At 60.4% G+C, this 223,785-nt stretch carries 222 protein-coding genes, 3 tRNA genes, 8 pseudogenes and 1 riboswitch (2 of these 234 cut by a window edge); of the genes and pseudogenes, 116 read left to right on the top strand and 117 right to left on the bottom strand.

All coding sequences use genetic code 11. From position 1 onward, the window contains the following. The 5 genes and pseudogenes from A3C3_RS0112140 to A3C3_RS0112120 form a co-directional block, all read right to left on the bottom strand. On the bottom strand, positions 1-194 hold the beginning of the coding sequence (locus A3C3_RS0112140; protein WP_022714876.1) for an NADH:ubiquinone oxidoreductase subunit NDUFA12. It extends 205 nt beyond the left edge of the window; the window shows 194 of its 399 coding nt (coding positions 1-194); its start codon is at positions 192-194; its stop codon lies beyond the left edge, outside the window. 103 nt (positions 195-297) lie between these two features. Continuing rightward, positions 298-477: pseudogene (locus tag A3C3_RS38215) on the bottom strand (GNAT family N-acetyltransferase); the annotation flags it as partial. A gap of 61 nt (positions 478-538) precedes the next feature. Further along, positions 539-1,042 (bottom strand): GNAT family N-acetyltransferase, encoded by a 504-nt coding sequence (locus tag A3C3_RS0112130; protein WP_022714874.1) that lies wholly within the window; start codon positions 1,040-1,042, stop codon positions 539-541. Between the two features lie 5 nt (positions 1,043-1,047). Next, positions 1,048-2,550, bottom strand: a complete 1,503-nt coding sequence (gatB, locus tag A3C3_RS0112125; protein ID WP_022714873.1) for an Asp-tRNA(Asn)/Glu-tRNA(Gln) amidotransferase subunit GatB — start codon at positions 2,548-2,550, stop codon at positions 1,048-1,050. An 81-nt stretch (positions 2,551-2,631) separates the two neighbouring features. After that, a complete protein-coding gene (locus tag A3C3_RS0112120; protein WP_022714872.1) occupies positions 2,632-3,147 on the bottom strand; it encodes a GNAT family N-acetyltransferase in 516 nt (171 codons plus the stop codon). A 294-nt stretch (positions 3,148-3,441) separates the two neighbouring features. Between A3C3_RS0112120 and A3C3_RS0112110 the strand changes: the two genes are divergently transcribed. Next, positions 3,442-3,699 (top strand): YjhX family toxin, encoded by a 258-nt coding sequence (locus A3C3_RS0112110; RefSeq protein WP_022714870.1) that lies wholly within the window; start codon positions 3,442-3,444, stop codon positions 3,697-3,699. Positions 3,700-3,756: 57 nt separating this feature from the next. On the opposite strand, the gene A3C3_RS0112105 is transcribed toward A3C3_RS0112110, so the two are convergent. The 4 genes from A3C3_RS0112105 to A3C3_RS0112090 all read right to left on the bottom strand — a co-directional run bounded on the left by A3C3_RS0112105 (position 3,757) and on the right by A3C3_RS0112090 (position 7,022). Further along, a complete protein-coding gene (locus A3C3_RS0112105; protein ID WP_022714869.1) occupies positions 3,757-4,032 on the bottom strand; it encodes a hypothetical protein in 276 nt (91 codons plus the stop codon). 393 nt (positions 4,033-4,425) lie between these two features. Then, positions 4,426-5,907, bottom strand: coding sequence for an Asp-tRNA(Asn)/Glu-tRNA(Gln) amidotransferase subunit GatA (gene gatA / locus A3C3_RS0112100; RefSeq protein ID WP_022714868.1), 1,482 nt, complete (start codon positions 5,905-5,907; stop codon positions 4,426-4,428). A gap of 52 nt (positions 5,908-5,959) precedes the next feature. After that, positions 5,960-6,247 (bottom strand): Asp-tRNA(Asn)/Glu-tRNA(Gln) amidotransferase subunit GatC, encoded by a 288-nt coding sequence (gene gatC, locus A3C3_RS0112095; RefSeq protein WP_022714867.1) that lies wholly within the window; start codon positions 6,245-6,247, stop codon positions 5,960-5,962. A 70-nt stretch (positions 6,248-6,317) separates the two neighbouring features. Beyond that, the gene (locus A3C3_RS0112090) at positions 6,318-7,022 is read right to left on the bottom strand and encodes a metal-dependent hydrolase (protein ID WP_022714866.1); all 705 of its coding nucleotides are present in this window, start codon (positions 7,020-7,022) and stop codon (positions 6,318-6,320) included. A 115-nt stretch (positions 7,023-7,137) separates the two neighbouring features. Here A3C3_RS0112090 and ruvX point away from each other — a divergent pair, with 115 nt between their 5' ends. After that, entirely contained in the window at positions 7,138-7,626 is a 489-nt protein-coding gene (ruvX, locus tag A3C3_RS0112085) for a Holliday junction resolvase RuvX (protein ID WP_022714865.1), read from the top strand. Here the strand turns inward: ruvX and A3C3_RS0112080 are convergent. From A3C3_RS0112080 to A3C3_RS0112070, 3 genes are all read right to left on the bottom strand, one after another. Then, a complete protein-coding gene (locus tag A3C3_RS0112080) occupies positions 7,569-7,895 on the bottom strand; it encodes a DUF6105 family protein (RefSeq protein WP_022714864.1) in 327 nt (108 codons plus the stop codon). The genes ruvX and A3C3_RS0112080 overlap by 58 nt on opposite strands. Then, positions 7,892-8,062, bottom strand: coding sequence for a membrane protein (locus A3C3_RS46040; protein WP_022714863.1), 171 nt, complete (start codon positions 8,060-8,062; stop codon positions 7,892-7,894). The genes A3C3_RS0112080 and A3C3_RS46040 overlap by 4 nt, the downstream gene beginning before the upstream one ends. 120 nt (positions 8,063-8,182) lie before the next feature. Then, positions 8,183-8,842, bottom strand: coding sequence for a TetR/AcrR family transcriptional regulator (locus tag A3C3_RS0112070; RefSeq protein ID WP_022714862.1), 660 nt, complete (start codon positions 8,840-8,842; stop codon positions 8,183-8,185). A 126-nt stretch (positions 8,843-8,968) separates the two neighbouring features. Between A3C3_RS0112070 and A3C3_RS48555 the strand changes: the two genes are divergently transcribed. Continuing rightward, positions 8,969-9,205, top strand: coding sequence for a type II toxin-antitoxin system VapB family antitoxin (locus A3C3_RS48555; RefSeq protein ID WP_028739585.1), 237 nt, complete (start codon positions 8,969-8,971; stop codon positions 9,203-9,205). Here A3C3_RS48555 and A3C3_RS0112060 read toward each other — a convergent pair. Next, the gene (locus A3C3_RS0112060; RefSeq protein ID WP_022714861.1) at positions 9,202-10,851 is read right to left on the bottom strand and encodes an acyl-CoA dehydrogenase family protein; all 1,650 of its coding nucleotides are present in this window, start codon (positions 10,849-10,851) and stop codon (positions 9,202-9,204) included. The two genes, A3C3_RS48555 and A3C3_RS0112060, sit on opposite strands and share 4 nt — an antisense overlap. 178 nt (positions 10,852-11,029) lie before the next feature. Here A3C3_RS0112060 and A3C3_RS0112055 point away from each other — a divergent pair, with 178 nt between their 5' ends. From A3C3_RS0112055 to rpmG, 8 genes are all read left to right on the top strand, one after another. Beyond that, positions 11,030-11,971, top strand: a complete 942-nt coding sequence (locus tag A3C3_RS0112055; protein ID WP_022714860.1) for an aspartate carbamoyltransferase catalytic subunit — start codon at positions 11,030-11,032, stop codon at positions 11,969-11,971. Then, on the top strand, positions 11,968-13,260 hold the full coding sequence (locus A3C3_RS0112050) for a dihydroorotase (RefSeq protein WP_022714859.1): 1,293 nt from the start codon (positions 11,968-11,970) through the stop codon (positions 13,258-13,260). Before A3C3_RS0112055 ends, A3C3_RS0112050 begins: the two co-directional genes overlap by 4 nt. A 176-nt stretch (positions 13,261-13,436) precedes the next feature. Further along, positions 13,437-14,057, top strand: coding sequence for a glycerol-3-phosphate 1-O-acyltransferase PlsY (gene plsY, locus A3C3_RS0112045; protein ID WP_022714858.1), 621 nt, complete (start codon positions 13,437-13,439; stop codon positions 14,055-14,057). Positions 14,058-14,412: 355 nt separating this feature from the next. Further along, positions 14,413-17,073 (top strand): type I DNA topoisomerase, encoded by a 2,661-nt coding sequence (gene topA, locus A3C3_RS0112040; RefSeq protein WP_022714857.1) that lies wholly within the window; start codon positions 14,413-14,415, stop codon positions 17,071-17,073. Between the two features lie 2 nt (positions 17,074-17,075). Then, the gene (gene rnr, locus A3C3_RS0112035; RefSeq protein ID WP_028739584.1) at positions 17,076-19,448 is read left to right on the top strand and encodes a ribonuclease R; all 2,373 of its coding nucleotides are present in this window, start codon (positions 17,076-17,078) and stop codon (positions 19,446-19,448) included. Positions 19,449-19,556: 108 nt separating this feature from the next. Beyond that, the gene (locus A3C3_RS0112030) at positions 19,557-20,018 is read left to right on the top strand and encodes a DUF983 domain-containing protein (RefSeq protein WP_022714855.1); all 462 of its coding nucleotides are present in this window, start codon (positions 19,557-19,559) and stop codon (positions 20,016-20,018) included. A gap of 232 nt (positions 20,019-20,250) precedes the next feature. After that, positions 20,251-21,435 (top strand): MFS transporter, encoded by a 1,185-nt coding sequence (locus tag A3C3_RS0112025; RefSeq protein ID WP_028739583.1) that lies wholly within the window; start codon positions 20,251-20,253, stop codon positions 21,433-21,435. A gap of 93 nt (positions 21,436-21,528) precedes the next feature. Continuing rightward, positions 21,529-21,696: a 50S ribosomal protein L33 gene (gene rpmG, locus A3C3_RS0112020; RefSeq protein WP_003547442.1), complete on the top strand. Its 168-nt coding sequence runs from the start codon at positions 21,529-21,531 to the stop codon at positions 21,694-21,696. Positions 21,697-22,443: 747 nt separating this feature from the next. Here the strand turns inward: rpmG and A3C3_RS0112015 are convergent. Beyond that, the gene (locus tag A3C3_RS0112015; RefSeq protein ID WP_022714853.1) at positions 22,444-23,817 is read right to left on the bottom strand and encodes a PleD family two-component system response regulator; all 1,374 of its coding nucleotides are present in this window, start codon (positions 23,815-23,817) and stop codon (positions 22,444-22,446) included. Positions 23,818-23,835: 18 nt separating this feature from the next. Continuing rightward, on the bottom strand, positions 23,836-24,207 hold the full coding sequence (locus A3C3_RS0112010) for a response regulator (protein WP_022714852.1): 372 nt from the start codon (positions 24,205-24,207) through the stop codon (positions 23,836-23,838). Between the two features lie 132 nt (positions 24,208-24,339). Between A3C3_RS0112010 and A3C3_RS0112005 the strand changes: the two genes are divergently transcribed. Both A3C3_RS0112005 and A3C3_RS0112000 read left to right on the top strand, forming a co-directional pair. Next, entirely contained in the window at positions 24,340-24,648 is a 309-nt protein-coding gene (locus tag A3C3_RS0112005; RefSeq protein ID WP_022714851.1) for a DUF3572 domain-containing protein, read from the top strand. A gap of 5 nt (positions 24,649-24,653) precedes the next feature. Then, positions 24,654-25,337 carry a hypothetical protein gene (locus tag A3C3_RS0112000; RefSeq protein ID WP_022714850.1) on the top strand — a complete coding sequence of 228 codons (684 nt, stop codon included), beginning with the start codon at positions 24,654-24,656 and terminating at the stop codon, positions 25,335-25,337. Here the strand turns inward: A3C3_RS0112000 and A3C3_RS0111995 are convergent. Beyond that, on the bottom strand, positions 25,312-25,899 hold the full coding sequence (locus tag A3C3_RS0111995) for a GNAT family N-acetyltransferase (RefSeq protein WP_022714849.1): 588 nt from the start codon (positions 25,897-25,899) through the stop codon (positions 25,312-25,314). The two genes, A3C3_RS0112000 and A3C3_RS0111995, sit on opposite strands and share 26 nt — an antisense overlap. 78 nt (positions 25,900-25,977) lie before the next feature. On the opposite strand from A3C3_RS0111995, the gene A3C3_RS0111990 reads away from it, so the two are divergent. The 4 genes from A3C3_RS0111990 (at position 25,978) to A3C3_RS38210 (ending at position 29,902) form a co-directional block, all read left to right on the top strand. Next, on the top strand, positions 25,978-27,270 hold the full coding sequence (locus tag A3C3_RS0111990) for a DNA polymerase IV (protein WP_022714848.1): 1,293 nt from the start codon (positions 25,978-25,980) through the stop codon (positions 27,268-27,270). Between the two features lie 138 nt (positions 27,271-27,408). After that, positions 27,409-28,647, top strand: coding sequence for a L,D-transpeptidase family protein (locus A3C3_RS0111985; RefSeq protein ID WP_022714847.1), 1,239 nt, complete (start codon positions 27,409-27,411; stop codon positions 28,645-28,647). A gap of 204 nt (positions 28,648-28,851) precedes the next feature. Beyond that, complete coding sequence (locus A3C3_RS0111975) at positions 28,852-29,322, top strand: hypothetical protein (protein ID WP_022714845.1); 471 nt, start codon at positions 28,852-28,854, stop codon at positions 29,320-29,322. Positions 29,323-29,374: 52 nt separating this feature from the next. Further along, the gene (locus tag A3C3_RS38210) at positions 29,375-29,902 is read left to right on the top strand and encodes an HIT family protein (RefSeq protein WP_051154459.1); all 528 of its coding nucleotides are present in this window, start codon (positions 29,375-29,377) and stop codon (positions 29,900-29,902) included. A gap of 1 nt (position 29,903) precedes the next feature. Here A3C3_RS38210 and dnaE read toward each other — a convergent pair whose 3' ends face one another. Next, positions 29,904-33,386, bottom strand: coding sequence for a DNA polymerase III subunit alpha (gene dnaE, locus A3C3_RS0111965; RefSeq protein WP_028739582.1), 3,483 nt, complete (start codon positions 33,384-33,386; stop codon positions 29,904-29,906). A gap of 306 nt (positions 33,387-33,692) precedes the next feature. Between dnaE and A3C3_RS0111955 the strand changes: the two genes are divergently transcribed. Beyond that, positions 33,693-34,271 carry a hypothetical protein gene (locus A3C3_RS0111955; protein WP_022714841.1) on the top strand — a complete coding sequence of 193 codons (579 nt, stop codon included), beginning with the start codon at positions 33,693-33,695 and terminating at the stop codon, positions 34,269-34,271. 71 nt (positions 34,272-34,342) lie between these two features. Continuing rightward, a complete protein-coding gene (locus A3C3_RS0111950) occupies positions 34,343-34,807 on the top strand; it encodes a DUF5680 domain-containing protein (RefSeq protein ID WP_022714840.1) in 465 nt (154 codons plus the stop codon). Here A3C3_RS0111950 and A3C3_RS0111945 read toward each other — a convergent pair whose 3' ends face one another. The 27 genes from A3C3_RS0111945 to A3C3_RS0111815 all read right to left on the bottom strand — a co-directional run bounded on the left by A3C3_RS0111945 (position 34,808) and on the right by A3C3_RS0111815 (position 59,595). Then, complete coding sequence (locus A3C3_RS0111945) at positions 34,808-35,491, bottom strand: ABC transporter ATP-binding protein (protein WP_028739581.1); 684 nt, start codon at positions 35,489-35,491, stop codon at positions 34,808-34,810. A gap of 15 nt (positions 35,492-35,506) precedes the next feature. Beyond that, a complete protein-coding gene (locus tag A3C3_RS0111940; RefSeq protein ID WP_022714838.1) occupies positions 35,507-36,814 on the bottom strand; it encodes a lipoprotein-releasing ABC transporter permease subunit in 1,308 nt (435 codons plus the stop codon). 17 nt (positions 36,815-36,831) lie between these two features. Then, positions 36,832-38,154, bottom strand: a complete 1,323-nt coding sequence (proS, locus tag A3C3_RS0111935; protein WP_022714837.1) for a proline--tRNA ligase — start codon at positions 38,152-38,154, stop codon at positions 36,832-36,834. Between the two features lie 592 nt (positions 38,155-38,746). After that, a complete protein-coding gene (locus tag A3C3_RS0111925) occupies positions 38,747-39,022 on the bottom strand; it encodes a DUF1467 family protein (protein WP_022714835.1) in 276 nt (91 codons plus the stop codon). Between the two features lie 121 nt (positions 39,023-39,143). Beyond that, positions 39,144-39,548 (bottom strand): methylmalonyl-CoA epimerase, encoded by a 405-nt coding sequence (gene mce / locus A3C3_RS0111920; RefSeq protein ID WP_022714834.1) that lies wholly within the window; start codon positions 39,546-39,548, stop codon positions 39,144-39,146. 3 nt (positions 39,549-39,551) lie between these two features. Next, positions 39,552-41,222 carry a ribonuclease J gene (locus tag A3C3_RS0111915; protein ID WP_022714833.1) on the bottom strand — a complete coding sequence of 557 codons (1,671 nt, stop codon included), beginning with the start codon at positions 41,220-41,222 and terminating at the stop codon, positions 39,552-39,554. An 8-nt stretch (positions 41,223-41,230) separates the two neighbouring features. Further along, entirely contained in the window at positions 41,231-41,995 is a 765-nt protein-coding gene (locus tag A3C3_RS0111910) for a biotin--[acetyl-CoA-carboxylase] ligase (protein ID WP_022714832.1), read from the bottom strand. Next, positions 41,995-43,440 carry an NADH-quinone oxidoreductase subunit NuoN gene (gene nuoN / locus A3C3_RS0111905; RefSeq protein ID WP_022714831.1) on the bottom strand — a complete coding sequence of 482 codons (1,446 nt, stop codon included), beginning with the start codon at positions 43,438-43,440 and terminating at the stop codon, positions 41,995-41,997. Before nuoN ends, A3C3_RS0111910 begins: the two co-directional genes overlap by 1 nt. Positions 43,441-43,458: 18 nt before the next feature. Further along, complete coding sequence (locus A3C3_RS0111900) at positions 43,459-44,970, bottom strand: NADH-quinone oxidoreductase subunit M (RefSeq protein ID WP_022714830.1); 1,512 nt, start codon at positions 44,968-44,970, stop codon at positions 43,459-43,461. Beyond that, a complete protein-coding gene (gene nuoL, locus A3C3_RS0111895; RefSeq protein WP_022714829.1) occupies positions 44,970-46,970 on the bottom strand; it encodes an NADH-quinone oxidoreductase subunit L in 2,001 nt (666 codons plus the stop codon). Before nuoL ends, A3C3_RS0111900 begins: the two co-directional genes overlap by 1 nt. Positions 46,971-46,977: 7 nt before the next feature. Next, positions 46,978-47,286, bottom strand: a complete 309-nt coding sequence (nuoK, locus tag A3C3_RS0111890; protein WP_022714828.1) for an NADH-quinone oxidoreductase subunit NuoK — start codon at positions 47,284-47,286, stop codon at positions 46,978-46,980. A 24-nt stretch (positions 47,287-47,310) separates the two neighbouring features. Continuing rightward, positions 47,311-47,925: an NADH-quinone oxidoreductase subunit J gene (locus A3C3_RS0111885; RefSeq protein WP_022714827.1), complete on the bottom strand. Its 615-nt coding sequence runs from the start codon at positions 47,923-47,925 to the stop codon at positions 47,311-47,313. A gap of 142 nt (positions 47,926-48,067) precedes the next feature. Further along, positions 48,068-48,559, bottom strand: a complete 492-nt coding sequence (gene nuoI / locus A3C3_RS0111880; protein WP_028739580.1) for an NADH-quinone oxidoreductase subunit NuoI — start codon at positions 48,557-48,559, stop codon at positions 48,068-48,070. A gap of 40 nt (positions 48,560-48,599) precedes the next feature. Next, positions 48,600-49,643, bottom strand: coding sequence for an NADH-quinone oxidoreductase subunit NuoH (gene nuoH, locus A3C3_RS0111875; RefSeq protein WP_022714825.1), 1,044 nt, complete (start codon positions 49,641-49,643; stop codon positions 48,600-48,602). Between the two features lie 11 nt (positions 49,644-49,654). Then, a complete protein-coding gene (gene nuoG, locus A3C3_RS0111870; RefSeq protein ID WP_022714824.1) occupies positions 49,655-51,736 on the bottom strand; it encodes an NADH-quinone oxidoreductase subunit NuoG in 2,082 nt (693 codons plus the stop codon). A gap of 222 nt (positions 51,737-51,958) precedes the next feature. Further along, positions 51,959-52,567 (bottom strand): protein in NADH-ubiquinone oxidoreductase complex, encoded by a 609-nt coding sequence (locus tag A3C3_RS0111865; RefSeq protein ID WP_022714823.1) that lies wholly within the window; start codon positions 52,565-52,567, stop codon positions 51,959-51,961. 4 nt (positions 52,568-52,571) lie between these two features. Then, positions 52,572-53,876, bottom strand: coding sequence for an NADH-quinone oxidoreductase subunit NuoF (gene nuoF, locus A3C3_RS0111860; RefSeq protein WP_022714822.1), 1,305 nt, complete (start codon positions 53,874-53,876; stop codon positions 52,572-52,574). Positions 53,877-53,888: 12 nt separating this feature from the next. After that, the gene (nuoE, locus tag A3C3_RS0111855) at positions 53,889-55,016 is read right to left on the bottom strand and encodes an NADH-quinone oxidoreductase subunit NuoE (protein ID WP_022714821.1); all 1,128 of its coding nucleotides are present in this window, start codon (positions 55,014-55,016) and stop codon (positions 53,889-53,891) included. Positions 55,017-55,032: 16 nt separating this feature from the next. Next, the gene (locus A3C3_RS0111850; protein WP_022714820.1) at positions 55,033-55,305 is read right to left on the bottom strand and encodes a hypothetical protein; all 273 of its coding nucleotides are present in this window, start codon (positions 55,303-55,305) and stop codon (positions 55,033-55,035) included. Then, a complete protein-coding gene (locus A3C3_RS0111845; protein ID WP_022714819.1) occupies positions 55,305-56,495 on the bottom strand; it encodes an NADH-quinone oxidoreductase subunit D in 1,191 nt (396 codons plus the stop codon). The genes A3C3_RS0111850 and A3C3_RS0111845 overlap by 1 nt, the downstream gene beginning before the upstream one ends. Before the next feature lie 143 nt (positions 56,496-56,638). Continuing rightward, positions 56,639-56,860, bottom strand: coding sequence for a four helix bundle protein (locus A3C3_RS48550; protein WP_376774887.1), 222 nt, complete (start codon positions 56,858-56,860; stop codon positions 56,639-56,641). A 107-nt stretch (positions 56,861-56,967) separates the two neighbouring features. Then, on the bottom strand, positions 56,968-57,570 hold the full coding sequence (locus tag A3C3_RS0111840) for an NADH-quinone oxidoreductase subunit C (RefSeq protein ID WP_022714818.1): 603 nt from the start codon (positions 57,568-57,570) through the stop codon (positions 56,968-56,970). Between the two features lie 18 nt (positions 57,571-57,588). Continuing rightward, on the bottom strand, positions 57,589-58,173 hold the full coding sequence (locus A3C3_RS0111835; RefSeq protein WP_022714817.1) for a NuoB/complex I 20 kDa subunit family protein: 585 nt from the start codon (positions 58,171-58,173) through the stop codon (positions 57,589-57,591). Further along, positions 58,164-58,529, bottom strand: a complete 366-nt coding sequence (locus tag A3C3_RS0111830) for an NADH-quinone oxidoreductase subunit A (protein WP_028739579.1) — start codon at positions 58,527-58,529, stop codon at positions 58,164-58,166. Before A3C3_RS0111830 ends, A3C3_RS0111835 begins: the two co-directional genes overlap by 10 nt. Positions 58,530-58,775: 246 nt before the next feature. Beyond that, positions 58,776-58,852 (bottom strand) — tRNA-Asp (locus A3C3_RS0111825). Positions 58,853-58,899: 47 nt separating this feature from the next. Then, positions 58,900-58,976: transfer RNA gene (locus A3C3_RS0111820), tRNA-Asp, on the bottom strand. Positions 58,977-59,193: 217 nt separating this feature from the next. Then, positions 59,194-59,595 carry a (R)-mandelonitrile lyase gene (locus A3C3_RS0111815; protein WP_022714815.1) on the bottom strand — a complete coding sequence of 134 codons (402 nt, stop codon included), beginning with the start codon at positions 59,593-59,595 and terminating at the stop codon, positions 59,194-59,196. Positions 59,596-59,811: 216 nt separating this feature from the next. Here A3C3_RS0111815 and A3C3_RS0111810 point away from each other — a divergent pair, with 216 nt between their 5' ends. Beyond that, on the top strand, positions 59,812-60,798 hold the full coding sequence (locus A3C3_RS0111810; RefSeq protein ID WP_022714814.1) for an aldo/keto reductase: 987 nt from the start codon (positions 59,812-59,814) through the stop codon (positions 60,796-60,798). Positions 60,799-60,862: 64 nt separating this feature from the next. On the opposite strand, the gene A3C3_RS0111805 is transcribed toward A3C3_RS0111810, so the two are convergent. The 8 genes and pseudogenes from A3C3_RS0111805 to clpP all read right to left on the bottom strand — a co-directional run bounded on the left by A3C3_RS0111805 (position 60,863) and on the right by clpP (position 71,862). Continuing rightward, positions 60,863-63,061, bottom strand: a complete 2,199-nt coding sequence (locus tag A3C3_RS0111805) for an esterase-like activity of phytase family protein (RefSeq protein ID WP_033419649.1) — start codon at positions 63,059-63,061, stop codon at positions 60,863-60,865. A gap of 94 nt (positions 63,062-63,155) precedes the next feature. After that, positions 63,156-64,055: a DMT family transporter gene (locus A3C3_RS0111800; protein ID WP_022714812.1), complete on the bottom strand. Its 900-nt coding sequence runs from the start codon at positions 64,053-64,055 to the stop codon at positions 63,156-63,158. Between the two features lie 90 nt (positions 64,056-64,145). Next, positions 64,146-64,299, bottom strand: a riboswitch (FMN riboswitch). Between the two features lie 293 nt (positions 64,300-64,592). After that, positions 64,593-64,727: pseudogene (locus A3C3_RS46925) on the bottom strand (group II intron maturase-specific domain-containing protein); the annotation flags it as partial. Next, positions 64,691-65,586: pseudogene (gene ltrA / locus A3C3_RS46920) on the bottom strand (group II intron reverse transcriptase/maturase). The pseudogenes ltrA and A3C3_RS46925, both read right to left, overlap by 37 nt. 767 nt (positions 65,587-66,353) lie before the next feature. Continuing rightward, entirely contained in the window at positions 66,354-66,629 is a 276-nt protein-coding gene (gene hupB, locus A3C3_RS0111790) for a DNA-binding protein HupB (protein WP_028739578.1), read from the bottom strand. Between the two features lie 205 nt (positions 66,630-66,834). Next, positions 66,835-69,252 (bottom strand): endopeptidase La, encoded by a 2,418-nt coding sequence (lon, locus tag A3C3_RS0111785; protein WP_022714810.1) that lies wholly within the window; start codon positions 69,250-69,252, stop codon positions 66,835-66,837. A gap of 401 nt (positions 69,253-69,653) precedes the next feature. Continuing rightward, the gene (gene clpX / locus A3C3_RS0111775) at positions 69,654-70,931 is read right to left on the bottom strand and encodes an ATP-dependent Clp protease ATP-binding subunit ClpX (protein ID WP_022714809.1); all 1,278 of its coding nucleotides are present in this window, start codon (positions 70,929-70,931) and stop codon (positions 69,654-69,656) included. Positions 70,932-71,226: 295 nt separating this feature from the next. Next, positions 71,227-71,862, bottom strand: a complete 636-nt coding sequence (gene clpP / locus A3C3_RS0111770; RefSeq protein WP_022714808.1) for an ATP-dependent Clp endopeptidase proteolytic subunit ClpP — start codon at positions 71,860-71,862, stop codon at positions 71,227-71,229. Between the two features lie 367 nt (positions 71,863-72,229). Here clpP and A3C3_RS0111760 point away from each other — a divergent pair, with 367 nt between their 5' ends. Continuing rightward, positions 72,230-73,483: a GGDEF domain-containing protein gene (locus tag A3C3_RS0111760; RefSeq protein WP_028739577.1), complete on the top strand. Its 1,254-nt coding sequence runs from the start codon at positions 72,230-72,232 to the stop codon at positions 73,481-73,483. 50 nt (positions 73,484-73,533) lie between these two features. After that, the gene (locus tag A3C3_RS0111755; protein ID WP_022714805.1) at positions 73,534-74,778 is read left to right on the top strand and encodes a cytochrome P450; all 1,245 of its coding nucleotides are present in this window, start codon (positions 73,534-73,536) and stop codon (positions 74,776-74,778) included. 17 nt (positions 74,779-74,795) lie between these two features. Here A3C3_RS0111755 and A3C3_RS42580 read toward each other — a convergent pair whose 3' ends face one another. The 3 genes from A3C3_RS42580 to A3C3_RS0111745 form a co-directional block, all read right to left on the bottom strand. Next, positions 74,796-75,212, bottom strand: a complete 417-nt coding sequence (locus tag A3C3_RS42580) for a DUF1194 domain-containing protein (protein ID WP_051154455.1) — start codon at positions 75,210-75,212, stop codon at positions 74,796-74,798. 8 nt (positions 75,213-75,220) lie between these two features. Continuing rightward, positions 75,221-75,553 carry a DUF1194 domain-containing protein gene (locus A3C3_RS47900; protein WP_051154454.1) on the bottom strand — a complete coding sequence of 111 codons (333 nt, stop codon included), beginning with the start codon at positions 75,551-75,553 and terminating at the stop codon, positions 75,221-75,223. Positions 75,554-75,842: 289 nt separating this feature from the next. Then, positions 75,843-76,646 (bottom strand): SDR family NAD(P)-dependent oxidoreductase, encoded by an 804-nt coding sequence (locus A3C3_RS0111745; protein WP_022714804.1) that lies wholly within the window; start codon positions 76,644-76,646, stop codon positions 75,843-75,845. 151 nt (positions 76,647-76,797) lie between these two features. On the opposite strand from A3C3_RS0111745, the gene A3C3_RS38190 reads away from it, so the two are divergent. Further along, positions 76,798-77,289, top strand: coding sequence for a MarR family winged helix-turn-helix transcriptional regulator (locus tag A3C3_RS38190; RefSeq protein ID WP_022714803.1), 492 nt, complete (start codon positions 76,798-76,800; stop codon positions 77,287-77,289). On the opposite strand, the gene A3C3_RS0111735 is transcribed toward A3C3_RS38190, so the two are convergent. After that, positions 77,286-77,630, bottom strand: coding sequence for a cupin domain-containing protein (locus A3C3_RS0111735; RefSeq protein ID WP_022714802.1), 345 nt, complete (start codon positions 77,628-77,630; stop codon positions 77,286-77,288). The genes A3C3_RS38190 and A3C3_RS0111735 overlap by 4 nt on opposite strands. A gap of 699 nt (positions 77,631-78,329) precedes the next feature. On the opposite strand from A3C3_RS0111735, the gene A3C3_RS43525 reads away from it, so the two are divergent. Next, positions 78,330-78,680, top strand: a complete 351-nt coding sequence (locus A3C3_RS43525) for a nucleotidyltransferase family protein (RefSeq protein WP_312866133.1) — start codon at positions 78,330-78,332, stop codon at positions 78,678-78,680. Between the two features lie 107 nt (positions 78,681-78,787). On the opposite strand, the gene A3C3_RS0111725 is transcribed toward A3C3_RS43525, so the two are convergent. Beyond that, on the bottom strand, positions 78,788-78,982 hold the full coding sequence (locus tag A3C3_RS0111725; protein WP_022714800.1) for a hypothetical protein: 195 nt from the start codon (positions 78,980-78,982) through the stop codon (positions 78,788-78,790). A 1,073-nt stretch (positions 78,983-80,055) separates the two neighbouring features. On the opposite strand from A3C3_RS0111725, the gene A3C3_RS38185 reads away from it, so the two are divergent. Further along, on the top strand, positions 80,056-80,775 hold the full coding sequence (locus A3C3_RS38185; protein WP_022714798.1) for a Fic family protein: 720 nt from the start codon (positions 80,056-80,058) through the stop codon (positions 80,773-80,775). 475 nt (positions 80,776-81,250) lie between these two features. Here A3C3_RS38185 and A3C3_RS42570 read toward each other — a convergent pair whose 3' ends face one another. Then, positions 81,251-81,466, bottom strand: a complete 216-nt coding sequence (locus A3C3_RS42570; RefSeq protein WP_022714797.1) for an OST-HTH/LOTUS domain-containing protein — start codon at positions 81,464-81,466, stop codon at positions 81,251-81,253. A 137-nt stretch (positions 81,467-81,603) separates the two neighbouring features. Between A3C3_RS42570 and A3C3_RS46035 the strand changes: the two genes are divergently transcribed. Continuing rightward, complete coding sequence (locus A3C3_RS46035; protein WP_022714796.1) at positions 81,604-81,792, top strand: hypothetical protein; 189 nt, start codon at positions 81,604-81,606, stop codon at positions 81,790-81,792. A gap of 245 nt (positions 81,793-82,037) precedes the next feature. Here A3C3_RS46035 and A3C3_RS0111700 read toward each other — a convergent pair whose 3' ends face one another. Then, positions 82,038-83,321 carry an O-acetylhomoserine aminocarboxypropyltransferase gene (locus A3C3_RS0111700; RefSeq protein WP_022714795.1) on the bottom strand — a complete coding sequence of 428 codons (1,284 nt, stop codon included), beginning with the start codon at positions 83,319-83,321 and terminating at the stop codon, positions 82,038-82,040. 104 nt (positions 83,322-83,425) lie between these two features. Continuing rightward, on the bottom strand, positions 83,426-83,854 hold the full coding sequence (locus tag A3C3_RS0111695) for a CoA-binding protein (protein WP_022714794.1): 429 nt from the start codon (positions 83,852-83,854) through the stop codon (positions 83,426-83,428). 97 nt (positions 83,855-83,951) lie between these two features. Here A3C3_RS0111695 and A3C3_RS0111690 point away from each other — a divergent pair, with 97 nt between their 5' ends. Both A3C3_RS0111690 and A3C3_RS0111680 read left to right on the top strand, forming a co-directional pair. Further along, positions 83,952-84,275, top strand: a complete 324-nt coding sequence (locus tag A3C3_RS0111690) for a hypothetical protein (RefSeq protein WP_022714793.1) — start codon at positions 83,952-83,954, stop codon at positions 84,273-84,275. A 474-nt stretch (positions 84,276-84,749) separates the two neighbouring features. After that, complete coding sequence (locus tag A3C3_RS0111680; protein ID WP_022714791.1) at positions 84,750-85,586, top strand: EamA family transporter; 837 nt, start codon at positions 84,750-84,752, stop codon at positions 85,584-85,586. A 249-nt stretch (positions 85,587-85,835) separates the two neighbouring features. On the opposite strand, the gene A3C3_RS0111675 is transcribed toward A3C3_RS0111680, so the two are convergent. Then, on the bottom strand, positions 85,836-86,666 hold the full coding sequence (locus A3C3_RS0111675; protein WP_022714790.1) for an enoyl-CoA hydratase: 831 nt from the start codon (positions 86,664-86,666) through the stop codon (positions 85,836-85,838). 73 nt (positions 86,667-86,739) lie between these two features. On the opposite strand from A3C3_RS0111675, the gene A3C3_RS0111670 reads away from it, so the two are divergent. The 3 genes from A3C3_RS0111670 (at position 86,740) to rpsI (ending at position 88,329) form a co-directional block, all read left to right on the top strand. Then, positions 86,740-87,165: a PaaI family thioesterase gene (locus A3C3_RS0111670; RefSeq protein WP_022714789.1), complete on the top strand. Its 426-nt coding sequence runs from the start codon at positions 86,740-86,742 to the stop codon at positions 87,163-87,165. Positions 87,166-87,394: 229 nt separating this feature from the next. Next, positions 87,395-87,859: a 50S ribosomal protein L13 gene (gene rplM, locus A3C3_RS0111665; RefSeq protein WP_022714788.1), complete on the top strand. Its 465-nt coding sequence runs from the start codon at positions 87,395-87,397 to the stop codon at positions 87,857-87,859. A gap of 2 nt (positions 87,860-87,861) precedes the next feature. Further along, positions 87,862-88,329 (top strand): 30S ribosomal protein S9, encoded by a 468-nt coding sequence (gene rpsI, locus A3C3_RS0111660; RefSeq protein WP_022714787.1) that lies wholly within the window; start codon positions 87,862-87,864, stop codon positions 88,327-88,329. A 75-nt stretch (positions 88,330-88,404) separates the two neighbouring features. Here the strand turns inward: rpsI and A3C3_RS0111655 are convergent, their stop codons facing one another. After that, the gene (locus A3C3_RS0111655; RefSeq protein ID WP_022714786.1) at positions 88,405-88,866 is read right to left on the bottom strand and encodes an Lrp/AsnC family transcriptional regulator; all 462 of its coding nucleotides are present in this window, start codon (positions 88,864-88,866) and stop codon (positions 88,405-88,407) included. Between the two features lie 152 nt (positions 88,867-89,018). Between A3C3_RS0111655 and A3C3_RS0111650 the strand changes: the two genes are divergently transcribed. The 4 genes from A3C3_RS0111650 (at position 89,019) to A3C3_RS0111635 (ending at position 92,669) form a co-directional block, all read left to right on the top strand. After that, the gene (locus A3C3_RS0111650) at positions 89,019-89,810 is read left to right on the top strand and encodes a phenylalanine 4-monooxygenase (protein ID WP_022714785.1); all 792 of its coding nucleotides are present in this window, start codon (positions 89,019-89,021) and stop codon (positions 89,808-89,810) included. Positions 89,811-89,891: 81 nt separating this feature from the next. Continuing rightward, positions 89,892-90,845: an agmatinase gene (gene speB, locus A3C3_RS0111645; RefSeq protein WP_022714784.1), complete on the top strand. Its 954-nt coding sequence runs from the start codon at positions 89,892-89,894 to the stop codon at positions 90,843-90,845. A gap of 78 nt (positions 90,846-90,923) precedes the next feature. Next, the gene (gene argC, locus A3C3_RS0111640; protein ID WP_022714783.1) at positions 90,924-91,856 is read left to right on the top strand and encodes an N-acetyl-gamma-glutamyl-phosphate reductase; all 933 of its coding nucleotides are present in this window, start codon (positions 90,924-90,926) and stop codon (positions 91,854-91,856) included. Positions 91,857-91,877: 21 nt separating this feature from the next. Next, positions 91,878-92,669 carry a sulfite exporter TauE/SafE family protein gene (locus tag A3C3_RS0111635; RefSeq protein WP_022714782.1) on the top strand — a complete coding sequence of 264 codons (792 nt, stop codon included), beginning with the start codon at positions 91,878-91,880 and terminating at the stop codon, positions 92,667-92,669. Between the two features lie 21 nt (positions 92,670-92,690). Here A3C3_RS0111635 and A3C3_RS0111630 read toward each other — a convergent pair whose 3' ends face one another. Beyond that, a complete protein-coding gene (locus A3C3_RS0111630) occupies positions 92,691-93,794 on the bottom strand; it encodes a COX15/CtaA family protein (protein WP_022714781.1) in 1,104 nt (367 codons plus the stop codon). Positions 93,795-93,905: 111 nt separating this feature from the next. Here A3C3_RS0111630 and A3C3_RS0111625 point away from each other — a divergent pair, with 111 nt between their 5' ends. Together A3C3_RS0111625 and A3C3_RS0111620 are read left to right on the top strand one after the other, a co-directional pair. Next, the gene (locus A3C3_RS0111625) at positions 93,906-94,115 is read left to right on the top strand and encodes a DUF2842 domain-containing protein (protein ID WP_022714780.1); all 210 of its coding nucleotides are present in this window, start codon (positions 93,906-93,908) and stop codon (positions 94,113-94,115) included. Between the two features lie 123 nt (positions 94,116-94,238). Continuing rightward, positions 94,239-95,462 (top strand): GNAT family N-acetyltransferase, encoded by a 1,224-nt coding sequence (locus A3C3_RS0111620; RefSeq protein ID WP_022714779.1) that lies wholly within the window; start codon positions 94,239-94,241, stop codon positions 95,460-95,462. Here the strand turns inward: A3C3_RS0111620 and A3C3_RS0111615 are convergent, their stop codons facing one another. Beyond that, positions 95,463-97,601, bottom strand: coding sequence for a GumC family protein (locus A3C3_RS0111615; protein WP_022714778.1), 2,139 nt, complete (start codon positions 97,599-97,601; stop codon positions 95,463-95,465). A 193-nt stretch (positions 97,602-97,794) separates the two neighbouring features. Here A3C3_RS0111615 and A3C3_RS0111610 point away from each other — a divergent pair, with 193 nt between their 5' ends. From A3C3_RS0111610 to A3C3_RS46030, 6 genes are all read left to right on the top strand, one after another. Beyond that, positions 97,795-98,370 carry a polysaccharide biosynthesis/export family protein gene (locus A3C3_RS0111610; RefSeq protein ID WP_022714777.1) on the top strand — a complete coding sequence of 192 codons (576 nt, stop codon included), beginning with the start codon at positions 97,795-97,797 and terminating at the stop codon, positions 98,368-98,370. Positions 98,371-98,376: 6 nt separating this feature from the next. Continuing rightward, positions 98,377-99,558, top strand: a complete 1,182-nt coding sequence (locus tag A3C3_RS0111605) for a glycosyltransferase (RefSeq protein WP_022714776.1) — start codon at positions 98,377-98,379, stop codon at positions 99,556-99,558. Positions 99,559-99,604: 46 nt separating this feature from the next. After that, positions 99,605-101,155: an undecaprenyl-phosphate glucose phosphotransferase gene (locus A3C3_RS0111600; RefSeq protein ID WP_022714775.1), complete on the top strand. Its 1,551-nt coding sequence runs from the start codon at positions 99,605-99,607 to the stop codon at positions 101,153-101,155. Continuing rightward, positions 101,152-102,396: an O-antigen ligase family protein gene (locus tag A3C3_RS0111595; RefSeq protein WP_022714774.1), complete on the top strand. Its 1,245-nt coding sequence runs from the start codon at positions 101,152-101,154 to the stop codon at positions 102,394-102,396. Before A3C3_RS0111600 ends, A3C3_RS0111595 begins: the two co-directional genes overlap by 4 nt. Positions 102,397-102,435: 39 nt before the next feature. Next, complete coding sequence (locus tag A3C3_RS0111590; RefSeq protein ID WP_022714773.1) at positions 102,436-102,729, top strand: helix-turn-helix domain-containing protein; 294 nt, start codon at positions 102,436-102,438, stop codon at positions 102,727-102,729. Between the two features lie 74 nt (positions 102,730-102,803). Then, positions 102,804-102,953, top strand: coding sequence for a hypothetical protein (locus A3C3_RS46030; protein ID WP_022714772.1), 150 nt, complete (start codon positions 102,804-102,806; stop codon positions 102,951-102,953). Between the two features lie 3 nt (positions 102,954-102,956). On the opposite strand, the gene A3C3_RS0111580 is transcribed toward A3C3_RS46030, so the two are convergent. Together A3C3_RS0111580 and A3C3_RS45165 are read right to left on the bottom strand one after the other, a co-directional pair. Then, positions 102,957-103,169 carry a hypothetical protein gene (locus A3C3_RS0111580; RefSeq protein WP_022714771.1) on the bottom strand — a complete coding sequence of 71 codons (213 nt, stop codon included), beginning with the start codon at positions 103,167-103,169 and terminating at the stop codon, positions 102,957-102,959. A 38-nt stretch (positions 103,170-103,207) separates the two neighbouring features. Further along, a complete protein-coding gene (locus tag A3C3_RS45165) occupies positions 103,208-103,579 on the bottom strand; it encodes a hypothetical protein (RefSeq protein WP_156890781.1) in 372 nt (123 codons plus the stop codon). Between A3C3_RS45165 and A3C3_RS46910 the strand changes: the two genes are divergently transcribed. Next, the gene (locus A3C3_RS46910; RefSeq protein WP_084796939.1) at positions 103,488-103,751 is read left to right on the top strand and encodes a hypothetical protein; all 264 of its coding nucleotides are present in this window, start codon (positions 103,488-103,490) and stop codon (positions 103,749-103,751) included. The two genes, A3C3_RS45165 and A3C3_RS46910, sit on opposite strands and share 92 nt — an antisense overlap. A 60-nt stretch (positions 103,752-103,811) precedes the next feature. On the opposite strand, the gene A3C3_RS38175 is transcribed toward A3C3_RS46910, so the two are convergent. From A3C3_RS38175 to A3C3_RS38170, 3 genes are all read right to left on the bottom strand, one after another. Further along, a complete protein-coding gene (locus tag A3C3_RS38175; protein ID WP_022714768.1) occupies positions 103,812-104,120 on the bottom strand; it encodes a hypothetical protein in 309 nt (102 codons plus the stop codon). 644 nt (positions 104,121-104,764) lie between these two features. Then, positions 104,765-104,838 (bottom strand) — tRNA-Pro (locus A3C3_RS0111560). 193 nt (positions 104,839-105,031) lie between these two features. Further along, on the bottom strand, positions 105,032-105,697 hold the full coding sequence (locus tag A3C3_RS38170; RefSeq protein ID WP_022714767.1) for an HAD family hydrolase: 666 nt from the start codon (positions 105,695-105,697) through the stop codon (positions 105,032-105,034). A gap of 253 nt (positions 105,698-105,950) precedes the next feature. Between A3C3_RS38170 and A3C3_RS0111550 the strand changes: the two genes are divergently transcribed. Next, positions 105,951-106,265 carry a DUF1236 domain-containing protein gene (locus A3C3_RS0111550; protein WP_022714766.1) on the top strand — a complete coding sequence of 105 codons (315 nt, stop codon included), beginning with the start codon at positions 105,951-105,953 and terminating at the stop codon, positions 106,263-106,265. Between the two features lie 347 nt (positions 106,266-106,612). Here A3C3_RS0111550 and A3C3_RS0111545 read toward each other — a convergent pair whose 3' ends face one another. The 6 genes and pseudogenes from A3C3_RS0111545 to A3C3_RS0111520 all read right to left on the bottom strand — a co-directional run bounded on the left by A3C3_RS0111545 (position 106,613) and on the right by A3C3_RS0111520 (position 111,078). Continuing rightward, the gene (locus tag A3C3_RS0111545) at positions 106,613-107,149 is read right to left on the bottom strand and encodes a MerR family transcriptional regulator (RefSeq protein ID WP_022714765.1); all 537 of its coding nucleotides are present in this window, start codon (positions 107,147-107,149) and stop codon (positions 106,613-106,615) included. Positions 107,150-107,329: 180 nt separating this feature from the next. Next, complete coding sequence (locus A3C3_RS0111540; RefSeq protein ID WP_022714764.1) at positions 107,330-107,668, bottom strand: integration host factor subunit alpha; 339 nt, start codon at positions 107,666-107,668, stop codon at positions 107,330-107,332. Positions 107,669-107,779: 111 nt separating this feature from the next. Further along, on the bottom strand, positions 107,780-108,751 hold the full coding sequence (locus A3C3_RS0111535) for a beta-ketoacyl-ACP synthase III (protein WP_022714763.1): 972 nt from the start codon (positions 108,749-108,751) through the stop codon (positions 107,780-107,782). Positions 108,752-108,770: 19 nt separating this feature from the next. Then, the gene (gene plsX / locus A3C3_RS0111530; protein ID WP_022714762.1) at positions 108,771-109,817 is read right to left on the bottom strand and encodes a phosphate acyltransferase PlsX; all 1,047 of its coding nucleotides are present in this window, start codon (positions 109,815-109,817) and stop codon (positions 108,771-108,773) included. Between the two features lie 106 nt (positions 109,818-109,923). Next, entirely contained in the window at positions 109,924-110,478 is a 555-nt protein-coding gene (locus tag A3C3_RS0111525; RefSeq protein WP_022714761.1) for a YceD family protein, read from the bottom strand. A 10-nt stretch (positions 110,479-110,488) separates the two neighbouring features. Next, positions 110,489-111,078 (bottom strand): annotated as a pseudogene (locus A3C3_RS0111520) (ubiquinol-cytochrome C chaperone family protein). 189 nt (positions 111,079-111,267) lie between these two features. Here A3C3_RS0111520 and A3C3_RS0111510 point away from each other — a divergent pair. Then, complete coding sequence (locus A3C3_RS0111510; RefSeq protein ID WP_022714758.1) at positions 111,268-111,792, top strand: outer membrane protein assembly factor BamE; 525 nt, start codon at positions 111,268-111,270, stop codon at positions 111,790-111,792. A 69-nt stretch (positions 111,793-111,861) separates the two neighbouring features. Here the strand turns inward: A3C3_RS0111510 and A3C3_RS0111505 are convergent, their stop codons facing one another. The 3 genes from A3C3_RS0111505 to A3C3_RS0111495 form a co-directional block, all read right to left on the bottom strand. Continuing rightward, positions 111,862-113,997 (bottom strand): sodium-translocating pyrophosphatase, encoded by a 2,136-nt coding sequence (locus tag A3C3_RS0111505; RefSeq protein WP_022714757.1) that lies wholly within the window; start codon positions 113,995-113,997, stop codon positions 111,862-111,864. A 197-nt stretch (positions 113,998-114,194) separates the two neighbouring features. Further along, positions 114,195-114,677, bottom strand: a complete 483-nt coding sequence (gene nusB / locus A3C3_RS0111500; protein WP_022714756.1) for a transcription antitermination factor NusB — start codon at positions 114,675-114,677, stop codon at positions 114,195-114,197. After that, entirely contained in the window at positions 114,674-115,135 is a 462-nt protein-coding gene (locus A3C3_RS0111495) for a 6,7-dimethyl-8-ribityllumazine synthase (protein ID WP_022714755.1), read from the bottom strand. Before A3C3_RS0111495 ends, nusB begins: the two co-directional genes overlap by 4 nt. Positions 115,136-115,456: 321 nt before the next feature. Here A3C3_RS0111495 and A3C3_RS0111485 point away from each other — a divergent pair, with 321 nt between their 5' ends. The 3 genes from A3C3_RS0111485 (at position 115,457) to A3C3_RS0111475 (ending at position 116,988) form a co-directional block, all read left to right on the top strand. Continuing rightward, a complete protein-coding gene (locus A3C3_RS0111485) occupies positions 115,457-115,816 on the top strand; it encodes a hypothetical protein (protein WP_022714753.1) in 360 nt (119 codons plus the stop codon). A 114-nt stretch (positions 115,817-115,930) separates the two neighbouring features. Further along, the gene (locus tag A3C3_RS0111480; RefSeq protein ID WP_022714752.1) at positions 115,931-116,425 is read left to right on the top strand and encodes a cupin domain-containing protein; all 495 of its coding nucleotides are present in this window, start codon (positions 115,931-115,933) and stop codon (positions 116,423-116,425) included. Between the two features lie 29 nt (positions 116,426-116,454). Further along, on the top strand, positions 116,455-116,988 hold the full coding sequence (locus A3C3_RS0111475; RefSeq protein WP_028739576.1) for a GNAT family N-acetyltransferase: 534 nt from the start codon (positions 116,455-116,457) through the stop codon (positions 116,986-116,988). Here A3C3_RS0111475 and A3C3_RS0111470 read toward each other — a convergent pair. From A3C3_RS0111470 to A3C3_RS0111435, 7 genes are all read right to left on the bottom strand, one after another. Then, positions 116,951-117,571: a riboflavin synthase gene (locus A3C3_RS0111470; protein WP_022714750.1), complete on the bottom strand. Its 621-nt coding sequence runs from the start codon at positions 117,569-117,571 to the stop codon at positions 116,951-116,953. The two genes, A3C3_RS0111475 and A3C3_RS0111470, sit on opposite strands and share 38 nt — an antisense overlap. Then, positions 117,571-118,827, bottom strand: coding sequence for a bifunctional diaminohydroxyphosphoribosylaminopyrimidine deaminase/5-amino-6-(5-phosphoribosylamino)uracil reductase RibD (gene ribD, locus A3C3_RS0111465; protein WP_022714749.1), 1,257 nt, complete (start codon positions 118,825-118,827; stop codon positions 117,571-117,573). The genes A3C3_RS0111470 and ribD overlap by 1 nt, the downstream gene beginning before the upstream one ends. A gap of 3 nt (positions 118,828-118,830) precedes the next feature. Beyond that, positions 118,831-119,307 carry a transcriptional regulator NrdR gene (gene nrdR, locus A3C3_RS0111460; RefSeq protein WP_022714748.1) on the bottom strand — a complete coding sequence of 159 codons (477 nt, stop codon included), beginning with the start codon at positions 119,305-119,307 and terminating at the stop codon, positions 118,831-118,833. Positions 119,308-119,316: 9 nt separating this feature from the next. Beyond that, positions 119,317-120,615: a serine hydroxymethyltransferase gene (gene glyA / locus A3C3_RS0111455; protein ID WP_022714747.1), complete on the bottom strand. Its 1,299-nt coding sequence runs from the start codon at positions 120,613-120,615 to the stop codon at positions 119,317-119,319. Between the two features lie 321 nt (positions 120,616-120,936). Next, on the bottom strand, positions 120,937-122,238 hold the full coding sequence (locus A3C3_RS0111445) for a L,D-transpeptidase family protein (protein ID WP_022714745.1): 1,302 nt from the start codon (positions 122,236-122,238) through the stop codon (positions 120,937-120,939). Positions 122,239-122,689: 451 nt separating this feature from the next. Then, positions 122,690-123,205, bottom strand: a complete 516-nt coding sequence (gene ldtR / locus A3C3_RS0111440) for a transcriptional regulator LdtR (RefSeq protein WP_022714744.1) — start codon at positions 123,203-123,205, stop codon at positions 122,690-122,692. 131 nt (positions 123,206-123,336) lie between these two features. Beyond that, the gene (locus A3C3_RS0111435) at positions 123,337-123,774 is read right to left on the bottom strand and encodes a DUF6163 family protein (RefSeq protein ID WP_028739575.1); all 438 of its coding nucleotides are present in this window, start codon (positions 123,772-123,774) and stop codon (positions 123,337-123,339) included. A 132-nt stretch (positions 123,775-123,906) separates the two neighbouring features. Between A3C3_RS0111435 and hemB the strand changes: the two genes are divergently transcribed. The 5 genes and pseudogenes from hemB to A3C3_RS43515 all read left to right on the top strand — a co-directional run. Further along, a complete protein-coding gene (gene hemB, locus A3C3_RS0111430; protein ID WP_022714742.1) occupies positions 123,907-124,920 on the top strand; it encodes a porphobilinogen synthase in 1,014 nt (337 codons plus the stop codon). Positions 124,921-124,991: 71 nt separating this feature from the next. Beyond that, the gene (locus A3C3_RS0111425) at positions 124,992-125,450 is read left to right on the top strand and encodes an RDD family protein (protein WP_022714741.1); all 459 of its coding nucleotides are present in this window, start codon (positions 124,992-124,994) and stop codon (positions 125,448-125,450) included. A gap of 168 nt (positions 125,451-125,618) precedes the next feature. After that, positions 125,619-126,395 carry an arginyltransferase gene (locus tag A3C3_RS0111420; RefSeq protein ID WP_022714740.1) on the top strand — a complete coding sequence of 259 codons (777 nt, stop codon included), beginning with the start codon at positions 125,619-125,621 and terminating at the stop codon, positions 126,393-126,395. Further along, positions 126,396-127,277, top strand: a complete 882-nt coding sequence (locus A3C3_RS0111415) for a DMT family transporter (protein WP_022714739.1) — start codon at positions 126,396-126,398, stop codon at positions 127,275-127,277. It begins immediately after the preceding gene. Positions 127,278-127,283: 6 nt separating this feature from the next. After that, positions 127,284-127,531: pseudogene (locus tag A3C3_RS43515) on the top strand (type II toxin-antitoxin system death-on-curing family toxin); the annotation flags it as partial. Here A3C3_RS43515 and A3C3_RS0111410 read toward each other — a convergent pair. Then, positions 127,520-127,975 (bottom strand): SRPBCC family protein, encoded by a 456-nt coding sequence (locus A3C3_RS0111410; protein ID WP_022714738.1) that lies wholly within the window; start codon positions 127,973-127,975, stop codon positions 127,520-127,522. The pseudogene A3C3_RS43515 and the gene A3C3_RS0111410 overlap by 12 nt on opposite strands. Positions 127,976-128,129: 154 nt before the next feature. After that, positions 128,130-130,385: a DNA topoisomerase IV subunit A gene (gene parC, locus A3C3_RS0111405; RefSeq protein ID WP_022714737.1), complete on the bottom strand. Its 2,256-nt coding sequence runs from the start codon at positions 130,383-130,385 to the stop codon at positions 128,130-128,132. Between the two features lie 221 nt (positions 130,386-130,606). Here parC and A3C3_RS0111400 point away from each other — a divergent pair, with 221 nt between their 5' ends. Next, positions 130,607-131,794 (top strand): YdgA family protein, encoded by a 1,188-nt coding sequence (locus A3C3_RS0111400; protein ID WP_022714736.1) that lies wholly within the window; start codon positions 130,607-130,609, stop codon positions 131,792-131,794. Between the two features lie 59 nt (positions 131,795-131,853). Here A3C3_RS0111400 and aspS read toward each other — a convergent pair whose 3' ends face one another. After that, a complete protein-coding gene (gene aspS, locus A3C3_RS0111395) occupies positions 131,854-133,644 on the bottom strand; it encodes an aspartate--tRNA ligase (protein WP_028739574.1) in 1,791 nt (596 codons plus the stop codon). 257 nt (positions 133,645-133,901) lie between these two features. Between aspS and A3C3_RS0111390 the strand changes: the two genes are divergently transcribed. The 4 genes from A3C3_RS0111390 to A3C3_RS0111375 all read left to right on the top strand — a co-directional run bounded on the left by A3C3_RS0111390 (position 133,902) and on the right by A3C3_RS0111375 (position 139,395). Beyond that, positions 133,902-135,293, top strand: coding sequence for a multicopper oxidase family protein (locus A3C3_RS0111390; protein WP_028739573.1), 1,392 nt, complete (start codon positions 133,902-133,904; stop codon positions 135,291-135,293). A 385-nt stretch (positions 135,294-135,678) separates the two neighbouring features. Next, positions 135,679-136,824, top strand: a complete 1,146-nt coding sequence (rnd, locus tag A3C3_RS0111385; protein WP_022714733.1) for a ribonuclease D — start codon at positions 135,679-135,681, stop codon at positions 136,822-136,824. Between the two features lie 93 nt (positions 136,825-136,917). Next, a complete protein-coding gene (locus A3C3_RS0111380) occupies positions 136,918-137,982 on the top strand; it encodes an adenylate/guanylate cyclase domain-containing protein (RefSeq protein WP_022714732.1) in 1,065 nt (354 codons plus the stop codon). Positions 137,983-138,036: 54 nt separating this feature from the next. After that, positions 138,037-139,395 carry an esterase-like activity of phytase family protein gene (locus tag A3C3_RS0111375; RefSeq protein WP_022714731.1) on the top strand — a complete coding sequence of 453 codons (1,359 nt, stop codon included), beginning with the start codon at positions 138,037-138,039 and terminating at the stop codon, positions 139,393-139,395. A gap of 260 nt (positions 139,396-139,655) precedes the next feature. Here A3C3_RS0111375 and ppx read toward each other — a convergent pair whose 3' ends face one another. The 4 genes from ppx to A3C3_RS0111355 all read right to left on the bottom strand — a co-directional run bounded on the left by ppx (position 139,656) and on the right by A3C3_RS0111355 (position 145,278). Further along, positions 139,656-141,179, bottom strand: a complete 1,524-nt coding sequence (ppx, locus tag A3C3_RS0111370; protein WP_022714730.1) for an exopolyphosphatase — start codon at positions 141,177-141,179, stop codon at positions 139,656-139,658. Between the two features lie 12 nt (positions 141,180-141,191). Beyond that, the gene (locus tag A3C3_RS0111365) at positions 141,192-143,396 is read right to left on the bottom strand and encodes an RNA degradosome polyphosphate kinase (RefSeq protein ID WP_022714729.1); all 2,205 of its coding nucleotides are present in this window, start codon (positions 143,394-143,396) and stop codon (positions 141,192-141,194) included. 65 nt (positions 143,397-143,461) lie between these two features. Then, positions 143,462-144,160, bottom strand: coding sequence for a DnaA regulatory inactivator HdaA (gene hdaA, locus A3C3_RS0111360; RefSeq protein WP_022714728.1), 699 nt, complete (start codon positions 144,158-144,160; stop codon positions 143,462-143,464). Then, the gene (locus tag A3C3_RS0111355; protein ID WP_022714727.1) at positions 144,157-145,278 is read right to left on the bottom strand and encodes an AI-2E family transporter; all 1,122 of its coding nucleotides are present in this window, start codon (positions 145,276-145,278) and stop codon (positions 144,157-144,159) included. Before A3C3_RS0111355 ends, hdaA begins: the two co-directional genes overlap by 4 nt. 238 nt (positions 145,279-145,516) lie before the next feature. On the opposite strand from A3C3_RS0111355, the gene purM reads away from it, so the two are divergent. Continuing rightward, positions 145,517-146,590 (top strand): phosphoribosylformylglycinamidine cyclo-ligase, encoded by a 1,074-nt coding sequence (purM, locus tag A3C3_RS0111350; protein ID WP_022714726.1) that lies wholly within the window; start codon positions 145,517-145,519, stop codon positions 146,588-146,590. Then, positions 146,587-147,249 (top strand): phosphoribosylglycinamide formyltransferase, encoded by a 663-nt coding sequence (purN, locus tag A3C3_RS0111345; RefSeq protein WP_022714725.1) that lies wholly within the window; start codon positions 146,587-146,589, stop codon positions 147,247-147,249. Before purM ends, purN begins: the two co-directional genes overlap by 4 nt. 4 nt (positions 147,250-147,253) lie before the next feature. Here the strand turns inward: purN and A3C3_RS0111340 are convergent, their stop codons facing one another. The 3 genes from A3C3_RS0111340 to A3C3_RS0111330 all read right to left on the bottom strand — a co-directional run bounded on the left by A3C3_RS0111340 (position 147,254) and on the right by A3C3_RS0111330 (position 151,428). Continuing rightward, on the bottom strand, positions 147,254-148,417 hold the full coding sequence (locus A3C3_RS0111340) for an alpha-D-ribose 1-methylphosphonate 5-triphosphate diphosphatase (protein ID WP_022714724.1): 1,164 nt from the start codon (positions 148,415-148,417) through the stop codon (positions 147,254-147,256). A 282-nt stretch (positions 148,418-148,699) separates the two neighbouring features. Further along, positions 148,700-149,293, bottom strand: coding sequence for an NUDIX domain-containing protein (locus tag A3C3_RS0111335; RefSeq protein WP_022714723.1), 594 nt, complete (start codon positions 149,291-149,293; stop codon positions 148,700-148,702). Continuing rightward, positions 149,290-151,428 (bottom strand): molybdopterin-containing oxidoreductase family protein, encoded by a 2,139-nt coding sequence (locus A3C3_RS0111330; RefSeq protein WP_022714722.1) that lies wholly within the window; start codon positions 151,426-151,428, stop codon positions 149,290-149,292. The genes A3C3_RS0111335 and A3C3_RS0111330 overlap by 4 nt, the downstream gene beginning before the upstream one ends. 83 nt (positions 151,429-151,511) lie before the next feature. Here A3C3_RS0111330 and A3C3_RS0111325 point away from each other — a divergent pair, with 83 nt between their 5' ends. Both A3C3_RS0111325 and A3C3_RS0111320 read left to right on the top strand, forming a co-directional pair. After that, positions 151,512-152,381: a 23S rRNA (adenine(2030)-N(6))-methyltransferase RlmJ gene (locus A3C3_RS0111325; protein WP_022714721.1), complete on the top strand. Its 870-nt coding sequence runs from the start codon at positions 151,512-151,514 to the stop codon at positions 152,379-152,381. Positions 152,382-152,435: 54 nt separating this feature from the next. Next, a complete protein-coding gene (locus A3C3_RS0111320; protein ID WP_022714720.1) occupies positions 152,436-153,032 on the top strand; it encodes a glutathione S-transferase in 597 nt (198 codons plus the stop codon). Between the two features lie 52 nt (positions 153,033-153,084). On the opposite strand, the gene A3C3_RS0111315 is transcribed toward A3C3_RS0111320, so the two are convergent. Next, on the bottom strand, positions 153,085-153,720 hold the full coding sequence (locus A3C3_RS0111315) for an outer membrane protein (RefSeq protein WP_022714719.1): 636 nt from the start codon (positions 153,718-153,720) through the stop codon (positions 153,085-153,087). A gap of 366 nt (positions 153,721-154,086) precedes the next feature. Between A3C3_RS0111315 and A3C3_RS0111310 the strand changes: the two genes are divergently transcribed. From A3C3_RS0111310 to A3C3_RS0111285, 5 genes are all read left to right on the top strand, one after another. Continuing rightward, complete coding sequence (locus A3C3_RS0111310) at positions 154,087-154,854, top strand: SDR family oxidoreductase (protein WP_022714718.1); 768 nt, start codon at positions 154,087-154,089, stop codon at positions 154,852-154,854. Further along, positions 154,851-156,890: an excinuclease ABC subunit UvrC gene (gene uvrC, locus A3C3_RS0111305; RefSeq protein WP_022714717.1), complete on the top strand. Its 2,040-nt coding sequence runs from the start codon at positions 154,851-154,853 to the stop codon at positions 156,888-156,890. Before A3C3_RS0111310 ends, uvrC begins: the two co-directional genes overlap by 4 nt. 110 nt (positions 156,891-157,000) lie before the next feature. Then, entirely contained in the window at positions 157,001-157,591 is a 591-nt protein-coding gene (pgsA, locus tag A3C3_RS0111300) for a CDP-diacylglycerol--glycerol-3-phosphate 3-phosphatidyltransferase (RefSeq protein ID WP_022714716.1), read from the top strand. Next, positions 157,588-157,842, top strand: coding sequence for a molybdopterin converting factor subunit 1 (gene moaD, locus A3C3_RS0111295; RefSeq protein ID WP_022714715.1), 255 nt, complete (start codon positions 157,588-157,590; stop codon positions 157,840-157,842). Before pgsA ends, moaD begins: the two co-directional genes overlap by 4 nt. A 262-nt stretch (positions 157,843-158,104) precedes the next feature. Beyond that, positions 158,105-158,566 (top strand): molybdenum cofactor biosynthesis protein MoaE, encoded by a 462-nt coding sequence (locus A3C3_RS0111285; RefSeq protein WP_022714713.1) that lies wholly within the window; start codon positions 158,105-158,107, stop codon positions 158,564-158,566. Here A3C3_RS0111285 and A3C3_RS0111280 read toward each other — a convergent pair whose 3' ends face one another. Beyond that, positions 158,567-159,463 (bottom strand): branched-chain amino acid ABC transporter permease, encoded by an 897-nt coding sequence (locus A3C3_RS0111280; protein WP_022714712.1) that lies wholly within the window; start codon positions 159,461-159,463, stop codon positions 158,567-158,569. A 66-nt stretch (positions 159,464-159,529) separates the two neighbouring features. Here A3C3_RS0111280 and A3C3_RS0111275 point away from each other — a divergent pair, with 66 nt between their 5' ends. Next, the gene (locus tag A3C3_RS0111275) at positions 159,530-160,075 is read left to right on the top strand and encodes a CGNR zinc finger domain-containing protein (protein ID WP_022714711.1); all 546 of its coding nucleotides are present in this window, start codon (positions 159,530-159,532) and stop codon (positions 160,073-160,075) included. Further along, positions 160,072-160,578 (top strand): hypothetical protein, encoded by a 507-nt coding sequence (locus A3C3_RS0111270; protein WP_022714710.1) that lies wholly within the window; start codon positions 160,072-160,074, stop codon positions 160,576-160,578. The genes A3C3_RS0111275 and A3C3_RS0111270 overlap by 4 nt, the downstream gene beginning before the upstream one ends. Before the next feature lie 73 nt (positions 160,579-160,651). Here the strand turns inward: A3C3_RS0111270 and ndk are convergent, their stop codons facing one another. Next, positions 160,652-161,074, bottom strand: coding sequence for a nucleoside-diphosphate kinase (gene ndk / locus A3C3_RS0111265; protein ID WP_022714709.1), 423 nt, complete (start codon positions 161,072-161,074; stop codon positions 160,652-160,654). Positions 161,075-161,421: 347 nt separating this feature from the next. Here ndk and A3C3_RS0111260 point away from each other — a divergent pair, with 347 nt between their 5' ends. From A3C3_RS0111260 to A3C3_RS0111245, 4 genes are all read left to right on the top strand, one after another. Continuing rightward, positions 161,422-162,462 carry a GGDEF domain-containing protein gene (locus A3C3_RS0111260; protein WP_022714708.1) on the top strand — a complete coding sequence of 347 codons (1,041 nt, stop codon included), beginning with the start codon at positions 161,422-161,424 and terminating at the stop codon, positions 162,460-162,462. Between the two features lie 49 nt (positions 162,463-162,511). Continuing rightward, positions 162,512-164,395 carry an ABC-F family ATP-binding cassette domain-containing protein gene (locus A3C3_RS0111255; RefSeq protein WP_022714707.1) on the top strand — a complete coding sequence of 628 codons (1,884 nt, stop codon included), beginning with the start codon at positions 162,512-162,514 and terminating at the stop codon, positions 164,393-164,395. Positions 164,396-164,512: 117 nt separating this feature from the next. After that, positions 164,513-165,439, top strand: coding sequence for a Gfo/Idh/MocA family protein (locus tag A3C3_RS0111250; RefSeq protein ID WP_022714706.1), 927 nt, complete (start codon positions 164,513-164,515; stop codon positions 165,437-165,439). An 84-nt stretch (positions 165,440-165,523) separates the two neighbouring features. Next, complete coding sequence (locus A3C3_RS0111245) at positions 165,524-166,075, top strand: GrpB family protein (RefSeq protein ID WP_022714705.1); 552 nt, start codon at positions 165,524-165,526, stop codon at positions 166,073-166,075. A 9-nt stretch (positions 166,076-166,084) separates the two neighbouring features. Here the strand turns inward: A3C3_RS0111245 and A3C3_RS0111240 are convergent, their stop codons facing one another. Together A3C3_RS0111240 and A3C3_RS0111235 are read right to left on the bottom strand one after the other, a co-directional pair. Continuing rightward, the gene (locus tag A3C3_RS0111240; RefSeq protein ID WP_022714704.1) at positions 166,085-166,534 is read right to left on the bottom strand and encodes a DNA polymerase III subunit chi; all 450 of its coding nucleotides are present in this window, start codon (positions 166,532-166,534) and stop codon (positions 166,085-166,087) included. 8 nt (positions 166,535-166,542) lie between these two features. Continuing rightward, positions 166,543-168,033 carry a leucyl aminopeptidase gene (locus A3C3_RS0111235; RefSeq protein ID WP_022714703.1) on the bottom strand — a complete coding sequence of 497 codons (1,491 nt, stop codon included), beginning with the start codon at positions 168,031-168,033 and terminating at the stop codon, positions 166,543-166,545. 164 nt (positions 168,034-168,197) lie between these two features. Here A3C3_RS0111235 and A3C3_RS0111230 point away from each other — a divergent pair. The 7 genes and pseudogenes from A3C3_RS0111230 to rsmA all read left to right on the top strand — a co-directional run bounded on the left by A3C3_RS0111230 (position 168,198) and on the right by rsmA (position 176,681). Then, positions 168,198-168,972: pseudogene (locus A3C3_RS0111230) on the top strand (phosphatase PAP2 family protein). A 98-nt stretch (positions 168,973-169,070) separates the two neighbouring features. Continuing rightward, positions 169,071-170,249 (top strand): LptF/LptG family permease, encoded by a 1,179-nt coding sequence (locus A3C3_RS0111225; protein WP_022714701.1) that lies wholly within the window; start codon positions 169,071-169,073, stop codon positions 170,247-170,249. Continuing rightward, the gene (gene lptG / locus A3C3_RS0111220) at positions 170,246-171,334 is read left to right on the top strand and encodes an LPS export ABC transporter permease LptG (RefSeq protein ID WP_022714700.1); all 1,089 of its coding nucleotides are present in this window, start codon (positions 170,246-170,248) and stop codon (positions 171,332-171,334) included. The genes A3C3_RS0111225 and lptG overlap by 4 nt, the downstream gene beginning before the upstream one ends. Further along, a complete protein-coding gene (locus A3C3_RS0111215; protein ID WP_022714699.1) occupies positions 171,334-173,700 on the top strand; it encodes an LPS-assembly protein LptD in 2,367 nt (788 codons plus the stop codon). Before lptG ends, A3C3_RS0111215 begins: the two co-directional genes overlap by 1 nt. Before the next feature lie 175 nt (positions 173,701-173,875). Further along, complete coding sequence (locus A3C3_RS0111210; protein ID WP_022714698.1) at positions 173,876-174,826, top strand: SurA N-terminal domain-containing protein; 951 nt, start codon at positions 173,876-173,878, stop codon at positions 174,824-174,826. A gap of 5 nt (positions 174,827-174,831) precedes the next feature. Continuing rightward, entirely contained in the window at positions 174,832-175,854 is a 1,023-nt protein-coding gene (pdxA, locus tag A3C3_RS0111205; RefSeq protein ID WP_022714697.1) for a 4-hydroxythreonine-4-phosphate dehydrogenase PdxA, read from the top strand. After that, positions 175,854-176,681 (top strand): 16S rRNA (adenine(1518)-N(6)/adenine(1519)-N(6))-dimethyltransferase RsmA, encoded by an 828-nt coding sequence (gene rsmA, locus A3C3_RS0111200; RefSeq protein ID WP_022714696.1) that lies wholly within the window; start codon positions 175,854-175,856, stop codon positions 176,679-176,681. The genes pdxA and rsmA overlap by 1 nt, the downstream gene beginning before the upstream one ends. Here the strand turns inward: rsmA and gmk are convergent. The 7 genes from gmk to fabD all read right to left on the bottom strand — a co-directional run bounded on the left by gmk (position 176,678) and on the right by fabD (position 183,170). Continuing rightward, entirely contained in the window at positions 176,678-177,340 is a 663-nt protein-coding gene (gene gmk, locus A3C3_RS0111195; RefSeq protein WP_022714695.1) for a guanylate kinase, read from the bottom strand. The two genes, rsmA and gmk, sit on opposite strands and share 4 nt — an antisense overlap. A gap of 3 nt (positions 177,341-177,343) precedes the next feature. Then, positions 177,344-178,231, bottom strand: a complete 888-nt coding sequence (locus A3C3_RS0111190) for a YicC/YloC family endoribonuclease (RefSeq protein ID WP_022714694.1) — start codon at positions 178,229-178,231, stop codon at positions 177,344-177,346. 14 nt (positions 178,232-178,245) lie between these two features. Continuing rightward, a complete protein-coding gene (gene mltG, locus A3C3_RS0111185) occupies positions 178,246-179,466 on the bottom strand; it encodes an endolytic transglycosylase MltG (RefSeq protein ID WP_028739570.1) in 1,221 nt (406 codons plus the stop codon). Between the two features lie 117 nt (positions 179,467-179,583). Next, a complete protein-coding gene (gene fabF / locus A3C3_RS0111180) occupies positions 179,584-180,846 on the bottom strand; it encodes a beta-ketoacyl-ACP synthase II (RefSeq protein ID WP_022714692.1) in 1,263 nt (420 codons plus the stop codon). A gap of 88 nt (positions 180,847-180,934) precedes the next feature. Then, positions 180,935-181,171 carry an acyl carrier protein gene (locus tag A3C3_RS0111175; RefSeq protein WP_022714691.1) on the bottom strand — a complete coding sequence of 79 codons (237 nt, stop codon included), beginning with the start codon at positions 181,169-181,171 and terminating at the stop codon, positions 180,935-180,937. 286 nt (positions 181,172-181,457) lie between these two features. Further along, positions 181,458-182,195, bottom strand: a complete 738-nt coding sequence (fabG, locus tag A3C3_RS0111170; protein ID WP_022714690.1) for a 3-oxoacyl-[acyl-carrier-protein] reductase — start codon at positions 182,193-182,195, stop codon at positions 181,458-181,460. 30 nt (positions 182,196-182,225) lie between these two features. Next, positions 182,226-183,170 (bottom strand): ACP S-malonyltransferase, encoded by a 945-nt coding sequence (gene fabD, locus A3C3_RS0111165; RefSeq protein ID WP_022714689.1) that lies wholly within the window; start codon positions 183,168-183,170, stop codon positions 182,226-182,228. A 201-nt stretch (positions 183,171-183,371) separates the two neighbouring features. On the opposite strand from fabD, the gene A3C3_RS0111160 reads away from it, so the two are divergent. Continuing rightward, positions 183,372-184,415, top strand: coding sequence for an aldo/keto reductase (locus A3C3_RS0111160; protein ID WP_022714688.1), 1,044 nt, complete (start codon positions 183,372-183,374; stop codon positions 184,413-184,415). Between the two features lie 58 nt (positions 184,416-184,473). Here A3C3_RS0111160 and A3C3_RS48150 read toward each other — a convergent pair. Beyond that, positions 184,474-184,667, bottom strand: a pseudogene (locus A3C3_RS48150) (plasmid stabilization protein); the annotation flags it as partial. A gap of 357 nt (positions 184,668-185,024) precedes the next feature. Here A3C3_RS48150 and rpsF point away from each other — a divergent pair. The 4 genes from rpsF (at position 185,025) to rplI (ending at position 187,483) form a co-directional block, all read left to right on the top strand. Continuing rightward, on the top strand, positions 185,025-185,486 hold the full coding sequence (rpsF, locus tag A3C3_RS0111155; RefSeq protein ID WP_022714687.1) for a 30S ribosomal protein S6: 462 nt from the start codon (positions 185,025-185,027) through the stop codon (positions 185,484-185,486). A 13-nt stretch (positions 185,487-185,499) separates the two neighbouring features. Further along, positions 185,500-185,748, top strand: a complete 249-nt coding sequence (gene rpsR / locus A3C3_RS0111150) for a 30S ribosomal protein S18 (RefSeq protein ID WP_004680498.1) — start codon at positions 185,500-185,502, stop codon at positions 185,746-185,748. 160 nt (positions 185,749-185,908) lie between these two features. After that, entirely contained in the window at positions 185,909-186,883 is a 975-nt protein-coding gene (locus tag A3C3_RS0111145; RefSeq protein ID WP_376774886.1) for a DUF2232 domain-containing protein, read from the top strand. A gap of 21 nt (positions 186,884-186,904) precedes the next feature. Beyond that, a complete protein-coding gene (rplI, locus tag A3C3_RS0111140) occupies positions 186,905-187,483 on the top strand; it encodes a 50S ribosomal protein L9 (protein ID WP_022714685.1) in 579 nt (192 codons plus the stop codon). A 77-nt stretch (positions 187,484-187,560) separates the two neighbouring features. On the opposite strand, the gene A3C3_RS0111135 is transcribed toward rplI, so the two are convergent. Further along, on the bottom strand, positions 187,561-188,004 hold the full coding sequence (locus tag A3C3_RS0111135; protein WP_022714684.1) for a MarR family winged helix-turn-helix transcriptional regulator: 444 nt from the start codon (positions 188,002-188,004) through the stop codon (positions 187,561-187,563). A 316-nt stretch (positions 188,005-188,320) separates the two neighbouring features. Here A3C3_RS0111135 and A3C3_RS0111130 point away from each other — a divergent pair, with 316 nt between their 5' ends. Both A3C3_RS0111130 and alr read left to right on the top strand, forming a co-directional pair. Further along, entirely contained in the window at positions 188,321-189,817 is a 1,497-nt protein-coding gene (locus tag A3C3_RS0111130; protein ID WP_028739568.1) for a replicative DNA helicase, read from the top strand. A 104-nt stretch (positions 189,818-189,921) separates the two neighbouring features. Further along, positions 189,922-191,082, top strand: coding sequence for an alanine racemase (gene alr, locus A3C3_RS0111125; RefSeq protein WP_022714682.1), 1,161 nt, complete (start codon positions 189,922-189,924; stop codon positions 191,080-191,082). 8 nt (positions 191,083-191,090) lie between these two features. On the opposite strand, the gene A3C3_RS0111120 is transcribed toward alr, so the two are convergent. Continuing rightward, positions 191,091-191,726, bottom strand: a complete 636-nt coding sequence (locus A3C3_RS0111120; RefSeq protein ID WP_028739567.1) for a LysE family translocator — start codon at positions 191,724-191,726, stop codon at positions 191,091-191,093. A gap of 142 nt (positions 191,727-191,868) precedes the next feature. Between A3C3_RS0111120 and radA the strand changes: the two genes are divergently transcribed. From radA to A3C3_RS0111100, 4 genes are all read left to right on the top strand, one after another. After that, positions 191,869-193,272, top strand: a complete 1,404-nt coding sequence (radA, locus tag A3C3_RS0111115; protein ID WP_022714680.1) for a DNA repair protein RadA — start codon at positions 191,869-191,871, stop codon at positions 193,270-193,272. Between the two features lie 97 nt (positions 193,273-193,369). Continuing rightward, the gene (locus tag A3C3_RS0111110) at positions 193,370-194,008 is read left to right on the top strand and encodes a CvpA family protein (protein ID WP_022714679.1); all 639 of its coding nucleotides are present in this window, start codon (positions 193,370-193,372) and stop codon (positions 194,006-194,008) included. A gap of 173 nt (positions 194,009-194,181) precedes the next feature. Beyond that, on the top strand, positions 194,182-195,672 hold the full coding sequence (purF, locus tag A3C3_RS0111105; protein WP_022714678.1) for an amidophosphoribosyltransferase: 1,491 nt from the start codon (positions 194,182-194,184) through the stop codon (positions 195,670-195,672). 98 nt (positions 195,673-195,770) lie between these two features. After that, the gene (locus tag A3C3_RS0111100) at positions 195,771-196,511 is read left to right on the top strand and encodes an SDR family NAD(P)-dependent oxidoreductase (protein WP_028739566.1); all 741 of its coding nucleotides are present in this window, start codon (positions 195,771-195,773) and stop codon (positions 196,509-196,511) included. Positions 196,512-196,514: 3 nt separating this feature from the next. Here the strand turns inward: A3C3_RS0111100 and A3C3_RS0111095 are convergent, their stop codons facing one another. Then, positions 196,515-197,264, bottom strand: coding sequence for a glycoside hydrolase family 25 protein (locus tag A3C3_RS0111095; RefSeq protein WP_028739565.1), 750 nt, complete (start codon positions 197,262-197,264; stop codon positions 196,515-196,517). Positions 197,265-197,577: 313 nt separating this feature from the next. Between A3C3_RS0111095 and cysS the strand changes: the two genes are divergently transcribed. The 6 genes from cysS to cimA all read left to right on the top strand — a co-directional run bounded on the left by cysS (position 197,578) and on the right by cimA (position 203,409). Continuing rightward, positions 197,578-198,969, top strand: a complete 1,392-nt coding sequence (cysS, locus tag A3C3_RS0111085) for a cysteine--tRNA ligase (protein WP_022714674.1) — start codon at positions 197,578-197,580, stop codon at positions 198,967-198,969. A 217-nt stretch (positions 198,970-199,186) separates the two neighbouring features. After that, the gene (locus A3C3_RS0111080) at positions 199,187-199,660 is read left to right on the top strand and encodes a GFA family protein (RefSeq protein WP_022714673.1); all 474 of its coding nucleotides are present in this window, start codon (positions 199,187-199,189) and stop codon (positions 199,658-199,660) included. Beyond that, positions 199,639-200,145: a GFA family protein gene (locus A3C3_RS0111075; RefSeq protein ID WP_145611874.1), complete on the top strand. Its 507-nt coding sequence runs from the start codon at positions 199,639-199,641 to the stop codon at positions 200,143-200,145. Before A3C3_RS0111080 ends, A3C3_RS0111075 begins: the two co-directional genes overlap by 22 nt. After that, complete coding sequence (locus tag A3C3_RS0111070; protein WP_022714671.1) at positions 200,142-200,618, top strand: GFA family protein; 477 nt, start codon at positions 200,142-200,144, stop codon at positions 200,616-200,618. The genes A3C3_RS0111075 and A3C3_RS0111070 overlap by 4 nt, the downstream gene beginning before the upstream one ends. Beyond that, on the top strand, positions 200,615-201,571 hold the full coding sequence (pip, locus tag A3C3_RS0111065; protein ID WP_022714670.1) for a prolyl aminopeptidase: 957 nt from the start codon (positions 200,615-200,617) through the stop codon (positions 201,569-201,571). Before A3C3_RS0111070 ends, pip begins: the two co-directional genes overlap by 4 nt. Positions 201,572-201,792: 221 nt before the next feature. Further along, entirely contained in the window at positions 201,793-203,409 is a 1,617-nt protein-coding gene (cimA, locus tag A3C3_RS0111055) for a citramalate synthase (protein ID WP_022714668.1), read from the top strand. A 3-nt stretch (positions 203,410-203,412) separates the two neighbouring features. Here cimA and A3C3_RS0111050 read toward each other — a convergent pair whose 3' ends face one another. Further along, positions 203,413-204,285 (bottom strand): protein-L-isoaspartate O-methyltransferase family protein, encoded by an 873-nt coding sequence (locus A3C3_RS0111050; RefSeq protein ID WP_022714667.1) that lies wholly within the window; start codon positions 204,283-204,285, stop codon positions 203,413-203,415. A gap of 106 nt (positions 204,286-204,391) precedes the next feature. Here A3C3_RS0111050 and rarD point away from each other — a divergent pair, with 106 nt between their 5' ends. Beyond that, positions 204,392-205,306: an EamA family transporter RarD gene (gene rarD, locus A3C3_RS0111045; RefSeq protein ID WP_022714666.1), complete on the top strand. Its 915-nt coding sequence runs from the start codon at positions 204,392-204,394 to the stop codon at positions 205,304-205,306. Positions 205,307-205,315: 9 nt separating this feature from the next. Here rarD and A3C3_RS0111040 read toward each other — a convergent pair whose 3' ends face one another. Continuing rightward, positions 205,316-205,939 carry an LOG family protein gene (locus A3C3_RS0111040; protein WP_028739564.1) on the bottom strand — a complete coding sequence of 208 codons (624 nt, stop codon included), beginning with the start codon at positions 205,937-205,939 and terminating at the stop codon, positions 205,316-205,318. Between the two features lie 155 nt (positions 205,940-206,094). Here A3C3_RS0111040 and A3C3_RS0111035 point away from each other — a divergent pair, with 155 nt between their 5' ends. The 5 genes from A3C3_RS0111035 (at position 206,095) to A3C3_RS46025 (ending at position 212,212) form a co-directional block, all read left to right on the top strand. Continuing rightward, positions 206,095-208,107: a LysM peptidoglycan-binding domain-containing protein gene (locus A3C3_RS0111035; protein ID WP_022714664.1), complete on the top strand. Its 2,013-nt coding sequence runs from the start codon at positions 206,095-206,097 to the stop codon at positions 208,105-208,107. A 213-nt stretch (positions 208,108-208,320) separates the two neighbouring features. Beyond that, complete coding sequence (locus A3C3_RS0111030; RefSeq protein ID WP_022714663.1) at positions 208,321-210,198, top strand: ABCB family ABC transporter ATP-binding protein/permease; 1,878 nt, start codon at positions 208,321-208,323, stop codon at positions 210,196-210,198. Positions 210,199-210,275: 77 nt separating this feature from the next. Further along, positions 210,276-211,037: a phosphatidylserine decarboxylase gene (locus A3C3_RS0111025; RefSeq protein ID WP_267903853.1), complete on the top strand. Its 762-nt coding sequence runs from the start codon at positions 210,276-210,278 to the stop codon at positions 211,035-211,037. A gap of 17 nt (positions 211,038-211,054) precedes the next feature. After that, positions 211,055-211,900, top strand: coding sequence for a CDP-diacylglycerol--serine O-phosphatidyltransferase (pssA, locus tag A3C3_RS0111020; RefSeq protein ID WP_022714661.1), 846 nt, complete (start codon positions 211,055-211,057; stop codon positions 211,898-211,900). Between the two features lie 168 nt (positions 211,901-212,068). Beyond that, positions 212,069-212,212: a hypothetical protein gene (locus tag A3C3_RS46025; protein WP_022714660.1), complete on the top strand. Its 144-nt coding sequence runs from the start codon at positions 212,069-212,071 to the stop codon at positions 212,210-212,212. A gap of 236 nt (positions 212,213-212,448) precedes the next feature. Here A3C3_RS46025 and A3C3_RS0111010 read toward each other — a convergent pair whose 3' ends face one another. Then, entirely contained in the window at positions 212,449-213,210 is a 762-nt protein-coding gene (locus tag A3C3_RS0111010) for an SOS response-associated peptidase (protein WP_022714659.1), read from the bottom strand. 44 nt (positions 213,211-213,254) lie between these two features. Then, positions 213,255-213,577, bottom strand: a pseudogene (locus A3C3_RS41415) (YnfA family protein). A gap of 82 nt (positions 213,578-213,659) precedes the next feature. Between A3C3_RS41415 and A3C3_RS0111000 the strand changes: the two are divergent. The 9 genes from A3C3_RS0111000 (at position 213,660) to A3C3_RS0110960 (ending at position 219,305) form a co-directional block, all read left to right on the top strand. Further along, the gene (locus tag A3C3_RS0111000; protein ID WP_022714658.1) at positions 213,660-214,076 is read left to right on the top strand and encodes an NUDIX hydrolase; all 417 of its coding nucleotides are present in this window, start codon (positions 213,660-213,662) and stop codon (positions 214,074-214,076) included. A 60-nt stretch (positions 214,077-214,136) separates the two neighbouring features. Further along, positions 214,137-214,568: a TIGR02301 family protein gene (locus A3C3_RS0110995; protein WP_022714657.1), complete on the top strand. Its 432-nt coding sequence runs from the start codon at positions 214,137-214,139 to the stop codon at positions 214,566-214,568. Between the two features lie 100 nt (positions 214,569-214,668). Continuing rightward, a complete protein-coding gene (locus A3C3_RS0110990; RefSeq protein ID WP_027507415.1) occupies positions 214,669-214,926 on the top strand; it encodes a hypothetical protein in 258 nt (85 codons plus the stop codon). Positions 214,927-214,937: 11 nt separating this feature from the next. After that, on the top strand, positions 214,938-215,681 hold the full coding sequence (locus A3C3_RS0110985) for a hypothetical protein (protein WP_022714655.1): 744 nt from the start codon (positions 214,938-214,940) through the stop codon (positions 215,679-215,681). A gap of 78 nt (positions 215,682-215,759) precedes the next feature. Beyond that, positions 215,760-216,599 (top strand): CAF17-like 4Fe-4S cluster assembly/insertion protein YgfZ, encoded by an 840-nt coding sequence (gene ygfZ, locus A3C3_RS0110980; RefSeq protein WP_022714654.1) that lies wholly within the window; start codon positions 215,760-215,762, stop codon positions 216,597-216,599. Between the two features lie 26 nt (positions 216,600-216,625). Then, positions 216,626-217,201, top strand: coding sequence for an HD domain-containing protein (locus A3C3_RS0110975; protein ID WP_051154457.1), 576 nt, complete (start codon positions 216,626-216,628; stop codon positions 217,199-217,201). Further along, entirely contained in the window at positions 217,198-217,728 is a 531-nt protein-coding gene (locus A3C3_RS0110970) for a tyrosine phosphatase family protein (protein WP_022714652.1), read from the top strand. The genes A3C3_RS0110975 and A3C3_RS0110970 overlap by 4 nt, the downstream gene beginning before the upstream one ends. Positions 217,729-217,760: 32 nt before the next feature. Then, the gene (locus A3C3_RS0110965; protein WP_022714651.1) at positions 217,761-218,663 is read left to right on the top strand and encodes a mechanosensitive ion channel family protein; all 903 of its coding nucleotides are present in this window, start codon (positions 217,761-217,763) and stop codon (positions 218,661-218,663) included. Between the two features lie 66 nt (positions 218,664-218,729). Next, on the top strand, positions 218,730-219,305 hold the full coding sequence (locus tag A3C3_RS0110960) for a hypothetical protein (protein ID WP_022714650.1): 576 nt from the start codon (positions 218,730-218,732) through the stop codon (positions 219,303-219,305). 22 nt (positions 219,306-219,327) lie between these two features. Here A3C3_RS0110960 and A3C3_RS0110955 read toward each other — a convergent pair whose 3' ends face one another. Next, positions 219,328-219,843 carry a superoxide dismutase family protein gene (locus A3C3_RS0110955; RefSeq protein ID WP_022714649.1) on the bottom strand — a complete coding sequence of 172 codons (516 nt, stop codon included), beginning with the start codon at positions 219,841-219,843 and terminating at the stop codon, positions 219,328-219,330. 128 nt (positions 219,844-219,971) lie between these two features. Further along, positions 219,972-220,301, bottom strand: a complete 330-nt coding sequence (locus A3C3_RS0110950; RefSeq protein ID WP_022714648.1) for a hypothetical protein — start codon at positions 220,299-220,301, stop codon at positions 219,972-219,974. A 437-nt stretch (positions 220,302-220,738) separates the two neighbouring features. On the opposite strand from A3C3_RS0110950, the gene A3C3_RS0110945 reads away from it, so the two are divergent. From A3C3_RS0110945 to A3C3_RS0110935, 3 genes are all read left to right on the top strand, one after another. Next, positions 220,739-222,532 (top strand): putative bifunctional diguanylate cyclase/phosphodiesterase, encoded by a 1,794-nt coding sequence (locus A3C3_RS0110945; protein ID WP_022714647.1) that lies wholly within the window; start codon positions 220,739-220,741, stop codon positions 222,530-222,532. Between the two features lie 71 nt (positions 222,533-222,603). Then, the gene (locus A3C3_RS0110940) at positions 222,604-223,248 is read left to right on the top strand and encodes an HD domain-containing protein (RefSeq protein WP_028739563.1); all 645 of its coding nucleotides are present in this window, start codon (positions 222,604-222,606) and stop codon (positions 223,246-223,248) included. 9 nt (positions 223,249-223,257) lie between these two features. After that, positions 223,258-223,785, top strand: partial view of an MOSC domain-containing protein gene (locus A3C3_RS0110935; RefSeq protein ID WP_022714645.1) — the 5' portion only. The gene runs 330 nt beyond the window's last position; the window shows 528 of its 858 coding nt (coding positions 1-528); its start codon is at positions 223,258-223,260; its stop codon lies off the right edge, out of view.

The following is a 223,785-nucleotide window of genomic DNA, read 5'->3' as shown; positions in this document are numbered from 1 at the left end:
ATGGCGGAGGCTTCGGCATATCCCTTGTAGATCACCCAGCGCTTCGGCAGGCCGTAGGAGGACATGCCGCCTTCATAGTAGACGTTGCCGAATTCATCCTCACCGACGCGCTTGCCAAAACGCCAGGTCGCAAAACGCGTGCCCAACGTCTGGCCGTTCCACCAGGTGAAGATTTGCAAAAGAAGGTTCTTCATGTCTTTTCCTTGTGCTTGCCGAAGGCGAGCGGGACTGGAATTCGTTCCTTCGCTTATGCCGCCGGAACGCTGGATTGTCCAGCGATTCCCATCGGGCCAAACCTCATTTCAGGGCCATCTTGAAGCCCAAACGCGACGGATTGAAACTGAGGCGCTCGTAGAAACGGTGCGCATCCCGGCGCTTGGCGTTGGAGATCAGTTGCACATGCGAAAGGCCGCGGCTTTTTGCCTCGCCGACGTAGAATTCGATCATCTGCAGACCAATTCCGTTGCCACGCATGTCGCCGTCTCAAAGGCCGCCTTGGCGTGCTTCGCGGATCTCAACTTTGGCCATCGGTGCCGGTTCAACGGCGTTCGAGCGGCTTTTCGAGGATCAGCGTCGCGATCCCGGATTGGCCCGGTCCGTCGTTTTCGTTGCGGCCGGCATCGGTAAATCCGTGCGCGTGATAAAAGGCGATCGCCTTTTCGTTCCTTGGCTCGACCTCGAGACGCATGATCTCTGCATCCGGAAAGCAGGTCTCGAGCTCGGCAAAGATTTCGCGTCCGATGCCCTGGCGATGCAGCGACGGCCGCACGTAAAGCAGATGCAGCATAACCGTCTTCGTCATCTCGTCCGACATGGCGGCATAGCCTATGCCGCCCACGGCCTTGCCGTTGTCGGCGACGAGGAATTCCGCGTTCTTCTTCGCCAGCCGCGCCTGGAGCGCTGCCGGAGAAAACAGGTGCGCGATCAGCTCGCTCACCTTCGCCTCGCCGTAGAGATCGGCATAGGCGGAACGAAACGCCTCGACCAGCAGGACGCGGACCTTGTCGAGGTCCCGCTCGCTTGCCGTGCGCACGAAATACACGGCCCTTACTCCTCGATTCCGAGCTTGGCCTTGACAAGCGCCTGGACGGCCTGCGGATTGGCCTTGCCGCCGGTTGCCTTCATCACCTGGCCGACGAACCAGCCGGCAAGCGTCGGCTTTGCCTGAACCTTGGCCACCTGATCTGGGTTGGCGGCAATGATCTCGTCGACGGCCTTTTCGATGGCGCCGGTATCGGTCACCTGTTTCATGCCGCGGGCTTCGACGATCTCAACCGGATCGCCGCCTTCGTTGAGCACGATCTCGAAGAGGTCCTTGGCAATCTTGCCGGAGATGGTCTCGGCCTTGATGAGATCGATGATCGCGCCCAGCTGAGCCGGCGAAACCGGCGTCTCTTCGATGTCCTTGCCGGTCCTGTTCAAGGCGCCGAGCAGGTCGTTGATGACCCAGTTTGCAGCCGTCTTGCCGTCGCGGCCTTCGGCCACGGCTTCGAAATAATCGGCAATCGCCTTTTCGGAGACCAGCACCGAAGCGTCGTAGACCGAAAGACCGAGTTCGCGGACGAAGCGCTCCTTCTTGTCGTCCGGCAGCTCCGGCAGGTGGGCTGCAAGATCCTTGATGAAGCCATCGTCGAATTCGAGCGGTAGCAGGTCCGGATCGGGGAAGTAGCGATAATCATGCGCTTCTTCCTTGGAACGCATGGAGCGCGTTTCGCCCTTGTTCGCGTCGAACAGGCGGGTTTCCTGATCGATCGTACCGCCGTCCTCCAGGATGCCAATCTGGCGGCGGGCTTCATATTCGATCGCCTGGCCGATAAAGCGGATGGAGTTGACGTTCTTGATCTCGCAGCGCGTGCCGAAGGGCTCGCCGGGGCGGCGGACGGAGACGTTGACGTCGGCGCGCATCGAGCCCTCGTCCATGTTGCCGTCGCAGGTGCCGAGATACCGCACGATCGAACGCAGCTTCGTCATGTAGGCCTTCGCCTCGTCCGACGAGCGCATATCGGGCTTCGAGACGATTTCCATCAGCGCGACGCCGGAACGGTTGAGGTCGACGTAGGACATCGTCGCATGCTGGTCGTGCATCGACTTGCCGGCATCCTGTTCCAGATGCAGGCGCTCGATGCCGATCTCGATATCCTCGAACTGGCCTTGGCGGTCAGGACCAAGCGAAATGACGATCGTGCCCTCGCCGACGATCGGATCCTTGTACTGCGAGATCTGATAGCCCTGTGGCAGGTCGGGATAGAAATAGTTCTTGCGGTCGAAGACCGAACGCTTGTTGATCTGAGCCTTCAGACCGAGGCCGGTGCGCACCGCCTGCTTGACGCATTCCTCGTTGATGACCGGCAGCATGCCGGGCATGGCGGCATCGACGAGCGAGACGTTCGAATTCTGCGGCTTGCCGAATTCCGTCGAGGCGCCGGAGAAGAGCTTCGCATTCGACAGCACCTGCGCATGGACTTCCATGCCGATGATGACTTCCCAATCGCCGGTGGCGCCGGGAATGAAGCGTTTCGGATCAGGCGTGCGAACGTCGACAATGGTCATTTGATGCTCTTTGGAGGCTGTTCTTTTCAACTGGTGAGGTAACGGAAATGGTTTGCCGGTGCAAGGCTTTCGGCGCGTCAGTCAGAAGCTAGAGCCAGGCCCGTAGCTGCCGTCGCCCTCGGTTTCGAGGTCCTTCGCCAATCCGACCGATGGTACGTCGCGGTCGAGCTTCGGATTATAGGCGATTGAAAGCCAGTGGATGGCGTAACCGTGCTTCTGGAAAAAGCTGATCGCCTCGGTATTTCCCGAATGCGTCTGCATTGCCGCCTTCGCGAAACCCTGCTCGGCTATGTCCTTTTCGATCTCTTCGAGAAGCGCCGAGCCGAGGCCCTGGCGGGTATAGGCCGGATCGATCCAGAAATCGGATATTGTCTCGTCCAGGTGTTCGCGCGCCGCCCAGCCGGCAACGATACCGTTGAGCTCGATCACCGTGATCGTCAGCCATGTGCCTAGCGTAAAATTGACGAAGGCACTGCGCGCCGCATCCAGCAGCGCGTCCGACTCGCCCATTGCCGTCATCGCCTTTTGCCAGGCTCTGAGGCCGATCTCACTCAAAAGGTCCGCTTCGCCCTCGCGGGCATTGCGAATGTGGATCATGGCACCTCCGCTCAACGCTTTCAGTAGAACACCGAATCGGTGGTTTATCCAATGATTTGCGCGCTCGCGCCATCGTTATCAGCCGATTTTCGGAAGCCCGGCGCCTGCTTGACCTCCTGTTCGAGGCGAGCTACCAAGTCCTTATGTTGAGCCATTCTCAGACCCGGTAAAGGCCCTGCCTGCAAGCCTGCTTGCGCGCATGGGCCAGAAAAAACGAAGCCCCGACGCTCGCCCTCGAACGCCGGATCGTTTTTTTACGCGCCTTTTCGGCGCGAAGACCGGATCAACATTCAAATGGACATTTCCCGCACGGAGCAGCGCATCCTGCACCTATTGGCCCAGGGCGGCCGCATCGAAATCACCCGCGACGAAAAGAAAAAGATCGAAAAGCTACGGCTCTATACCCGCGAAGGCTGGGTGTTCTCCGGCGTTGACCTGATCACCTTCCGCAAACTCAAACAGAAGAAGGCGATCAAATCTTCGAGCGGTAAGCCCTACCGCATCACGGAGCGAGGTTTGGTGCTGGTAAGAGCCGAGCAGGATAATCGATAGTTTCGTAGCATCATCCAAGCCGCGTGTCGTGATCGGCGCGCGGCCCTGGGGGCGATGTCAGAGCTGCGTCGAAAGCTCGGCCTTCATCGCCGACCACTCTTCAGCCACGGTACCGGCGGCGCGCTTCTTACCCGCGCGTCGGTACCAGTAATCAGCATTCCAGTCGTCGCCTTCGATGCGATGGCAAAGGCCATGACCCCAGTCGAAGGGCTTTTCACCCTCGTGGGCCTGACAGATTTCGTGCACGGCCTGCCAGTCTGCGCCGATGTGAAAACCGCCGGCCGCGAGACGCTCGAATGCCTCGATCAACGGCGCGAGATCTGTCTTGTCCATGAAGCCTCCTCGCGCCGCAGCGATTGACGACTGAGCACCATCTCTAGATGCATCTTATCTGGAACGATACCAAGGCTCAAATCCCGTCCTGCATCGCGCAGACGATTGAAAATCCCGACCGCTCGCAAAGGCAGCTTGCGCCGTGGTTGGTGGCGCAAGCATGGATTTTCGTGGCTTTGAGGCCGTCGAAGGCGAGATCGATCCATATGCCGGAATATACTCAGGCTTGCCCTCGCGGGCGCCCGCTCCGCGACTGCGACGTCGCCCTTGGCCATGACAGGATAGTCGTGGCATCGGGATCATTTAAACCGGGCTCACCTTCGCCGCTGGATTTCCATGCCGCGAAACCGACCGTGCCTCATAATCGGCAGCCGTCATCTTGCAGTGAGCCCCTTACCACCACTTCACCGGCGTGAACTTGCCCGCGGCCCGTTCGATGACATGCGCAGTCTTGAAGAGGGTCTCTTCGTCGAAGGGTTTGCCGATGAGCTGGAGGCCGAGCGGCAGGCCGTTGTGGTCTAGGCCGGCAGGAACGGCGATGCCCGGGAGGCCCGCCATGTTGACCGTCACGGTGAAGATGTCGTTCAAGTACATCTTCACCGGGTCGGAGGCGAGGTTCTCGTCGGCGATGCCGAAGGCCGAGGACGGGGTGGCGGGCGTCAGGATAGCGTCGACGCCGGCGTCGAAGGCGAGTTCGAAGTCGCGCTTGATCAGCGTGCGGACCTTCTGGGCGCGCAGGTAATAGGCGTCGTAGTAGCCGGCCGACAGCACGTAGGTGCCGATCATGATGCGGCGCTTGACTTCCTTGCCGAAGCCCGCGGCGCGGGTCTTTTCGTACATGTCGACGATATCCTTGCCGTCGACGCGCAAGCCGTAGCGTACGCCGTCGTAGCGGGCGAGGTTCGAGGAGGCTTCGGCCGGAGCCACGATGTAATAGGCCGGGAGCGCGTATTTGGTATGCGGCAGCGAGATGTTGACGATCTCGGCGCCGGCGTCCTTCAGCCAGGCGATGCCCTGCTGCCAGAGGATCTCGATTTCTTCCGGCATGCCGTCGACGCGGTATTCGTTCGGAATGCCAATCTTCATGCCCTTCAGCGACTTGCCGAGCGAGGCTTCGTAATCCGGCACCGGCAGGTCGACGGAGGTCGTATCCTTAGCATCGACACTTGCCATCGACTTCAAGAGGATCGCGGCATCGCGCACGTCGCGGGCGATCGGGCCGGCCTGATCGAGCGAGGATGCGAAGGCGACCGTGCCCCAGCGCGAGCAGCGGCCATAGGTCGGCTTGATGCCGACGGTGCCGGTGAAGGCAGCCGGCTGGCGAATCGAACCGCCGGTGTCGGTGGCGGTGGCGCCGGCGCAAAGATGGGCCGCAACGGCCGCCGCCGAGCCGCCGGAAGAGCCGCCTGGGACGAGCTGCTGGTTCGAGCCCGCCGCACGCCACGGATTGATGACCGCACCGTAGTGCGAGGTCTCGTTGGAGGAGCCCATGGCGAACTCGTCCATGTTCAGCTTGCCGAGCATGACGGCGCCGTCGTCCCAAAGGTTCTGAGTGACGGTCGATTCGTAGCGCGGCTCGAAGCCGTCGAGGATGTGGCTGCAGGCCTGGGTGTGGACGCCAACGGTCGCAAAGAGATCCTTGATGCCGAGGGGAATTCCTTCGAGATCGCCGGCCTGGCCTGCGACGATGCGCTCGTCGGATTTCTTCGCCATGACGCGGGCGAGATCGGGCGTGACTTTGATATAGGCGTTCAGTCGGGCATTGGCCGCATCGATAGCCGAAATATAGGCTTCCGTCAGTTCGGTCGCGGTGATCTCCTTGGCGCGCAGCTTCTCGCGGGATTCGGCAATGGTCAGGCTGGTGAGTTCGCTCATCGTGTTCGCTCGGATTTTTGAATTGGCAACGGGGTCGGAAAAAGCGCTGGGCTTATTCGACGACTTTCGGCACCAGGAAGAAATTGTGGTCGCTGACCGGCGCATTGGCGACGATGTCCTCGGCCTTGCTGCCGTCGGTGACCTTGTCCTTCCGCTTTTTCATCGCCATCGGCGTGACGGAGGTCATCGGCTCGACGCCTTCGACATTCACCTCGGAAAGCTGCTCGACGAAACCGAGGATACCATTCAGCTCGCCGACCATGCGATTTGCCTCTTCTTCCGAAACGGCGATACGGGCAAGGTGCGCAACGCGCTTAACGGTGGCAAGATCGACGGACATGGCATTCTCCGAATGGGAAATTTCCCACCCGCTATAAAGGCCATATCCGCCCAGTGCAACGGCGTTTTCTTTAGAGGGACAGCGTCTCGCCCTGCTTCGGCGCCTTCACTTGCGTCTTCGAGCCTTCCATACCGGACACGAATTTTTCCGGCGTCTGGTCGATGATCGGGAAGGTGCCGTAGTGGCAGGGGATTGCGGTCTTGAAGTTGAAGTAACGCCGGCAGGCGAGTGCTGCGACGGCACCGCCCATGGTGAAGCGGTCGCCGATCGGCACGATGCCAATGTCCGGCTGGTGCAGTTCATTGAGGAGCGCCATGTCGGAGAAGATGTCGGTATCGCCCATATGGAGCAGGCTCGCCTCGTCGTCGAAATGCAGCATCAGGCCGTTCGGATTGCCGAGACAATGGGAGACACCGTCCTCGGTGATCTGGGCGGAGGAGTGCAGCGCGTTGGTAAAGGTGGCGGTGAAACTTCCGAGCGAAACCGTGCCGCCCGTGTTGCCCACCTCGATCCTCTCGACGCCTTTGGAGCCGAGCCAGGCGGCGAGATCTGCATTGGCGAGCACAACGGCTCCCGTCTCGCGGGCAAGCGAAATGGTATCGCCGACATGGTCGCCATGGCCGTGCGTCAGGAGGATATGGGTGATGCCGCTCGCAACCTGCTTAATGTCCTGACCGGCGAAAGACGGATTGTGGGTGAGAAACGGGTCGATCAGTATCTTTGCCGCATTCGTCTCGATGCGGAAGGCGGAATGGCCGAGCCAGGTGATCTTCATGGAATCGCTCCTCAATACGTGATGCAAAAGCGGAATTGGATGCTAAGGACATATCCGGTATGGCCACAAAGAAAAGCGGCCAATGCTTCAATTTCTTTTGACGGGATGAACGACGATGACGGTGCTGACGATCGAGGAACTAGCGGCTGTGTTGCGCTCCGGACAGGCGATCGCCGGGCTCGATCTTGGCACAAAGACGATCGGCCTTGCGATGTCCGATCTCGGGCGGCGCTTCGCAACGCCGCGGCCGGTCATCAAACGGCAGAAATTCACGATTGACGCCGAAGTGCTGCTTGCTTTTGCCGCGAAGGAAAAAGTATCCGGTTTCGTCATCGGGCTGCCGATGAACATGGATGGCTCGGCCGGTCCGCGCGTTCAGGCGACGAGAGCCTTCGTGCGCAACATGGAGCAAAAGACAGCCCTGCCTTTTGTCTATTGGGACGAGCGGCTTTCGACGGTTGCAGCAGAACGCGCGCTGATCGAGATGGATGTGTCGCGCGCCAAACGTGCCGGGCGGATCGATTCGGCCGCCGCAAGCTTCATTCTTCAGGGGGCGCTGGACAGGCTCTCGTTGCTCGCCAGATCGGACGATCTCGAGGCCTGACGCGCCTTCCACCAGGCAATGAGCTTCCTGCGCTTGCGAAAGCCTATGATAGCGAAAACAATGAGGCTGTCGACAGCGATCGCGCGCGCAACAAGCGGCGGGATGGTTTCCGGCGGTACGCCGAGTACATTGCCGTAGATCTGGAAGGTCAGGTCATGAACCTGGCGCGTCAGCATGAAGATGCCGAAGTTCATGTCGTAGTAGGAAAGCCAGTACCAGCCGCCCAGTAAGGCGATCGGTCCCAACCAGAAGACCAGGAACCACTTCATGCGGTCTCCTCTTCCTGCCGGCTCAAAGACGCGTTGGGAGTGACCGCCCATGTCGACAATGCCATGACGCTCAAAACGAGTGCAGGCGCGGCGATATCCAGCGCAAGCACCGCGAAAAACATCATCGCGGCAAACAGCAGCATGGCTTTGGCAGCTTTGGTTCCCATGATTCCGCCAGCTAAGATTTAGACTGCCGATACCCTGTCCCGTTAACCCGCAGGGTGCAATGTAAACCATTCGTTAAGGTTAACGGGCGGGTCGCCGCCTGTGGATGACACGAAGCCGCGTCAGCCATAAACGCCGCGAACGATGCGCTTCAAAGCGGTTGCGGCTTTTTCCCAATCCTTGGCGGTCTTCAGCGCAAGGCCTGCACACTGGCCGCCTGCCGAAGCCGAGAGCACGAGGTGCTGGATCGCGGCAATGAGAATTGCGTTGACGGCGGCGGCATCGACGCCCTTCGGCGGCGCCAGCGAGCCCTTCATGCGCTCCAGCCATTGCGACAGCGCCTTCGAGCGGGATTCGGCAAGCCGCCTCACCTGCTCCGTATTCTCCGAGACTTCCCAGGCGACGATGCGGCGCATCAGCGGGTCGTCGCGAAGCGCCTCGAGGAAAAGCAACGCCAGGCGCTCCATGAGATCGCCGTAGGTGAGCAGAAACATGCCGCCGGTATCTTCCGGAATGCGGTCCCTGACCCAGGTGCCGAGATCGGAGCCGATCGCTTCGACAAGGCCGTTCAGGCCGCCATAATAGCGATAGATCAGCTGCTTGTCGCATCCGGCCCGGCGGGCAACCGCGTTAATGCCGAAATTCTGGAACCCCTCCTCCGAGAGCAGCGCCTTGGCCGCCCTGAGGATCGCCTTTTCGGTCGCACCGCGGTCGCGGACGCGCTTTTCGGCTTCGCTTGCAGCTTGCGGAAGAGCTTCAAGAACCGCGGATTCATTCAACATATCGGATCGCCCAGCCTGTCACTATGCGGTGAGTAGCGAAGCCTTTGCTTGCCGACAATGGGCAGGCCCGGAAAGCCTGGGGATATTGTTTGAAATGGACGAACGTGTAAGCCGGCCAAAAATCACATGCGGACCAACATCAGGACCAATGTGGATCTTGACGACGAGCTAAGGGAACAGGCAATGCGCCTCAAAGGCTTGCTGCCGAAGGAGGCGACCGCCGAGGAAGCCCTGCAAGCTCGCATCCGGGGCGCAGTGCACAGCGCAAAGCTATTGACGAACCTGGAAGCGGTCACAGCCTGCTGCATCACGATCGCGACTTCGAACCCATGCGCAAGCACCTTTGGCTGCGCGTTGACCTAACCTGCCGGCGGATAGAGCAGGTCCACGATGTAGGTCGCGTCGAAGCGGGAATCGAGCATGCCGTAGGTCGCGCGCCAGCCGCCTGCGAGGCGAGTTTCGATGAAGGCATCGGCGATGCGGCCGGCACCGAGGCGGTAGAGCTCGGCAGCGGCGGCGGCGAGCGCAAGCTGTTCGACCAGCAGACGGGCCGCGCCCTCGTCCCGTTCGCAGAGCGCCATTGCGGCGCGAAGGACGTCAATCGTCTTCTTCCCGGCCGGGCCGAGATCGCGGGCAAGGCCGGTGAACACCGTTTCGAAGAGATCCTTGCCGCGCGTCAGCACACGCAGCACATCGAGCGCCATCACGTTGCCGGAGCCTTCCCAGATGGCGTTGACCGGGGCTTCACGGTAGTGGCGGGCGATCGGGCGCTCCTCGATGTAGCCGCTGCCGCCGATGCATTCCATCGCCTCATAGATCAGCGCCGGCGCGATCTTGCAGCACCAGTATTTCGCAACCGGCGTCATGACGCGGGCGTAAGCAGCCTCTTCCGCATTGCCGCGGGCCTTGTCGAAAGCATCCGCGAGGCGGAAGGACAGAGCCGTTGCGGCCGCGACGTCGAGCGCCATATCGGCCAGCACGCGGGTCATGATCGGCTGGTTGACGAGCATCTTGCCGAAGACGCTACGGCCGCGGGTGTGGTGCACGGCTTCGGCAAGCGAGGCACGCATGATGCCCGACGAGGCAAGCGCGCAGTCAAGACGCGTCAACGTCACCATGTCGAGGATCGTGCGGATGCCTGCATCCGGGCCGCCAAGCAGGAAGCCGAAGGTGTCGCTGAACTCGACTTCGGAGGAGGCGTTCGAGCGGTTGCCGACCTTGTCCTTGAGGCGCTGGAATTGCAGGCCATTGGCCGAACCGTCTTCCAATAGGCGCGGAACCAGGAAGCAGCCCATGCCTTCCTTCGTCTGCGCCAGCATGATGAAGGCATCACTCATCGGCGCCGACATGAACCATTTGTGGCCCGACAGGCGGTAAATTCCTTCGCTGACCTTTTCGGCCGTGCTCTTGTTGGAGCGGACGTCGGTGCCGCCCTGCTTCTCGGTCATGCCCATGCCGATTGTCACGGCAGACTTCTGCATGGCGGGCTTGTTCGACGAATCATATTTGCGCGAGAGGATCTTCGGCGCCCAATCCTTCTGCACGGCAGGCGAAGCGGACAGTGCTGCAACCGAAGCGCTCGTCATCGTCAGCGGGCAAAGGTGGCCGGATTCGAGCTGGGCAGTCAGGTAAAAGCGGGCCGCACGGATCTTGTGCGCCTGATCCTTGGCGTCGGCATCGGCTTGTGGATCCCAGACTGAGGAATGCAGGCCGACGGACATCGAGCGGCGCATCAGTGCGTGCCATGCCGGGTGAAACTCGACGACATCCAGACGCTCGCCGCGCGGGCCATGGGTGCGAAGCTGCGGCGCGCCCTGGTTTGCCATGCGCGCCAGCTCCTGCGCCTCCGGCGAGGTCACGTAGCGGCCCATGTTTTCCAGGTCCTCGCGCGTGCCGCGCGGCAGCGCAGCCGTCAGGTCGACGATCAGCGGATCGGACCGGTAGGCATTGATGCCGGACCAGAGACTTGGCTGGTTCAGCTCGGCGAGTTTTTCTTCAGCGGATGTCATGAGTCGCTTCTAGTGCAAGAGGCAGGCAAAGGGAAAGCGGAAGTTCGAGCTTTTCCGCTTCAGCTCTAGCGGATTTACGACAAAATTGCATGGGGACGTAAGCCTTTGTCCGCAGCACATGCTTGCCCCTCACCGCGCCACTCATTATAGAGCGCGTGACACAGCAAGAGGCAGGTTCATGGTCTTCTTTCCCCACCGCCACCTCATCGGCATAAAAGGCCTCACGGAGCAGGATATCACCTACCTGCTCGACAAGGCGGATGAGGCCGTCAAGATCAGCCGGCAGCGCGAGAAGAAGACATCGACCCTTCGCGGCCTGACACAGATCAACCTCTTCTTCGAAGCCTCGACACGGACGCAAGCCTCCTTCGAACTCGCCGGAAAGCGCCTCGGCGCCGACGTCATGAATATGTCGGTCGGCAATTCCTCGGTGAAGAAAGGCGAGACGCTGATCGATACGGCGATGACGCTGAATGCGATGCGGCCGGACGTGCTGGTAATCCGCCATTCGAGCGCCGGTGCCGCCGCACTCCTGGCGCAAAAGGTCTCCTGCTCGGTGGTCAATGCCGGCGACGGACAGCACGAACATCCGACGCAAGCGCTTCTCGACGCGCTGACGATCCGCCGCGCCAAGGGCAGGCTGTCGCGCATCATCGTGGCCATCTGCGGCGACGTGCTCCATTCGCGGGTTGCGCGCTCGAACATCCTGCTTTTGAATGCCATGGGCGCGCGGGTCCGTGTCGTCGCACCGGCGACGCTGCTTCCGGCCGGCATCGCGGAGATGGGCGTCGAGGTCTTCCACTCGATGAAGGAAGGGCTGAAGGACGCCGATGTGGTTATGATGCTGCGCCTCCAGCGCGAGCGGATGTCCGGCGCCTTCGTGCCTTCGGTGCGGGAATATTTCCATTTCTATGGGCTTGATGCGGAGACTCTGAAAGCTGCCAAGGACGACGCGCTGGTGATGCATCCGGGACCGATGAACCGCGGGGTGGAAATCTCATCCGAAGTGGCGGATGGACCCCAGAGCGTGATTGCCGAACAGGTGGAAATGGGGGTCGCGGTGCGCATGGCGGTGATGGAGACTTTGCTTGTGTCTCAGAACCGGGGGCCGCGCGCATGACGAACTCGATCGTTCTCAAGAATGTTCGCATCATCGATCCTTCGCGCAATCTCGATGAGATCGGCATGATCATCGTCAAGGACGGCATGATTGCGGCAGCCGGAAAGGATGCGCAGAACCAGGGGGCGCCGGAAGGGGCCACGGTTCGCGACTGCAGCGGCCTCGTCGCCGCGCCGGGCCTGGTCGATGCATGCGTCAATATCGGCGAGCCGGGCGCCGAACACCGCGAGACGATCGCTTCGGCGAGCCGGGCGGCGGCCGCAGGAGGCGTCACCTCGATCATCATGATGCCAGACACCGATCCTGTCATCGATGACATCGCGCTGGTCGAATTCGTCAAGAAAACGGCGCGGGACACGGCGCTCGTCAACATCTATCCGGCTGCGGCGATCACCAAGCATCTGGCCGGCGAGGAGATGACCGAGATCGGCCTGCTGATGGAAGCCGGCGCCGTCGCCTTCACAGACGGCCGTTCCAGCATTCACGACACGCAGGTGCTGCGGCGGGTGATGACCTATGCGCGGGAATTCGGCGCCGTCATCTCCTGCGAGACCCGAGACAAATATCTCGGCGCCACCGGCGTCATGCATGAAGGATTGCTTGCCAGCTGGCTCGGTCTCGGAGGCATTCCGAAGGAAGCGGAACTCATTCCTCTTGAACGAGATCTTCGCATCGCACAGCTGACGCGCGGCACGTATCATGCGGCGATGATCTCGGTACCGGAGTCGGTCGAGGCGATCGAGCTTGCAAAGAGCCGCGGCGCCAAGGTGACCTGCGGCATCTCGATCAATAACCTGACGCTTAACGAAAACGACATCGGCGAATACCGTACCTTCTTCAAACTCTATCCGCCGCTGCGCTCCGAAGACGACCGCGTGGCGATGGTGGATGCGCTGGCGAGAGGCGCAATCGACATCATCGTTTCTTCGCATGATCCGCAGGATGTCGATACCAAACGCCTGCCTTTCGGCGAAGCGGCTGATGGCGCAGTGGGTCTTGAGACGATGCTTGCAGCGGCCCTGCGCCTCTACCACAGCGGCCAGGTGAGTCTGATGCGGCTGATCGATGCGATGTCGACGCGCCCTGCGCAGATCTTCGGCCTGAAAGCCGGCACGCTAAAGCCGGGTGCCAAAGCCGATATCGCGCTGATCGATCTCGACGAGCCTTGGCTTGTCTCGGAAGACATGCTTCTCTCGCGCTCGAAGAATACGCCTTTCGAGGATGCGCGCTTCAGCGGACGGGCTGTCGCGACCTATGTCGCGGGCAAGCTGGTTTACGGATTGGAATAAAGTGGGAGTTGTCCCTCCCGCCCCGCCGGGCGCCTTCTCCCCGCAGGCGTGGTGAAGGTCACTCGCGGCGGCGTTTTGTCCTTCGCAAAGGGTGCGCTGTGCAGGTTCCCTCGCCCCGCTTGCGGGGAGAGGGTTGAGGTGAGGAGTAAGTCCATTGGACGAAAGGGATGGAGTAAATGATCTCTGACTTGATGACCTGGCAGATCACACTGCCGCTGGCGTTCGCAGCGGCCGTCATCGGCTACCTGCTGGGCTCCATCCCGTTCGGTCTCATCCTGACGCAGGCGGCGGGGCTCGGCGATGTGCGCAGCATCGGCTCCGGCAATATCGGCGCGACCAATGTGCTGCGCACCGGCAACAAGAAGCTTGCGGCTGCGACCCTGTTGCTCGATGCATTGAAGGCGTCGGCCGCAGCCTGGATCGTCGGTTATTTCCTTGGTGAGGAAGCCGGCATCATTGCCGGCTTCTTTGCCTTCATCGGCCACCTCTTCCCCGTCTGGATCGGCTTCAAGGGCGGCAAAGGCGTTGCCACCTATATCGGCACGCTGCTTGGCGTCGCGCCGATCATGGTTCTGCTTTTCGGCGCCGTATGGCTCGCGGTTGCCTTTACGACCCGTTACTCCTCGTTGTCGGCGCTGGTTGCGATGCTTCTCATCCCGGTTGCATTGTGGATATTAGGGGCCGAGAAGATTGCAGCCGTCATGGCCGTGATGTCGGTCATCTCCTATTACAAGCACAAGGCCAACATTTCCCGCCTCATGAGTGGGACGGAGAGCAAGATCGGGGCAAAGGGATAAGATGGACGCGGCAACCGGCATCCCGGCTGCCTCATCTCCCTTGCGACAGCGATTGAGCTTCCTACATGCGGTTGTGAAACTCGCCGGCCTCGACAATAGGCCATCTCGATCAGACTTTGCGGACCGCTGCCTTGCAGGGAGCCCTGGCCGCACTTGAAAAAACGATAACCCTAGCACCTTGACTTGCAATGCGTTCTTAATCTCTCTTTGGTTGTATTACGTTGTAACACCTAAAATTCAGCAAACCCCTTGACCGGAACGATTTCCCTGTCCATGTCGGAGGGCCGGTAATCTTCGAGCGGCAAGTATTACGCTCTTCTCCTCGCCGGGCGCGGTAGCTTTTTAGAGAATCATGATGAATGTTGTAGTGGTGGAATCGCCTGCCAAGGCCAAGACGATCAACAAGTATCTGGGCTCCGGATACAAGGTGCTCGCCTCCTTCGGCCATGTGCGCGATCTGCCTGCCAAGGACGGCTCTGTTCTTCCTGACCAGGACTTCGAAATGCTTTGGGAGGTCGACAGCGCCTCGGCCAAGCGCATGAAGGATATCGCAGATGCGGTGAAGTCTTCCGACGGGCTCATCCTCGCAACCGACCCGGATCGCGAGGGCGAAGCGATCTCCTGGCACGTGCTCGACGTCCTGAACAAGAAGCGCGTGCTGAACGGCAAGTCGGTGAAGCGCGTCGTCTTCAACGCCATCACCAAGAAGGCGGTTCTGGACGCGATGGCCGAGCCCCGGGACATCGACGTACCGCTCGTCGATGCCTATCTCGCACGCCGCGCGCTCGATTACCTCGTCGGCTTCAATCTCTCGCCGGTACTATGGCGCAAATTGCCGGGCGCCCGTTCGGCCGGCCGCGTGCAATCGGTCGCGCTGCGTCTCGTCTGCGACCGCGAAACCGAGATCGAGCGCTTCATCTCGGAAGAATACTGGAACATCTCGGCCCTCCTGAAGACGCCGCGCGGGGATGAATTCGAGGCCAAGCTGGTTGCAGCCAATGGCAAACGGTTGCAGGCGCGATCGATCTCCAATGGCGAAGACGCCAGCAAGCTGAAATCCCTGCTCGACGGTGCGGCCTATGTCGTCGACAGCGTCGAGGCAAGGCCCGTCAAGCGAAACCCGGGACCGCCGTTCACGACTTCGACGCTGCAGCAGGCGGCCTCCTCCAAGCTTGGTTTCTCTGCATCACGCACGATGCAGATCGCCCAGAGACTGTATGAGGGTGTTGATATCGGAGGCGAGACGGTCGGTCTCATCACTTATATGCGTACCGATGGCGTGCAGATGGCACCCGAAGCGATCGATGCGGCGCGGCGCGCCATCGTCGATCAGTTCGGCGAGCGCTACATGCCGGAGAAGGCCCGTTTCTATTCCACCAAGGCGAAGAACGCCCAGGAAGCGCACGAAGCAATCCGTCCGACGGATTTTTACCGTTCGCCTGACCGCGTGCGGAAATTCCTCGATGCCGATCAGATCAAGCTCTACGACCTGATCTGGAAGCGCGGCATCGCGAGCCAGATGGCCTCAGCCGAAATCGAGCGCACGACGGCCGAAATCACTGCTGACAACAATGGCCAGAAGGCCGGCCTGCGCGCCGTCGGATCCGTCATCCGGTTTGACGGCTTCATTGCGGCTTACACCGACCAGAAGGAAGACGGCGAACAGAGCGACGAAGGCGACGAAGGCGGCCGCCTGCCGGAGATCAATGCGCGCGAGAACCTCGCAAAGCAGAAAATCAACTCGACGCAGCATTTCACCGAACCGCCGCCGCGCTATTCGGAAGCGACGCTGATCAAGAAGATGGAAGAGCTCGGCATCGGCCGTCCCTCCACCTATGCCGCGACGCTCGCAACGCTTCGCGACCGCGAATATGTGACGATCGACAAGCGCAAGCTGATCCCCCATTCCAAAGGACGGCTGGTGACGGCGTTCCTCGAGAGCTTCTTCACCAAATATGTCGAATACGATTTCACCGCCGACCTGGAAGAGAAGCTCGACCGGATCTCGGCGGGCGAGCTCAACTGGAAACAGGTGCTTCGCGATTTCTGGAAGGATTTCTTCTCTCAGATCGAGGATACAAAGGAACTGCGCGTCACCAATGTGCTCGACTCGCTGAACGAACAGCTGGCGCCGCTCGTCTTCCCGAAGCGGGAGGACGGGAGCGATCCGCGCATCTGCCAGGTCTGCGGTACCGGCAACCTGTCGCTGAAGCTCGGAAAATACGGCGCCTTCGTCGGCTGCTCGAACTATCCGGAATGCAACTACACCCGCCAGCTCACCTCCGAAAACGGCGCAGAAGCCGAAGGTGGGGCACAAAACGAACCGAAGAACCTCGGCACCGATCCGGTGACCGGCGAGGAGCTGACGCTGCGCTCCGGCCGCTTCGGTCCTTACATCCAGCGCGGCGACGGCAAGGACGCCAAGCGCGCTTCGCTGCCGAAGGGCTGGAAGCCGGAAAACATCGACTACGAAAAGGCGATGGCGCTGATCTCGCTGCCGCGCGACATCGGCAAGCATCCGGAAACCGGCAAGATGATCTCCTCCGGTATCGGGCGCTACGGGCCATTCCTGCTGCATGACGGCGGCTATGCCAATCTGGAAAGCGTCGAGGACGTGTTTTCGATCGGCCTCAACCGTGCGGTAACGCTGATTGCCGAGAAGGCGAACAAGGCCCCGGGCGGCCGCGGACGTGGAACACCGGCGGCGCTCAAGGAGTTGGGCGAGCATCCGGATGGCGGCGCGATCACCGTTCGTGACGGCAAGTATGGTCCCTATGTGAGCTGGGGCAAGGTGAACGCCACGCTGCCAAGGGGCAAGGATCCGCAGGCAATCACGGTCGAGGAGGCGCTGGCGCTGATCGCTGCCAAGGCCAGCAAGGCGCCGGCGGCCAAGGGCAGAGCAAAACCGAAGGCAAAGGCTGCCGCTTCCGAAGGCAAGGCGACGAAAAGCGCCGCCAAGCCCAAGGCTAAAGCCGCTGCGAAAGCGAAAGCGCCCGCGAAAACGAAGAAGAGCTGAGAGTGAGTAGGAATCCGCGCGAAAGAACGAAGACCATGGGCAAGCGCCCGGGGAAGATCGGCCGCGCGAGCCGCGATGCCGCTCCCGTCGAACCGCTGAACATCGTGCACGGCGCATTGCCGTCGCGCGAAGTCATTTTGCGCTTCATCGCCGAACATCCGCAAAAGGCGTCCAAACGCGAGCTCGCCAAGGCCTTCGGCCTCAAGGGCGACAGCCGCGTCGAACTCAAGCACATGCTGCGGGACCTCGAACAGGAAGGCATGCTGCAGAAGACACGGAAGTCGCTGATCCGGCCGGGCGCACTGCCGCCTGTGACCGTTCTCGACATTACCACACGCGATAAGGACGGCGAACTGATCGGCCGGCCGGCGGAATGGCCGGAGGATCAAGGCGTTGCGCCTGCAGTCGCGATCCGCCAGACGTCGCCTGCCGGCCGTCAGGGGAAGGGCAAGGCACCCGTTGCCGGAATGGGCGACCGCGTCGTGGCGAAGATTTTCCCGGCCGCTGACCGTGGCGGACCGGCTTATACCGCGCGCATCATAAAGATCATCGACAAGCGCCGCGGCGCGACCATGGGTGTTTTCCGCACCGCCCCCGGCGGCGCTGGGCGGCTGCTGCCGATCGAACGGCGCGGCGAAGAAATGCTGATCGATCCGGACTATACCGGCGACGCCAAGGACGGCGACCTCGTCGAAGTCGAGATCGCGCGCCTCGGACGCTTCGGCCTGCCGCGTGCAAAGGTGCTGTCGGTCGTCGGTTCCGTCGCCTCGGAAAAGGCGATCTCGATGATCGCGATCCACGCGCACGGCATTCCGCATGTCTTCCCGCAGCCGGTGATCGACGAAGCCGATGCGGCCAGGCCCGCGACGATGTCGCATCGCGAGGATTGGCGCGACGTGCCGCTGATCACCATCGACCCCGCCGATGCGAAGGATCACGACGACGCGGTCTATGCCGAACCGGATCCCTCCCCCGACAACCCGGGCGGCGTGATCATCACCGTGGCGATCGCCGATGTCTCCTACTATGTGAGATCCAATTCGGCACTCGACCGCGAAGCGCTGAAGCGCGGCAATTCGGTCTATTTCCCCGATCGCGTCGTGCCGATGCTGCCGGAGCGCATCTCCAACGATCTCTGCTCGCTGAAAGAAGGCGTCGACCGACCGGCGCTTGCCGTGCGCATGGTCTTTTCGAAGGAGGGCCGGAAGGCCGGGCATACGTTCCACCGCATCATGATGAAAAGTGCGGCGAAGCTTTCTTACAGCAACGCGCAGGCGGCGATCGACGGCAAGCCAGACGACAAGACCGGGCCGATGCTGGAACCGATACTGAAACCGCTCTGGCACGCCTACGAAGTGATAAGGCGCGGCCGTGACAGGCGCCAGCCGCTCGAACTCGATATGCCCGAGCGCAAGATCCTGCTGAAACCGGACGGCACGGTGGACCGCGTCGTTGTGCCGCCCAGGCTCGACGCGCACAAGCTCATCGAAGAAATGATGATCCAGGCCAATGTCTGCGCGGCCGAAACGCTCGAGAAGAAGCGTCAGGTGCTGATCTATCGCATTCACGACGGCCCGACGCTCGCCAAGCAGGAGATCCTGCGCGAATTTCTGGCAACGCTCGGCATCTCGCTTGCCAAGGGCGGCAATGTGCGGGCGAACAGCTTCAACGGCATCCTGGCAAAAGCCGAGAACACGCCGCATCAAACGATGGTCAACGAGATGGTCCTGCGCTCGCAGAGCCAGGCGATCTACAGCCCGGAAAATATCGGCCATTTCGGGCTGAACCTGATGAAATATGCGCATTTCACCTCACCGATCCGCCGCTATGCGGACCTGATCGTTCATCGTGCGCTGGTCGGCTCGCTCGGTCTCGGCGAAGGCGGCATCACACCGGAGGAAGAAGCCGCGCTCGACGACATCGCCGCTGAAATCTCCACCTTCGAGCGCCGTGCAATGGCCGCGGAGCGCGAGACGGTCGACCGGCTGGTCGCCCATCATCTCAGCACGCGTGTCGGGGAAGAGTTCAAGGCGCGCGTATCGGGCGTCACGAAATCGGGACTATTTGTCGCCCTCCCTGACTATGGAGCCGACGGCTTCGTACCTATATCTACGCTCGGCACGGACTACTTTATCTACGATGAGGCGCATCAAGCACTGTCGGGTGAGAGGACCGGGCTGGGGTACCGTCTCGGAGACGATGTCACCGTGAAGCTAGCCGAAGCGATCCCACTCGCCGGCGCGCTTCGCTTCGAGATGATAAGCGAAGGACGCAACATGCCGACGGCAGTGCGCTCGTTCCACAAGGCAGGCCGCCGTGACAACCGGCAGGCCCGCAAGATGGCCGGGACAAGGCCGCCGAGGGGGCGGCTATAGGGCATCCTTTTCGGGATGCTCTGCATTTGAAGAAAGGAGCGTCCCTTCTCCGCCAAGAGGCGGATTGCGGCGCTCCATGCGTGTAGGGACGCTCGAAAAGGAACGACCATGACCACTGCCTCCACCGAACAGCCGGTCCGCTATGGGGACGCAGGAAAGACCGAGCGTCCGCTCGGCCGCTCCATCATGCGCGGCATGCTGAACCGTTGTCCGCATTGCGGCAGCGGCAAGCTTTTCAGGGCTTTTCTGAAGCCCGTCGACCATTGCGCCGCCTGCGGCGAGGCCATGCACCATCAGCGCTCCGATGACCTGCCGCCCTATCTCGTCATCCTCGTTCTCGGCCACGTCGTGGTCGGCGGCTACATGATGACCGACATGATCTGGCCGCTGCCGCTCTGGCTGACGCTGGCGATCTGGGCTCCCATCACCGTTCTGACCGCCCTCGTCTCGATCCAGCCGATCAAGGGCGGCGTGATCGGCCTGCAATGGGCGCTTCGCCTGCATGGTTTCGGCGACCAGAACGACGATCACGACGACTACGATATTCCCGGCCGCAGGCGCTCATCGTAAGCAGTCCTGCACCTTCACCGTCCAGACATAATTCGCGTGTAGTGGGCAACGCTCGCCGGCGCTGCAGGATTGCAGCGCCAGTCCTGAGTGAACACGAGCTGGATTATTTGATCTATTGCCATCGGCACCGGACTTTCCGTAAAGCACAGCCCGTCACTTGGATTTGGCACGCGTGTGCCTTTCTATGTGCCACAAAACGGGCGATTCGTTTCAGTCATTCAAGGATGGATTCATGTCTCAGCCGAGAAACGGCACACCGGGCGATGTCGAGGAAATCCATTGGCCGTCGCTGGTTGCCGCCGTCTCGTCGATTTCCGCTGTCGGCATCGCGATCGGCCTCGGACTTCCGCTTCTCAGTATCATCCTGGAAAAGCGCGGTATCCCCTCAACGCTCATCGGCCTGAATACAGCCATGGCGGGCATCGCCGCCATGGCTGCCGCCCCGATCACCACAAAGCTCGCGCATAAGTACGGGGTCGCCCCGACAATGCTCTGGGCGGTGGTGATTTCGGCGCTCAGCTCGCTCGGATTTTACTACGCCGAGAATTTCTGGCTTTGGTTTCCTTTGCGCTTTGCATTCCACGGCGCGACGACGACACTGTTCATCCTGTCCGAGTTCTGGATCAATGCCGCCTCACCGCCTACGAAACGAGGCTTCGTGCTTGGCATCTACGCGACAGTGCTATCGCTCGGTTTCGCAGCGGGCCCCCTGCTCTTCTCGATTCTCGGCAGCGACGGCATACTGCCGTTTCTTGTTGGCGCAGCCGCGATCCTGCTTGCGGCCATTCCGATCTTTATCGCGCGACACGAAAGCCCGATCCTAGAAGAGAAGCCGGAGCTGCACTTCATGCGCTACGTCTTCCTGGTCCCGACGGCAACGGCCGCAGTCTTCATTTTCGGCGCGGTCGAGGCGGGCGGCCTTTCACTGTTCCCGATCTATGCAATCCGCGCGAACTTCACCGAATCGCAGGCGGCACTGCTGCTGACGGTGATGGGTATCGGCAATGTGATCTTTCAAATTCCGGTCGGAATGCTCTCCGACCGGATTGCCGACAAGCGCCCACTGCTTGCCGCCATGGCCTTCATGGGCCTTATCGGCTCGCTGATGCTTCCGCTGCTGTCCCACAGCTGGATCATGATGGCAGGGGTCCTGCTTTTCTGGGGCGGTTGCGTTGCCGGCCTCTACACCGTCGGCCTCAGCCACCTCGGTTCCCGGCTGACAGGTTCAGATCTTGCAGCGGCGAATGCCGCCTTCGTCTTCTGTTATGCCGTCGGCACCGTTGCCGGCCCGCAGGCAATCGGAGTTGCTATCGACGTTGCCGGAAACAATGGTTTTGCATATGCGATTGCCTGTTTCTTCGGGCTTTATGCCTTGCTGGCGGGCATAAGACTGCTTTTCCTCCGAAAGCGGGCTTGACTTTTCGGGCCGGATTCGTAGTTTCGCGCCAGAATTTGCCGTGGAGCCCATCCGGCTTTCCACGGCTTTCATTTTCGTAAAGGCAGGACAACCATGGCCAAGGCTACCACAATCAAGATAAAGCTGCTGTCGACGGCCGACACCGGTTTCTTCTACGTCACGACGAAGAACAGCCGTACGATGACGGACAAGATGACGAAGACCAAGTATGACCCGGTCGCTAAGAAGCACGTCGAGTTCAAGGAAACCAAGATCAAGTAAATCTTGATCTCAGGTTGTTTAAAAAGCGCGCGCCGTCTGGCTGCGCGCTTTTTTCATTCCTGGATTGTGTTTTGCCACTGTCAGCGCAAACAAAAACGCCGTCTTTCTCCGTGATGGGAAAGACGGCGTTTTTCCGGCAAAGGGGGTCGGCCAGCAGGCAAGGCGGCACGAGGAACCGCGAAAAGTTGCGAGCTAGCCGACCGGACCCCACGACCCAGGAGATGCGGCGGACCTGAGCATCATGGGGTATGCAGACTCCTCAACAGGGAGTGCTTTTCTCTTATGAGCCAATAATTTGCGCATAAATGAAAGAAAATCAACAAATTCTTAATGATGAGAAATTCCTGCCTGCTCCTATGGTTAAAAGTCCAATTTTGGGGCAGGTGGAGATCAGCCTAACGACTTAGGCCCTCAGGAAATGAACCAGCTTTGCAAAGAAACCAATAGGCACATAGCAGTAACTTTGCCGCATGTTGACGTTACGTAAGGTCGCAACATTTCCGTTCGGGAAATAGCACTGCCCGCGTAGCGGCCTGCCGCTATCCGTGTATTCTTTAACAGAGCCCCTTTGTTCTTCCCGCCGCAGCAGATGCACCCTAAGACGGTCACCGAAGGCTGTGATCCATTTCCGCGTCTTTTCCACAAAAGAAGCGTGTCCTTTGCCAAAGCCACGATTACAAATTTGTAATATTCGGCGTTCTCCGGTGGAAAACGATGTCCTGCACCGGTCCTGAGACAGTATTGCCGTCAGGCTGCAGCAGCAACGACGCGGTTCCTGCCGGTGTTCTTTGCTTCATAAAGAGCAAGATCGGCCTGCTTCATAAGCTGGTCCGGCGTGATGACCGAGGATAGGCGCGAAGAGATACCGAAGGAAGCGGTGACTTTCAGCTCCTGCCCTGCCGTTTTCAACCCAAAAGGAATGCTTTCGACGGAGGCCCGCAGACGCTCGGCAACCGCGGCAGCCACCTCAGGCGATGTATCCGGCATCACCACGACGAACTCCTCGCCGCCATAGCGGCAGGCGAGATCGGCGCCGCGCACGGTCGAGCGGATGCGGTTGGCAAATTCCTTGAGCACTTCGTCGCCGGCATCATGGCCGTGCGTGTCGTTCACCTGCTTGAAACGGTCGATGTCGGTGATCAGTACGGATAGTGGCCGCCCCCGGGCCATCGAGCGGTTGAAGAGAACCTTGAGATGATTGTCGAGGTAACGGCGGTTGTTGAGACCCGTCAGCGGATCGGTGACGGCAAGCTCGATGGTCTGCTTGACGCTGGCGCGCAGGCGGTCGTTGAAGCGCTTGCGGCGAATCTGCGTCAGGCCGCGGGCGACGAGTTCGTTCGTATCGACCGGACGGACGATGTAGTCGTTGACGCCGAGATCGAGCGCCCGGATGACCATGTCGTCAGCGCCCTGCTCCGTTATGATCAGGATCGGCAGAAAACGGGTACGCTCCAGCGAGCGGAATTGCGAGCAGAGCCGCAGGGGATCGTAATCGTCGAAATTGGCATTGACGATCACGAGTTCGAAAGCATTCTCAGCAGCTTCGAACAGGGCTGCCTGCGGGTCGGAGATGGCCGTCACATCGGCGATCGGCTTCAGCGCCTTGATGATACGCTCCTGCGAATTGGCGCGGCTGTCGACCAATAGAATCTGTCCGGCCTCTTCCGAGCGCCCTTCGCCGGCACGGAGCAGATCGTCGATCCCCATCGTCTCGGCCGTTTCGGCGCGGATGCGCAGTTCATCGCTCAGCGTCTTCAGGCGCAGAAGGCTCTTCACGCGGGAGATGAGCTGCAGGTCGTTGACCGGCTTGGTCAAGAAATCATCCGCGCCCGCCTTCAAGCCGCGCACGCGGTCAGCCGGCTGGTCCAGCGCCGTCACCATCACGACGGGAATATGCGAGGTCTTCGCGCTCGCCTTAAGACGCGCGCAGACCTCGAAGCCGTCAAGTCCCGGCATCATCACATCGAGCAGGATGAGATCGACCTGGTTGCGCTCGCAGATCGCCAGTGCCTGATAGCCGTCCGCCGCCGTCAGCACGTCGAAATATTCCGCGAGAAGCCGCGCTTCGAGCAGCTTCACATTCGCCGGAATATCATCAACCACCAATATGCGCGCAGTCATAAACGTCTTTCAGATGCGCTAGGCATCACCGAGATAGGTCTTGATCGTTTCTATGAACTTCGGAACCGAGATGGGCTTGGAGACATAGGCTTCGCAGCCGCCCTGGCGGATACGCTCCTCGTCGCCCTTCATTGCAAAGGCCGTCACCGCAATCACCGGGATGACATGCAGTTCGTCGTCTTCCTTCAGCCATTTGGTAACCTCCAGGCCGGAAACCTCCGGAAGCTGGATATCCATAAGGATCAGGTCCGGCTTGTATTTTCGAGCAAGATCAAGCGCTTCCATCCCGTTTCGGGTCTGAATTGTCGTATAGCCGGACGCCTCGATCAGGTCGCGAAAGAGCTTCATGTTGAGCTCGTTATCTTCTACAATCATCACCTGTTTGGGCATGGCACGCTTGTCCCTACGTCTCGTCCCTGCAGCCGATCGCGCCGTGACAGAAGACTGCGCACACGAATCCAGGAAACCGATAGTGGTAAACTACCGGTATTTGGTTGAAGAAAAGGTAACTTACCCAGCGAAATGCAAAGCAACTTCAAGACTTCCAAACAATTAGCCGCAGACCCCCAGGAAACGGCGATTGCCGTTCTCAGCTGGCTGGCGAACGAACCCGACATGTTCTCGCGTTTTCTGGCGCTGACGGGTGTGGAGCCTGCCCAGGTCCGCAACGCCGTCCACGATCCTGGCTTCCTTGCCGGCATGCTGGATTTCCTGATGAACCATGAGCCCACGGCGGTGGCCTTCTGCGAGGCGACCGGCACGATGCCCGATACGCTTGCTGCCGTATGGCGGCATTTCTCCTCTCCCGGCCTCGATTCCGGAGAATACTGAGCGCAATGGAGACCGGGACCTTCGACATCTCGCATGTGCGGCTCGGCGACCGGCCGCTGATCGTCTGCGACGTCGACGACGTCGTGCTGCAGTTCATCGATCCCTTTCAGCGGTTTCTTCTCAGCGAAGGGCATGAGCTTTTGCCGCGTTCCTTTCATCTTCATGGCAATATCGTTTCTAAAGATGGGGTTGCGCTCGAGGTTATCCATGTCAGCCGGCTGATCGAAACCTTCTTCGAACGGCAGGAGGAGTGGCAGCTGCCGCTTTCGCTGGCTGCGGAGACGCTCGGCAGGCTCTCCGCCACTGCCGATATCGTTTTCCTGACCGCAATGCCGCCGGTCTATGCGGATCAACGGCGGCGGTTGCTCGACCGCTTCAGCCTCCCCTACCCGCTGCTTGCGACCCGTCAGCCGAAAGGGCCGGTCGTCAAGGCGCTGCATGGCGTGCGCCCCCTGCCCGTCGCTTTCATCGACGACATGGCGGTCAATCTTCATTCGGTGCGCGAACATGTCGATAACTGCCTTCTGCTGCATCTGATGCCGGTCTCCGAAATTCACCGTTTCGCACCTGCGGCCATGGACGACATTCAGCGGATTCACGACTGGAACGAGGCTGCATCGCTGATCGGTAGTCATTTCACTGAAGCCGACGCGGCTCGGAGCCTCACTGCAGCAAATCCAACCGCATGAGCGGCCGCCCCTCCTTTCGCCGTGCCACCGGCTCGAAGCCCGCCGCATCGAAGATCGCGGTCGAGCCGATGCAGAGCGTGACCGACTTCGACTGCTTCGTATGGTCGATGGGACAGCCTTCGAGACAGCGCGCGCCGTTTTGCCGCGCGTGATCGATCGCGCCCTGCAGCAGGCGATGACTGAGACCTTTGCCACGCAGTGGCAGCGAAAGAAAGAAACAGCTCACAGCCCAGATCGACGGGTCCAGCACATCGCCCTCCTCCAGCGGCCGGGAAACCGTGCGCGGCGAGTTGAATTGGGCAACATCTTGGCGCGGTCCCACCTGCACCCAAGCGACCGGCCGGTCATCCGCATAGGCGAGAATGCCGGGCGGCGGACCGGCGGCGATGCGGTTTTTGATATACCCTTTCCGCTCATCCGGCCGCATTTTGGTGCGCACTGCATGCGGCAATCTGAGAGCCACGCACCAGCAGTCACAGAAGGCACCGCGCGGGCCGAAGAGCGTCTCGAAATCCGTCCAGCGCTCCGGCGTCACCGGCTCAAAACGCAGATCGATATCCAAAGCCAAACCTCTCCTGTCTCTTGAGACTCGGAAGTTTAAGGCGTAGTCTCACAATGTTCAATCTTTGTTCTCGCCCCGATGACGCCCACCCCTGACAAGACACCCGGCTTCTGTCGAGACTGCCTTGCCGAGCAGAAGGGCGAGGCACGCCGCTGCATGGCCTGTGGCAGCCCGCGCCTCGTACGGCACAAGGAACTCTATGATCTGACCCTCGCACATATTGATTGCGACGCGTTCTATGCGGCGGTGGAAAAGCGCGACAATCCAGAGCTCGCCGACAAGCCGGTCATCATCGGCGGCGGCAAGCGCGGCGTCGTGTCCACCGCCTGCTACATCGCCCGCATCCACGGTGTTCGCTCCGCCATGCCGATGTTCAAGGCGCTGGAGGCATGCCCGCAGGCGGTCGTCATCCGTCCCGATATGGACAAATACGTCAAGGTCGGCCGCGAGGTCCGCACCATGATGCAGGAGCTGACGCCACTGGTGCAGCCGCTTTCGATCGATGAGGCATTCCTCGAACTCGGCGGCACCCAGCGCCTGCACCATGACCCGCCGGCCCGCACGCTCGCGAAATTCGCCCGCCGAGTGGAAAAGGAGATCGGTATCACGGTTTCCGTCGGGCTGTCCTACTGCAAGTTCCTCGCCAAGGTGGCCTCAGACATGCAGAAGCCGCGCGGCTTCTCCGTCATCGGCCGCGAAGAAGCGGTCGAGTTTCTGGCGCCGCGCCCGGTGACGACGATCTGGGGCGTGGGCAAGGCTCTCGCGGCAACGCTCGAAGCGGACGGCATCCGCACAATCGGGCAATTGCAGACGATGGAGGAAACGGACCTGATGCGCCGCTACGGCAGTATCGGCCAGAGGCTTGCGCGCCTTTCGCGCGGCATCGACGACCGCGAGGTTCACCTCAACGATCCGGCAAAGAGCGTCTCCTCGGAGACCACCTTCTTCGACGATATTTCACGCTATGACGAGCTGGTGCCGATCCTGCGCGGTCTCTCCGAGAAGGTCTCCTGGCGGCTGAAGAAGAGCGGCATCGCCGGGAATACCGTCGTCTTGAAGATGAAGACGGCGGACTTCAAGTCCCGCACGCGCAACCGGAAGCTGGAAGACCCGACGCAGCTTGCCGACAGGATTTTCCGGACCGGCATCGAGCTTCTGCAGAAAGAAACGGACGGCACGAAATTCCGCCTGATCGGCATCGGCGTCACCGACCTTTGCGACCCGGCGCGGGCTGACCCGCCGGACCTCATCGACCAGCAATCCACGCGGCGCGCGGCGGCGGAAACCGCGATGGACAAGCTGCGCGAGAAATTCGGCAAGAAGACCGTGGAGACCGGCTATACCTTCGGCAGCGGCAAACGCGACGGATAATCGGGCAATCGCAAGTACACGGCTGTGCTACCCAAAGATCACCATTGCGTGAGCGCCGATCCAACGACGAATGCTCAAGCCTTCCTTAAGCATCGTGCCGTAACATGCCGGACAAGTATTGCGTATTGGTTGGCTCACATGTTCTCGCGTTTTGTTTTCGGCCTCGGCTTGCTGTCGGCGACCGCACTCGTCAATCACCCGGCCTTTGCAGTGGATGCCCCTACCCTGCAAATCTTCGTTTCCAAGGACAAGCAGTCGCTTGTCGTCTATGACGGCACAGAAGTGATCGCGACCTCGAAAGTCTCGACCGGCAAGGCAGGTCACACGACACCGAACGGCATCTTTTCCGTTCTCGAAAAGAAGAAATACCACGAGTCCAACCTCTACTCCGCAGCTCCGATGCCATGGATGCAGCGACTGACCTGGTCTGGCATCGCACTTCATGAATCGAATTCCGTGCCGCGCTATCCGGCCTCCCACGGCTGCGTGCGCATGCCCCCCGCCTTTGCCAAGCAACTCTACAGGATAACGGATCTCAGCGTGCCGGTCATCATAAGCGATGCCGAAGTGGCGCCCGAGCCGATCGCGCATCCAAATCTCTTCCGTCCCGATCTGCCGGAACCGCCACTGCTGCTTTCGGATGCGGAACTGCGCCCGGCGATCGGCGAAAACCGCGGAGAGCCTGTTCAGTTGGCGATGAACAGCGCCGCGCCATCGCCTGTCGCGCAGGTCGCGGCACCGGAAAACACCGATCCGATCCGCATTCTCATCACCCGGCGCACCGAGCGCGAGACGGTCATCGATATCCAGACCTATCTCAACCAGCTGGGCTTTTCGACGGGCACACCCGACGGCCTTGTCGGCACGGCCACCATTCAGGCCATCAACACCTTCAAGGCGCTGCGGCCGGCGCAATTCAAAGGTGACAAAGCGCTCGTCAGCGAAACTCTCCTTAGGGAAGTTTACGCTGCGGCGGGCAAAGGCGAGCCGCCGAACGGCATCATCATGGTCCGGCAGGATTTCATGCCGGTCTTCGAGGCGCCGCTGACGATCGACAACCCACGGCAGGCACTTGGCACGCATTTCTTCGCGCTGCACGCCGTCGACGCCAAAAACGGCAAGGCCGACTGGCTCGGCGTGACGCTCAAGAACGATCTTTCCAGGCAGGCAATGAAGCGGCTCGGGATCGTCGCCAACGAGAGTTCGATCGTAACCGGCACGCCGATCGCCAACGCGCTCGACCGCATCACGATACCCGACGAAATACGCCGCCGGATCGGCGGCATGCTGGCGGCGGGCTCGACGCTGACGATTTCCGACACCGGGATCGGCCCAGAAACCGGCGCCGGCACGGATTTCATCACAATTACGCGCTAGAGCGCAAAGCCATCGACGGCAGGCGGCACGGCCGTCGTACCGGGAGCCCTTTTGCAGTTGGTTCCGATTTCGCAGGCCTGGCGCATAGCTTCTAATTGCAAGCTCGTCGCAATCAATGAAATACTGGTTGCATGATAGAGCGATTCATTCTGAACGATCGAACAACCAAGCGGTGGGCCTGATCGAAAATGGAAATGCTCACGCATGTATGTCCTAAAACACGGCATCAAGAAAAATCCTGAAAAGCGGTGGGCGCTGCCTGACCGTATCTTCTTTGGCTATGGCGCCTGCCACATCCTCGCCGGTGTCTTCCTTCAGCGTCCGCCGCTCGAAGGCTTCCATGCTGAGCGGATTATTCCGAACGAGGGTTTTGCAGGAGGTCATATGTATGTGACGAACGGCATCATCGCCTTCGATCATCACGGCTATTGCGGGCGCGAACAGCTTCTGGAACACCATCGGAAGGGGTGGGCATCTCGCAATCCCGGGTGGGGCTGCGCGATCGAGGGAGTCGATTTCGATCCGCTCAGCACGGCCGAGCTAAATCAACGCAAGATGCTGGGTCCCGATCAGTATCTGCGTGACCCAATCCCTCGGGCGCGCAACTTCATTGATCGCAGAGACCACACGCAACATGCGGCTAAGGCGCTCAAAACAACCTTCGCTCTTAGTTGAAAGGCAGCGCAAGAAATCTTGATTTATGCGCGTGGTCCTGATGATGTTCACCATGAGCAAACGCCAGCCATTCAATCTCGATGCCTACCTGGGCGATATAGCGACAAGACCCTGTTTTATCTGCGGGCTGGTGAGCGGAGATCCTGCGTTCTTCCATCATCGCATTTTCGAGGATGAGGAGACGATCATCTTTCTCAGCAAGTATCCAACGCTGCCCGGATACTGTTTGGTGTCACCAAAGAAACACCGCCAAGACTTGGCTCAAGATCTCTCGACCGAAGAATACCTGCGATTGCAAGGGCATGTACACCTCTTGTCTCGGGCACTGAAAAAAGCATTCGAGGCTGAAAGAATCTACGTTCTTTCACTCGGCAGCCAGCAAGCCAACAGCCACCTCCATTTCCATGTGGTTCCACTGCCCGCAGGCGTACCCCTCGAAGCGCAACAGTACCACGCGCTCATGGCCGAGCATGGCGTGCTGCAGATTCCCGCCGGCGAGATGGCACGGCTAGGGGAGCAGATCACCCAAGCCTTTCTTCAGGAACGGGCGTTCCGTGATTCTGGTTCAGGCAGTTCCTGACCTAGACAAGCTCGACATCGACGATGCCGGGGGCGGCGCGCAAGGCGGCGGCAATTTCCGGTGTGATGCGGTATTTTTGCGGCAGCTCGACCTCGACCTCGCGCTTGCCGTCCTCCTTGATGACGATGAAGGAAACCAGGCCGTCGCCCTTGGCGTTCAGGTGGGCCGCAACGGCGCGCAGAGGTCCGGAATCGCGGACATAAACGCGCAGCGACTTCTGCATCTGCAGCGACTTTTCCTCGAGCGACTGGATCGTCTGCAAGCGCAAACCGACGCCTTCCGGCCGCTCCTCGCCGGTGGCGGTTAGCACAAAGGACTTCCCGGGTTCCAGCACGTCGCGATACTGGCTCAGCATTTCGGAGAACAGCACAGCTTCGAACTGTCCGGACGAATCCGAAAATACGATGATGCCCATCTTGTTGCCGGTGCGCGTCTTTCGCTCCTGCTTCGAAATGACAGTTCCGGCAAGCCGGGCATTGGTTGCGCCCTGCTTCACGGCCGCGGAGAATTCCGCAAAGGTCTGGACCCGCATCTTCTGCAGGATGTTGTTGTAGCTGTCGAGCGGGTGCGCCGTCAGGTAGAAGCCCAGCACCTGGAACTCCTTGAGCAGCCGCTCGGAAGCGAGCCAGGGCGAAAACGGCGGCAGCGCGATTTTCTCCGGCCCGGACAACAGCGCGCCGCCGAAGATATCCGACTGGCCGCTCAGCTTATTTTCCTGCGCGCGCTGGGCATAGCCCAGAATGCGATCAAGGCCGGCTGCGAGCTGGGCGCGATCCTGGCCGAAGCAATCGAAGGCGCCGGCATAGATCAGGCTTTCCAGCACGCGTCGGTTGACCTGGCGCGGATCGATACGCAGGCAGAAATCCTCGATGCTGGCAAAAGGCTTGTCACCGCGAACCTCGACGATGTGATCGACGGCATTTTCGCCGACGCCCTTCAGCGCCGCCAATGCGTAATAAATGCGGCTGTCGCCGGTTTCAAATTGGCGGAACGAGCTTTGAACCGAGGGTGCGATGACCTCGATGCCGAGGCGCTTGGCATCCTGCCGGAAATCGTTGACCTTATCGGTGTTCGACATATCGAGCGTCATCGACGCGGCCAGGAACTCGACCGGGTAATGCGCTTTCATGTAGGCCGTCTGATAAGAGACGATCGCGTAGGCGGCGGCATGCGACTTGTTGAAGCCGTAGTTTGCGAACTTTGCCAGCAGTTCGAAGATGTTGTCGGCTTGCGGCTTCGACACGCCGTTGCTGATGGCACCGTCGACGAAGCGTTCGCGCTGCTGGTCCATTTCTGCCTTGATCTTCTTGCCCATGGCGCGGCGCAGAAGATCGGCTTCGCCGAGCGAATAGCCGGACAGGACCTGGGCGATCTGCATCACCTGTTCCTGATAGACGATGACGCCCTGTGTCTCCTTGAGCAGGTGATCGATCATCGGATGGATCGACTCGACCTCTTCTTCCCCATGCTTGCGGGCATTGTAGGTCGGGATGTTTTCCATCGGGCCCGGGCGATAAAGGGCGACGAGGGCGATGATATCCTCGATGCAGTCCGGCTTCATGCCAATCAGGGCCTTGCGCATGCCGGCACTTTCGACCTGGAAGACGCCGACCGTTTCGCCGCGAGAGAGCATCTCGTAGGTTTTCTTGTCATCGAGCGGTATCGCGGCGAGGTCCACCTTGATGCCGCGCTTGGCCACGAAATCGACCGCAACCTTCAGTACCGTCAGCGTTTTCAGGCCGAGGAAGTCGAACTTTACGAGGCCGGCCTGCTCGACCCATTTCATGTTGAACTGGGTGACCGGCATATCGGAGCGCGGGTCGCGATACATCGGGACCAGCTTCGAGAGCGGCCGGTCGCCGATGACGATGCCGGCGGCGTGCGTCGAGGCGTGGCGGTAAAGGCCCTCGATCTTCTGGGCGATATCGAGCAGGCGCGCCACCACGGGCTCCTTCGCTGCCTCCTCCTGAAGCTTCGGCTCTTCCTCGATCGCCTTGGAGAGCGGCGTCGGATTGGCCGGATTGTTCGGCACCAGCTTGCAGATCTTGTCGACCTGGCCATAAGGCATTTCCAGCACACGGCCGACATCGCGCAGGGCAGCGCGCGCCTGCAGCGAACCGAAGGTGATGATCTGCGCCACCTGCTCGCGGCCGTATTTCTGCTGCACGTAGCGGATCACCTCTTCGCGGCGGTCCTGGCAGAAGTCGATGTCGAAGTCGGGCATCGAGACGCGTTCCGGATTGAGGAAGCGTTCGAAGAGCAGCGAAAAGCGCAAAGGGTCGACGTCGGTGATCGTCAGCGCATAGGCGACGAGCGAGCCTGCACCGGAACCGCGGCCGGGGCCAACAGGGATATCATGCTGCTTTGCCCATTTGATGAAGTCCGCAACGATCAGGAAGTAGCCCGGAAACCGCATGCGCTCGATGACGCTGAGTTCGAATTCCAGCCGTTCGCGGTAATCCTTCTCCTCATAGCCGGGCGACATGCCGAGTGTGGAAAGGCGCATGGCGAGCCCCTCCTCCGCCTGGCGGCGGAGCTCCAGCGCTTCGGCGCGTTCCGCCTCCTCGGGATCGTCAGTGGCGCCGGTAAAGCGCGGCAGGATGGGCTTACGGGTTTTCAGTACGAAGGAGCAGCGGCGGGCGATCTCGACGGTGTTTTGCAGCGCTTCCGGCAGATCGGCAAAGAGCTTCGCCATCTCCGCGCGGCTCTTCAAATAGTGATCCGGCGTCAGGCGGAAGCGGCTGTCGTCCGAGACGATGGCGTTATGGGCAACGGCCAGCAGCGCATCATGGGCATCATAATCGTCGCGCGTCGGGAAGAAGGCCTCGTTGGTCGCCACCAGCGGCAGATCGTGCTCATAAGCAAGCCCCACGACCTTCTGCTCATGGCGCTTGTCATAGGTTCCGTGGCGCTGCAATTCGACATAGAGCCGGTCTGGGAAGAGGCGCTTCAGGGCAAGCAGCCGGGTTTGCGCCTGCGCGGCATGCCCCTGCTTCAGTGCCATGTCGACGGGACCGCCAAGCGCACCCGTCAGCGCGATCAGCCCCTCGGTTCCGGCCTCTTCCAGCCAGGATGCCCTGATATGGACCGCCTGGTGGTCTTCGCCGCCGAGATAAGCGCGGCTGACGAGATCGACGAGCCGTTCGTAGCCTGCCGCGGTCGCGGCAAGCACGACGATCGAGGGCAGCTTGGCCAGCGCCTGCTGACCGCCGCGCCTTTCTGTCTCCAAGCCGTCCATATCGATGGACAGCTGGCAGCCGATGATCGGCTGCAACCCCTCTTCCATCGCCTTTTGCGAAAATTCGAGAGCGACGAACAGATTGTTGGTGTCTGTGACGGCGATTGCCGGCTGGCTGTCCCCCGATGCCTTGTAAAGGATCTTCTTCAGCGGCAGCGCGCCTTCAAGAAGCGAATAAGCCGAGTGGACACGCAGATGCACGAAGCCCGGCGTACCGCCGACGAAGCCGCTCTGCGCATCCGCCATCTCATACCCTTCCAATCGCCCGAATGAATCGGTTTGCATTGTCGGTGTTGATGACGGCGATGTCCAGAAGCAGTCCCTTGTGCGGACCGCATGAAAGCGATGCGGTCCCCTGAAAAATTACATTGCCATGAGGATCAACGAAAAGCTGGCAACGAACATTGCAATGGAGGTGAATGCTGCGATATCACGGATCATGTCAGTCATCGGGCTCTCCTTTACTCGTTATGTTTCCACTTTGTTCCGCTATTGTTCTGTTGTCAACAGGAATCATTTGCGCATAGTTAACGGCGGAATCGGAGGAGAATTATGAGGGCTGTCATCGCATTGATCGCCATTCTCGTCGCAACGGCGACGTCGGCTGCGGACATAGACCCTGGTGCCATCGTCGATGGCGCGACCGGAGATTGGAACGGCGACGGCAAGCTGGATCTGGCCATCCTCGTCGCACCGGCCGACGCCGAGAGAAAAGAGCAGATCGGCATCTACATCTATCTGCGTGACACCGACCACGAACTGCTCAGGCTTTCGGCAAGCGCGCCCAGCAAGATCTGGGGCATCACGGATGCAGACGGCGCCTTTGGCCAAGAGCCCACGATCAAGGCTGCCGGCAAATCCTCCATTGCCGTCCATGCCCAAAACAGCGCGATCGGCCGCGAGCGTTGGGACCTGACGCTGACGCTTGCCTACCGCAACAAGCAATTCGTTGTCGCGGGCTACACCCACAATCACTACGACACGCTCGATCCCAGTGCCGGCGGTTCATGCGACTACAATGCGCTGACCGGCAAGTTGCAGAAGAACGGAAAGGACGTGAAAGCCGCGCCTCGCGTGATCACCATCGAGCAGTGGAGCGACGAAACCGGTCGATCGATCTGCGGCCAATAGTCGCCAGTTCTTCTTTTGTTCTTTACACGCAAGCGTTTTTGGGCGAGCTTCAGCGCGGGAGGCCGAGAGCCATGAATCTTGCTGCATTGAACGGCTTCATCGTCGAAGCGAAGGCAAATACCTATGTCGGCGGCGGGAAAAAATTAGACGCCTGCCGCAGCGGATCGCACGACATCGGCTACGAGCGCGGAGAATGGCGCTATCTTGACAGCTATTTCGGCGGAACGGATTTCGCCGGACAAGAAGTCGTGTGGCTGGGCGGCGAGCCCGTCTGGGTCATGAACTATTTCGGCCGCATTGTCGAGCCGATGCTAATCGATGGAGAGAAGGCAGGCGCCGTCATCAAGGCCGCGCTTTCGACGATGTATGCCGAATACAGTCGCTTCCTGGGCGGCATGGAGTTCGAGCATGCATTCGGCTTTTATGCCGACCACAGCACCGGCGATTGCGATCACTTCAGCGGACGGGAAATGATCATCGTTGCAGAGCGGAGAGCCTACGAGCTGGACTACCGAGGCGGCCTCATCCGCCCCTAATCAAAACTCGACAACCTTACCGTCGCTGATGGTCACGCGACGGTCCATGCGGCCGGCGAGTTCGTGGTTATGAGTGGCGATGAGCGCGGCAAGACCGGACTGGCGGACGAGCGCCTCCAGCGCATCGAACACGTAGCTGGCGGTCTCGGGATCGAGGTTCCCGGTCGGCTCGTCGGCGAGAAGCACGGTCGGCGCATTGGCAACCGCGCGCGCAATCGCGACCCGCTGCTGCTCGCCGCCCGAAAGCTCGCCGGGACGATGGCTCGCGCGGTGGCCGATGCGCATGTAGTCGAGCAGCTGCTTTGCGCGTTCGCCGGCCTCCTTTCGCGGCAGACCGGCAATCATCTGCGGCATCATGATGTTTTCGAGGGCCGAAAACTCCGGGAGGAGATGGTGGAACTGGTAGACGAAGCCAATCTCGCTGCGGCGGATCGCCGTGCGCTTCTCGTCGGACAGCCCTTCGCAGACTTGACCGTTGACGATGACTTCGCCGCCGTCCGGATGCTCCAGCAGGCCGGCGACATGCAGCAGCGTCGATTTGCCGGTACCCGAAGGAGCGACCAGCGCGACGATCTCGCCGCTGTGGAGGGTAAAATCTGCGCCCTTCAGAATGGTGAGCACGGTATCGCCCTGGCCATAGTGACGCTCGACGCCGGAAAGCTTGAGAACGACGTTCCGTTTCATTGAAATCAGCATTCCTTATTCGTAGCGGAGCGCCTGCACCGGATCGAGCCGCGAGGCCCGCCAGGCGGGGAAAATGGTCGCGAGAAAGGAGAGCACCAGCGCCATGACGACGACAGACACCGTCTCGCCGAGACTCATCTCGGCCGGCAGCTGGCTCAGGAAATAGAGTTGCGGATTGAAGAGCACAGTGCCCGTGACCCAGGAGAAGAACTGGCGGATCGATTCGATGTTGATGCAGACGACGACCCCGAGCAGCACGCCGGCAATCGTGCCGACGATGCCGATCGCAGCACCGGTCATGAAGAAGATGCGCATGATGGCGCCGGACGTCGCGCCCATGGTGCGCAGGATCGCGATATCGCTGCCCTTGTCCTTCACCAGCATGATAAGGCCGGAGATGATGTTCAGCGCCGCGACCAGAACGATCAGCGTCAGGATCATGAACATCACATTGCGCTCCACCTGCAGGGCGGAGAAGAAGGTCTGGTTGCGCTGGCGCCAATCGGTGATGGCGATCTGACGGCCTGCCGCTTCCTCCACCTTGGGGCGGAGATTGTCGATATCGTCGGGATTGTTGGCGAAGAGTTCGATCGACTGAACGAGGCCCTCGGCATTGAAATAGAGCTGCGCCTCTTCAAGCGGCATATAGATGATCGCCGCGTCATATTCCGACATGCCGATCTCGAAGATGCCGGAGACCGTGTAGGATTTGACCCGCGGATTGATGCCCATCGGCGTCACGTCGCCTTCCGGTGAAATCAGCGTGATGGTGTCGCCTGCCTGCAGACCGAGCTGCTCCGCCATGCGCGAACCGACAAGAACGCCCTGCCCCGAAGCGAATCCGACGAGGTCTCCCGACTTGATATTGTCGGAAACCGTCTTGAGCTTGGTCAGGTCTTCGGCGCGGATGCCGCGCACCAGGGCACCGGTTCCCGCACCTGCCTGGCCCGACGCCAGAGTCTGGCCCTCGACCAACGGCAGCGCCATCCTGATCCCGGGCACCGCCGCGAACTTGTCGGTCAATGCCGCATAGTCAGTAAAAGGACCGTCCACCGGCTGCACGATCATATGGCCGTTGATGCCGAGAATGCGCGAGATCAGCTCGGTGCGGAAACCGTTCATGACCGCCATGACGATGATCAGCGTCGCGACGCCCAGCATGATGCCGACGAAGGAAAAGCCGGCGATGACCGAGATGAAGGCTTCCTTGCGGCGGGCGCGCAGATAACGCCACGCCACAAGGCGTTCGAAGGCGGAAAATGGCCTGCCCGCCGGACCGAAGCCGGATTTTGAACCCCGCTGGTCCACCGCCGCATCTGCCATTTCGCCTCCGTTCGGCCTTACGCCAAGAGCTTGTTGATCGCCGCGTCGATCGTCATCGTTTCGCGGGCACCGGTCTTGCGGTCCTTGAGTTCCACTTCGCCGTTCGCGACCGCGCGCGGGCCGGCGATGATCTGCATCGGTATGCCGATCAGGTCGGCGGTGGCGAATTTCGTTCCGGCGCGATCATCGGTATCGTCATAGAGAACGTCCTTGCCTGCCTTCGAAAGCGCCGCGTAGATCTTCTCGCAAGCTGCATCGCAAGCGACATCGCCCGCCTTCATGTTGATCACGATCGCATCGAACGGCGCAACAGAAGCCGGCCAGATGATTCCGTTGTCGTCATGCGATGCTTCGATGATGGCGGGAACAAGGCGTGTCGGCCCGATGCCGTAGGAACCCATGTGAACAGTGTGTTCCTTGCCATCTGGCCCCTGCACCTTGGCGCCCATCGGCTCGGAATATTTCGTGCCGAAATAAAAGATGTGGCCGACTTCGATGCCGCGCGCCGAAAGACGCTCGGTTTCCGGGATGGCGTTGAACGCTGCTTCGTCGTGCATCTCCGAGGTGGCTGCATAGACAGAGGTCCACTTGTCGAAAATCGCATTCAGGCCGGCGGCATCGTCGAAATCGGTATCGGCCGGTGGGATATCGAAATTGACGAAATCCTTGTGGCTGTAAACTTCGGATTCGCCGGTCTCCGCGAGGATGATGAATTCATGGCTGAGATCGCCCCCGATGGGACCGGTGTCGGCGCGCATCGGAATGGCGCGCAGCCCCAGGCGGTCGAAGGTGCGCAGGTAGGCCGTGAACATCTTCTTGTAAGAGTGCTCGGCGCCCTCACGCGTCAGATCGAAGGAATAGGCATCCTTCATCATGAACTCGCGCGAGCGCATGGTGCCGAAACGCGGGCGGATCTCGTCGCGGAACTTCAGCTGGATGTGATAGAGGTTAAGCGGCAGGTTCTTGTAGGACTTGACGTAGGAACGGAAGATATCGGTCACCATCTCCTCATTCGTCGGTCCATAGAGCATCGGCCGGTCCTGGCGGTCCTTGATGCGCAGCATCTCCTTGCCATAGGCGTCGTAGCGCCCGCTCTCCTGCCAGAGCTCGGCGGACTGCAGCGTCGGCATGGAAAGCTCGATCGCGCCGCTACGATTCTGCTCCTCGCGGATAATGGAGTTCACCTTGTCGAGAACGCGCTTGCCGAGCGGCAGCCAAGAATAAATGCCCTGCGACTGCTGGCGGATCATGCCGGCGCGCAGCATCAGCCGGTGAGAGACGATTTCCGCCTCCTTGGGGTTTTCCTTGAGGATGGGCATGAAATAGCGGGACAGACGCATGACGGATTCCAGAGCAGTTGGGATTCCGCTCTCATGCGGAATCGACGGCAATCGTTGATATCGGGGCGTTCATAACCGCTTCGCGGCCGGAAAGAAACCCGCGTGACGCGCGAGCAGCCTATCGTAGACGCAAGTTTGCGGCCGAAAAAAGCCTATGCGAAAAAAAGCGGGCATTTCTAAAGGTTTGCATCAAAATCTTGTCAACAGGTATTTTTTTCTCAGGTGTAGCAAAAATGCAAAAAAAGCTGATGACAAAGCTTAATCTTTGAGCTAGCTTTAGCTCACAAAACAGGCAGGGAGATTAAATTCCTGTCGAATTCGCGGTCAAGTCTTGGGAGGATCAGATCTTAGGCGCGCTCGTCGCAGCCCCGGCAACGGTTACAGATCACGCGATACTTAAAACAAGGCTTTCAGCCTTGTTTTTTTTTGGTTTTTCCAGCCTAACTCGACGCAGAAAGGCACTTCGTCTTACCTAACGGCAAGCGATCTTGCTGTTGCGTGAGTTCTCTGCGTCATTTCCATGACGCCCGTACGTCAGCTCCGGCTTTCCGGCAAGATTACATATGCTCAAAGATTGAGCAAAAGCTCCATTTCATCGGAAGCTCGGGCCGATCTGCGGGAGGGCGTCGAAACCCCAGCCGAAATAGGTCGAGGAGATATACCAGGCGCCATAGACGAGCGCCGAAACGACGGTCGTCAGTGAGAATGTGAAGAGCGCCCGAAAACGCGTCGGCGCGCTCGGAACGGTGCCAAGAACCACGTCATTGTCCTCCGCCTGCGTGCGGAGGCCGATCGGCAGCACGGCAAAAAGCGTGATCCACCAGACGATGAAATAGACGGCAAAGCCCTGTAGAAAAATCTGCAGCATGTCTGTGTCCTAACGCCGTTTGCAAACATTGCAACAGGCGCGCTTATAGAGCGGAATGGTGGATAGCTCAAATCCCATATCCGGACCCTTCCGCAGTCAGGTCACTCTGCCGCAGCCTACCTCAAACCTGTTCCAGCTCGATCAGGGTGCCGAAGAAGTCCTTCGGATGCAGGAAGAGCACCGGCTTTCCATGGGCCCCGGTTTTCGGCTCGCCGCTTCCAAGCACCCTCGCGCCCGATTTCGCGAGTTGATCGCGCGCCGCAAGGATGTCCAAAACCTCGTAGCAGATGTGATGCATGCCGCCGGAAGGGTTCTTTTCGAGGAAGGCGGCGATCGGAGAATTTTCGCCGAGCGGCTCCAGCAGTTCGACCTTGGTGTTCGGCAATTCGACAAAGACGACGGTGACGCCATGTTCAGGTAAAGCTTGCGGCTGCGAGACCCTGGCACCCAGCGTATCGCGGTAGCCTGCCGTTGCTGCGGCAAGGTCGGGGACGGCAATGGCGATGTGGTTGACGCGGCCGAGCATCGATCAGACCTTTGTGATGAACGCCGTGACTATCGGCTTCTTGCCCCAGGTCTGGTTTGCTGCAGCGCGGACCGCGCGGCGCACCGCTTCCTGCATCATGTCAAGGTCCTTGCGGCGGGCGCGAGGGATGCTCTCGATAGCGCCAACGACGGCGTCGAAGAGCGTGTCCTCCATCTCGTCGCCCTCGTCGTCATAGACCGGTAGGCCGATCGCCACGAGATCGGGATCGCCAACGATGTCGTAACGGCTGTCGATCACGAGGCTGACCGCGACATGGCCGACATAGGAGAGCTTCTTGCGCTCGCCGATACCCATCTCGTCGAAATCGCCGATGAGCATGCCGTCCTTGTAGATGCGTCCGTGCGGCGCCTCGTCGATGACCTCGACCGGACCGGGCGCAAGCCGCAGAATATCGCCGTTGCGCACGCGCGGCACGATGCTGATACCGGATTGCTCCGCCAGTTCCTTGTGAGCTGTCAGATGCGTCGCTTCGCCGTGCACGGGCACGACGATCTTCGGGCGTGTCAGCTCGTACATCTTCTGCAGCTCGTTGCGGCGCGGATGGCCGGAGACGTGAACCAGCGCTTCGTTGTCGGTGATGACGTGCACGCCCTGCTCGGTAAGGCCGTTCTTGATATCCTGGATCGCCTTCTCGTTGCCGGGGATGGCGCGGGAGGAGAAGACGACGATATCGCCGGCGGCGAGTGCGACGTTGCGCATCTCGTCGCGCGATAGCTTGGCAAGCGCCGCGCGCGGCTCGCCCTGGCTGCCGGTCAGGATGACCACGACCTTGTCGCGCGGGATATAGCCGTATTCGTCCTCGGAGATGAAGGGTTTGACGCCTTCCATCAGTCCGATCTCGCGGGAGACATCGACGACGCGCTTCAGCGAGCTTCCGAGCAGCAAGACTTCGCGGCCTGCGGCTTCAGCGGCCTCGGCAATGGTGCGGATACGGCCGACATTCGAGGAGAAACTGGTGACCGCCACGCGGCCTTCAGCATTCTCGATGATCCTGCTCAGGCTTTCCGAAACATCCTTTTCGGACGGCGAAACGCCGTCGCGAAGCGCATTGGTGGAGTCACACATCAGCGCTAACACGCCCTCGTCGCCGAGCTGGCGGAAGCGGGTCTCGTCGGTCAGCGGTCCGAGCGACGGCTCATGGTCGATCTTCCAGTCGCCGGTATGGATCACATTGCCGAGCGGCGTGCGGATCATCAGCGACATCGGCTCGGGGATCGAGTGATTGACAGCCACGCCTTCAATGCTGAAAGGACCGGCATTGATCGTATCGCCTGCCTTGAAGATCGTCACCGGCACTTCGCCGATCGCATCCTTCTCGAAATTGCGCTTGGCTTCCAGCAGGCCCGCGGTGAAGGGCGAGCCGTAGACGGGAACATTCAGGCCCGGCCAGAGGTCGGCCAGTGCACCGTAGTGATCCTCATGCGCATGCGTGATGATGATCGCCTTGAGGTTCTTGCGCTCGGCAGCGAGAAAGCGGATGTCGGGCAGCACCAGATCGACGCCCGGAAGATCCGGACCCGGGAAGGTGACGCCGCAATCGACCATGATCCACTGGCGGTGATCTGCAGGGCCGTAGCCGTATAGCGCGAGATTCATGCCGATCTCGCCGACACCGCCCAAAGGCAGAAATACCAGTTCGTCCTGCTTAGCCATAAGCTCCACTATCCAAAAAATACATCCCCGGCGGCAATCTGCATCATCTTGCCCGTACCGGTTTCGAGCATCAACAAGCCATTATCATCAATCCCAGCGAATTGTCCGGAAATCGAGCGGTCCGGCAGATTGACCGTGATCTTCTCGCCGATGCCGCAGGCGACATCCCGCCAACGGGCGGTGATCTCGCGAACGCCTCGTCCTTCGTTCCAAATATCGAGCACCTCTGCCATTGAAGCGAAGAGATGGGCAAAGAGTTCTTCGGGGGCGGCAGTACTTCCCTCTTGGCGCAGACAGGTCACCGGGTAGAGCGGATTGTCGGGCATGAGGGAGACGTTGATGCCGATCCCGATCACCAGCGCGTAGCGCTCATCTGCAAGCTTTTCACCTTCGACGAGGATTCCGCAGGTCTTCCTGCGGCCGATCAGGATGTCGTTCGGCCACTTCACCTCAAGCGGTGCTGCGCCAGGCGGCAGAACCATGCGGATTGCCTGATGCACGGCAATGGCGATTGCCAGCGGAAGCGACGAAACGCGCTCCATCGGCGCCGGATCGATCAAGAGAAGGGAAGCGTAGAGATTGCCGCGTTCCGAAGCCCAGGCGCGGCCGCGGCGGCCGCGGCCACTGGTCTGCTTCTCTGCAGTCACCCACAGGAAACCATCGTCCCCTGCCCTGGCGCGGGCAAGGCATTCACTGTTGGTGGAGGATGTTTCCGACAGCGCCTCGTGCCGGAAATCGCCGAGCGATATCCGGCGCCGCACGGGAAACATCATCAAAAGAGCGTCGCAGCCGCGAGTTCGGCCGCACCGCCGATCGGGCCACCGATGACGACATAGGCAAGAACGAACAGGCCGGAAAGGCCGAAGACGAGGCGAAGCGGGCCGGAAACGCGGGCAAACTCATCCGTCGCTTCATCGAACCACATCAGCTTGATGACACGCAGATAATAGTAAGCGCCGACGACCGACGCGAGAACGCCGATGATGGCGAGCGCATAGAGCTTGGCTTCGATGGCAGCGACGAAGACAAAATACTTCGCGAAGAAGCCTGCAAGCGGCGGAATGCCGGCGAGCGAGAACATCAGGATCGTCAGCACCGTCGCCATGAAGGGGTTCGTGCTGGAAAGACCCGCGAGATCGTCGACAGCTTCGACGACCGTGCCGTCCTTGCGGCGCATCGACATGATGATCGCAAACGAGCCGAGCGTCATGACCATATAGATGACCATGTAAAGCATCACGCCCGTCACGCCTGTCTGGTTGCCGGCGGCAAGCCCGACGAGCGCATAGCCCATGTGACCGATCGAGGAGTAGGCCATCAGGCGCTTGATGTTCCGCTGGCCGATGGCGGCAAAGGCGCCGAGCAGCATCGAGGCAATCGAGATGAAGACCACGACCTGCTGCCAGTCGGCAATGACTGGCTGGAAGGCGGTGATAACGATGCGCGTCATCATGGCCATGGCCGCAACCTTCGGCGCGCTTGCCAGGAAGGCGGTGACCGGGGTCGGCGCGCCTTCGTAGACGTCCGGCGTCCACATGTGGAAGGGGACCGCCGAGATCTTGAAGGCGATGCCTGCGAGGATGAAGACCAGACCGAAGACCAGGCCAAGCGAGCGGGCACCTTCGGCGGAAAGCGCCTGGGCGATATCGTCGAAATGCGTATGGCCGGTGAAGCCGTAGACCAACGACATGCCGTAAAGCAGCAAGCCCGAGGAAAGCGCGCCGAGAACGAAATACTTGAGGCCTGCTTCGGTGGACTTCAGGTTCTCCCGGTTGATCGCCGCCACGACGTAGATCGCCAGCGATTGCAACTCGAGACCGAGATAGAGCGCGATCAGGTCGTTTGCCGAGATCATCAGCAAGATGCCGAGGGTGCAGAGCACCAGCAGGACCGGGAACTCGAACTTGTCGAGCTGGTTTTCCCTGGCAAGGCCGATCGACATGAAGAGCGCTGCGAAGGAGCCGACGAGCGCGGTGATCTTCATGAAGCGGGAGAAACCGTCCGCCTGGTAAACGCCGCCGTAAGCAAGGCCATCGCCCGGCACGAAGATCAGCCATAGCGCAGAGGCCGCAAACAGGATCAGCGCCAGAACGCTCACCATACGGCCCGACCGCTCGCCCGCAAAGACGCCGATCATGAGCAGGACAAGGGCGCCGACCGCGAGGATGATCTCCGGCGCGGAAAGATGCAGGCTTGCAAGAATGGTTTCAGCGGTCATGTCCAAAAAGTCCCGTCATCAATTCATCGACAGCGCAACGTCGTGCGCAGCGTTTACGGCGGCCGTATAGTTGTTCACCAGCATATCCACCGAGGCGGCCGTCGCATCGAAGACCGGCGCCGGATAGACGCCGAAGAAGATCGTCAGTGCCACCAATGGATAGAGGATCAGTTGCTCGCGCGGCGAAAGATCGAGAAGCGCCTTCAGCTTTTCCTTTTCCAGCGCGCCGAAGATCACGCGGCGATAAAGCCACAGAGCGTAAGCTGCCGACAGGATCACGCCGGTTGCGGCAAAGAGCGCTACCCAGGTATTGACACGGAAGACGCCCATCAGCGTCAGGAATTCGCCGATGAAGCCCGAGGTGCCCGGGAGGCCGACATTCGCCATGGTGAAGACCATGAAGGCGACGGCATATTTCGGCATGTTGTTGACGAGGCCGCCATAGGCCACGATCTCGCGGGTATGGGTGCGGTCATAGACGACGCCGACGCAAAGGAAGAGCGCGCCCGACACGATGCCGTGCGACAGCATCTGGAAGATCGAGCCCTGCACGCCCTGCATGTTCGCCGCGAAGACGCCCATGGTGACGTAGCCCATGTGGGCAACCGACGAATAGGCGATCAGCTTCTTGATGTCGTCCTGCATCATCGCGACCAGCGAGGTGTAGATGATGGCGATCACCGACAGGGCGAAGACCAGCGGCGCGAAGAAATCGGACGCGACCGGGAACATACCGAGCGAGAAGCGGATGAGGCCGTAACCGCCAAGTTTCAGCAGCACGCCTGCCAGGATGACGGACCCGGCCGTCGGTGCCTGGACGTGCGCATCCGGCAACCAGGTGTGAACCGGCCACATCGGCATCTTCACCGCAAAGGAGGCGAAGAAGGCAAGCCACAGCCAGGTCTGCATCGCGGGCGGGAACTTGTAGGCGAGCAGCGCGGAAATATCCGTCGTGCCGGCCTGCCAGTACATCGCCATGATGGCGAGCAGCATCAGTACCGAACCGAGCAGCGTGTAGAGGAAGAACTTGTAGCTTGCGTAAACGCGGTCCCTGCCACCCCAGACACCGATGATGAGGAACATCGGAATGAGACCCGCTTCGAAGAAGACGTAGAAGAGCACGATATCGAGCGACACGAAGACACCGACCATCATCACTTCAAGGATGAGGAAGGCGATCATGTATTCCTTCAGGCGCTTTTCGATGGAGAGCCAGCTCGCCAGAATGCAGAAGGGCATGAGGACCGTCGTCAGGATGACGAACAGCATCGAGATGCCGTCGACGCCGACATGATAGCCGATGCCCGTGCCGAGCCAGCTATGCTTCTCGACCATCTGGAAGCCCGGATTCGCATTGTCGAAACCGATCCAGATGAACAGCGAAACGATGAACGTGACGATGGTCGTGATCAACGAGATGTTGAGCACGTTGCGCCTGCCGCTTGGGCCGTTTTCGCTCATCAGCAGCAGAAGCACCACGCCGACGAGCGGCAGGAAGGTGACCGTTGAAAGAATAGGCCAATCGGTCATCAGAGGGAACTCCCGAGCATCATCCAGGTAACGAGTGCGGCAATGCCGATCAGCATCGCGAAGGCATAGTGATAGAGGTAACCGGTCTGCAGGCGGACGACGCGATTGGTGACGTCGACGACGCGGGCGGCAACGCCGTTCGGGCCGTAAGCGTCGATGACGCCGATATCACCCTTCTTCCAAAGGAAGCGGCCGAGCGCCTTGGCGGAACGGACGAAGAGGAAATCGTAGAGCTCGTCGAAGTACCACTTGTTGAGCAGGAACTGGTAAAGCACGCGGTGCTGCTGCGCGAGAACGCGCGGCGTCGAGGGCGACTTGATATACATGTACCAAGCCGTCACGAAGCCGAGAAGCATCGCGATGAACGGGCTCAGCGCCACCCAGGCCGGCACGTGGTGGAATTCTTCCAGCAATTCGTTCTCGGCGCCGGTGAAGAGCGCGCCCTTCCAGAACTCGGCATAGTGGTGGCCGTAGAAGTAGCCCTCGAAGAGGACACCCGCGAGAATCGCGCCGGCCGCCAGAAGATAGAGCGGCACCAGCATGACCTGCGGCGATTCGTGGACGTGGTGCATCACCTCATGCGAGGCACGCGGCGTGCCGAAGAAGGTGAGGAAGGCAAGACGCCAGGAATAGAAGCTTGTGAACAGGGCCGCGATCACCAGAAGCGTGAAGGCGAAGCCTGCAACCGGCGAATGCGAAGCGTAGGTCGCTTCAATGATCACGTCCTTCGAGAAGAAGCCGGCGAAACCGATCGGCGTGAACGGAATGCCGACGCCGGTCAGCGCCAGCGTGCCGATCGTCATCATCCAGAAGGTGACCGGAATGTGCGTACGAAGACCGCCCATGTAACGCATGTCCTGCTCGCCATCGACGGCATGGATCACCGAGCCGGCGCCGAGGAAGAGCAGCGCCTTGAAGAAGGCGTGTGTGAAGAGGTGGAAGATCGCCGCACCGTAAGCCCCGACGCCGAGCGCCACGAACATGTAGCCGAGCTGCGAGCAGGTCGAATAGGCGATGACGCGCTTGATGTCGTTCTGCACGAGACCGACGGTCGCGGCGAAGAAGGCGGTGATCGCGCCGATCATGGTGACGAAGACCAGTGCATCGGGCGACAATTCGAAGAGCGGCGACATGCGGGCGACGAGGAAGACACCGGCGGTGACCATGGTCGCGGCATGGATGAGTGCCGAAACCGGAGTCGGGCCCTCCATAGCGTCCGGCAGCCAGGTGTGCAGCAGGAATTGAGCGGACTTGCCCATCGCGCCCATGAAAAGCAACAGGCAGATGCCGGTCAGCGCATGCGCCTTGTCGAGCTGCATGCCGAAGAGGTTAAGTACGACTTCACCCGCAGCTTCGGCTCCTTCATGCGGCGCGAAGCTCGAGGCATTGGCGAAGATCGTGTCGAGGTTGATCGAACCGAATAGAACGAAGATGCCGGCAATACCGAGCACGAAGCCGAAGTCGCCGACGCGGTTGACGACGAAGGCCTTGATTGCGGCGGCGTTTGCCGACGGTTTCTTGTACCAGAAACCGATGAGCAGATACGAAGCCAGACCCACGCCTTCCCAGCCGAAGAACATCTGGGCGAGGTTGTCGGAGGTCACCAGCATCAGCATGGCGAAGGTGAAGAGCGAGAGATAGGCGAAGAAGCGCGGACGATGCGGATCATGGTGCATGTATCCGATCGAGTAGATATGCACCAGCGTCGAGACCGTGTTGACGACGATCAGCATGACGGAGGTGAGCGTGTCGACGCGCAGCGACCAGGAGACGTCGATGCCGCCGGACTGGATCCAGCGTAAAACCTCGACCTTGATCGGCCCGCCTTCGAGATGCCCCATGCCGACGGTGACGAAGACGTACCAGGACAGGACCGCAGCGACGATCATCAGGCCGCAGGTGACGTATTCCGATGCCTTGGCGCCGATCGCACGGCCGAAGAGGCCGGCGATGATCGCGCCGATCAAGGGAAGAAAGACGATAGCCTTATAGAGGAACATGAGCCACTCAGCCCTTCATCATATTAACGTCTTCGACCGCGATCGAGCCGCGGTTGCGGTAGAAGACAACAAGAATTGCAAGACCGATCGCTGCCTCAGCCGCAGCGACCGTCAAAATGAACAGTGCAAAGACCTGGCCGACGATATCGTTCAGGAACGACGAGAAGGCGACCATGTTGATGTTGACCGCAAGCAGGATGAGTTCGATCGACATCAGGATGACGATGACGTTCTTCCGGTTGAGGAAGATGCCGAAAATGCCGATCGTGAAGAGGATGGCGCTAACCGTCAGGTAATGGGAAAGACCGATGACCATGTTCTTTGTTCCTTGTCCCTGCCTTTAGAGGCCCTGCCCCGGCTTGACCGTGACCACCTCAACGGCAGTTGCGGGCGTGCGGGCAACCTGTCTTGGAATATTCTGCCGCTTGATGTTGGTACGGTGCCTCAGCGTCAGAACGATCGCGCCGATCATCGCGACAAGAAGCACCAGGCCGGCGATCTGGAAGAAGTAGACGTAGTTCGTATAGAGCACGTCGCCGAGGGCGGCGGTATTAGTGCGCTCGGTAATGGCCGGGATGGGCATCGCGACGGTCTTTGCGACTTCCGGAGAGATCACGCTGCCGCCGACAACGACGATGAGTTCGGCTGCAAGAACCAGACCGATCAGGCCGCCGATCGGGGCGTATTCGAGAACGCCCGCGCGCAGCTCCGTGAAGTCGATGTCGAGCATCATGACCACGAAGAGGAAGAGGACCGCGACTGCGCCGACATAGACAACGAGCAGGATCATCGCCAGGAATTCGGCGCCGAGCAGCAGGAAGAGGCCTGCGGCATTGAAGAAGGTCACGATGAGGAACAGAACCGAATGGACCGGATTCTTCGCCGAGATGACCATGAACGCCGACGCTACCGCGACAAAGGCGAAAAGATAGAAAAATAGAGCCTGCAGACCCATGTTGGTGCCTTTTTCATCTTCCCCCGGGCAGCCGGGAGTTTCCCTGCCCGAATGGAGCTTGGCGTGACGTCAAGCCCGCAAAGCTCCGGTGCATGTTGACCGCGGGAGGCGGGTGCCCGCCGCGCGGCATTTCAAATTCCATTCAGCGGTACGGTGCGTCGATCGCCATGTTGCGGGCGATTTCGCGCTCCCACCGGTCGCCATTGTCCAAAAGCCGCTGCTTGTCGAAATAAAGCTCTTCGCGGGTTTCCGTGGCGAATTCGAAATTCGGGCCTTCGACGATCGCATCGACCGGGCAGGCCTCCTGGCAGAAGCCGCAATAGATGCACTTCACCATGTCGATGTCATAGCGCACCGTGCGGCGCGTGCCGTCATTGCGGCGCGGTCCAGCTTCAATGGTGATCGCCTGAGCGGGACAGATCGCTTCGCAGAGCTTGCAGGCGATGCAGCGCTCTTCGCCGTTCGGATAGCGGCGCAGCGCATGTTCACCGCGGAAGCGCGGGCTGACAGGACCCTTTTCGAAGGGGTAGTTGATCGTCGCCTTCTGGCGAAAGAAATAGCGCATCGACAAGAAGAATGCGCCAACGAATTCCTTGAGGAAAAGCGAGCTGACGGCGTTGGACAAGCTTGCCATCTTCAACCTCCAAAATTGCTGAAAACCAGGAGGGACATCATCATGCCCATCCCATCAGCTTCAGCACGAATGCAACGATGACGACCATGGCGAGCGACAGCGGAAGGAAGACCTTCCAGCCGAGGCGCATCAGTTGGTCGTAGCGGTAGCGCGGCACGAAGGCCTTGACCATCGCGAACATGAAGAACACCAGGCAGGCTTTCAGCGTGAACCAGATGATACCCGGTACCCAGTTCAGGAACCAAACGTCAACCGGGGGCAGCCAGCCGCCGAGGAAGAGGATCGTCGTCAGCGCGCACATCAGGCAGACGGCCGCATATTCGCCAAGCATGAACATCATGTACGGCGAGGAGCCGTATTCGACCATGAAGCCGGCGACCAACTCCGATTCGGCTTCCGGAAGATCGAAGGGCGGGCGGTTGGTTTCGGCAAGCGCGGAAACGAAGAAGACGATGAACATCGGGAACAGTGCGAGCCAATGCCAATCGAGGAAGGACGCCGGCAGGCCGAGCATCGTTCCAAGGCCGTCATGCTGCGCATTGACGATGTCGGTCAGGTTCAGCGAACCGACGCAAAGGAGGACGCAGACGATGACGAAGCCAATCGAGACTTCGTAGGACACCATCTGTGCGGCGGAACGGAGAGCGCCGAGGAACGGATACTTCGAATTCGAAGCCCAGCCACCCATGATGATGCCGTAAACCTCGAGTGAGGCGATCGCGAAGATATAGAGGATGCCGACATTGATGTCGGCAATCACCCAGCCGTCTGCGAGCGGCACGACCGCCCAGGTGGACAGCGCCAGAAGCACGGCGACGAGCGGCGCGATCAGGAAGACGACCTTGTTGGCACCCGCCGGGATGATCGGCTCCTTGAAGACAAACTTCAGAAGGTCGGCAAAGGACTGGAACAGGCCGAAGGGGCCGACGACGTTCGGGCCGCGGCGAAGCTGCACCGCCGCCCAGATCTTGCGGTCGGCAAGGAGCACGTAGGCGATGAAGATCAGAAGGCAGACCAGCAGGAGAAGCGACTGGCCGACCATGATGATCCCCGGCCAGACATATGTGGAAAAGAAAGAGTCCATAGTCCCTGCCCTTACTCTGCCGCGACTTTGAAGTTGTTGCGGGCCAATGCCGAGCATTCGGCCATGACAGCCGAGGCGCGTGCGATCGGGTTCGTCAAATAGAAGTCTTTGACCGGTGACGCAAACCCGGATTTGTTCATCTTCCCGGCTTTTTTGGCCAGTGCGGCAATTTTGGCGCTGTCGCCTTCCGCGATCTCGTCGACGGCGGCGAAATGCGGGAACGCCGCATAGAGTTTCGAGCGCAGTTCAGCAAGCGAATCAAAGGGAAGCTTCTTGCCGAGGACGTCGGAGAGCGCACGCAGGATCGCCCAGTCTTCGCGGGCATCGCCCGGTGCGAAACCGGCGCGGCTGCCCATCTGGACGCGGCCTTCGGTATTAACCCAAGTGCCCGACTTTTCAGTATAGGCGGCGGCCGGCAGGATGACGTCGGCATGGTGCGCGCCGTTGTCGCCGTGCGAGCCGATATAGATCGTGAGCTTGGCCTTCTTGGCGGTGAAGTCCAGTTCGTCGGCGCCGAGCAGGAAAAGCACGTCCATGGAGGCCAGCATGGCAGCCCCGTTGACGCCCTTAGCGCCAGGCACGAAGCCGAGGTCAAGACCGCCGACACGCGATGCGGCCGTGTGCAGGACGGCAAAACCGTTCCAGCCTTCGGCCACGGCACCGACATTGACGGCGAGCTTTGCGGCGCTTGCCAGAACACCCGCGCCATCCGTGCGGGAAAGCGCGCCCTGGCCGATGATGATCAGGGGCTTTCTGGCCTCCGCCAGAACCTTGGCGAAGGCATGGTTGCCATCCACCAGATCCTTCAGCGTATCCGGACCAGAACCGAGATATTCGTAATCATAACGCAGGTCACCGCCTTCGCCGATCACGCCGATCGGGAAGCCGCCCCGGCGCCAGCGCTTGCGGATGCGGGCATTGAGCACGGCAGCCTCGAAGCGCGGGTTGGCGCCAATGATGAGCAGCGCATCAGCCTGTTCGATGCCTTCGATCGTCGGGTTGAAGAGGTAACTTGCGCGGCCGAGCGACGGATCAAGTGCCGTCCCATCCTGGCGACAGTCGAGGTTATCGGAACCGAGCGACTTCACCAGTTCGGAGAGCGCGTACATTTCCTCGACCGAAGCGAGGTCGCCGGCGATCGCGCCGATCTTTTCGCCGGTCGTCTTGGAAACTGCAGTCTTGATCGCGCCGAAGGCCTCCGCCCAGGTCGCGGGCTGCAGGCGACCACCCTTGCGGACATAGGGTTTGTCGAGACGCTGCGTCTTCAGGCCGTCCCAGATGAAGCGGCTCTTGTCGGAAATCCACTCCTCGTTGATCGCCTCGTTGACACGCGGCAGGATGCGCATGACTTCGCGCCCGCGGGTATCGACGCGGATGGCGGAGCCGAGCGCGTCCATGACGTCGATCGATTCCGTCTTGTTCAGTTCCCACGGACGGGCCGTGAAGGCGAAGGGTTTCGAGGTCAGCGCGCCGACCGGGCAAAGGTCGACGACGTTGCCCTGCAGCTCGGAGGTCATCGCCTGTTCGAGATAGGTGGTGATTTCGGCGTCCTCGCCGCGGCCGATCAGGCCGAGTTCCGAGATGCCGGCGACTTCCGTCGTGAAGCGGACGCAGCGCGTGCAGTGGATGCAGCGGTTCATGACCGTCTTTACGAGCGGACCGATATACTTGTCTTCGACGGCGCGCTTGTCTTCCTGATAGCGCGAGGTGTCGATGCCGAAGGCCATCGCCTGGTCCTGCAAATCGCATTCGCCGCCCTGGTCGCAGATCGGGCAATCGAGCGGGTGATTGATCAGCAGGAATTCCATTACGCCTTCGCGGGCCTTCTTGACCATCGGCGTGTTGGTGAAGACTTCCGGCAGCTCGCCATTCGGGCCGCCGCGAATGTCGCGAACGCCCATAGCGCAGGATGCCTGCGGCTTCGGCGGACCGCCCTTCACCTCAACAAGGCACATACGGCAATTGCCGGCGACCGACAGCCGCTCATGGAAGCAGAAGCGCGGAACTTCAGCGCCGGCTTCCTCACACGCCTGGATGAGCGTGTAATGATCCGGGACCTCGATCTCGTTGCCGTCTATCTTCAGTTTTGCCATCGTCACTCAGTCCTGTTTCCCGTTCGCCGGATGGCGGCAAACAAACCTATTCTGCAACATGACCGCTGCCAGGCAGGATTTTACCCCCGCAGGCACCGGTGTCGCCCAAATTGTCCTTCCAGGATTCGGGGAACCCGAAACCCGATCGGCGCGCAGTTCGCAGGCCCCTGCCCGCTTGCCGCTTCGCCATTCCTCTCCGGCTGCTTGGGTCAGCCGAAAAAATCACGTCCGCTTGCGGCCCTTCGCAGAAAGCGCCTTCGCCTGACCGGTCCAATCGTCGCGAGCGACGCGGCCGTTGAAACCAAGTTCGGCGTCGAGCTTTGCGATTTCCGCATCCGTCCAGGCGGCAATCTCGGCGAAGGTCCGAATGCCCTTCGCGTTCAGCACCTGTTCGAGCTTCGGACCGATGCCGGCAATCAGCTTCAGGTCGTCTGCCTTCTTCGCGCGTGCCGCCGCCTTCTTCGGTGCCGTAGGCTTTGATCCCGTTGCGCCGACAATGGAAAGCTTGGCCTTCTCCAACGCTGGCGGCCGGATATTCCCCGGCTTGATGCGCACTTCCGGCCTTGGTTCTTCCGGAGGCGTGTCGTCAAGCGCTTCCGCCAGCCTGTTGGTCTCCTCGAACACTCCCTGCAAAGCGCCGAAGAAAGCGCCGGCAAGCTGCGTCGAGAAACCAAAGCCGATCACAGTTGCCGCAGCCATCGCCGCGACCGGCGGCGCCATCAGCGGATGCATCGGCAAAGCCCGCTCCAGCATCTCGGCTGCAAGACGGCCGAAGTCCGCCGGGAAATCGGCCACTCCATCCTTCCCTGTGCTGCCAGATGCCTTCGTCATCTTCCTACTCCGCTGCCTCGAGAACCGCACCGTGATCCATGGCGCTCGCCGTGTACTGATCGATGCGCGCTTCGATCTCCGGACGAAAGTTACGGATCAGACCCTGCACCGGCCATGCGGCAGCATCGCCGAGCGCACAGATGGTGTGGCCTTCGATCTGCTTGGTGACCTGGAAGAGCATGTCGATCTCGCGCTTGTGGGCATTGCCCTTGGCCATACGCTCCATCACGCGCCACATCCAGCCGGTGCCTTCGCGGCACGGCGTGCACTGGCCGCAGCTCTCATGCTTGAAGAAAGCTGAGATCCGGGCGATCGCCTTGATGACGTCCGTGGACTTGTCCATGACGATCGCGGCCGCCGTGCCGAAGGACGAACCGACAGCGCGCAGGCCGTCGAAATCCATCGGGCAATCGATGATGTCCTTGGCGGGCACGATCGGGCACGAGGCGCCGCCCGGGATGACGGCGAGCAGGTTGTCCCAGCCGCCGCGAATGCCACCGGCGTGACGATCGACCAGCTCGCGGAAAGTAATGCCCATTTCCTCTTCGACGGTGCACGGCTTGTTGACGTGGCCGGAGAGCATGAAAAGTTTGGTACCGACATTGTTCGGACGGCCGATCGAGGAAAACCAGCCGGCGCCGCGGCGAAGGATCGTCGGGGCAACGGCGATCGACTCGACGTTGTTGACCGTCGTCGGGCAGCCGTAAAGACCCATATTGGCCGGGAACGGCGGCTTCAGGCGCGGCTGCCCCTTCTTGCCCTCAAGGCTTTCGAGCAGGGCGGTTTCTTCGCCGCAGATGTAAGCGCCGGCGCCGTGATGGACATAAATCTCCATGTCCCAGCCGAGCTTGTTGTTCTTGCCGAGCAGGCCGGCATCATAGCATTCGTCGATCGCCGCCTGGAGTGCCTCACGCTCACGGATATATTCGCCGCGAACATAGATGTAGGCTGCGTTCGCGCCCATGGCGAAGCTTGCAACCACGCAGCCTTCGATCAGCGTATGCGGATCGTGGCGCATGATGTCGCGGTCCTTGCAGGTGCCGGGCTCAGACTCGTCGGCATTGACGACGAGATAGTGCGGCCGGCCATCGCTTTCCTTCGGCATGAAGGACCATTTGAGACCGGTCGGGAAACCTGCGCCGCCACGGCCGCGAAGGCCGGACGCCTTCATCTCGTTGACGATCCAGTCGCGGCCCTTTTCGAGGATCTGCTTGGTGCCGTCCCAGTGGCCGCGGCTCATCGCGCCTTTCAGGGACTTGTCCTTGAGGCCGTAGATGTTGGTAAAGATGCGGTCCTTATCTTGTAACATGCTTTACACCTCTTACCGCGGCTTCTTGCCAAAGACCTTGATATATTCCGCTTCGCCGCCCTTGGCGAGCGCCTTGGCCTGCTTGGCCCAGTCGTCGCGCTCGATGCGGCCCTTGAAATTCAAGTATCCATCGACCCACTCGCGTTCGGCCTTCTTCCAGCCTGCGACCTGCGCGTAGGTGAAGATGCCGAGTTCGTTCAAAATCGCCTCGATCTTCGGACCGACGCCCGAGATCAGCTTGAGATCATCCGGAGCCGTCGGCTTTTCGATGCCGACCGGGCGGTTCTTGTCGGCCAGCCCCTTGCTAGCGGCCGGAGCAGCGGCTGCCTTTGCAGGCTTTGCGGCCGGTGCAGGCAACGGCGCAGCCTCGACGGCCTTGACGTTATTAGCCGCGGCTTTCGGCGCCGTATGGGGCGTCTTCAGCGCCGGATTGGTTTCAGCGTCCGCGCTCTTTGGACGGCCGGCCTCGGAAGGCGGAAGGCTGACGGCATCGCCGACGGCCTTCTTTGCGGAAGCCTTCGGCTTGGGATCCGGCGCCAGAAGCGTCGTCGGACCGCCTTCAGGCGAGGAAAAATGACGGTCGATCTGCGGGCCGGGCTTGATGCTCGCCCCATTGCCGGCATTGAACGTGTCGATGATCTCTTCCAGGCGCTCCGGCGTCAGGTCTTCGTAAGTATCCTTGCCAATCATCACCATCGGTGCGTTAACGCAGGCCCCGAGACATTCGACCTCTTCCCAGGAGAGCGTGCCTTCGGCATTGCGCTCGAACGGATGATCGTGGATCTTGCTCTTGCAGACCTTCATCAGGCCTTCAGAGCCGCGCAGCATGCAGGGCGTGGTGCCGCAGACCTGGACGTGTGCACGCGTTCCGACCGGACCCAGCTGGAACTGGGTGTAGAAGGTCGCGACTTCGAGCACACGGATATAGGCCATGTCCAGCATGTCGGCGACTTTCTCGATCGCCGCGCGGGTGACCCAGCCGTCCTGCTCCTGCGCCCGCATCAACAGCGGGATGACCGCCGACTGCTGACGGCCTGCGGGATATTTCTTGATCGTTTTGTCCGCCCAAACCGCGTTTTCGTCATTGAAGGCGAATGCGGCAGGCTGGAATTGATCTTCGGCTAGTCGACGAACGGACATTCTTCCTCACGCCTTGTCAGTTTAGGGTCCCACACTGCGAGGCTGTCAGAGACTGCATCTCGCAAGCATAGGCCGACTGGTCTTTCTGCATAAATACAACGAACTTGTTGCCGTTCGGAACGGCAGCTTTGATTTCATAGCCCCTGGACAATAGCTCGCCCATGGAGGCCTGGCCGCCCGGAGGCGCTACATCCTGCGCGCCCAGCTTCTGGCCGAATCCCTGATTGTCCTGAGCGAACGCTCCGGATGCCATGAGGAAAACGACTGCTGAAAACGCGGCAAGCTGCATCAGCGGTCCACCTCGCCGAACACGATGTCGAGCGAGCCGAGAATGGCAGCGACGTCAGCCAACTGGTGGCCGCGGCACATGAAATCCATCGCCTGAAGATGGGCATAGCCCGGAGCCTTGATCTTGCAGCGATACGGCTTGTTGGAGCCGTCGGAGACGAGATAGACACCGAACTCGCCCTTCGGCGCCTCGACGGCGGCATAAACTTCGCCGGCCGGAACGTGGTAGCCTTCGGTATAGAGCTTGAAGTGGTGGATCAGAGCTTCCATCGAGCGCTTCATCTCGCCGCGCTTCGGCGGCACCACCTTGCCGTCGACCGACGAGAACGGTCCAGTGCTGGCATCGCCAAGCAGCCGGTTCACGCACTGCTTCATGATGCGGACCGATTCACGCATTTCGATCATGCGGATCAGGTAACGGTCATAACAGTCGCCGTTCTTGCCGATCGGGATATCGAACTCGAGATCGGAATAGCATTCGTAAGGCTGCGCACGGCGTAGGTCCCAGGCAGCGCCCGAACCGCGGACCATGACGCCCGAGAAGCCCCAAGCCCAGCAGTCCTCCAGCGATACCACGCCGATATCGACGTTACGTTGCTTGAAGATGCGGTTGCCGGTCAGAAGATCGTCAATGTCATCCAACGCCTTCAGGAACGGATCGCACCAGTCGCCGATATCCTGAACGAGCTTTTCCGGCAGATCCTGATGGACGCCGCCCGGACGGAAATAAGCCGCATGCATGCGCGAGCCGGAAGCGCGCTCATAAAACACCATCAGCTTTTCGCGCTCTTCGAAGCCCCAGAGCGGCGGCGTCAGCGCCCCGACGTCCATGGCCTGGGTCGTGACGTTGAGGAGATGCGACAGGATACGGCCGATTTCCGAATAGAGAACGCGGATCAGCTGACCGCGAATCGGGATCTCGATGCCGAGCAGCTTCTCGACGGCCAGCGCGTAGGCATGTTCCTGGTTCATCGGCGCCACATAATCGAGGCGATCGAAATAAGGAACGGCCTGCAGATAGGTCTTGGTTTCGATCAGCTTCTCGGTGCCGCGATGGAGCAGGCCGATATGCGGATCGACGCGCTCCACAATTTCGCCGTCAAGCTCCAGGACAAGACGAAGAACGCCGTGCGCCGCCGGATGCTGTGGTCCGAAATTGATGTTGAAGTTGCGGACGTTATGTTCGGTCATGCTGCAAACTCCAAGCCAAACGCGCCGCTGGTTAGGCGAATGGCGAATGGCGAATAGCGAATAGCTTCGTTCCGTTTCATTGTTTCTCCTGGAGACTCCCTATCAGCGCTCTGATCATCCCTCTGATCTCGTCGCATTTTCGGTCATCTTCCTGAATTCAATCTCGCCGAGCAAACCGACGCGGTGAGAAATGAATATCCGTTTCCAATTCCGTCAACGAATCTGGGACATGCGCAGATCATGATAAAGCGTCCCATGACTTCACGTCCGTGCCCTTCAGCAATATTGGCAGCAATCGAATTTGCTGCCCTGCATCTGGGGTCGTCAGACCGTAAAACCTCCGACTTGGGAAAATCCTTGGTCATCGGATAACAGTCCACGAGATCGATCGCCAACTGCCAGACCTTGAGATCCTTGTCGAAGTTTATCGTCTGCAACCCCTTCCCAACTCGTCGCTGTTCACTATTCGCTTCTACTGCTTCGCCTTCTCATCGCCCGGCAGCACGTATTCGGTGCCTTCCCAAGGCGACATGAAGTCGAAGTTGCGGAATTCCTGCTTCAATTCCACCGGCTCGTAAACGACCCGCTTTGCCGCATCGTCGTAACGGACTTCGACGAAGCCGGTCGTCGGAAAGTCCTTGCGAAGTGGATGTCCTTCGAAACCGTAGTCAGTCAGGATGCGGCGGAGATCCGGGTGGCCGGTGAAGAGAACGCCGTACATGTCCCAGGTCTCGCGCTCGAACCAGTCGGCGCCGGGATAGACCGCGCAGGCCGACGGAACCGGCGTATCCTCGTCGGTCGCGACCTTCACGCGGATGCGCAGGTTCTGCTTCGGCGACAAAAGATGATACACAACGTCGAAACGCTTTTCGCGCTGCGGCCAATCGACGCCGCAGATGTCCGTCAGGTTGACGAAACTGCACTTAGCGTCATCGCGCAGGAACGTCAGAAGCGCGATCAGGTTTTCGCCCGTCGTAGTCAGTGTCAGCTCGCCGAATTTCAGTTGCGTCGCGGCAATCAGGCTGCCACGCGCTTCCGAGAGATAGGACGAAAGCTCAGTGAGGGCTTCGCTCATATGTCTTGTCCTTAACCCTTACCGCTCGATCGTGCCGGTGCGCCGGATCTTCTTCTGCAGCAGAAGCACGCCGTAAAGCAGCGCCTCCGCTGTGGGGGGACAGCCCGGCACGTAGATGTCGATCGGCACGACGCGGTCGCAGCCGCGCACCACCGAATAAGAATAATGATAGTAGCCGCCGCCATTGGCGCAGGAGCCCATCGAGATCACGTAACGCGGCTCAGGCATCTGGTCATAGACCTTACGGAGCGCGGGCGCCATCTTGTTGGTGAGCGTGCCAGCAACAATCATCACGTCCGACTGGCGTGGCGAAGCGCGCGGCGCAAAGCCGAAACGCTCGACGTCGTAACGCGGCATCGACAGCTGCATCATCTCGACGGCGCAGCAGGCGAGACCGAAGGTCATCCACATCAGCGAGCCGGTACGCGCCCAGTTGATCAGTTCGTCGGTCGAGGTGACGAGAAAACCCTTGTCGGCCAGTTCGTTGTTGATCTCGCCGAAGAACGCGTCGTTGCTGCCGATCGGCTTGCCGGTTGCGGGATCGATGATCCCCTTCGGCTGCGGCGCCACGAGCGCGTGATTGCTTGAGGGGGTCACTGCCATTCCAGGGCTCCCTTCTTCCATTCATAGATAAAGCCGACGGTGAGCACGAGCAGGAAGACCATCATGGACCAGAAGCCGAACCAGCCGATGGCGCCGAAGGAAACGGCCCAGGGGAAGAGGAAGGCGACTTCGAGGTCGAAGATGATGAAGAGAATCGACACGAGATAGAAGCGGATGTCGAATTTCATGCGAGCGTCGTCGAAGGCGTTGAAGCCGCATTCGTATGCGGAAAGCTTTTCCGAATCGGGCGCCTTGAAGGCCACGGCAAACGGCGCAATCAGAAGCGCCAGGCCGATGACCAGGGCAATGCCGATGAAGATAGCGATCGGAATATAGGAACTGAGCAGTTCAGTCATCATGTTCATCCCTGCTTGCCGAATGCGCCAGGAAGCGCAACGGGCAAATGCCCGGCAAGCGAACGTGCGTTGCAACAAGCCGTGGTTAGCGCAGCCGGAGCCATGGCGCAAGACTTTTAGAAAGCCAATTCCACCTGTGAGGATGCGACATTATCAAGCAGATGCAACGATGTCGCGACAAATACGCACAAGTTGCGAGAGGCTGCATGGCAGCCAACCAAAAACTGCATGGCTCGGAGAAAAGAATGGCGCGAGTGACGGGGCTCGAACCCGCGACCTCCGGCGTGACAGGCCGGCACTCTAACCGACTGAGCTACACCCGCGCATCGTGAAGGAAAGGCCGGAAAGCGCCTTGCGGCACATCTTAAAATGGCGCGAGTGACGGGGCTCGAACCCGCGACCTCCGGCGTGACAGGCCGGCACTCTAACCGACTGAGCTACACCCGCACTTCATTTCAAGTCATCCGGAGCTTTCGCATCCTTGTCAAAACGGACAGGCCGCTTCGATGAGCGGCTAACTAAGGGGTTCGCATTTGAGTGTCAAGCAGGTTTGGAGACAAAACCATGACAGTCCGGAAATTGTTTTCAAAGCGAAGTCCAGTCGCCGCACAAGAGCTTAGCATCGACAGGACTTCCGACGCATTTTCTCGCGTCTGAAGCCGCTTCAGGCCTTTCCCGCATATTGCTCGTCGCTGACCTGCTCCAGCCAGTCGGCGACGCTGCCATCCAGTGATTCCTGGATGGCAATATGCGTCATCGCCGTTTCCGGGGCTGCGCCATGCCAGTGCTTTTCGCCAGCTGCGAACCAGACGGTGTCGCCCGGCCGGATTTCGCGGATTTCGCCGCCCCAGCTCTGCACAAGCCCCTTGCCGGACGTGACGATCAGGGTCTGGCCCAGAGGATGCGTGTGCCACGCGGTGCGCGCTCCCGGCTCGAATGTCACGTGCACGACCCTCACGCGGGCCGGATCCGGCGCTTCGATCAACGGATCAAGCCGCACGGTGCCAGCGAAATAGTCCGCCGAAGCCTTCGCTGATGGCCGGGAACCGGCTGTCTTGATTTCCATGCTATTGCCTCTTCGTTGTTTGATCCGGCGCGTCTCCTGCAGAAAGTAGGTCATCGATCGGCCCATTTGAAGTGGAGCGGGAAGATATGCCAGACGATCAGGCACCGTTCTCGAATAAGCAACGTCTGCGCCCTATTTCCCCCGCAGGCGCTTGTCCGCCCGGTGCCTGGCTGATAGTCGCCGTGCGAGCTTTTTCATCACGAATGGAGGATTCCCATGAAACAGCATTCTTTCGGCCGCATGCCGTTTTCAGTCACCAATGTCGGGTTCGGCGCATGGCAGATAGGCGGTTCCTGGGGCGATGTTAGCGAGGCTGACGGCCGGGCGGCCCTCAATGCGGCGCTCGACGCCGGCATCACCTTCATCGACACGGCGGACGTTTATGGCGACGGCCGATCGGAAAAGATCGTCGCCGACGTGCTGAAGAACCGTGGCGGAACGCGCCCGATGGTCGCCACCAAGGCTGGCCGAAGGCTGAACCCGCATGTCGCCGGCGGGTACACCAAGGCCAATCTCGAAGGCTTCATCGACCGCAGCCTGAAGAACCTGCAGGTCGACAGTCTCGACCTCGTCCAACTCCACTGCCCGCCGACGGAGGTGCTTTACCGTTCGCAAGCCTTCGACGGTCTCAACGAGCTGCAGAAGGCCGGCAAGATCAAGGGCTATGGCGTCAGCGTTTCGACGGTGGAGGAGGGCTTGAAAGCAATCGAGTTTCCAGGCGTTGAAAGCATCCAGATCATCTACAACATCTTCCGTCAGCGCCCCGATCGCCTGTTCTTCCAGGAAGCCCGCCGCAGGAACGTCGCCGTGATTGCCCGCGTGCCGCTCGCAAGTGGCCTGCTCTCCGGCAAGATCACCCGCGACACCAAATTCGCAAGCGACGACCACCGCAATTTCAACCGCCACGGCGAGGCTTTCGATGTCGGCGAGACCTTCGCGGGCGTTCCCTTCGAGGTCGGCCTGCAAGCGGTCGAGGAGGTGCGCAAGCTGGTGCCGCAGGGTGCCACGATGGCGGCCTTTGCGCTGCGCTGGATCCTGATGAACGATGCCGTGACCGTGGTCATCCCCGGCGCGCGCAACGCCGAACAGGCAAGGGCCAACGCATCGGCTGCCAATCTCGCGCCGCTATCCCACGACGTGATGGACGCGACCCGCGAGATCTACGAGCGGCTGATTGCACCGCATGTGCATCAGCGCTGGTAAGCGTATCCTTTCAGAATCAAAAATGGCCGGGTTTGACCCGGCCATTTCTTTCAGTTCGGGAACCTCAGTTCGTGCCGACCAGGTTGACCGGGAAGAACAGGGTTTCACCTGAGGAGTCGCTCACCCCGTCGTTGTCGGTGACGGCAAAGGCCTTGCCGCCGGCGTCGAAGGTGAAGCCTTCGATCTTGTCGAGCACGTAGCCGTTTGTGGCCGTCTTCAGCTCGTTGACGAAGTCGTAGGCTTCGGTCTTCTTGACGGCCGGCAGCTCGCCGCCGAGCTTGGCGGACTTGAGATCGGCGATCGCCACCTTATAGAGCTTCTTCAACTTCGCTGCATCCCCCACGAGGTTGTCGCGCTCGATGATATAGACGCTGTCGCCATGGGCAGAGATTTCCGAAAGACCGACCCAGCCGTTGTCGGACTTGTCGAGCGGGTAGCGCACGGCGCCCCATTCCTTGCGCTTCGGATTGTAGCAGACGAGCTTGACGAAGCCCTTCTCGTCGTCCTTCCATTCACGCTGAATTGCCATCCACAGCGTGGCATCATCGCCGGAGCCGATGATCGTCACGCCTTCGAAACCGTAGCGGATTTCGTTGGCCGTCAGTTCCTTCGGCAAGGCGACCTCGGCCTTGATCTCGCCCTTCGGATTGACATGGTAGAGCGCGTGCGGCAGCAGCTTTTCGCTGTTGCCTTCGGAAGCAAGCCAGAACCAGCCCTGCTCATCGACCGCGATGCCCTCGATGTCGAGCTTCTGGGCGGCAGCACCGTCACGCTTGACCGTCAGCGTCTCGGTGATGACGGCGGGCTTCTGCGTCGCGTCGACCGTGTAGATCGTCGGCTGCATGCCGAGCACGCTGTCGCTGACCGCAAAGAGCTTCCCGGGCTTTTCCGGAACGGCAGCAAGGCCCGAAAGGGCGGCAAAGCCGACCGGGTTGCCATCCTTCTCGGCCGCGACGATCTGCGGATAGGCCTTCTCTCCTTCGGCAAGCTCGTAGATCATCACATGCGAGCGCGGGCCGCCGTCCTCGCCGAGATCGACTTCGTTGGCGGTCGCAAAGAGATTGCGCGAGGGGATCGCGACAGCGCCTTCCGGCGAAACGCCCGATGGCAATATCTGCGAGAGTTCCGGGTCGGCGCCCGTGTCCTTGTAGACGCCGACAACAGAAGAGCGCTCGGCAAGCACGAAGAAATATTGCTGGCCTCCGTAGGTGGCTGCTTCCAGTCCCTCCGGTTCGACGCCCTTCGAGGAAGAGCGGCCGTCCGGATAATGGCCGAGATCAGCCACGGCGCGCTCGAAGGAGCTGCCGGATTCGTAGAGAACCTTGCCGGTCTTGTCGAAGATCGTGAACCCGCGCGAGCCGCCTTCGTAATCGCCTTCGTTGGCGACGACGAGACGGTTGTCGTCCAGCCATTTCACAGCGTCAGGTTCGCGCAGAACACCCTTCAGTTCGCCAGCAAACTTCAGCGCCCCGTCCTTCTTCGTGTCGATACCGGAAAGGTTCGTGCTGCCCGCGGAGAAATGCGTCGTCACCTGTGCGGTTTTGGCGTCGATGATGACGATCTCGTTGTTTTCCTGGAGTGTCAGTGCGATCTCATCCTGGCCGTTGAAGGCGACGAACTCCGGCTCCGGGTCCTCCGGCGCGACGGCCGAGAGGCCGGTCAGCGCAACGTGCTTGATCGTGCCGCAATCGACCGCTCCGTCCTTGACCTGGAAGATAACGAGATCGCCTGCCGGCATCTGCGGGATCTTGCCGTCGTTGACGTCTTCGTCGCGCTCGTTCTCGATGGCGATGGTGCCGAGTGTCTTGTCCTTGTTGAGCGCGATCGAATCCGGCTGACCGCCGAGATCGCAGGTGTTCTCGATCTTTTTGGTGGCAACGTCGACGATTGCCAGACGGCCGGAAGGCTTCTGCTTACTCTCGCCGGTGTTGACGGCAACGAGCGCCTTGCCGGCTGCCGACGCAACGGATGTCGGCTCGCCATCCATTATCAGCGCGCCCCCGGCCTTGGGGGCCTTGGCATCGATGATGTCGACGAAGCCGATCGCGCCGAGCGGGCTGTCGCTGTAAATCAGCGTCCTGCCGTCGTCGGTGGCGGTGATGATTTCGGCGGAGGTCGTGGAAAGCTTGTCCTTGCCGGCGGGCAGGTTTGCGGCAACCGGGAAGGACGCAATACGATTGAAAACAGGCTCCGCAGCGGCCGGGAAAGCAACGGACGCGAGAAGCACGGCAGCCAGTGTTGCCTTGCGCGATGAAATGGTCATGAAATCCCCCATGTGTCGAATATTCGAAACGGGCGATTTTTGAGGGACTCTGATGACAGACACATGACATGCGGCGCGTTTTGCACCGCCCTGTCTATGCAGCCGTCTGCTCGCGGCGCAGTTCGTTGCGCATGATGAAGAGGGAGGCGCACAAGATCAAGGCCGCGCCGAGCCAGAGGTAACCGGTAGGTGCATAGCCGAAGACGAGCCAACCCGCAAAAACGTTGAGCGGCAGCTTGAGATCGTCGAAGGGCTGCACGTAGGCAGCATCGGCCACTGTATAGGCAAGCGTGAGAAAGTACTGCGCGAGCACGGTCAGCAGGCCGGCGAGTACGAAGAGCCCAAGCGTGACGCCCGCCGGAACCGCGAAGCCGGCCGCCAGCGCAAGCCCGCCATTGATGGGCGTCAGGAGCACCAGCAGCCAGACCGTGATGGTTTCGGGCCGCTCGATGCCCGTTAGATTCTTGGTGATCAGCGAGGATGCGCCCCACAGCAGCGCCGAAAGGACCGGAAGCAGGGCCGCCCAAGTGAAACTGACCGACCAGGGCTGCAAGATGATCATCGCACCGGCAAAGCCGGCGACCGTTGCCGCCCAACGCGCCGGACCAACGCGTTCCCCGAGCAAGAGTCGCGCACCGAGAATGATGAAAAACGGCGATGTCATCACCAGCGCGATCGCCTGCCAGATCGGCACGGAGGCGAGCCCGGTGACCCAGGCTTCGACGCCGAGCGCCGCAAAGGCGACGCGCACGACATGGCGCCAAGGATAATTGGTGCGCATCGCCGAGAAGCCGGCCCGGTAGAGGAACGGCAGCGAGAAGACGAGCGCGAAGGCATATTGCCAGAAGGCAATGGACGCAGCCGGGAAGGTAAGCTTCATCGCCACCCATTGCGTGACGACGTTAAGTATCGCGAAGGCCACGCCGGCCAGCACCATCCAGGCGGCACCTGCCATGGCACGCGACGTGGAAATAGTGAGGGAAGTCTGATTCATGTCATTTCATCGAGATAAAAGGACCAACACAAATCAGGACGTATGAGCGCAACAACACCTGCGGGCAGTTCCCTGCCCCTCCGTGTATGCGCCCATTCTCTTTCATCCGGACTATGACCGTCGGCTCCGGCATCGCACCGGATCTGCTGACCCCTCCCCGCCATGGGCGCGCGGAAGGCGCTCGCGGGCTCGGGCCGAGGCCATTACCGCCGGTGGGGACTTTCACCCCGCCCTGAGAACAGAAAAGCCGTAGATGAAACTTGAAAAACCCGCAAGACCTGCGGAATCGGGGAGGAGGGAGCCTTGCGGCGTCCCTCCTCCCACACCACCGTGCGTACGGTTCCGTACACGGCGGTTCATGAGGCGTGGTTTAGACGTCTGAGCTCCTGCTGAAGTGAAATCAGCCCGAGTTGGTCAAAGAAGGCCTTGCGGAAGGCATCGTTCATGTGGCTGGCCCCGGCATTCCACCAGGGCCATGGCCGTTGCCGGCCGAGTCCCGTGCCCGTTGCTCTGTCAGGCCTCGCTGCATCAGTCGTGTCACTCGCGTATCTGGTCGCTTCCATGCCGCCACAGGATGCAGCGCAGTCTGCGCCGCAGCCAGCCATCCAGTTCCTCCAGGACCCCTTTTCCTTCGGTCAGCCGGAAGTAGGCAATCCAGCCGCGTAGGATCGGGGCGAGGTCTTTGACGGTGGTGGCAAGGGCGCGCGACCGCGCCCTGCGCGAAACGCCCCTTTCAACCTGTCCCGCAGCCGCTTCACACTCGGCGCCGCAATCAGTAAGCGCGGCGCTTTATGGGCGGTCATGGTGTAGGCGAGAAAGGCGCGCTTCCACGGTCGGTCCACGGCGCTTTTGGCGCCGTTGACCATGAGCTTCAGCCGTTCGGCGAGGAAGCGGGTAAGCGAGGCCATGACCCGCTCACCGGCACGGAGCGACCGCACATAGACATTACAGTCGTCGGCGTAGCGGCAAAAGACATGGCCACGCCGTTCCAGTTCCTTGTCGAGGTCGTCGAGCAGAATGTTCGATAGAGCGGCGAAAGCGGCCCACCTTGCGGGGTGCCCTCGCTGCGTCTCGTTTCGATCCCGCCCGTCATCAACCCGGCCTGCAGGTAGCGGCGGATCAGCCGCAGCACCCGCTTGTCGGTGACCTTGCGCGCCACGCGTGCCATCAGCACATCGTGGTTCACCCGGTCGAAGAACTTCTCCAGATCAAGATCGACCACAAAGCGGTGACCGCCGGCCACATGTGACCGGGCGGCAAGAACCGCATCATGGGCGCTCCGCCCCGGCCGGAAGCCGTAGGAGGAGGCAGAAAAGTCCGGGTCGAAGATCGGCATCAGCACCTGATGCATCGCCTGCTGGATAAGCCGGTCCAGAACGGTCGGGATGCCCAATTGCCGCATCCCTTTGCCGCCGGGTTTGGGGATTTCCACCCCGCGCACCGGCGCCGGCCTGTAACGGTCCGCCAGCAGGTCTTCCCTGATGTGTGGCCAGTGCGTCGCGAGGTAAGGTTTCAGTTGGTCCACCGTCATCTTATCGATGCCCGGCGCACCCTTGTTCGCTACCACCCGGCGGTAAGCCGCCATCAGGTTCTCGCGGCTGAGGATCGTCTCCATCAGTCGCTCATTCGCCTCCGGTCGAGAGGATGACGGTCCTGCCGTGGTGTCTGATGCACCCAATGCCTGCCCTCGCGGCTTCCGGCCGCTGCTCTCAGCATGGGCACGGAGCCTCTCAGCCCCGTCTTCTGCGTCTGTCTTCACCATCGAAAAACCGGCCTCCGTCCGGCACTCCATGTTCGGCCCTTCGCCGCTTGGTCCGGCTACTACGGCCTCGGCTGACTTCTGCCGCCCCATCCCGACGCCTTTCGACGCCGGTAGCTCACCTGAAACCAGGGGCAGGTCGGCAGACCTCCCAGGGTAAAACGCGTGACCTTCGTGCCATATGCCCGGCGCATCTACGTCCGCACCCTCCGGGTGATATCGGGCTTCGGGCACACTTGCTCCCTCGCCCGGATGCGGACGCCTCATCTGCGCTTCCTGTTCGTCAGGCCGGCACTTTGCCTGCAGCTTCCTTCAGACCCCGCCTCGCGGCAACGCCCTTGCTGTTCGGCTAACGGTTCCCATCACCAGGGCCCGCAGAGGACTCTCACCTCCAAGTCATCGGCCGGATACCATCCCGGCCAAACGGTGTTCGCACACCACGCGCCATGCCTGGCGCACAAGTGCAAAAGGGTCCGGCTTTCGCCGAACCCTTCCAAACCTGGGCTGCCAGTCTCGTTATCCGGCGGCCAGAAATCTCATTAGCCGTTAACGGCATCCTTCAGGCCCTTGCCGGGCGTGAACTTCGGCACGTTGCGAGCCGGAATATTGACTTCAGCGCCGGTGGACGGATTGCGGCCCTTGGTGGCAGCGCGATGAGAAACGGTGAAGCTGCCAAAGCCGGCGAGACGGATGTCGCCCTTCTTCTTCAGTTCAGCCTGGACAACGTCGAAAACAGCGTCGACAGCAGAAGCAGCGTCAGCCTTGGTGAGGCCAGCCTTTTCGGCAACTGCGGACACGAGTTCATTCTTGTTCATGTTTCCACCCCTTTCAATGGTTCGAAACGACTCAAATCTGTAAGCCAGGCACAGAATAAGTTTCATCAGGCCCGCCGCAACCCAAAAGCCCTGCAAATCAAGGAAAAGCAAGCGGCTCTGTGACGTTTTCACAAAAAAGGCTGGCGTTTTAAGCCAGCCTTTTCCGAGTTTTGCAGCATTTTGACATAAATGTGGCAAGCACCGCTCAGTGAGCGATGGCTGCACCTGTCTCATCGAGACCCTCGACCGTCGCGATGACCGGCGTTTCAACCGTTCCATCCCATTCGATCGGTTCGGGCCTGCGAACCAGCGCATGCTTGATCACCTCGCCCATGCGGGATACCGGGATAATCTCCATGTTGTTCTTCACGTTGTCCGGAATCTCCGCCAAATCCTTGGCATTTTCTTCCGGGATCAGCACCTTCTTGATACCGCCGCGAAGCGCTGCGAGCAGCTTTTCCTTCAGGCCGCCGATCGGCAGAACGCGGCCGCGAAGGGTGATCTCGCCGGTCATGGCGACATCCTTGTTGACCGGAATGCCGGTCATGATCGAGACGATCGCGGTTGCCATGGCGACACCAGCCGACGGGCCATCCTTCGGCGTCGCGCCTTCCGGCACGTGCACGTGGATGTCGCTCTTGTCAAAGCGCGGCGGCTCGATGCCGAAATCCACAGCGCGCGAGCGAACGTAGGAGGCCGCGGCGGAGATCGACTCCTTCATGACTTCCTTCAGGTTGCCAGTGACCGTCATGCGGCCCTTGCCCGGCATCATCACGCCTTCGATCGTCAACAGCTCGCCGCCGACTTCGGTCCAGGCAAGACCGGTGACCACGCCGACCTGATCCTCGCGCTCGGCTTCGCCGTGGCGGAAGCGCGGAACGCCCAGATAGTCGTCGATGTTGGCAGCCGTGACGGCGACCGACTTTGCCTTGCCCTTGATGATCTCGGTCACCGCCTTGCGGGCGAGCTTCATAAGTTCGCGTTCGAAGTTACGCACGCCTGCTTCGCGGGTGTACTGCTGGCTGATCGCCATCAGGGCATCGTCGCTGACCGAAAATTCTTCCGGCTGCAACGCATGTTCCTTAATGGCCTTCGGCAGCAGGTGCCGCTTGGCGATTTCGCGCTTTTCGTCTTCAGTGTAGCCGGCGATACGGATGATCTCCATGCGGTCCATCAAAGGTGCCGGAATGTTCAGCGTATTCGCCGTCGTGATGAACATCACGTCCGACAGGTCGTATTCGACTTCCAGGTAGTGATCCATGAAGGTCGAGTTCTGGGCCGGGTCGAGCACTTCGAGCAGGGCCGAGGACGGATCGCCGCGGAAATCCATGCCCATCTTGTCGATCTCGTCGAGCAGGAAGAGCGGATTGGACTTCTTCGCCTTCTTCATAGACTGGATGACCTTGCCGGGCATCGAGCCGATATAGGTGCGGCGGTGACCGCGGATTTCGGCTTCGTCGCGAACGCCGCCGAGCGCCATGCGGACATACTCACGGCCGGTCGCCTTGGCGATCGACTGCGCAAGCGAGGTCTTGCCGACGCCCGGAGGGCCGACGAGGCACAGGATCGGGCCCTTGAGCTTGGCTGCACGCGCCTGCACGGCGAGATACTCGACGATCCGCTCCTTGACCTTGTCCAGGCCGAAGTGATCGGCTTCGAGGATCTGTTCTGCGTGGTTGAGGTCCGACTTGATCTTCGATTTCTTGCCCCACGGAATGCCGAGCAGCCAGTCGAGATAGTTGCGTACGACGGTTGCTTCGGCAGACATCGGGCTCATCTGGCGCAGCTTCTTCAGCTCCGCGTCGGCCTTCTCGCGCGCTTCCTTGGAAAGCTTGGTCTTGGAGATGCGCTCTTCCAGTTCGGCCATCTCGTCGCGGCCTTCCTCGCCGTCTCCGAGCTCCTTCTGGATCGCCTTCATCTGCTCATTGAGGTAGTATTCGCGCTGGGTCTTCTCCATCTGGCGCTTGACGCGTGAGCGGATGCGCTTTTCGACCTGCAGGACCGAAATCTCGCCTTCCATGAAGCCGAGCGCCTTTTCGAGACGAGCCTTGACGCTTGTGGTTTCCAGCATCTCCTGCTTTTCGGTAATCTTGATCGACAGGTGCGAAGCAACCGTATCGGCGAGCTTGGAATAATCGTCGATCTGGCTGGCAGCGCCGACCACTTCAGGCGAGATCTTCTTGTTGAGCTTCACATAGCTCTCGAACTCCGAAACGACGGAGCGCGACAGCGCTTCCAGCTCGACCGGGTCGTCATGCGGCTCGTCGAGCACATGGCCGAGCGCCTCGTAGAAATCCTCACGGCTCGTATAGGCATCGATCTCGGCACGGGCGCGGCCTTCGACAAGAACCTTCACGGTGCCGTCGGGCAGCTTCAGGAGCTGCAGAACGTTGGCAACCGTGCCGACATTATGAATTGCTGAAGGATCCGGATCATCATCGCTTGCATTGATCTGGGTGACCAGCATGATCTGCTTGTCAGAACCCATGACCTCTTCAAGCGCACGGATCGACTTTTCCCGTCCGACGAACAGCGGCACGATCATGTGGGGGAAGACCACGATGTCGCGCAGGGGCAAAACAGGATAGGCAGTGCTGCTCGCTACAGACGTTTTCTTCGTCATTTTATTTCCTTTCCATCGTCCCGTTTCCGGGCTCTTTGCGCGGCCGCATGCGATCGGCCGGCACTCTCACTTGGGCTACAAGTGGAGGTTCTGACTATGCATTTCAAGCCACGCTAACGCCCGCGTTCCACGGTTGTGACAGCTTTATTACAACGGAACGCTAGTACAATGAAGCGCCTAACTGGATCGGCGCTGACCGCTTCCGAACCGGCTAAAACACAAGGCCGGAAAACCCGCTCTGGAATCATTCCATCATCGCCAAGGACGGAACATTCCGCAACGTCAGCAATAGCGTTTTCCCAGTCTTGCCAGCCATTATTAACAGGACCATTCACGATTTTTCAAATAGAAAGGGGCCTGCCTTCGGCAAGCCCCTAAATCTAACCATACGAGAACCGGCATCAGGCCGAGGCGTTTGCCTTTTCCTCCTGACGGTCCGCATAGATGTAGAGCGGACGGGCAGAACCGCGGGCAACTTCCTCGGAGATAACGACTTCGCGAACGCCTTCCAGCGCCGGCAGTTCGAACATCGTATCGAGCAGGATCTTCTCCATGATCGAGCGAAGGCCGCGGGCACCCGTCTTGCGTACGATCGCCTTGCGGGCGATTTCGCGGAGCGCATCCTCGTGGAAAGTGAGTTCCACGTCTTCCATCTCGAACAGGCGCTGATATTGCTTGATGAGCGCGTTCTTCGGTTCCGACAGAATCTGGATCAGCGCATCCTCATCGAGGTCTTCGAGCGTTGCCAGAACCGGCAGACGACCGATGAATTCCGGAATGAGGCCGAACTTCACCAGATCTTCCGGCTCGAGTTCGCGCAGCACTTCGCCGACGCGGCGGTCATCCGGCGCCTTGACGGTCGCACCGAAGCCGATCGAGGTCTTCTCGCCGCGTGCCGAGATGATCTTGTCGAGACCGGCGAAGGCGCCGCCGCAGATGAACAGGATGTTCGTCGTGTCGACCTGAAGGAATTCCTGCTGCGGATGCTTGCGGCCGCCTTGCGGAGGAACGGAAGCGACCGTGCCTTCCATGATCTTCAGAAGCGCCTGCTGCACGCCCTCGCCCGACACGTCGCGAGTGATCGAGGGATTGTCGGACTTGCGGGAGATCTTGTCGACCTCGTCGATATAGACGATGCCGCGCTGGGCGCGCTCGACATTGTAGTCGGCAGACTGCAGAAGCTTCAGGATGATGTTTTCGACGTCTTCACCGACATAGCCGGCTTCGGTCAGCGTCGTTGCATCGGCCATCGTGAAGGGAACGTCGATGATGCGGGCGAGCGTCTGGGCGAGATAGGTCTTGCCGCAGCCGGTCGGCCCGACCAGCATGATGTTCGACTTCGCCAGTTCGACTTCACTGTTCTTGGTGGCATGCGCCAGGCGCTTGTAATGGTTGTGGACGGCAACCGACAGTATCTTTTTCGCCTGCCGCTGGCCGATGACGTATTCGTCGAGAACCTTGATGATGTCCTGGGGCGTGGGAACGCCGTCGCGGGACTTGACCATCGAGGACTTGTTCTCCTCGCGGATGATGTCCATGCACAGTTCGACGCATTCATCGCAGATGAAGACGGTCGGCCCGGCGATTAGCTTCCGGACTTCGTGCTGGCTCTTTCCGCAGAACGAACAATACAGGGTATTCTTGGAGTCGCCGCCGTTGCTGCCGCTGACCTTGCTCATATCACTTTCCTTCCAGCACGCCGCATTTCAAGGTGAAATCGCGGTCCACTCAATGGCCCGCCGGCCTGCTCCCACCGGAGCATCAGCCGGCCAAGGCTTTAAGGGGTAAAAACCGGTACCCAACCAAAACATGCCCGGGTTCCGGCGGCAACGAACTCCCCTTCGAATGCCGAATGCTATGTCATACAGATTCAACATAGCATTAATAGTTACTATTAGCGTCTTCGCTACCGCATTAAACCCCTTGTTCAATCACAAATGGGATAGAACTGTGGCGGCAAAAACACCATCCCTATTAATTACTAGCCTGATCGCCTTCCATTTCGATGCGCGACGTCAGGACCTTGTCGATCACGCCCCAGCTCTGGGCCTCGTCGGCATCCATGAAGTGGTCGCGGTCGAGGGTCTTTTCAACTTCTTCGTAGCTGCGGCCGGTATGCTTCACGTAGACCTCGTTCAGCCGGCGCTTCATCTTCAGGATATCCTTGGCGTGGCGCTCGATGTCGGATGCCTGCCCCTGGAAGCCGCCGGAGGGCTGGTGAACCATGATGCGGGAATTCGGAGTGGCAAAGCGCATATCCTTGTGGCCGGCGGCCAGAAGCAGCGAGCCCATCGAGGCCGCCTGGCCGATGCAGAGCGTCGAAACGGCGGGCTTGATGAACTGCATCGTGTCATAGATCGCCATGCCGGCACTCACGACGCCGCCCGGCGAATTGATATAGAGCGCAATTTCCTTCTTCGGGTTTTCGGCCTCGAGGAAGAGAAGCTGGGCGCAAACGAGCGTCGCCATGTGATCCTCGACGGCGCCCGTCAGGAAGATGATACGTTCCTTCAGCAGGCGGGAATAGATGTCGTAGGAGCGTTCACCGCGATTGGTCTGTTCCACGACCATCGGCACGAGGGCCATAGCGGTATCGACTGGGTTTCTCATGTGCGTCCTTTGCCAACGTCTGCCGGCTGCCGCCGGGAATCAAAGAAAATGCTTCATCCCTACATAGAGTGTCACCGCCCTCTTCTTCAAGACACGCATAAGGATAACGTTAAGAAGCGGAGCCCGGCGCAGGATGAACCTCATGACAGGGCTATCTCCCAGCTGCCGCCTGACCGGGAGGGGCCATCAAGGGCGCTCACAGCTTTTCTCCGCGACAGGATGAACGAACCCTAAATACATTCGGATGGTCCTGAGGCGGTTTACCTTGTGGAAAGCCTAATGGCGAATATAGGGCAGAAGGCGTTCCGGCATTAATCGACTGGAGAATTTCGGCGGCGAAAATGCCCGCATTCCAAGGGGTGTTGCCGTGTTTAATATTACTACAGGATTAGCCATCTGGTGTTCGGAAGCCATGACGCTCGCGTTGCTGCTGTTCATGGCCTGGCGCCATAACGTCCGCAACAAGGCCTTTCTTTATTGGGGTCTCGGCTTCCTGTTGAGCGGCACCGGTTTTGCCATGATCGCACTGCGCAGCCAAATCCCCGATATCCTGTCGATCGAGGCGGGCAACGCGACCGCACTCCTCGGCCAGAGCGCCTGGGTCGCGGGCTTCATGGCGCTCGATCGCCGGAAGATCGAATGGTGGGCGCTACTGCCGCCGGCGATATGGCTTGCCGGCGTTTACCTGCCCTGGGTCAACGGCGACTATGGCAACCGCGTCATCCTTTACAATCTTGCTTCGGCGACCGGCGCCACCGGCCTTGCCATGGCCGTCTGCAGCGCCGGCGTGCGCCGCGAACCGACGCGCGGCAAACTTGCCGCCGTCTTCATCGTCCAGGCATGGCTTTGCTTTGCCGTGGCTCTGACGATGGCCGTGACCTTGCCGAGCGACGCGGAAGCGACCAACTACAGCGGCGCGGCTGCCATGGCGAGCGCCTTCCTGCTGACGATCGCCTTCGCATTCACCTGCCGGATGATCATGGAACGTTCGGAAAAGCACTTGCGCGCCTTGAGCCTTACCGATTCATTAACCGGTGTCTGGAACCGCCGCGGCCTTTTCGCCCGGTTCGATGCAATGCATGAGAAGGCCTTCGACGACAAGCGGCAGATCGCAGTCCTGCTTTTCGATCTCGACCATTTCAAACGCGTCAACGACCGTTTCGGCCATCAGGCGGGCGACGCCGTTCTTTCGGCTTTTGCACGGACCGCGCGCCAGTTCGTGCCGGACAACATCTTCGGCCGCATGGGAGGCGAGGAATTCGCGGCCTTCGCGATCGTTGCCGACCAGATGGAGGCAGAGGCGCTTGCCGAATCGATCCGCACTGAATTCTGCCGCGTGCCGGTCGCAACCGGCGAGGCGATCGTGCCGGCTACCGTCAGCATCGGCATTGCGCTGAGCTCTGCGGCCGAAACCAATATGGGCAAACTGATTTCCGCAGCCGACCGGGCACTCTATGCGGCAAAGGCCGCTGGCCGGAACTGCAGCGTCATTTTCGGAGCGGAAGAAGCTGCGGCCCCCGCACCTGCGGTGATGGACAAGAACGCCGGCGAGCTGGTCCCGACGGTTGACGATCAGGTCGACGCGCTCCGGCGGATGGGCTCGCTGTCGCGCGCCGGCTGACCTTCCGATCCATCTTTTCGGGGCCAGTCAAATCCGCTAAGCCTCCATACATGATGATAGCGCCTTTTTTTTCGATCGATCCCGCCACCCGCCGCGTTTCCCTCGACAGCAGCGATCCGGCTTTCTACGGCAATCCGAACGCCGTCTATGCGGCGCTGCACTGCCATTGTCCGACCTTTTACTGGGAACAGCAGAAGCAGTGGTTCTTCACCGGCTACGACCATGTGAACGGATTGCTGCGCGACCGGCGCTTCGGCCGCCAGATCCTGCATATCGCGACCCGCCAAGAGCTGGGCCTTGCCGAGCCGGAGCAGCATCTGGCGAATTTCGATCTGGCCGAGCGCTACTCGCTGCTCGAACTCGAGCCGCCGGAGCACACGCGCCTGCGCACTCTCGTCAACCGCGCCTTCGTCTCCCGCCATGTCGAGAAGATGAAGCCGGAGCTTGTGGAGCTCGCGAACAAGCTCATCGACGGCTTCGAGGACAAGGGCGAGGTCGAACTGCTTTCTGCCTTCGCCGATATCATCCCGGTGACGATGATCGCCCGCATGATCGGCATTCCGGAACAGATGGGACCGCAGCTTCTTGCCTGGTCACATGCCTATATCCGCATGTATCTTTTCGGCCGCACGCGCGAAGACGAGGACGGCGCCGAGCGAGCCGCAAGCGAATTTTCCGATTATGTGAAGACGGTGATTGCCGAGCGCCGCGCCAGCCCGCGCGACGATCTGCTGACGCACATGATCCACACGGAGCACAAGGGCCAGTATCTGACCGATGCCGAGCTGGTCTCGACAACGATCGTGCTCCTCAATGCCGGCCACGAGGCGACCGTGCACCAGATCGGTAACTCGGTCCGCGTCATCCTGGAAAGCGGCTGCAATCCCGCCGAACTGTTCAAAGACGAAGCGGCCACGGAGCGCACGGTCGAGGAAACGCTGCGTATCTGCGCGCCGGTGCATATCTTCCAGCGCTGGGCCCTGGAGCCCGTCGAGATCGATGGCATTTCCTTCAAGCGCGGCGACAAGGTGAGCCTGATCCTTGCCGCCGCCAATCTCGATCCAGCGAAATTCACCGATCCGCTGAAGTTCAGACCCGACCGCAACGAAGCGCCGAACCTTTCCTTCGGGGCCGGCATCCACTTCTGCATCGGCGCGCCGCTCGCCAGGCTCGAACTCAACGTCGTCCTGCCGATCCTCTTCGAACGGCTGCCGGGCCTCGAGTTGGCGAAGACGCCGTCTGTGAAGGACGTCTACCACTTCCACGGGCTGGATGCGCTCGATCTGGCGTGGTGACGATTGTCCGCCAACGCTCAGCGATGCCGGGTCTTATCGCCGATCGCTGCGATTTCGCTCATGTTGGAGATTTCGCGCAAAAGCTTGCGATAGATTGCCGGCGAATATTCTTCTGCGACCGGCTCAGCAAAGGCGTCTGGTCCGCCGATCACCTCGCTCCGGAAATAGGCAAGCAAATTTTCGGGCGATATGGCTTCTTCTTCATCGCCCAGCAATCCGCCGTACACAACGGGTAAAGCATTGATGGTGATGCCGCGGGCAAAAACGCCGGCGCGGACGGGCATGAGATCACGCCCCTTGTTGTTGACGCCGTCGCCGGAGATATTGATGAGCGAGCGCGTCGCCTCATAGCCGCTGGAGCGGATCAGGTAATCGGCATAGGAAAGTATGCCGCTGATGGACGTGCCCCGGTGTATCTTTGCCGGTAAACTCACCTCAAGCTTCAGCGAAAACAGCCAGGAATCCGTCTTGGAATGACCAGCCTTCCCTGTCCGTCGCCACCCCATTCGACATAAGTGACGGCAATCCGGCCGTTCCTGCCTGCTGCAATCGCCTCGATGATTTCCGGGCGCCGGAACGCTTCGACGAAGCCCCGCTGCTGCAGCGCCTTTTCCTGCGCATCCATTGATGTCGATACGTCCGCCGCAATCACCAGCTGCATATCCACAAGCTCGCCGGCCACGGCGACATCGAATATTGTCGCAGCCATAAAAAGACCGGCAAGCAATTCAGCGATATGGCGGTGCCCGCTGGATGTTTCCCTCCACACCTGCATGTCACCCTCCCCAAAAAGAGTTGATTGATTGAGTGAGTTGTTTGATTGCGTGAAAAGAGGCGTGCGGACGAAATTGCCCGAGCGAAGATCGGGCCGGATGACGGTTCAATAGTGGAACCCAAGTAAATTTAGCTAATTATAATATAATGAGCGAACGTGATTTGCTCGCAGTCAGCTGTAGTAATACTTCCGAATTAGCGCCTCGATCGAAACGGAACGCTAAACTCGTTCAAAAAGAGGCACTTGGGACTGCGTTGGTTCGCCGCAGTCCCACGACAGGCGCGCCGCCTCAGGCCCCCGGGACACCATAGCGGGCGGCCGGGTGGTTGTGCGAGAGGTTGGGGCCAAGCGCCGAACGGGCAGCGGTGAACGCGTTCCAGTCGGCATTGTCCGGAAGAGAGGGAATGGTGATGAGTTCGCCTTGATCGAAGCCTGCCAGTGCCGCATCCACCATGTCCGTCACGTCCATGACCATCGTCGGCGGGAAGCGATCGAAGGAGCTGCCGACGCGGTCGAAAATTTCGGTCCGGGTCAATCCGGGAAGCACGGCCTGGACCTTCACGCCCTTTGGCCCCGCTTCGGCGTTGATCGCCTGCGTCAGATTGAGCACGAAGGCCTTGGTGGCGCTGTAGGTGCCGTTGAAACGCTCGGCGATCAGCGCTACGACCGACGCGATGTTGACGATGGAGCCCTTGCCGCGTTTGGCGAATGTCTGCGCCGCGGCGATGCCGAGCCGGTTCACGGCTACGACATTCAATTCGATCATCGTTTCGAGATAGTCGATATCATCCTCCAGCAGCGCGCCTTTCGGACCGATTCCGGCGTTGTTGACGAGAAGCGTGATGTCTTCATCTATACGCAGCCGTTGTTCGACCTTGCGGACATCTTCGCGCTCCGTGAGATCGGCCGGCAGCACCTGTGCCTTGATGCCCTGCTCTGCCGTCAGCTTTTCGGCAAGCGCATTCAGGCGACTGGCATCGCGGGCGACAAGCAGGAGATCATAGCCGCGTTTTGCCAGGCGATCGGCATAAGTCGCGCCGATCCCCGAGGAGGCGCCGGTCACGAGTGCAGTTCCAAGAGACGAGCGAGACATTGATCAATCCTTTCCGAGATGAAAATTTAGTGGTATATGCCACTATAATGACCGAAACCTGGTTTTCCGCAAGAGCAACCGATGGAAAAATTCAAGAGTGGCGATTGACTGATCGTCAACAATCCGCAGACATCGCCTCAGGAGAGCGACTATGGACGGGAAGACAGAAGGCTTTGAAAGCTGGGCCTATTGCAGCAACAGCGCATTACGCCGCGCCACCCGGCAACTCGGCCAGCTCTATGACGATGTGCTGGCACCAAGTGGGCTCAAGGCGACGCAATACGGCCTGCTCAGCCAGATTCACTTCAACGGCAACCCTTCCCTGAAATCCCTGGCCGATGGATTGGTGATGGATCTTTCCGCACTCGGACACACACTCAAGCCCCTCATCCGCGACGGGCTTTTGGAACTCGTGCCTGACGAGAAGGACCGCCGCGTGAAACGGGCAGGATTGACGGAGATCGGCGTCGAAAAGTGGCAAGAGGCGCATCTGCTTTGGCGCGAGGCGCATTCGCGTTTCGACAACGCCTTCGGCGAAGAGGAATCGGCAGCGCTGCGCAATGCGATGAACCGCATCGCTTCGCCGGACTTTGCAAAGACATTCGTCGCCGACCCTGCAAAGGGCGGAGGCTCTGCGTCCTAAACCCGGATCACATAATCCTTGCGAGTCGTTTCAACGACTTCCCAGGTTCCTTTGAAACCGGGCTTTAGAATCATCCGGTCGCCTGCCTTCAGATGCACCGGCTCGCCGCCGTCCTCGGTGACGATCGAGTGGCCGCAGAGCACGTTGAAATATTCCCACTCGTCATAGGAAATGCGCCATTTGCCGGGCGTCGCCTCCCAGATGCCCGAATAGAGGCCGCCTTCGGCCTCCTCCAGGTTCCAGGTGCGGAACCGCGGATTGCCGGAAACGATGCGGTCCGCATCCGGGGCGCCGAACTCGGGCTCCCGTCCGTCTATGCTGAAGGTGATGTGGTTTGCCATGGGATCTCAGTGTCCTTCGCAGCAAACGTCTGCGCGCGATTGATTGAAATCTTTGGCGATTTTGTATCTGTTCGCAGGATACGTCCAGCACATTCGCAGCATACCCATGCTCATCTAATGGCCGATCGCAGCATGCCTATGTTCAATTTTGCAACCAGAGAAAAGCGTGCATTGCGACCAAAGAAATCATGCGCGTGTCGGCTGGAGCGGGGCTGGCGTTCAGGATTCGGGAGATCGACCCTTCTGCTTCAAGGCTCGCTCATCGTGGTGTTGTGCGCAACTGAAAAACGCATCTCATGCAGCTATCGGCCTTAGCACTTCTTCCCGCTCGCCGGATCGTTCCATCCTTCGGTGATCGCCTTGACCCGATCAGCCCTCCCTGGATGGGATTTCGACGGGCGCTCATCGAGGATTGGAACCGCACTAAGCGCGGCATCAAGGCTCATTTTAGATAGGCGCATCGCAGGTCCGGCGAAGCGGGCCGCTGCTAGCTCCTTGAGCGGATCACCGGACGTCCCCAGGTGGTGACAATAATGATGGCCAAGCTCATGGGCCTTCATCGGGAGTCGAGTCGGTACGCCGACCACGTTGACACACCATCACATCGATCAGAACATTGGGCGAACACAGGAGCGATGGAATCATGTCATTTTCTGAACAACAGTTTGTCGAACAGATAATGAGAAACGAGACAAACCGTTGGCTTCTGGAAGTTCTCCCGATCTGGGACTGCCTCAGGGTACTCTGACCGCAGGCTGTTTATTTCAAACCGTATGGAATCTCAAAAGTGGGAACGAGCCGGGGAACCAGGCCCGTGTTCACCTCTGGTATCAACAGAAATTCGGTTCCCTTTGTCCGCCGCTGACGCGAGTTGAAGACGGGATTGACCGCTACCTGATCGCCTGCACGCAATGCGGGATCGGCATCAGGAGTGGCGAGGTCTATGCCCCGGATGGGCTCGGCGACATGCGGAATGGCATTCTGCGCATCAATCCAAACAACCCTCAAACGGACCTATTTCTCAGGAAATGTCAGGACTACAAGACTTGATGGCCATGGCTCTCCGTCGCTCCTTGAGCCTGGATTTTGGCGAACGTCCATCTTTGTGGGACTTGCTCCATTATCTCCTGCCATTCAGTGCGAGGATCTCCTGCCATTCAGTGCGAGGTGATCGCCCGACCGCTGGACGCGAGATGCTCTGTAATGGCGCGCCGGATTTCGGCAACCGTGTCGAAGAGCCTGTTGTCCAAGTCGATGATATTGAAGCGGACAGCGATGAATTTGAGGCGGTTTTCGACAGGGACCGCGATCCCGACTTCCTGACCGTTGAATACGACAGCTTGCTTTTGCATAACAAACCTCGGGCGCGCCACACGGGAGCACCATCTTAGAAAAGTGGAACAAAGGGTTTATGACGCGTCAGATTGCCGTCGTAGTTCGGTATCGGATCGAGACGAGATCACGCACTCGCTGCACCATTGCGAAGAAACGAAGTCGGGCAAACAACGTCATCATCCTCCCTCAAGCGACGTCAAACGACCACTGAGTATCGCCGGCGAGGGCCGGTATTTCTGAACTCTTCTGTAAAAAACGTAGTCGAGAAACTTCGAGCAAGCAACTGATTTTTGTGGTTATTTAGCGTTTTGAATCGTATGACAATTACCGCAGGTGCGAAGTAACAAATGATGTACGTTCGTCGGGGCAATCAAACGGTCACTTCTACTTTTAAACCTAGATAGCCTTTGTTGCACGTCCTTCTCATCGAAAGGACCACGGACCTGAGATGTTAAGGGACCGATAAACTCGAGGGTTTCGCAAGTTGCGCCCGGACGTCTAATTACTTCAAAATCGAAATCGACGCCCCCGGGCTCTCGTCAGATACGCATCAAGCCCCGGCAATGGCGATCTGGGCGATGGAGCGGGCATTGGCCTCGCAAACCCCTGGATCGGCGTTCCCGATAGCAGGTGGTCGATCAAGCTCTGCCGGAGAACGGGGATCACGATCACTCGCTCGCGTGGGGAACGTAATTCAGCAGCCAGAGCACTCCCGTCGCGGGTAGCCAAGGCATTGGAAATTCCGCGTCACCAAAATCCAGGAACAAGGGGCGGCTCCCTCCCCGCCAACGTTCGATGATTGCTGTTGCGCGATCCCACAGGCCATGCCCGAGTTTTAGTCTCGGCCGATGGGGAGCAGGTCGAGATTTCCTGGCGGAACGACGACAGGTCTCGTTTGGGACGCGTGCCGTCCACAATCCAGACCATGGGATCGTAAAAGGCTTCTCGCGATCCCCTCTCTTGCGGCGAGACCGTCGAGTGCTGGAATTCGATGACGGTACCGCTCGCTGTTTTCACGTCGGCAATGTGAATTTCGCCGTCTACGGCAACGTGACGGATTTCCTGCCATTCTGAGCAAGCTACGGAAATCGTGTTCGAGGGGAAGATTCCGGACGATCGGCCGGAGGATGGCCATGACGTCCTGGGGACCTACCTGCAACTCGTCGAGCGCGTTGAACGACCTCCGTCGCGCACGAGCTTTGAAGAATTCAAGGACGAGATCAGAACACGGCACGGCCGCCTGATCGAAAGCCGTCCCGGCATCAAGCCAGGACAGTTCACGACGCAGGCCAACCGCGCGGGCGACACATCCTTCGTCACTCCCGATCTCCTCGAAGGAACTTTGAGGGAGGGCCACGCCATGATGGCGAGCATCCAGGACCCTTTCCATAGATCGCTCTTCCTTCATTATATGATGGCGGAAGTCCATCCCTTCAATGACGGCAACGGGCGCATCAGCCGCATATTGATGACCCGCGAGCTTCTGTCGGCCAACCTGTCCCGTATCGTCGTACCTACCGTTTTCCGAGATGACTATGTGGATTCGCTGCGCGCTCTTTCGCGACGAGACGAGCCGTCGATCTTCGTCCGAAACCTGGAGTTCTGCCAGCGCGTGTCAGCGGCGTGCTCAGCGTCGACGGCCGCAGCGGCCATCGACCTTTGGGCCAAGACCTACGCCTTCTGCGAAGATTCCCGTGAAGCCCGGCTGACGATGCCAAATGCCCCTCTCAAGATCACCAACAGAAATGGCGTCTATGCGCCCGACGACTATTGGCAAGCACTCGCCAACAAGAACGGCTTGGGTCTCTGACTTGGCCTGATCTAAAAAATGGAGCCTTACCGGACAGCTACGAGTGGGATGCACGCCGTGCGTGTTAGCTTTCATTCGTCCGAGAAACTGTCCCCGTGGCATTTGCTACATATGGTCAATCCTGAATTGCATCGGGTGAACGTCGTGAAACTACTTGGTATTCACTAACTCTGTCAGGAAAATATCGTGTCTGCCGCGCAGTGATCGATTTACGAAAACGGGGCGGCACCCAACCTGAACTCTTACGGGAATCGAGCCAGCCGGCAGCGGAGTAGCCCGAATGCGCGTGGCGAAAATGACAATTCCAACAAAGCCCCCCAGCTCTCCTTGGTCGCGGGGTATACACTGAAGGGCCGCGATCCGGAAGTAACTCCGATTGATGAAAGAAACTCTAGGTTTATTCACCACTAGATGGGGGCGCGCGGCGTCACGCCGCACAATGCATCTGGAATCGCGGGGCGACGGCGGACCTAGACTAGCGCTTCTGGAGTCGCACCATGACCACCTTCGGGTGCTCTCCCGTTCGCTCGACTTCAAGGATGCCCGACGCCTTTACAAGGTCGGACAGTCGCGCAAATCCGTAGTTGCGGGCATCGAAGTCGGGGGATTGCTTGGCCAAGTGGTCACCGACACGCGCAAGATTGGCGCGACCGTCTTCATCTGCCGAAGCTTCCACGGCCTTTTGAATCATGCTTAGTGCGACGCCATCAAGTTTGCCACTTGCTGCTCCACCCTGCGCAGGTGGAAGTTTGTCCGGCACGACTTTCGTCGGGCCACAACGGATTTACTGGGCGTGTCCGTAGCCTTCGTCTTTGCCGGCGGCCTTCCTTGCGGCGGCTCTTCGGCTGCGCCACCGAGGACATCCACGTACACGAACTTGTCGCAGGCCGTGATGAAGGGTCGGGGCGTTTTCCGCTCTCCGAAACCGTAAACCGTTATTCCCTGCGTGGTTTCCTCGATGTCGAACTGGACGAAACCCTGATTGGCCCGGAGACCTCGATCCGACGGATACGCTGACGGCCATCCCTGCCCCGGCTCCCATCCTATTCGAGGTTTCCATGCGATATATCCGAAATTCCGCGCTCGAACGTGTCCCAGCCTCGTTCCCGGTTCAGTCCGTCGCGACAGCCCCACTTTTTCGAATTCTCCCGTCCTTCCGAAACGAAATCAGCGCTCGACTCTGCTCGAATCGGACGCTGATCCTGTGGTTGTATTAGGCAAACGTAGTCTGCGAAATTGCAAACGTTTGCTGCGAAGGAGACTCAGATCTTCGAAAGCGACTGTTCAAGGTCGGCGATGATGTCCTTTACGTCCTCGATGCCGATCGAGAGGCGGACGACATCGGGACCGGCGCCGGCGGCGGTCTTCTGTTCGTCGGTCAGCTGGCGATGAGTGGTCGAAGCCGGGTGGATGACCAGAGAGCGCGTATCGCCGATATTGGCGAGGTGGGAGAAGAGCTCCAGTCCTTCCACCAGGGCCTTGCCCGCCTCGTAGCCGCCCTTGACGCCGAATGTGAAGACCGAGCCTGCACCCTTCGGCGAATAGCGCTGCTGCAGGGCGTGGTTCGCATCGTCTTCGAGACCCGCATAATTCACCCAGGCGATCTTGCTGTGTGCTTTCAGCCATCTGGCGACCGCTATGGCATTGTCGCTGTGACGCTGCATCCTTAGCGGCAGCGTTTCGATGCCGGTGAGGATCAGGAAGGCGTTGAAGGGCGAGATTGCCGGGCCGAGGTCGCGAAGTCCGAGCACGCGTGCGGCGATCGCGAAGGCGAAATTGCCGAAGGTCGAATGCAACACCATGCCGTTATATTCCGGGCGCGGGGTGGACAGCATCGGATAGTTGCCGGACTTTGACCAGTCGAAGGTGCCGCCATCGACGATGATGCCGCCCATGGAATTGCCATGGCCGCCGAGGAACTTCGTCAGTGAATGCACGACGATGTCGGCGCCATGCTCGATCGGCCGTATGAAGTAAGGCGTCGCCATCGTGTTGTCGACGATCAGCGGCAGGCCGTGCCTGTGGGCCACTTCGGCAATCGCCGCGATATCGACGAAGGTGCCGCCGGGATTGGCCAGGCTCTCGATGAAGATCGCCCGCGTCTTCTCATCGATCTGGCTTTCAAAGCTTGCCGGATCGTCGGAATCGGCCCAGCGCACCTGCCAGCCGAAATTCGCGAAGGCATTGCCGAACTGATTGATCGAGCCGCCGTAAAGCTGCCTGGCCGCGACGAAATTCTCGCCCGGACGCATGATCGTATGAAAGACGATGACCTGCGCCGCGTGACCCGAAGCCACGGCAAGCGCTGCTGTACCGCCCTCAAGGGCTGCAACGCGCTCCTCCAGCACCGCCTGCGTGGGGTTCATGATGCGCGTATAGATGTTGCCGAAGGCCTGCAGGCCAAAGAGCGATGCCGCGTGATCGGAATCGTCAAAGACGAAGGCTGTCGTCTGATAGATTGGCGTTACCCGCGCGCCCGTTTCCGGATCCGGCTGCGCACCGGCATGGATTGCCAGCGTGTTGAAACCCGGATCGCTCGTCGCCATGTCGTCCTCCCGTCGCTATCGATGGCGGGAGCATAGACTACGATCCGCAAATGTTAATCGCTTTGCGTTTCAACCATCGGGCGTTGGGAGAAAAATCCGTGCACTCACGCGGCAAGGCGCGGGATTTCGATTGCCGGGCAGCGGTCCATCACAACTTTTATGCCAGCCTCCTCCGCCTTTGCTGCGGCAGCATCATCGCGCACGCCGAGCTGCGACCAAATCACCTTCGGCCGCAAGGGAAGGGCCAAGGCCTCATCAACGACGCCATGGAGATATTCCGAGGCGCGGAACACATCGACCATATCGACCGGCACCGGGATATCGGCAAGCCGGGCATAGACGAGCTGGCCCTGGATCTGCTTGCCTGCCTGCCCGGGGTTGACGGGAATGACATTGTAACCGCGCGACAGGAGATAGCCCATCACGCCGTTGCTCGGCCGGGCCGGATTGGGCGACGCCCCCGTCAGCGCGATCGTCTTCACGGAGTTCAAAATTCCGGCAATGTAATCGTCCGGATAACGGTCGTGATTCATCAGCTTTCCTCCAGTCGACATTATTTGCAGAGAGTTGAAACTGACAGTTCCTTCGGGCGTATATATAGGCATCCGGGTTCCCAAGGAGGAATAACCCATGAAAAAACTCGCTCTCGCTGCAGCACTTTTCCTTGCGGCCTCACCATCGCTGGCGATCTCCCGTTACAATCCGATGTCCATGACCTGCCAAAGTGCCCGCGCCGCCATCCACAATCAGGGCGCCGTCATCTTCCGCTGGACCTCGCCGCGCGGCCTGCCGCTTTACGATCGCTACGTCCGCAACAGCCGGTACTGCGACGCTAACGAATATGCGGAGTGGAAGAACATACCGACCAGAGACGACCGGTCCTGCCCTGTCCTCAACTGCCAGAGTATCGACAATCTGGACGGGATGTTCTTCATACCAAACCACTCCCTGTAGCAAGGGATCGGGACGCGAAAACGATTTCGCAAGAGCCGGAAATACGCAGCTTCCGGCCTTTGTATATCAGAAGCGGCTCGAATTGCTACTTGGGTTTGCATCAAAATCGATATAGCAAAATTATAGAACAATCTCTATATTACAGAAGTATAAATCGAAAATGGACTAAGCGGAGAAATATTATCATCTATTAAGCTTCTTTTGTCTTCGTTTTGTTCCTTTTTCGTTCTTGGGTCTATTAGAAACACCTCATAGTTGAGTGGGAGCAGCCAAAATAAACGTATTTCGAGCGCGCGCACTACGCCCCGATGTTGCTGCAGGTGAACGCCGGAACCGAGCATGACAATTCTCATTTTCAAGCAGGAGACCAGCCACCGGTTGCAAAATCCGCTCGCAAGATTGATTTTCGCGTCAGCACGGCCCATACCCATTCTCCCCAGATAGCCTTCCCTTTCTCCCATTCCGGTCCGCATCGTGCCCCTCGACGTCATTCTGCTCGTTCTTTTCGGTGCATTCCTGCATGCGACATGGAACGCGATCATCAAGGCGGGGACCAACAAGTCGCTGGACGCGGCACTTGTTTCGGCCGGCGGGGCAGTGGCGGCGCTGCCGTTCCTGCCCTTCCTGCCGCTGCCGCAGCCAACGGCCTGGCCTTTCATCGGCGCGTCTGCCGTCCTGCAATTTGCGTATTTTCAATTGGTCGCGGCCGCCTACCGCGCAGGCGATATCGGCCTCGTCTATCCGCTGATGCGCGGCTGCGCGCCGCTCCTCATCACCGCCACAAGCGGCTTCGTGTTGAACGAAAGCCTTTCGGGCGGCGCGCTCATCGGCACGATGACGATCTGCGCCGGCATTCTGACCCTTGCCTTCGAGGCGCGGAGCGGCAGCAAGCATGCCATCATGCTCGCGCTCGTCAACGCCTGCGTCATCGCTACCTATACCTATGTCGACGGCATCGGTGCACGCGTCTCCGGCAATGCGGTGTCCTATACGCTGTGGATGGCGCTGCTGCCGCCCGTGCTGCTCTTTGCATGGGCGATCTCGCGCCGCGGCCTTCTCGCGGTCGCGATTCATGTCCGCTACAACTGGTGGCGCGGTCTGATTGGCGGCACCGGTTCGATCGCCTCCTACGGGGTCGCCCTCTGGGCCATGACCAAGGCGCCCGTCGCCACCGTCGCCGCCCTGCGGGAAACGTCGATCCTCTTCGCGCTCATCATTTCGGTGCTGGTCCTGAAGGAGAAAGCCAGCCCATGGCGTTATCTCGCAGGCGTGATCATCGCGAGCGGCGGACTGATCCTGAAGCTCGGGTAAGACCTACGCGGCAGATTGCGCTGGAATACCTCGTTTGAAATCCGCTCGCCGCCCTCACGTTTTGCAACAGCCAGTCGAACGCAGATTGCAGATTGAGCCAAAACTGGGATTGTTTCCCGTCTTCGAAGCGAAAGCACCGATGCCAATGGCCATTGATTGTCATTGCCCACTGACCTTTCCGATCGCCGCTCAACGCAGCACGACTCACCTTTTGGCCTTGTCTACTCGTCCCGGAGAGTATCGAGCGCGCTACTCGCCGGTCCAACGCGGCATCCGTTTTGCAAGAAACGCGCCGATGCCCTCTTCCGCGTCTGCAGTCAGCATGTTTTCGACCATCACCTGGGCCGCGTGGCTGTATGCCTCTTCCGTCGGCATTTCGAGCTGGCGGTAGAAGGCCTCCTTGCCGATCTTCAGCGTCAACGGTGATTTCGAAGCGATGACGGAAGCGTATTTGGTCACGACCTGCGTCAGATACTGCTTGGGTACGATCCGGTTGACGAGGCCGAAGTCCTTGGCGGTCGAAGCATCGATCGTTTCGCCGGTCAGCAGCATTTCCATCGCCTGCTTCCGGTGCGCGGCGCGTGTAACGGCGACCATTGGCGTCGAGCAGAACACCCCGATATTGACGCCAGGTGTGCAGAAGGTCGCGGTGTCGGTACAGATCGCAAGGTCGCAGGAGACGACGAGCTGGCAGCCGGCTGCGGTCGCAAGCCCGTCGATCTGCGCGATCACCGGTTTCGGCAGGCGGATGATCTCCAGCATGAGATCGGCTGCAAGTGCAAATGTCTCCTCGAAGAAGGCCACCCCGCCATCGGCATCGGCACGATGCTCCGTCATCTCCTTGAGATCGTGCCCCGCAGAGAACACGTCGCCGGTCGAAGCGATGACCACTACGCGGACTTCGCTGTCTTCAGCGGCTTTCTGAAGCTCGCCCATCAACAGTTCCATCACCGCGATCGAAAGCACGTTCGCCGGCGGGTTGTTGAGCGTGAGCCGCAGCACGCCATCGGAAAGCGAGCGGGTAACGAGGACGCTCCCATCCTCGTTTGCGCCCTTCCGGAAGGATACGACTTCGGCCATGGTCTAACTCCTTACATTGCGTTTTCGTGCTAACAGTTCTGTCACAAGCTATCGGCAATTTCGAGGAGAAGCGATGCAGCCGGTCATGACGATCGAGGAGGTCCACCGGTTTCTGGAGACCGATTTCCCGCAGATCCACACGGACGGGCGCGTCTTTACCGTGACGGACATTGCGCCCGGCAGTGTCTCGACGCGATTTGATCCGTCCGAAAGGCATCTGCGCCCTGGCGGCACCGTGTCCGGTCCTGCCCTCTTCACGCTGGCGGACGTCACCGCCTATGCCGCGGTGCTTGTCCATGTCGGCCCGGTTGCACTTGCCGTCACTACCAGCCTCAACATCAATTTCCTGCGCCTGCCGAAGCCGCAGCCGACAACCTGCACCTGCCGGATCCTCAAGCTCGGAAAGCGGCTCGCAGTTATCGAAGCCGCCATCTTTCAGGAAAATCCGGCCGAGTTGGTGGCCCATGCGACGGCAACTTATTCGATTCCACCGCGATAAATTTACGGTATCATATTACCTCATCATCAACATATTGATTTTGTTTGGTATTTTTTACAGCGTCTCAGATAGGTGATGTTGACCGCTAAGGCCTTTCCCTCTATACACCGCGCCAGAAACGCAGCCTTTCCGGGCTGCTTTCTTTTTGGCACGCTTTCGGGTGCGTCAAACCAAGCAACAAGAAACGCCCTTGGCCCTCAGGCACAGGGATCCAGAAGAGAGAATTACTATGGCAACCTTCTCCCAGAAGCCTGCAGAGGTGGAGAAGAAGTGGGTGATCATCGACGCCGAAGGGCTTGTCGTTGGCCGCCTCGCTTCCCTCATCGCCATGCGTCTGCGCGGCAAGCACAAGGCAACCTTCACGCCTCACGTTGACGACGGCGACAATGTTATCGTCATCAATGCCGACAAGGTCGTTTTCACCGGCAAGAAGTATTCCGACAAGGTCTACTACTGGCACACCGGTTATGCCGGCGGCATCAAGGAGCGCACCGCTCGCCAGATCATCGAAGGCCGCTTCCCGGAGCGCGTCCTCGAGAAGGCCGTTGAGCGCATGGTCCCGCGTGGTCCGCTCGGCCGTCGCCAGATGAAGAACCTCCGCGTCTACTCCGGTTCCAACCATCCCCATGAAGCACAGCAGCCGACCGTCCTCGACGTCGCCAAGCTGAACAAGAAGAACGTAAGGAGCGCCTGACAATGGCTGACCTCTCTTCCCTGAAGGATCTCGGCACGTCGTCGGAAGCAGCTGCTCCGGTTCACGTCCGCAAGGTCGACTCGCTTGGCCGCTCCTATGCGACCGGCAAGCGTAAGGATGCCGTAGCCCGTGTTTGGCTCAAGGCCGGCTCCGGCAAGATCACCGTGAACGGCAAGGACTTCACGGCATACTTCGCCCGTCCGGTCCTGCAGATGATCCTGCGCCAGCCGATCGTCGCTGCAGCCCGCGACGGCCAGTTCGACATTGTTGCAACGGTTGCAGGCGGTGGTCTCTCCGGCCAGGCCGGTGCCGTTCGTCACGGTCTCTCGAAGGCCCTCACCTATTTCGAGCCGGGCCTTCGCGGCGTGCTCAAGAAGGGCGGCTTCCTGACCCGCGACAGCCGCGTCGTCGAGCGTAAAAAGTACGGCAAGGCCAAGGCCCGCCGTTCGTTCCAGTTCTCGAAGCGCTAATCGCTCCAGAATACGGATTTTGCGAAGGCCGGGTTTTTCCCGGCCTTTTCTTTTTGCCATCGCTCGCGCCCGCCCTCAGATCGGCAGCTCTGTCGTCGACTTCAGTTCGCGCAGGACGAAGCTCGAAACCACATTGCGCACATGTGGATTGCGCATCAGGTAGCGTGTCATGAAGGCCTCGTAGGCCTCGACGTCGCGCGCCCTGATCTTCAGCATATAGTCGAACGTCCCCGATAGCGCATAGCATTCCATGATCTCGGGCCGGTCGCGCACTACGGCGGCAAAGGCTTCGATCGCCTCTTCGTGGTGGTCCTCCAAGGTTACATGGGCGATGATGCAGAGCTTGAGATCGAGCTTTGCCGGATCGAGGAGCGCCACACGCTTGCGAATGACCCCTTCCGTCTCGAGTTCCTGCATCTTGCGCCAGGCGGTGCTTTGCGACATGCCGGCCTTTTCCGCCAGCTCGGCGAGCGATAGACTGCTGCCGGCCTGCACAAGCTGCAGGAGCTTGCGGGCCCCCTTCAAATTTTCTTTCATTCTTTCCCCTCCTCACGGATTATTCTCCCATTTTCCAACCATAATCCGGCAATGCTGAAATGTTTACCCGCGTTCCCAGGGATATAATGGTGACATGATAGTCGGGGGTTGAAATCGCCCGGCTCATTGGATCAGAGGACGGGAGGTCGCCCATGACCAAGGAAAGCACCTACACGGCGAATTTGCCGGATGCGGACGGCATCTATCACTACACCGCTGAGGAAGACCAAATCTGGAGCGAGCTCTATCAGCGCCAGATGACGCTGCTCGCCGACAAGGCCTGCCGGGAATATCTCGACGGCGTGAAGACCCTCGGGTTGAAGCCGGAAAAGGTTCCGCAGCTTCGCGACGTCAATCGGCGTCTTAACGAAACCACCGGCTTCGGCGTGCAAGGCGTCCCTGCCCTCATCCCACCGTCGCGCTTCTATGAATTGCTGTCGCAGGGCAAGTTTCCGCTGGCGACGTTCCTCCGGCGCCGCGAGCATATCGATTATATCGAAGAGCCGGATATCTTCCACGAGGTCTTCGGCCATTGCCCGCTGCTGACCAATCAGAGCTACGCCAATTTCGTCCGCCGCTTCGGCGAGAAGGCCGTCGGCCTCGGAAAGGGGTATTCCTGGCATCTGTTTCGGATTTTCTGGTTCACTGTGGAATTCGGCCTCATCAACACGCCGCAGGGACGCCGCTGCTTCGGCGCCGGCATCGTCTCCTCGCCCAACGAGACGCGGGCGGCAATGGAAGGCAAGGCATGCGAATTCCGGCCCTTCGACCTGATGACAGCGCTCAGAACGCCCTACCGGATCGATATCGTCCAGCCGATCTACTACGTGATCGACAGCTTTTCGCAGTTGGAGTCGATCATCGAGGAAGATATCGGTGCCCGCATCAACGAGGCCAAGGCTCTCGGCGACTTTCCGCCGGCATTCGAAGCCAAGGCGTCCTGAGCGACGGGAATTTAGTTTCGTTCGGGGCTTGCCTTGTCGGCCCTGATTGTCCAACGTCCCGCCAACATGTGGAGGGACGCCATGGCAGAGAAGTCGATCGATCACGCCTTTATGGCGACCAGCCTCACATCCTCGGCCACTGACCCAACCTTTGCCGGAGCGCTCTCCTTCATGCGGCGTCGATTCACCAAGGTTCTGACAGGCGCCGACGCCGTCGTCTGGGGTATTCCCTTCGATGCGGCAACGTCCAACCGGCCGGGAACGCGTTTCGGGCCGCAGGCGATCCGCCGCGCCTCGGCGATCTTCGACAACGATCCGCAATATCCCTTCAATCGCGATCTCTTCGCCGAAATGGCGGTAATCGACTACGGCGACTGCCTGCTTGACTATGGCAATCACCAGGAGACGCCGGCGGCAATAGAGCGGCAGGCAAATACGATTCTTGACAGCGGCGCCTTCCTGCTCACGCTTGGCGGCGACCACTATGTCACATGGCCGCTCCTGAAGGCACATGCCGCCAGGCACGGTCCCCTGGCGCTGGTGCAGTTCGACGCGCATCAGGATACCTGGCTCGATGATAACCAGCGGATCGATCACGGCTCCTTCGTCGCACGCGCGGCCCGCGACGGCATCATCGACCCGGACCGCTCCATCCAGATCGGCATCCGCACCCACGCGCCGGAGGATTTCGGCATTCGCATTCTCTACGGCCATCAGGTCGAAGAAATGAATGCCCCTGAGATCGCCTCGGCAATCGTCTCGCACACCAAGGACGCTCCGGCCTATCTGACCTTCGATATCGACTGCCTCGATCCGGCCTATACGCCAGGCACCGGCACGCCAGTTGCGGGCGGGCCGTCGAGCGCCAAGATCCTTTCGGTCCTGCAGCGCCTGCAGCAGCTCGATATCCGCGGCGCAGACGTGGTCGAGGTCTCGCCGCCTTATGATCACGCCGATATCACCGCCATTGCAGGGGCGACGGTCGCGATGTATATGCTGGGGCTCCGCGCCGAGAGGCACGCAGCGGCACGCTAGGCCGTTATCAAACTGATTCAACTTCATGGCACACTGATTCCGGAAGCAATCCGAACTCATTGAAAGCGCAGGATTATCATGGCACCGAAAATCTTCATCGATGGCGAACACGGCACAACGGGTCTGCAGATTCGCACGCGCATGGCCGGCCGCCGCGATGTCGAGCTTCTATCCATTCCGGAGGCTGAACGCCGCAATGCCGCGATGCGCGAGGACATGCTGAACAGCGCCGATATCGCCATCCTCTGCCTGCCCGACGATGCGTCGAAGGCAGCCGTCCAGATGATTTCGGCGAACAACAATGTGCGCGTTATCGACACGTCGACCGCCTTCCGCGTCAATGCCGGCTGGGCTTATGGCTTTGCCGAAATGGACAAGGAGCAGGCCGAAAAGATCAGGGCCGCCCGTTTTGTCGCCAACCCCGGCTGCTACCCGACGGGCGCCATCGGCCTCATCCGGCCGTTACGCGCTGCAGGTATTCTGCCGGACGGCTATCCAGTCACCGTCAATGCGGTCTCCGGCTATACCGGCGGCGGCAAGCAGATGATCGCACAGATCGAAGACCAGAGCCGCGACGATGCAATCGCCGCGCCGCATTTCCTCTATGGCCTACCGCTCACACACAAGCATGTGCCGGAGATGAAAATCCATGGCCTGCTCGACCGAGCGCCAATCTTTTCGCCTTCGGTCGGCAAGTTCCCGCAGGGCATGATCGTCCAGGTGCCGCTGCATATCGACGATCTCTCGGGCAATGCGACGCTTCAAAGCATCCATGCGGCCCTGACAGCGCATTATGTCGGTCAGGATATCGTCACGGTCGTTCCGCTCGAGGAAAGTCGTACACTTGCCCGTATCGATGCCGTCGAGCTTGCCGGGAAGGACACAATGAAGCTCTTCGTGTTCGGCACGCCGGGCGCCAGTCAGGTCAACCTCGTCGCTCTGCTCGACAATCTCGGCAAGGGCGCCTCGGGTGCGGCCGTCCAAAACATGGACCTTATGCTCGCCTCCTAAACCTTCCGGAGCCCCGCGGACATGCCGATCGATACGCTTTCGGCCGGCGTTGCTGAATGGCTTTCCGCTGCGCTGCCGGATCACGGCATCTATGCGCTAATCTTCTTCGCCTTCATTGCCGGGCTCGCGCGCGGCTTTTCGGGCTTCGGAGCGGCGCTGATCTTCATTCCGCTTGGCGGCGCGATCGTCGGCCCGAAGCTGATTTCGCCCGTTTTGCTTCTCATCGACGGGCTTGCGACACTTGGGATGATCCCGCCTGCCTGGCGCAGCGCCAACCGGCGTGAAGTCTTCGCGATGGCGATCGGCGCGGCTCTCGGCGTTCCCGCCGGCACAGTTGCACTTGCGCTGATGGATACCTTGACGCTCCGCTGGATTATCACCGCCGTCGCTATCTCGCTGCTGGCGCTCCTCGTGTCCGGCTGGCGCCATCACGGCGAGCCGCGCGCGCCGCTCAGTGCCGGCGTCGGCCTCATCGCCGGTCTTTTCAGCGGCGCGGCACAGCTTGGCGGCCCGCCGGTCGTTGCCTATTGGCTCGGCGGCACGAGCGACTTCACCCGCGTCCGGGCGAATGTCATCCTCTACTTCTCGGTCTCCACCTGTTTCAGCGCAATCAGCTATTATGCCGGAGGGCTTTTCGTGCAAGCCGTCTTTGCTCTGACGCTCGTCATTCTGCCGGGCTATGCGCTCGGCCTCTATGGCGGCTCGAAACTGTTCGGCTTGGCGAAGGAGAGCACGTTTCGGCTGATCTGCTATCTGCTCATCGCCGCGGCCGCCATCATCGGCATGCCAGCGCTCGACGGGATTTTACGGTAAACGCCTGACGCAACCTCCTGCTCAGTCCCTTTCCGCAATCATCGTGTCGTGCGCAAACTCACCGTAGAAGCCGCGCCAGTTGGCGACCGCGAAGCCCAAGACGATCAGTGCGCCTGCCTGATGTAAGACACCCCAATGAAGCGGGACCTGCAGGAGGAGCGTGGCGATGCCGATTGCGGCCTGCAGCGTGACGAGCGCGAAGAGGACGACCGCGCGGCGGGCATGCGTGCTTTGGGGAGCTGCGCGGAGCGCAACCACCATATTGATGAAAGCGAGCCCGAAGAGCACGTAGGCGCCGGCGCGATGGATGAATTGAACGGTCTTCGGGTTTTCGAAGAAATTGATCCAGGCGGGCTTTTGGATGAGAAGATCGGAGGGGATGATCGCGCCGTCCATCAGCGGCCAGGTATTGTAGGCGAATCCGGCATCAAGACCGGCCACCAGCGCGCCGAGATAGATCTGGAAGAGCGCAAAAATCGCAATTATCGCGGCCCATGCCCGCGAGCTTTCGGTAGGCGCGGCGTCATTCGAATGCGGGGAAAGGCCGCGCATGATCCACATGCAGGCGGCGAAAATCAGACAGGCCATGACGAGGTGCGCCGCGAGGCGATACTGGCTGACGTCGGTCCTCACCGAAAGACCGGACGAGACCATCCACCAGCCGATGAAACCCTGCAGGCCGCCGAGCGCCAGGATGCCGGCGAGCGGCCAGCGCAGCCGCCGTTCGACCATGCCCGTCAGCCAGAAAAAGACAAGCGGCACAGCGAAGATGACGCCGATCCCGCGGGCGATCAGCCGGTGGGCCCATTCCCACCAGAAGATGGTCTTGAAGTCCTCCACCGTCATGTCGCTGTTTAGCTGCTGGAATTCGGGGATGCGCTGGTAGAGCTTGAATTCTTCCTCCCATTCAGCGGCAGTGAGCGGCGGAACGACGCCGTGGATCGGCTTCCATTCCGTGATCGAAAGGCCCGAATTGGTAAGTCGCGTCGCGCCGCCGACGAGGACGAGACAGACGAGCGCGAGGAGCACGAAACCCAGCCAGATGCGCAGTGCGCGGCGGTTCCGGTCCAACCTGCGGACCTCGCTCAAGATCGCCCGTTGTGTGGTCAAGTTCGCGACGGCCATGATTGTTCCTTCTTTCCGGCAGTTGATTTGCCCCAACGGCTCATGCAAAACAAGCCCCGAACCTTTGCGGCATGCCGTCGCGCGGGTCCACATACGCCGGAAAGAGAATTCATGCCCGTCCGCTTGCGCAAATTCATCGGCACGATCCTCATTGTCGTTCTCGTGCTTCTTTATGCGCTTCTGGCGAACACGATTGCCGTCGCGACGCTTGGGGAATCGTCGTGGTGGGTCCACCTCCTCTATTTTTCGGTGACGGGCCTTGTCTGGGTCCTGCCGGCGATGCTGATCATCAAATGGATGGCCGGTCCGCGGCAGAAGTGAACGCCGTTAACGCCGGAATAACCGTGATCCGCGGAAAAGACGGTCTGCCCTCTTGCATTTAAGCCAAATGAAGGCGCTCGCCCTTTATGCTTCAGGCCAAGCCATCTTGACCGGAGAAGACCCGTGCAGACGCAAAAGCTCGATGCCCATCAACAACCGCTCGACAAAGCGGCGAAAGCCGAGGCAGGCATTGCGAGCCTTCGCTCGTTGAGCGCGGAACTCGATGTCACGGTCTTCGACACGATGGCGCCGCTCGAAAAGGATTGGCGCGCCTTGGAGCGGGACAATCTGACGTCTCTCCATCAGGGCTATGACTGGTGCCATAGCTGGGTCGGCGCCTATCGGCGGCCGCTCGCCATTTTGCGGGGCGTCTGCGGGCCAGAAACGGCCTTTATCCTGCCGGTCGAAATCGAGCGCTCCCATGGCGTGCGGATCGCGAAATTCATCGGCGCCAGTCACAGCAATATCAATACCGGACTTTTCACGGAGCGATTTCTCCACTGCGCCGTTGACCTCGATGCGCATTGCTTCGCCGAGAGCCTTCGTCACGCCCTTCGCGACAAGGCCGATCTGCTGCTCTTGCAGAACATCCCGCTGGAATGGCGCGGCCGGAAGAGCCCGCTCGGTCTGTTGCCGTTGGTGCAGAACCAGAACCACGCCTATCAGCTGCCGCTGCTTGAAAATTTCGAGGTGACGCTCAAGCAGTTGAACTCCAAGAGCCGCCGGAAGAAGTACCGGGTGCAGTCGAAGCGGCTCGAAGCCATCGGCGGCTTCGACTATGTCGCTGGCGGGACGGCCGTCGAGCAGCACGCCCTGCTTGACCAGTTCTTCGCTCAGAAGGCCGAGCGCTTCAAGGCACTCGGGCTGCCCGACGTGTTTGCCGATGCCGAAACGCGGACTTTTCTCCATGGCCTGATCGATATCCGCGGCGGGGACGATTTCGGGCTTGAGATGCATGCGATCCGCCTCAAGGGCGAAAACGAAGGGCATATCGCTGCGCTATCCGGCATCTCGCGCAAGGGCGATCACGTGATCTGCCAGTTCAGTTCGATCAACGAAAGCATTGCCGCAGATGCAAGCCCGGGCGAATTCCTCTTTTGGCAGATGATTTCCCGATTGCACGGGACGCGCGCCGCCCTCTTCGATTTCGGTCTCGGCGATCAGGTCTACAAACGTTCTTGGGCACCGATCGAAACGGATCATCACGATGTGGTGCTGCCGCTGTCCTTCGTGGGACGTATCGCCGGGCTTGCGCACCGGGCCATCACGCGGAGCAAGGCCCACATCAAGGCACGGCCCGGCCTCTATAAATTCGCGCAGCGCGCTCGTTCAAAGATTGGCGTCTGATCAGGCCGCGCGGCGCGGGAGGTCCTCCGCGATTGTCTCGTCGCCGGACATCAGCACGACGCGCTGATAGCCCGCCTTTTCGAATTCCGTCATCGCGAAGACGAATTCCTCTTCGATCACGTCCGGCATCGAAAGGATGATCTCGACATCCTTGCTGTGCGTCAGGCGGGAGACCCCGGCAACATCGGCTGCGCCGCACTCGACAATCACGAGATCATAGGCTGAGGATAATGCGTCCAGCAGTAGCGAAAGCCGGTCTGCGCCGCGCATCGCCTGGCGGATGTCGCTGATGCCCTGCGGGATCAGGTGAGCGTCTGAATCGCGGTCGCCATGGATCGTTTCGCCGAAAGCGGCAGCACCGCAGAGCAGATCGGTGACGCCCGGTGCGTTCGGGTCGTCGCCCATCAACTCGGTCGGGTAGCCGGAGCCGGTCATGTCGACCAGAACCACGCGCTGACCGACGTCGGCAAGTGCGCGGGCCAGCGAAACGGTCGCCGCGGAACCATCGTCGCCAGTCGGCGATATCGCGACAGCGAGCGTTGCCCGGCTGCTCGTGAGATAATCGGCGACAGAGCTGATCGAGAATTCGTTTTCTTCTTCCAGAGGTGCAGGCGCCTGCTGCGCAGGCTCCTCTTCCACCGGTGCTGAAAGCATGCTGGGCTTGACGTCACGCTTGGCTTTCGGCGCGGCGGCGGCCTGCGTTTTTTCTTCGATCGGCGCAGCAGGCTCGACACTGCCGTCGACCGGACGCAGTGCCCGGCCGCTGAAAAGTTCGGCGAGCATGATGACGATCGCGCTCATGATCAACGTCGCGACGGCAGCGACGGCAACGATCGGCACGACCTTCGGGAAGTACGGATCGACAGGCTCGATGGCGCGCGAGACGATGCGCGCATCCGCCGGACTCGAATTGCTGTCGGCGCGGGAAGCAGCTTCCCGGTAGCGGGCGAGGTAGGTTTCGAGCAGCTGGCGCTGGGCGTTCGCCTCGCGCTGCAGGGCATTGAGGCCGACCTCGTCTTCGCCCGCCTGGGCGCTGTTTGCCCGCAACGTGCCGGACTGGCGCTCGAGTTCGGCAGCACGAAGGCCGGCGACCTTCGCCTCGCTCTCTACGCTGGCCAGGATCTTTTGCGTTTCCTGGCGGATCTGCGTCTTGATGTCGGCAAGCTGCGCCCGCAGGCTCTTCAACTTCGGATGGTTGTTGAGCAGCGACGTGCTGAGATCGGAAATCTGCGACTGGAGGCCAGACTCAGTGGCTTTTAGCCGCTGCATGGACTGCGAGGACATGATGTCCGGCAACGTATCCGACGCCTCACCGGAGGCGAGCGCGTTGCGGACGGACTGGGCGCGCGCCTCGGCATTCGCCTTTTCGCCGCGTACGCGGGTCAGCTCAACGGAGATATCGTTCAGCTGCTGCTGCGGAAAGTTGCTGCCACCGTTCGTCGGCAGGAGGCCGTGCTTGGCGCGGTATTCGGCAACCTTCTGCTCGGCATCGTTTACCTTCTGGCGAAGGTTCTCGATTTCCGGCTCGAGCCAACGGGTGGCCTCCGAGTTCGTATCGAGTTTGGCGCCGCTTTGCGTCGCGAGATAGACATTCGCCATGGCATTCGGAATGCGCGCAGCAATCTTCGGATCCTTCGACGTGAAGGTGATGCCGATGACGCGCGAACCGGGAACCTGGTAGACCTGAAGGCGCTTGATGAACGCATCGATCACGCGCTCTTCGGGCGGATTTTCAAGCGGGTTCTTCTTGATATGCAGTGCCACAAGGATGTCGCTCAGCGCAGAGCCTTTGACGGCATCGTCGAATTCGGGCAGCTCATAGAGCTTCTCGCTGTTGATGACCTGCTTGATGATATCGGCGGACTGCAGAAGCTGAACCTGGCTCGCAATGTTCAACTCGTCGAGCAGCGGTCCGGCATTGCCGTCGTTCGATTGGGTGTTGGCGAAAGCCGGTGCACGCTGCTCGATCAGCAGACGCGTTTCGGCACTGTATTTCGGCGAGATCATCTTGGCGCCGGCAAAGGCGACCCCTGCCCCGATCAGCGTGACGGCGAGAACCTTCAGCCGGCGGGCCCAGACGGCTCGAACGAGCTGGCCAAGGTCGATGTCCACATCCTGATTACCCGTTACGCCGGACATACTCTCACTCCGAGAACAAACATGGCCCGAAGTGTAAACGACTATAGTAACCTGACGGTTAATGTCGCCGCCATAAGCAAAGCGAAGCGTGACCGGGCAAAAAGCAAAAAATGCGGCGCAGTTTTTACCAGCCATTAACCCTAACGGATCGATAACGGCAGCACCGAGTTCGTTTCCTGTGAGCATAACGCGGATGCTTTTCGTCCAGCCCAAGACGCTTCTGGCTCTGAGCCTTGTCGCCATGACGGCGGCATTGAGCGGTTGCAACACCTATAAGCCCGCGCCGAGAGCTTTCAATCAGGCAACGATCCAGCCCTATACGCTCGACAGCGGCGACCGCCTGCGCATCACCGTTTTCGATCAGCCGAGCATGACCAACACCTATATGGTCGATCAGGCAGGCTACATCGCCTTCCCGCTCGTCGGACAGGTGCCGGCGCGCGGACGCACGCTGCAGCAGCTTTCCGGCCAGATCGCCCAGAAGTTGCAGCAGGGCTATCTGCGCGATCCCGATGTGACGATCGATGTCGACCGCTACCGTTCCATCTTCATCATGGGTGAAGTCGGCCAGCCGGGCCAGTATTCCTATGTGCCGGGCATGACGGTGCAGAACGCGATCGCCGTTGCCGGCGGCTTCACCTCCCGCGCCAATCAGGGCACGGTCGACGTCACCCGCAAGATCAACGGCCAGGTGCTGACCGGGCGCGTTAACATTTCGTCCTCAATCATCGCCGGCGACACGATCTATGTCCGCGAACGGCTGTTCTGATCGCTGATGGCAGAACAGCGCCCCCTCCGCATACTCCATTGTTTCAGATCGCCCGTCGGCGGGATATTTCGCCATGTCCGCGATCTGGTGGAAGAACACAGCACGGCCGGGCATGAGATCGGCATCCTCTGCGACAGCTCCACTGGCGGCGAGCACGAGGACCGGCTATTCGACGATATCCGTCCCTTTCTCTCGCTCGGGCTGACGCGCATACCGATCCGGCGTTCCGTAGCGCTTTCCGATATCGGCGTGATATGGGAGACATACAAGAAGATCAAAAGTTTGCGGCCGGACGTGCTGCACGGACACGGCGCCAAGGGCGGCGTGCTCGCGCGCCTTGTCGGCTCAGCCTTGCGGGTGAACAGGTATCGCGTAGCCCGCCTCTATACCGCCCACGGCGGAAGCCTGCACTATTCCCGCTCGTCGCTCACCGGACAATTCGTTCTGCGGATGGAGCGGTTGCAGGAATATTTCACTGATGCCCTCGTCTTCATCTGCGAATACGAGCGCGACACCTATGCGAAGAAAGTGGGCCGGCCGAGACCCATGACGCGGCTGATCTACAACGGGATCGGGGAGCGGGATTTCCAGATCATTCCCACACGATCCGATGCCGTACATTTCATCTATGTCGGCATGCTCCGGGACCTTAAGGGTCCCGATCTGTTTGTGGATGCATTTGCCAAGACCGAGCGGCTGATTGGTCGCCCTCTTTCCGCGCTGATGATCGGCGACGGCCCGGACCGGGAGAAATACCGCGACATGATGGTCGAGCGCGGCCTCGGCAAGCGCATCGGCATGCTGCCGCCGATGCGTGTGCAGGAAGCCTTCGCGATGGCGCAGAACCTGGTGGTGCCATCCCGCGCCGAAGCCATGCCCTACATCATCCTTGAAGGGCTCGGCGCGGGAAAGACAGTCATCGCCAGCCGCGTCGGCGGCATTCCGGAAGTGCTTGGCAGGAGCAGCCCCGCCCTCGTCGCGCCCGACAACGCGGATGACCTTGCCCGCGTCATGGCCGACGCGCTGACGACACCCGGCTGGCATAATGCCGTGATGCCTTCGGTCGACTCGGTGAAGTCCGTTTTTTCCTCTTCCGTGATGGCAAGAGATGTCCTGAAACTGTACCACGCGCTCGCGGATGGGTCTTCAGCCTCCGAAACCTATGAAGCATCCGTAAATCTTTCTTAGGGCCTTTCTGCTAATGCCGTTTGAAACAACGAGCGGCTGAAGCCCCATGAACAAAGCAGAAAAGAGCGATCAGTTCGACGTCGAAGCCCTGCGCAAGCGGGTTTCCGCTGCCAATGCAGACGGCGGCGGGAAGGAAACGCCGGGAGAGATCAACGCCTATGCCCGGCAGATCGCCGAACAGTTCCGCGAGGGAACGCGTTCGCCGTCGATGGTCATCGGCCAGCTGCGCCTCTTCGAATTCGTCTCGCAATTTGCAATCGGGCTGCTCGCCTTCCTGATCTGGCCCGGAGACGGCAGTGAAAGCCTTGGCGCGCGGGCGGGCATAGCGGCCGCCGCGGCGGCGTTGGGCGTCATGGCGCTGCAGCTTGCGGATACCTATTCCATTCCGGCGCTGCGGGCCCGCATTCGCCTTTTACCGCGCATCTTCGGCGCCTGGACGGCTGCCTTTGCCATAACGGAAGTGATCTTTTCGCTCTTCCGCGACCTCGCATGGGCCCAGATAGACCTGCATGTCGCCTGGTTCTCGCTTGCCTCGCTCTTCCTGCTCGGCTCACGCTTCCTGGTCGCCTACGGCATCCGCAACTGGGCGCGCAACGGCGTCATGGAGCGCCGCGCCGTGATCGTCGGCGGCGGCGAACCCGCCAAGGATCTGATCCGCGTTCTCGAGCAGCAGGCGGACAACGACATCCGCATATGCGGCATCTTCGACGACCGGGGCGAGAAGCGCTCGCCGGTCATGGTCGCCGGCTATCCGAAGCTCGGCACCGTTGCCGAACTGGTCGAATTCGTACGGCTGACCCGGATCGACATGCTGATTATCGCGCTGCCTCTCAGCGCCGAGGCCCGCATCCTGCAGCTTCTCAAAAAACTTTGGATCCTGCCGGTCGATATCCGCCTTGCGGCACATGCCAACCGCCTGCGGTTCCGGCCGCGTGCCTATTCGCATATCGGCTCCGTGCCGATGCTCGACATTTTCAAGAAGCCGATCCGCGATTGGGACTCGGTCGCCAAACGCGGCTTCGACATCTTCTTCGCATCGCTTGCGCTTGCCTTGCTCTGGCCGGTGATGATCCTGACGGCCATTGCAATCAAGCTGACGTCCAAGGGTCCAGTCTTCTTCATGCAGAAGCGGCACGGCTTCAACAATGAGGTCATCAACGTCTTCAAGTTCCGCTCGATGTATACCAACATGAGCGATCACAACGCCAAGATCGTAGTGACCAAGGGCGATCCGCGCGTGACGCCGGTCGGCCGCTTCATCCGCAAATCCTCGATCGATGAATTGCCGCAACTGTTCAATGTGCTGAAAGGCAATCTCTCGCTCGTCGGCCCCCGGCCGCACGCAGTCCTGGCGCAGACCAAAGATCGCGCCTGGGGCGACATCGTGGAAGGCTATTTCGCGCGTCACCGTGTGAAGCCCGGCGTGACTGGCTGGGCGCAGATCAACGGCTGGCGCGGCGAGATCGACAATGACGACAAGATCAAGTTCCGCACTGCCTACGACCTCTACTATATCGAGAACTGGTCGCTCTGGTTCGATCTCAAGATATTGTTCCTGACGCCGGTGCGGCTGCTCAACACGGAAAACGCCTATTGAGCGCGATCGAGGCGGCATATTCGCGCGTCGCCCAACCGCAGCGTGCAGCACTGCGCTTCATCGGCTCGGCGATGGTTGCCTTCGGCGTCTTCCTCGCTGGCTTCGTCATCAATGAGCCTGCGCCTTACGAACTGTGGATGGCGGGGCTCGTCGGCATCTGGTTCATCCTCGGCCTCCGAATCTCGCGCTTCACAGCGATGCTTCTGACCCTGCTCCTGACTTTCAATGTCGGCGGCATGCTTTCACTGACGCAAATGAAGGACATGACCGGCGGACCGATGTATGTCGCGGTCTCGACCTTCCTTGCCCTGACCTCGGTCTTCTATGCGGCCATCATCGAAGACAGCGCCAAGCGGCTGCCGCTGATCTTCAATGCCTGGGTCTTTGCAGCCGTCATCACCTCGTTGCTCGGTATACTTGGATATTTCCATGCCTTTCCCGGCGCCGAGGTCTTCACGCTCTACGACCGCGCAAAGGGCGCATTCCAGGATCCGAACGTCTTCGGACCGTTCCTCGTCGTACCGTCCCTCTATCTCATCCACGGCATTTTGACGCGCGACCTGAAGACCTCGCCGTTGCGCGCCGCCGCGTTACTGATCGTTGCGCTCGGCGTATTCCTGTCCTTTTCGCGCGCCGCCTGGGGCCTCTTCCTGCTCGGTGTGGTGCTGCTCATCTTCCTGATGCTGCTGAAGGAGCGAAGCGGCGTTTTCCGGCTGCGCATCCTCATCCTCTCGCTTCTGGCGATCGTTTTGATGGTCGCAGCCCTTCTGATCGCGCTTCAATTCCCGCAAGTCAGCGATTTGTTCAGCGCCCGCGCACAACTCGTCCAGGAATATGACGGCGAATATCTCGGCCGTTTCGACCGCCACCGCATCGGCTTTCAGATGATGATGGAAAGGCCGCTCGGACTCGGACCGATGGTGTTCGGCACTATCTTTCCGGAAGACGAGCACAATATCTGGTTGAAGACGCTGACGACCTATGGCTGGCTCGGCTTCGTCTCCTACGTGTCGCTACTCGTGTGGACGCTTTACCTCGGCCTCAAGAACCTTCTCAGGGATCGGCCCTGGCAACCTTATCTGATGATCGCATGGATCTGCATCATCGGCCACGCGGTGATCGGCAACGTGATCGACATCGACCATTGGCGGCATGTCTATCTTCTCTTCGGCATCGTCTGGGGGTGCGCTGCGCTCGAACATCGCTGCCGGCAGAATTTCCCCGGCCAAAGTGCGGCTTAAGTACTTGAGAACGGCGGCATTCGCGCTAAACTTCCAAGCATGATCACAGGTATGCAGATACGCGGCGCGCGCGCCATGACCGGGATGAGCATCGATGAGCTTGCCTCTGCGGCGGGCCTGACGCCGGAAGCTATAGAGGCACTCGAAGACGGCGACGGAATGGGCGAGCCCGGCGCATTCCTTGCCGCCAAGCACGCGCTGGAAGCAGCCGGCGTGATCTTTATCGCAAGCGGCAATCAGGACGAAGGCGGCCCCGGCGTGCGTCTGCGGGCGCGCACGTCAAGCGACGACGGCATTCGCCCCGAAAACCTCAACGCCGCCAACGACGACTGACGGTGGCCCGCACACGGAACCAAAGGGATCTTCACGCGTTTTTCCTTCGATATCAAAATGTTGGGGAAAACATCTTGAACCGCAGCAATGGTCTCTATTTCGTCATCGGCGCCTTGGTCGTCGTCATCATCGGCCTTGGCGCCTATATTTTCAATGAGGAACGGAAGCCCGATGGCATCGAACTCCGCATCGGCCAGAACGGCATTTCCGTCGAGGAGAAGTGAGTGCTAGAAATAGGCTTTCGCGAGGGCGGCGAGTTTCGTGCTGTCCTTGGCGCCCTGGCGATAGAGCTGGATGATCAGCGCGCCGAGGTGCAAGGCTTCGGGCGTGTTGCGACTTAGTCCCCTCGCCTTGCAGACGACATCCAACACTCCGGAAATCACATCCAGGTCCTCCGAAAAGAGCGGCAGATCACGGGGATGAAAAGGTGTATCGAGCATCGAGCGGCACTTCCCATGAGGGCGAAAGCACAACCGCATCATTCGCCAGCCGCCCATCCATGGCCGACGATATAGATAATATGCGCGCCGATTTCCGGCTTGGCAACTGGAACAAATGTCTCGGGGTCGCAGGCTGGTTTCCGGCGCGCCTGCGCCTGTGCCGGCCCCCTGACTGGCGGTTCTGCCTGCCTTTTTTGCATGCCAGTCGAGCTTATGCTTTCCCGCATAAAACAGAGCACCATTTTCTTCTTGCACCAGAGGCGCGCGACACGGAAACGTTGCGCCGTTACGCGACAAAACATTTGAAGGCTAACAGGAATGGGAATTCGACGGACGATTTTGATAGCTTCACTGGCATTATCCGGCTGCACCAGCGGCTCCGAAGGAATCGAGCCGATACGCGGAAGCATCACATATGGAGGCCAGCCACCGGCGCGGCTTAGCAAATCGCCGCCCGGCTCTGTTCTGCCCCATCAGTTTATCGACCCGACCGGCCGATGGGTGGAAGAAACCTACATCATTCAACCGGACAGAAGCCTCAAGCTCGTAAGACGGCGTGATGTGGTCGACAGCGCCGATTGAGTAGACACCAGCAAAAGGAAAGGCCGGTGCGATACCGGCCTTTCCTTGGAAGCACATCGGCTACTTGTTACCACATAGTTCTGCCATGTCGGTCTGGTCGTCGCCGCGGCCAGGAGAGGTCCGCGCCTTATCGTACGCAGAGCAATTGCTTTCCATGGAACCTCCCCGTGTCATGGTCGTGCTGCCAGTTACATTGGGATCAACCGCAGTAGGCGCATTGCCATTGTCGCCGAAAGGATAGTCTTCCCCTTCCTGCACCGATGGCGGCGAATTCGTTGAGCCGGCCGGAGCGCCTTGGCTCTGGGCATAGGAAGCCGATGTTGCCATGCCGAGGGCCAGAATGGATGCTGCTAAAAGTTTAATACGCATAATGTCCTCCAGTGTTGCGTGGGTGACGGCAGGCTAACCTGGGGGGACGGGGCTTGTTCCGGGAAAAACCGGCACTGCATGATAACAACTCATCACACTTTCGCGAGCGGCCGGTTTCTTCCGGCTTCGCTTCATGAGGAGCTCTCGCTCAGGTTTTTCCTGAAATTTCAATGTGATAAATGGTGGGGGCGACTGGACTTGATGGAGGCTCCGGGAAGGGGGATTTCGCAATCGCGACGACTGAAGCGTGACCAGATATCTGCGTCCTTTCAACCGTGCAACGCCCGCGACGATGGGCATTCGCTGCCAGCTGGCCCTTACGCGAGCGAGACGTTTTCGAAGCGGACTCGGACGAGTTCTTCCACAAGCGCTGGATTTGCACCTGGGGTCGACTGCGGCGTTCCGAGCCAGGTGACGCCACCGTCATCGATTTCGCAAGGCAGCCAGATCCTTCTGCGCGTGCACCGACACCAGAACAGCCTTGATGATGAACATCCGTAAATTGTTGAATCTAATGCCTTTTAACTTTGTTTAGAGCCCAAAGTCACTGTTCCAGACAGAAATAGCGGCCAGTCGGGACCTTGCCCCACCAGCCGCCTTTTCGGATGCCCAATAATAACTCGTTGGATTAACGAGTAAAAATCTCGGAATGGCCGGATTTGAACCGACGACCCCTTGACCCCCAGTCAAGTGCGCTACCAGACTGCGCTACATTCCGTCACATGCCTCATTCGGTAGGCCTCAACAACTTCGCTGGTCTCATATCGAACCAGCGCCCCTTGATCCAGTCAAGTGCGCTACCTGGTTGCGCTACGCCTCGACCTGCCGAAACAGCTTGTTTCGTTTAGTTTTTCGTGTCGCCCAATGCAAGCGGAAAAAGCCGTACTCCGCGCAAAAAGGCGATGTGCCACTTAGGCTCCGACAATTCCGATTCCGATGCCGCCGATTGTCGTCACGGTCCATGCCTCGTAGTCCGCAATCGAGAAATGCGGTGTTTCGAAGGGCGTGGCATGTGTCGTGGTAATGACGGTGACATCGGCTCCTGCACCTTCTCCCGCAAGTATGCCCGCAACCGCGTCTTCGAAGACCAAGCAGCGTTTCGGATCGACGCCCAGGCGGCTGGCGCCGAGCAGGTAGCATTCCGGGCTGGGCTTGCCTGCCTGGACTTCCTCGCCGGTGACGATGACCTTCGGCATCGGGATGCCGGCGGCGGTCATGCGTCGCTTGGCGAGTTCAAATGGGGCGGAGGTGACGATCGCCCATCTGTCGGCGGGAATGCCGTTCAGAAAGCGGATTGCGCCGGGGATCTGCACGATACCGTCGACGTCTTCCATTTCCTCGATCAGAAGTTTTTTCGCTTCAAGCACCGGATCCACACCGGGAAGTGCCAGTTGACGGATGGTGTCGCTGGCACGGACGCCGTGTATCGTCTTCAGGAACACTTCCGGCTCGAGGCCGTGATCCTTTGCCCAATCGCCCCAGATGCGCTCGACGACCGCTATGGAGTTAAGCAGCGTGCCGTCCATGTCGAAGAGGAATGCATCATAGGCTTTGCCGGGTACATTGGGAGAGGACACAGGGGAATTCCTTGTGAAATGGGGCTTCGTAAGCGGAAAGGCGGACGGAGATCAGGATCGCTCTCCCTGTTTCTCCTGGCGGTTCTCAACGCACGAGTCCTTTCGTGCGATCCTCTCTAAACAGATGCCGGCGGCTTTGCCAAGGTCAGTGCCACGGCAGCGCAGAAGCAGCAGGCGGCTGTGACGTTTCCGGAACAACGGTTCCGCGGGACGTTTTTTCATCAAGGCTGGGTAGGAAAAGGAGATTTGTCCTATGCGCAAGACCATGCTGGCTACGGCCGCCGTAACGCTGACGGTCTGCTCTGCCGCCTTCGCGCAGAGTACGGTAATCGTCGACCCTGCACCCACCGGCTCCATCGTGTTGCCGGGCGAAGTTCGCACCTATGTGATGGAGCAGCAGGTACCTTCTGTCGTCTATGAGGGCGACGTCGTCGTCGGAACGACGCTTCCGGAGACCGTCGGAATCCACGAGGTCCCGGATATGGACGGTTATGCTTATACCGTTGTTAACAATCGTAGAGTGATCGTCGAACCTCAGACGCACCGCGTCATTCAAATCCTCGAGTGATCCGATCAGGCGCGAAGCTCAGAGCTTCGCGCCCATGTTCCTCCCCAGGCCAGCAGACGGCACAGGCTTTCCATCCTCAGGGAGCCTTCTCAATGCTCTGTCCGCATCCGGCGATGAATAGCCATTCCCGGCGCATGACGCGTGCTGTTCCGCCAGCCGCAAGGCGAGCGCTACCGCTGGTAGTGTTGGATTCGCCTGCCCTCCCATCGGAAAGACGCTGCTTCCGGGACATTCCATCGGACGCGGCAATCGGGTGTCGATACCGCCTGGTGAGCTGCCCGTAGGCCGATCTGGTGATAACCGTCCAGTGACTGGCCACGGACCGCATTCCTCGGGCGCATAGATTTTTAGCGCACCTGATCGAGAAGGCGCTTGCATTCCAGAAGATCGTAGAGCGCCTCCTGCAGAAGCGCCCTGTCCTCCTTGCTGACGCTCGACTTGCCAATTGAGACTTCAGACTGATCGTCGTCGCCGGCGACGAAATTGAAGAAGCGGCGGGTAATCGGCGGCTTTGCGCGGCCGACCAGCTGATCCTCCTCCGAAATGCCGACGCGCGGCTCACCCGGGGCGCTGTCCCTGCCACCCGCGGCAAGCGCCTCGACGCTGGCGAGATCGCCTTGCGCGACAGCGACGACGAATTTGTTGCCGTTGGTCTTCAGGAGCTTCTGAACGCCCTTGATCGTGTAGCCGTGGTCGTAAAGGAGATGCCGAATACCCTTCAGCAGATCCACGTCTTCCGGCCGGTAATAGCGGCGCCCACCGCCCCTCTTCATCGGCTTTATCTGCGGAAAGCGCGTTTCCCAAAAACGCAGAACGTGTTGCGGCAGATCAAGGTCGTCAGCGACTTCGCTGATTGTTCGGAAGGCATCGGGGCTCTTGTCCAAGGTCGTACTCCCTACGCGATCACCGGTGGCGGTCCAAACCGCGACTCATCATATTTCAACGGTTTGCGGCGTTGAATTCAAGTCATGTCTTCGCATAGCCCACAAGCCGGAAAGCGCGATTGGAGGAAAATGATCAGGAGGCAGCAATCGGGGACAGGTATTCAACTTATCCTTTGACCCTTACATCGCCGGATTTGCCGGCTTCTGCTTGACCTTGCGCAGGGTGTGCGCCTTGAGAATACGGGTCTTCAGGACGTTCGAAGCCTTGAAAGTCATCACCCGGCGGGGCGAGATCGGCACTTCTTCGCCCGTCTTGGGATTGCGGCCGATGCGCTCGTTCTTATCGCGGACCTGGAAGGTGGCGAAGGAGGAAAGTTTGACGGTTTCGCCACGGACGATGGCGTTGCAGATTTCGTCGAGCACGGTCTCGACGAGTTCGGCGGATTCGGTCCTGGAGAGACCGACCTTCCGGAAAACCGATTCCGCCAGGTCTGCTCGCGTCACTGTCTTTCCGGTCATGGTCTCCCCGCCAATTCTACAAAATATTTTTTAAAAGCGAGCAAAGACTATTTGTCTTGCGCCTTACGGTCAAGCTCTTGTTCGTCGCCAGTTTTTTGCGATTCTTCGCCGTCACCAGCGCAGCAGCAAAGCACCCCAGGTGAAGCCGCCGCCCATCGCCTCCAGCATCACCAGATCGCCTTTCTTAATGCGTCCATCGCCTGCTGCAGTGGCAAGTGCGAGCGGGATCGAGGCGGCTGAGGTGTTGCCGTGCAGGTCGACAGTGATGACGACCTTCTCGGGAGCGATATGCAGCTTCTTGGCGGAGCCGTCGATGATGCGGCGGTTCGCCTGGTGCGGCACAAGCCAGTCGAGATCTCCGGCGGTCGTACCCGTCGAATCGAAGGCGGCCTGAATCACGTCGGTGATCATGCCGACGGCATATTTGAAGACCTCGCGGCCCTCCATGCGCAGCTTGCCGACGGTGCCGGTGGTGGACGGGCCGCCATCGACGAAGAGTTTCTCCTTGTGCGAGCCGTCGGAGCGAAGATGCGCCGTCAGGATACCGCGATCGGCTGTCGTACCCTCGCCTTCGGCAGCCTCGATCACGATCGCGCCGGCGCCGTCGCCGAAGAGCACGCAGGTGGTGCGGTCGTTCCAGTCGAGGATGCGCGAGAAGGTTTCCGCACCGATCACGAGGGCACGCCTGGCGAGGCCGCCACGGATATAGGCGTCGGCCGTCGTCACGGCATAGACGAAGCCGGTGCAGACCGCCTGAACGTCGAAGGCGAAGCCGTGGTGCATGCCGAGACGGTTCTGGATATTGACCGCCGTCGCCGGGAAAGTGTTGTCCGGCGTCGAGGTGGCACAGATGATGAGATCGATATCGGCAGGCGTCAGCCCTGCCTTGTCGAGCGCCGCACGCGCAGCCCGCTCGCCGAGCGAAGACGTGGTCTCGTCGTCGCTTGCGATATGTCGCTGGCGGATACCGGTGCGCTGGACGATCCACTCGTCAGACGTATCGACGACATCCTCCATCTCGCGATTGGTCATTACGCGTTTCGGAAGTGCGGCTCCGAACCCGCGAACCACTGAACGGATCATTCTGGTTAAACCTCGTTGCTCATGCGGCTTCCGGCCCCATCGGGGGTAACCGCTTGGCATGATATTTCTTGAGATCGTTTTCTATTTTCTGATTGAGGCCATTCTTGGCCATATCATAGCCGACCTCGATGGCAGCAGCGATGCCGTCTGCATTGGCGCCGCCATGGCTCTTGATGACGATGCCGTTGAGACCAAGGAATACGCCGCCATTAACCTTGCTCGGGTCCATCTTTTCGCGAAGCATGTCGAAGGCGCTCTTGGCAAACAGATAGCCGATCCTGGCAAGCAGCGTGCGGGACATTGCGGCACGCAGATATGCGGCGATCTGTTTTGCTGTACCTTCAGCCGCTTTCAAGGCGATATTGCCCGAAAAGCCTTCGGTCACGACGACATCGACGGTGCCTTTCCCGATGTCGTCGCCTTCGACGAAACCGGAATATTCGAGCGAATCGATATTGGCCTCGCGAAGCAGCCGGCCTGCCTCCTTGACTTCTTCCTGGCCCTTCACCTCTTCGACGCCGACGTTCAGCAGTCCGATCGTCGGCCGTTCGAGTTCGAAGAGCGCGCGCGCCATAGCGCCGCCCATCAGGGCGAAGTCCATCAGTTGCTGAGAATCAGCGCCGATCGTCGCGCCGACATCGAGAACGATGCTCTCGCCCCGCAGCGTCGGCCAAATGGCCGCAATCGCCGGGCGCTCGATATTGGCCATCGTACGCAGACAGAACTTTGCCATGGCCATTAGCGCGCCGGTGTTTCCCGCGGAAACGGCGACATCAGCGTCGCCCGTCTTCACAGCCTCAATCGAGCGCCACATGGTGGAAATATAACGGCCGCGGCGCAGCGCCTGGCTGGGCTTCTCGTCCATGCGAACGGCAAGTTCGCAATCGTGGAAGACGGACTTTTCCCTCACCTTCGGAAACTTGGCGAGAACCGGATCGCACTGCTCTTTCAGTCCAAAAAAGACGAAGGAGATATCCGGATGCCTTTCCAATGCTTTCGCGGCACCGGGGATGACAACCTGGGGACCAAAGTCGCCACCCATGAGGTCGAGAGATATTCTGATCACGCGTCCCTGATCCTTTTCTTTCGCCTGAGGGGAGCGAAAATTTCGGCCAAAATACCGGTTTTCCTATCGCTTACAACTGAATTGTGTCAAATACCCCACGGGTTTTTCAGTCCTTCTGCCAATCCTTGAGCACCGCAAAGGCAGAAGGCTTCTTATCGTTTTCCCCCGTATCCTCGATATGGCCGGAGAACTCGACACCCTTCTTGCGGGGATAGGGATCGATCGCCAGCGCGGCGAATTCCATCACCACTTCTCCCGCGTCGATCGTGTCGCCGGAGAAGGTTTCAGGCAGGTCCGGCCCGTCAGGATCGAGAACCATTTCGCCAGCATCATTGGCCGGGTGCCTGGCGAGCTTCGAATTCTCGGGCACGTAGATCTGCTCGAACTGCTCGTCGATATCGGCAGGTACCGGGTCGAGTGTCACCACGCAGGCCTGAACGATCTTTGCCTGCACCCTGCCCTTCACGCGGATGCCATCCTTCTTCCAGCGATTGATCTGCAGGTCCGCACGCAGATCGTCGACGGACAGTACATCCCAGCGTTCGGCAAGCGCCTTCCGCTCCTTCTCGTCTGCTTTGAGGTGCACTTCGACAGGGTTTGCGGAGATATGGCCGACCTTGACGAGGTAAGAAAATGGAATGTCGTCGTTGCGATGCTTCATGGCGTCCTCCTTACGCTGCCTGTGGCAGCGTCGCCGAGCCGGTGGCGATCCGGTCTTCGGACTGGGCCGACAGATCGGCTTCGGCGTCAAACATCCAGTTGGCAAGCGCCGTCATGTCGTAAGCGTCGGAGGCTTGCGGATGGATGTTGCGGTTAAGGGCTGCGGCAAGGGCCGCGCGGTCGCCGGTGTCCATTGACGCCGAATAGGATTCGAGACGTCCGTAGAACATGCCGGCAAGCTTCTTCATGCGTTTCGGCACTCCGTTGTCGCTGATGCCGAGTTCGCGGATCGAATGGTCGATATCCTCAAAGAAGGCATCGACGATCTCCTGGGCAATCTCCTGTCCGCTGGATCCGGATGAGCGTGTGCGGCGGAAGAAGAGGATCATCACCAGCGACAGCATCTCGAAACGGCCCATCACGGTGTCTGGAACATGCATGGTCTCGTAGAATTCCGGCATACGGGCTGCGGCAGTCAGTACCGAGTACTGCCGTTCGACGATCGCCTGATTGTTGTTTTTCTTGCGAAAGAGCCCGAAGATCATTGTTTCTTCCGGAAAAGCCTCGTTCTTCACGCGGAGTTGCGTGGCCTGTGTTGCATGATTTCGAAAGCTGGTTTACCGAAGCAGGCGCGAATTGCAATGCCGAAGGTGGCCACTTTCGGGACAGTTCCCTTGTCGGCTCGATCTCGGCGAATTGGGAGTATTCGACCCCGGAAAGGCCACAAAGGTTTTGCATCAGCGGTGATTGCAGGGCCGGAAAGCTGCCTATCGATACCTCAAGGGAGTAGATGTCGTTGAAGAAACGGTATTTCAAGTCTGACATAAAATTCTTCAGCAGCGCAGCCATCGCCATCATGATTGCCTCAGCAGGCCTCACAGGTTGCCAAACGGGAACAGTGCTTAACGGCGGTTATATTGTCGACGAGCAATCCCTCAATCTCGTTCCGGAAGGCTCTAGCCGCGAACAGGTGCTTCTGTCGCTCGGCACGCCTTCGACGACGGCAACGTTCGACACCGAGGTCTTCTATTACATATCGCAGAAGCGCACGCGCTCCGTCGCCTTCCAGAAACTGAAGGTCGTCGACCAGAGCGTGCTTGCGATCTACTTCGACAAGGACGGCGTCGTCACGCGCCGCGCGAATTACGCGCTCCAGGACGGCAAGGTCTTCGACACGATTTCGCGCGTGACGCCGACCGGCGGCCGCGAACTGACCTTCCTGCAGCAGATTCTGGCAGGCGGCGCGGGCGGTGCAGCAAAGAGCCTGTTCGGAACGCCTTCAGGCAATCCGCAGAATCCTGCAAGTATCCGATGAATATCCGACCCAACAAAGAAACCCGCCGGATCGCTCCGGCGGGTTTCTTCTTTGTCTCAATGCGTTCGATCAGGCCAAGACCGCCAAGAGCAGCAAGGCGACGATATTGGTGATCTTGATCGCCGGATTGACGGCCGGACCTGCGGTGTCCTTGTAAGGATCGCCGACCGTGTCGCCGGTGACGGAGGCCTTGTGTGCGTCCGAGCCCTTCATGTGGCGGACGCCGTCCTTGTCGACGAAGCCGTCCTCGAAGGACTTCTTCGCGTTGTCCCATGCACCGCCGCCGGACGTCATCGAGATGGCGACGAACAGGCCGTTGATAATGACACCGAGGAGCGATGCGCCGAGTGCGGCGAAGGCCGAGGCCTTGGAGCCGGAGACCAGCAGAACACCGAAATAAACGACGATCGGAGCAAGGACCGGCAATAGCGAGGGGATGATCATCTCGCGGATTGCGGCCTTGGTCAGAAGGTCTACGGCCTTGCCGTAGTCCGGCTTTTCCGTTCCCTGCATGATGCCCGGCTTTTCCTTGAACTGACGGCGCACTTCCTCGACGATTGCGCCGGCGGCGCGGCCGACGGCCGTCATGGCGATACCCCCGAAGAGGTAGGGAATGAGCCCACCGAAGATCAATCCGGCCACCACATAGGGGTTGGAGAGATCGAATGAAATCTCCCCTATGCCTGCGAAGTAGGGAAACTTGTCGCCATTTGCCGCAAAATATTTGAGGTCATAGGAATAGGCCGCAAAAAGCACCAGCGCGCCGAGACCGGCAGAGCCGATCGCGTAGCCTTTGGTCACGGCTTTCGTCGTATTGCCGACGGCGTCGAGCGCGTCCGTCGACTTGCGGACTTCCGGCGGCAGATGGGACATTTCGGCAATGCCGCCGGCGTTGTCGGTCACGGGACCGAAGGCATCGAGCGCAACGATCATACCGGCAAGGCCGAGCATGGCGGTGACGGCGATGCCGGTGCCGAAGAGGCCGGCGAGCTGGTAGGTGCCGATAATGCCGGCGACGATGACGATCGCAGGCAGCGCCGTCGATTCCAGCGAGACCGCAAGGCCCTGGATGACGTTAGTGCCGTGGCCGGTCACGGATGCCTGGGCGATCGAGTTGACCGGGCGTTTGTTGGTGCCGGTATAATATTCGGTGATGACGACAATGAGCGCCGTTACCAAGAGGCCGACGAGGCCGCAGAAGAAGAGATTGGTACCGGTAACGTCCACACCGCCGGCCTGTCCGAGCGACCCCCAGCCCACCGTCAACGATGTTGCAGCGCCTAGACCGACGATCGACAGGAGGCCGGTGACGATAAGGCCCTTATAGAGTGCGCCCATGATCGAGCCGTTGGTTCCAAGCTTGACGAAAAAGGTACCGACGATCGAGGTGAGGATGCAGGCGCCGCAGATTGCCAGCGGATAGACCATCGCCGACTGCAGGATCGGTGCCCCGGCAAAGAAGATTGAGGCGAGAACCATGGTTGCGACGACGGAAACGGCATAGGTCTCGAAAAGGTCTGCGGCCATGCCGGCGCAGTCGCCGACATTGTCGCCGACATTATCCGCGATCGTCGCCGGGTTGCGCGGATCATCTTCCGGAATGCCTGCCTCGACCTTGCCGACGAGATCCCCGCCGACATCGGCACCCTTGGTGAAGATGCCGCCGCCCAGACGAGCGAAGATCGAGATCAGCGAGGCACCGAAGCCGAGCGCGACAAGCGCATCGATGACTTCGCGCGAACCGCTTTCATGGCCGAGCACGCCGGTCAGGATGAAATAATAGATGGATACGCCGAGCAGCGCCAAACCGGCGACGAGCATGCCGGTGATGGCACCGGATTTGAAGGCGATATCGAGGCCGGCCGAGAGGCTGTGCGATGCGGCCTGCGCCGTGCGGACGTTGGCGCGGACGGAGACGTGCATGCCGATAAAGCCGGCGGCACCGGAAAGCACGGCGCCGATCAGAAAGCCGATGGCGGCCATGCCGGAGAGAAGCAGCCAGGCTGCAATGAAAACAACGATGCCGACGATCGCAATCGTCTTGTACTGGCGCATGAGATAGGCCTGCGCGCCTTCACGGATATAACCCGCGATTTCCTGCATGCGGCTGTTTCCCTGATCGGCCGCCAGCACCGAGCGGGTTGCCCAGATGGCATAAACCACCGAGAGCAGACCGCATGCAATTACGCATAAAAGAATTATCATTTCGCTCTTTCCTCCAAAAGTGCCGGAGCACTCCTCCCTCCGGCCACGAACGCAGCCGAATCGTCTTCTCTCCACAGAACGCTCTAGCTTTGCGTGCGGAGATTGCGGGGTGGGAAACACGACGTCAAGACCGCAAGGGACGAAAACCCTTGCAGTGCAGCGTAAAGCGCGAAATGGTCGGATGGCGGACGAAAGGCTTACTTCTTCATTTCGCCGCGCACCTGTTTGGCGATGCGGTCGAGCACGGCATTGACGAGCTTCGGCTCGTCATCCTCGAAGAAGGCCCGGGCGATCTCGACATATTCCGTAACGATCACGGCCACCGGCACGTCTTTGCGGTCGAGAAGTTCGAAAACGCCGGCGCGCAGGATCGCGCGCACGGTGCTGTCGAGGCGCGACAACGCCCAGTCGTCCTGCAGGGCAGAGGCGATCAAAGGATCCAGACGAAGCTGCTCGCGCACCACGCCGGAAACGATGGAACGGAACCACGCGGCATCGGCCTTGAGATAGGTCTCGCCGTCGATTTCTTGACCGAGGCGGTGAGCCTCATATTCGGCGACGATTTCCAGAACACCGGTGCCGCCAATATCCATCTGGTAGAGCGCCTGAACAGCAGCCAGACGCGCAGCGCCGCGCTGGTTTGCCGTCTTTACCTGACGCTCCGGATTTTCACTAGTCATTCGTATGCACCCAGTTTCTTCTTCAGCTCGATCATCGTGAGAGCTGCGCGAGCGGCAAAGCCGCCCTTGTCCTTGTCCGAGCGGCGGGCGCGTGCCCAAGCCTGCTCATCGTTTTCGACCGTCAGGATGCCGTTGCCGATGGCAAGGGATTCGCTGACGGCGAGATCCATCAATGCGCGGGAGGATTCGTTCGACACGATGTCGAAGTGGTAGGTCTCGCCGCGGATGACCATGCCGAGAGCGACATAGCCGTCATATCGCGTGCCGCCATTGTCAGCGCCGTCAAGCGCCATGGCAATCGCCGGCGGGATCTCCAGGGCTCCTGGAACGGTGATGACATCGTAGCTCGCGTCGGCTTCCTTGAGCGCGAAGGTTGCCCCTTCCAGAAGAGCGTCGGCCATGTCGTCGTAGAAGCGGGCTTCGACGATCAAAATATGGGGAGCGTTATCTCGCGCCATGCATCACCTTCGGTTTCTGAGGACTTTGCCATTTGGCAGGCCGCGGTCAAAACATGCCTTTCGATGAATGGCAAGCAAATTCGGATCATGGCCGGAAATCTCTGCAACAGGATAGCAGAAATATACGCCCCCCATTTGCCGTGCATGCTCGCGAGCACCTTGAAAACGGCAAATCGAAGGCAATCGTTATGAACAATTTGTAATGTTATTTCAGGCGTTTAGCTATTGAATCCACGCTGCGGTCGACCCAACTCAACAAGCGTAACGCCGACGATCCCCTGCACGACAGCCGACCGTCATAGCAGATGAAAGGATACCATCATGAACCGCGTTGCCACAATCGCCATCGTTTCCGCCTTCTCCTCCCTCGCGCTTGCCGGCGTCAGCCGTGCGGAAAGCTTCGGCATGAACAGCCCATCGGGCATCGAACAGACGCTCCGCAATTTCCGGGGTAACGACTTCACCGTAAAGCATTTCTACAACTGGCACGACGTAAGCCCCGAAGCAAATGGTCCACGCTCCGCTCCGCCACGCTCGGCACAGGATGTGCGCCAGATTCAGGCATCGATCGACGCCAACAGGATGCTGACGCGCAAGCTCGGCAATGACGGCGTCAATGTCCGCAACGTCATCAATGCCGAACAGGCGGCCGATGGCAGCATTACCTTCTATACCGACTGATCGGCGCAGGGCGGCGCAGATCGCTGCGCCGCCCTCCCCGACAATTCCACTGACACCTATTGAAAACCATCCCGGATTGATGGTCTGTTCGTACCTGCAAAAAGGGGACAAGACATGCCACGGGAGATTAAACCGGTTCTCAATATTGCCGACCTGACGCTGGATCGGTGGCAACAGGGCGCGCTCTACGAGGGCGCCGACGCATCCTTCGGCCGCCTGCTTGGCCTTTCCAATCTCGGGATCAGCTACAACGAGGTGCCGCCCGGCAAATCGAGCTGTCCGTTCCACAATCACCATGTCGAGGATGAGCTGTTCTTCGTGATCGAAGGGACAGGCGAATACCGTTTTGGAAGCGAACGTTACCCGATCAGGAAAGGCGATACGCTCGGCGCGCCTGCCGGCGGGAAGGAAACAGCACATCAGATCCTCAATACCGGCAAGACGACGCTGATCTATCTCGGCATCTCCACGATGGCGAAGACGGAGATCGTCGAATACCCGGATTCCCAAAAATTCCTCGTCAAGACAAATCACGACGTCGGGCGCTTCCGCTTCATCGGGCGCGCCGAGAACGATCTCGACTACTGGGACGGCGAAGCAGGCGCGTGAGACAGGTGTTCAGAGAAACGATATCCATGATGATCAATGTTCCGACCATCGAAACTGAGCGGTTGGTTCTGCGGCCGCACCGGCTCGACGATTTCGATGCCTACATAGACTTATGGGCCGATGAGGACGTCGTTCGCTATATCAGCGGCGTGCCATCGACACGCGAGCAGACATGGTCCCGCCTCATAAGGGCGAGCGGCATGTGGCATCATATGGGTTTCGGCTTTCTGATCATCGAGGAAAAGCAAAGCGGGCGGCTGATCGGCGAGGCAGGGTTCCACGAAGCCCGACGTGAGATGTCTCCATCCATCGAGGAAACACTGGAAACCGGATGGGTGTTGCTGCCTTCCGTACACGGACGGGGCTATGCGACAGAAGCGCTCACGGCGCTGATCGCATGGGCTGACTGTCATTTCCCCGGCAAGGAGATGACCTGCATCGTCAGCCCGGAAAACGCAGCGTCGCTACGCGTCGCGGAAAAGCTCGGCTTCCGCGAGGTGGCACGTACCGATTATCACGGCGAAATCATTCTGCTCTCGCGGCAGGGAATTCAGCCAGCCTAGCTGCATAGCGCGCCATCGTATCGACCTCGAAATTGACGAAATCGCCGGCCTCTCGCTCGCCCCATGTCGTGACTTCCAAAGTATGGCGAATGAGAAGCACGTCGAAATCCGTGCCTTCGACGGCGTTGACCGTCAGCGACGTACCATCGAGCGCTATCGAGCCTTTGGGCGCCACGAACTTCGCGAGATGCTCCGGGGCGCGCAGACGGAAGCGGGTCGCATCCCCTTCCGTAGTCACCGACAGGATTTCTGCCTTGCCGTCGACATGCCCTGAGACGATGTGGCCGCCGAGTTCGTCACCGATCTTCAGAGAACGCTCGAGATTGACGCGGGTGCCTTCCTTCCAGCTTGCAAGCGTCGTGAGCCTTAGTGCCTCTTCCCAGGCCTCCACCTCGAACCAACGCCCGTTGCTGCCTTCGTCCGGCAGGCCGGTCACCGTCAGGCAGATGCCCGAATGGGAAATCGACGCGCCCATATCGATGGACTTGGGGTCGTAATTGCTCGCGACGCGGAGCTTCACACCCTCGTTCATGGGAGAAATGGATTCGATCGTGCCGATATCGGTGACAATTCCGGTGAACATCAAAATTCTCTTTCGTATTCGTCCAGCCGGTCGTCGCCGAACATGAACGTGCCTCTATGGGCAAAACCGGATGGCATATCGGTCTTCGTCAAAGGCGATTCAATACCGCCCTCGCCGATGATGAGTCGGCCCTGGTAAAGCTGGATTCGATCGACGAGACCGGCGTCGAGAAAAAGCCGCGCCGTCTTCGCACCGCCTTCGACAAGCAGCGAGGAAATGCCGCGCGAGGCGAGCGCCGGAAGCAGCACTTCGGGATGGTAAGGATGGCAGTAGAGGATTTCGACGCCTGCAGCCCGCAGGGCTTCGGCGCGGGCCTCATCCCCCTCTGCCCTGCCGGGCATCTCCCCCGCTAGGGGAGGGATCGGCAGGTTGCCGCAGCTCGCCTCTGCTGGCACCTTGTCAGTGGTGGCGTCGGTCGCAGCGGAAGAATGCTGGCGATCGCTCACCCCATCTATCTCGCCCCTTGTAGGAGAGATGTCCGGCTGGATAAAGGGGGGTGCCTCGCCTGCAACGGCAATGGTCGGCACCTCTCGTGCTGAACGTACAAGTTTACTGCCGAGCGGCAAATCAAGCCGCGGATCAAGCACGACACGCACCGGCGACAGCGATTGCAGGCCCGGCACGCGCACCGTCAGTTCCGGGTCGTCGGCGATCGCCGTGCCGATGCCGACAAGGATGGCGTCGGTTTCGGCGCGGAGCGCCTGGACCTGTGCGCGGGCGAGAGGACTGGTGATGGCGATCTGTCCCTCGCCTTTGCGGCCGATCATGCCGTCGGCGGAAACGGCAAGCTTCAGAGTCACATAGGGCCGGTTCTTCGTCTGCCGGGTGAGATAGCCGGCGAGCGAGCGCCTGCCCTCCTGTTCCAGCACGCCGGTATCAACCTCGATGCCGGCTTCGCGCAGAAGCGCAATGCCGCGGCCAGAGACGCGCGGATCGGGATCGGTCACACTGATGACCACGCGCGCGACACCAGCGGCAATCAGAGCTTCGGCGCAGGGCGGCGTCTTGCCGTGATGAGAGCAGGGTTCGAGCGTCACATAGGCGGTGGCGCCGCGAGCCAGTTCGCCTGCCTCGGTGAGCGCCTGCGGCTCGGCATGCGGGCGCCCTCCGATCGCCGTCGTGCCGCGGCCGACGATTTCGCTGTCCTTGACGATGACGCAGCCGACGGAAGGATTTGTGGAGGTCTGACCGAGATGCAGAAGGCCAAGACGGATTGCCTCGGCCATGAAACGCTTGTCATGCAGCCCGGCGCTCAAGGCTCAGGTCTCCAAAGTGTCGCGGCTGATCTTGGCGTTGATTTCGGAGATGACCTTTTCGAAATCCTCGGCATGCGAGAAATCCCGATAGACCGACGCATACCGAACAAAGCCAACGTCATCGAGACTCTTGAGAGCTTCCAGCACCTGAAGGCCGATGGCCTCTGAGCTGATTTCGACTTCCCCGGAGCTTTCGAGGCGGCGCACAATGCCGGAAACAGCCCTTTCGATGCGGTCACGGTCGACCGGACGCTTGCGCAGCGCGATTTCGAAGGACCGCACCAGCTTGTCACGGTCGAAAGGCACCTTGCGGCCGGTCTTCTTGACGACCATCAGCTCGCGCAGTTGCACGCGCTCGAAGGTCGTGAAGCGGCCGCCGCAATCGGGACAGATCCGTCTGCGGCGGATGGACGTATTGTCCTCCGCCGGACGTGAATCCTTGACCTGGGTGTCTTCCGATCCGCAGAATGGGCAGCGCATGCGCTATCCTTAGCCGATGTAGTCGTACATTGGGAAGCGGTCGGTAAGGTCGACCACCTTGCCACGAACGGCTGCTTCGACTGCAGCGTTGCCTTCATCGGAATTGGCGACCTTCAGGCCGTCGAGAACCTCAACGATGAGGTTGCCGATTTCCTTGAATTCCGCTTCCTTGAAGCCGCGCGTCGTGCCCGCCGGAGCGCCGAGACGGACGCCGGAGGTGACGAAGGGCTTTTCCGGATCGAAGGGAATGCCGTTCTTGTTGCAGGTGATGTAGGCGCGCCCGAGCGCTGCTTCGGCGCGCTTTCCGGTCGCGTTCTTCTTGCGAAGATCGACGAGCATCAGGTGGTTGTCGGTACCGCCGGAGACGACATCGAGTCCGCCTGCCATCAGCGTCTCGGCAAGCGCCTTAGCGTTCTTGACGATCTGCGCGGCGTAGTCCTTGAATTCCGGCTGCAGCGCTTCGCCGAAGGCAACGGCCTTGGCGGCGATGATGTGCATCAGCGGACCACCCTGGAGGCCTGGGAAGACAGCCGAGTTGAACTTCTTCGCCAGATCCTCGTCGTTCGTCAAGATGACGCCGCCGCGCGGGCCGCGAAGCGACTTGTGAGTCGTGGTCGTTGCGACGTGGCAGTGCGGGAACGGCGACGGATGCTGGCCGCCGGCAACGAGGCCGGCGATATGAGCCATGTCAACCATGAGATAGGCGCCGACGGAGTCGGCAATCTCGCGGAAACGCTTCCAGTCCCAGACGCGGGAGTAAGCGGTGCCGCCGGCGATGATCAGCTTCGGCTTGTGCTCTTCGGCCTTGCGGGCGACGTCGTCCATGTCGAGCAGGTTATCGCCTTCGCGAACGCCATAGGATACGACGTTGAACCACTTGCCGGACATATTGACTGGCGAACCGTGCGTCAGGTGACCGCCCGAGTTGAGGTCAAGGCCCATAAAGGTGTCGCCTGGCTGCAGCAGCGCCAGGAAGACCGCCTGGTTCATCTGCGAGCCGGAATTCGGCTGGACGTTAGCGAAGTTGACGCCGAAGAGCTTCTTGGCGCGTTCGATCGCCAGTTCCTCAGCAATATCGACAAACTGGCAGCCGCCGTAGTAGCGCTTGCCCGGATAACCTTCCGCATATTTGTTCGTCATGATGGAGCCCTGGGCTTCCAGCACCGCGCGGGAAACGATGTTCTCCGAGGCGATCAATTCGATCTCATGCCGCTGGCGGCCGAGTTCCTTTTCAATCGCGCCGAAGATATCCGGATCGGTGTCGGCAAGCGAGCGATTGAAGAAGGTCTGCGTGGAAGCATTTGTCATGGGCGGGCTCCTCAACTGGAATGCGCGAAGGTATTAGCGTTCCGCCCTGCCGAGAGCAATACGAAGAACGACATTTGCTGAGCAATCTACGCGCAGGAGTGTCGTGGGCTTGGCATGTTGTCGTGGGATGCCCCTCACCCTAATCCTATCTGCGCCAGCTTGGAGGGGACGTGCCTCACAAAACTTAGAGATTAATCGAAGCGTTGCGACATATCCCCTTCGCCTCGTTTAAGGAGGTGCCGGCAAGCGGATGAACGGCAACCGCTGGCAAAGAAAAAACCGCGCCTTCCAGCGCGGTTTCCCAATTCATACGCAGGAAGCTTACTGAACCGGCTGTTCCATTCCAGCGGTCGTGTCGAGCGCAAGCTCGGCGTTGCCGTCCATCTGGTAGATGTCGTCGCGGAACTGCACGAGGCCGTCCGGCATGCCCCAGGCCGAGATGTAGACGAAATAGACCGGGATTTCCTCGGCGAGCGTGATCGGCGTGTTGACCCGGCTGGCGATCACCTGCTCCATCTGCTGGCGCGACCACGGTGGGGTGTCGCGCAGCAGCCAAGTCGTCAGGTCACGGACGTTCTGGACGCGGACGCAGCCGGACGACTCAAAGCGCATCAGCTTGTTGAACAAGCCCTGCTGCGGCGTGTCGTGCATGTACTCGCCGTTCTTGTTATGGAAATTGATCTTCGCCGAAGCCATGGCGTTGATCTTGCCCGGATCCTGACGGAACATCAGGTTCGGCGCCTCGCCATTCCAGTCGATGGTTTCCGGGGCGACTTCGTTGCCCTTGCCGTCAATCAGGCGAATGGCGTTCTTCTCGAGATAAGTCGGATCCTTGCGCATCAGCGGCATGATGTCCTTCTCGACGATCGAGCGCGGCGCAGTCCAATAGGGATTGAGTATGACCTCGTAGATCTTCGAGTTGACGATATGCGTCGGGCGGCTGATACGTCCGACGACGGCCGCATGACGTGTCGCCACGCTGCCGTCCTCGACCGCCTCCACATAGGCGGCCGGAATATTGACCATGACATGGCGACGGCCGAGATCTTCCGGGAAGGTCTGCAGGCGGATGAGGTTGGTGTTCAACTGCTGCAGGCGCACGTCAACAGGAATGTTCATCGCCTTCAGCGTAAATTCGCCGATGACGCCGTCTGACGGAAGGCCATGACGAGCCTGGAAGCGCTTGACCGCACCATCGACATAGGAATCGAAGGCGGAAGACATGCCTGCTTCGCGCGGCAGGTCGCCGGTGATGGCAAGGCGCTGGCGCAGAGCCTGAACGGAAGGATCCGTCACGCCGAGCTGGAGACGCAGGCCAGCCGGATTGACCTCAGGCCAACCGCCTGCGGAGGCGATCTGCTGATACTCCATGATCGCCTGCTGGATGCTCGGAACCGATTGCGGGCTGAGGATCGGGGTATTGGAGACGGCAGCACTCGCCGTACGCGAGGCAGCCTTGGCATCGAACTGGTCATCCCAGGCGCCGCGGCGCGGTGCGTTGATCAGCGCATCGAGCGCGGACTGCGCAAATGCCGGGGCGGCGATTGCACTGGCGCCGACGGTTGCCGCAGACGCAAGAAAGGCGCGGCGCGAAAGAGCTTCAATTCGGTTTTTCTTCGACATAATCCCAACCACTCAATGCCGCAGCTTGAAAGGAAAACCGCGGGCTTTGCGATTCACTGCGCCACGGCGCAGATCACTACCATTCCGTTTTCCGGCGCATCACAGATTTTCCGCGCCTGGCCATCACAAGATTGCGAGCCGGAAGCGCGGACGACTTTGAACTACCATATGAAAAGCGCCGCTTGCCGTGCATGTCCGCTGTCATACCAATATGGCCAATTCGTGTCGCCGACGTCCAATATGCCTACCGATGGTCGGGAGCGGCACGGACGAAACCATATCGATCCGTCGTAAACGGTGCTGGTTAATAACGGCTAAAAAACGGCCTGAATACGGGCCGCTGTGCTTGGGTGCGATGCGTTGCAAAGATGACACGCTTGGCCCGGAACGGCAAAACCGGACGCGCAGGGACGCATCCGGCTTTCTTCGACCTTGGAGGAGGTCTGTTACCTTAGAGCCGGTAAAGGATCTGGTCGTTCCAGAAGCGGTCGAGGCGCTGCAGGAGCTTGTTCATCTGGGTGAACTCGTCCGTGCCGATGCCGCCGACCTTGTCGATCGAGGCGATGTGGCGCTCGTAGAGCTTGGCGACTGTTTCGGCGACCTCAGTTCCGGTTTCCGTCAGGCTGATGCGGACGGAGCGGCGGTCGATGCGCGAACGCTGGTGGTTGATGAAGCCGAGATCGACCAGCTTCTTGACGTTGTAGGACACGTTCGAGCCGAGATAGTAGCCACGCGAGCGCAGCTCACCGGCGGTCAGCTCGGAATTGCCGATGTTGAAAAGGAGCAGAGCCTGGATGGCGTTGACGTCGCTGCGGCCCTGACGGTCGAACTCGTCCTTGATGACATCCAGAAGGCGGCGGTGAAGACGTTCAACAAGGTGAAGGGATTCCATGTAAAGATCACGGATGTCCTGGTCCTGCTGATCACGGAAGTTCGATACCGCCTGCGGCTTGATTTTCGTATTCATGATGACTGCCTCACTGTTTTGTTTGGCGGTGTTGGTTTTCTTCCCGCCTTGAGACAGACCCTATCGAATACAAATAAAATTCTACTTAAACTGCAGGCTTAACAGCACCTTACCGGAAACCCCGCGTTGTATCAGGGTAAATCAACGCTTACTTTGCGGCGCTGGCGGCGTTTCTCCAGCCAGAGCGCCAGGCGGAAAACCAGATAGACCAAGGCAACCGCGCCATGCATCAGAAGGATGAGCCGGTTGGAGCCAAAGGTCTGCGGCAGCAGGCCATACATCAGGATTTGTCCGCCTGCGGCGAGCACCCAAACGACCGGGCCCCAGGATACCGTCAGCCAGAGGCCGAGCGAAGCGACGGGGAAGAGAACGGCAAGGCTGGTGGCTGCAACCTTCCACGGCAAGCTCAGAAGATCGAAGCGCCCTGCCCCCACCAGTGAATAGCCAACAAGCATCGCCCAATATTGCAGGCCGAACCAGAAGCAGGAGATCGCGACCAGCCTCAGGAAGAGGATGAACAGGATGTCTATCAGCGTCCGCTTCGGCATCGTCGGAGAATCGTTTTCCATGGCGCAGACCTTAGGGTTCCCGTTGCGGCTCCACCAGCGGCTGATCCGCCGCGGCCAATCGCCCGGTTTGGTTTTCCGGTCCGTCATGATAATGAGCGGACCAAGAAATGGAATGGCCAGGGACGAAAGACAATGCAGGACAAGACGCACCTCGTCGACGAGATCACCGGACACCGCCGCATGCGCCGCAACCGCAAGGCGGACTGGACGCGCCGGCTGGTGCAGGAAAACCGGCTGACGGTGGACGACCTGATATGGCCGGTCTTCGTGATCCCCGGTTCCGGCATCGTGGAACCGATCCCCGCCATGCCCGGCGTCAACCGCATGAGCATCGACAAGTTGGCGGATGCAGCCAGGGAAGCGGCTGACCTCGGCGTCCCGGCAATCGCCACCTTCCCGAACATCGACATGGCACTACGTGACGAAACGGGCTCGAACAGCCTGGAGGCCAACAATCTCATCAATCAGGCGACGATCGCCATTAAGAAAGCCGTTGCGAATATCGGCGTGATCACCGACGTGGCTCTCGACCCTTTCACCAGTCACGGCCATGACGGTATCCTGCACGGTGGCGAAATCGTCAACGACGAGACTGTCGATCAGGTGGCGCGCGCCGCCGTCATGCAGGCTGATGCCGGTTCCGATATCATTGCCCCGTCGGAAATGATGGACGGCCGCATTGGCGCGATCCGCCGGGCGCTCGATGCCGCAGGCCACCAGAATGTCGGGATCATGAGCTATGCGACCAAGTTCGCGTCGGCATTCTACGGGCCTTATCGCGAGGCGATTTCAACCGGCGGCCTTTTGAAGGGTGACAAGAAGACCTACTATATCGATCCTTCCAATGGCACCGAGGCGATCCGCGATGCAGCACTCGATGTCGAAGAGGGTGCGGACATGCTGATGGTCAAGCCCGGTCTGCCCTATCTCGACATCTGCTGGCGGATGAAAGAGGCCTTCGGACTGCCGACCTTCGCCTATCAGGTTTCCGGCGAATATACGCAGATCAAGGCTGCCGCGATGAACGGCTGGATCGACGGCGAACGGGCGATGCTGGAAACGTTGCTTGCCTTCAAGCGCGCCGGCTGCGACGGGATCTTGACCTATTTCGCGATCGAGGTCGCCAGACTGCTGGCAAAGCGCTGATCTTCACGCATTATTGTATCTCCGGCGGCCGACCCCATATCAGTGGCATCGATTTCCAAAGGAGACCGCAGATGAGCCTTAACCCGAAACCGCTTTATGCCGCACCGGAAGACTGGCGCGCCTATAGCGGCACGCTGAGCCGGCGAGTCTTCGCGTTCATTCTCGACTACATCATCGTGCTGCTGCTCTGCATTCCCGCGGCCGTCGTGCTGTTTTTTCTGTCGATTCTGACGCTCGGCCTCGGCTTCTTTCTCTATCCGGCGCTCTTCGTGCTGGTTGCCGGCCTTTATTTCGGCTTGACGGTCGGCGGGCCGAGCCAGGCTTCGCCCGGCATGCGGGCGATGGGGATCGCAATCGTGCGCGTCGACGGCCGCCCGATGGATTTCCTTTTGGCGATCGCTCATCTGGCGCTATTCTGGATCCTTAATTCGCTCTTGACGCCGCTGATTCTGCTTGCTGGTCTTTTTACCGAGCGCAGCCGGCTGATTCACGACCTGCTTGTCGGCACGGCTACCGTTCGCACCGACTGAGGCGGCAAATAAAATCCGCCGCCGGCCTTTGCCGGCCGGCCCGCGGCGCCATATCAAAAAAGAACAGAAAATTGATAGCGCGGATAGACCAGCCGCGCTGTTGACGTTTTCTATTCTTAGTTCATGCTGTCATAAAATAGTCAGTGCGAAAGGACATTTCCCCGGCAGATGAATACGCAGGCCTCGCCATCACCGCAGTTTTATCTGACGGCTCCGGCTGCATGTCCGTATTTGCCGCATGAGATGGAGCGTAAGGTCTTCACGCATCTCGTCGGTCCGCGCGCTGCAGAAATGAACGACATCCTGACACAAGGCGGCTTCCGCCGTTCGCAGAACATCGCCTACCGCCCCGCCTGCGAAGCCTGCCGTGCCTGCGTCTCGGTGCGTATCCTCGCGCAGGAGTTCCAGCCGACGAATTCGATGAAACGGGTGCTCGCCCACAACGTCGACGTCATTGCGACCGAATTTCCGGCGCAGCCTTCTAGCGAGCAGTATTCCCTCTTCCGCCGCTATCTCGACGACCGTCACCAGCAAGGCGGCATGTCCGACATGACCGTGCTCGACTATGCGATCATGGTGGAAGATACGCATGTGAACACCAAGATCATCGAATACCGCAAACGCGAGGAAGGTTCGGGCCTGGAGACCCGTCCGCGCGGCGAGCTCCTGGCCGCCGCGCTGACCGACACGATGAGCGACGGCCTTTCCATGGTCTATTCCTATTTCAATCCCGAATATGACAAGCGCTCGCTCGGCACCTTCATGATCCTCGATCATGTGAAGCGCACAAAGGCGCTCGGCCTTCCGCATGTCTATCTCGGCTACTGGGTTCAGGGATCGCGCAAAATGGATTACAAGACGCGCTTCCAGCCGCAAGAGCACCTGACGCCGCGCGGCTGGGAACGCTTCGATCCCTCCACGATGCCCGAAAGCACGCACGACTAAATGTCCCTTCCTACCCTTTCCGGTCACCGGAAAGGCCTTGCCCTGACGGCAATCGGTGGCCTGGCCCTTTCCATGGACATTCCGCTCGTGCGACTCGCCGAAGGAAAGATGTGGCCGATCCTCGGCCTTCGCAGCATCACGACGGCTCTGGTGACACTGCTTATCATCGCAGCGATCCGCATGCTGAAAGGGAAATGGCCGATCCTGATCCCGGGCCGGCACGGCATCGCTGCGGGACTACTTTACGGCCTATCCACGCTGACCTTCCTGCTTTCTGTTTTCAACACGGCGACGGCCAACGTCGTCTTCATTGTTGCCTTCAATCCGATGTTCGGCGCGCTGCTTTCGTGGATATTCCTGAAGGAGCGGCCGCCCGTTTCCACCTTGCTGGCGATGGCCGCCATGATCGTCGGTGTCGGGCTGATCGCGCATGACGGAATTTCGAGCGGTCACACCTTCGGCGACGCGATGGCGCTGCTGAGTGCGCTCATCCTTGCCGCGGCAATCACGGTCGGCCGGGCCTCTCGGCGCAACATGGGTTTCGTGCCGCTCCTTGCCGCGATGTTCCCGGCAATCCTCGGCTTCGGCATGGCGCTGCCTGCGGACGTTTCAATTGATCATCCCGGCTGGATTATATTCAACGGCGCCATCGTGATGCCCGTCGCCTTTTGGTGTCTGGCAACCGGCCCGCGCTATCTCTCGGCCCCCGAAGTCGGCATGTTCTACCTGCTCGAGACGGTGCTTGCCCCGATCTGGGTCTGGTTCATCTTCGCCGAAATTCCGACCGCGATGACACTCATCGGCGGCGCGATCCTCATCATAGCGATCATGACGCATTCGCTCTGGATGGCACGGGCAAGAGGTGTTCGGCAGCGACGATAAGCGTAGGGCGAGGACGATATCTTTGTCCTCGCCGTCGCATATCTTCATGGGATGGTCCGAAACCATCCTTTGATCGACGGCAACAAACGGACTGGCTACCTCGCTGCGTTCACCTTCTTATATGTAAGGGCTATCTCATTGATGCCGAGAACGCACAGATTGCTGCCTTCGTCGCCTCCGTCGCCGCCTGCGAAATAGACGAAGCGGACGTGACGCGCTGTGTGCGCGATTTCAGCGTGTCCTTAGCTTGCTAGCCGGTCCGTCTGTTCCAGCACCCGTTCCAGGCCGTCCATCACACGCGTCCAACCCTGACGGGTCTTTTCTTCGAAGGCCCCCCATTCGGCGCACATTTCGTGGGACAGCGTCAGGCGGCTGCCGTCACCCAGCGGCTCGATGTCGATCTCGACGCGGTCGGGATTGTGGTCGTGCTCCTCCGCCGAGAAGCTGAAGGCCATGTGCCTCGGCCTGCGAAGTTCGAGAAATATGCCGCAGTGGCATGCGTCGCCGGTTGGGCGCCTGTCGATGATCAGAAAGCGGCCGCCGACATGGGGAGCGATTTCGGCGCGGATAACATGGCCATCCTTCGCCGCGAAAAGGAAGCGCCTGGCGATTTGCGGGTTGAGCCATGCGTCGTAGACGACGGAAGGCGGCGCATTATAGGTGTGATCGACATGCAGCTTGATGGTATTGGCAGACATTGATGCTCCTCCGTGTGAGGGCTGCGCTGCGAGCGCAATGCCCAACGGCCATTCCGTCCGTCCTCGGAATGAACCTGTTCCCAATTTTGATAACAGGAATGAGATAGAGGATGCGACCCGCTCGCCAAGAGCGGATCGCCAATTTGTTATCGCCTCAGCCGGCAAATTTGCCGCTGCGCGGGAAGCCCTTCGGAACCGTGCGGCCCGCAGAAGCGCGGTCGCCAAACCATTCGGCCAGTTCTTCCTTGTTTTTTGTGAAAGTACGGCCTGCGCTGTCTTCCCAGACGAGACCGTCGGCGATCGCGAAGCAACGGACGTCGGAAATGCCGCCATCCTTGTATCGCTGCAGGCGCACGCCCTTGCCGCGGGCCATCTCGGGAACCTGGGCCAGCGGGAAGACCAGCATCTTGCGGTTCTCGCCGACGACAGCGACGTGATCGCCGCTGACGGGCACGATCAGCTTGGTCTCGTCCGGCATCGCAACATTCATGATTTGCTTCCCCTTGCGGGTGTTGGCAGCCATTTCGGATTCCGCCACAACGAAACCGTTGCCGGCCGTCGAGACGATCAGCTGCTTGCGCGCCGGATCGTGGACGAAGGCCGTCAGCACATCCTGATCGTTATCCATGTCGACCATGATGCGCAGCGGCTCGCCATGGCCACGCCCGCCGGGCAGCTTGTCGCCGCCGAGCGTGAAGACCTTGCCGCCGGTGGTGACGACAAGGATCTTGTCCGTCGTCTGAGCCGGGAAAGCTATCTTCAGCGCATCGCCTTCCTTGAAGGTCAGGCTCGCGGTGTCCGAGATGTGGCCCTTCAGCGCACGGATCCAGCCTTTTTCGGAAACGACGACGGTGATCGGTTCCTTTTCGATCATCGCGTGCTGGATGGCTTGTTCGTCGGCTTCGGGCGCCTCGGCGAACTGCGTGCGGCGGCGGCCGATTTCGGTTGCCTTGGCGAACTTCTTCTTCACCTCGCCAATTTCCCAGGCGACCGTCTGCCACTGCTTTTCCTCGGAAGCGAGCAGCGCCTCGATGCCGGTCTTCTCCTTGGTGAGTTCGTCAAACTCAGTTCGGATTTCGAACTCTTCGAGCTTGCGCAAAGAGCGCAGCCGCATGTTGAGGATCGCCTCGACCTGGTTGTCGGTCAGTCCCCAGCGGGCCACCATCACCGGCTTCGGTTCGTCCTCCTCGCGGATGATGCGGATCACCTCGTCGATGTTCAGGTAGGCAATGAGCAAGCCACCGAGGATTTCGAGGCGTCTGTCGATTGCGGCAAGGCGGAAGCGTGAACGGCGCTGCAGGACCTCGCGGCGGTGATTCAGCCACTCCTTCAGCACCTCGTTCAGCGCCATGACGCGCGGAATGCGTCCCATGGACAAAACGTTCATGTTCAGCGGGAAGCGGCTCTCCAGCTCCGTCAACTTGAACATCGATTCCATCAGGATCGTCGGATCGACGGTACGGCTCTTCGGCACCAGCACGACACGGACGTCTTCGGCAGACTCGTCGCGTATGTCTTCCAGCAGCGGCAGCTTGCGGGCGATCAGCAGCTCGGCGATCTTTTCGATCAATCGCGACTTCTGCACCTGGAAGGGGATTTCGGTGACGATGATCTGATAGCCGCCGCGACCGAGATCTTCGATCTGCCACTTGGCGCGTACCCGGAAGCCGCCGCGGCCGGTGCGGTAGCTTTCGATGATGCTTTCGCGACCGTCGATGATAATGCCGCCCGTCGGAAAATCCGGCCCCGGAATGAACTCGACGAGCTTTTCGACGGTCGCATCCGGATGCTTGATCAAGTGCAGTGCCGCATCGCAAAGCTCATGGGCGTTATGCGAAGGAATGGAAGTCGCCATACCGACGGCGATGCCGGAGGAGCCGTTCGCGAGCAGGTTCGGGAAGGACCCCGGAAGAACGGTCGGTTCCTCGTCTTCCTCGTTATAGGTCAGGCGGAAATCGACGGCATCCTGCTCGATGCCTTCGAGAAGCAGCGCCGTGACCTCCGTCATGCGCGCTTCGGTATAACGGTAGGCGGCGGCGTTATCACCGTCGATATTGCCGAAGTTTCCCTGCCCGTCGACGAGCGGATAACGCTGGGAGAAATCCTGCGCGAGACGCACCAACGCATCGTAGACGGACTGGTCGCCATGCGGATGGAACTTACCAATGACGTCGCCGACGATGCGGGCGCATTTCTTAAAGGCCGCGTTCGGGCGTATGCCCATCTCGCTCATGGCATGAATGATGCGCCGATGAACCGGCTTCAGGCCGTCGCGGACGTCTGGAAGCGCGCGGTGCATGATGGTCGAAAGTGCATAGGCCAAGTAACGCTCCTCGAGCGCGGCCTTCAGATCAACCGGGTGAATGCTGTCGTCGTCTCCGCCGGAAGGCGGCAAAATCTCTTGTCCCATGAGCCTTGCCTAGCCCAGAAGGCGATTCACGGCAAGGAATGAGGGGGGTGGCCCTGTGGATGACGTCATGGAATGACATGAAAAGGTCATCAAGCATCGCCACCAATTTGGACTTTGTTTGCTTTCCCCTTCAACAGAAATTTAGAAACCTGCAAATATAAACCGCGTTCGATCCGCAGTAATTTCGCTGCAATTCGCAACCGCCACCAAAGGACTTACCCATGACCTTTTACCGGACAACCCGGCTGATGCTGTCTGGCGCCGCATTCCTCTCACTCGCCGGCTCCGCGTTCGCGCTCGACGGGCAGGATCTCCTGAAGAAGCTGAATGCTGCCTATAGTGCCCAAGGCGGAACGGTCACAGCCGATGGTGTCGATGTCAACTACACGACGGTGACACTGAAGAACGCGAGCTTCAAGCCGACTGGCAGCGATGCTCTCCACATTGGCGACATCACGATGACCGGCGTCGAGGAAGACGAAGAAGGCGGTTACTACATCGAGGAAGCAGCCTTTCCCGACATCAACATCACGCAAGACGGCGCGACCGTCAGCGCCTCCGAAATGACGCTCGGCGGCATATCCATTCCTGCCGATGTCAACGGTGACGGCCTCGACTCCATACTGCTTTACGAAACGGCGCATGTCGGCCCGTTCAAGGTCACCAAGGATGGCAAGGAAGTCTTCTCGCTCGGCGAAACGCAGATGAACCTGTCGCTTCGTGAAGACGAATCCGGCTTCGACTTCGACGGCGCATTCAAGAGCATGAAGGCGGACCTCAGCGATGCTCCGGACCCGCAGGCGAAGGAAGCGATCGAGAAGCTAGCCCTGCAGCACGTCAACGGCGACATCACGATGAAGGGCGCCTGGGATCTCGGCCCCGGCACGATTGACATCTCCGAATTTGCCTTCGACGTGACAAATGTCGGCCGCCTAAAGCTTGCCTTCAAGATTTCGGGATACACCCTGCCCTTCATGAAGTCGCTGCAGGAAGCGGCGAAGGCCTCCGAAGCGAACCCGAACAAGGAAGAAGCGCAGCAAGCGCTTGGCCTTGCCATGCTCGGTCTGATGCAGCAACTTTCGTTCAACGGCGCCGAAATCCGCTTCGATGACGCATCGATCACGAAGCGTGCGCTGGAATATGCCGGCTCCAAGCAGAACATCTCGGCGCAGCAGATGGCGGATGCGCTGAAGGCTATGGCGCCGATTGCGCTGGCGCAGCTCAACATCCCGGAACTACAGAATGCGATTTCGGCAGCGGTCAACACCTATCTCGACGACCCGAAAAGCTTCGCAGTCAGCGCCGCACCCGCCCAGCCTGTCCCCTTCCCGACCATCATGGGTGCTGCCATGGGCGCTCCAAACACGCTGCCCGGCGTGCTCGGCGTGAAGGTGACGGCGAACCAGTAAGATTGAACTCCACCAACAAATAAGCCCGGTAACGCACCGGGCTTATTACATTGGAAAACTCAGTCTTTGTTGACCGGCGGGATCGGGCGGATCGCCAGTTCGCGCAGCTGCGCAGGCGTTGCCGGCGACGGGGCGCCCATCAGGAGGTCCTGGGCCTGCTGGTTCATCGGGAAGAGCGAGATTTCGCGCAGGTTCTTCGCGCCAGCGAGCAGCATCACGATCCGGTCGATACCGAAGGCGGCGCCACCATGCGGCGGTGCGCCATACTGGAAGGCGCGATAGAGACCGCCGAAGCGATCCTCGACGTCCGCCTGGCTGAGGCCCACCTTTTCGAAGGCCTGGACCATCAGTTCCGGCGACTGGTTACGGATCGAGCCCGAAGCGATTTCGAAGCCATTGCAGACGGCGTCGTACTGGAAGGCCTTAATCGTCAGCGGATCCTGGTTCTGCAGCGCCTCCAAGCCGCCTTGGGGCATGGAGAAGGGGTTGTGCGCGAAGTCGACCTTCTTCTCGTCCTCGTTCCATTCGAAGAACGGGAAGTCGACGATCCAGCAGAGTTCGAACCGGTCGCGGTCGATGAGGTTCAGCTCGTCGGCAGCGCGGTTGCGTGCTTCGCCTGCGAACTTGTAGAACTTGTCCGGCTCGCCGGCGACGAAGAAACAGGCGTCGCCGTCATCGAGGCCGAGCTGGGTGCGGATCGCATCCGTGCGCTCTTCGCCGATGTTCTTGGCGAGCGGACCGGCTCCTTCGAGCTTCTCGCCTTCCTTGCGCCAGAAGATGTAGCCGAGGCCGGGCTGGCCCTGGCTCTGCGCCCAAGCGTTCATGCGGTCGCAGAAGGCGCGGGAGCCGCCGGTCTTTGCCGGGATCGCCCAGACTTGGACCTTCGGGTTGGACGCGATCATGTTCGCGAAGACCTTGAAGCCGGAGCCGGCGAAGTGCTCAGTCACGGCCTCCATGACGATCGGGTTGCGCAGGTCCGGCTTATCGGAGCCGTATTTGCGAATTGCCTCGTCATAAGGAATGCGTGGCCATTCCTTGGTCACCGGCTTACCTTCGGCAAACTCCTCGAACACCTTGGTCATCAGCGGACCCGTGGCGTTCCAGACGTCTTCCTGGGTCACGAAGCTCATTTCGAGGTCGAGCTGATAGAATTCGCCGGGCAGGCGGTCGGCTCGCGGGTCTTCATCACGGAAGCAGGGCGCGATTTGGAAGTAGCGGTCGAAACCGGCGACCATCAAGAGCTGCTTGTACAGCTGCGGCGCCTGCGGCAGGGCGTAGAAGGTGCCGGGATGGATGCGGCTCGGCACGAGGAAGTCACGCGCGCCTTCCGGCGAGGAGGCCGTCAGGATCGGCGTCGAATATTCGGTGAAGCCGATATTGCCCATTTCACGGCGCATGGCAGAGATGATCTGCGTGCGCTTGACGATGTTCTTGTGCAGCGTCTCGCGGCGAAGGTCGAGGAAGCGGTACTTGAGGCGGACGTCTTCCGGATAGTCCGGCTCACCGAAGACCGGCAGCGGCAGTTCCTTGGCGGCGGAGAGGATTTCGATCTCCTGCGCGTAAAGCTCGATCTCGCCGGTCGCCATCGCCTTGTTCACGGTGTCTTCAGTACGTGCTTTCACGAGGCCGTCGATGCGGATGACCCATTCGCCGCGAACGGTTTCAGCGATCTTGAAAGCCGGCGAATCCGGATCGGCAACAACCTGCGTGATGCCATAATGGTCGCGAAGGTCGATGAAGAGAACGCCGCCATGGTCGCGAACGCGGTGGACCCAGCCGGAAATCCGGACATTCGAGCCAACATCCGACTTACGGAGGGCTGCACATGTGTGGCTGCGGTAGCGATGCATAATGTCTAATCCTGGTATTTTGGCTTGAGACGGCAGCAAGGGGCTCGAATGGCTCTCCGGTGCCGACAAGAAAATCGGGCGGAAAAGCGCATGGACGGTCTGATTTGTCAAGGCTTGGGCCGCATTGAGCACCACTTTGGCGCGGTTTATTCGGGCGCCTGATGCAAGGCAACTGCGGCAGTTTGGCCTCACTTCCTTATTGATGAAAACCGCAGTCAACTTTAAAGATGGCGCCATTGTTGTTGCCGGAGCGCCAGATGCCCCTACTCACCCGCCGCAATCTGTTGAGGGCGTCCGCCGTCGCCGGCGCCTACAGCGCCGGCATGGGCATTGCCGGCAAGTTCGGCTTTGCCGGCTCGGCGCCCGAACCGCAGGTGCTGAAGGCGGTGAAGACCGAGGCTTCGCTCACCGCTGCCGGACCGACGAGGGATGTCATGACCTGGGGCGATGGCGGCCCGCCGCCGGTGCTTCGCATGACCCGTGGCAGGCCCTATGCCGCACGCCTGACCAATGCTCTCGACGAGCCGACCACGATCCACTGGCATGGCCTTCGCATCGACAACAGGATGGACGGCGTGCCCTTCATGACGCAGCCCTACGTCTATACGGGCGACAGCTTTGACTACGCCTTCACGCCGCCGGATGCCGGCACCTTCTGGTATCATCCGCATTGCAACACGCTGACCCAGATAGGCCGCGGCATGACCGGCGTTATCGTCGTCGAGGATCCTGCCGATCCGACTTTCGATGCCGAGATCGTGCTCAACCTGCGCGACTGGCGGCTCGGCGGAGACGGGCAATTCATCGCGCCCTTCCGTCCGCGCGACGCGGCAAAGACCGGCACCTATGGAACGGTGCGCACGGCGAACTGGCAGCAGGAGCCGCAATATGATGCGCCGGCCGGCGGCCTTGTCCGCCTGCGCATCGCCGTGACGGATGTCACCCGCATCTTCTCGCTGCGGATCGAAGGCGCCGAGGCGACGGTGATCGCCATCGACGGCAATCCGGTGCCGCAGCGCTTTCCGCTTGACCTGTTCCAGATCGGTCCCGGGCAGCGGCTGGACCTTGTCGTGCGGATGCCGGACAGCGAAGGCGGTGTAGCGATACTCGAGGATATCCGGGGGACCGCGCCGAAAACGATCGCGAGCCTGCGCGCCGTCGGTCAGTCCCTGAAACGCAACGCAGGCGACCTTGCCCCGCTTGCCGCCAATCCGGTCCCGCAGGCCGATATTTCCGCCGCCGAAAAGATCCCGCTGGTGCTCAGCGCCACAGCGGAAAACGTCTCCGTCGACAGCATATGCGGTACACTCGGCTACAGTTTCTGGGCGATCAACAGGCTGCCGTGGCCGGGCGACATTGCCGATCCGACCGCCCCACTTGCCGAACTGAAGCTTGGCAAAAGCTACATCTTCCAGCTCCAGAACGTGACACCGCACCTGCATCCGATCCATCTGCACGGCATGGGCTTCACGGTCATTTCGTCGTCGACACGCGAGGTGATGCCGCTCGTTTCCGACACTTATCTCGTCCAGCCCGATGAGAAGGTTGAGCTTGCCTTCGTCGCCGACAATCCGGGCAACTGGGTGCTTCATTGCCATATCATCGAGCATCAGAAGACCGGCATGACGAGTTATGTGCGGGTTGTTTAAGGTGAGCTAGAGCCCTCATCGGCCTGCTGGCACCTTCTTCCGGCTTTCACGGGGAAAAGGTGATATGCCGCAACCTCTCCGTCCTTCTCAGCCATTTCGCGAGGCCAGCCCCTCGCCCAGCTTGCGGGGAGGGAGTTAGGGTGAATGGTTTTGGCATGACGCAGCCTCCTGTATCTAGTTCCTTGCCGATTGCATAACATTTGGCAGGAGGACGTGCACTGAGAGGGCCCACCGCCAATGAATACAGCAATCGTGCGAAGCGCCCCCATCGATCCCGGCGAATAACCCGCCGGCCACGCCGGCATAGGCACCTTCAACGTATTGACATATCGAGCGTAAAGGAGAAGGAAGGTTAACCGACCTTTTTCCTTGCGAATGAATTGACATGATAGAAACAACCGCCGAATTGGCGGCCGCCTGCAAAGAGCTGGCCAAGTCCGACTTCATTACAATCGACACTGAATTCCTGCGTGAGACGACATTCTGGCCGGAGCTTTGCCTGATACAGATGGCGAGCTTGACGACGGAAGTCATCATCGACCCACTTGCAAAGGGCATAGACCTTGCACCCTTCTTCGAGCTGATGGCCAACCCGAAGGTGCTGAAGGTTTTTCATGCAGCGCGCCAGGACATCGAAATTATCTTCCACCGCGGCGGGCTGATCCCGCATCCGATCTTCGACACGCAGGTCGCCGCCATGGTCTGCGGCTTCGGCGACAGCGTCTCCTATGACCAGCTCATCAGCCGGACAAAGGGCGTGCAGATCGATAAATCCTCGCGCTTCACCGACTGGAGCCGCCGGCCACTTTCCGAAAAGCAGCTCGATTATGCGTTGGCGGACGTCACACATCTGCGCGACGCCTATCTCTACCTCAAGGCCGAACTGGAGCGCGAAGGCCGCTCGTCCTGGCTCTCGGAGGAGATGGATATTCTCGAATCGCGCGAGACCTACGACATGCATCCGGATGACGCCTGGCAACGTTTGAAGATGCGGCTGCGCAAACCGCAGGAACTTGCGACCCTCAAATATGTCGCGGCCTGGCGCGAGCGGGAGGCGCGATCCCGCAACGTGCCGCGTTCGCGCGTCTTGAAGGACGATGCGATCTACGAGATTGCCCAGCAGCAGCCGAAGGACACCGAGTCCCTGAGCCGCCTGCGCACGATCCCGAAGGGATGGGAGCGTTCTGCCGCCGGTACGGCGGTTCTCGAAGCCGTCAATACGGCCCTTGCCCTGCCGAAAGCAGAGATGCCCCATGTGCCCCGCCACACGCAGGCGCCTGAGGGTGCTGCCGCTGCGGTCGAATTGCTCAAGGTACTGTTGAAGCTGATTTCGGAAAAACACGGTGTCGCGCCGAAAGTCATCGCCAACAGCGAAGACCTCGACAAGATTGCCGCGGATGGCGAGAAGGCGCAGGTCGCGGCACTCAGCGGTTGGCGCCGCGAATTGTTCGGTGCGCCCGCGCTGCAGCTTATCAAGGGCGAGATCGCGCTTCGTTTCGTCGGCAAGAAAGTCGATACCGTTCCGCTTTGATGGCCCTCGCCCCTTGAGCCGGCTTGCGAAATCGCTTGACCGAAGCGTCTCGCGTGGAAAAATGCGCGCGGGTGCCAACACAGGGCAGATGTCATGAATGAGATTTCTCCAGCGCAGAACTGGCTTCTCTTAACGGCCGTGATGGCTGCAAGCGGCGTAGCCTATAGCCTGGTGGTCTATCCCGACGAACCGGTCATCATCGGCGCGGTCTTTGCGGTCTTTATCGGCATGCCGATTTTGGCCTTCGAGCGGAGAGCCTTCCTGCGCCCGCTCTACCGGCGGCTCCAGAAACTTCCGACGGCGGCGTTCATCATTTCAGCCTTGCTGATTTATGAAGCCCTCATGAACATCGGCTATGCGCTGGCCGCCTCGCTGCTGTCGGCGGTCGGGCTGATCAAGCCTGAGTCGCTCTTGAACATCCTGGTGATGCCGTTCAACGTCTTCATGTATGCGCTTGGGGTCTGCGCCGTCGTCATCTTCGTGTTGCGCGTGCGCGAACTGCTCGGCCGCGACGTTTTTCTCAGCATGTTTTCCGGCCGCTACCGGACCCCCGTCCAGGAGGAGCGCATCTTCCTCTTTATCGACCTCGTCGATTCGACCCCTTTTGCCGAAAAGCACGGAGATCTTCGAGCGCAGCAATTGCTGAACTCGCTGTTTGCCGCTTTTGCCGAACCGGTGCGGCGGAACAAAGGGGCGATTGATGATTACGTCGGCGATTCCGCGATCATAACCTGGCCGCTCGCGCGCGGGCTGAAGGATGGCCGCTGCGTGCGCTGCATCTTCGACATCCTGAACGACATCGAAGCCGATGCGGAAAGCTGGCTGAAGCAATATGGGCAGGTGCCCCGCCTGCGCGCAGCACTTCATGGCGGCTTCGTCATCACAGCGGAAATCGGCGTCGATCACCACAAGATCACCTACTTCGGCGACACCGTGAATACAACTTCAAGGCTTGAGTCCCTTTGCAAGACGCTGAACCGGCCGGTGCTGATCTCGAGCGAGCTTGCCCGACGCCTGACGCTGCCTGAAAGGATCAGCGCGCAGGACCTGGGTGTTCACGCGCTCAAGGGCCGCGGCCAGGGACTCGGCGTCATGACGCTGGCACAAGCCCTGCCCACATCGGCAGCGTCACCAAAGCTTCATTCAACCTTCAATTAGGCGCCATCAATGGACTGCTAAGCGAAACCGCCATTTCATCTACTGGAGGTTTCCATGAAAGCTGCGCTTTTCAGTTCCGTCTCCCTCTTCTTCCTCATCACCGCCTCCGCTTTTGCCGACCAGCGGGCTTTTCCGGCCAAGCTCGCCGGCCAGGCGATCCTGCCTGCCAACACGCTGGTTCCGGCACCCGCCGACGCGCCCGAATTCCTGAAGCACGCCGGCAAGTTCACCACTCCGGATCGCAAGCGCACCGAAGCGCTCGGCTCCGTTCCCGGCAAGGACGGACAGCGCGTCACCGACATCAAGCTGCCGCTCGACGGCCAGCCTGTCCAAGGCTTTTCCGGCATCAAGACGATGGAAGACGGCACGTTCTGGACGCTCTCCGACAACGGTTTTGGCTCCAAGGGCAACTCCAGCGACGCCATGCTCTTCCTGCACCAGATGAAACTCGACTGGACGACCGGCAAGGCCGACGTCGTCAAGAACATCTTCCTCTCCGATCCGAACAAGATCGCGCCCTTCCCGATTACTCTCGAAGGTGCCGAGAAACGCTATCTGACCGGCGGGGATTTCGACATCGAATCCATCCAGCCGGTCGCCGACGGTTTCTGGCTCGGCGATGAGTTCGGTCCCTATCTTTTGAAATTCGATACCGAAGGCCGGTTGACCGACGTGATCGCCACCACGGCCGATGGCAAGCTGGTGATGTCGCCCGACAACCCGCTGCTCTCGGTTCCGGCAAATCCGGCCGCCAAGATGCCTGCCTTCAACCTGAAGCGCTCCGGCGGCTTCGAAGGCCTTGCCATGGCGAAGGACGGAACCAAGCTTTACGGCCTTCTGGAAGGCGCGCTCTACCAGGATGACGGCAAGATGGAATCCGTTGACGGCCACACCGCCATCCGCCTCATCGAGTTCGACGTCGCCTCCAAGAAATGGACGGGCCGCAGCTGGTTCTATCCATTCGAGGACAAGGGTGCCGCAATCGGCGACTTCAACATGCTGGACGACACGACCGCCCTCGTCATCGAGCGCGACAACGGCGCCGGTACGAAGGACAAGGTCTGTGCCGATCCCAAGGAGCCCAAGCCGGACTGCTTCCAAGCCCCGGCGGAGTTCAAGCGCATCTACAAAATCGAGCTCGACGATGCCAACGCCGGCAAGGCCGTGCGCAAGATCGGCTACATCGACCTGATGCATATCGAAGACCCGGACAACAAGAAGAAGCGGGGCGGCCGCGAAGGCTTCTACGACATGCCCTTCGTGACGATCGAGAATGTCGACCGCGTCGATGCCACGCACATCATCGTCGGCAACGACAACAACCTACCCTTCTCCGCCGGCCGTGCCGTCGACAAGGCAGATGACAACGAGTTCAGCCTGCTGGAAGTGGGTGATTTTTTGAGTGCGAAATAGATAGAGACGCTCTTTGGGATGGAGGTGGCGCGTGAGTGCCATCTTCCCTTGCGGCTGACTGCGGATGAGGCGTTGCTCGGGCAGACCGTTTCCTCGTTCTCCCGCCTCATTCCTGTGCCTGCCACAGGAATGAGGTGCGCCCAAGGCCTTGAGGCGCGGGAGAGTCATTCACGGCGCAGACGCGTCGTGAATTCTTGTGACGCACAGGAATGACGGCGCCCAGAAGCGCTTCACCGCAGAACAAAATCCACGAATGCCCCCTATTCGAACCTGAACGCCAGCCGTCTGTTCGTCAGCCGCGAGAGCTGCTGCAGGCGGCCGTCGAGGCGTTCTCCGGCGAAGTCGCGATATTCCGATGGCACGACGAATTCGAGGTCGATGCTTGGATTGGAGGACTTGCGGAACGTCAGGTTCTTCACCAGGCCCGGCATGGAGGCCGAGAAGAGATAAACGACGCGCAGCATGCCGCCGAGCAGCTTGGCGCGTTCGACATATTGCGGGCCGGCGATCGTGGCAAGCGGTGCCGTCGAGCCGTCGTCATTCAGGCCTTCGAAGCGGTAGTAATTGGCGAGCGCGATGAAGGCCCGGCCGGGATGGCTGATGCCGACGAAGGATGAATGGGCAATCAGGTTCAGCGCCTGCAGGCCGCGATAGTCCGGATGCGCGCGCCAGCTGATGTCGGCGAGCAGGCACGCCGCCTGGCGGTAGCGCGCTTCCTCTTCCGTTTCCACAACGCCGAAATACGGCATCATGTAGCCGGTCCATGCCGCAAGCTCGCGCGCATGCTCAGGGGAACGCGCGCGCAGGATGGCAAGCTCGCCGGCCGCCGAAAGCAGCGGATCGGCGCGGCGCTCGCCCTCCGACAGCAGCGAGTAGAGATAGCCTTCGCGGACGCCCTGCGCCGAGAAGGAAATGACGCCGGGATTCATCGCGCTCAACACTTCCTTCATGGCAACGGCGCCGAAGGGCAGCAGCGCACGGCGATGCTTCGAGACCGCCTGGAAGGCCGGATCCTTGGAATCCCTGGCTACTTCCACCTGATCGAGGAACTGCATCATCCCTTCGAGAGAAACCTCGTACCCCTGCATCATGTGAAGCGGATATTGGGTAAGTTCCATGTGCAGCTTGGCGATGTTACGCCAGGTGCCACCAACCGCGTAGAAGGTCCGCCCGGCCCCCTTTTCCAGGATTTTCGTGGCGCTTCGAACATGCTTGCGAGCGAAAGTGCGGGCTCTCGCGAGGGAACCGCCGGCATATTCCGAAAGGCGAAGCCCTCCGAGCGGCAGGGTGATCCCCCTGCCGATCTCGCGCTCCTTGATGTCGATGAGTTCCAGCGAGCCGCCGCCGAGGTCGCCCGCGATGCCGTCCGGATGGAAGAAGCCGCTGATGACGCCGAGCGCGGAGAACTTCGCCTCCTCCTCGCCGGAAAGCACGCGAATCTTGCGCCGGAGGATCGTTTCGGCCTGGTGGATGAAATCAGGCCCGTTGGAGGCTTCGCGCGCGGCAGCCGTCGCCAGCACATACATCGTCGCCGCGCGAGCCTGGTCGGAAAGGGCCTTGAACCGATGCAGGGCGGCCAGCGCGCGGGCGACGCTTTCCTCATCCATCCTGCCGTTCAGCGCGATGCCCTTACCGAGGCCGCAGAGCACCTTTTCGTTGAAAAGGATCGCCGGCGACCGGGACATGCCTTCGTAGATGACCACTCGGATCGAATTCGAGCCGATATCGACGACGGAGACCGGGGCAATCCCTGGCAGGCGCCCCTGGGCTTCTGATTCAACCATGCAGGTCCAGTTTTATCTCTTGGTCCAGCCGGAAAGCAGGCCGGCAATCAGCTTGGGCGCACTGGATTTCAGGGCCTCACCACGGCCGGAAAGGCTGGGATTGGTCATGAAATACTGCTGCGCATTGAACGGCTCTTCGCCTTTGCGCACTTCCATGCGCCGAGACGTGCCGTCGGGCAATATCTCGTAGCTCTGCTGATTGTCAATGATATTGCCTAGCATGATCTGTGACAAAACCTGCTCGTGCACAGTCGGATTGATGAGCGGGACGAGCGTCTCGACGCGGCGATCGAGGTTTCTGGGCATCATGTCGGCGGAGCCGATATAGACGAGCGCCTTGTCGGACGGCAGGCCGTGTCCATTGCCGAAGCAGAAGATGCGGCTGTGCTCCAGGAAGCGGCCGACGATCGACTTGACGCGAATATTGTCGGAGAGGCCCGGCACCTGCGGGCGCAGGCAGCAGATACCGCGAATGACCAGGTCGATTTCAACGCCTGCCCGGCTTGCCGTATAGAGCGCGTCGATAATTTCCGGATCGACGAGCGAGTTCATCTTCATCCAGATCGCTGCCGGCGCACCGTTCTTGGCATGTTTGATCTCCTCCTCGATGTGACGGAGGATGCGCGAGCGCAGCGTATAAGGCGAGACGGCGAGCTTCATGCTCTCCTCCGGCTCGCCGTAGCCGGTGATGAAGTTGAAGATGTTCGCCATATCGTGGGCAATCACCTGATTGCAGGTGAAGAACGAGAGGTCGGTATAGATCTTCGCGGTGACCGGATGGTAGTTGCCGGTGCCGAGGTGGCAGTAGCTGCGGAGTCTGCCTTCCTCGCGGCGAACGACCAACGACATCTTTGCGTGTGTCTTGAGCTCGATGAAGCCGAAGACGACCTGCACGCCGGCGCGTTCGAGGTCGCGTGCCCAACGGATATTCGCCTCTTCGTCGAAACGGGCCTTGAGCTCGACGAGGGCAGTCACCGACTTACCAGCTTCGGCAGCATCGATGAGAGCCCGGACGATCGGGCTGTCGTTCGAGGTGCGGTAAAGGGTCTGCTTTATCGCCAGAACGTCAGGATCGCGCGCAGCCTGGAGAAGAAACTGGACCACCACGTCGAAAGACTCGTAGGGGTGATGAACCACCATGTCCTTTTCGCGAATGGCCGCGAAGCAGTCTCCGGCATGCTCGCGAACGCGTTCGGGAAATCGCGCATTGTAGGGCTGAAACCGAAGGTCGTCGCGCGGCGCCTTGGTGATCTCGGAGACCGTATTGAGCGCAAGCAGGCCCGGCAAAACGGCGACACGATTGTCTGGAACATTCAACGCCTGCACCACGAACTGGCGGAGCGATGCCGGCATCTCGGAATCCGTCTCGATGCGGATCACCTTGCCGCGGCGGCGGCGCTTCAGGGCGGTTTCAAAGAAGCGCACGAGGTCTTCGGCTTCTTCCTCCACTTCGATATCGCTGTCGCGGATGAGGCGGAATGTACCGGAGCCCTGCACCTCGTAACCGGGATAGAGCCGGTGAATGAAGATGTTCGCGACATCCTCCAGCGTGATATAGCGGATCGTACCGGCGTCATCGGGCAAGCGCACGAAGCGATCGAGCGCAGGCGGCAGGCGAAGCAGCGCCGTCATCGGCTCGCGCCCGTGCTTGCTGGTAAGCTGCAGGCCGATCGAGAAACCGAGGTTCGGGATGAACGGGAACGGGTGAGCCGGGTCGATCGACAGCGGCGTCAGAACCGGAAAGATCGCCTGCTCGAATTCTGCCGCCAGCCACTGTCGGTCGGCGTCGCTGAGAGCGCCGGGACGGACGAACAGAATGTCTTCCTTCGCGAGATACTGCTGCAGGACGGCGAGCGAAGCCTGCTGCTCCATCTGCAGATTGTCGATCTCCTGCAGGATTGCATCGAGCTGTTCGGCGGGCGTCTTCCCGTCCGGCGTGCGAACCACGATGTTCTGGCGTACCTGGCCTTCGAGGCCAGCGACGCGCACCATGAAGAATTCGTCGAGATTGGCCGCTGAAATCGACAGGAACCGGACGCGCTCGAGCAGCGGGTGCTCAGTGTTCAGCGTTTCCTCGAGAACGCGACGGTTGAACTGCAGCCAGGAAAATTCACGGTTGATGAAACGTTCGGGACTAGTTAGCAGGTCTTCCAGCGGCGGGACTGCTGCCGCTGTTTGCGCAATCGGTTCCTGATGCTCTGCTACCGCACTGTCCATGTTCCGATCACCCCGTTTCACTCGTCCATGCGCAGTATATCAGTTTCACGACGGAACTGTGACAGTCAATCGGAAGACGCCGAATTACCTAATTCATTCAACACTTCGGCAGCAAGAGACCGGGTGATTTTCGTGCCCCGCGCAAGGGCCAGCCGGTCGAGCCTTTCGACGATCGTCTGGGCCGCGTTCAGCGACCGCTCCATCCGGTTCACGACATAAAGAACAAGTTTGTCATCTATATTAAGCTGCCGGTCGGAGAAGAGCTTGACGATGACCTGCGACAGCAATTCCTCGTCCGGCTCGCCGATTTCGACGACGGTCGCAGCCTTGAGCCTCGAGCGCAGGTCCGGGAGCTCCACCGGCCACGACATCGGCCACAGGCGGCTCGTCATCAACAGGCTGTTGCCGTTTTCGCGCACGCTGTTGATGACGTGAAAGAGTTCGGTGTCATCGAAGCCGAGGCGGTCGACATCCTCGAAAAGGACAGGCCCGGTTGCCGCAGTGACGGCGGCATCCGAGCCCCGCTTAGGATGGATGCTGGCGGCACCGCTATGCTCTTTCCAGATGCTTGCAAGATGCGACTTTCCGGAACCGACCGGCCCGGCCAGAATGACGACCGGCGACGGCCATTGCGGCCAGGCGTCGATGATGGTCACCGCAGCGCTCAGCCGGTCGGAGACCAACAGGTCGTCTCGGCCGCTTGCCGCATCATGGGAAAAGACCAGCGGGAGCTGTTCCCCCGCCTTGCGCTTCACGTCGTTCATTTGGAATCGGCTTTTGTCTTCCGGGCCTCGGCAGGTTGCGAACGGCCCGCATAAAGATCGCTCTGAAGGTAGCGCGAGAGCGCAAAGCGGACAAGGACGCCGACGGCGGCAGCGGCCGGCACGGCAACGAGCAGGCCGACGAAGCCGAAGAGCGCGCCGAACGCAAAGAGCGCGAACATCAGCCAGACCGGGTGAAGTCCGACGCTGTGGCCGACGAGTTTCGGCTGCAGGATATTGCCTTCCAGGAACTGGCCGCTGAAGAAGACAACGAGCACGGCGCCGACCCAGAGATAATCCGGCCAGAACTGAACGAGCGCCACGCCGACCGCAAGGACCAGTCCGACCAGCGAGCCGACATAGGGGATGAAGCTTATCATGCCGGCAAAGAGGCCGATGAGCAGGCCGAAGTTCAAGCCGACGAGCGACAGACCTACGGCGTAGAAGATTCCGAGGATCAGGCAGAGTGAGCCCTGCCCGCGAATGAAGCCGGCGATCGCCTGATCGATCTCATGAGCGATCTGGCGAACGTCGCTGACATAATCGCGCGGAATCCACTGATCGACCTTGGAAATCATGCGGTCCCAGTCGAGTAGGATGTAAAAAGCAACGACCGGCGTCACGACCAGCAGCGAGATGACGTCGACGATGGCCTTGCCGGAATTCCAGATCTGGCCAAAGAGGCCGGTCAGGAAGCCCATGCCTTCCGACAATATGCCGGAGAAATTGTCCTTGATCGTGCCGAGCTGGTTCCTGATCCAACCCGGCAGCACGGAATCCTGCACATTGGCGATGAACGCCTGCAGCTGGCTGATATATCCGGGGAGCCGCTGGGCGAAATCGTTGAACTGATTGATCAAGACTGGAATGAGGATCATCAGCGCCAGCGCGAAGATGATGACGAAGGCGACCAGGATGCCGATTGTTGCCATCAGGCGGCTGAGCCCCAGACGCTGCAGACGGTCGGCCACGGGATCGAGGAAATAGGCGATCGCCATGCCGGCGACAAAGGGCAGCAGGATGGAGCTGAAGATATAGAGAAAGACGATGAAGAAGACGAGCACGCCCAGCCAGAAGAAAACCTGCCGTTTGAGACTTGCTCCGCTGACCTGATGTGGCATCGCTTTCCCCGTTCGTCCGCCCGTGACGCAATCTTTTCGCGCCGCTACTCGAAGCACATAGGATGCAGGCCGGAAGATGGTCAACCCTGCGGCGGAAAATCCAACCCTCCCCTATGGAAAGAGCGGGAAATTGGGGCTTTTCTCCATCGCCGCCTTGCATAAAGCGCACTCTCATGCAATTGCGACCCGCATGTGACGCGGTCCATTATACCGCCCGAACCAGCCATCGGAGATCAGCATGAGCCAGTCTGGAAGAAACGGCCTGACCTATAGCGACGCAGGCGTCGATATCGATGCCGGAAATCTTCTGGTTGAGAAGATCAAGCCTGCCGTACGCTCCACGAGGCGGCCTGGTGCCGATGGCGAAATAGGAGGCTTCGGCGGCCTGTTCGATCTCAAGGCTGCCGGCTTCACCGATCCGGTTCTCGTCGCCGCCAATGACGGCGTCGGCACCAAGCTGAAGATCGCCATCGACGCGGATTATCACGAAACGGTCGGCATCGACCTCGTTGCCATGTGCGTCAACGATCTTGTCGTGCAAGGTGCTGAGCCGCTCTTCTTCCTCGACTACTTCGCGACCGGCAAGCTCGATCCGGATCAGGGTGCGGCGATCGTCGGCGGTATTGCTGCCGGCTGCCGAAAGGCGGGCTGTGCGTTAATCGGTGGCGAGACGGCGGAAATGCCGGGCATGTATTCTTCCGGCGATTACGATCTTGCAGGCTTTGCCGTTGGTGCCGCCGAGCGCGGCCAGCTTCTCCCGGCAGGCGATATTGCCGAAGGCGATATCATCCTCGGCCTCGCCTCCTCCGGCGTTCACTCGAACGGCTTTTCACTGGTGCGCAAGATCGTTGAGCTTTCGGGGCTCGGCTGGGAGGCGCCGGCGCCTTTCGCTGAAGGCGCGGCTCTCGGCCAAGCGCTGCTGACGCCGACCCGCATCTATGTGAAGCCGCTTCTGAAGGCGATCCGCGAAACCAGCGCCGTCAAGGCGCTGGCGCACATTACCGGCGGCGGCTTCCCCGAAAATATCCCGCGCGTGCTGCCGAAGCATCTTGCCGCCGAGATCGATCTTGCCGCGGTCAAGGTTCCGCCGGTGTTCTCCTGGCTTGCCAAGACGGGCGGCGTCGAGGCGAAGGAAATGCTGCGCACCTTCAACTGCGGCGTCGGCATGATCGCCGTCGTCTCGGCTGAAAATGCCGTTGCGGTGACCGCCGTCCTGGAATCGGAGGGCGAGAAGATCATCACGCTCGGCCGGATGATCGCCCGCGCAGAAGGTGCGCCGGGAACGGTTTACAAGGGCACGCTCGCTCTATGACCATGCCGCGCAAACGCGTCGTCGTCTTCATTTCCGGCGGCGGCTCCAACATGATGGCGCTCGTCGCGGCAGCGAAAGCTCCGGACTTTCCCGCTGAAATCGTCGGCGTGATTTCCGATAACGCGGATGCGGGCGGTCTTGCGAAAGCCGCCGCGGAAGGCATTTCCACGTTCGCTTTCGTTCGCAAGGATTATGCCAGTAAGGAAGCCCACGAGGCGACGATCTTTGAAGCGCTCGACCGGCTCTCGCCGGATATTCTCTGCCTTGCGGGCTATATGCGGCTTCTGAGCGCGAAATTCATCCAACGCTACGAGGGCCGGATGATCAACATCCACCCTTCCCTTCTGCCGCTCTTCCCGGGCCTCCACACGCATCAGCGCGCCATCGACGCCGGCATGCGAATCGCAGGGTGCACAGTGCATTTCGTGACCGAAGGCATGGATGAGGGGCCGGTGATCGGACAGGCCGCCGTACCGGTTCTGTCCGGCGATACCGCCGAGACGCTCGCCGCGCGCGTCCTCACGGTCGAGCATCAGCTCTATCCGCAAGCGCTGCGGCTCTTTGCAGAAGGCAAGGCGCGGATGGAAGGCGGCAGGGCGGTTGGCGCAGAGACATCCGCCCGCCCCAATGCCAATCACATCATTTCCCTGATCGCCTGATCCTTCAGGCAACGAGCGCCCGTAGCTGATGCAAGGTTCCGTCGCTGTAGACGAAGCGTCCGCCGCAGAAGGTGGCGCGGATGCGGTGCACATCGCCCGGCTCGACGACGACCAGATCGGCGCGCTGACCGACGGCGATCTCGCCTCGGTCCGTCAGACCTGCGGAACGGGCGGCATTCCTGGTCGCCATGGCGACCGCGGCCGGCATTGCGGTGGACTCGGCGATCTTGAAGATGCCGGGCACGAAAGCTGCCGGGTGATAATCGGCAGCGATCACCGTCAGTAGCCCGGCCTTGGCGGCATCGAGCGCACTCAGATTGCCGGACATTGACTGGCCGCGAAGCGCATTAGGCGCGCCCATAAGCGTCCAAAGCCCACGGCGGCGGGCCTCCACGGCAGCTGGTAGCGTGACCGGAAACTCGCTGATCGTCACACCGAGATCATGCATCTCGGCGACCTTTTCAGCACTATCGTCATCGTGGGACGCAAGCGACAGCTTCCACTTGAGCGAGAGGGCGACGATCTCCTTCAGCGTTGCCTCGATCTCCGGATTGTTGCGCATGGCAATGCGCTTTGCGACTATTTCCGCTGCCATTTCCTCGGAGATCGCCCGGCGCTCGGCGATGCTCAATATGTAGCTCTGGATGTTGTTGTACTGCCCCTGCCCCGGTATATGGTCGGTCAGCGACACCATATCGATATGACCGGCTTCAAGCAGCTTTTCGAGCGCGGGCGCGGCACCCAAATTGGTGATCTCATAGCGCGCATGAACGCGATGGTCGATCAGCAGATCGTGCTTGAGCCGGTTGATCCCCTCGATGATCGCACCGGTTGTTTCGAGTGAGCGGACGTGGCCGTAGACGCTCTCGGTTGCAAAGGAAATCGCCGCAAAGGCCGTCGTCACGCCGGCGGCCGCGAGTTTCTTGTCGAGTTCATGGATGCCGAAATCAATCGGCATTATGGCGTTCGGACGCGGCGCGATCTCGCGCTCGATCATGTCGCCATGCAGATCGACGAAACCCGGCATCAGCAACCGCCCGCCGCCGTCGATCGCGGCATTGCCGACCGGCTCCGGCCGTATCTCCGCAATCGCCCCGTCCTCGATCCGGATTGCGCCCCGGCTCACCACCTCTTCGGGAAGGACGAGCGTGAAATTGCTGAGCCACATGGGCAATCTCCTGACGGCATTTTATAATTTGATAAACCGCAGCGCTTAGGCGGGATTGGTGACAACGATATGAACTTTGGTGCTGCTGCGACGATCAACCCAAAGCACTTTCACAATACTTGCTAAGCTGCATGAAAAATATGCCGGCCTGCTCGTGCCGTTCTTTGCCCATCGTGCGGAAACGGCAATCAGTCTCGTACTCTGGAAATGCGTATCAGGTGAGGGTCATCGCTCCAACCGGCCGACTGCCGAAAGATCAACGATCCTGGGAAAAAATGCCGATTAGATCAAGCTACCCCTATTCATCGCCGCCCATTGCAGCAGGATAATCGTCTTCATGTCGCGGATATCGCCGCTTTCGATCATGGCGGTTGCCGTGTCCAGCGGCACGTCCAGCACTTCGATATCCTCATGCTCCTCGTCCAGGCCGCCGCCGTTCGAGACGCGGTCGGACGTATCGATCGGCGCGGCGAAGAAATGCACGACTTCGCTGTTCGAACCCGGCGAGCTGTAGGCCTTGAAGAGGAAACGGACGTCGCGGACGCGGAAGCCCGTCTCTTCCATCGCCTCGCGGCGGATCGCTGCTTCCGGCTCCTCGCCGTCGAGAAGACCGGCCGGCGTTTCGATCATGAAGGCGGGCTCGCCCCGAAGATCGGGCGGCAGACGGAACTGTTTGACGAGGACGACGGAGCCGCGTTTCGGATCGTAGAGCAGGATCGTTGCGGCCGGCGTGCGGTGATAGACCTCGCGATGGAGGCGATGGGTGAGGCCGTTCGAATCCGTGTAATCGAGCTTATAAACGCTCAGCCGCGTCCAGCCTTCCGCAAGCGTCGTTTCCTCGACGATCTTAGCCCTTGCCTTCGCGAACTTCGTCATGCGGCATCCTTGCGCAGCCAGACTTTGTTGTCGTGGACCGCCGCACCGCCATAGGGCGCGACGGGGTCTGCGCCGGTAAGCACATTGATACCCTCGCCGTCGACATGCGCCTTGTTTGGCCACAACCCTTCGGCGATCAGAACGCCCGGCTTGACCTCGGCCGTGACGTGGGCGTGCAGGCGCACCTCGCCGCGCCGGTTTCCGATCTGGACGAGATCGCCGTGGGCAATGCCGTTTATCTCGGCATCCTGGGGATTGATCATCAGTTCGGGACGCCCCTCCTTCTGCCGCGACGTCTTTGTTTCGGAAAAGCTGGAATTCAGGAAGTTGCGCGCGGGCGAGGTTGCCAGCCGGAAGGGATGTTCGGCATCGGCCACTTCGATGACATCCACCTGATCGGGAAAAGCCGGCAGCTCGGGATGCGGGCCGAGCAGGCCGACGGATTCCGGTGGACGGTTAGGCGCCGGCTGGTTCGCCCAATCCGGCCGAAAGCGGAACTTGCCGTCCGGATGCGCGAAACCGTTGAGGAAATGCGCGTCTTCGAAGTCAGGCTGGCGGTCGAACCATTTATGTTCGAGGAAGTGGTCGTAGTCCGGCAGGCCGCTTGTTTCGAGAATGCGGTCAACCATTTCCCGGGCGCTAAAGCCGAAGCCTGGCTGATCCGCAACGCCGAGGCGCTTTGCGAGCTCCTCGATGACGAAGAGGTTGGTGCGCACCGTCGGCGGCGGTTCGACGAGTTTCGGGCCGAGCAGGATATGGTTCTGCCCGCCGGCGCGGTAGATGTCGTCATGCTCGACGAACATCGTGGCGGGAATGACGATATCGGCCATTTCCGCCGTCTCGGTCATGAACTGCTCGTGTACGGCCACGAAGAGATCGCCCCGCGCAAAGCCGCCCTTCACCAGGCGTTGCTCAGGCGCGATGTTTACCGGATTGGTGTTCTGAATCAGCATGGCGGTGACCGGTCCGCGATGGCGCAGTGATGCCGCATCGCCCGTCAGCACGCGGCCGATCTGCGACTGGTCGAGCATGCGGATATCCGGATCCTTCATCGATTTGCCGGTCAGCTCCGCGTTGTTCATGCGGAAGATGTCACTGTTCGAATGGAAGGCGCCGCCGCCCTCATACTGCCAGGAGCCGAGCACGGTGGCGATCGAGGCTGCGGCATGCATGGCGACCGCGCCGTTGCGCTGGCGGGTGAAACCGTATCCGAGGCGGAAATAGGTTTTCTTCGTCGTGCCGACGAGCTGTGCGAAGGTTTCGATCTCATCCACCGAGAGACCGGTGATCGCGGCTGCCCATTCCGGCGTCTTCGCCTTGAGGTGCGCTTCAAGACCTGCCGGATCGTCGGCATATTTTGCCAGATAGGCCCGGTCGGCGTAGCCGTCGCGGAAGGCGATGTGCATGACGGCGCAGGCGAGCGCCGCATCGGTGCCAGGCTTGACGATCAGCGCCATGTCGGCCTGCTTCATCGTCGGATTGTCGTAGATATCGACGACGACGATCTTCGCGCCGCGTTCCTTGCGCGACTTGATCGCATGCGTCATCACATTGACCTGCGTCGCGACCGCGTTCGTACCCCAGATGACGACGCAATCGGTGCGGCCCATCTCGCGCGGATCGGGGCCGCGGAGCGTGCCCGTCGCCATCGTGAAGCCGGTCCAGGCCGGGTTGGTACAGATCGACGAGAAGAAGCCGGAATAACGTTTGGCGTGGCGCAGGCGCTCGATGCTGTCGCGCTGCACCCAGCCCATGGTGCCGGCATAGTAGTAAGGCCAGACCGCCTCGCTGCCATCCTTCCCTTCGGCCTTCATAAAGGCTTCGGCGATCTCGTCCAGAGCCTCGTCCCAGGAAATCTGCTGCCAGCGCCCCTCGCCTTTCGCGCCGATGCGGCGCAGAGGGTGCATCAGCCGGTCCGGATGGTAGAGGCGTTCGGCATAGCGCGCGACCTTGGCGCAGATGACGCCGGACGTATAAGTGTGGTCGTTGGCACCGCGCACACGGCCGATGCGTCCGTCCTGCGTGATCTCCACTTCCAGCGCGCAGGTGGAGGGACAGTCGTGCGGACAGGCGGTGTGCCCGACCTTCTTGCCGGGATCGGCGGATTTGGCGTGAATGGGGGTCGCAATGTTCATGGCTTTTCTATATTCCAAGCCGTCATCCGCCAAAAGCCGGAAATGACGGCTATGACATGAATTCATAACAGGCATCAGCGAAAATGAACTACCGCCACATCTATCACGCGGGCAATTTTGCCGATGTGCTGAAGCACGCCGTTCTGGCACGTCTCATCCGCTATCTGCAGAAGAAGGACGGCGCTTTCCGAGTGCTCGACACCCATGCCGGCGTCGGGCTTTACGACCTCTCCTCGGAAGAGGCGCAAAAGACCGGCGAGTGGCAGGACGGGATCGGCAGGATCATGGAGGCCGATCTTGCGCCGCAGGTGGCCGGACTGGTCGAGCCCTATCTTTCCGCGGTCCGGGAACTCAACCCGGATGGCGGTGTGCGCTATTATCCCGGTTCGCCGAAGCTTTCGCGCATGCTCTTTCGCCCCCAGGACAGGCTTTCGGCGATGGAACTGCATCCGGAGGACTATATCCGCCTTCACCGGCTGTTCGAAGGTGATCACCATGCCCGCATCACCGAGCTCGACGGCTGGCTGGCGCTCGGCGCGCATCTGCCGCCGAAGGAAAAGCGCGGCATCGTGCTTGTCGATCCGCCGTTCGAGGAGGACGGCGAATACGAGCGTCTGGTCGACGGCCTGGCGAGGGCCTACCGGCGGTTTCCGGGCGGCACCTATTGCCTCTGGTATCCGCTGAAGAAGGGCGCTCCCATCAAGGAATTACACGAGGCGCTGCAGGTGACCCAAATTCCGAAGATGCTGTGCGCTGAACTCAGCGTGCGCAGCGACCGCGGCGTTACCGGGTTGACGGGCTCCGGTCTCATCATCGTCAACCCGCCCTTCACGCTGAAGGACGAGTTGCACGCGCTGCTGCCGGCGCTCAAGGATCATCTCGCCCAAGATCGGTTCGCATCACAGCGCGCCTTCTGGCTGCGTGGCGAAGTCAGGACCGGAAACGCCGATTGACCGCTTGCTGCACGTGCGAAATAGTCCGCGCCGAAACCGCTTTGGAGATGAAACATGAAGCTGCTTTGCTCCCCGACATCGCCCTATTCCAGCAAAGTGCTGATGGCCGCGCATTATCTGGAACTCGCCGTCACCGAAATCCGCGTCGATACCAATGCCGGCCCGGCGATCCTCGTCGACAACAACCCGCTCGGCAAAATCCCGACGCTTCTGACCGACGAAGGGGTTTCGGTCTTCGACAGCGTGGCGATCATGCATTATTTCGGGCGGCTCAAGAACAGGAAGCTCTACCCTTCGAAGAACGGCAAGCGAACCGATGCTGAAATTCTGGAAGCACTCTGCGACGGCATCTGCGACTGCCTGCTGGCGATCATTTACGAGCGCCGCTTCCGCGACGAGGAGAAGGTGCACCAGCCCTGGATCGACCGGCAGTGGAAGAAGGCCGTCAGCGGCCTGAACCACATCAGCGCGCATCCACCGAAGATCGGCCGGAGGCTGAATGGCGCTCACTTCGCGCTTGCTGCGACGATCGGCTATCTGGAACTTCGCTTCAAGGGCCAGTGGGAAGCCGAGCATCCGGAACTGATCGACTGGGCACGCAAATTCGAGAAGAAATTTCCTGCCTATCAGGAACTCAAGCCGCACGGCTGAGACAAAAAAGCCGGGCGCGAGGCCCGGCTTTCAACAGGTGTGTTCGGCAGACTTAGAACTTGACGCCGATACCGACCTTGACGCTGTGTTCGTCATAGCCGCGGGATACGTTCGTGGCGCCGAGATCGAAGTCCTTGTTCTGATAGTCGCTGAAGCGATATTCGACACGTGCCGTGATGTTGTTCGTCACCATAGCTTCAGCACCGGCACCGACGGTGTAACCGAAGGCCGTATTGGTATCGGATTGACCGAAGCCGCTGACCTTGTTGTTCGCCGCAGCGGCACCGGCCGTCGCGTAGAGCAGGAACGGGTTCAGGTCGTAACCGACACGGCCGCGAACGGAGCCGTTGAAGCGGTTCTTGTTGGTGATGCCGTTAGACGTGCTGTCGAGGCCGGAATAACCGAGATCGGCTTCGACACCGTAGACGATCTGGCCGCTCTGCCAGTTGTAGCCCGTGTAGAGCTGGCCGCCCATCGCGTAACCGTCACGGTCCGAACCGAAGTTGCCCTTGTTATAGGTGCCCGCGCCGCCGAGGTAAAAGCCTTCCCAGTTACCTGCCGGTGCGGCCGGTTCGGCCTGTGCTACCGGAGCTTCCGGAACCTGGTCGACTGCGTCGGCGGCGTTGGCGGCAGAAAAGCCGGCGATCACGAAGGCGGATGCCATCAGACTAGCAATAAATGTACGCATACTCATTTCTCCTTTCGATCTCGCGCCCTTCGTAACTGTCCTACGCCGAAGCATTCGCGAGAAATTACTAGATGTCCCTCTCGGATCGAGGTCGAAAGTGGAGCGCAATTGCGGATTTGAGAGAGCCAAATTGTGAAATGATTGAGGCAGGGAAGCGGCTGAAATTTGATGTTGCTATAGAGCAACAGAATATTTGTTAACCATAACGATGGGTTAAATTGTCAATACTTATTCTAAGAACTTTATTTCTCAAATAATACATAGAATAGGTCTGCCACAAAGGCAATCGTGACACCCTATTTATATAGTCTGTGCCTGCCCCTATATAGAAACGCACTTAGACTCGCGGGACCAGAAGGCACGCTTTTGAACGAGAAAAGACTTAAGGCCGCGCTCATAACCGGGGCTGCGAAGAGAATAGGCCGGGCGATAGTCGAGGATTTGGCGGGAAACGGCTTTTCCGTTGCCATTCATGCCAATAGCTCGATCGACGAGGCGGAGGCGGTTGCGGCGAAATTGCGGCAAGAAGGCAAATACGCCGTCGCAGTGAAAGGCGACCTCACGAAAATAAACGAGACGGAAGCCCTGATAAAAAGGGCCGCAGACCTGCTTGGTCCCATCGATCTGCTCGTCAACAATGCCTCGATCTTCCGCGAAGATTCGGTGCGAAAGATGGATGCAGGTGTCTGGGACGAGCATTTCGCCGTGCATGTCCGGGCGCCTTCGATCCTCGCCGCCCAATTCGCCGCCCAGCTACCGGAAACGTCCACTGGCCTCATTGTCAATGTCATCGACCAGCGCGTCTGGGCGCTGCGGCCGAGCTTCTATTCCTACACCTTGTCGAAGTCGGCGCTTTGGACCGCAACGCAGACGATGGCGCAGGCGCTTGCTCCGAAGATCCGGGTCAACGCCATCGGGCCTGGCCCCTCGATTCCAAGCGAACGGCAGTTGCAGGAAGACTTCCAAGCGCAGGTCGCAGCCCTTATCTTGAAGCAAGGACCTGCGTTGGAGGAATTCGGACGAACGATTCGTTTTCTGTTCGAGACGCCTTCGATCACGGGGCAGATGATTGCACTCGACGGCGGCCAGCATCTCGCGTGGCAGACGCCGGATGTGCTGGAGATCAAGGAATGAATGCCAAGAAGCTGCCCGATGGCGGTGTTCTTTATGATGAAACCGATGAAAACGAAGACGATGTCGAGGTGGAAAGCGACCTTTCCGCCTCGCCGCTTCCGGCTGCGATCGACTGGAATGAAGGCGGCGGCAACGAGAGCGGGCTTGCCGGCGCCGAACTGATCGGCGAATTCGTCAAGCGGCTGCCGAACAGCCCCGGCGTCTACCGCATGTTCAATGCCGATGGCGACGTGCTCTATGTCGGCAAGGCGCGCAGCCTCAAGAAGCGCGTCGGCAACTATGCGACGGGCCGGGTTCATTCCAACCGCATCGCGCAGATGGTCCGCCTGACCTCGCATATGGAATTCGTGACGACACGCACGGAGACCGAGGCGCTGCTTCTGGAAGCGAATCTGATCAAGCGCTTGCGGCCGCGCTTTAACGTGCTTTTGCGCGACGACAAGTCGTTTCCCTATATCCTCATCACCGGCGATCATCGCGCCCCGTCGATCTTCAAGCATCGCGGCGCCCGCGCCCGCAAGGGCGATTATTTCGGTCCCTTCGCTTCGGCCGGCGCAGTCGGCCGCACGATCAATTCGCTGCAGCGCGCCTTTCTGATCCGCACCTGCACTGACAGCGTTTTCGAGACGCGCACGCGCCCCTGCCTGCTCTATCAAATCAAACGCTGTTCTGGCCCCTGCACCCGGGAGATCAGCGACGAAGGCTATGCGCAACTGGTGCAGGAGGCGAAGGATTTCCTTTCCGGAAAAAGCCAGAAGGTGAAGGCGCATATGGCGGAGGAAATGAACGCCGCCGCCGAAGACCTCGATTTCGAGCGTGCGGCGATCTATCGCGATCGCCTCGCCGCGCTGTCGCATGTCCAGAGCCATCAGGGCATCAATCCGGCAGGCGTCGAGGAGGCGGATGTCTTCGCGATCCACCACGAGGGCGGGATTTCCTGCATCCAGGTCTTCTTCTTTCGCACCGGCCAGAACTGGGGCAATCGCGCCTATTTCCCAAAGGCCGACCCGCAGCTTTCGGGCGCCGAGGTTCTGAATGCCTTCCTCGCGCAGTTCTATGACGACAAGCCGGTGCCGAAGCAGATCATGCTGTCGGAAACAGTCGAGGAAATGGAGCTGCTAGCGGCAGCGCTCGGCGAAAAGACCGGACACAAGGTTTCGATCCTGGTGCCGCAGCGCGGCGAAAAGCGCGATTTAGTCGACCATGTCGTTGCCAATGCCCGCGAGGCCCATGGCCGCAAGCTCGCCGAGACCGCTTCGCAATCGCGCCTGCTCGAGGGCTTCAAGGAAACATTCGGTCTACCCTATGCGCCGCAGCGGATCGAGATCTACGACAACTCGCATATCATGGGCACGAATGCGGTGGGCGGCATGGTCGTGGCGGGGCCAGAAGGCTTCGTGAAGAGCCAGTACCGCAAGTTCAACATCAAATCGACCGACATCACGCCCGGAGACGACTTCGGCATGATGCGCGAGGTGATGACCCGGCGCTTCTCGCGGCTGATCAAGGAGGAAGGCATTCCGGACCGGGCGCAGACGGTATTAAGCACTGAGGCCGCCGATCTGCCTTTCCCTGCCTGGCCGGACGTGATCCTGATCGACGGTGGCCAGGGTCAGATGACGGCGGTGCGCGCCATCCTCGAGGAACTCGCCATCACGGACAGCGTCATTGCCATCGGCGTTGCCAAGGGCGTCGACCGCGATGCGGGGCGCGAGCGTTTCTTCCCGCCGGGACGCGAAAGCTTCACACTGCCGCCACGCGATCCCGTGCTCTATTTCATCCAGCGCATGCGGGACGAAGCGCACCGTTTCGCCATCGGCTCTCATCGCGCGCGACGCAAGAAGGAGATGGTGAAGAACCCGCTCGACGAGATCGGCGGCATCGGCCCGTCGCGCAAGCGGGCGCTGCTGCAGCATTTCGGCACCGCAAAGGCCGTTTCGCGAGCAGCGCTTTCCGATCTCATGGAAGTCGACGGCATTTCCGAAACGGTCGCAAAGCAGGTCTATAACCATTTTCACGACGATGCCGCGAAATAGGCGGCTACGGTCGCAAATTCCACGCAAAGGCGGCAGAAAAAAAGAAAGAATGTTGACGGCCTGCGGTCAAACCCGTCATCTACAAGCACATAAATTCAGAGAACGGTTTCATGGCATCGCGCGCGTATAATATTCCCAATTTGCTGACCTACGGCCGCATTCTCGCGGTACCGCTGATCGTCCTGTGCTTCTTTGTCGAGGGACGACTTGCGATCAGCAACACGGCGCGATGGGTGGCCCTTTGGATATTCATCATCGCTTCTCTCACCGATTTTTTGGACGGCTATCTGGCGCGCATCTGGAACCAGACTTCGAATATCGGCCGCATGCTCGACCCGATCGCCGACAAGCTGCTGGTCGCCTCGATCCTGCTTCTGGTTGCCGCGGATCAGACAATCGCCGGCTGGTCGATCTGGGCGGCAATCACCATCCTCTGCCGCGAAATCCTCGTTTCGGGACTGCGGGAATATCTCGCCGCCCTCAAAGTCAGCGTTCCCGTCACACGGATCGCCAAATGGAAAACGACGCTGCAACTGGTGGCTATCGCGTTCCTGCTTGCCGGTCCCGCGGGCGACGAGATTTTTCCCTATACCACGCAGATCGGCATCGGCCTGCTTTGGATCGCGGCCATTTTGACCATATATACCGGCTATGACTATTTCCGCGCCGGCTTGAAGCATATCGTGGATGACGAAGAATGACGCGTCTCGTCTATTTTGCCTGGGTGCGGGAACGGATCGGCAAGAGCGAGGAAGACATCGCCCTTCCCGCCTCCGTCGTCACCGTTGCCGATCTTCTCGGTCACTTGAAGACCCTGGGCGAGGAATACGAGACGGCGCTCCAATACGAAAACGTCATCCGCGTTGCGCTCGATCAGGAACACGCCGAACACGACGAACCGATCGGCAATGCCCGGGAAATCGGGATTTTTCCGCCGATGACGGGCGGGTGACGGATGACGGACGCACGCTCGCGTTTCCGAGAAGACGAATGGAAACACTGCCTATAGAGACGGCTGCCCCGCGCTTGTCCGTCATTCCTGTGCTTGTCACCGGAATCGAGCCACGGCGCGTCTACGCCGTGAATGACTCTCTTTCTCTTGCAAGAACTTCTTTCGCGGCCAAGGCGTCGGGCGCACCGGCTCCCTGTGAAAAGCACAGCGATGAGGGAATGCGTTTTGAGGTCATTGCACATCAGCAAAGGGGAAGCATATCGTGAGCCCAGCCCCCACCATCCGCGTCCAGCGCGAAGATTTCGACCTGCAGACTGAAGTCGACCGGCTGAAAAAGGCGGCGCCCGGCATTGGAGCGATCGTGACATTCTCCGGCCTCTGCCGCGACGAAGGCGGCATATTGGCAGCGCTGGAACTGGAACATTATCCGGGCATGGCGGAGGCGGAGATGACGCGCATCGCCGAGTTGGCGATCGAGCGTTTCGGCCTGCTTGGGCTCACCGCCATCCACCGCTTCGGAAAAATCGCAGCAAGGGAAAATATCGTCCTGGTGATTGCCGCCGCGCCGCACAGGCAGGCGGCATTCGACGGCGCGAACTTCGTCATGGATTATCTGAAGACCTCCGCGCCCTTCTGGAAGAAGGAACATGGCACGGATGGCTCGGCAGGCGATTGGGTCTCTGCCAAGGACGCAGACGACGCTGCGCGCGATAAGTGGAAGTAGTCACGGAATGGCGCGCTCGCGCCGGCTCAGCACCAGCAGGAAGACGAGCAGCGAGAAGATGACGAAATCCCGCCAGAGGAACGGGCCGTAGGCGGTCCAGAGGGTTTCGGCAAAACCGATCCCTGCTGCACCGCCTGCGGATTTCAGCGGATCGGAATAGCCGCCGGCAGCGGCGATCATCAGCACCTTGAGGCCGAAGAGCAGCCCCGCACCGAAATCCATTGAACCGTAATAGAAGGTCGTTAGGATGCCGCAGCAGGTGGCGATGAAGACGGCGGCCACATAGGCAGCGAGGAACACGCGGATTGCGCTGACGCCGCAGAGTTCAGCGGCGAGCGGATCGTCCGTCACTGCGCGCCAGACGCGACCCCAGGCGCTGCGTCGGAGCACCAGGCCGCCGACCCCGATCAGCGCACACATGAGCCCGGTATTGATAAGCTGGATATAAGTCAGCGTCACCTTGAAGGATGCGTCGCTCCAGAAAACGACGGTGCGGTTGAGGAAGGGCGAGAGCCAGAGCTCCCTTGTATCGGAGGCCAACCGCGCCGTCTCCATGAGCAGGATGGTCACGCCGAGGGCTGCGACGATGACCGTGTTCGGTGAGCGTCGCACGAGCGGCTGCATGACGGAGCGGCCGATCCAGAAGCCGGCGCCGAGCGAATAGGTGAAAGACATGACGGCGCCGATCGCCAGCGATGCGGGCAGGACCAGCCAGAGGCGGTTATAGGCGAAATCGGTGAACAGCAGCAGCATCTGTCCCGCGAAAGCGAAGACCGCACCATAGGTGATATCGGCGCGCTTGGTGACGCCGAAGGCAAGCGCATAGCCAAAGGCAAGCGCCGCGTAGAGCGCTGCCAACGGCACCGCGTTTGCCAGCTGCTGCAAAAGATAACCCATCAGGAAACTCCGGATCCTCTGCAAATAATAACTGGCAAACCCTATTTTACCAGTTATATTTTCTCTATGAACTTTGCCTGGACCGCACATCGTTTTTCTGGTGGCGCGCTGGCGCTGGATGTCGCCAACAGCGTCATTCTGCGTCATGATATAGCGCGCAGCATCGACCGCTTTGCGGCGGATGAACAGTTCACGAGCTTTCCGCACGCGGCGGCGGAATTCTGCGCCGAGCGTGCCCTTTTCAGGGACGTTTTGCCGGTGGCGCCAGAAGACAAGTCGAACTTCATCGCGCTGCGCGAGGCGACGGACCGCTATTTCCGGCAACGGGTTTTGACAGGCAATGACGATCTACTCCTCGCGGACCTGCTTGGGAAACTTGCCGGAACCCTTAGCAATGCCAAGCCCAATGGGCTCGACGCCGCGACCGCGCATTCGGTGCTTCGCCTGATCGCGATGCCTGATCCGGAGCGCTTGAAGATATGCCGCAATTGCGGCTGGCTGTTCGTAGACCGCAGCAAGAATAAAAGCCGTGCCTGGTGCGACATGGGGGTCTGCGGCAACCGCGCCAAGGCAAGCCGGCACTACCGCCGGAAGAAAGGGGACGCGATATGAAGATCAAGGTTATCATCGCGCTGGCGCTGAGCGCCGCGCTGCTCGCCGGCTGCCAGCGCGAGATGGAGAAGTTGGTCGAAGTGAGCGGCCATATTTTCGTGTTCAACTATCGCGTCGCAAGCGCGACCTACCTCGTCACGTTGAAGAAGACCGCAGCCATTCCGGATGGCGCAGTGGCGATCGCGGAATTCGAGAACCCGGCCGGCGGCGACCCAATCGTGCTCACCGAGAAGATCTATCCGGCCTGGGACAAGATCACCCTGCAGAGCCCAAAAGTACACTGCATCCGCAAGGATAGACCTTATTCCGTGAAAATCCGTCTCGTCGATGCCGAGGGCGCAACGCTGCAGGAGTTGAAGACACAACTGGTCTCGGACGTCGATCAATCGATCCTGCCGAGCAAGCCGCTCGTCGTTGGGCCGCTCTATACGCAGAACCCGGATGTCTTCAAGCCGGACGGAACGACGGACTTTAGCAATACAGACAAATGCCCTGCCGCATAACGAAAAAGCCGGAGCGAAGCCTCGGCTTTCAGAGTCATTTCAAAGGCTTCAGCCTCCCGGCTGAAATTCCGATTCAGCCGACGATTTCGGTGTCGGAGAACCAGTATTTGATTTCCTGCGCAGCCGTTTCCGGAGCGTCGGAGCCGTGAACGGAGTTTTCGCCGATCGAAAGGGCGTGCACCTTGCGGATCGTGCCTTCGTCAGCGTTTGCCGGGTTCGTCGCACCCATGATTTCGCGGTTCTTGAGGATTGCGTTTTCGCCTTCGAGAACCTGAACGACGGTCGGGCCGGAGGTCATGGTGTCGACGAGTTCGCCGAAGAACGGACGCTCCTTGTGAACGGCGTAGAAGCCTTCAGCTTCACGCTTGCTCATCCAGACGCGCTTGGAAGCAACGACGCGCAGGCCGGCATCTTCCAGCATCTTGGTGATAGCGCCCGTGAGGTTGCGCTTCGTTGCGTCCGGCTTGATCATCGAAAAGGTGCGTTCAATCGCCATTGGGTCAAATCCTCTGGTTTAGCGGGAAAAGTGGGCGGTCTTTACCCGCCCCTAGCCCCGAAAACAAGGGGGACGCGGCAATTTCACGCCGCTGTCATAGTGCGGCCCCTGCCTTCATGCAGATCAAGGCAGCGCTCGAACCAACTCAGATGCGGGCCGCGATCAAATCAGGAAATTTCTGGGCGCAATCGTTTCAAGTTACGACGATTCAAGGTTGCATTAACCGAATTTGAGCGTTCCATGATAAACGAGGCAGAGGCGCTGAAATTTCAATACATTTTATAGTATTGACGGCATAGCCTAGCTCAAGCCGCAGCTGGATAGAGCTGACACAGCGAGGGACCGTCATGCAGACTGCAACTAGAAATGCAATGCGGCACACGAGCGCGCCCGCTTTAACCGAAGCCCAGAAGATCGCGCAGCACATGGCGCGGCTGAGCATTCCCGGCCTACCGCGGAACTACGAACTGTTCCACGAAGCGGTCGCTGGTCATAATGCGGCGCTTGCCAGCGACATCGCCGGGCTCGGGCCCCATCCTCAGCAAGCGAAGCTCGACGCACTCGGGCTGCAACATCGCTTGGTCAGCCATTGTGGGATTGCCGCGGAAGCCTCCGGCGGCGAGGCGGGGAAACTCCTGCGCGAAGCCGCGGAACGGCTGTCCGAAGGCATCAGGCAGAAACGTGCCTTTTCGCGCGCCGCGGAGGCCTTTGTGAAATCGATCTCCGGCAATGGCGACCAAGGTCTTGCATCATTCTTGAGCGAGATGGAATTTCTCGCGGAATCGCTCGCGAGCGTGCTTTTGGCCGAAACGGAGCTCGAAGCCAAGCTGCTTGCCGATGTCAAACGGATCGAGACGCTGGAACGCGGGATATCCGCCGTGCAATCGGCATCGGTGACCGATGCGCTGACGGGCCTGCCGAACCGCATCGCGCTGACCAAGGCGATCGGCGAACTTTATGAGCGCGAGGCAGGAGCGGCCAGCAGTGCGCTGATCATGGTCGATATCGACGATTTCAAGCAGCTGAACGAAAAATACGGCGTGCAAGGAAGCAACAAACTCATAAAGAAGCTCGCCGGCCTCTTCCGCAAGTCCATCAAGAAGAATGATCTCGTCGCGCGGACAGAAGGCGACGAGTTCGGCTTCCTGTTTGCCAATGTCGGGATGCGCGACGCGCTGGCAATCGCCGAACGGCTGCGCAATTCGGTGGAAGACAACATGGTCTTCGCAACCTCCGACAAGGGCGATCCTGGCAGGCTCACGATTTCGCTCGGCATCGCGCTGAGTTGCGATGCGGCAACAGCCGCGCAACTACAAGCCAATGCCCGCGCAGCACTTCTTGCAGCCCAGTCCAACCGCCGCCAACCGGTGCAAGCTTTCGGCCGCTAGCATCGGCATGGTCTTGCCTTGATCGCGGCTTTCGGCCAAAACGCCGCGCATGATCACGATTACCGACATTTCTGCCCGCATCGCCGGGCGCCTTCTCCTCGACAATGCCAGCGTGACGCTTCCGGCGGGCACGAAGGCTGGCCTTGTGGGGCGGAACGGCGCGGGCAAATCTACGCTCTTCAGGATCATCACCGGCGATCTCGGCGCAGAAACGGGCTTAGTTTCCATACCGAAGAACGCCCGCATCGGTCAGGTGGCGCAGGAAGCGCCGGGGACGGAAGATTCGCTGATCAAGATCGTGCTTTCCGCCGACAAGGAGCGCGCGGCGCTGCTTGCCGAATCCGAGACCGCGACCGATGCGCACCGGATTGCCGAAATCCAGATGCGCCTTGTCGATATCGATGCGCATTCGGCAGAGGCGCGTGCGGCAAGCATTCTTGCCGGCCTCGGCTTCGACCAGGATGCCCAGCAGCGCCCGGCCTCGGCCTTCTCCGGCGGCTGGCGCATGCGCGTGGCCCTTGCCTCAGTGCTCTTTGCCGAACCCGATCTGCTGCTTCTCGACGAGCCGACGAACTATCTCGACCTCGAAGGTACGCTCTGGCTGGAAGACTATGTGCGGCGCTATCCACACACGGTCATCATCATCAGCCATGACCGCGACCTTCTGAACAATGCCGTCAATTCGATCATCCATCTCGATCAGAAAAAGCTGACCTTCTACCGGGGCGGCTACGACCAGTTCGAGCGGCAGAAGGCGGAAGCCGACGAGTTGCAGACTAAAGCGAAGGCCAAGAACGAGGCCGCGCGCAAACATCTGCAGAGTTTTATCGACCGCTTCAAGGCAAAGGCGTCCAAGGCGCGCCAGGCGCAAAGCCGCGTCAAGGCGCTGGAACGCATGGGCACGGTCGCCGCGGTGATCGAAAATCATGTGCAGCCGATCACATTCCCGGAACCGGAAAAGCAGCCCGCATCGCCGATCGTCGCCATTCAGAGCGGCGCCGTCGGTTACGAACCGGGCAAGCCGATCCTCAAGAACATCAGCCTTCGTATCGACAACGACGACCGCATCGCGCTGCTCGGCTCCAACGGCAACGGCAAGTCGACCTTCGCGAAATTCATCGCCGGCCGGCTTTCAGCCGAAAGCGGCGACATCAAACTCGCACCGAGCCTGAAGATCGGCTTTTTCGCCCAGCACCAACTCGACGATCTCGTCCCCAACGAGTCGCCGGTGGAGCATGTGCGCCGTCTGATGCCCGCAGCGCCCGAGGCCAAGGTCCGCGCCCGCGTGGCGCAGATGGGGCTTTCGACGGAAAAGATGTCGACCGCCGCCAAGGATCTTTCTGGCGGCGAGAAGGCCCGCCTGCTGATGGGGCTTGCCGCATTCCACGCGCCGAACCTTCTCATTCTCGACGAGCCGACCAACCACCTGGACATCGACAGCCGCCGCGCTTTGATAGAAGCGCTTAACGACTACGATGGCGCCGTCATCCTCATCTCGCACGACCGCCATCTCATCGAGGCGACGGTCGACCGTCTCTGGCTGGTCAACAACGGCACGGTTTCGAATTTCGAGGGCGATATGGAGGAATACCGCAACCTCGTCGTCTCTTCGGGCAAAAAAAAAGACGAAAGGCCTGATCTGAGCGAAGAGCCCTCCTCCAAGGCGGATCAGCGCAAGGCGAATGCCGGCAAGCGCGCCTCGCTCGCGCCGCTCAGGAAAAAGATCAACGAAATCGAATCTTTGACGGCGAAGCTGGAGAAACAGATTCAGGAGCTCGATGCGCAGCTTGCCGATCCGACGCTCTACGAAAAGGCGCCGACAAGGGCAAGCGAGAAAGCCAAGCAGCGTGGCGAGGCAGCCGCAAAGCTCGCAGCCGCCGAAGAACAGTGGCTGGAGCTTTCGGCCGAATATGAGGACGCCATGGCAGGCTAGGTGTCGCGCCTTGTCGATCTGCACGTGACAAGGCCGCTTGCCCGGCGGTAACATTCTGATAAAACACCGCCCAATAAATCATACTTTTGAGCGAAACACCGAACGCGAGCTTCAGCCATGTCACCCATCAACCTCGCCATCGTCGGCGTCGGCAAGATCGTCCGCGACCAGCACCTCCCCTCGATCGCAAAGAACCCGGATTTCAAGCTTATCGCGACGGCAAGCCGCCACGGCACCGTCGACGGTATCCAGAGCTTCACAAGCATCGAGGCCATGCTCGACGCCGTGCCTGAGATCGATGCCGTGTCGCTTTGCATGCCGCCGCAATATCGCTACGAGGCAGCCCATAAGGCGCTTTCTGCCGGCAAGCACGTCTTCCTCGAAAAGCCGCCGGGCGCGACCCTGAGCGAGGTCGCCGACCTCGAAGCGCTGGCCGCCGAAAAAGGCGTCTCGCTCTTTGCAAGCTGGCATTCGCGCTATGCGGCTGCGGTCGAGGCCGCGAAGGCCTTCCTCGCCTCGACGAAGATCGAAAGCGTCCACGTCATCTGGAAGGAGGACGTGCGCCACTGGCATCCGAATCAGGACTGGATCTGGCAGGCGGGCGGGCTTGGCGTTTTCGATCCGGGTATCAATGCGCTGTCAATCGTCACCCATATCCTGCCGAAGGCGATCTTCCTGACGAGCGCCACGCTGGAGTTTCCGGAAAACCGCGACGCGCCGATTGCGGCCGACATGCATTTCAAGAATGCCGACGATATTCCGGTTCACGGCGAATTCGACTGGCGCCAAACCGGCAAACAGAGTTGGGACATCATTGCCGAGACGGCAGCCGGCAAGATGGAGCTTGCGGAAGGCGGATCGAAGCTTTCCGTCAACGGCGAGCTGAAATTCTCCGCTCCGGAAGAGGAATATCCGGCGCTCTACCGGCGCTTCGCAGAGATCATCAAGGCAGGCAAGTCGGATGTCGACCTCGCACCGCTACGTCACGTTGCCGACGCCTTCATGCTCGGCAAGCGGAAGTTCGTGGAAGCATTCCACGACTGACCGACGGATCGTCGGCCGGCTGCCAGTGCGACCGTTGAAATGTTAGAGTGGCAAGATCGACCCTCGCCAAGGACGTCCAATACCATGCCGCAGGAGCAAGAGGAATCTTTTGGGTTGGGCGTGCGGCATCTGACCGTCACGCTCGCCGCTCCCGACGCGAGATGGCCGGAAGCCTATGCGCTGGAAGAGGCTAGAATCCGAGGCGCGCTCGGATCTCTGGCGCTCGACATCCAGCATTTCGGCAGCACCGCCATCCCCGCGATCAAAGCAAAACCAATCATCGACATTCTGATCGGCGTCAGACGTTTCGAAGACGGGGCAACCTGTATCGGCCCGATGGAACAGATCGGCTACGATTATGCTGGAGCCGATATCGTGCCCGACGACTACATCTTCGGGCGCGGCATCAAGGGCGAGACGCGCACGCACCTCGCCCATATCGTCGAACATCAGGGTCACAATTGGAAGCGGAACATTCTTTTCCGCGATAGGCTTCGGAGCGATCCCACCCTCGTCCAAGCCTATGAAGAGCTGAAGATCGATCTTGCGCGGAAATATGCCCAAAATCGCGCCGCCTATACCGCGTCGAAAAAGGCTTTCATCGACAAAGTCGTGACGGACGGCGGTCTTGCCTGACCTTGGCGGTCAGGCCTTCTTCTCCCAGCGTCCCTCTGGCGTCTGCTGCCAATAGGTGAGGCTGTGCCCCTCACTCTTCAGCCTCTTCCACTGGGCCCGCGCGGCTTCGAGCTGGTCCTGATCGTATCCGTCGAACATGAAGACAATGCGCTCATAGGTGTCCACCGACGGCGGGTCGGCGCCGTCGACGACGAAACGCACGGTCGCAGCATTGGCGTTTCCGGCCGATGCCGTCAACAGGACGGGCTGGTCTTCGGCGAATTCAGCCTCGTCCGTACCGTGCGGCAAAAAGCTGTCTTCGCGGAAAGTCCACAGATGCGCGTCGAGCGCATCCCTTCGAGCCGTTTCCTTCACCTGGATCGCGACACGCCAGCCGCGCCCGACGCTCTTGTCGACGAGCGGCGGCAGCGCGTCCTCCAGCTTGGATTCGGTCAGATGATAGAACAGGACTTCCGTCATTTGCGCGATCAGGCTTCGTAGTGGTCGCGCACCAGGCGATCCAGCAGGCGGACGCCGAATCCGGAGCCCCAGGACTGGTTGATCTCATCCAGCGGCGAACCCATCGCGGTGCCCGCGATATCGAGGTGCGCCCAGCGGGTGTCCTGCACGAAGCGCTTGAGGAAATGCGCCGCAGTGATCGAACCTGCATAGCGGCCGCCGGTGTTTTTCATGTCGGCGAACTTGCTGTCGATCATCTTGTCGTACTCCTTGCCGAGCGGCATGCGCCAGACCTTCTCGCTTGTGGAGAAGCCGGCCTCCGTCAACTGGCCGGCAAGCGCGTCGTCGTTCGAGAACAAGCCGGCATAGACGCTGCCGAGCGCAACGACGACAGCGCCTGTCAGCGTTGCAAGGTTGACCATGAACTGCGGCTTGAAGCGGTCGTTGCAGTACCAAAGCGCGTCGCAGAGCACGAGACGGCCCTCGGCATCGGTGTTGATAACCTCGATCGTCTGGCCGGACATCGAGGTGACGATATCACCCGGGCGTTGGGCATTGCCGTCCGGCATGTTCTCGACAAGGCCGATGATGCCGACCGCGTTGACGGCCGCCTTGCGCGCCGCAAGCACATGCATGAGGCCGGTAACGGCCGCCGCACCGCCCATATCGCCCTTCATGTCTTCCATGCCCGCTGCCGGCTTGATCGAGATGCCGCCTGTATCGAAGACGACGCCCTTGCCGATGAAGGCGACGGGACGCTCCTTGGCCTTTCCGCCCTTCCACTGCATGATGGCAAGGCGTGGCGGACGGACGGAACCCTGGGCGACGCCGAGCAGCGCCCCCATGCCGAGGCGCTTCATCTCGCGCTCCGTCAGGATTTCGACCTCGACACCGAGCTTTTCCAGTTCCTTTGCCTTCGCGGCGAACTCGACGGGGCCAAGTATGTTCGGCGGTTCGTTCACGAGATCGCGCGCCAGGTTGACGCCATCGGCGACAGTTTCGGCATCGGCAAAGGCCTTCCTTGCGCCAGCCGCATCGGCGGTAATGATCGTAACCTTGGCCTTGCCGCTCGCCTTGTCCTCGTCATCGGGCTTCTTCGTCTTGTAGGTGTCGAAGCTGTAACCCCGCAGCAGCATGCCGAGCGCGAAATCGGCCCCGGCCCTGGCATCGACGCCAACGCCTGGCGCGTCGATGAAGACCGTCGCCTTCTCGGCTCCCTTGATCTTCGAGGCAGCCGTACCGCCAGCCTTCAGCCAGTCATGAGCCGTTAGTTCTTCGGCCTTGCCGAGACCAACCACGATGACGCGTTCGGCCGGCGAGCCTTCGGGGGCGACAAGATCAAGCGTACTCACCGGTTTTGCCGAGAATCTCGCAATTTTCGCGGCCCTGGCGATGACATCGGCCGGGTCGGCGATCTCAGCTCCCGCAGCCAAATCGGCGTCGCTTGCCTTCAACAGAATGGTCAGTCCGCCGCCGATCTTGGCCGACTTTGAAAATGAGATATCGAATTTGGCTGCCATGTTTTCTCCATTCGGATTCTACAGAATCCAACTGGCGGTGATAATTTCGGGTTTCAGCGCCGAAAACAAGGCGTGATCGGGAAGCCATGGACAAATCCGCGATACCGAGTCAAAAAGCAGCTGTCCTTGAAATGCGCCGAAAACCACGAGAAGAATGCCCTGACGTGACCGCTAGTCTTGCAGACAAATTATCCGGCTCCCAAGTTCGCTTTCCGCTCAGCGCGGGCGGTACTTTCATCGGCCTCTTCTGCCTGTGGTGGGCGCTGCTTCTGATATTCCATACCTTCCCGCAGGTCGACATCGTAGCGTCGTGGCATTTCTTTCTCGTCGATACTTGCAAAGCCTCGGACGCAGCGGCACAGATTTGCGGACGCTTCCCCTCCCGTCAGACAGCCTTTCTGGATACGCTCAGAACGATTTTCTTTAGGCTGCCGTATGTTGTGGCGGCCGTTCAACTCGCCATGCTGATCGCGTGCTACTGGCATTACGGTGCAACGTTCAACGCGCTTCGGGCCCGAAATCTCAAGATCGCTCTGGCATCGTTGCTGCTCGGACCCGGCCTCATCGCGAACGTCATCCTCAAGGAGCATTGGGGCCGGCCGCGGCCGATCGAGACCCTCAATTTCGGCGGTACCCTCGATTTCGTTCAGGCGGGATCGATTGCCGGAAAGTGCATTTCGAACTGCTCGTTTGTCTCCGGCGAGGCGGCAAGCGCCGGCTGGCTGCTCTGTCTCGTCATGCTGATACCGCAGCCGGCACGAACCGGACTATTCCTGCCGATTCTGGCGATCTCTTTCCTCACGCCGCTGATGCGGCTTTCCTTCGGCGCGCACTACCTTTCCGATATCGTACTCGGCTGGCTATTGGCGATTGTCGTTTTTGCTGGCGTCTATGCGTTTACCGAATTCATCACACCGACCAAAAAATTCTGAATTTTGAATGAAATTTTGACACCTGCTTGTCGCAAAAGCGCAGCAAAGAGCTTAGATGGTTCCTGCTGCGATGCTTCCGCTTCGCACGTGCGTTCAAGGGCAGGCATGAAACTACTTGAAATCTACATATTGCGGCGCGTCGGCCAGATGTTTCTCGTAGCGCTGCTGCCGGTGCTCGCGATCATATGGACGACCCAGGTCCTGCAGCGCATCAACCTGGTCACCGATAGCGGTCAGTCGATCGGCTCGTTCGCCAAGCTTGCGACGCTGATCCTGCCGTCGATCATTCCTGTCGTCTTGCCCTTCGCCCTTGTGATCGGCGTCACGCAGACGCTGACAACGATGAACAACGATTCGGAGCTGACCGTTATCGATGCGGCCGGAGCCAAGCGAAACATCATCATTCGGCCGATCCTGCTGCTTGCGGCTGTCATCAGCGCGTTCTCCTTCTTCGTCGACAATGTCGTCGAGCCGAAGGCAAAGACCGGTGCGCGCCAGATGATTGCGGCGGCCTATGCCGATCTTCTATCCACCGTCATCGAAGAAAAGAACTTCCGCAGGATCGATGAGGGTCTCTATGTGCAGATTTCGGAGCGGCTGGCCGGTCGCGTGCTGAGGGGCCTGTTCGTCGTTGACGAGCGCGATCCTGCCTTCGACATGATCTATTATGCGCGCGAGGGCGCCGTCGACGATACGGGAACATCGCTCATCATGCGCGACGGCGAGGTTCAGCGCAAAGCCCGTGACGGCAACGTCTCGATTATCAAATTCGACTCCTATTCTTTCGATCTCTCCGATCTGACGCAGAACCGCGGACAGGCGACGCTCCGCGCCAGCGACCGCGACCTGGGCTTCCTGCTCAATCCGGATCCGGCCGACAAGGATTACATCGCCAGGCCGCAATCATACCGCGCCGAACTTCACAGACGGCTGACGGACTGGGTTCTGCCTTTCGTTTTGGCGCTGATTTCACTGGCGATCGCCGGTGACGCGCGTTCGCATCGCGAGGCGCGCCTGCACCCGATGGTCACGGCTTTGACCATTTCCTTTGCGCTGCGCTGGGCGTCGTTCTACGCCGCGAACCAGATCGACACCAATCCGTTTTACATCGGCGTGCTCTATGGGATTCCGGTCGTGGCCGGCGTCGCGGCGAGCGGCTTCCTCAACATGCACAAGCGCCTTTCGATTCCGGCCGCCGTGGGCGAACGTGCCGCCGGCATCTGGCACGGGATCGAGCGGCGACTGCCTTCTGCGCTCGGAAAGACGCCCGGAGGCAGCGCATGATCTTCGGCACCTTGGGACGCTATTTCTTCCGCCGCTATCTTGCGATAACGATCTGGTTCTTCCTTGGAATCATCTCGATTGTCTTTCTTATCGATTTCAGCGAGACGGCAGGCCGAATGTCCGGGCTTCCGGGCTATACCGTTGCCGGTGGCCTGTTGATGACGGCCGTCCGACTGCCGCTCATCATCCAGCAGACCGTTCCGTTCATTGCCCTCTTTGTCGGAATGACGGTGCTGATCGGGTTGAACCGCAGGTATGAACTCGTGGTGGCGCGCGCAGCCGGCATCTCGGTATGGCAGTTCATGTCGCCCTTCATCGCCGGTGCCTTCCTGCTCGGCATCCTGACGATGGCGGTCATCAATCCGCTCGCGGCCTGGGGCCAGCGTCAGGCCGCACTGGTGGAGACCGATTGGCGCGGCCAGGAGAAGGCCACAAGCAGTAAACCGCAGGTTCCCTGGCTGCGCCAGATCAGCGGAAAGGACGACGTCATCATCGGCGCTCGTACGATTCAGGAGAACGGAACGCTGCTTATCGATGCCGTTTTGATCCACTTCGATTCGAACGGCCGCGTGATTCTGCGCCAGGATGCAGCTTCCGCAAAATTGGAAGATGGTTACTGGCTCCTTAAGAACGTTACCGAGCGCCGGCCAGGCGAAATCGCGGTCCGCAAGGATACGGTCCAGCTTCGCACCAATTTGAAACAAGACTTCGTCCAGGAGCGCCTGACATCTCCTGAAACCATTGCTTTTTTTGATCTTTCCAATCGAATAGCAATTGCAAAATCCTTCGGTGTTCCGACGAAGGCGCTGGAAACGCAATTTCACTCATTGCTGTCTCAACCACTGCTGCTTGTCGCGATGACTCTCATTGCTGCAACAGTGTCTTTAAAATTTAGCCGGTTCAACCAGTCGAGGTCGGTGATTCTAGGTGGAATCCTTTCGGGCTTCGTGCTTTATGTCGTCAACGTGCTTGTAAAAGCATTTGGAAGCAGCGGAGTCGTGCCGCCTTTCGTGGCGGCGTGGATTCCGGTCGTCGTCGCGCTGGCTCTGGGCGCAACGATTCTGCTTCATCAGGAGGACGGCTAGTGGCGGCAGGCGACCGCAAGACTTTTAGTAAACAGTTGGTTGCCCTGCTCGCAGGGGCGACTCTGCTTGGCTATTCTGGAAGCATTCCTGCTGTGTTCGCGCAGGAGAATTCGACGTTGCAGAAGCTGCAGCCGAAGATCGATCCTGACTCGAAAATGATGCTTTCGGCCAACGAGCTCGTCTACAACAGGGACCAGCAGATCGTCTCCGCAGTCGGGGGCGTCCAGATCAACTATGCGGGCTACAGAATGGTGGCCCAGCGCGTGGAATACAACCAGAAGACGGGCCGCATGATGGCGGTCGGCAATATCGAGCTGATCAGCCCCGACGGCAACCGCATGTATTCCGACAAGCTCGATGTGACCGACGACTTCGCCGAAGGCTTCGTCAATGCGTTGCGTATCGAGACCACGGACAACACACGCATCGCGGCCGAAAGCGGCGAGCGCGTCAACGACAACCTGATGATCCTCAACAAGGGCGTCTACACCGCATGCCTTCCCTGCGCCGAACGGCCGGAACGACCGCCTTTCTGGCAAGTCAAGGCCGAGCGCGTCATTCAGAACGGTGAAAAACATACGATCCGGCTGGAGAAGGCACGCTTCGAGTTGCTCGGCCATCCGATCGCCTTCCTCCCCTGGATCGAGGTCCCGGACCAGACGGTCAAGCGGAAGTCCGGCTTCCTGTTTCCGAGTTTCAGTACGTCGGAGAACCTCGGCTTCGGCGTTACCGTTCCCTACTACTATGTCTTCTCGCCAAGCATGGACCTGACGGTCAGCGGCACCGGCTACACGAATCAGGGCTTCCTGCTCGACGCGGAGTTCCGGCAGCGTTTCGAGAACGGCACGCATACCCTGCGCGTAGCGGGCATCAACCAGATGCAACCGGAGAGCTTCACCGAAGGAACAAGCGACCAAGAGGCCGATGACCGCGGAATGATCGGATCCAAGGCAGAGTTCAAGATCAATCCCCGCTGGGCATTCGGCTGGGATGTCATGGTGCAGAGCGATAATAACTTCTCGCGTACCTACGAACTCAGAGGGTTCAACGAGACAACGCATGTCAACCAAGTCTACTTGACCGGCCTCGGGAAGCGGAATTACTTCGACATCAGATCGTTCTACTTCGACGTTCAGGACTCCGATCCGGATAGCGAGGAAGAAAAGCAGCAGGCGATCGTCTATCCCGTGATAGACTATCATGCCGTGGCTCCGCAGCCGCTGGCCGGCGGCGAACTGTCACTCGACGTCAACTTCACGAATATTTCGCGCACGCATGACAGTTTCTTCGACAATCCGGTAGGTGATGATCGCTTCTCACTGAAGGGGCAGACATCGCGTCTGACCGGGGAACTCGAGTGGAAGCGAACTTTCGTGACGCCGCAGGGCGTACTCATCACGCCTCTCCTCGCCGCGCGCGGCGATGCACTGGCGCTAAATGTGGACGATCCCAACTCCATCAGCGCGACGTCCGTATACGACGGCGACTTCGAAAACGGTGATGGCGCAACGCGCGGGATGATCACCGCCGGCCTGGAAGCGCGCTATCCGATTTTGATGACGACGGCAAACAGCACGCATGTCTTCGAGCCGATTGCCCAAATCTACGCCCGTCCCGATGAGTCTCTGGCGGGCGCCCTGCCCAACGAGGACGCGCAGAGCTTCGTCTTCGACGCGACCTCGCTTTTCGAGCGCGACAAGTACTCGGGTTACGATCGCATCGAGGGCGGCACGCGTGCCAATATCGGCTTCCAGTATACCGGCACCTTCGACAACGGCTACAAACTTCACGGCATTTTCGGCCAGTCCTATCATCTTGCCGGCCAGAACTCGTTCGCCACAGACGATCTCGTGAATGCGGGAGCGAATTCGGGTCTTGAGACCGACCGTTCCGACTATGTCGGGCTGGGCGGCATCGAGACGCCGCAAGGCCTTTCCCTCGCCGCCTCGTACCGTCTGGACGAGAAGGATCTCTCTTTTCGCCGCGGCGATCTGACCGCCGGATTCCAGACCGATACATTCCAGAGCCAGCTTCTTTACACCCATATTTCGCCTCAGCCGGATTACGGGTCCGCCGAAGGCGGTGATGAAATCCAGACCAAGGCAACGGTCAAGTTCAGGGACTACTGGTCCGTCTTCGGCGGCATTGCGTGGGATCTCAACAACGATGTCATCAGCAGGAAGACGCTCGGGCTCTCCTATGAAGACGAATGCACGATCTTCACGATCGCCTATACTTCAAAACGCGATACAAGCGACGAGTCGGCAAGCGACTGGAGCATTGGCGCCAGACTTACGTTCCGCACGCTCGGCGATGTCAACGTCGGATATTCTGACGATATCGAAAAGAATATCTACAATAATTGATTGCGATATTGGACGGCGAAAGAAAGAGAGCCTTTCTTTCGCCGCAACACTATGCAGGACATTGCCGTCAATCGGGTTATGAGGCATAGGAATGTCGCTTGGGGGCGGCTCCGACCTCGGTAAAGCTGTGTTCACGCGCACTTGCTGCCGCAGCGTCTATGGGAAGGATCGACACATGATTGGCGCGAGAAAGACTGTCACGACTCTGTTTGCCGGCGCTGCGTTCTGCATGCTCGCGGCGCTTGTTCAGCCACAAAGTGGTTCCGCATTTGCAGCCAGCGAAGTCAAGGCCGTCGTCAACGGGGTGGCACTGACCACGGGCGATGTCGCAAGGCGCCAGGCTTTCCTGCGTCTCCAGCACCAAAAGGCCGATGCGAAGACGGCGGAAGAATCTCTCGTTGAGGAGACCTTGAAACGTCAGGAAATCTCGCGAGTGCGCATGTCCGTCTCCAAGGATGAAGTCGATGCGTCCTTTGGGCGTTTTGCGTCCGGAAACAAGCTCTCGACCGAGCAGCTTACGCAAATTCTCACTCAGGCCGGGGTCGGGGCCGATCATTTCAAGCAATATATTGCCGTGCAAATGAGCTGGCCGCGCGTCGTCAATGCGCGCTACGGGTCGAGCGCCCGCATGTCGAGCAGCGACCTTGTCAGCCGCATGATGGAAAACAATAAGCAGAAGCCGGTCACGACCGAATATATGCTTCAGCAGATCATCTTCGTGGTGCCGCAATCGAAAAAAGGCATTACGGGCAAGCGCAAGAGCGAGGCGGAGGCCTCCCGTTCGAAATATCCGGGCTGCGAACAGGCAAAGGTTTTTGCAGCAACGATGCGTGACGTTTCGGTCCGCGAACTCGGCCGCGTGCTGGCACCGGAACTTCCGGCCGAATGGAAGCCGTTGATCGAGCAGGCCAAGGGCAATACCACAGCGACCCGCGTGACTGAAAAGGGCGTGGAATATCTTGCAATCTGCAGCCAGCGCGACGTATCCGACGACACGGCCGCTGAGATCGTGTTCCGCCAGGAGGATCTCAACAAGGCCAAGGCTGGCAAGAGCGCGCCGGAAAACGAAAACGCTACCAAATATCTCGAAGAGCTGCGCAAGAAGGCGCAGATCATCTATCGCTGACCGCCGTGGCTACCCCGTTTTCGCGCCCGCTTGCGCTGACGCAAGGCGATCCGGCCGGCATCGGCCCGGACATAACCCTGATGGCCTGGCTGAGGCGGCGTGAGCTCGGCCTGCCGCCCTTCTTTCTGATCGGCGATCCTGACGTGCTGGCGGTAAGAGCACGGCAGCTCGATCTTTCCGTCGCGATAGCCGAAGCGAACGCCGCAACGGCCGCGGATGTCTTTATCAATGCTCTCCCCGTCCTGCCCGTTCCTGCCGGCGTCGAGGTGGCTGCCGGCGAGCCGCATGTCGCAACCGCAACGGGTACGATCGCTGCGATCGAAACGGCCGTATCGCTGGTCTTCAAGGGCGAGGCAGCCGGTGTCGTCACCAATCCCATCGCTAAAGCCATTCTTTACGAGGCCGGCTTCCAGTTTCCGGGCCACACCGAATTCCTTGCCGATCTCGCGAGCCGCGCGACCGGCAATCCTGTCAGGCCGGTTATGATGCTTGCCGGACCGAAGCTGCGGGCGATACCGGTTACCATTCACATCCCGATCAAGGACGTGCCGCAGGCTTTGAGCGGTGAATTGATCGCAGAGACCTGCCGTATCGGGCATTCCGATCTCAGGCACCGCTTCGGCATCGAAAGACCGCGCCTTGCTGTCGCCGGTCTCAATCCGCATGCTGGCGAAAGCGGAACGATGGGGCGCGAGGACGAAGACATCATTCATCCCGCCATACAGCTTCTGCGCTCCGAGGGCATCGACGCGATCGGCCCCCTACCCGCCGATACCATGTTCCACGACGAGGCTCGCGCCCGGTATGATGTCGCGGTCTGCATGTATCACGATCAGGCCCTGATCCCGGTCAAGGCGCTCGGCTTCGACGATTCCGTCAACGTGACGCTCGGCCTGCCTTTCGTGCGGACATCGCCGGATCATGGCACAGCCTTTGGCATTGCCGGCAAGGGCATCGCGCGAGCAAACAGTCTGATTGCCGCCCTCAAGCTTGCAGCCCATCTCAGCCGTCCCGCGGAACACCGCTGATGGCCGCGCTCGATGGTCTGCCGCCGCTTCGCGACGTGATCCAGCGTCACAGCCTCGATGCGCGCAAGGCGCTCGGGCAAAACTTCCTTCTCGACCTCAACCTGACGCAGAAGGTCGCCCGCACGGCAGGATCGCTGGAAGGCTGCACCGTCTTCGAAGTGGGACCTGGACCCGGCGGGCTGACGCGCGCCATCCTGGCGCTGGGTGCGAAGAAGGTGATTGCCGTCGAGCGTGATCCGCGCTGCCTGCCAGCATTGGCGGAAATATCCGCTCATTATCCGGGCAGGCTCGAGGTCATGGGCGGCGATGCGCTGAAGACCGATTTCGAGGCGCTCGCGCCTGAGGGACCCGTCAAGATCATCGCCAATCTTCCGTACAATGTCGGCACGCAATTGCTGGTGAATTGGCTGCTGCCAAAAGAGTGGCCGCCGTTTTGGGAATCCTTGACGCTGATGTTCCAGAAAGAAGTCGGCGAGCGCATCGTCGCCGAACAGGATGACGACCACTATGGCCGCCTCGGCGTACTGTGCGGCTGGCGCGCCGACGCCCGCATGGCTTTCGACGTATCGCCGCAAGCCTTCACGCCGCCGCCGAAGGTGACGTCGACGGTGGTGCATCTGACGCCGAAGGCAAACCCCATCCCCTGCGCCGTCGCCAATCTTGAAAGAGTAACGCATGCGGCCTTCGGTCAGCGGCGCAAGATGCTTCGCCAGAGCCTCAAGCCGCTCGGCGGCGAGAGTCTGCTCAACAAGGTAGGTATAGACTCGCAGCGCCGCGCGGAAACGCTTTCCGTCGAGGAATTCTGCCTGCTTGCTAATTCGCTTTAAAGAACCGGCGTCTCTTCCAGCAGTTTGGTGACGAAATCGTAGATGCCGTGCCGCCGGTCGCGGCGCAGGCGCTCGGCCTTCACGATCGACTGCACGGCGTCGAAGGCAGTATCGAGATCGTCGTTGACGATGACATAGTCATATTCCCGCCAATGGGCGATTTCGGCGCGCGAATTGGCAAGCCGCTGGGCGATGACCTCTTCGGAATCTTCCGCACGGCGGTGAAGCCGTGACTGCAACTCGGTCATCGTAGGCGGCAGCACGAAGATAGATACGACATCTGCCGACATCTTCTCCTGCAGCTGCTGGGCGCCCTGCCAATCAATGTCGAAAAGCATGTCGCGGCCTTCGGCCATCGCTGCTTCCACCGGTTCGCGCGGCGTGCCGTAGAAATTGCCATGCACTTCGGCCCATTCCAACAGCGCATCGGAATCGCGCAGTCGCTCGAATTCGCGGATGCTCTTGAAGTGGTAGTGAATGCCCTCGACCTCGCTCGGGCGCCGCTGGCGGGTCGTCACGCTGACGGAGAGGCCGATCTGGCTATCCTGTGCAAGCAGTGTCCGCGCAATCGTCGACTTTCCCGCACCCGAGGGCGACGAGATGACGAGCATCAGACCGCGGCGAGCGATCGGAACGGGCGAAGCTTTCGCCGGTTTCATGTCCTACTCCAGATTCTGGACCTGTTCGCGGAACTGGTCGATGACGACTTTCAGTTCGATGCCGGCGGCCGTGACCGCCGAGGCATTCGACTTCGAACAGATGGTATTCGATTCGCGGTTAAATTCCTGTGCAAGGAAATCAAGCTTGCGGCCGACCGGACCGCCGCGGCCCAACAGATCCCGTGCGGCCGCGACATGCGCCTTCAGCCGGTCGATTTCTTCGCGCAGGTCGGCCTTCGTCGCAAGAAGAGCCGCCTCCGCATGCAGCCTGTCGCGGTCGAGCGCGCCCGCTCCGTCCATCAGCAAGGCAACCTGCGCCTTGATGCGCGCGGAAATCTCCTGCGGCGTGCGCGACGGGTCGCGTTCGATCCTGTGCGTCAAGTCCTCAATCGTCGAGACATGATTGAGCAGCACGCGAGACAAAGCAGCCCCCTCCTGTTCCCGCATGAGCTTGAGATCGGCAAGTGCAGCCAGCAGGCCCTTGGTGACGTCCGCATCGCGGGCGGCGATTTCTTCTTCGCTGTCCTCCGTCTCGCGAAATTCGACGAGTCCGCGGATGGAAAGCAGCGTATCGAGGGTCAGAGGCGCCGGATCGATAACGCCTGCAAGCTGGTCACGCATTGCAAGCACATTGGCCAGAGCGTCCTGATTGAGAACCGTTTCGAAGCGGTTTTCGGCTGCCGAAACCGAGAGGTTGGCCTGCATGTTGCCGCGGCTGAACTGTTCACCCGTAATGCGGCGAACGTCTGTTTCCATGCGCTCGAGGCCCGGCGGCAGGCGAAGGCGCAGGTCGAGCCCCTTGCCGTTGACCGACCGCAGTTCCCAAGCCCAGCGCCAGCGGCCGCTCGTTCCCTCGCGCCGCGCAAAACCGGTCATGGACTGCAAAGCCATCCGAGCCTCCGAAATTAGTTCGTCTTCTTTTTCTTCTGCTGAGCCGCCGGATCGGCCTGAGCCTCCGGCTGGCCGTCAACCACGATATTCGGATCGGCGCCCTTGTCAGCTTCGAGCTTGCGCCAGCGCTTGACGTTGGCATTGTGCTCTTCGAGCGTCGCCGCAAAAACGTGGCCGCCGGTGCCATCGGCGACGAAATAGAGGTCCGCCGTCTTCCAGGGATTGGCCGCCGCTTCCAGGGCATCACGGCCGGGGTTTGCGATCGGCGTCGGCGGCAGGCCCTTGATCACGTAAGTGTTGTAAGGCGTTTCCTTCTTCAGGTCCGACAGGAAGATCGGCCGGTCGGCAGGCTTGCCGTCACCACCGAAGAGCCCGTAGATGATCGTCGGATCGGACTGAAGCCGCATGCCTTTGGCGAGCCGGTTGAGGAAAACGGATGCGACATGCGCGCGCTCGTCGGGAATGCCAGTCTCCTTCTCGACGATCGAAGCAAGCACCACGAACTCTTCCTTGGATTTCAGCGAGACCGAAGGATCGCGTTTTTCCCAGATCTGGTCGACGAGCTTTTTCTGCTCTGCAGCCATCTGGTCGATGATCTCGGAGCGTTTCGTGCCGCGGGAGAACTTGTAGGTATCGGGGCGCAGGCTGCCTTCGGGCGGCAGCGCCGTCGGCAGCTCGCCTTCGAGGACGGTATCCCCGTTCATGCGGTTGAACATCTGGCGCACCGTCAGGCCCTCCGGGAAGGAGATCGAATAGAGGATCGATTTACCGGACTTCAGCAGTTCCATGATGTCGTTCATGGAAGCTTTCGCCTTGATCTCGTATTCGCCGGCCTTCAGGCTCTCCCCCTCGTTCAGGTACGTCGCCGTGAGATAGCGGAAGATGCGAGCGTCGGAGACAATGTTGTTGCGCTCAAGATTGGTGGCGATTTCCGAAAGGCCCGCGCCGCTGCGCACGATGAAATTGGTGTTCGTCTCCAGCGGACCAGGCTCCTGGTAGCTGGAGATCGCGTAATAGAAGGCGAAGATGCCGGCGGCGCAGGCAAGCACGACCATCGTCATCAGGAAGTTCAGGAAGATGACGACCTGGCTGCGCGCCTTCTTTGAGCGCTTCGGCGGCTCCGGAACGCGTTCCGGGCGCAGCGCTTCATTGGGCGACTTCGGAATGATCGGCCCGTTCTGCGCCGGATGGCCGTTGTGGCCCGCCGCGTCGTTGCTCTGATTCGTATCGCTCACCGGCAATCCTCTAAACTTGGCCCTGTCCGCTGTTTTAAGAAGCAATACGGCAAAAAACAGGTAGGCCACCCTCCCGAAAGGTACTGGCCCGTCCTCCCGTCGTGTCAAAAGCCGCCTTCAGGCAGTATAGCGGCGCAGCACCAGCGATGCATTCGTACCGCCGAATCCGAAGGAATTCGAGAGCGCAACATTGATTTCTCGCTGACGAGCCTTGTGCGGAACAAGATCGATCGCCGTTTCGCGCTCGGGATTATCGAGATTGAGCGTCGGAGGAGCGACATTGTCGCGGATCGCAAGCGTCGCGAAGATCGCCTCGATGGCACCGGCTGCGCCCAGCAGATGGCCGGTCGCCGACTTGGTCGAAGACATCGAAATCTTCGATGCCGCATTGCCGACCAGGCGCTCGACGGCGCCAAGCTCGATCGTATCGGCCATCGTCGACGTGCCGTGCGCGTTGATATAATCGACATCTGCAGCCGTCAGTCCGGCGCGCTTCAGCGCCATGGCCATGCAGCGCTGCGCGCCGTCACCGTCTTCCGCCGGCGCAGTGATGTGGTAGGCGTCGCCCGAGAGGCCGTAGCCGACGATTTCGGCGTAGATCTTCGCGCCACGCGCCTTGGCATGTTCCAGCTCCTCGAGAACGATGATACCGGCACCTTCGCCCATGACGAAGCCGTCGCGGTCGCGATCGTAGGGACGCGATGCTTTCTCAGGATCGGAGTTGTGCTGCGTGGACAGCGCCTTGCAGGCAGCAAAGCCCGCAAGCGAGATGCGGCTGACCGGCGATTCCGTACCGCCTGCGACCATGACATCGGCATCGCCGAGCGCGATCATACGGGCAGCATCGCCGATGGCGTGCGCGCCAGTCGAGCAGGCGGTGACGACCGAGTGGTTCGGCCCCCTAAGCTTGTGGCGGATCGAGACCTGGCCGGATACGAGGTTGATCAGGCGGCCGGGAATAAAGAAGGGCGAAATGCGGCGCGGGCCCTTGTCGCGGAGCGTATAGCCCGCCTCGACGATACCCTCGATGCCGCCGATGCCGGAGCCGATCAGCACGCCGGTCGCGATCTGGTCCTCGTCGTTCTCAGGATGCCAGCCGGCGTCGTCCAGCGCCATGTCGGCAGCGGCCATGCCGTAGATGATGAAGGGATCGACCTTGCGCTGTTCTTTTGGCTCCATCCAGTCATCCTGGTTGAAGGTGCCCTCCGTGCCATCACCAACCGGAATGCGGCAGGCAATCTTGGCAGGGAGATCATCCACCTCGAATTCGGTGACAAGGCGGGCGCCGCTGCGGCCGGCGAGCAACCGCGACCACGTCACTTCAGTTCCGCATCCCAAGGGTGATACCATTCCGGTACCGGTGATGACGACCCGTCTCATCGACAGCTTCCCCGCCTATTCTTTCGCTAAAGCAATGCACAAACAAAAAGGGCGGACTCATGGCCCGCCCTTTGAAAATCACACAGGATTAAGCCTGGGCCTTTTCAATGAACTTTACTGCGTCGCCGACCGTAAGGATCGAGTCTGCTGCGTCGTCCGGAATTTCTACGCCGAATTCTTCTTCGAAGGCCATGACCAGTTCGACCGTGTCGAGCGAGTCAGCGCCCAGATCGTCGATAAAGCTGGCGCTCTCGACAACCTTCTCGGCGTCGACGCCAAGATGATCAATAACAATTTTCTTTACGCGTTCTGCGATATCGCTCATGTCGGTTTCCTCGACCTTATATCCTGATGAGAATGCCTTCCGGCATCCCTACCCTGGTTCAGCCTTCGGCGCCCTCTCGGCACTTTCAGCAAACTCGTTAGCCCGGCTCTCTAAGATGTTCCCCGCTGGCAAAACGCCCGCCGGTCCGCCTTGTTTCCCGGAACGACTGTGACAGTCATGGCCCGCTTAACACGGTTTATGTCTGCCGCAAAGCCTGAAAATCAACCCTGTTCCATTGCTCAACACGCTATTCCATCGAAAAACGCAAACAGGGCCAGTTTCTGTTTCAGATCATGGCCATGCCGCCGTTTACGTGCAGCGTCTGACCCGTCATATAGGCGGCTTCCGAGGAGGCGAGATAGGCAACGGCGGACGCCACTTCGCCACCCGTGCCCATGCGCTTCATCGGGATTGCCCCCATGATCGCTTCCTTCTGCTTGTCGTTCAGCTTGCCGGTCATGGCGGATTCGATGAAGCCCGGCGCGACGCAATTGACGGTCACGTTGCGCGTCGCGATCTCCTGGGCGAGTGACTTGGTGAAGCCGATCATGCCGGCCTTGGAGGCGCAATAGTTAGCCTGGCCCGGGTTGCCGGTGACGCCGACCACCGAGGTGATGTTGATGATGCGGCCGTAGCGGCGGCGCATCATCGGATGCGTCAGTTCGCGCGTCAGGCGGAACATCGCTGTCAGGTTGACCTCGATGACGTTATCCCAGTCCTCGTCGCTCATCCGGACAAAGAGGCCGTCCTTGGTGATGCCTGCGTTGTTCACCAGAATATCGACGCCTTCGAGTTCGGCTTCGGCCCCGACGCCGAGTGCCTTGACCTCGTCACGGTCGGAGAGGTTCGCCGGGAATATCTTGACGCGGTCGCCAAGCTCGTTTGCCAGCGCTTCGAGCTTTTCGACGCGCGTGCCGTGAAGGCCGACGACGGCGCCCTGTTTGTGGAGAATGCGGGCGATTTCCTCGCCGATGCCGCCGGATGCACCGGTAACGAGCGCCTTGCGGCCGGAAAGATCGAGCATGGATGCGTTCCTTATATCTGGTGAAACCAATCAGGCCATGAGGGCGGCGACGGCCGCGTCGATATCGGCGGGCGTATTGACGGCAATGCCGTTCACCGTCTTGTCGATGCGGCGCGCAAGGCCGGTCAGCACCTTGCCGGCGCCGAGTTCATAAAGCGTCGTGACATTGTTTGCGGCAAACCATTCTACCGTTTCGCGCCAGCGGACCTGGCCGGTGACCTGCTCGACGAGGAGCCTGGCAATCTCATCGGCGTCTGTCACCGGCGCGGCGCGAACGTTGGCAATCAGTGGCACGACCGGGTTGGACTTCGAAACGCCCGCGAGCGCTTCGCGCATCGCCTCGGCAGCCGGCGCCATCAGCGAGGAGTGGAAAGGAGCTGAAACCGGCAGAAGGATCGCACGCTTGGCGCCCTTCTCGGTTGCCAGTGCCGCGCCCTTTTCGACCGCGGCCTTTTCGCCGGAGATGACGATCTGGCCGCCGCCGTTATCGTTGGCGATCTGGCAGGCACCAGCGGCCGAAGCAGCTTCGCAAACGGCCACGACATCGGCATGTTCCAGCCCGATGATCGCCGCCATGGCACCAACGCCGACAGGAACGGCAGCCTGCATGGCGTTGCCGCGAATACGCAGCAGACGCGCGGTTTCGGCGAGTGAGAAGGTGCCCGCGGCACAGAGCGCGGAATATTCGCCGAGCGAATGACCGGCAACATAGGACACCTTCGACTTGAGATCGAGACCCTTCGCCTGGAGGACACGGACCACCGCAAGCGATACCGCCATCAGCGCCGGCTGGGCATTGGCCGTCAGCGTCAGCGTATCTTCCGGGCCTTCGAACATGATTGTTGAAAGCTTTTCTTCGAGCGCATCGTCAACCTCTTCGAAGACGGAACGGGCCTCGGAAAAATTTTCCGCGAGTTCCTTGCCCATGCCCACGGCCTGGCTTCCCTGGCCGGGAAATGTGAAAGCGACGGTCATCTAATGTCCCTTATTATGTCAATTTGGACTATTTCGCCTCCAATTGACGTTCTTGCGGGCAGAGTCAATAGCGCTGCCAGGGACCTCAGAGCCTTTTGCAGGCGCGAAAAGCCGCGATTTTTTTCTTGCGCTTGCGCAATTCACGCCTAAATTTGCGCCGCCCTCCCCGGCTACGTCCGCTCATCCGTTTTCAAGGTTCCAATGAAGTTTAACAGATTAGGCCGCACCGATATTTCCGTTTCGCAAATCTGCCTCGGCACCATGACGTGGGGCACGCAGAACACCGAAACCGAAGCGCATGAGCAGATGGATTACGCCGTCGAGAACGGCGTAAATTTCTTCGATACCGCCGAGCTCTACCCGACAACTCCCCTTTCAGCGGAAACCCAGGGGCGCACCGAGGACTATATCGGCAGCTGGTTCGCAACGACGGGCAAGCGCAACGACATCGTGCTGGCGACAAAGGTCGCAGGGCCTGGACGTTCCTATATCCGGGGCGGCCAAGGTGCCGACGCCAAGAATATCAAGCATGCCGTCGAAGCAAGTCTCAAGCGGCTGCAGACCGATTACATCGATCTCTACCAAATTCATTGGCCGAGCCGTGGGCATTTCCACTTCCGGCAGAACTGGCACTACGACCCCTTCAAGCAGGATCGCGCAAAGGCGGTCGCCAACATCACCGATATCCTCGAGACGATGGATATGCTCGTGAAGGAAGGCAAGGTGCGCGCCGTCGGCCTGTCCAATGAAACTGCATGGGGCACGCAGAAATACCTGACGCTCTCCGAGCAGAAGGGCCTTCCACGCGTCGCCAGCATCCAGAACGAATACAGCCTGCTCTACCGCCACTTCGACCTGGACATGGCGGAACTGTCGCATCACGAGGATGTCGGCCTGCTCGCCTATTCACCGCTTGCGGCTGGCCTGCTCACCGGAAAATATCTCGATGGCGCCAGGCCAGAAGGATCGCGCGCGACGATCAACGGCGATCTCGGCGGCCGGTTGCAGCCGCTGCAGGAAGCGCCCACCAGGGCCTGTGTCGAGATTGCAGCGAAGCACGGGCTTGATCCGGCAGCCATGGCGCTTGCCTTCTGCCTCACCCGCCGCTTCATGACCTCCGTCATCATCGGCGCAACGACGATGGACCAGCTGAAGATCGACCTGAGCGCCGTCGAGGTTAAACTCTCGAGCGACGTCCTCTCCGAGATCGAAAAGGTCCACCGGCGGTATCCGATGCCGCTGTGACGAGTGCTCCGGGCTTCGGATAAACCAAGCGCGGAACATCTGTTTCCAGCGCTACGGTGATGACCGCTTCCAGGTCGGTGTCTGTCGCATCCCTTCGGCCAAGCGCTCATAGAAAGCCGGAGCGGGTTCAATGCCGGAGCAGGTTCCTGGCCTGTCGGATCTCATCGAATTCCAGCGCGCCCACGACTGTATCGCGATAGAACGGTTTTGACGGCGCGCAAGCCTGTGGGCGAGATCATTGCTGGGCGCTGCGAACGAAAAGCCCGACGTTCGGCCATGGACAACTCCTTTCTGACATGTGCAGAATTTGCCCTCAAGATGACTGCAAACGGCAGATGGCCCTGCTTAATTGCAGCCGAACCCTTGCCTTACGCAGAAAAATCCGTATAAGCGCCCCTGTTCGCAAACCCGGTCTTCTGGCTGGTGGCTGAACGGAGGGCCGGTTTCCTCGGAAATCGTTCGGAACGGAAGCGTTCCAGCCTCCCGTGTCTCCGCTCTCGACCGTCTCGGAAACGCTTTTCTTGCCTGGGTTCAGCCCAATCAGGAGCAGTCGTTGAGGCTTAGCCGCCGAATATCGGGTTGAACCAACGCAAGAAAGGCAAAGCTGTCATGGCTCTTTATGAACATGTATTCCTTGCCCGGCAGGATATTTCCGCTCAGCAGGTCGATGCCCTCGTAGAACAGTACAAGGGCGTGATCGAAGCTAACGGCGGCAAAGTCGGGCGCATCGAAAACTGGGGTCTTAAGTCCCTCACCTACCGCATCAAGAAGAACCGCAAGGCTCACTACGCCCTGATGGACATCGATGCACCGGCAGCGGCCGTCCAGGAAATGGAACGCCAGATGCGCATCAGCGAAGATGTTCTGCGTTACATGACGCTCGCTGTCGAAAAGCACGAAGAAGGCCCGTCTGCCATGATGCAGAAGCGCGACCGCGACGACCGCGGCCCGCGTGACGGCGCCCGTGGCCCGCGCGAAGGCGGTTTCGACCGTGGCCCGCGCCCGCCGCGTGAAGGTGGCTTCGGCGACCGTGAAGACCGTCCGCGCCGTCCGCGCGAAGACCGCGTATAAGGAGATTTGAGATATGTCTGAAGCTTCCTCCGCTCCGGTCCGCCGCCCGTTCCACCGCCGCCGCAAGACCTGCCCGTTCTCGGGCGCGAATGCTCCGCGGATCGACTACAAGGACGTCCGTCTTCTGCAGCGTTACATTTCCGAGCGCGGCAAGATCGTTCCGTCCCGCATCACGGCTGTGTCGCAGAAGAAGCAGCGCGAACTCGCCCAGGCGATCAAGCGCGCCCGCTTCCTCGGCCTGCTGCCTTACGTCGTGGCTTAATTTGCTATCGCGACCCTCTGGTCCCAAACCAGAGGGTCGCGTCCCTTCCGCGATGGGCGCGGATCGGAATCGTGAAAACCCATGTTGAGGCGGTGTTCTGAATTTGATTCAGGATACATCCTCTAACTGCTTGATGAAGCAGGACAGCGACGTGACCAAAATGAACTTCAAGAGGCTGCTGACCGGCGCGCTCGCCGGATTGACCGCCGCGCTCCTGGCGCTCGGCGCGAGCGTCCAGTTGTCGTTCAGCGCCCTGCTCTACGCCGCTTCCGCCCTTCCCATCCTTCTCGTGGGTCTCGGCTGGGGCAATGCCGCGGCAATCTCTGCCGTCGTCACCGCTGCCGCCTTCGGTGCTGTCGCCGGCTCTCCGGCTTTCGCGCTGATGATGACGCTGGTGACGCTGATTCCCGCCGGCTGGATCAGCCACCTGGCAAACCTTGCCCGCCCCGCCGCCGAGCTCGGCGGCCCGGAACACCTGACGGCCTGGTATCCGCTCTCCGACATCCTGCTGCATCTCTGCGGCCTGGTGACGCTCGCCGTCATCGTGACCGGCTACATGATCGGCTATGGCCCGGAACTTATCGGCCAGATGGTCGACGCACTTTTCGGTTCCTTTGCGCAGCAACAGCCGGATTTCACTTTCAATGACACGGCCACCGCGCAGACCAAGTCGCTGCTGCTCCTGATGCTGCCAGCCATTCAGGGCGCGATGTGGGTGCTGATGCTGTTTGCGGCCTACTATATCGCGGCACGCATCGTGAATGCGTCGGGCCGCGCGCTTCGCCCGCGCGAAGACATTCCGTCGGCGCTGCGCATGAACCGCAACGCGATCTTCGTCTTCCTCGCTGGTCTTGCCGCCACCTTCTTCGGCGGCGTTCCGGCGATGATCGGAGCAACTGTCGTCGGCACCTTTGGCGCCGGCTTCCTGCTTTCCGGCTTCGCCGCGCTGCATTTCCGCACGCGCGGCAAGGACTGGCGCCTGCCGGCGCTCGTCCTCTGCTACCTGGCATCGCTCGTTCTGATGCTGCCAGTTTTTTTCATTCTTATCGTCGGTCTGTCCGATACGCGCAAGGCGATTGCCCTGACCCCGAACAAGAATGCCGATGCCCCTCAATCCACAGACAAGAAAACCTAGAGACACGAAAGGAAAACGAAGATGGAAGTCATTCTTCTCGAACGCATCTCCAAGCTCGGCCAGATGGGCGAAACCGTCAAGGTTCGCGACGGGTTTGCACGCAACTACCTCCTGCCGCTCGGCAAGGCACTGCGCGCCAACGCCGCCAACAAGGCCCGTTTCGAATCCGAACGCGCAACGCTCGAAGCCCGCAACCTCGAACGCAAGTCGGAAGCCCAGAAGGTCGCCGATGTCCTCGACGGCAAGTCCTTCATCGTCGTTCGTTCTGCCGGCGAAACAGGCCAGCTCTACGGCTCGGTTGCTGCCCGCGACGTCGTTGAAATCCTGGCCGCCGAAGGCTTCAACATCGGCCGCAACCAGGTTCACCTGAACACGCCGATCAAGGCGATCGGTATCCACAAGGTCGAACTGCAGCTTCACGCCGAAGTCGAAATCCACGTCAATCTCAACGTTGCCCGCTCCGCCGACGAAGCCGAGCGCCAGGCAAAGGGCGAGACGCTCACCTCCGTCGACGCCATCTACGGCGTTGATGAAGACGCCCTTCGCGCGGAAGACTTCTTCGATCCGGATGCCGACGGCAACGCCGAAGACGAAGCATAAGCTTCGCAAGCATACTTCACAAAGCAGAAGCCCGGCTCCAGGCCGGGCTTCTTGCATTTGTCAGTTGGCGGCGGTTCTCATTGCCCCCGAACTGCCAGGAGGTTTGCCTGCATGGCGCGGATGACACTCAGCGTCGTCCTCAAGTCACTTTCGGAAATGCCGGCGACGACCCGGGCGCGCACCTCTGCGGCGAGATCCTCGACCTCACCGGCGACGGCCCTTCCCGCATCCGTTATGTAGATCTCCTTGGCGCGCCGATCGGAACCGGCGACGCGGCGTTCCACGAAGCCTTGCGCCTCCATTGCGTCCAGGATCCGGACCAGCGTCGGCGTTTCGAGTTCCAGCCGTTCGGCCAGTTCTCGCTGATTGATGCCGTCCTTCTTGTTGAGCGTAAAAAAGACTCGCGCGCGCGGCAGTGTCATGTTTCTCTCACGCACGAGGGAATCGAACGTCGCTCTCAATTTTCGGGTAAACGCAGCGATGTCCTCAATGAGTTCCCGCCTGAGAAGCATATTCGCCATAGATTCCCCATTATTTAGTTAGCGCACTAATTATATTTCCTCTGTCTAATTGAGTTCAGACGTCTTTTCAAGTGCCACGCTCAAGGCATCCAGGCTAAAATATTATCGGTTGGAATGAGTCGCGGTCTTTATGCCGTGTCCTCAAGGTGACATCGGCAATATTTTCTCCCTGGCGGCCATCAGCGCTGTGGAGAAGTCGAACAATGTGCAAAGCGTTACGGATTTCACGACAGGCCCAAGGCTGTTGCTGAGCTGCACTTGCATTTGCCTTGGCGAGCCTTCAAATCCGGGAACGGAAAAGACAGAACGGATCAAGATGAACGACGCCGCGCGAAAGATTACCGCCGTTGCTGCAGCGGAGCAGCATTACCGCGAAGCACCTAACAACATCGAAGCCGAGCAGGCGCTTTTGGGTGCCATCCTGATGAACAACGACGCCTATTACCGGGTGTCCGACTTCCTGAAGCCGATTCATCTCTATGAACCGCTCCACCGCAAGATTTTCGAAGTCGCGGGCGACATCATCCGTATGGGCAAGATCGCCAATCCAGTGACGATCAAGACCTTCCTGAAGGCCGACGAGAAGGTCGGCGACATGACTGTCTCCGAATATCTCGCGCGCCTTGCCCGCGAAGCCGTGACGATCATCAACGCCGAGGACTACGGGCGCGCGATCTACGATCTGGCGCTGCGCCGGGCGCTGATCACCATCGGCGAGGACATGGTCAACATCGCCTATGACGCGCCGCTCGACATGCCGCCGCAGACGCAGATCGAAGATACCGAGCGCCGCCTCTTCGAGCTTGCCGAAAATGGCCGCTACGACGGCGGCTTCCAGGCCTTCAACGACGCCGTGGCGCTGGCGATCGACATGGCGGCAGTCGCCAAGGAACGCGACGGCGGCCTCTCGGGCATTTCGACCGGCATTCATTCGCTCGATTCGAAGATGGGCGGACTGCAGCGCTCCGACTTGATTATCCTTGCCGGACGTCCGGGGATGGGCAAGACCTCGCTTGCGACCAATATCGCCTACAATATCGCCGCCGCCTATGAGGGCGAAGTCCAATCCGACGGCAGCATGAAGGCGAAGAACGGTGGCGTCGTCGGGTTCTACTCGCTCGAAATGTCGTCGGAGCAGCTCGCCACCCGCATCATCTCCGAGCAGACGGAAGTCTCCTCCTCGAAAATCCGCCGCGGTGACATCAACGACGCGGACTTCGAAAAACTCGTCGCCTGCTCGATGATGATGCAGAAGGTGCCGCTCTACATCGACCAGACCGGCGGCATCTCCATCGCCCAGCTTGCCGCCCGCGCCCGGCGGCTTAAGCGCCAGCGCGGCCTCGACGTGCTGGTCGTCGACTACGTGCAGCTGATGACCGGCTCGGGCAAGTCGAACGAGAACCGCGTCCAGGAAATCACCCAGATCACCACCGGCCTGAAAGCCCTCGGCAAGGAACTGAACGTTCCCATCATCGCGCTCTCACAGCTTTCGCGTCAGGTCGAAAGCCGCGACGACAAGCGCCCGCAGCTCTCCGACCTGCGTGAATCGGGCTCGATCGAGCAGGACGCCGACGTCGTGCTCTTCGTGTTCCGCGAGGAATATTACGTCAAGAACATGGAACCCCGCGATCCGGCTGATCCGAAATATGCGGAGTGGGAAGCGCTGTTCGACAAGGTGAAGGGCACGGCGGACGTCATCATCGCCAAGCAGCGTCACGGACCGACCGGAACAGTAAAGCTTGCCTTCCAGGCGGAGTTCACGCGCTTTGCCGACCTCGCCGACCCGTCCTTCATTCAGTACGAGGAACACTAGCAATTCCATTTCTTGCTGCAGTGCGGCGGCGGACTTCCTATTGACCAAATTGACCTTTAGACTGGCCGGAGACTCATCTCCGGCCGTTTTTTTAATGTGGATTCATGACTGAAATTTCCGCCGCCTCCGAAGAAGACAGGTTTGCTTCCGCCGGCGTGCGTCTGACTGTCGACCTGACTGCGCTGACGGAAAACTGGCGGGACATGGCACGGCGCTCCAAAAGGGCGCGCGCATCCGCGGTTGTGAAGGCGGACGCCTATGGCATGGGCATCGAGGACGCTGGGGAAGCGCTCTACATCGCGGGTGCCCGCGACTTCTTCGTCGCAACGGTCGATGAGGGCGTGACGCTGCGCCTCTACGCGCCCGATGCACGCATCTTCGTGCTCGCCGGCGTCTGGCCAGGCACTGAGCGACGCTTCTTTGAAAACGACCTCGTGCCGGTCGTCTCCTCCGAGGAACAGCTCGCCTTTTGGATGGCGGTGCTTTCGGAGTATGGCGACTACCCTTGCGCGCTGCATGTCGACACCGGCTTCAACCGGCTCGGCCTTCATATCGACGAAGCGCTTGCGCTGGCTGATGACGTCTCCCGTCCGGCCAGCTTCGCCCCGGTTCTAGTCATGAGCCATCTCGCCTGCGGCGACGATCCGTCATCGCAGATGAACAAGCAGCAGCTCGAATCATTCCGCAAGGTTAGCGCCGCATATGAAGGTATCGAATCAAGCCTCGCAGCATCCGGCGGCATTTTTCTCGGCGAGGATTATCATTTCGACCTGACGCGCCCCGGCATTGCCATCTACGGCGGCGAAGCGGTGAGCGGCATGGCCAACCCCATGCGGCCGGTTGCGACCGCGGAGGCCCGCGTGATCCAGGTCCGCACCGTGCGCGCTGGCGAATCCGTGAGTTACGGCCGGGCGCTGAAGCTTGACCGCGATAGCCGCCTCGCCATCGTTTCCGCCGGTTATGCCGACGGCTACATGCGAAGCCAGTCGAGCGGCGGCGTCCCGCTTCGCCAAGTCGTGCCGCAGGGCGGCCAAGGCTTCTTTGAGGGCTACACCGTGCCGGTCGCCGGGCGCATCACCATGGATCTTTCCATCTTCGATGTGACCGACCTACCGGAAAACCTCATCCGTGCCGGCGATTACATCGAGCTCTTCGGCAGGAACATCCCCGTTGACGATGCGGCACGGGCGGCAGGCACGATCGGCTATGAAATGCTGGCAAGCGTCGGGTTGCGGTATGAGCGAAAATACGTCAGCGAAGAATGAGGTCCGGCTCAGCGGCTTGTCAGGGCCAGCCGCACGCCAAGGGCAACGAACAGCGCGCCAAGCCCGCGATCGAGCCAGAGGCCGACCCTCCTGTCGCGTTTGATCAGATCGGCAAGCCGGCCTCCGGCCAGGATGAGCGGCGGCTCGATGAAGGCAGCCACGACGATAATCAGCCCGCCGTGCACCGAAAGCTGTAGCCAGGCAGGCCCGGCGCCTTCGACGACGAACTGCGGCAGGAAGGCGAGAAAGAAGATCGCAACCTTCGGGTTTAGCAGCGAAACGAGCACGCCCTGCCGGTAGATCCGTCCTGAGCCCAGCCTTTCGCCTTCCGCCTTGACGAAGCCGCCCTCGCCGCTCGACCGCAGGACCTGGATGCCGAGACAGACGAGGTAGATCGCACCGAGCCACTTCACTGCCGAGAAGGCAATGGCAGAGGCGGCAAGTACCGCCGAAAGGCCGAAGGCTGCGAGGAGCGCGTGCAGGCAGGCGCCGGTCCAGATGCCGAAGACAGCCGAAAAGCCGGCACGCGTGCCGCTTTTGATCGTATGGCCGAGGATAAAAGCCATATCCGGACCCGGCGACAGGTTCAAAAGCACGGCGGCGGTGAAGAAGGCGATCCAGTGGGCGAGCGAATAATCGAGCATTTGGCGATCCGTCGGATGATCCTTCCATGCTGCCACTTGGGCGCCTGATGGGAAAATCATTAGTTTTGATCGGTCCCGCAAGCCATTATCTAGGGCAAATCTGATTCGGGCGCGCCGGCGCTCATGGACGAAAGCATCATTGATGGCGAAGGCCAGGACACAATTCATCTGCCAGAGCTGCGGTACGATCCACAACCGCTGGGCGGGCAAATGCGAGAACTGCGGCGAGTGGAACACCATCGTCGAAGAAGACCCGATGGGCGGGATCGGCGGCGGACCGGCAAGGACGCCGAAGAAGGGCCGCCCGGTGACGCTGACGGCGCTTTCCGGCGAGATCGAAGAAGCGCCGCGCATCCATACCGGCATCTCGGAACTCGACCGGGCGCTCGGCGGCGGTTTCGTGCGCGGCTCGGCGGTGCTCGTCGGCGGCGATCCAGGCATTGGCAAGTCGACGCTGCTGATGCAGGCGGCAGCAGCGCTTTCGCGCCGCGGCCACAAGATCATCTACGTCTCGGGCGAAGAGGCCGTGGCGCAGGTGCGGTTACGCGCCCAGCGCCTGCGCGCGGCCGATACTGACGTGATGCTTGCCGCGGAGACCAATGTCGAGGATATCCTCGCGACGCTCGCGGACGGCAAGCGGCCCGACCTCGTCATCATCGACTCGATCCAGACGCTCTGGAGCGAACTGGCGGAATCGGCGCCCGGAACGGTCACGCAGGTGCGCACCGGCGTGCAGTCGATGATCCGCTTCGCCAAGCAGACGGGAGCGGCCATGGTTCTCGTCGGCCACGTCACCAAGGACGGCCAGATCGCCGGTCCTCGGGTGGTGGAACACATGGTCGACGCCGTGCTCTACTTCGAAGGTGACCGCGGCCATCACTACCGCATCCTACGCACGGTCAAGAACCGCTTCGGGCCAACCGACGAGATCGGCGTCTTCGAAATGTCCGACGGCGGCCTGCGTGAAGTCGGCAATCCATCTGAACTTTTCCTCGGCGAGCGCAATGAAAAGTCGCCAGGAGCGGCGGTCTTTGCCGGCATGGAAGGAACACGCCCGATCCTCGTCGAAGTGCAGGCGCTGGTGGCGCCGACATCGCTCGGAACGCCGCGCCGCGCCGTGGTCGGCTGGGATTCCGCCAGACTTTCGATGATCCTTGCGGTGCTCGAGGCCCATTGCGGCGTTCGGCTCGGCCAGCATGACGTCTATTTGAATGTCGCCGGCGGCTATCGTATCAGCGAGCCGGCGGCTGATCTCGCTGTCGCATCGGCATTGGTTTCCTCGCTAGCCGGTATTGCTCTCCCGGCCGATTGCGTCTATTTCGGCGAAGTCAGCCTGTCGGGGGCCGTCCGTCCGGTTGCGCATACCCCTCAGCGCCTCAAAGAAGCCGAGAAGCTGGGATTTTCTGCAGCGCTGCTTCCGTCAGCCTCCGTCGATTTGCCGAAGGGTTCGGGCGGACGCTGGAGCGAGATCGAGAGCCTGCCGGATCTGGTCGTGCGCATTGCCGGATCCAAAGGTGCGCTACGACGTGTGGAAGACGAGGTTTGATCCTTTCATTGCCATGAACGGTGATGATATAGGATGCACACGAATGAGGCCCGACCGAACCGCATCACCCACGCGGCGGTCCTGGAGTTGAATTTATATGCCCATCACGATTTTCGACGGTATTGTCATCGGCGTCGTCCTCTTCTCCGCCGTTCTGGCGATGGTCCGCGGCTTTTCGCGCGAAGTGCTGTCGATCGCAAGCTGGGGCGGCTCGGCTGCCGCTGCCTACTACCTCTATCCGCACCTCGTGCCTTACGCGAAGAGGTACACCGATGATGATCGCATCGCGATCGTCGGCTCCGCCGCCGTCGTGTTCCTGATTGCGCTGATCGTCATCTCCTTCATCACCATGAAGATTGCCGATTTCATCATCGACAGCCGGATCGGCGCGCTCGACCGTACTTTGGGCTTCCTCTTCGGCGCGGCACGCGGCATACTGCTTCTCGTCGTGGCAGTGGCCTTCTGGAACTGGCTCGTCGATGCCGATCACCGGCCCTCTTGGGTGAACAACGCCAAGTCCAAGCCGTTCCTTGACTCGATGGTCGTAAAGCTGCAATCGGTCCTGCCTGAGGAATTCGCACAGATGGTGAAAGCCAGCGTGCTCGAGAAGGTTCAGCCGCCGACCGAAGGCACGCAAGGCAGCAATGCACCGGCCGGCGAACAGGCCCCGGCGGATGATACAGCGCCTGCAGGTGGCGCAGCCCCCTCGGGCGGCGCGCAGCCGCAGTCGAATTGACACAGTGTTCAACAGCTTGACCTGCCGCGTGGCAATTGCCATTTGAGCGGGACGTGACATAAGGGTCCGGCCGGGCATTTGCTCTGCCGGGCCCCCGCCGTTTAAAATGCCTGAATCCGGCATCATGCTATGGAAAAGCCGATCCATTCTTGTGAGAGCAAAGGCCCGCATCAATGAACCAGTCCCATTCCTCCACGCTCAACGATGAACTCGATGGAGATACACTCCACGAGGAATGCGGCGTCTTCGGCATTCTCGGCCATCCCGATGCAGCAACGCTGACGGCTCTCGGGCTTCACGCCCTCCAGCACCGCGGACAGGAAGCAGCCGGTATCGTCACCTTCGACGGCCGCCAGTTCCATACCGAAAAGCGCATGGGGCTCGTCGGCGACCACTACACCGATCCTGCAACGCTCGCGAAGCTGCCAGGCTTCATCTCCATCGGCCACACGCGCTATTCGACCACGGGCGAAGTGGCGCTCCGCAACGTCCAGCCGCTCTTTGCCGAACTGGAAGTCGGTGGCATCGCTGTCGCCCATAACGGCAACTTCACCAACGGCCTTACGCTTCGCCGTCAACTGATTGCCGATGGCGCCATCTGTCAGTCGACCTCGGATACCGAAGTCGTCCTCCACCTGATCGCCCGCTCGAAACAGGCCTCCTCTTCTGACCGCTTCATCGATGCGATCCGCCAGATGGAAGGCGGCTATTCGATGCTGGCCATGACCCGCACGAAGCTGATCGCCGCGCGCGACCCGATCGGCATCCGTCCGCTCGTCATGGGCGAGCTCGACGGCAAGCCGATCTTCTGTTCGGAGACCTGTGCACTCGACATCATAGGCGCGAAATACATCCGCGACGTCGAGAACGGCGAAGTTGTCATCTGCGAAATCCAGCCAGACGGCTCGATCACCATCGACGCCCGCAAGCCCGAAGCGCCGAAGCGGGAGCGTCTCTGCCTCTTCGAATTTGTTTACTTCGCTCGCCCTGATTCCGTCGTCGGAGGCCGCAGCATCTATGTCGCCCGCAAGAACATGGGCATCAATCTCGCCAAGGAGGCCCCGGTCGATGCCGATGTCGTCGTGCCGGTTCCCGACGGCGGTACGCCGGCAGCGCTCGGTTACGCTCAGCAGAGCGGCATTCCTTTCGAATACGGCATCATCCGCAACCACTACGTCGGCCGTACCTTCATTGAGCCGACGCAGCAGATCCGCGCCTTCGGTGTCAAACTGAAGCATTCGGCCAACCGGGCGATGATCCAAGGCAAGCGCGTCGTCCTCGTCGACGATTCGATTGTGCGCGGCACCACCTCTCTGAAGATCGTCCAGATGATCCGCGACGCAGGCGCCAAGGAAGTCCATATCCGCGTCGCAAGCCCGATGATCTATTTCCCGGACTTCTACGGCATCGATACGCCGGACGCCGACAAGCTGCTTGCCAACCAGTACAACAGTCTGAAGGCGATGTGCGATTACATCGGCGCCGATTCGCTCGAATTCCTCTCGATCGACGGGCTTTATCGTGCGGTCGGCGGGGAAGACCGCAACAACGAGAATCCGCAGTTCACCGACCACTATTTCACCGGCGACTACCCGACGCGGCTGCTCGACAAGGAAAGCACGAGCAACGTGCGCAAGCTCGCCGTGATGGCCAGCAACGGTTAAGGGACTTCATAAATCTGAATGAATGCCGGCGCCTCCTCTTTTCCTCATTGCATTGGGGTGGGATGCGTTTCCGCGCAACCGACACGGACGACACGATCATGACCATCGACCTCAAAAACCGCATCGCACTCGTCACCGGTGCATCGCGTGGCATCGGCTATTTCACGGCACTGGAATTGGCAAAGGCCGGAGCCCACGTGATCGCCTGCGCCCGCACGGTCGGCGGCCTCGAGGAGCTTGACGACGCGATCAAGGCTGCGGGCGGCAGCGCCACACTCGTACCTTTCGATCTTGCGGATATGAACGCCATCGACGCGCTCGGCGCCTCGATCTTCGAGCGCTGGGGCAAGCTCGACATCCTCGTAGCCAATGCCGGCGTGCTCGGTGTCGTCTCGCCGATCGGCCATATCGAGGCGAAGACCTTCGAGAAGGTGATGAACATCAACGTCACGGCCACCTGGCGGCTGATCCGCTCCGTCGATCCGCTGCTGACGCGCTCGGACGCCGGCCGCGCCGTGATCATCTCTTCGGCTGCCGCTCACAAATGCCGGCCTTTCTGGGGGCCCTACTCCGCGTCGAAAGCCGCGGTCGAAGCGCTCGCCCGCACCTGGGCCGGCGAAAGTCGGTCGACGGGTCTTCGCATCACCAGCGTCGATCCCGGCGCCACCCGCACCGCCATGCGCGCCCAGGCCGTGCCCGGCGAAGATCCCGCGACGCTGCCGCATCCTTCCGAAGTCGCCAAGGCGATCCTACCGCTCGTCGGCCCGGATGTAACCGAGACGGGCAAGCTCTTCATCGTCCGAAAGAACAGGCTCGTAGATTACCGGCTGCCGGAATAACGACTACCGGCCGGCTGTTTCAGTGAACAGCGCCGCAAGGCCCGTTTCTGTGGGGCAGAGCGCGTTGAGGTCAACCGGTCCCTCGATGCCATCGACTTTGCCGTTGTCGGCAAACTGCCATATCGACCAGCGGCCGCATTTTTCCTGCTCAGGTTCTTTGAATACGCTGCGCAGCCAGAGATAATGATCCGGGAAGCTCGATTCGTTGCCTTTCAGATATAGGTCGAAGAATTCCTGCGTGACGTAGAATATCGGCTTTCCCGGATGTGTGCTCCTGATCTCGGCCAGGAAGGCGTTGACCTCGGCGGTCAGCTGCTCGACCGTCGGAATTTTGTCGCAGTTGCCGACAAATTCGAGATCGATCGCAATGGGCAGCGTGCCCTGCTCGTTGGGAACTGTTTCCAGTACGTTCTGCGCCTGCTCACGGCCCGGACGGCAAAAGGTGAAGAAGTGATATGCCCCGCGCACGATGCCGGCCTCTTTTGCGGCCTGCCAGTTCCGGGCAAATCGCGTGTCCTTATGATCCCCGCCCTCTGTCGCCTTCATGATGGCGAAGCGGACATTCAGTTGAGCGGCGAGCTTCTTCCAGTCGATGTCGCCCTGATGGTGGCTAACGTCGATGCCCTGGATCGGATAGTCCTTGATGGATGGATGATTGAAGCGGATCATGCCGAAATCGTAAGCCAAATAGGAAGCGGATGCGACCGCTAGAATCGCCGCACCGATGACGGCTCGTTGCACTGCTTTCTTCACTGATGCTCTCTCGCTCCACCGCTTCCGTCTTTGGCTAGAAAAGGCTTGCACTGGAAAGATGGCGGATGATTTGCCATGCCAGCCCTGCACTTGCGTTCGCGACGCTCGTCGCTTACGCAGCACTTGACCAAACATCGTTCCCGCGCCATAAAACCCGCCATGAAAACGGTTACCTGCATTATCTGCCGGAAGATTATTCGCTAGCGCGCTCGCTGGCCTGGCCGTTTTCGTCTCCCAAATACCCAAAGATGAGAAACGCCCCGGCCCGCCGGCGGCGGTATTTTTCGGATCATTGCATTTTGGGAGAATAAACATGGCCGGCCAGCCGGAACTGAAGAAGCCGGAAATCAAGCTATACAATACGCTGACGCGCGAGGAGACGGTCTTCAAGCCCATCGATCCGCTAAACGTCCGCATGTACGTCTGCGGCCCGACGGTTTATGACTACGCCCATATCGGCAATGCGCGACCCGCCATCATCTTCGACGTGCTGTTCCGGCTGCTTAGGCACGTCTATGGCGCCGAGCACGTTACCTATGCGCGCAATATCACCGACGTCGACGACAAGATCAACCTGCGGGCTCTGCGCGACCACCCCGGCTTGCCGCTGAACGAGGCTATCCGCCTGGTCACCGAAAAAACCGAGACGCAATATCTCGAAGATGCCACGGCTCTCGGCTGCCTTGATCCGACCATCCAGCCGCGCGCGACCGAAAACATCGCGCAGATGATCGAGATCATCGAAAAGCTGATTGCCAAGGGCCACGCCTATCAGGCGGAGGGCGAAGTGCTGTTCGACACGAAATCCATGGCGGATTACGGCGCACTTTCGAAGCGCAATCTCGATGAGCAACAGGCGGGCGCGCGCGTCGCCGTCGATGCGCACAAGAAGAACCCCGGCGACTTCGTTCTCTGGAAGCTTTCGAGCCATAACGAACCCGGCTGGGAAAGCCCTTGGGGCCGCGGCCGTCCGGGCTGGCATATCGAATGCTCGGCGATGAGCCAGCGCTATCTCGGCGAGGTCTTCGATATTCACGGCGGCGGGTTGGACCTGATCTTCCCACACCACGAAAACGAGATCGCCCAGTCTCGTTGCGCCCACGGCACGGATGTGATGTCGAATGTCTGGATGCACAACGGCTTCCTGCAGGTCGAGGGCCGCAAGATGTCGAAATCCGAGGGCAACTTCGTCACCATCTACGAGCTGCTGCACACCGAAAAATTCGGCGGCCGGAAGTGGCCGGGCGAAGTCTTGCGGCTTGCGATGCTGATGACGCATTACCGCGAGCCGATCGATTTTTCGATCAAGCGGCTAGAAGAGGCCGAACGCCTGCTGGCGAAGTGGCCAGCGGCGGATGCCGGCGACGCGTCGCCGGACGCGGCAGTACTGAACGCGCTTGCCGACGACCTGAACACCGTCGCCGCCGTTCAGGCGCTTCATGCCCTGGCGCAGTCCGGCAACGCCGCCGCCTTCGCAGCGAGCGCTGCCCTTCTCGGCGTGGAGCCGAAGGAAACGGAAGTGGATGAGGCGGTCGCCGCCGAGATCGACAGGCGGGTGCGCGCCCGCCTTGAACTCTTGAAGGCGAAAAACTTCACTGAGGCCGACAAGATCCGAGAGACACTGCTTGCCGAGGGCATCCAGCTCAAGGACGGCAAAGATGCCGTCAGCGGCGAGCGCGTGACGACCTGGGAGGTGAGGCGGTGAGGTCAGTGTTATCGGGAAATGCCTCTTCCAAACCCCTCCCCACAAGTGGGAGGGGTTACTGCGCCATGCCGCTTCGCAGCAACACCCCTGTCGAGCATGCAGCATCCACCGAGGTTGCCGCTGAGAATGACCGCGGCGGCGCGAACCAGCCCTCCCCCTTGTGGGGAGGGTTGGAAGGGGTCTTTTCACCACCCATGCCAAACGGGAGGAAGTGTCGATGACCGTCTACACCGGCGGCTGCCAGTGCGGTGCGATCCGATTCCGGGTGGAAGGCGAGCTTTCGCATTCGTCGATCTGCCATTGCCGCATGTGCCAGAAGGCGTTCGGCGGCTATTATGCGCCGCTTGTTTCCGTGCGCGGGGCTGATTTCGAGTGGACGCGCGGCGAGCGGAAGACATTCCGTTCCTCCAATTTCGTCGACCGCGGCTTCTGCGGCGATTGCGGCACACCGCTGACCTATGAGGCGCCGGATGGGATAGCGATTGCAGCTGGCGCGTTCGATGATCCGGCTCTTCTGCCGCCGACGATCCAGTACGGCATCGAAGGCAAGCTGCCGTTCACGGACAAACTGCACGAGCTTCCCGGCACACGTACGGAAGACGACGTCGAGACAGCCCCATTCATCAGTGAGATCGTCTCCTATCAGCATCCAGATCACGACACGACAGAATGGCCAGAGGAGCGCAAGTGACGGCGGGAACAAGCCATAGCGGCGGATGCCAATGCGGCGCAGTGCGCTATCGCGCGGCGGGCGAACTCGGCTATCCGCATATCTGCCATTGCCGCATGTGCCAGAAGGCGGCGGGCAACTATTTCCTGCCGCTCGGGGCGGTCATGCGAACGGATTTTGCGTTGACGCGCGGAAAACCGAAGTGGTTTCGCTCTTCCGATCTCGTGCGCCGCGGCTTCTGCGGCGATTGCGGCACGCCACTCTTCTACGACATACCGAGTGCCGAGTCCGTCAACATTACGCTCGGCTCGCTGGACGATCCCGATGCGGTCAGGCCGGTGATGCAATCGAATACTGATCGCAAGATGAGCTGGTTTCACGCGCTGGACGCCCTGCCGGTAGAGCCCGACGCCGGGAGCTCGGAGCGCGAAGAAGCGATCGCGGCCAGCAATCATCAGCATCCCGATCACGATACGAACCACTGGCCATTCGGAGCACAGACATGAGCGAACCTATCAGAACAGGCGGGTGCCAATGCGGCGCCATACGCTTTCGTATCAGCGGCAAGCTGGGGCGTCCGTCTATCTGCCATTGCCGCATGTGCCAGAAGCAGTTCGGCGGCTTCTTTTCGGCGCTCATTACCGCGCCGGAGGAGGGCGTGGAGTGGACGCGTGGCGAGCCGAGCTATTTCCAGTCCTCGATCAATATCGACCGCGGTTTCTGCAGCAGTAGCGGCACGCCGATGACCTACCGGCATCCCGGCGGGCTGGAGCTTGCGATCGGCACCTTCGACGACCGCAGCGATCTCGCGCCGCAGATCCAAGTGAATTACGACTGGCGTCTGCCCTGGGTCGAAACGATCTTCGACACACCGGTTCACCGGGATCCCGATTACTATGCCCGGCAGGAGCAGATCATCTCCTTCCAGCATCCCGACCACGACACCGACGTATGGCCCGCGAAAGGCTTGAAGATATGACCGAAGTGCTGCGTACCCTCTATCCTGAAATCGAACCCTATGCTTCGGGCCATCTCGATGTCGGCGACGGCCATGTGATCTACTGGGAACGCTGCGGAACGCCGGGCGCCAAACCCGCCGTTTTCCTGCACGGCGGCCCTGGCGGCGGCATTTCGCCCGTGCATCGCCGCCTCTTCGACCCGGCGCTCTACGACGTGACGCTGTTCGACCAGCGCGGCTGCGGCAAATCCACGCCGCATGCGGATCTGAACGCCAACACGACGTGGCATCTCGTTGCCGACATCGAGCGGCTGCGCGATATGGCTGGGGCCGAGAAATGGCAGATCTTCGGCGGCTCCTGGGGCTCGACACTGGCGCTCGCCTATGCCGAAAAGCATCCCGAGCGGGTCTCCGAACTCATCGTGCGCGGCATTTATACGCTCACGAAAGCGGAACTCGACTGGTACTATCAGTTCGGCGTTTCGGAAATGTTCCCGGACAAGTGGGAACGCTTCATTGCGCCCATTCCGCCGGACGAGCGTCACGAGATGATGCAGGCCTATCACCGCCGCCTGACGAGCGACGACAAGGCAATCGCGCTCAAAGCCGCGCATGCCTGGAGCATCTGGGAAGGCGAGACGATCACGCTGCTGCCCGAGCCGTCGACTAGCGGCAAGTTCGAGGAGGCCGAGTTCGCCTATGCCTTCGCCCGCATCGAGAACCATTTCTTCGTCAATGCCGGCTGGCTGGAGGAAGGCCAACTCATACGCGAGGCGCACAAGCTCAAGGATATTGCGGGCGTCATCGTGCATGGTCGCTACGACATGCCCTGCCCCGCCCGCTTCGCCTGGGCGCTGCACAAGGCCTGGCCGAAGGCGGAATTCCACCTGATCGAAGGTGCGGGCCATGCATTTTCCGAACCCGGCATCCTGGATCAACTGATCCGGGCAACGGACAGGTTTGCAGGGAAATAAAGGCCTATGATGCGCGTCGTGGATACCCCCCTCTGCCCTGCCGGGCATCTCCCCCACAAGGGGGAAGATCGGCTGTCCGCACCCGCTCATGCAACCATCGATGCAGCGGGCGAGAGACGCCGCATATTCTCAATCTTCCCCCTTTTAGGGGAGATGTCGGCTCTGCCGGCGGAGGGGGATGAGCCGCACGGCATAAGATCAAATGCTTCGGAGGCACCTCGGTGACCAGAGAAAAAATCTACCTCTTCGACACGACGCTCCGCGACGGGCAGCAAACGCCCGGGATCGACTTCTCGGTCGAGGACAAGATTGCGATTGCGACCATGCTGGACGAGTTCGGCCTCGATTATATCGAGGGCGGATATCCGGGCGCGAACCCGACGGACACCGCCTTCTTCGCAGAGAAGCGCACCAGCCAAGCGGCATTCGTCGCTTTCGGCATGACTAAGCGGCCGGGTGTTTCAGCCTCCAATGATCCGGGCCTCGCAGCGCTGTTGCAGGCAAAGAGCGATGCGATCTGTTTCGTCGCCAAGAGCTGGGACTATCACGTCAAGGTCGCGCTCGGATGCACCAACGAGGAAAACCTCGCATGCATCGCCGAAAGCGTGAAGGCAGCCGTCGCCGCCGGAAAGGAGGCGATGGTTGATTGCGAGCATTTCTTCGATGGATACAAGGCCAATCCAGCCTATGCGCTCGCCTGCGCCAAGACCGCCTATGAAGCGGGTGCCCGCTGGGTCGTGCTCTGCGACACCAATGGCGGCGCGCAGCCGCCCGAGATCCACGCGATCGTCGATGCCGTGATTGCGGCAGGCGTTCCCGGTCACTGTCTCGGCATCCATGCGCATAACGATACGGGCCAGGCGGTCGCCAATTCGCTTGTGGCCGTCGAGGCCGGCGTGCGCCAGATCCAAGGGACGCTCAACGGCATCGGCGAGCGTTGCGGCAATGCCAACCTGGTGACGCTGATCGCGACGCTGGCCCTGAAGGACACCTACAGCACCCGCTTCGAAACCACGATCGATGCCGAGCGGCTGGTGAACCTCACCCGGCTTTCCCACGCCTTCGACGAGCTTCTGAACCGCTCGCCGGACCATCAACTGCCCTATGTCGGCGCTTCGGCCTTCGCCACCAAGGCGGGCATCCATGCCTCCGCTCTGCTCAAGGACCCGCGCACCTACGAGCATGTGCCGCCGGAAAGCGTCGGCAATTTCCGCAAGGTCATGGTCTCCGACCAGGGCGGCAAGGCGAATTTCATTAATGCTCTGAAACGCCGGGGCATCGAGGTCGCCAAGGACGATCCGAAGCTCGACCGGCTGATTTCCATCGTCAAGGAGCGCGAAGCTTCCGGCTACGCCTATGAGGGGGCGGATGCGAGCTTCGAGCTTTTGGCCCGCCGCACGCTTGGCACCATCCCGGAATTCTTCTCGATCGAAGGATTCCGCGTGATGGTCGAGCGCCGCTTCGACTCGCACGGGCGGGTGAAGATCGTCTCGGAAGCCGTCGTGAAGATGGTGATCGACGGCCACACGATCATGTCGGTGGCGGAAGGCGACGGCCCGGTCAACGCGCTCGACCTGGCGCTACGCAAGGATTTCGGCAAGTACCAGCACGAAATCGACGACCTGGTTCTCGCCGACTTCAAGGTGCGTATCCTCAACGGCGGCACCGAAGCCATCACGCGTGTACTGATCGAATCCACCGACAGCGACGGCCTGCGCTGGTGGACGGTGGGCGTGTCGGAAAACATCATCGACGCCTCGTTCCAGGCGCTGATGGATTCCGTGATCTACAAGCTGATGAAGAACCGGCAGCTGGCGGGCAAGATCGCGGCGGAGTGAAGATCACGGCTCCTCGAAAGAGAGCCCCCACTCCTGTTCGCCGTAACACTCTTCGCCTTGGGGGGCGGTCCGCCAGCGGAAACTGCGAACCTGCAACAGCCGGCGGCTGCGGAAGGCTTCCGCCAGACCGTCATGGCGACCGGCCGGCGGAGGTTCTTGGCCCTCCGCCCAGACGAAGGAGACCGGCTGGATGAAGCGCGCGCCAAAACCTCTGGCGCGCCGCTCTATAAGCAGGAAGCCTGCCGAACGGGTGAAGCCGGTCGCTCTGCCATTTTCGACCGCGGGGATTCCGAGCGGAAACAACAACCGCCCACTCACGCCCAGGTTTTCGATCCAGGCGGCCGGCGGATGGTCGAGCGCGAAATTGGCGTAGATGACGTCGGCGTCTTCCTTCGGCCATTTGGCCGCATCGCCCTGCACGACCTCGATATTGGGATAACCGGAAAGGTTTTCCCGCGCCTTTTCGGCCAGCGCTTCGTCGTATTCGACGGCGACGACCTTGCCAGAGGAGCCGACGAGTCCGGCAATGATCGCAGTGTAATAGCCCGTCCCGGCACCCAGATGGGCAACCGTCTCGCCCTCCCGAATTCCAAGCGTATTCAGGGCGGACGCGTGAAGGGAGGGCATGCCGTTGTTGACCCCACGCCTGGTATTGAGACCTATCAACAAGTCCTGATAAAGCACGACCGGATCGGTGGAAGCCATTTCCCGATAATGGCGGAAGTCGTTGTAGAGCCAGGGCGGCGGACCGACGAATTTTTCACGCGGCACTTTGGCAAGGGCTGCAAGTAGCCTGTCGTTCTTCGCAACACCTGCCTTCGCCAATATCTGGCGGGCATAAATCTGCCGGTATGGCGGCTCATCCTCGAAAGCCATGCGTCCGCCTCAAAAGCGCTGACAATCCATTCACCGAAATGAATTGGTCTATTCACGGCACTTAAGCTAATCGAGATCGGAAGAAGAACAAAGCTGGAAACACCTGATGTCTGCCGAAGCGAGCCCTCCCGCCATCAAAAACGAAGATAGTGCGCGCGGTTTCGCCTTTGCGCTGACGGCTTATCTTCTTTGGGGATTCCTGCCGATCTACATGAAGGCGCTGGCGCATATTTCGCCGGCCGAGGTGATTGCGCATCGCGTTCTCTGGTCTGTTCCGATCGCCGGCCTCGTGCTGTTCGCGCTCGGACGTACGCAGGAAATCCGTGACGCGCTGCGCTCGCCGCGCATGCTCGCAATGGCTGCGCTGACGGCGGCACTCATCACCGTCAACTGGGGTACCTATGTCTGGGCGATCGGCGCCGGACATTCGCTCGATGCCGCCATGGGCTATTTCATCAACCCGCTGATCAGCATCTTCATGGGCTCGGTGCTGCTCAAGGAGAAGCTGCGCCCGGCTCAGATCGTCGCAATCGGCCTGGCGGCCATTGCCGTTGTCGTTCTCGCCGTCGATGGCGGCGGGCTTCCGTGGGTGGCGCTGACCCTCGCCTTCAGCTGGGCCTTCTATGCCTTCTTCCGCAAGACATTGCCGCTTGGCCCCAACCAGGGCTTCCTGCTCGAGGTACTGATTCTCAGCGTTCCGGCCGTCCTCTACATCGTCTATCTGGAGTTCTTCAGTGGCGAAGGCCACTTCGTTCAGACCGGCTTCAGCGATACAGCACTGCTCTTCGGCTGCGGTATCGTCACTGCCGCACCGCTGATGATCTACGCCAACGGCGCAAAGCTTCTGAAGCTCTCGACGATCGGCATCATGCAGTACATCGCGCCGACGATGATCTTCCTGATCGCGATCTTCGTCTTCCACGAACCGCTGGATACAGCGCGCATGATCGCCTTCCCGCTCATCTGGGCAGGCCTCGTGCTCTATACGTGGTCAATGCTGAACGCAACGCGCGGGCGCTGAGCGCCCGCCTCACATCTTCGAAATCACTGCATCCTCGCCCTCACGGTCGGCAGCGAGTTCCGCTGCCTGCGCCATGATGGCTGGAACGATGCCGGAGACGTCGTCGATGACGAGCGGCTGCACGCGATGGGCGGTGTGCACGAAACCCTCATCCGTCATGTGCTTCATCAGTTCCATCATCGGGTCCCAGAAGCCTTTGATGTTGGCGAAGACCATCGGTTTTTCGTGACGGGCAAGCTGCGCCCAGGTCATGATCTCGACGATTTCCTCCAGCGTGCCGATCCCGCCCGGCAGCGCCACGAAGGCGTCGGAACGCTCGAACATCAGATGTTTGCGCGCATGCATGTCCGGCGTTACAATGAGCTCGTTGAGCTGGCCGAGGGAATGGCGCGTCGCCTCCATGTCGATCAGGAATTCGGGGATGATGCCGGTCACCTGCCCCCCATTGGAAAGCACGCCGCTCGCAACAGCACCCATGATGCCTTTGGTGCCGCCGCCATAGACGAGCCGCAGGCCGTATTCGGCGATTTCTTTGCCGAGCGCGCGCCCGGCGGCCATGTATGCCGTATCCCGTCCGGGCCTCGACCCGCAGTAGACACAGATGGACTGAATTGAATGAGATTGATCGCTCATATGGGAAAACAACTATTCCATGCCTGCGCAGTCAAGGAAAATGACAGAAAAGCTGCGCGTTGAGCCTGCGTCATTGCTTTGAATGCTTGTGAAAAGCAACGGGAATCGCTAGCAATTTTTAGTACTACGGCACATTTGCCGTCTGGGGAGAGTGAATGATGAGAAATCGTGCCGGCTTGCTGGCTTTCGCAGTGCTTGCAGTTGCGATCCTTCTGATGGTCTTCGTGGTCATGCCCCGGATCGGCGAAGACCCATCGAAAATCGGCGATGCCATCAATCAAGCAGGCTCCGAGGTCAAGAACACGGTTGAAGAAGCCGGCAAGAGCGCACGGAACGCGGCTGCCGACACGGCGGCTACGACCGAGAAGCTCGGCCGTCTCTCGGCCGATGCAGGTCAGTCTCTCACGCAACTTAAGGCGCTCTTTGCGGACGGCAAGGGTCCGGCGACCGAAGCATTCGATGCCGCCAAGACGAAGGCGGCGGGCTCGCTGAAGGCGCTCGCCGACTTCGCAGTCCCCGAAGGCATCGATCCGGCGACCGCAGCCGCCGCCACGAAAGCCAAGGACGGCGCGGCAAAGGCGCTGGCAATCGTCCAGGCCCTGCCGGAAAACATCGCCGACGCGCTTGCCGCCATTAACAAGGCCGAAGCCGAGCTGTCCGGCGCGATGGGAAGCCAGCCCGCGGCAAGCCCACCGGCGACCGATGCGAATATCGGATCGATGCTCCCGGCTTTCGACGTCCTGCGTGTAGAGCCGGACGGGTCCACCGTCATCGCCGGGTCGGCCACGCCCAACAGCAAGCTCGAAGTCATGGACGGCGACAAGGTCGTCACTACGACGAATGTCGGCCCGACCGGCGATTTTGCCGCCGTCCTCGACAACCCGCTGCCGCCCGGCGACCACCAGCTCGTGCTCAAGGCGACCGGCCAGGACGGCAAGAGCCTGACTTCCGAAGAAGTCGCAACCGTTTCCGTGCCGAAGGACGGCAGCGGCTCCGAGCTGCTCGCCATGGTTTCCAAGCCAGGCGCAGCGAGCCGCATCATCACGGCGCCGACGGCCGGTACGCCTGCTGCTCAGCCCGCAGCAGGCGAACAGGCTTCCGCTCAGCCCGGCCTGCCAGACGGCTCGCCCGAGATTGCCAATACCGCACCGGCAGTTCCGGGGGCACCGCAGGCAGGCGCAAGCGATGCAGCTTCTTCGGCACCGGCCGAGGTGATGGTCAACGCAGTTGAAATCGAAGGCAAGAAGATCTTCGTCGCTGGCACCGCCAAGCCGAATGCCAACGTGATCGCTTATGCGGACGACGCCCTGATCGGCAAGGCAACAGCAGGCGCCGACGGCCATTTCGTTATCGACGGCGTAATGGACCTTTCGGTCGGCGACCACAAGATCCGCGTCGATGTCGTCGACGGCAGCGGCAAGGTGCTCATTCGCGCCTCCGTCAACTTCACCCGCCCGGCAGGCGACCAGGTCACCGTAGCGGCGCAGCCCGGCAACCCGCCCGCAAACGAGGCTGGTGCCGCGATGGTTCCCCTCGATGAAGGTGAACTCGGCAAGCTGAGAGCCGATGCGGGTAAGGCATTTGGGCTGCTGAAGGGCCTTTTTGCCGATGGCAAGCTTCCCGGCGCCGAGCAGCTTGCGGCAGCGCGTTCGGCAACCGAATTCGCGCTTCGCTCGATCGCCGAATTCCGTCCGGCAGCAGAAGCAACGCCTGCCTTCAAGCAGACGGCGGGCGCAGCCTCGCAGTCGGCCTCAAGCGCGCTCGCCATGCTCCAGGCACTGCCGAAGGATACAAAGTCCGTAGGCGACGCTCTCGGCAAGCTTGGGACGGCGATTGATGGTCTTACAGCCACGCCAGCGCCAAAGGCAGCCGGTGCACCGGCTGCAAACGAAGCAGCGGCCGACGCGAGCCAGCCGAAGACGATCGAGCAGGCGCCACTGACGGCGAACAACACCGCCGTCATCATCCGCCGCGGCGACACGCTGTGGCAGATTTCGCGCCGCGTCTATGGCCTCGGCGTCCGCTACACGACGATCTACATGGCCAACGAAACTCAGATCAACAATCCGGACCGCATCCTTCCCGGCCAGATTTTCGGCCTGCCGAAGGAAGCCCTGCCGAACGCCGAAGAGCTTCATCGCAAGCGCCTTTCAGGCGGGCACCTCTAAGCCGAACCAGGTGACGGAAAGGCCGGGCCGATATAGCGCCCGGCCTTTGTCTTTCCCCGGCTTTTCACATGTTGCATTCGCACGCCGCGCACCCTATGTGGCGGAGACGGCGATCCTGTCTGCGGAGGCTCAATCGGGCATCTCCGCTTTTTGCACTTTTGCCGTATCGAAACGCCGCATCCGCGGCCGAGCCCGACCGGGCTGGAGATAGGCATGGCAAACGGCAAGACGGTTTCGGAATCCAACCTCCTGCGGACGCTCTTCAATCTTTGGCCCTACATGTGGCCTTCCGGCCGGACCGACCTGAAGATGCGCGTCGTCTGGGCAACGGTCTACCTGCTCGTCTCCAAGTTTGTGCTGCTGCTCGTTCCCTATTTCTTCAAATGGTCGACCGATGCCCTGAACGGCCGCGTGGATCTCGCCGGAACCCTGCCGCCGCTCCTCGTCGGCGCGACCGTGCTGGTCATCGCCTATAACCTTACCCGCCTGATCCAGCTTGGCCTCAATCAACTGCGCGACGCACTCTTTGCAAGCGTTGGCCAATATGCGGTGCGCCAGCTCGCCTACCGGACTTTCGTGCATATCCACGAACTCTCGCTGCGTTTCCATCTGGAACGCAAGACCGGCGGCTTGTCGCGGATCATCGAGCGCGGCACGAAGGGCATCGAGACGATCGTGCGCTTCACGATCCTGAACTCGGTTCCGACCGTCATCGAATTCCTGCTGACCGCCGTGATCTTCTGGTGGGGCTACGGTTTCTCCTATCTCGCAGTGACCGCCTTCACCGTCTGGGCCTATATCTGGTTCACGATCCGCGCGTCGGACTGGCGCATCGCCATCCGCCGGACGATGAACGACAGCGATACCGACGCCAACACCAAGGCGATCGATTCCCTCCTCAACTTCGAGACCGTCAAATACTTCGGCAACGAGGAGATGGAGGCCAGACGCTTCGACATGTCGATGGAACGCTACGAGAAGGCTGCGACCGATGTCTGGACCTCGCTCGGCTGGCTGAACTTCGGCCAGGGGATCATCTTCGGCCTCGGCACAACAGTCATGCTTTTGCTTTCAGCCTTTGCCGTCCAGCGCGGCGAGCAGACCATCGGCGACTTCGTCTTCGTCAATTCCATGCTGCTGCAGCTTTCCGTGCCGCTGAACTTCATCGGCTTCGTCTATCGCGAAATCCGCCAGGGGCTTACGGATATCGAGCAGATGTTCGACCTGCTCGACGTGACGCCCGAAGTAACCGATGCGCCGGACGCCGCCCCGCTCAAGATCGGTCAGGGCGCGATCAGATTCAAGGACGTGCATTTCTCCTACGATCCCGCGCGCCCGATCCTTAGGGGAATTTCCTTCGAAGTCCCGGCCGGCAAGACCGTCGCGGTCGTCGGCCCGTCCGGCGCCGGCAAATCGACGCTGTCGCGCCTCCTCTACCGTTTCTACGACATCCAGAGCGGCGCGATCACAGTCGACGGCCAGGATATCCGCCATGTCACGCAAAAGAGCCTTCGCTCGGCGATCGGCATGGTTCCGCAGGATACCGTGCTTTTCAATGACACAGTCGCCTACAATATCCGCTATGGCCGCCCGTCGGCCGGCGATGCCGAGGTGAAGATGGCGGCGGAAATTGCCCAGATCGCGCATTTCATCGAGCTGCTGCCGGAGGGCTTCGAAACAAAGGTCGGCGAGCGCGGATTGAAGCTTTCGGGCGGCGAGAAACAGCGCGTCGCCATCGCCCGCACGATCCTCAAGGCGCCGCCGATCCTGATCCTCGACGAGGCGACCTCGGCGCTCGACACAACGACGGAGCGGGAAATCCAGGCGGCCCTCGACGTCGTTTCCAAGAACCGCACGACACTCGTCATCGCCCACCGCCTGTCGACCGTCATCGGCGCGGATGAGATTATCGTCTTGAAAAGCGGCGAGATCGCCGAGCGTGGAACGCATGCGGCGCTGCTCGAGAAAAACGGCCTCTATGCCTCGATGTGGAACCGCCAGCGCGAAGCAACGCAGGCGGAGGAACACCTGAAGCAAGTGCGCGAAAGCGACGACCTGGGCATTGTTGCCCGTCTCGCGCCGGCAAGCTGAGCGTTCGAACCAAAAAGCCGCTCTGTCGTTTTGCTGTTTAGAACCACGCCATAAGGTCGGGCGGAAGCGGCACGGCATTGCTCCCGCAGGACTTTTTCTATAACCAGCGGGAACGAAAAAGCGCGAGGAGACCAGCGTCGATGAGCTTGCTCAATACCGTTCGAAACACCATCGTTCCGGTGCACAAGGAAGGCTATGTATTCGTCGCCGCGTTCTTCGTAGCTTCGCTGATCCTTGGCTGGATATTCGAGCCACTCTTCTGGGTCGGCCTCGTCCTGACGCTCTGGTGCGCTTACTTCTTCCGTGATCCAGAGCGCATGACGCCGCAGGATGATGACTTGGTGATCTCGCCGGCCGACGGCAAGGTCTCTTCGATCCAGATGGTGACGCCGCCCGCCGAGCTCAACCTAGGCAACGAGCCGATGCTGCGCATCTCCGTCTTCATGAACGTCTTCAACTGCCATGTAAACCGCGCGCCGATGCGCGGCCGCGTCGTGAGCATCAACTACCGGTCTGGCAGCTTCGTGAATGCCGAGCTCGACAAGGCCAGCGAGGACAACGAGCGCAACGGGCTGGTGATCGAGACCGTCCACGGCCAGATCGGCGTCGTGCAGATCGCGGGCCTCGTCGCCCGTCGTATTCTGTGCTGGGCCAATAACAACGAGCCGCTGGATGCCGGCGAGCGTTTCGGCCTTATCCGCTTCGGCTCCAGGCTCGACGTCTTCCTGCCGGCCGGCGCGGCAGCACGTGTTTCGCTCGGGCAGACAGCGATTGCCGGCGAAACGGTACTTGCTGAATTCGGCTCCCCCAAGGGACCCGTCATCAGCCGCCGCAGCTAGAACGAATGGAGCGTGCTATGGAGACGCCTTTTCCGCCCTTCGAACCGAACGGTCCGAACGATTCGGCGCGCGGTCCGCGGCTCCGCGAAATTCCGCTACGCCTCGTCGTTCCCAATCTCATCACGATTCTGGCGATCTGCGCGGGCCTCACCGGCATCCGCCTCGCTTTCGAAAGCCGCTACGAGCTGGCGGTGATAATGGTGCTGCTGGCCGCCTTTCTCGACGGCATCGACGGGCGCATCGCCCGCCTGATGAAAGCAACCTCCAAGTTCGGCGCGCAGATGGATTCGCTCGCCGACATCGTCAATTTCGGTGTCGCGCCCGCTCTCGTCGTCTATGTCTTCGCGCTGGACAGCGCGCGCTCCATCGGCTGGATCGCCGCGCTGATCTATGCGATCGCCGCAGGCCTCCGCCTCGCCCGCTTCAACGTCATGGCGGAACGGGAAAACCGCGCGCCTTGGCAATCCGAATATTTCGTCGGCGTGCCTGCCCCCGCCGGTGCCATGCTAGTGCTGCTGCCCGTCTATCTCGGCTTCCTCGGCCTCACCGAAGACCGCACCTTCGCCTATATCTCTTCGGCCTATACGGTTCTGATCGCTTTCCTACTCATCAGCCGCCTGCCCGTCTGGTCCGGCAAGTCGGAAGGCAGCCGCTTGCGGCGCGATCTGGTGCTGCCGCTGATGCTCGGCGTCGTGCTCTATGTCGCTCTCCTGATGAGCTTCACCTGGGAAGTCATGGTGTTCACCGTCATCGTCTACCTGCTGTCGCTGCCCTTCGGAGCACGTAAGTGGCGATTAAAGTACGGCACGCTCACGATCGAAGAACCGGGCGACGGCGACGACGATATCGGCCGCCACATCTGATTTCGTACTTCTCCCGGTAAGCCCCGACGAACACCAGGCTTCGCATCAAGCCTCGCGCAATGTGCATTGCGTACACAATTCCTGATAAACCATGCCTCTATTTTGTCGTTATTGGCGACAAAAGAGCAGAACAATAAGAAGTCTAGGGAAGCGCGTAAGGAGAGTATCGTGACCTCGAAGAAGACAGACCAGGCGGAACAAGCGGCAAAGCCGGATCTGAGCACACATTACCGCCCGCTCGGCCTCAAGGCGGTTCTGGCCGCCGCGCTGATGCTGAAGAGCAAGCCGGCCCTCGTCAAGAAGATCGCCTAAGCCGGACGGAAGATGCGAACGAGCAGGCTGATCGCCGGCAGGCTCGGGACGATACCGATGATGACATCGAGAACCCGCCACGCGGCGGGGCGAATACCAGCTGCAGCAGACGCGCCAAAAAACCAGAGGAACGACGCGACGGCAGCCCGTAGGCGATCCTGTCCGAACCCAAACCCGAAAGGGCAGCCGTGATCGAGAACATTGGGTTTCAGGAAAATGCTGAATGATATGGGGTTTCAGAAGAAGCTAAGCTGGCCGTCGCCAGCTTTCTTGCCGGGCGATTTCGGCAGCGTCTCGATCACCACGGGCGTCTGCAGATCGGCTCCCATGTTGGCGACCTTGTTGACCTTGTCTGCGACGGGGATCGCTTCGAAGAAATCCTCGTCCGCCGGCTGCATCAGACCGGCGACATCGCGCGGTTCCTGCGTCTTGCAGTCGAGCCAGCCGGCGAAATCCTCCGGCTTGATGACGACCGGCATGCGGTCATGGATGGTTGCGATGGAAGCGTTGGCCGCCGTGGTCAGGATCGCGCCCGTATCGACTTCCGAACCGTCGGCCGACGACCAGGTCTCCATCAGGCCGGCGAAGGCAACCACGCCGCCGCGGCGGGGCCTGATCCAGTAAGCCTGGGATTTTTCGCCGCTTTCTTTCGAGGGACGATGCCATTCATAAAAGCCGGAAGCCGGGACGAGGACACGGCGATGGCGCATCGCGGCGCGGAAGGATGCTTTGCCGATTGCGGTTTCGGCCCGCGCATTGATGAGCAGCGGAAATTCCTTCGGATCCTTGACCCAGGACGGCGTGAAACCCCAGCGCACCAGCACGGCGCGGCGATCCGGGAGATTGCTGCCACGCCCCTGCGCTTCGCCGGAAACGACGACGAGGATCGGCTGCGTCGGCGCAATATTGTAGCGCGCGGGAAAGTCCCCGAGCTCCAGCAGCCCAAGTATCTCCTTCAATTCCTCCGGGGTCAGCGTCAATGCATAGCGTCCGCACATGACGTTGTCTTTGCACCCTGTTTCGCAACGGTCAAGGCGCAACCCTAGCTGCGCGGCCCGAAGAGAAGGATCGCCGTTCCGGCAAGGCAGGCGGCCGCCCCGCCGATATCCCAGCGGTCCGGAACACGGTTTTTCCGCAAGCCACAGCCAGACAAGCGATGCGACGATATAAATGCCGCCATAGGCCGCGAAGGTTGCGCCCGGCCGCCTCGCTCGGCACCAGTGTCAGAAGCCAGGCGAAGAGGGCAAGCGCGACCATGCCCGGCGCGAGCCACCCAATCGGCTTGCCCAGCCTCAGCCAGGCCCAGAAGGCAAAGCCGCCCGCGATTTCGAAGAGTGCTGCAAAAGCGTAGATGATATAGGTCAGGGTGCCCCTTCCCTTCGAATCGGCGATTGAATATTCAAAACGAGAATACGGAAATCCCGGCTGAGTGAAGAGACGGCAAGTCATGACTTCAAAACCAAGAGCCGCGTCTTCAGCGATCCTCGAGCGCGACGGCCGCTTTCTCCTCGTGCTCCGCCGCAACCCGCCGTCTGCGGATATGTATGCCTTTCCCGGCGGCCGGGCGGAGGATGGCGAGACGCCTGATCAAACGGCGCTGCGCGAATTTGAGGAGGAAACCGGCATCCGCGCCTATAGCCCGCAGCTCTTTGCGACCTACGACCTGAAGGCCCATGCCGGCGACGGCAGCGTCAGCAGCCACTTTCTCCTTTCAGTCTTCACCGTTGAGGCTGACGAGCAAGCGGTGGCCGAGGCGTCGGACGACGCAGCCGCTCTCGGCTGGTACACCGTCGAGGAAATCCGCCGCTTGCCGGTGCCGCAGTCGGTGCTTGAATGTGCCGAACGGCTCTCCGTGCAACAATAACGGCGTGGATAGTCATCAGCCTGCCTTGTTCCGGTCACGGCGCAGGTATCATCTAGCAACATGATTCCCGTTCAACGCGTTTTTCTGTCTCTCTTTGTCTGCGCCGGTTCGGCATTAGCGGCTGCGGGATGGGCGCAGGACAAGGCTCCGCCGGCGGTCCCCGAAGCCGTGCCGGCAGCGCCCGTTGCCGTGCCTTACGACGACAAGCTTTCGCGGCTGGCGGAGGTGATCGGCTCGGTCCACTACCTGCGCACGCTCTGCAAGGCGCCAGACGGCGGCGAATGGCGAAGCGACATGCAAAAGCTGCTGGATTCGGAGACGAAAGACGAACCGCAGCGGAAGGAAAAGCTGACGGCGGCGTTCAACCGCGGCTACCGCGCTTTTGCTTCGGTCTACACCGATTGCACTTCATCAGCCATCGTGGCAGAAGAGCGCTACCGTAACGAAGGTGCAACACTCGCCACAGAAATTACCTCGCGCTTTGGAAATTAGGGATAAATTAACCTGTTTTCACTCGCGCACGTGTCGTTTTGGGAAAAGGCTGATAGAGTTGTTAACCAGGCAGTAAGGCATGCAATTTGAGGAAGAGATGATGGAACCAAGCCTCAATGACATCGACGACATGATCGTCCACGAAAAGATGCAGGCGGCTCTGGAGTACCACAACGAAGCCTGGGCCGACGGTATGGCTGACGGTATCGAGCCAGAGATCATTGCCGACACGGCAATCGTGCAAGCGCTGCGCGAAACGATCCGCCGCCATGGCGAAAAGGGTGCAGAGGCGCTGCTTGATTCGTTGCGCGAACGTATGCTGGGTGGCGAATTTTCTCCGAACCGCACCCTGCAATAATAGAGAGTCCCATGCGTACCGGTAAGGACACCGAACCGCGGCTTTCGATCGCGCCGCTCCTGCTCGCTGTTTGTCTCAGCGCCGGCATTCTGGCGGCTCCTTCGGCAAATGCTCTTTCTGAACTCCAGAAGATTCCGGGCCAAGCCGATCCGCAGGCGGCCGATCAGAAAAATTCCGGACAGTCCCAGACACCGTCTTCAACGTCTCCGGGCGTGCCGATGCCAGATCCCCTCGTCAGCAAGGACCAAGGCAGCGACACGACGCCCGGCGCGAGTGACGATTCGAAGCCTGTCGAAGTAATCTACGACATCAGCAAGGTGCCGGAGCCGGTGCGCCGCATGCGCGAGCAGATCGTAGAAGCCGCGGCATCCGGCGACCTGGAGCGCCTGCGGCCGCTCTTCGGCACCGGTGCCGAACAGACGCAAGTGTCAGTGGGCGAACCGACGGACGACCCGATCGGCACGCTGAAAGATCTATCGGGTGACCCGGACGGCGACGAGATCCTCGCAATCTTGCTCGACGTGATCTCGACCGGTTTCGTGCATGTCGGCGCAGGCACGCCGGACGAGATGTATGTCTGGCCTTATTTCGCCGAGAAGGATTTGAAGGCTCTGACCCCGCCGGAACGCGTGGAACTGTTGCGCATCGTCACTGCGGGCGACCTTTCCGACATGCAGGAATTCGGCGGCTACAATTTTTACCGTCTCGGCATTACGCCCGCCGGGAAATGGAAGTTCTTCACGGCCGGCGACTGAGCTTGGCTTTCAATCCGGCTTGCAGCCAGCGCACGGAACACTTACTTCTGAGCGATAACGAACGCGACAGGTTCCACCATGCCAGCCGTCTTTCTGAAGGATCGCGCGCTTATCCGCGTCAGCGGGGCTGACGCCGAAGCCTTTCTGCACAATCTCATTACGACCGACATCGTCTCGCTTTCCGCAAGCGAAGCCCGGCCGGGCGCGCTGCTGACGCCGCAGGGCAAGATCCTGTTCGACTTCATGATCTGGCGCGAGGGTACCGATTTCATCATCGAGACGGACGTCGGCCAGCGGGATGCGCTCTTGAAGCGGCTGGCCATGTACAAACTGCACGCCGTTGTGACACTTGAACCGGTCGAAGAGCAAGGCGTTACCGTGTCCTGGGACGAAGAGGCCGCGGAAGGCGTGGCCGACAGCCGCTTTGCGAAGGCCGGGAGGGTGCTTGTGCGCCGCCGCGGCAATCATGGCACGGCGGATGCCATGCTTTATGATGCCCTGCGCGCTGCGTATGGCGTTGCGATTTCCGGTGCGGATTTCGCCCTCCAGGACGCGTTTCCGCATGACGTGCTGCTGGATCTGAACGGTGGTCTTTCCTTCAGGAAGGGATGCTATGTCGGTCAGGAGGTGGTTTCCCGCATGCAGCATCGCGGCACCGCGCGCCGGCGTGTCGTATCGGTCAGCGCCGATGCCGATCTGCCCGTCACGGGGACCGAGATCACCGCTGCCGGAAAGCCGGTCGGCGCTTTGGGCACCGTCGTCGGCAGCAATGGGCTTGCGATCGTCCGCATCGATCGCGTCGGCGAAGCCATCGCAAGCGGCATTCCGCTGCTGGCGGGAGAGACGACCGTTTCGTTAAGCCTGCCGCCCTGGTCCGGCCTCAGCTTCCCTGCGAGCGCCGACGAGGCGAACGCGTGAGCAAGGAGCCGCGCGCATGGCAGCGCATGCTGTCTGGCCGACGCCTGGATCTGCTCGACCCCTCGCCGCTCGATGTCGAACTCACCGATATCGCCCACGGCCTCGCGCGTGTGGCGCGTTGGAACGGCCAGACCTGCGGGAACCATGCCTTCTCCGTCGCCCAGCACTGCCTCGTCGTCGAGGACATCTTCCGGCGCTTCAACGATGCGACGCCGGACGATTGCATGATGGCGCTGCTGCACGATGCCCCGGAATATGTGATCGGCGACATGATTTCGCCGTTCAAATCAGTCGTCGGCGGCGGCTATAAGGCCGTGGAGAAGCGTCTCGAGGCGGCGGTTCACCTGCGCTTCGGCCTGCCGCCGCACCCGTCACGGGAACTCAAGGACAAGATCAAGAAGGCCGATACGATCGCGGCCTATTTCGAGGCGACCTGCCTGGCCGGCTTCACGCCTGTCGAAGCCCGAAAATTCTTCGGCCAGCCGCGCGGCATCAGCAAGGACATGCTGTTGATCGAGCCGCTTCCGGCGCTGGAGGCACAGAGGCTCTTCTGCGAGCGCTTCGAGGCGATCGAGACGATGCGGAGGAGCGCGAAACCATGACGAGGATCGTCGTCTCGCCGCTTTGCCGGATCGCCGAAATGGCGGTTCGCCACGGCGCGCGGGAAATGATCAGCCTGATGGCAAAGGAACAGGCCTTCCACCGGCCCGGCGTAATTGCCGCCGACCGCCACCTGCTCCTGTACATGAACGACATCGCCTTCAAGGGAACGGGAAATCTGGTCGCACCTGAGGAGGCGCATGTGCGCCAGCTGATCGATTTTGCCGCCGCCTGGGACCAGCGCTCGCCTCTGCTGATCCATTGCTGGATGGGAGTTTCCCGCTCTCCCGCCGCCGCCCTGATCGCAGCGCTTTGGCTTGCGCCGGACCAGGACGAGATGGCGCTGGCAAAGCGCCTGCGCAGCGCCTCGCCCTATGCGACGCCCAACGCCCGCATCGTCGAAATCGGCGATGTGCTTCTCCAGAGAAAAGGCCGTCTGGTGGACGCCGTCCGCGCCATCGGACGCGGTGCTGATGCCGATGGCAATGCGCCTTTCGTGCTCTCGGTGACGACAGAATTTGACGGTTGACGCTTCTGCCGCCTGCCCCATCTAGCTTTGGCATGGAGCAGGCAACGGACGTCATCGCGGCAACCCGCACCGCGCTCAACGAGGCAAGCGCGCTTGCCGTGCAATACTCGTTCGCGATCCTCGGAGCGATTATCCTTCTGATCGCCGGCTGGGTCATGGCGAGCTTCGTGAGCCGTTGGGCCTATGAAGGCATGTCGCGAGTGCGTGGCATCGACGAAACGCTGGCGCGTTTTTTCACAAATGTCTTGCGCTATGCTCTGCTGATCCTCGTTTTTGTCACGGTTCTTGCCCAATTCGGCGTTCAGACTGCGTCGATCATCGCTGCTCTTGGCGCTGCGGGCCTGGCGATCGGCCTGGCGTTGCAGGGAACGCTGCAGAATATCGCGGCGGGTATCATGCTGCTCATCCTGCGCCCCTTCCGGGTTGGGGAATATATCGAGACGAGCAGCGTCTCGGGCACCGTTCGCGAGATCGGTCTCTTCGCCACGGAGTTCAAGACATTTGACGGGCTCTATCGGCTCGCTCCGAATTCGATCCTTTGGAACACGCCGATCACCAACTACAGCCGGGAACCAACGCGCCAGAACGAGTTGAAGATAAGCCTCGCCTATGAAGACGATGCCGATGCCGCCATGGAGCGATTGCTCGGCTTTGCCAAGGCCGACCCGCGCATCCTGAAAACGCCAGCCCCGGCCGTCTTCATCGACAGCATGAGCGGCGCAACGATCGGTCTCACGCTGCGCTATTGGGCCAAGAGCGGGGACTGGTGGGGCGTGAGCCGCGACATGATCAAGCGTGCCAAGCTCGCCATCGATCAGGCCGGGCATCTCATTCCCCTATACGGCGCCGAAGCACAGTCCGGGTCGGCGGCGGTCGCCGATGCCGAAATGATAGCCGGAGAGCCTGCAATGCCAGAACGAAAAGCCCGCCGGTAGGCAACAGGCACTCCGGCACGGAACGTTTTGACTCTCCATCGGTTACCCTCCCAAGGAGATTGACCGATGCGGCTGCCGAACTACCGTGATACGTTTCTGCAGTGCCTGCTGACCCTGAAGGACCTTATGGGGCCGTCGGAGGAATATGTCCGGTTTCGCTGGCAGGCGATCTATCTGACGCGCGGGCGCTTCTCCTATTTCTTCCGAGGCACGCTTGACGGTCAGGTCAGCGGCTTTTCCGGTCAGCAGATCGATCTGACGAACGGCGAAATCACCATCATTCCCGCCCGCTCCGCTGCTCTTTACGGGGCGACCTTCGGGCTTAACGAGGCGATCACGGCCTATAATGGGCCGGCAAAGTCGGTCATCGACGTCGCGCATGCCTTCAACGAGGCAAGCGACATGAGCTACCATCCGGAATTCTTCTATGTCCGGATGGACCTGCTTCACAGCGCCAATGACAGCCGGATGGGCTTTACGCTCGATCCGCGCCTCAGGGAAAATACCAATCTCATCTTTGTCGGCGTTGAAGATCAGGCAACGGCGGATTTGCTGGAGGAAAGCGATATCGCCCGCTGGGTCGCACAGGAAAAGCCGATGGCTTCGACGGACTGGTACGCCGAACGCTTCTACTATAGTTGAGAAGACGGCGCGCCTCCACCCTTCATTCGATAACGCCGCAAGCGAGCCTTGCACCTGCATCGCCCGCCGGCTGACTGCGATAGTCGTCCGAATTTGCGTGGATCATCAGCGCACGGCCGCGAACACCGTCCTCCTTGCCGTCAAGCGTGGCCATGCTGTTGAAGACCTGGGCGCGCAGGACGCCGTGCTGGTCGACAAATTGGTTCGGCATATCGCCGGCATGCGGACCCTTGGCTGTCAGGATGCCGTGCTCGGCCTCCGTCGGATTGAAATGTTTGCCTGCCGATTCATGATGGGTGGCCGGGTCGCATTTGCCGACTTCGTGGATATGGAACCCCACCCATCGGTTTGACGGAAGGCCAGAGACCTCGAGCTCGATCAATACGCCGCCGCTGGCCGCAGCCGTCAGCGTCGCACGGCCGTTCTCCTTGCCGTCCTCGCCGACAAAATTTGCAATCGCTGTCTGCTTATCCTGCGCAAATGCCATCGAAGCCGTTGCGGCAACGGCGAATGCCGCAATTGTGACTATCCTTGCCATCCGGATTCCTTCCATTTTTGAGAGCTTATTGTTCCCAACGCCTCATGGAGGAAGGTGTTCCTGCTGCAGATCAGGCAAAAAAAAGCCGGCCATTCGGGGCCGGCTTCATCGATTGCTCCAGGTCAAGCTCAGGACGCTATGTCGAGGTCGTACTGGCCGTATGTATTGCGGTAGAGTTCGGAGGCGTAATCGCTCTCGCCTGCCGCATCCTGAGAATTCGACGCAACGCTCCCGGCGCCGCTATCGCCAAGTTCGATCATCAGCGCGAGAACATTGTCGCCAGCCGTGGAGCGCGGCTGGCGTCCCGCATCGTCTTCACTGAACCGCTTGAGTATGCCGGGCTTTTCATCAGCTGCACGCTCCCCGCGGCTCAATACGCCGTCACCATTCGCGTCCAGCCGCGAAAGGGTCGCCAAATAGGCATAAGACGTTTCTGAAACAGATGAAACATGAGTCATACAAACCTCCGTTCACCGCCTTTTTTCCGGTGATGTCTGTACGCAATACGATGGGGGAAAATCAAAACTGACTCGGTGGATAGACTGATTTGCGAGTCGGGTCAATAAGCTGTTAACTTCTCATTAATCAAGGTTGACAAAGCTTTTACACGAAGCGTGCCGCCTTGCATCCTACGCGTGCACGTGGCATAGCTGGAAATATACGGTTTGTCATATACTTCGCAGGCAACCGATTGTTAATTCGGCCAACAGATAATGATTGCAACGGGTTGCCGCAGGAGAACCGGTCGTTTCCGGTATTGTTTAAATCGAATATTTCAAAGATTTTCAGAAAGGCCTTTGCGTGCCCGGTGCGAAGCGCGGCGTTTCCTGCTCGGATTTGAGCTATGGGGATCAGCGGTGACTCGCAGCGACCTGCATGCAGGGTAATCGCCCTCATGGATGCTGAAACGCTCTTTTGGCAGCAATGCACCCAAGCCGTAAAAAACGACGGTTCAGTCGACGCGATGCGCCTCATGGCGCTGGTCATCGAGACCTATCGAAGCCATGGCCGCAACCATGCCCTTTTCGCCCTCGTGCTCGATAACCTGCCGCTCGGTCTCAGCGTCTTCGATTCGGCACAGCGCCTGATCCTTTGCAACGACCGGTTCCGTCAGCTCTTCGGTCTTTTCGCCGATCAGGCAGTCGCTGGAGTTTCTGTGCGGGCTCTCAGCACGAGGATCCCCGGAAAAGAGAGGAAGACGGTTCGATCCGCTTACCGCTCCAAAGAGGCGTCTGCGATGCCGCCCGGCCAAGGTAAAATCCGCCGGCGCGAATGGCTGATGGACGACGGCCGCGTAATCGTCAGTGTTGTGACCGTCTTACCGGATGGAAGCAATATCGCGATCCATTCCGACGTCACCGAAGAGCGGAAGGCCGCCGAGCGGATCGCCCACCTCGCGCATCACGATCCGCTGACCGGCCTGCCGAATCGCATCCGTTTTCGCGAGCAGGTCGATGCCGCCCTTTCCGAGCGCGCGCCGGACGAGCAGATCGCGCTCGTGCACCTGAACCTCGACCGCTTCAAATCCATCAACGATACGATGGGCGTTTCGACCGGCGACACCATCCTTCGCCAGGTTGCAGAACGCATCCGTGCATCGGCTAGCGGAGAGAACATTCTGGCCCGCCTCGGCTCCGATGAATTCGCGATTCTTCAACGTGGAAGGCAGCAGCCGTGGAATGTCATGGCGCTTGCCGACCAGATCCGCCGCGAGCTTTCCGAGCCCTTCTTTCGCGGCGACAAGCAGATCGAGCTCAGCGTCTCGATGGGAATTGCACTCGCGCCCGAAGACGGTGCCGAGACCGACGTATTGCTCCGCAACGCCGGTGTCGCGCTCTCGCAGGCCAAGGCGGACGGACGCAAGCACGAGCGCTTCTTCACGAGCGAGATGGCATCCCGCATCCAGGCCCGCCACGCGCTCGAAGCCGACCTTCGGCTGGCATTACACAGCGACGAATTCGAACTGCATTACCAGCCGCTCTACGACCTGCGTCAGCAGCGCATTTGCGGTTTCGAAGCCCTCGTACGCTGGAACCATCCAACGCGCGGCCGCGTGCCGCCGATGGAGTTCATCCCACTTGCCGAAGAGGTCGGCCTCGTCGTCGATATCGGGCGCTGGGTCCTGAGAACGGCGTGCAGCGAGGCCGCATGCTGGCCGGAAGACATCAAGATCGCCGTCAACGTCTCGGCGATCCAGTTCACCAGCAGCGATCTGCTGGCCGATGTCGATGAGGCGATTGCGGAGGCAGCGATATCCCCGGCGCGGCTCGAACTGGAGATCACCGAAAGCGTGCTGATGGAAAATCTCGACGATACGCTGCCGATCCTTCATGCCCTGAAGGAGCGCGGCATCCGGATTTCCATGGATGATTTCGGCACCGGTTATTCGTCGCTCAGCTACCTGAGCAGCTTTCCCTTCGACAAGATCAAGATCGACAAATCATTCGTCTGCGGAATCGCCGAAAACAAGGAAGCCTATGCCATCATGCACGCGATCATCCTGCTCGGCGATGCGCTTGGCATGCGCGTCACCGTCGAGGGCGTCGAGACGGCCGAACAGAAGAGCCTGCTCGAAAGAGAGGAATGCGACGAGATTCAAGGCTACTACATCAGCCCGCCGGCACCTGCCCCGGACGTCGCGCGGCTGCTTTCAGCATCACGCTCCGGATCCATGGCGAAGGCGAGCTGAGAGCTTCATTGCGACTCGTGTCCGGAAGCTTTATGCGAAAGTCCCAGCACTCCCAAAATCCGGTGACAGGCATGTTCGAAGCCAAGGCCTTTTCTCCTTTTGAAAGTCTCGCGGCCAAACTCACTCCCTACGCCACGGAAGGCGATGACGGGTCGCATGACCTTGCCCATATCCTGCGCGTCTTCCGCAATGCGATGCGGATCCACGCAACAGAGGGCGGAAACGGTCGGATCCTAGCCGCCGCCGTGCTGCTCCATGACTGCGTCGCGGTCGAAAAGAGCTCACCGTTGCGCTCCAAAGCTTCGGCACTCGCGGCAGAGAAGGCATCCGGCATCCTGAAAAAACTGGGCTGGGCGGCAGATGAGATCGCGGCCGTTGCGCATGCGATCACCACCCACAGCTTTTCTGCCAACATCACGCCGGAAACCCTGGAAGCGCGAATATTGCAAGACGCCGACCGCCTCGACGCCATCGGCATGGTGGGCGCGGCGCGCTGTTTTTATATCGGCGGCCGCATGGCGTCGGGCCTTTATGATCCATTCGATCCGGCAGCTGAACGTCGCCCCCTCGACGACCGGCGCTATGCCATTGACCATTTCCAGACAAAGCTGTTCAAACTTGCCGAGGGATTTCAGACGGTGGCGGGTCGCGCCCTTGCCGCCGAACGCGACAAGCGTCTGCGCGACTTCCTCACGGGATTCATGGACGAGATTTAGGAGAACGAAATGCGCGTCAGCGATCTGTTTATCTATCCGCTCAAGAGCGCCCGTGCCATCGCCATCCCTTTCTCGGCGGTAGACGCCTTCGGCCTTCCCGGCGACCGGCGCGCGATGGTGACGGATCCTGACGGTCATTTCATCACGCAACGCGAATTGCCGGCACTCGCCCGACTCGAAGTCCGGCCCGAGCCGGAGGCTTTCCGGCTGGCGATGACGGGGAAGCCGGATATCGCCGTCCCGCCGCCGCAGCCGGACCGCCGCATGGATGTCGTGGTCTGGAAATCCCTGGTGAATGCCGCAGTTGCCGACGACGAAAGCAATGCTCGGCTTTCCGAATGGCTCGGACGGGACGTGAAGCTGGTCTTTTTCGATAGCCAGGCGCAGCGCATCGCCAATCCAGAATGGGCAGGCGGCGAGACTCCCATGACATTCGCGGACGGCTACCAGATCCTGGTGACGACGACCGGCTCGCTGAAAGCGCTCAACGCCAACCTCGCCTCGCACGCGGAGGGCAGCGTCGGCATGGAGCGCTTC

This window comes from Rhizobium mongolense USDA 1844, assembly GCF_000419765.1.
Lineage (GTDB): Bacteria > Pseudomonadota > Alphaproteobacteria > Rhizobiales > Rhizobiaceae > Rhizobium > Rhizobium mongolense.
This window is presented reverse-complemented; position numbering and strand designations above follow the sequence as displayed.

Bases quoted from the DNA above. Each gene is read 5' to 3' on its own strand.
- gatB (WP_022714873.1), bottom strand. From the start codon at position 2,550: ATGACCATTGTCGACGTTCGCACGCCTGATCCGAAACGCTTCATTCCC.
- A3C3_RS0112120 (WP_022714872.1), bottom strand. From the start codon at position 3,147: ATGATCCACATTCGCAATGCCCGCGAGGGCGAAGCGGACCTTTTGAGT.
- A3C3_RS0112110 (WP_022714870.1), top strand. From the start codon at position 3,442: ATGGACATTTCCCGCACGGAGCAGCGCATCCTGCACCTATTGGCCCAG.
- A3C3_RS0112105 (WP_022714869.1), bottom strand. From the start codon at position 4,032: ATGGACAAGACAGATCTCGCGCCGTTGATCGAGGCATTCGAGCGTCTC.
- gatA (WP_022714868.1), bottom strand. From the start codon at position 5,907: ATGAGCGAACTCACCAGCCTGACCATTGCCGAATCCCGCGAGAAGCTG.
- gatC (WP_022714867.1), bottom strand. From the start codon at position 6,247: ATGTCCGTCGATCTTGCCACCGTTAAGCGCGTTGCGCACCTTGCCCGT.
- A3C3_RS0112090 (WP_022714866.1), bottom strand. From the start codon at position 7,022: ATGAAGATCACCTGGCTCGGCCATTCCGCCTTCCGCATCGAGACGAAT.
- ruvX (WP_022714865.1), top strand. From the start codon at position 7,138: ATGACGGTGCTGACGATCGAGGAACTAGCGGCTGTGTTGCGCTCCGGA.
- A3C3_RS0112080 (WP_022714864.1), bottom strand. From the start codon at position 7,895: ATGAAGTGGTTCCTGGTCTTCTGGTTGGGACCGATCGCCTTACTGGGC.
- A3C3_RS46040 (WP_022714863.1), bottom strand. From the start codon at position 8,062: ATGGGAACCAAAGCTGCCAAAGCCATGCTGCTGTTTGCCGCGATGATG.
- A3C3_RS0112070 (WP_022714862.1), bottom strand. From the start codon at position 8,842: ATGTTGAATGAATCCGCGGTTCTTGAAGCTCTTCCGCAAGCTGCAAGC.
- A3C3_RS48555 (WP_028739585.1), top strand. From the start codon at position 8,969: ATGCGGACCAACATCAGGACCAATGTGGATCTTGACGACGAGCTAAGG.
- A3C3_RS0112060 (WP_022714861.1), bottom strand. From the start codon at position 10,851: ATGACATCCGCTGAAGAAAAACTCGCCGAGCTGAACCAGCCAAGTCTC.
- A3C3_RS0112055 (WP_022714860.1), top strand. From the start codon at position 11,030: ATGGTCTTCTTTCCCCACCGCCACCTCATCGGCATAAAAGGCCTCACG.
- A3C3_RS0112050 (WP_022714859.1), top strand. From the start codon at position 11,968: ATGACGAACTCGATCGTTCTCAAGAATGTTCGCATCATCGATCCTTCG.
- plsY (WP_022714858.1), top strand. From the start codon at position 13,437: ATGATCTCTGACTTGATGACCTGGCAGATCACACTGCCGCTGGCGTTC.
- topA (WP_022714857.1), top strand. From the start codon at position 14,413: ATGAATGTTGTAGTGGTGGAATCGCCTGCCAAGGCCAAGACGATCAAC.
- A3C3_RS0112030 (WP_022714855.1), top strand. From the start codon at position 19,557: ATGACCACTGCCTCCACCGAACAGCCGGTCCGCTATGGGGACGCAGGA.
- A3C3_RS0112025 (WP_028739583.1), top strand. From the start codon at position 20,251: ATGTCTCAGCCGAGAAACGGCACACCGGGCGATGTCGAGGAAATCCAT.
- rpmG (WP_003547442.1), top strand. From the start codon at position 21,529: ATGGCCAAGGCTACCACAATCAAGATAAAGCTGCTGTCGACGGCCGAC.
- A3C3_RS0112015 (WP_022714853.1), bottom strand. From the start codon at position 23,817: ATGACTGCGCGCATATTGGTGGTTGATGATATTCCGGCGAATGTGAAG.
- A3C3_RS0112010 (WP_022714852.1), bottom strand. From the start codon at position 24,207: ATGCCCAAACAGGTGATGATTGTAGAAGATAACGAGCTCAACATGAAG.
- A3C3_RS0112005 (WP_022714851.1), top strand. From the start codon at position 24,340: ATGCAAAGCAACTTCAAGACTTCCAAACAATTAGCCGCAGACCCCCAG.
- A3C3_RS0112000 (WP_022714850.1), top strand. From the start codon at position 24,654: ATGGAGACCGGGACCTTCGACATCTCGCATGTGCGGCTCGGCGACCGG.
- A3C3_RS0111990 (WP_022714848.1), top strand. From the start codon at position 25,978: ATGACGCCCACCCCTGACAAGACACCCGGCTTCTGTCGAGACTGCCTT.
- A3C3_RS0111985 (WP_022714847.1), top strand. From the start codon at position 27,409: ATGTTCTCGCGTTTTGTTTTCGGCCTCGGCTTGCTGTCGGCGACCGCA.
- A3C3_RS0111975 (WP_022714845.1), top strand. From the start codon at position 28,852: ATGTATGTCCTAAAACACGGCATCAAGAAAAATCCTGAAAAGCGGTGG.
- A3C3_RS38210 (WP_051154459.1), top strand. From the start codon at position 29,375: ATGAGCAAACGCCAGCCATTCAATCTCGATGCCTACCTGGGCGATATA.
- dnaE (WP_028739582.1), bottom strand. From the start codon at position 33,386: ATGGCGGATGCGCAGAGCGGCTTCGTCGGCGGTACGCCGGGCTTCGTG.
- A3C3_RS0111955 (WP_022714841.1), top strand. From the start codon at position 33,693: ATGAGGGCTGTCATCGCATTGATCGCCATTCTCGTCGCAACGGCGACG.
- A3C3_RS0111950 (WP_022714840.1), top strand. From the start codon at position 34,343: ATGAATCTTGCTGCATTGAACGGCTTCATCGTCGAAGCGAAGGCAAAT.
- A3C3_RS0111945 (WP_028739581.1), bottom strand. From the start codon at position 35,491: ATGAAACGGAACGTCGTTCTCAAGCTTTCCGGCGTCGAGCGTCACTAT.
- A3C3_RS0111940 (WP_022714838.1), bottom strand. From the start codon at position 36,814: ATGGCAGATGCGGCGGTGGACCAGCGGGGTTCAAAATCCGGCTTCGGT.
- proS (WP_022714837.1), bottom strand. From the start codon at position 38,154: ATGCGTCTGTCCCGCTATTTCATGCCCATCCTCAAGGAAAACCCCAAG.
- A3C3_RS0111925 (WP_022714835.1), bottom strand. From the start codon at position 39,022: ATGCTGCAGATTTTTCTACAGGGCTTTGCCGTCTATTTCATCGTCTGG.
- mce (WP_022714834.1), bottom strand. From the start codon at position 39,548: ATGCTCGGCCGCGTCAACCACATCGCCATTGCCGTCCCCGACCTTGCC.
- A3C3_RS0111915 (WP_022714833.1), bottom strand. From the start codon at position 41,222: ATGGCTAAGCAGGACGAACTGGTATTTCTGCCTTTGGGCGGTGTCGGC.
- A3C3_RS0111910 (WP_022714832.1), bottom strand. From the start codon at position 41,995: ATGATGTTTCCCGTGCGGCGCCGGATATCGCTCGGCGATTTCCGGCAC.
- nuoN (WP_022714831.1), bottom strand. From the start codon at position 43,440: ATGACCGCTGAAACCATTCTTGCAAGCCTGCATCTTTCCGCGCCGGAG.
- A3C3_RS0111900 (WP_022714830.1), bottom strand. From the start codon at position 44,970: ATGACCGATTGGCCTATTCTTTCAACGGTCACCTTCCTGCCGCTCGTC.
- nuoL (WP_022714829.1), bottom strand. From the start codon at position 46,970: ATGTTCCTCTATAAGGCTATCGTCTTTCTTCCCTTGATCGGCGCGATC.
- nuoK (WP_022714828.1), bottom strand. From the start codon at position 47,286: ATGGTCATCGGTCTTTCCCATTACCTGACGGTTAGCGCCATCCTCTTC.
- A3C3_RS0111885 (WP_022714827.1), bottom strand. From the start codon at position 47,925: ATGGGTCTGCAGGCTCTATTTTTCTATCTTTTCGCCTTTGTCGCGGTA.
- nuoI (WP_028739580.1), bottom strand. From the start codon at position 48,559: ATGGCAAGCTTGTCCAACGCCGTCAGCTCGCTTTTCCTCAAGGAATTC.
- nuoH (WP_022714825.1), bottom strand. From the start codon at position 49,643: ATGGACTCTTTCTTTTCCACATATGTCTGGCCGGGGATCATCATGGTC.
- nuoG (WP_022714824.1), bottom strand. From the start codon at position 51,736: ATGGCAAAACTGAAGATAGACGGCAACGAGATCGAGGTCCCGGATCAT.
- A3C3_RS0111865 (WP_022714823.1), bottom strand. From the start codon at position 52,567: ATGACGAAGGCATCTGGCAGCACAGGGAAGGATGGAGTGGCCGATTTC.
- nuoF (WP_022714822.1), bottom strand. From the start codon at position 53,876: ATGTTACAAGATAAGGACCGCATCTTTACCAACATCTACGGCCTCAAG.
- nuoE (WP_022714821.1), bottom strand. From the start codon at position 55,016: ATGTCCGTTCGTCGACTAGCCGAAGATCAATTCCAGCCTGCCGCATTC.
- A3C3_RS0111850 (WP_022714820.1), bottom strand. From the start codon at position 55,305: ATGCAGCTTGCCGCGTTTTCAGCAGTCGTTTTCCTCATGGCATCCGGA.
- A3C3_RS0111845 (WP_022714819.1), bottom strand. From the start codon at position 56,495: ATGACCGAACATAACGTCCGCAACTTCAACATCAATTTCGGACCACAG.
- A3C3_RS48550 (WP_376774887.1), bottom strand. From the start codon at position 56,860: ATGACCAAGGATTTTCCCAAGTCGGAGGTTTTACGGTCTGACGACCCC.
- A3C3_RS0111840 (WP_022714818.1), bottom strand. From the start codon at position 57,570: ATGAGCGAAGCCCTCACTGAGCTTTCGTCCTATCTCTCGGAAGCGCGT.
- A3C3_RS0111835 (WP_022714817.1), bottom strand. From the start codon at position 58,173: ATGGCAGTGACCCCCTCAAGCAATCACGCGCTCGTGGCGCCGCAGCCG.
- A3C3_RS0111830 (WP_028739579.1), bottom strand. From the start codon at position 58,529: ATGACTGAACTGCTCAGTTCCTATATTCCGATCGCTATCTTCATCGGC.
- A3C3_RS0111815 (WP_022714815.1), bottom strand. From the start codon at position 59,595: ATGGAAATCAAGACAGCCGGTTCCCGGCCATCAGCGAAGGCTTCGGCG.
- A3C3_RS0111810 (WP_022714814.1), top strand. From the start codon at position 59,812: ATGAAACAGCATTCTTTCGGCCGCATGCCGTTTTCAGTCACCAATGTC.
- A3C3_RS0111805 (WP_033419649.1), bottom strand. From the start codon at position 63,061: ATGACCATTTCATCGCGCAAGGCAACACTGGCTGCCGTGCTTCTCGCG.
- A3C3_RS0111800 (WP_022714812.1), bottom strand. From the start codon at position 64,055: ATGAATCAGACTTCCCTCACTATTTCCACGTCGCGTGCCATGGCAGGT.
- hupB (WP_028739578.1), bottom strand. From the start codon at position 66,629: ATGAACAAGAATGAACTCGTGTCCGCAGTTGCCGAAAAGGCTGGCCTC.
- lon (WP_022714810.1), bottom strand. From the start codon at position 69,252: ATGACGAAGAAAACGTCTGTAGCGAGCAGCACTGCCTATCCTGTTTTG.
- clpX (WP_022714809.1), bottom strand. From the start codon at position 70,931: ATGAGCAAGGTCAGCGGCAGCAACGGCGGCGACTCCAAGAATACCCTG.
- clpP (WP_022714808.1), bottom strand. From the start codon at position 71,862: ATGAGAAACCCAGTCGATACCGCTATGGCCCTCGTGCCGATGGTCGTG.
- A3C3_RS0111755 (WP_022714805.1), top strand. From the start codon at position 73,534: ATGATGATAGCGCCTTTTTTTTCGATCGATCCCGCCACCCGCCGCGTT.
- A3C3_RS47900 (WP_051154454.1), bottom strand. From the start codon at position 75,553: ATGCAGGTGTGGAGGGAAACATCCAGCGGGCACCGCCATATCGCTGAA.
- A3C3_RS0111745 (WP_022714804.1), bottom strand. From the start codon at position 76,646: ATGTCTCGCTCGTCTCTTGGAACTGCACTCGTGACCGGCGCCTCCTCG.
- A3C3_RS38190 (WP_022714803.1), top strand. From the start codon at position 76,798: ATGGACGGGAAGACAGAAGGCTTTGAAAGCTGGGCCTATTGCAGCAAC.
- A3C3_RS0111735 (WP_022714802.1), bottom strand. From the start codon at position 77,630: ATGGCAAACCACATCACCTTCAGCATAGACGGACGGGAGCCCGAGTTC.
- A3C3_RS0111725 (WP_022714800.1), bottom strand. From the start codon at position 78,982: ATGCAAAAGCAAGCTGTCGTATTCAACGGTCAGGAAGTCGGGATCGCG.
- A3C3_RS42570 (WP_022714797.1), bottom strand. From the start codon at position 81,466: ATGATTCAAAAGGCCGTGGAAGCTTCGGCAGATGAAGACGGTCGCGCC.
- A3C3_RS0111700 (WP_022714795.1), bottom strand. From the start codon at position 83,321: ATGGCGACGAGCGATCCGGGTTTCAACACGCTGGCAATCCATGCCGGT.
- A3C3_RS0111695 (WP_022714794.1), bottom strand. From the start codon at position 83,854: ATGAATCACGACCGTTATCCGGACGATTACATTGCCGGAATTTTGAAC.
- A3C3_RS0111690 (WP_022714793.1), top strand. From the start codon at position 83,952: ATGAAAAAACTCGCTCTCGCTGCAGCACTTTTCCTTGCGGCCTCACCA.
- A3C3_RS0111675 (WP_022714790.1), bottom strand. From the start codon at position 86,666: ATGGCCGAAGTCGTATCCTTCCGGAAGGGCGCAAACGAGGATGGGAGC.
- A3C3_RS0111670 (WP_022714789.1), top strand. From the start codon at position 86,740: ATGCAGCCGGTCATGACGATCGAGGAGGTCCACCGGTTTCTGGAGACC.
- rplM (WP_022714788.1), top strand. From the start codon at position 87,395: ATGGCAACCTTCTCCCAGAAGCCTGCAGAGGTGGAGAAGAAGTGGGTG.
- rpsI (WP_022714787.1), top strand. From the start codon at position 87,862: ATGGCTGACCTCTCTTCCCTGAAGGATCTCGGCACGTCGTCGGAAGCA.
- A3C3_RS0111655 (WP_022714786.1), bottom strand. From the start codon at position 88,866: ATGAAAGAAAATTTGAAGGGGGCCCGCAAGCTCCTGCAGCTTGTGCAG.
- A3C3_RS0111650 (WP_022714785.1), top strand. From the start codon at position 89,019: ATGACCAAGGAAAGCACCTACACGGCGAATTTGCCGGATGCGGACGGC.
- speB (WP_022714784.1), top strand. From the start codon at position 89,892: ATGGCAGAGAAGTCGATCGATCACGCCTTTATGGCGACCAGCCTCACA.
- argC (WP_022714783.1), top strand. From the start codon at position 90,924: ATGGCACCGAAAATCTTCATCGATGGCGAACACGGCACAACGGGTCTG.
- A3C3_RS0111635 (WP_022714782.1), top strand. From the start codon at position 91,878: ATGCCGATCGATACGCTTTCGGCCGGCGTTGCTGAATGGCTTTCCGCT.
- A3C3_RS0111630 (WP_022714781.1), bottom strand. From the start codon at position 93,794: ATGGCCGTCGCGAACTTGACCACACAACGGGCGATCTTGAGCGAGGTC.
- A3C3_RS0111625 (WP_022714780.1), top strand. From the start codon at position 93,906: ATGCCCGTCCGCTTGCGCAAATTCATCGGCACGATCCTCATTGTCGTT.
- A3C3_RS0111615 (WP_022714778.1), bottom strand. From the start codon at position 97,601: ATGTCCGGCGTAACGGGTAATCAGGATGTGGACATCGACCTTGGCCAG.
- A3C3_RS0111610 (WP_022714777.1), top strand. From the start codon at position 97,795: ATGCTTTTCGTCCAGCCCAAGACGCTTCTGGCTCTGAGCCTTGTCGCC.
- A3C3_RS0111605 (WP_022714776.1), top strand. From the start codon at position 98,377: ATGGCAGAACAGCGCCCCCTCCGCATACTCCATTGTTTCAGATCGCCC.
- A3C3_RS0111600 (WP_022714775.1), top strand. From the start codon at position 99,605: ATGAACAAAGCAGAAAAGAGCGATCAGTTCGACGTCGAAGCCCTGCGC.
- A3C3_RS0111590 (WP_022714773.1), top strand. From the start codon at position 102,436: ATGATCACAGGTATGCAGATACGCGGCGCGCGCGCCATGACCGGGATG.
- A3C3_RS0111580 (WP_022714771.1), bottom strand. From the start codon at position 103,169: ATGCTCGATACACCTTTTCATCCCCGTGATCTGCCGCTCTTTTCGGAG.
- A3C3_RS46910 (WP_084796939.1), top strand. From the start codon at position 103,488: ATGGGAATTCGACGGACGATTTTGATAGCTTCACTGGCATTATCCGGC.
- A3C3_RS45165 (WP_156890781.1), bottom strand. From the start codon at position 103,579: ATGCTTCCGCGTATCGGCTCGATTCCTTCGGAGCCGCTGGTGCAGCCG.
- A3C3_RS38175 (WP_022714768.1), bottom strand. From the start codon at position 104,120: ATGCGTATTAAACTTTTAGCAGCATCCATTCTGGCCCTCGGCATGGCA.
- A3C3_RS0111550 (WP_022714766.1), top strand. From the start codon at position 105,951: ATGCGCAAGACCATGCTGGCTACGGCCGCCGTAACGCTGACGGTCTGC.
- A3C3_RS0111540 (WP_022714764.1), bottom strand. From the start codon at position 107,668: ATGACCGGAAAGACAGTGACGCGAGCAGACCTGGCGGAATCGGTTTTC.
- A3C3_RS0111535 (WP_022714763.1), bottom strand. From the start codon at position 108,751: ATGATCCGTTCAGTGGTTCGCGGGTTCGGAGCCGCACTTCCGAAACGC.
- A3C3_RS0111525 (WP_022714761.1), bottom strand. From the start codon at position 110,478: ATGAAGCATCGCAACGACGACATTCCATTTTCTTACCTCGTCAAGGTC.
- A3C3_RS0111510 (WP_022714758.1), top strand. From the start codon at position 111,268: ATGTCGTTGAAGAAACGGTATTTCAAGTCTGACATAAAATTCTTCAGC.
- A3C3_RS0111505 (WP_022714757.1), bottom strand. From the start codon at position 113,997: ATGATAATTCTTTTATGCGTAATTGCATGCGGTCTGCTCTCGGTGGTT.
- nusB (WP_022714756.1), bottom strand. From the start codon at position 114,677: ATGACTAGTGAAAATCCGGAGCGTCAGGTAAAGACGGCAAACCAGCGC.
- A3C3_RS0111495 (WP_022714755.1), bottom strand. From the start codon at position 115,135: ATGGCGCGAGATAACGCTCCCCATATTTTGATCGTCGAAGCCCGCTTC.
- A3C3_RS0111485 (WP_022714753.1), top strand. From the start codon at position 115,457: ATGAACCGCGTTGCCACAATCGCCATCGTTTCCGCCTTCTCCTCCCTC.
- A3C3_RS0111480 (WP_022714752.1), top strand. From the start codon at position 115,931: ATGCCACGGGAGATTAAACCGGTTCTCAATATTGCCGACCTGACGCTG.
- A3C3_RS0111475 (WP_028739576.1), top strand. From the start codon at position 116,455: ATGATCAATGTTCCGACCATCGAAACTGAGCGGTTGGTTCTGCGGCCG.
- A3C3_RS0111470 (WP_022714750.1), bottom strand. From the start codon at position 117,571: ATGTTCACCGGAATTGTCACCGATATCGGCACGATCGAATCCATTTCT.
- nrdR (WP_022714748.1), bottom strand. From the start codon at position 119,307: ATGCGCTGCCCATTCTGCGGATCGGAAGACACCCAGGTCAAGGATTCA.
- glyA (WP_022714747.1), bottom strand. From the start codon at position 120,615: ATGACAAATGCTTCCACGCAGACCTTCTTCAATCGCTCGCTTGCCGAC.
- A3C3_RS0111445 (WP_022714745.1), bottom strand. From the start codon at position 122,238: ATGTCGAAGAAAAACCGAATTGAAGCTCTTTCGCGCCGCGCCTTTCTT.
- ldtR (WP_022714744.1), bottom strand. From the start codon at position 123,205: ATGAATACGAAAATCAAGCCGCAGGCGGTATCGAACTTCCGTGATCAG.
- A3C3_RS0111435 (WP_028739575.1), bottom strand. From the start codon at position 123,774: ATGGAAAACGATTCTCCGACGATGCCGAAGCGGACGCTGATAGACATC.
- hemB (WP_022714742.1), top strand. From the start codon at position 123,907: ATGCAGGACAAGACGCACCTCGTCGACGAGATCACCGGACACCGCCGC.
- A3C3_RS0111425 (WP_022714741.1), top strand. From the start codon at position 124,992: ATGAGCCTTAACCCGAAACCGCTTTATGCCGCACCGGAAGACTGGCGC.
- A3C3_RS0111420 (WP_022714740.1), top strand. From the start codon at position 125,619: ATGAATACGCAGGCCTCGCCATCACCGCAGTTTTATCTGACGGCTCCG.
- A3C3_RS0111415 (WP_022714739.1), top strand. From the start codon at position 126,396: ATGTCCCTTCCTACCCTTTCCGGTCACCGGAAAGGCCTTGCCCTGACG.
- A3C3_RS0111410 (WP_022714738.1), bottom strand. From the start codon at position 127,975: ATGTCTGCCAATACCATCAAGCTGCATGTCGATCACACCTATAATGCG.
- parC (WP_022714737.1), bottom strand. From the start codon at position 130,385: ATGGGACAAGAGATTTTGCCGCCTTCCGGCGGAGACGACGACAGCATT.
- A3C3_RS0111400 (WP_022714736.1), top strand. From the start codon at position 130,607: ATGACCTTTTACCGGACAACCCGGCTGATGCTGTCTGGCGCCGCATTC.
- aspS (WP_028739574.1), bottom strand. From the start codon at position 133,644: ATGCATCGCTACCGCAGCCACACATGTGCAGCCCTCCGTAAGTCGGAT.
- A3C3_RS0111390 (WP_028739573.1), top strand. From the start codon at position 133,902: ATGCCCCTACTCACCCGCCGCAATCTGTTGAGGGCGTCCGCCGTCGCC.
- rnd (WP_022714733.1), top strand. From the start codon at position 135,679: ATGATAGAAACAACCGCCGAATTGGCGGCCGCCTGCAAAGAGCTGGCC.
- A3C3_RS0111380 (WP_022714732.1), top strand. From the start codon at position 136,918: ATGAATGAGATTTCTCCAGCGCAGAACTGGCTTCTCTTAACGGCCGTG.
- A3C3_RS0111375 (WP_022714731.1), top strand. From the start codon at position 138,037: ATGAAAGCTGCGCTTTTCAGTTCCGTCTCCCTCTTCTTCCTCATCACC.
- ppx (WP_022714730.1), bottom strand. From the start codon at position 141,179: ATGGTTGAATCAGAAGCCCAGGGGCGCCTGCCAGGGATTGCCCCGGTC.
- A3C3_RS0111365 (WP_022714729.1), bottom strand. From the start codon at position 143,396: ATGGACAGTGCGGTAGCAGAGCATCAGGAACCGATTGCGCAAACAGCG.
- hdaA (WP_022714728.1), bottom strand. From the start codon at position 144,160: ATGAACGACGTGAAGCGCAAGGCGGGGGAACAGCTCCCGCTGGTCTTT.
- A3C3_RS0111355 (WP_022714727.1), bottom strand. From the start codon at position 145,278: ATGCCACATCAGGTCAGCGGAGCAAGTCTCAAACGGCAGGTTTTCTTC.
- purM (WP_022714726.1), top strand. From the start codon at position 145,517: ATGAGCCAGTCTGGAAGAAACGGCCTGACCTATAGCGACGCAGGCGTC.
- purN (WP_022714725.1), top strand. From the start codon at position 146,587: ATGACCATGCCGCGCAAACGCGTCGTCGTCTTCATTTCCGGCGGCGGC.
- A3C3_RS0111340 (WP_022714724.1), bottom strand. From the start codon at position 148,417: ATGTGGCTCAGCAATTTCACGCTCGTCCTTCCCGAAGAGGTGGTGAGC.
- A3C3_RS0111335 (WP_022714723.1), bottom strand. From the start codon at position 149,293: ATGACGAAGTTCGCGAAGGCAAGGGCTAAGATCGTCGAGGAAACGACG.
- A3C3_RS0111330 (WP_022714722.1), bottom strand. From the start codon at position 151,428: ATGAACATTGCGACCCCCATTCACGCCAAATCCGCCGATCCCGGCAAG.
- A3C3_RS0111325 (WP_022714721.1), top strand. From the start codon at position 151,512: ATGAACTACCGCCACATCTATCACGCGGGCAATTTTGCCGATGTGCTG.
- A3C3_RS0111320 (WP_022714720.1), top strand. From the start codon at position 152,436: ATGAAGCTGCTTTGCTCCCCGACATCGCCCTATTCCAGCAAAGTGCTG.
- A3C3_RS0111315 (WP_022714719.1), bottom strand. From the start codon at position 153,720: ATGCGTACATTTATTGCTAGTCTGATGGCATCCGCCTTCGTGATCGCC.
- uvrC (WP_022714717.1), top strand. From the start codon at position 154,851: ATGAATGCCAAGAAGCTGCCCGATGGCGGTGTTCTTTATGATGAAACC.
- pgsA (WP_022714716.1), top strand. From the start codon at position 157,001: ATGGCATCGCGCGCGTATAATATTCCCAATTTGCTGACCTACGGCCGC.
- moaD (WP_022714715.1), top strand. From the start codon at position 157,588: ATGACGCGTCTCGTCTATTTTGCCTGGGTGCGGGAACGGATCGGCAAG.
- A3C3_RS0111280 (WP_022714712.1), bottom strand. From the start codon at position 159,463: ATGGGTTATCTTTTGCAGCAGCTGGCAAACGCGGTGCCGTTGGCAGCG.
- A3C3_RS0111275 (WP_022714711.1), top strand. From the start codon at position 159,530: ATGAACTTTGCCTGGACCGCACATCGTTTTTCTGGTGGCGCGCTGGCG.
- A3C3_RS0111270 (WP_022714710.1), top strand. From the start codon at position 160,072: ATGAAGATCAAGGTTATCATCGCGCTGGCGCTGAGCGCCGCGCTGCTC.
- ndk (WP_022714709.1), bottom strand. From the start codon at position 161,074: ATGGCGATTGAACGCACCTTTTCGATGATCAAGCCGGACGCAACGAAG.
- A3C3_RS0111260 (WP_022714708.1), top strand. From the start codon at position 161,422: ATGCAGACTGCAACTAGAAATGCAATGCGGCACACGAGCGCGCCCGCT.
- A3C3_RS0111255 (WP_022714707.1), top strand. From the start codon at position 162,512: ATGATCACGATTACCGACATTTCTGCCCGCATCGCCGGGCGCCTTCTC.
- A3C3_RS0111250 (WP_022714706.1), top strand. From the start codon at position 164,513: ATGTCACCCATCAACCTCGCCATCGTCGGCGTCGGCAAGATCGTCCGC.
- A3C3_RS0111245 (WP_022714705.1), top strand. From the start codon at position 165,524: ATGCCGCAGGAGCAAGAGGAATCTTTTGGGTTGGGCGTGCGGCATCTG.
- A3C3_RS0111240 (WP_022714704.1), bottom strand. From the start codon at position 166,534: ATGACGGAAGTCCTGTTCTATCATCTGACCGAATCCAAGCTGGAGGAC.
- A3C3_RS0111235 (WP_022714703.1), bottom strand. From the start codon at position 168,033: ATGGCAGCCAAATTCGATATCTCATTTTCAAAGTCGGCCAAGATCGGC.
- A3C3_RS0111225 (WP_022714701.1), top strand. From the start codon at position 169,071: ATGAAACTACTTGAAATCTACATATTGCGGCGCGTCGGCCAGATGTTT.
- lptG (WP_022714700.1), top strand. From the start codon at position 170,246: ATGATCTTCGGCACCTTGGGACGCTATTTCTTCCGCCGCTATCTTGCG.
- A3C3_RS0111210 (WP_022714698.1), top strand. From the start codon at position 173,876: ATGATTGGCGCGAGAAAGACTGTCACGACTCTGTTTGCCGGCGCTGCG.
- rsmA (WP_022714696.1), top strand. From the start codon at position 175,854: ATGGCCGCGCTCGATGGTCTGCCGCCGCTTCGCGACGTGATCCAGCGT.
- gmk (WP_022714695.1), bottom strand. From the start codon at position 177,340: ATGAAACCGGCGAAAGCTTCGCCCGTTCCGATCGCTCGCCGCGGTCTG.
- A3C3_RS0111190 (WP_022714694.1), bottom strand. From the start codon at position 178,231: ATGGCTTTGCAGTCCATGACCGGTTTTGCGCGGCGCGAGGGAACGAGC.
- fabF (WP_022714692.1), bottom strand. From the start codon at position 180,846: ATGAGACGGGTCGTCATCACCGGTACCGGAATGGTATCACCCTTGGGA.
- A3C3_RS0111175 (WP_022714691.1), bottom strand. From the start codon at position 181,171: ATGAGCGATATCGCAGAACGCGTAAAGAAAATTGTTATTGATCATCTT.
- fabG (WP_022714690.1), bottom strand. From the start codon at position 182,195: ATGCTCGATCTTTCCGGCCGCAAGGCGCTCGTTACCGGTGCATCCGGC.
- fabD (WP_022714689.1), bottom strand. From the start codon at position 183,170: ATGACCGTCGCTTTCACATTTCCCGGCCAGGGAAGCCAGGCCGTGGGC.
- A3C3_RS0111160 (WP_022714688.1), top strand. From the start codon at position 183,372: ATGAAGTTTAACAGATTAGGCCGCACCGATATTTCCGTTTCGCAAATC.
- rpsF (WP_022714687.1), top strand. From the start codon at position 185,025: ATGGCTCTTTATGAACATGTATTCCTTGCCCGGCAGGATATTTCCGCT.
- rpsR (WP_004680498.1), top strand. From the start codon at position 185,500: ATGTCTGAAGCTTCCTCCGCTCCGGTCCGCCGCCCGTTCCACCGCCGC.
- A3C3_RS0111145 (WP_376774886.1), top strand. From the start codon at position 185,909: ATGAACTTCAAGAGGCTGCTGACCGGCGCGCTCGCCGGATTGACCGCC.
- rplI (WP_022714685.1), top strand. From the start codon at position 186,905: ATGGAAGTCATTCTTCTCGAACGCATCTCCAAGCTCGGCCAGATGGGC.
- A3C3_RS0111135 (WP_022714684.1), bottom strand. From the start codon at position 188,004: ATGGCGAATATGCTTCTCAGGCGGGAACTCATTGAGGACATCGCTGCG.
- A3C3_RS0111130 (WP_028739568.1), top strand. From the start codon at position 188,321: ATGAACGACGCCGCGCGAAAGATTACCGCCGTTGCTGCAGCGGAGCAG.
- alr (WP_022714682.1), top strand. From the start codon at position 189,922: ATGACTGAAATTTCCGCCGCCTCCGAAGAAGACAGGTTTGCTTCCGCC.
- A3C3_RS0111120 (WP_028739567.1), bottom strand. From the start codon at position 191,726: ATGCTCGATTATTCGCTCGCCCACTGGATCGCCTTCTTCACCGCCGCC.
- radA (WP_022714680.1), top strand. From the start codon at position 191,869: ATGGCGAAGGCCAGGACACAATTCATCTGCCAGAGCTGCGGTACGATC.
- A3C3_RS0111110 (WP_022714679.1), top strand. From the start codon at position 193,370: ATGCCCATCACGATTTTCGACGGTATTGTCATCGGCGTCGTCCTCTTC.
- purF (WP_022714678.1), top strand. From the start codon at position 194,182: ATGAACCAGTCCCATTCCTCCACGCTCAACGATGAACTCGATGGAGAT.
- A3C3_RS0111100 (WP_028739566.1), top strand. From the start codon at position 195,771: ATGACCATCGACCTCAAAAACCGCATCGCACTCGTCACCGGTGCATCG.
- cysS (WP_022714674.1), top strand. From the start codon at position 197,578: ATGGCCGGCCAGCCGGAACTGAAGAAGCCGGAAATCAAGCTATACAAT.
- A3C3_RS0111080 (WP_022714673.1), top strand. From the start codon at position 199,187: ATGACCGTCTACACCGGCGGCTGCCAGTGCGGTGCGATCCGATTCCGG.
- A3C3_RS0111075 (WP_145611874.1), top strand. From the start codon at position 199,639: ATGGCCAGAGGAGCGCAAGTGACGGCGGGAACAAGCCATAGCGGCGGA.
- A3C3_RS0111070 (WP_022714671.1), top strand. From the start codon at position 200,142: ATGAGCGAACCTATCAGAACAGGCGGGTGCCAATGCGGCGCCATACGC.
- pip (WP_022714670.1), top strand. From the start codon at position 200,615: ATGACCGAAGTGCTGCGTACCCTCTATCCTGAAATCGAACCCTATGCT.
- A3C3_RS0111050 (WP_022714667.1), bottom strand. From the start codon at position 204,285: ATGGCTTTCGAGGATGAGCCGCCATACCGGCAGATTTATGCCCGCCAG.
- rarD (WP_022714666.1), top strand. From the start codon at position 204,392: ATGTCTGCCGAAGCGAGCCCTCCCGCCATCAAAAACGAAGATAGTGCG.
- A3C3_RS0111040 (WP_028739564.1), bottom strand. From the start codon at position 205,939: ATGAGCGATCAATCTCATTCAATTCAGTCCATCTGTGTCTACTGCGGG.
- A3C3_RS0111035 (WP_022714664.1), top strand. From the start codon at position 206,095: ATGATGAGAAATCGTGCCGGCTTGCTGGCTTTCGCAGTGCTTGCAGTT.
- A3C3_RS0111030 (WP_022714663.1), top strand. From the start codon at position 208,321: ATGGCAAACGGCAAGACGGTTTCGGAATCCAACCTCCTGCGGACGCTC.
- pssA (WP_022714661.1), top strand. From the start codon at position 211,055: ATGGAGACGCCTTTTCCGCCCTTCGAACCGAACGGTCCGAACGATTCG.
- A3C3_RS0111010 (WP_022714659.1), bottom strand. From the start codon at position 213,210: ATGTGCGGACGCTATGCATTGACGCTGACCCCGGAGGAATTGAAGGAG.
- A3C3_RS0111000 (WP_022714658.1), top strand. From the start codon at position 213,660: ATGACTTCAAAACCAAGAGCCGCGTCTTCAGCGATCCTCGAGCGCGAC.
- A3C3_RS0110995 (WP_022714657.1), top strand. From the start codon at position 214,137: ATGATTCCCGTTCAACGCGTTTTTCTGTCTCTCTTTGTCTGCGCCGGT.
- A3C3_RS0110990 (WP_027507415.1), top strand. From the start codon at position 214,669: ATGGAACCAAGCCTCAATGACATCGACGACATGATCGTCCACGAAAAG.
- A3C3_RS0110985 (WP_022714655.1), top strand. From the start codon at position 214,938: ATGCGTACCGGTAAGGACACCGAACCGCGGCTTTCGATCGCGCCGCTC.
- ygfZ (WP_022714654.1), top strand. From the start codon at position 215,760: ATGCCAGCCGTCTTTCTGAAGGATCGCGCGCTTATCCGCGTCAGCGGG.
- A3C3_RS0110975 (WP_051154457.1), top strand. From the start codon at position 216,626: ATGCTGTCTGGCCGACGCCTGGATCTGCTCGACCCCTCGCCGCTCGAT.
- A3C3_RS0110970 (WP_022714652.1), top strand. From the start codon at position 217,198: ATGACGAGGATCGTCGTCTCGCCGCTTTGCCGGATCGCCGAAATGGCG.
- A3C3_RS0110965 (WP_022714651.1), top strand. From the start codon at position 217,761: ATGGAGCAGGCAACGGACGTCATCGCGGCAACCCGCACCGCGCTCAAC.
- A3C3_RS0110960 (WP_022714650.1), top strand. From the start codon at position 218,730: ATGCGGCTGCCGAACTACCGTGATACGTTTCTGCAGTGCCTGCTGACC.
- A3C3_RS0110955 (WP_022714649.1), bottom strand. From the start codon at position 219,843: ATGGCAAGGATAGTCACAATTGCGGCATTCGCCGTTGCCGCAACGGCT.
- A3C3_RS0110950 (WP_022714648.1), bottom strand. From the start codon at position 220,301: ATGACTCATGTTTCATCTGTTTCAGAAACGTCTTATGCCTATTTGGCG.
- A3C3_RS0110945 (WP_022714647.1), top strand. From the start codon at position 220,739: ATGGATGCTGAAACGCTCTTTTGGCAGCAATGCACCCAAGCCGTAAAA.
- A3C3_RS0110940 (WP_028739563.1), top strand. From the start codon at position 222,604: ATGTTCGAAGCCAAGGCCTTTTCTCCTTTTGAAAGTCTCGCGGCCAAA.